Raw genomic sequence first — 180,651 nt, 5'->3', positions numbered from 1 at the left:
CGGCTACAACCGCGCCGCATCCCTCATGGAGCGCATGGAGAACGAAGGCATCGTCGGACCCGCAAACCACGCAGGAAAACGCGAGATCCTGGTCGAGGCGCCGGGCGGTGGCGACGAATGAGCCGTCGCGCTTTCGCCACAGCAATGGCATACCTGACTGCGAGCGCAGGCGTATTGTGCCGGCGCACCACTCCGGCCGGAACCGCCCCCGGCAACCGGCCGTTGGAAAGACGATGAAGACGCTACGTTTCGCAAGCTTCGTTTCGGCTCCGCTCCTCGCCCTCGCAGCCACGCTCGCGGCGGCCCAGCCCCTGCAGATCCATCCACCGGTGGTGCAGCCGGCAAGGCCCGCTTCCCCGGCCCAGCCCGCCGCACCGCGTCCGGCCCCCGCGCCTGCGCCCGGCGTCGCGCCGCAGGCGTCCCTTCCCGCATCGCATCCGCTGCCGCCGCGCCGGCCGGCCGACCTGCCCACGGAGCGCGCTCCCGCGCCGGCCACCAGCGGCAGCGACACGGCGGCGAGGCCCGCCCCGGCCGCACCGGCACCCGCCGCGACGGTGCCGACCAGTCCGCAGGCGGCACTCGCCCGGGTCAACGCCTATCTCAACGGCATCGACACGCTCACGGCCAACTTCCTGCAGTACAGCGGCGACGGCCGGCAGGCGACGGGCTCGCTCTACGTGAAGCGGCCGGGGCAGTTGCGCTTCCAGTACAACCCGCCGAGCACGCTCGAGATCGTCGCCGACGGCCGCTCCGTCGCCATCCGCGACAAGAAGCTGCGGACGCAGGACGTCTACTCCATCGGCCAGACGCCCCTGAAGTTCCTGGTGCAGGACCGGGTTGACCTTGCCCGCGACGTCAAGGTTCTCGACGTGCGCACGGCACCGTCCGGCATGGTCGAGGTCGAGTTCGAGGACAGTTCGACCCTCGGCGGCACGTCGAAGGTGACGATTATCTTCGATGCGAAGGGCAACGTCCTGAAGCAGTGGATTGTCGTTGACCCGCAGGGCTACGAGACGTCCGTTGCCCTGCAGGACGTCAACGTCGTGCCACGCTAGGAAGCGCCGGATCGGCCCGGAGAGCGGCCGGCGCCCTGCCCCTTGCAAGGGACCGCGCCAGAGGCCAAGTTCGGGGCCCGTTTCCCCTCCGGCCGAATCGCTCGCGGCCGATGAGGCCGAAGGCCGAGGCATGAAGCTCTCCGTCACTACCTGGAACATCAATTCGGTGCGCCTGCGTCTTGATCTCGTGGCGCGCCACGCCGCCGAAGTGCAGCCCGACGTCATCTGCCTGCAGGAGACGAAGTGCCCCAATGACCGTTTTCCGCTGAAGGCGCTGAAGGCGCTCGGCTACGAGCACATCGCCTTCCATGGCCAGAAGGGCTACCACGGTGTCGCCACGCTCTCGCGCCTGCCGTTCTCGGCGACGGAATCGATGAGCTTCTGCGGCAAGGACGACGCCCGCCACCTCGCCGTCACCTTCGGCCCCGGCGCGGGGGCGGCGAGCGGCATCACCATCCATAACTACTACGTGCCGGCCGGCGGCGACATTCCCGACCCGGAGCTCAACCCCCGCTTCGCGCACAAGCTTGCCTTCCTCGACGAGCTGATGCGCTGGAGCGACCGGGCAAGGCCCACCGCCACGCCAAGCATCCTCGTCGGCGACCTCAACATCGCGCCCTACGAGAGCGACGTGTGGAACCACAGGGCGCTGCTCAACGTCGTCAGCCACACACCCGTCGAGACCACGCGCCTGGAGGAATGGCGGCAGGCGGCCGGCTATGTCGACGCCGTCCGCCACCTCACGCCGGAGCCCGAGCCCGTCTTCACCTGGTGGAGCTACCGCTCGCCCGACTGGGCGGCAGCCAACAAGGGCCGGCGGCTCGACCACGTGTGGCTCGCCCCCTCGCTCGTCCCGACCCTGAAAGGCGCCACTGTCAGCAAGGCCGCACGCGGCTGGGAGCGTCCGTCGGACCACGCGCCGGTGACGGTGACGCTGGAACTGTGACCGACACGTGAGGCTCGTGCCTCGCCCTTCCCCCGCGCGGCGGCGGAAGGGATGGCCGGCCGCAGCCGCGCCCGAACGCCTACCGCGTCTTTCGCCGCATGGCGTCGGCGAGCGCCGCGGCCAGAGCCCCCTGGGCGCCGCCCCTGGCCGGCCGGTCGTCGTCGCGCCGCGGGCGCGACGCCTTGTCGGCGCCGGACGCCGGCCCGCGCGGCCCCGACGCCGCGTCGCCGCCGTCCCGGCGCATGGAGAGCGCGATCCGCTTGCGCTTCACGTCCACCTCGAGCACGCGAACCGTGACCACGTCGCCGGGCTTCACCACCTCGTGCGGATCCTTGACGAAGCGGTCGGCGAGCTGAGAGACGTGCACGAGCCCGTCCTGGTGGACGCCGATGTCGACGAAGGCGCCGAAGGCGGCGACGTTTGTCACCGTCCCCTCCAGCACCATGCCGGGCTTGAGGTCCGAGATCTCCTCAACCCCCTCGGCGAAGCTCGCGGTCTTGAACTGCGGGCGCGGATCACGGCCGGGCTTTTCCAGCTCCGCCAGGATGTCGCGCACCGTCGGCAGGCCGAAGCGCTCGTCGACGAAGGCCGCCGGGTCGAGGCTGCGCAGCACGGCGCTGTCGCCCATGAGCGAGCGCACATCGCGCCCGCAGGCGGCGACGATGCGCTTGGCAAGGCCGTAGGCCTCCGGATGTACCGATGAGGCGTCGAGCGGCTCGTCGCCGTCGCGGATGCGCAGGAAGCCGGCGCTCAGCTCGAAGGTGCGCGGGCCGAGGCGCGGGACGGAGAGCAGGTCGCGGCGCGTGCGGAACGGCCCGTGCGCGTTGCGGTGCGCAACGATGGCCTCGGCGAGCGAGGCACTGAGGCCCGAGACGCGGGCGAGCAGCGGCGCCGAAGCCGTGTTGAGGTCGACGCCGACGGCGTTCACCGCATCCTCCACCACCGCATCGAGCGCGCGGGCCAGCTGGTGCTGGTCGACGTCGTGCTGGTATTGCCCGACACCGATGGATTTTGGCTCGATCTTCACGAGCTCGGCGAGCGGGTCCTGCAGGCGCCGGGCGATGGAGACGGCGCCGCGCAGCGACACGTCAAGCTCCGGCAGCTCCGCCGAGGCGATCTCCGATGCCGAGTAGACGGAGGCGCCCGCCTCGCTCACCACCACCTTGATCGGCCGCCTGTCGGCCGGCAGCCTGCCGAGAAGGTCGGCGACCAGCCGGTCGGTCTCGCGGCTCGCCGTGCCGTTGCCGATGGCGATGAGCTCGACCTTGTGCCGGGCGATGAGGGCGGCGAGCTCGGCCTGGGCGCCGGCGACGTCGTTGCGCGGCGGGAAGGGATAGATGGTGGTCGTGTCCACCACCTTGCCGGTTCCGTCGACCACGGCCACCTTCACGCCGGTGCGGATGCCGGGATCAAGGCCCATGGTGGGGCGCGAGCCGGCCGGGGCGGCGAGCAGCAGGTCCTTGAGGTTGCGGGCGAAGATGCGGATCGCCTCCTCCTCCGCCCGCTCCCGCAGGGTCGACAGGAGGTCGACCGACAGGTGCAGCGACAGCTTCACGCGCCAGCACCAGCGCGCCACCTCGGCGAGCCAGCGGTCCGCCTCCCCGCGCTCGGGAGCGATGTCGTAGGCGGCCCAGATCATGCGCTCGACCGGCTTCACCGGCGCAGGATCGTCCGCATCGACCTCGATGTCGACGGTCAGGATTTCCTCGTTGCGGCCGCGCAGCATGGCGAGGGCCCGGTGGCTCGGCGTCGTCGCCCAGCGCTCGGCATGGTCAAAATAGTCGGAGAACTTGGCGCCTTCCTCCTCCTTGCCGGGGACGACCCTGGCATGCACGAAGGCTTTCTCGTGCATGTAGCGGCGCAGACGGCCAACGAGGTCGGCATTCTCGGCGAAGGTCTCGGTCAGGATGTCGCGCGCCCCGTCGAGCGCCGCCTTCACGTCCGGCACCTCTGGCCCGATGAAGCTCTCCGCCAGCGCTGCCGGCACCACGCTGCGGTCGGACAGGATGCGCTCGGCGAGCGGGCCGAGGCCCTTCTCGCGCGCCATCTCGGCGCGGGTGCGACGCTTGGGCTTGAAGGGAAGGTAGAGATCCTCGAGCTCGGCCTTCGTGCCAGCGGCGGCGATGCGGGCGTCGAGCTCGTCGGTGAGCTTGCCCTGCCTGCTGATCTCCTCGCGGATGGCGGCGCGCCTCGCCTCCAGCTCGCGCAGGTAGGTGAGCCGCTCCTCAAGCTTGCGCAGCTGCGCATCGTCGAGGCCGCCCGTCACCTCCTTGCGGTAGCGGGCGATGAATGGAACGGTCGCCCCCTCGTCGATCAGCCGGACAGCGGCGATGACCTGTGCTGGCCGCGCGGAGATGTCGGCTGCAATGACGGAGGCGATGCGTTCCAGAACGTCGGACATGCGGCTTCCATGGATGGTTGGGCGCAGGAGGCGCGACAATAGAAACTCGCCCCCCTCAAGCCAACCTCGCGCGGCGCCACGGGCGCCGCCTCGTCCACATGCGAGGCCGCGCCGGCCTCAGGCGGCCGCCGGCGGCTCGGAGGCCGCCTTGGGCGCCTTGCGGCCGGCCCACCACTCCTCCAGGCGTTGCAGCACCGTGTAGAAGGACGGCACGAAGAGCACCGCGAGGCAGGTGGAGGCCAGCATGCCGCTGAAGACGGCGATGCCGATGGACTTGCGCCCGTTGGCGCCGGCGCCCTCGGCGAGTACAAGCGGCACCACGCCCAGGATGAAGGCAAAGGACGTCATCAGGATGGGCCGGAAGCGCCGGCGCGCCGCCTCCACCGCCGCGTCCACGATCTCCATCCCCTCGGCCCGCTTCTCGCGCGCATACTCGACAATGAGGATCGCGTTCTTGCTTGACAGCGCGATGAGCAGGATAAGGCCGATCTGCGTATAGAGGTTGTTGGCCACGCCGAGCGCAGCGAGGGCGCCTACGGTGCCGAGCAGGGCGAGCGGCACGGCGAGAATCACCGACAGCGGCTGAATCCAGCTCTCGTACTGGCCGGCGAGCACGAAATAGACGAGCAGCACGGCGAGGCCGAAGACGTAGTAGATCTGGTCGCCGACGATCTTCTCCTGATAGGACATGCCGGTCCATTCGTAGCCCATGCCGGCCGGCAGGGTCTCCCGGGCGATGTCCTCCATCAGGGCCATGACCTGGCCGGAGCTGAAGGCGGCGGACTGCATGCCCGTGATCGTCGCCGCGGGATAGAGGTTGTAGAGTGAGACGACCGACGGGCCTTCCACCGGCCGGATGTCGACGAGCGTGCCGAGCGGCACCATCTCGCCGTTCTGCGCCTTGACCTTCAGCCGTTTCACCGCCTCGACCGTCTGACGGTAGGCCCCTTCGGCTTGGGCGTAGATCTGGAACACCTGGCCGAAGCGCGAGAACTGGCCGACATAGGTGGAGCCGATGTAGTTCTCGAGCGCCTGGAACACCTGTCCGACGGTGACGCCGAGCGTCTCGGCCTTGGTGCGGTTGATGTCGATGTGGAACTGCGGCACCGAGGCGCGGAAGCTGCTGAAGGCGGTGCTCACCGCAGACTGGGACTTGGCTTTGTCCACGATATCGTCGGTGACGTTCTGCAGCTTTTCGAAGTCGCCGCTGCCGTCGCGCAGCTGCACCACGAAGCTGAAGCCGCCGGCGTTGCCGATACCCTGGATGGGCGGCGGCGGGATCACCACGGTGGACGCCTCGAGGATGTTCTCCTCGAGGGCCTTGCTGAGACCCGTGTAGATGCCGAGCAGACCCTGCTCGAGGTGGTCCTCGCGCTCCGCCCAGTCCTTCAGAACCACGTAGGCGGCGCCGGCGCTCGGCACGCTGGCGTTGTTCTCGAGGATCGAGATGCCGCTGATGGTGAAGACCTGGTCAACGCCGGGCACGGACGCGACGACCTTCTGCACGTCGTCCAGCACCTTGTTGGTACGCTCCAGCGAGGCGCCGTCGGGCAGCTGCACGTTGACCACCATGTAGCCCTGGTCCTCGATGGGGATGAAGGCGGTGGGCAGGCGCGACATGCCCCAGAAGGCGAGCGCGATCAGGCCGAGCGCGATGACGACCATCACATGGCTGGCCTTCACCATGTGGTGGATGACGCCGGCATACCAGCGCTCGCAGGCATCATAGATCCGGTTGAAGCCGCGGTAGATGAAGTTGCGCTGCTCCGGCGGCGTCGGCGGACGCAGCCACAGGGCGCACTGGGTCGGCTTCAGCGTGAGGGCGTTGATGGCGCTGATGAGAGCGGTTGCGGCGATGACGAGCGCGAACTGCTGGTACATCTGCCCGGTAAGGCCCGGCATGAAGGCCGCCGGCAGGAACACCGACATGAGCACCAGCGTGATGCCGATCACCGGACCGGTCAGCTCGCGCATGGCCTTCACGGCGGCCTCGCGTCCCGACATGCCCTGCGCCATGTGGTGGGCGACACCCTCCACGATGACGATGGCGTCGTCCACCACGATGCCGATGGCGAGCACGATGGCGAAGAGCGTGGAGATGTTGACGGTGAAGCCGAGGGCCGCCATCGCCGCGAAGGCGCCGATGATGGTGACGGGCACCGTCGTTGCCGGCACGAGCATCGCCCGCCAGTCCTGCAGGAACAGCATGATGACGAGCAGCACGAGGACGCCGGCCTCGATCAGCGTCTTGTAGACCTCGTCGATGGAGGCCTCGACGAAGGTGGTGGTGTCGAACGGCACCGAATAGGCGAGGCCCTGTGGGAAGGTCTTGGCCAGCTCGTCCATCTTGGCGCGCACCGCCTCGGCCACCTGGATGGCGTTCGCGCCCGGCAGCAGGAAGATGCCGATGCCGGCGGCCGGCTGGCCCTGCATGGCGAAGGCATAGCTGTAGGACTGGGCGCCGAGCTCAACCCGGCCCACGTCCTTCAGGCGCGTGATGCGCCCGCCATTCTCGCCGTCGACCTTGACGACGATGTTCTCGAAATCCTCGGCCCGCTCGAACCGGCCCGTGACGTTGAGCGTGTACTGGAAGTTCTGGCCCGCGGGCGTCGGCGGCATGCCGATGACGCCGGCCGTCACCTCCTGGCTCTGCTGCTGGACCGCCTGGATCACGTCGCTCGGCGTCAGCCCGAAGGTCTGCAACCGGTCGGGGTTGAGCCAGAGGCGCATGGCATACTGGCCCGCGCCGTAGATGCCGACGCTGCCCACGCCCGGCACGCGCGCCAGCTCGTTCTGCAGGTTGATGACGGCGTAGTTGGCGAGGAACAGGCTGTCGAAGCGCTTGTCCGGCGAGGTCAGCACCACGTACATCAGCACCGACGTGGACTGCTTGCGCACGTTCACGCCCTGCACCTGCACCGACTGCGGCAGCTGCGCGAGCGCCGCCGAGACGCGGTTCTGCACCAGGATCTGCGCCTCGTCCGGATCGGTCCCGATCTCGAAGGTGACGGTGAGGTTGTAGGAGCCATCGCTGCCGCTGGTCGAGTTCATGTAGATCATGCCCTCGACGCCGTTGACCTGCTGCTCGATGGGCAGGGCGATGGTCTGCATCACCGTCTGGGCGCTGGCGCCCGGATAGCGGGCCGACACCGCGACCGTCGGCGGCGTGACGTTGGGATACTGGGAGACGGGCAGGCGCATGAGCGCCACAGCCCCGATCACGACCGTCAGCAGCGCGATGACGTTGGACAGAACCGGCCGCTCGATGAAGAAGCGCGAAAACATGGGGCTGCCTCGGCGTTCGTGGGCGGCGCCCCCGGGGCGGCGCCACGGGTTGCGCAGGTTCAGGACTTGGCGGCGTTGCGGCCGGTCATCTGGGTGTTTTCGGGAGCGACCTTGTTGCCGGGCACGGCCCGCTGGATGCCGACGACAACCACCCGGTCTCCCGCATTCAGACCGCTCTCGACGACACGCAGGCCATCCTCCTGCAGGGCGCCGACGGTGATGGTGCGCTGCTCGACGACGTCGTCGGGACCGACGACGTAGACATAGTTGCCGAGCTGGCTGGAGCCGATGGCGGCATCGTCGACGAGCAGGGCCCTGTCGGTGTGGTGCACGGCCACGCGCACCCGGACGAAGAGGCCCGGAATGAGGGCGAGATTCTTGTTCTCGAAGATGCCCCGCACCGTCAGCGTACCCGTGCCGGGGTCGACCTGCGGCGCGATGTAGTCGATGACGCCCTTGTGCGGATAGCCCTGCTCGGTCTGCAGGCCGATCTCGACCGGCACGTTCCTGAGCTGCTCGGGCGTGCGGCCCTGGGCGGCGAGCGCTTCGTTGATGCGCAGCACCTGCTGCTCGTCGACGTTGAAGTAGACGTAGATCGGGTCGAGCTGGACGATGCTCGCCAGCTTCGTCGGCCCCCCGTAGCCGACGAGGGCGCCCACGTCGACGAGGTGGTTCGTGACGACTCCGTCAAAGGGCGCCACCACCTCCGTATAGCCGAGGTTGATCGTGGCGAGGGCAACGTTCGCCCTGGCCGCGGCGACGTCCGCTGTCGCCTGGTCGAGGTTCGTCTTGGCGTCCTCGACACGGGCCTTGGACGCGAAGTCCTGCTGGCCCAGCCGCGACTGGCGGTCGTACTCGTTCTGGGCGTTGAGCTGGCGAGCGAGAGCGCCTTCGAGGCTGGCCTTCGCCTGTTCGAGCTGCGCCTCGTAGGTGTCGCGCTGAATGGTGAAGAGGCGCTGGCCTTTCTTCACCGCCTGGCCGTCCTTGTAGTCGATGGAGGTGAGGAAGCCCTGCACCCGCGCCTCGAGGTCGACGGCGTTGTAGGCCTTGGTGTTGCCGGTGAGTTCCATGTAGGTGGTCACCGGCCGCTCGACGGGCGTTGCGACGAGAACCTTCGGCGGCGGCGGGGGCACATAGGTGTTCTCCTCGCCACAGGCGGCAAGTCCGGCCGCCATGACGAGAGCCGGCAGGACGCGGCAGCCGTGCCGGCGAATTTTGCGAATCAACCACGCGCCCATGGGCTTTCCCCCCGAGTACCGCAAGCTGTCCGGAGGGCCGAAGCAGGGTTCCGGTGGAATGCCCTCGTCCGCGACAGTCTTCCAACGCCACTACAGGAACAGTGCAACGAAGAGGTTAATCTTCGTCCTCCGGGGCGTCGAGCAAATCGCGCTTGCCCGTGGACAGGGCGCACGCCTTCCGGCATGTAGCCGCGCGTGAGGGAGGATCAGCGGATGCGCGAAACGGTGCTCGTCGGTGTCGACTGGGGGACGACCAACCTCAGGGCCTATGCTTTCGGTGCCGACGGCTCAGTCCGCACCAAGACCCACCGCCCCACCGGCATTACGCGCATGAGCGGGCCCTACGGCGACCTTCTCGAGGAGCTCTGCCGCGAGCTTGGCGCCGGCGCCGATACGCCCGCCCTGCTCTGCGGCATGGTTGGCAGCCGCCAGGGCTGGATCGAAGCGCGCTACATCACCACCCCCTGCACGCTCGACGGCCTCGTGGAAGGGCTGGTGAGCGCGCCGCACGCGCCGCGCCATGTGCTTGTGGTGCCGGGGCTCGACTCGCAGTCGGGCAGCGCGCCCGATGTCATGCGCGGCGAGGAGACACAGCTCCTCGGGCTGATGGAGAGTATCGGCGCGGGCGAGCGGCTGGTGTGCATGCCCGGCACCCACTGCAAGTGGGTGCAGCTCGCCGGCGGGCGCATTCTCGACTTCCGCTCCTACATGACGGGAGAGGCCTTCGCCGCGCTGAAGGACCACACCATCCTCGGACGGCAGATGAGCGAGGGCGCGGCGCACGATGCCGCCGCCTTCGCCAGGGGCGTCGCCATGGCGCAGGAGGCCCGCGGCCGCGGGCCGGGCGCGCTACTCAACCTTCTCTTCGGCGTGCGCACGCTCGGCCTGTTCGACAGGCTCGGCCCCGAGGCCGCGCCGAGCCTGATGTCCGGCCTCATGATCGGCGCCGAGATTGCCGACGCGCTCGGGCCGCAACCGCCGGCCGAGCCCGTCGTTATCGTCGGCAGCGCCGGCCTCGGCGCTCGCTATCGTTACGCGGCGGAGGCGCTCGGCGTGCCGACGGTCGTCGCCGACGAGGACATCGCGACGCGGGGGCTGTGGGCAATCGCGCGGGCGGCGGGGCTGGCGAGCGGCTAAGCTTTCCGCAACGGCTATTGATTCGCTCCCACCGCGGTGGCAGGAGTTGCGGGATGCAGACCTTCTTTGTCCAGATCAAGTGCAAGCTCGGCAAGACCTACGCGGTTGCCCGCGAGCTCGCCGACCGTGAGATCGCCTCGGAGATCTACTCGATCGCCGGCGACTACGACATCATCGCCAAGTTCCACGTGGACCGCGACGTCGACATCGGCCATTTCGTCGCCGAGAAGGTGCAGACGATCGACGATATTGCCGACACCCGCACCATCATCACCTTCAAAGCCTTCTGACGTCAGGCTGCGGCTGCCGCCGCCGCGCGCGAATCCATCGCGCCGAGCCTGGACGCGATGACGGAGACGAGGTGCCGCTGCCGGCGCTGCGAGCAGCGGTTCTGCGCCCGCACCACCGCCATGAGCTCGAGGGCGACCGCCGCATCGAGCTGGCGGATGTGATGGGCGGTGAGCCCGCACGCCCGCATCAGCCCCGCGAGCCGGCGGGCGACCGGCCGCTGCTCCTGCACCGGCAGGTCGGCCAGCGACATGATGATGAGCGCGCCGTGCAGGCGCACCAGACTGTCGGCGTGCTGCGGATCGTGTGGGAGCCAGACGCCGTACGTGTACCGGAGCAGGTCGTAGATGACGGGCACGGCCCTCAGGATCGTGCGTAACTCCCCGTCTCGACCGGGAACGCGCAACTCGTCGTCGGACCAAGTCGGCAGCGACATGGCGCACCCTCCTTCAAGACCCGGCAAGCGTGCGCCCCGATGGTTAACGAAATGTTAACGGCACGGCCGCGCAGCCGTGCCTGACGCTAGGTGCTCACACGTGTGCGAGGCTTGCGAGCGTCGCGCGGGCGCCGTCCCGGTAGAGCCGCTCCAGCGCCCCGCCGACGGCAGCGAGGAAGCGCGAATCACGCAGCAGGTCGGCGCCGAACACTGCCTCGACCCCGGCGAGCGCCCTGGCAATCTCGGCGGGCTCGCCGCCCGCGGAGCGGGCGATGGCCGCGAGATCCGCCGCCAGCGGGTCGCGCACGTCGATCGCGGCGCCCTTCTCATCGGTACCGGTGACGTAGCGCATCCAGGCGGCCACAGCGAGCGCATGCCGGGAGATGTCGGCGCCGGCCGCGAGCCGGTCGCGGATTGTGCCGAGCAGGCGCTGCGGCAGCTTCTGCGAACCGTCCATGGCAATCTGCCAGGTGCGGTGCTTGAGCGCCGGGTTGCGGAAGCGCTCGCGCAGGGAGCGCTTGTAGGCCTCGACGTCGGCGCCCGGCGGGATTGCCAGCGTCACCGTCGTGTCGTCCATGAGGGCGGCAACATAGGAGGCGAGGTTCGCATCCGCCATGGCCTCGGACACCGTCTGGTAGCCGGCGAGATAGCCGAGATAGGCGATGGCCGAATGGCTGCCGTTGAGCAGGCGCAGCTTCATGGCCTCGTAAGGCGCGACATCGGAGACGAGCGTCGCCCCCACCGTCTCCCAGGCCGGGCGGCCGGAGGGGAAATGGTCCTCGATCACCCACTGGCTGAAAGGCTCCGTCATCACCGGCCAGGCGTCGGCGACGCCGAGCCGTGCCCTGACGGCGGCGCGGTCCTCGTCGGTCGTCGCCGGCACGATGCGGTCCACCATGCTGTCGGGGCATGCGATCGTGTCGCGCACGAAGACGCCGAGATCAGGCGAGACAAGTTCCGCGAAGCGGGCGAGGATGCGGTGCAACGTCTGGCCGTTCGACGGCAGGTTGTCGCACGAGAGCACGGTGAAAGGCTCAAGGCCGAGGCTGCGGCGGCGGGCGATGGCCGCCGCCAGGAAGCCGATGGCCGAGCGCGGCCGGTTCAGATTGGCCAGATCATGCACCACATCGGGGTGCCTCTCGTCCAGCCGCCCGGTCGCCGGGTCGTGGCAGTAGCCCTTCTCCGTCACCGTGAGGGTGACGACCTTCACGTCCGGGTGGCAGAGGCGCTCGACGAGCGCGGCCGGGTCCTCTGGCGCCACCACGACCTCGCGGATCGCGCCGATGACGGCGAGCCGCTCTCCCTCGCCCGAACGCACCGCGAGGGTGTAGAGCCCGTCCTGGGGCTTGAGCGCATCGCGCGTATCGGGGCTGCGCAGGCTGGCCCCGACAATGCCCCACCGGAGGTCGCCGGCGGCGAGAACAGCGTCCGTGTAGGCGGCCTGGTGAGCGCGGTGGAAGGCGCCGATGCCGAGGTGGACGATGCCGGTCCGCATCGCCTTGCGGTCATAGGCCGGACGGGCCACGTCGGGCGGCAAGTCGGCAAGGCGCGCGGTGTTGAGGCGGGCCGTCGTCACAGCTTGTAGGCCTCCTTGGCCAGACGGTAGGCAAGATCGTAGGCGAGCTCGAATGCCTCATCCTCGTCGAGGCGGTGGGTGACCACGAGCTCGGCCAGGAAGGCGCAGTCGACACGCCGCGCCACGTCGTGGCGGGCGGGGATCGACGGGAAGGCGCGCGTATCGTCGTTGAAGCCGACCGTGTTGTAGAAGCCGGCCGTCTCCGTGACGAGCTCGCGGTAGCGGCGCATGCCCTCCGGGCTGTCGAAGAACCACCAGGCCGGGCCGAGCTTGAGGCACGGATAGTGGCCGGCGAGCGGGGCAAGCTCGCGCGAATAGGTGGTCTCGTCGAGGGTGAAGAGGATGACGGTGAGGTCGCGCTCGTTGCCGAAGCGGTCGAGCAGCGGCTTCAGGGCGTGGACATAGTCTGTCGCGGCCGGGATGTCGGCGCCCATGTCGCGGCCGAAGCGGGCGAAGAGCCCGGCGTTGTGGTTGCGCACGGAGCCGGGATGGATCTGCATGACGAGCCCGTCCTCGAGGCTCATCGCCGCCATCTCGGTGAGCATCTGGGCGCGGAAGAGCTCCGCATCCTCGCGGGTGACAGTGCCTTGCATGATGCGGCTGTAGAGCGCCTCGGCCTCCACGGGCGACAGGTCCGCCGTGCGGGCGCTCGGGTGGCCGTGGTCGGTGGAGGTGGCGCCCATCTCCTTGAAGAAGGCGCGGCGCTTGCGATGCGCCTCCAGATAGCCGGCGAAGGTGGAGACGTCGCAGCCTGTGATCTCGCCGAGGGCCTCGACATTGGCCTTGAAGCCGTCGAACTCCGGGTCGACCACCGGATCCGGCCGGTAGGCGGTGATGACGCGCCCCTTCCAGCCGCTCTCGCGGATCGCCTTGTGGTGGATCAGCGGGTCGAGCGGGCTCTCGGTGGTGGCGATGACCTCGATGTTGAAGCGCTCGAACAGCGCCCGCGGCCGGTAGGCGGGCTCTGCCAGCCGCTCCGCAATGCGGTCGTAGTAGAGATCCGCCGTCTCGGCCGAGAGCCGCACGTCGAGGTCGAAGAGGGTGGCGAAGGCGTGGTCGAGCCACATGCGGGTGGGCGTGCCGCGGAAGAGGTGGTAGCGCTCGGCGAAGCGGCGCCAGATCTTGCGCCCGTCGGTCTCGACCGCGCTGCCGTCCTTTGTCGGGATGCCAAGCTCCTCGAGCCGCACACCCTGGCTGTAGAGCATGCGGAAGATGTAGTGGTCGGGCACGACGAAGAGGCGGGCCGGATCCGGGAAGGGCTCGTTCTCGGCATACCAGCGCGGGTCGGTGTGGCCGTGCGGGGAGATGATCGGCAGATCCTTTACATGGGCATAGAGCCGTCGCGCCACGGCGCGCGCGGACGGATCGGCGGGAAAGAGGCGGTCCTCGTGGATGAGCGGCAGACGGCCCTCGCGCATCGGCACTTCCTTTCCTGCTGGAGGCCTGAGGCCTTCGTGAAAAGCGCCCCCCGGTGCGACGCCGCGCGCCGCGGGCGAAACCTACCCAGCTGCGCAGCCACTGTGAACTGCTTTCTCGGCGCCGATTGAAACGATTTAGGAATGGCGTGTCCCAGAAATAGCGCGCCCCGCCCGGCCCGGCAACCCGCGGCCGCAGCGGGAGCGAGCCCGGCCGCCGCCGCCGGCGTCAGCGCAGGCCGAGCGCGCGGTTGCGGGCGTTGTCGATGTGGGCCGAGAGGGCGGCCACGGCCTTCTGCGGGTCGCGCGTCTCCATGGCGGCGATGATGCCGAGATGCTCGCGCATCACGGGGGCCACAAGGCCGTCGATCCGCACCAGCTCCTGCCGGATGAGCCGGATCTTGATGGAATTGACGCGATAGGCCTTGGCGATGATCTCGTTGCCGAGCGCGTCGATCAGCATGTCGTGGAAGCCCCAGTCGACCGCCTGGCCCTCGGCCACGATCTCGGGCGTGTCGCCCTGCGCCTCCGCCCTCGCCAGCACCTCCTCGTGCTGGCGCCGCACGGCGGCGAGCGTCTCGTCGGACGCCGTCTGCACGAACTGCTCCATGGCACCGCGCTCCATAAAGAGGCGGAACTGGAACGCATCGCGGATGAGGTTGAGATCGATGTGGGCAACCTGCATGCCGCGCTGCGGCACCGTCTTGATGAGGCCCTCCGCCTCGAGGCGCGGGATGAGCTCGCGGATGGCGCCGAGCGGCAGGTCCGTCAGGGCCACGAGCTCGCGCTGGGAGATGAACTGGCCCGGACGCACGTTGCGGGCGAGCAGGTGCTGCGTGAAGCTGTCGTAGGCCTTCTCGCGCAGCTTGAGAGGGGCACCGTCATCCGCTGGCCGCTCCATCTCGTCCTCCTCCTGGTTTCCGGGCGGTGGCCCTGCCCCCATAAGGCCACGGACGGCATCGGCCAAGGCCCCCCGGACGACCGAGCCCGGCAGGGGTGATGCCACGCCGTCGGGCAGACGCCCCACGCGGGCAGGAATCGTCGCGGCACGGGCTGTCGGCCAGCTTGACCGGCTGACATGTTAGCTGGTTGTTTTTTGTTTGCAAGGATTCCGCCGCTTCGGCAATATGCGCACGATCGCGCCCGGAAAGGGCGCTCAAGAAGAGTCTCGGGAGGATCTCACCATGGCATTTTCGCTGAGCCGCCGGCTCGTCCTCGGCCTTGCCCTTTCCGGTGCGCTCGCCGCCGGCCAGGCATTCGCCGCCGATCCGATCAAGCTGCGCATCTCCACGCCCGCCGTCGATTCCGACTGGCACGCCAAGATGCTGCCCGTCTTCAAGGAGGAGCTCGAGAAGCGCGCGCCCGGCCAGTTCGACGTGGAGATCCATCTCAACGCCACGCTCTTCAAGCAGGGCGCCGAGCCGGCGGCGATGCAGCGCGGCAACCTCGAGATGGCGATGATCTCGGCCTTCGACATCGCCAAGCAGATACCCGAGTGGTCCATCTTCACGGCGGGCTACCTGATCCGCGACCCCGAGCATCAGCAGAAGGTCTTTGCGAGCGACATCGGCCAGGAGATGTACAAGCTCGTCGAGGACAAGATGGGCATCAAGATCCTCGCCGTGGGCTACCTCGGCACGCGCCAGCTCAACCTGCGCGGCGACAGGGAGGTGAAGACCCCGGCCGATCTCGCCGGCGTCAAGCTGCGCATGCCGAGCTCAGACACCTGGCTGTTCCTGGGCAAGGCGCTCGGCGCCAACCCGCTGCCGCTCGCCTTCGGCGAGATCTACACCGCGCTGCAGACCGGTGCCATCGACGGCCAGGACAACCCGCTGCCGACCGTGCGCGCGGCAAAGTTCTACGAGGTGACGAACCAGATCGTCCTCACCGACCATCTCGTGGACGCCATCTTCCTCTCGCTCGCCGGCTCCACCTGGAACAAGCTTGACGACAAGCAGAAGCAGGCCGTGCTTGAGGCTGCCCAGGCAGCCGTCGCCTTCAACAACGAGGGCCGCATCAACGAGGAGCGCCAGCTCGCCGCCGATTTTGCGCAGATGGGCCTCAAGGTCTACCGGCCCGACGTCGAGGCGTTCCGCGCCCATGTGCAGAAGGCCTATCTCGAGTCGGACCTCTCCAAGACCTGGCCCAAGGGCATGGTCGAGCGCATCAACGCGGTGAAGTAACCACCGCTCCCCTCTGTCACCGGACGCGCCGGGCGCGTCCGGTTTTCCGTCTCCAGCACCATCAAGGTTTGCCGATGCAGTCCGTGCGCTCGGGCCTGCGCTTCCTCGCCGATCTGGTGGGGGCGCTGCTCCTGGCGGCGATGTTCGCCGCCTTCCTCGTCCAGGTGTTCGCACGCTACGTCCTCAACGATCCCATCAGCTGGACGCAGGAGTTCGTGCTCATCGTCTATATCTGGATCGTCTTCTGGGGCGGAGCCTTCCTCGTGCGGGAGCGCGATCACATTACTTTCGACATGATCTTCGAGGGGCTGGCCCTGCCCGCGCGCCGCATCCTCGCTGTGGTCCTCACCGGGCTCATCGGCATTGCGTTCCTCGCTGCCCTGCCCGGCACAGTCGACTACATCGCCTTCATGGCGATCGAGAAGAGCCCGATCATGCGGGTTCCCTTCGACATCCTCTACTCCATCTTCGGCGTCTTCATGGTCGCCGTCGTCGCCATGGCTGGGCTGCGCATCAAGCGGCTCGCCGGGCGCCGCTGGCAGGAAGAGCTCGCCCGGAACGCCGGAGAAGAGCCGTGAGCACCGTCTTCATCTTCACGCTCGTCGCCTTCTTCGGCCTCGCCGTCCTCGGCATGCCGGTGGCCTTCGCCATGTTCGTGGCCTCCATCGCCTATCTTTTCGCGACCGGGCGCGACATCGGCCTGTTCGGCGAGCAGATCCTCAACGGGCTCTATGATTCCTTCGTGCTGCTGGCGGTGCCTTTGTTCATCCTGGCTGCGAACATCATGAACGCCAGCGGCGTCTCGGACCGCCTGTTCAACTTCTGCCAGGTGCTCGTCGGTCGCTTCCGCGGCGGCCTCGCGCAGGTCGACATCCTCGTCAGCATCATCTTCTCCGGCATGTCCGGTTCGGCCATCGCCGATGCGGCAGGTCCCGGCAAGCTCGTGACGCAGATGATGATCCGGCAGGGCAAGATCCCGCCCGGCTTCGCCGCGGCCGTCGCGGCCTCCTCCGCCACCATCGGGCCCATCATCCCTCCGTCGATCCCGATGGTGATCTATGCCGTCGTGTCCGACACCTCGGTGGGCTATCTCTTCCTCGGCGGCATCATTCCCGGCCTCATCATGGGCCTCGCCCAGATGGGCCTCGTCGGCTTCGTAGCCCGCCGGCGCAACTTCCCCCGCGGCGAGGGCATTCCGCTCAGCGAGCTGCCGCGCACCACGACCCAGGCCGTGCCAGCCCTGCTGATGCCGGTCATTCTTCTCTACTGCATCTACGGGGGCGCGACGACGCCGACCGAGGCCGCTGCCATCGCCGCCGCCTACGCCCTTGGGCTTGCGGTGTTCTACTATCGCGACTTCTCGCTGCGCACCGGCTTCGCCGTCTTCACGGAATCGGCCAGGGCGACGAGCGTGGTGGCGCTGCTCATCGCCGGTGCGCTGATCTTCAACTACATCGTCGCCTCGGAGCGCCTGCCCGAGCAGGTGGCGAGCCTGTTGCACGGCATCGAGATGTCGCCGCTGACGTTCCTCTTGCTCGTCAACCTGCTCTTCCTCGCTCTCGGCTGCCTCTTCGACGCCACCACGATGCTGCTCGTGCTGGTGCCACTCTTCCTGCCCGCGGCGAGGGAGCTCGGCATCGACCTTGTGCATTTCGGCGTCGTCGTGGTCGTCAACATCATGATCGGGCTGATCACGCCGCCCTACGGCGTCCTGCTGTTCATCATGAGCGGACTGACGGGCATCCCCCTGCGCGATATCATCCGGGAGATCTGGGCCTTCATCGCGATCCTGGTCGCTGCCCTGGCGCTGATGATCCTCGTGCCGGATGTTGTACTGTGGCTGCCGCGCCAGTTCGGCTACAACGGCTAGGGAGGACCTCCATGAGCCTGGCGACACGCACGCTTGGACGCAGCAACCTCACCGTCACCGTCCTCGGCTTCGGCACCGCGCCGCTCGGCGATCTCTATGCGCGGCTCGACGACGCCACGGCCATCGCCACCGTCGAAGCCGCCCTTGCCGCCGGCATCACGCTGCTCGACACCTCGCCGCACTACGGCAACGGCCTTGCCGAGCACCGTTGCGGCACGGCGCTGCGCCGCCACCGGCGCGACGGCCTCGTCCTGTCGACGAAGGTCGGGCGGGTGATGGATCCGCGCCAGCCGCCTGCGGCGCCGGCAAGGAGCGATGTGGCAGCACCCGGCTTTGCCGGCGGCCTGCCGCACAGGGCCTCCTTCGACTACTCCTACGATGGCGCCATGCGCTCCTTCGAGCAGTCGCTGCTGCGCCTCGGCACGGACCGCATCGACGTTCTGCTCATCCACGATGTCGATGTCTGGACCCACGGGCCGGACGCCATCGAGGCCCGCTTCAGGGAGGCGATGGACGGCGCCTACCGCGCCCTCGCCGACCTGCGTGACCAGAAGGTCATCAAGGCCATCGGCGTCGGCATCAACGAGGCCGACATGTGCGAACGCTTCGCCCGCGCCGGCGATTTCGACTGCATGCTGCTGGCGGGGCGCTATTCCCTGCTGGAGCAGCCGGCGCTCGAGAGCTTCCTGCCGCTGGCCCAGGAGAAGAACATCGGCGTCATGCTGGGCGGCGTGTTCAACTCCGGCATCCTCGCCACCGGCGCGGTGCCGGGGGCCCGCTACAACTATGCCCCCGCGCCCGACCACATCATGGACAAGGTGCGCCGCATCGAGGCCGTGTGCCGGGCGCATTCCGTCCCCCTCGCCCATGCGGCCCTGCACTTCGCGCTGGGGCATCCGGCCGTCGCGAGCCTCGTGCTCGGCGGCGTCACGCCGGAGGAGGTGAGCCGCAACGTCGCCGCCATTTCCGCCGCACCGCCGGCGGCGCTGTGGAGCGACCTCAAGAGCGAGGGCCTGCTTGCCCCCGACGCCCCGACGCCCGCCTGACTGCCGATGCCGGAGCCGACACCATGATGCTCAAAGGCCTCGATCCGCTTCTGACGCCCGACCTGCTCTGGGTGCTTGCCGCCATGGGTCACGGCGACGACCTCGCCCTCGTCGATGCCAATTTCCCGGCCGAGACCGTGGCGCGCCGCACCACCTCGGGCAGGCTCGTGCGCATGCCCGGCCTCACGATGGCGTGTGCCGCGGAAGCGGTGCTGTCGCTGCTGCCCATCGACACCTTCGTCGACGACCCCGTGCGGCGCATGGAGGTGGTGGGCGATGCTGTCACGCTGCCGCCGATACAGCAGGAGGTGCAGCAGGTCATAGACCGGGCGGCCGGCCGGGCGCTGCCCCTCGCCGGCATCGAGCGCTATGCCTTCTACGAGGCGGCGAGCAGGGCCTTTGCCGTCGTGCAGGTGGGCGACATGCGCCCCTACGGCTGCTTCCTCATCCGCAAGGGTGTTGTGCTGGCGGAGTAACGCGGGCCGGGGGAGCGGCCGCTTCCCGGGCTCGCATCGGTCGCAAGCGCGTAGTATAAAACGTTTCAAATAATCCCATCAGAGGCCGCTCGGCCCGCCCGGAAACACGCCCATGGATCGTCCCGTCACGCCCCGCACCCTTCGCCTCAACGCCGCAGACAATGTCATCGTCGCCGTCGACGCGCTCGAGCCCGGCACCTCCGTGGAGGGAGTCACGGCCACGCAGCGCGTGCCGCGCGGCCACAAGCTGGCGGTGGCGCCGGTGGCCCAGGGCGAGCCCATCATCAAGTTCGGCCAGATCATCGGCTTCGCGTCAAAGCCCATCGCCCCTGGCGAGTGGGTGCATGAGCATAATGTCGAGATGCACGACTTCGCCCGCGACTACCGCTTCGCTGAGGCGGCGCGGGAGGAGGAGATCCTGCCCCTCGAGCAGAGGGCGACCTTCCAGGGCTTCCGGCGCGCCAACGGCAAGGTTGGCACGCGCAACTACATCGGCATTCTCACCTCGGTGAACTGCTCGGCGACGGTCGCGCGCTTCATGGCCGAGGAAATCCGCCGCTCCGGCATCCTCGAGGACTATCCCAACGTCGACGGCGTCATTCCCCTCGTGCACGGCGGCGGCTGCGCCCTCGACGTCAAGGGCGAGGGGTACGAGGTCCTCAAGCGCACCCAGTGGGGCTATGCGACCAATCCCAACATGGCGGCGGTCGTCATGGTGGGCCTTGGCTGCGAAGGCTTCCAGATCGCGCGCTGGAAGGAGATGTACGGCATCGAGGAGAGCGACACCTTCCGCTCCTTTACCATTCAGGAGGTCGGCGGCACGAAGAAGACGGTGGAGGCCGGCGCCGCGGCCATCCGCGACATGCTGCCCATCGCCAACCGGGCGCGGCGCGAGACGGTGCCGGCATCCGAGCTGGTGCTCGCCCTGCAGTGCGGCGGATCGGACGGCTATTCCGGCATCACGGCCAACCCGGCCCTCGGCGCCGCGGCCGACCTGCTCGTCCGGCACGGCGGCACGGCCATCCTCTCCGAGACGCCGGAGATCTATGGCGCCGAGCACCTGCTGACACGCCGCGCCGCCACGCGCGAGATCGGCGAGAAGCTGGTCGAGCTCATCAAGTGGTGGGAGGACTACACCGCCCGCAACAAGATGGAGATGAACAACAACCCCTCGCCGGGCAACAAGGCAGGCGGCCTGACGACCATTCTCGAGAAGTCGCTCGGCGCCGCGGCCAAGGGTGGCACCACCACGATGACGGGCGTCTACCGCTATGCCGAGCCGGTCACGGCCAAGGGCTTCGTCTTCATGGACACGCCCGGCTACGACCCGGTCTCGGCGACGGGCCAGGTCGCCGGCGGCGCCAACATCCTTGCCTTCACAACCGGCCGCGGTTCGGCCTACGGCTGCAAGCCCACGCCGTCGATCAAGCTCGCCACCAACACCGAGATGTACCAGCGCATGATCGACGACATGGACATCAACTGCGGCGACGTGCTCGACGGTGTCTCCATCGAGGAAAAGGGCCGCGAGATCTTCGAGAAACTGCTGCGCGTCGCCTCGGGCGAGCGCTCCAAGTCCGAGCTGCTCGGCTACGGCGACGCCGAATTCGTGCCGTGGCAGATCGGCGCGACGATGTAACGGCGCCGCCGGGAGCTCCGCGTAGCATACGCGTGCCCCCGGCCTGACAGGGGTGTTCCCGGCTGTCTCGACGAAACGGGTCCGCTCGCGCTAAACCGCGCTCGCTCTTCTTTTCGGCTCTGCGTGAGGCACCGTGACCGACCGGCCCCGTTCCGTGCTCTTCCTCGTCACCGAGGACTGGTTCTTCGCATCCCATTTCCTCCCCATGGCGCGGGCCGCGCGTGAGATGGGCCTGTCCGTGACGGTGGTGGCACGGGTGCGTGCGCACCGGGAGGTGATCGAGGCGACCGGCGCCCGCGTGGTGGCGCTCGAGGCGGACCGGCGCAGTATGAATCCGCTTGCCATCCTGCGCACCGTCGCCGCCATGCGCCGCGTGCTCGCACAAGAGCGCCCGGACATCGTGCACGCCATCGCCCTGCGCTCCATCGTGCTCGGCGGCCTTGCGGCGCGCCTCGCCGGCATCGGCCGGCGCGTCTACGCCCTCACGGGCCTCGGCTTTCTCGGCGCCCGCCGCGACGCCGCGGCGCGGGCGGCACGGGCGGGGCTGCGCCTCGTCATCCGCGGCGCGCTCGAAAGCCGTGGCACGCACTATCTCTTCGAGAACGACGACGACCCGCGCCTTGTCGGACTCGATCCGCACGCGCCGAACGTGACCATCGTCGGCGGCGCCGGTGTCGATCCGGAGGACTATCCCGTGGCGCCGCTGCCGCCGCAGCCGCCGCTGAAGGTGGCGGTCGTGGCGCGCATGCTGTGGTCGAAGGGCATCGACCTTGCGGTGGAGGCGGTCCGCCGCGCCCGTGCGGACGGCGTTGCGGTGGAGCTCTCGCTCTTCGGCGCGCCGGACCCGGCCAACCCCAAGGCAGTGCCGGAGGCGACCCTGAGACAGTGGTCTGAGGAGCCCGGCATCGCCTGGCGCGGCCCGACGCGCGACATCGCCGGGGTCTGGCGCGAGCATCACGTCGCCTGCCTGCCCTCGCGCGGCGGCGAGGGCCTGCCACGGACCCTGCTTGAAGGGGCGGCGAGCGGCCGCGCCATCCTGACGACGGACGTGCCCGGCTGCCGTACGCTGGTGCGCGACGGCATCGAGGGCCTCGTGGTGGCGCCCGACGATGCGGCGGCGCTCGCCGGTGCCATCGCCCGGCTCGCAGCCGAGCCGCAGCGCGTCGCCGCCATGGGCGCCGCAGCGCGCGCCCGTGTGCTCGAGGGCTTCACGGAACGCCACGTGATGGAACGGCTCAAGGCGCTCTACCGCCGCATGCTCGCCGAGGGGCCATGACACCGCTCGCCCACGACAAGGCGGCTTTCGTCCGCGCCCATACCCGGCTCCTGCCCGTGCCCCACGCTCCGGAAATCGTGTTGCACGTGGCGGACGAGGCAACCGCCCTGTGGGAGAAGACCGAGGAGGAACTCGGCGCCATGGGCCTGCCGCCGCCCTTCTGGGCCTTCGCCTGGGCTGGCGGACAGGCGCTGGCGCGTTACGTCCTCGATCATCCTGCCGTCGTCACCGGGCAGCGCGTGCTCGATTTCGCCTCCGGCTCCGGGCTCGTGGCCGTCGCCGCCGCGCGGGCCGGCGCGGCACGGGTGGAGGCCTGCGACATCGACGCCTTCGCTGCGGCGGCCATTGCCGTCAACGCCGAGGCGAACGGCGTCGCGCTCACCGTCCGCCAGGAGGATCTCGTCGGCGTCGACGAGGGGTGGGACTGCGTGCTCGCCGGCGACATCTGCTACGAGCGTGACCTCGCGGCCGCCGTCACCGACTGGCTGTCGCGCCTCGCCGCCCGCGGCGCCACGGTGCTGATCGGCGACCCCGGCCGCAGCTATCTGGCGCGCGAGCGGCTCGAGCCTATCGCCACCTACGAGGTGCCGGTAACAAGGGCGCTGGAGGACAACGAGATCAAGAGGACGAGCGTCTGGGTCTTCCGCAGCGTCTGAATCACCGCGCGAGCCGTTCCAACGCCTCGCGATGCAGCTCGGCGCTCGCGGGCGAGAAGCAGCAGAAGATGACGTGCTCCACGACGACCTCCGGCAGGCACGCGAGCACAGTGCCGACCGCGATCGGTGCCGCCTTCTCCGGCGGAAAGCCGTAGATGCCGGTGGAGATGGCGGGAAAGGCGATGCGCGCGAGCCGGTGCGCATGGGCGAGGGCGAGCGCATTGCCATAGCAGGCGGCGAGCAGCCTCTCCTCGCCCTCGCCGCCGCCGCGCCAGACCGGACCGACCGTGTGGATGACATGGGCGGCGGGCAGCCTGTAGCCGCGCGTGATCTTCGCCTCTCCAGTCTCGCAGCCGCCGAGCGTGCGGCATTCGGCCAGAAGCTCCGGCCCCGCGGCACGGTGGATCGCCCCGTCGACGCCGCCACCGCCGAGCAGCGTCCGATTGGCGGCGTTGACCACGGCATCGACAGCAAGGCCCGTGATGTCCCCCACCACGATCTCGACGGTGCCGCCGGGAACTGCGGCAAGATGCGGCCAGTCGCTCATGGCCGGTCCCCTCCCGCTTCGTCAGGCGAATTCGCGGCGCAGGTCGAGCGTCGACCGCACGCCGACGGCATCATAGTTCTCCTTGAGCCATTTGCGAGCCGCCTGTCGGCCGAAGTCGGCGAGGCGCTGCAGGAGGCTCCAGTCCGCCGACAGGCGCGAGGCGGCCGTCACGCGCTTCATCAGCAGGTCGGCGTCAATGCGGTGCATGAGCACCCGCTTGTACTCGTCCTTCGACAGCTTGCCCTCGTCGATGAGGCGGGTGACAAAGTCAATGGCGCGCATCTCGCGCAGCAGCGTGGCGTTGAAGGTGATCTCGGTCAGGCGGTTCTGGATCTCGCGGGCCGTGCGCGGCGTCTCCTCCCGCTCGATGGGGTTGATCTGCACGAGCAGCACATCGTCGCTCACCGTGCGGTAGAACAGCGGGAAAAGCGCGGGATTGCCCATGTAGCCGCCATCCCAGTAGGGCACGCCGTCGATCTCGACCGCCTGGAAGACCATGGGCAGGCAGGCCGAGGCCATGATGTGGTCGGCCGTCAGCTCCGGACGCTCGAAGACCTTGATCTTGCCCGTGCGCACGTTGGTCGCGGCGATGAAGAGCGAGACCGAGTTGCAGGCACGCACCTTCTCGAAGTCGATCAGCTCCTCGATGAGGTCGCGCAGGGGGTTGATGTTGAGCGGGTTGAAGTCGTAGGGGCTGGCGAAGCGCGACACCATGTCGAACCACAGCAGGCCGGGCGGCTCGTCACCCCCGCCCCAGATGCCGAGCATCCGGTCGACCAGCGAGCGCTGCAGCGGCGGCAGGGCCGCATCGCGGCTGACGCGACGCCAGAAGGTCTCGAGGTGGCGCCGGGCGCCCTCGATGCCGCCCTCGATAAAGCCCTGGGTCATCACGACGGCGTTCATGGCGCCGGCGCTCGTGCCCGACATCGCCTCGATGGCAAGGCGCCCGTCCTCGAGCAGCGCGTCCAGGACGCCCCAGGTGAAGGCACCGTGGGCGCCGCCGCCCTGCAGGGCAAGGCAGATCCCCTTCTCCGCCTTGGGACCGGCGATGCCGGGCAGGCCGCCCGCCGGCCCCTCGGCGCGCTTGCGGGCGCGGCCGCTCATTCGGCTGTCCAGCCACCGTCGATGGTGGCGAGCGCACCGGTGATGGAGCGCGCGGCGTCCGAGGCAAGGAAGACGGCATAGGCCGCCACCTCGTCCACCGTCACGAACTCCTTCGTCGGCTGGCTGGCGAGCAGCACCTTCTCCTTCACCTCGGCCTCGCTGATGCCGCGGGCCTTCGCCGTGTCGGGGATCTGCTTCTCGACGAGCGGTGTCCAGACGTAGCCGGGGCAGATGGCGTTCACCGTGATGCCGTAGGTCGCAACCTCGAGGGCGACGGTCTTGGTCAGGCCGGCGATGCCGTGCTTGGCCGCCACATAGGCCGACTTGAAGGGCGAGGCGACGAGGGCATGGGCCGAGGCGGTGTTGATGATACGGCCCCAGCGGCGCGCCTTCATGCCCGGAACCGCTGCCCGGATGGCATGGAAGGCGGAGGAAAGGTTGATCGCGATGATCTGGTCCCACTTCTCGATCGGGAATTCCTCGACCGGCGCGACGTGCTGGATGCCCGCGTTGTTGACGAGCACGTCGACGGAACCGAAGGCCTTCTCGGCATCGGCGATCATCTGGGCAATCTCCGCCGGCTTCGTCATGTCAGCGCCGGAATAGACCGCCTTGACGCCGAACTCGCGCTCGATCATCGCCCGCTCCCGTTCGATGGCGGCGGGCTCGCCGAACCCGTTGATGACGACGTTGGCGCCCTCGGCGGCGAGGGCCCGGGCGATGGCGAGCCCGATGCCGCTCGTTGAACCCGTGACGACGGCGGTGCGCGATTTCAGCGACATGTGCTGCTCCCGAAATGCTGTTGTGGCTGACGGTTCTGGATGCGGCGAAGCACGCTCCCCCAAGGCCTTCGCGACGAAGCGTCGCCGCGGGTGGGCAACCGGAAGGGCACAGCCTATCTATGTTGCGACGCAGTGCAAAGCCACGTTGCGTAGGGTCTGGCCGCCTGCCGCCCTCGGCCGCGGTCGTGTCTGCGAGGGCCAGGCCCGGAACGGTGCCTCGTTGGACATGTAACGCTATACTGTTCGCGCGCAGGCAGCGCCGGGCCGGATGCCGGCGACGGCGGACCACGACGGAAACAGACGGCGACGCGATGCACGAGATCGAAGCGGGCCACCACCACCATCACCACGAGGGCGGCAGCTGTGCCCACGCTGCCGCTCGGCTGAGGGAAGCGCCTGCTGCCCTCGATGCAGCCGAGGCCGCCTGCCGCGAGCGCGGCCAGCGGCTGACGCCGATCCGCCGCGCCGTGCTTGAGGCGCTCTATGCCACGCACCGGCCGCTCGGCGCCTACGACCTCGCCGAGGCCCTGACCCGCCAGGATGAGCGGCGCGTGGCGCCCATCACCATCTACCGCGCCCTCGACTTCCTTCTTGAACAGGGCTTCGTGCACAAGCTCGAGACGAAGAACGCCTTCGTCGCCTGCCCGCACCGGCATGAGCCGGGCGAGCTCGTCGTCTTCCTCATCTGCGAAACCTGCGGCGGTGTCGACGAGGCGTCCTCGCCCGAGGTTGGCTCCGCCCTGCGGCAGGTGCTGACGGGCGCCGCCTTCAAGCCGCGCGCCCAGGTCGTCGAGATCGCCGGCACCTGTGCCCATTGCCGCACCGGCGCAAAAGCCGAAAGTCAAGCCTTGACCTGACGGCGCGAGAGGCGCAGCAAGACTGACGATCGTCCAAACGAGCGTTCCGAGCCGATCACATGACAGCAGACATCACCCATCTGCCGGGCACCGAGGCGCTGGCGCCCGCTCCTGCAGGCGCTGGTGCGCGGCACCGCACAGTCGGCGTCAAGGTCGGTTCCGTCGTGGTCGGCGGCGGAGCGCCCATCGTCGTCCAGTCGATGACGAACACGGACACCGCCGACGTGGACGCGACAGTGCGGCAGGTGGCCGCGCTGGCGCGGGCGGGCTCGGAGCTCGTGCGCGTCACGGTCGACCGGGCCGAAGCAGCGGCGGCGGTGCCGCACATTCGCGACAAACTGGCGCGCATGGGCATCACCGTTCCCATCGTGGGCGACTTCCACTTCATCGGCCACAAGCTGCTCGCCGAACATCCGGCCTGCGCCGAGGCGCTGGACAAGTACCGCATCAACCCCGGCAATGTCGGCTTCAAGGAAAAGAAGGACCGGCAGTTCGGCATGATCGTCGAGACGGCGATCCGCTGGGGCAAGCCCGTGCGCATCGGCGCCAACTGGGGCTCGCTCGACCAGGAGCTGCTAACGCACCTCATGGACATCAATGCACGCTCGTCCCGGCCCGTCGATGCACGCGCCGTGACCCGCGAGGCGCTGGTGCGCTCGGCCCTGCTCTCGGCGGCCCGGGCGGAGGAGATCGGCCTCGGCCGCGACAAGATCATCCTCTCCGCCAAGGTCTCGTCGGTGCAGGATCTCATCGCCGTCTACCGGGACCTCGCCGCGCGGTCCGACTATGCGCTGCACCTCGGCCTCACCGAGGCCGGTATGGGCTCCAAGGGCATCGTGGCCTCCGCGGCTGCCATCGGCATCCTCCTGCAGGAGGGCATCGGCGACACGATCCGCTTCTCGCTGACGCCCGAGCCTGGCGGCGACCGGACGCTCGAAGTCAAGGCGGCCCAGGAGCTTCTGCAGACCATGGGCTTCCGCACGTTCGTGCCGCTCGTCGCCGCCTGCCCGGGCTGCGGGCGCACCACCTCCACCGTGTTTCAGGAACTGGCCCGCGACATCCAGGACTGGATTTCGGCCTCCATGCCCGAGTGGCGGACGCGCTATCCCGGCGTCGAGACGCTCAACGTCGCGGTCATGGGCTGCATCGTCAACGGCCCCGGCGAATCGAAGCATGCCGACATCGGCATCTCGCTGCCCGGCACCGGGGAAATGCCGGCCGCCCCGGTCTTCATCGACGGACAGAAGGCCACGACCTTGCGTGGGCCCACCATTGCGGCGGACTTCAAGACGATCGTGGCCGACTACATCGAAAGGCGTTTCGGCCAGCGCCTGTCGAAGGCTGCCGAATAGTCCGGCGCTTCACCGTTCCGCAATTCGCCCTTTCCGGCGCCCGGCATGCCGGGCGTTTGCCCTGCCGGTCCATTGTGGTAAACACCGCCGGCCCAAGGGGCACTCCTCGGCGCCGGCGCGCTGTCCGGAAGGGGATCTGTGCCGCCGTCAGCGGCGGCCTTTTCGTGCGGCCAACCACGGGCCTTCATCCATATGGTTTCAGACACCAAAGCGTCCGTGCTCGCAGGTCAGGGCAGCAATGAGCAGGCTGCCGGCGGCGACGCGGAACAGGCAGGAGCGCACGCTCCCGCCGGCTTCTTTGCCCTGGCGCTCGGATCGATCGGCGTCGTCTATGGCGACATCGGCACGAGCCCGCTCTATGCGCTGCGCGAGGCCGTACATGCCGTCTCGGGTGGCATCTCGGGCGGCGCCTGGCCTATCGCCCGCGAGACCATCATCGGCGTCCTGTCGCTCATCCTGTGGTCGCTCATCCTCGTGGTGACCATCAAGTACGTCGTGATCCTGCTCAGGGCCGACAACAAGGGCGAAGGCGGCACTCTGAGCCTCGTCGCCCTCGCCCAGCGGGCCATGGGCCGCTCGCACGGCCTCGTGCTCGCCCTGGGCATCACCGGTGCGGCGCTGTTCTATGGCGATTCCATGCTGACGCCGGCCATTTCGGTGCTGTCGGCGGTCGAGGGCTTCCGGCTCGCTGCGCCGGAGCTCGGCCACTATGTGGTGCCCATCACCGTCGTCATTCTCGTGGCGCTCTTCGCCGTGCAGAGCCGCGGGACCGGGAAGGTCGCCGCCTTCTTCGGCCCGGTCATGGCCCTCTGGTTCGCCGTACTCGGCCTGACGGGCCTTCTGCACATCATGGACGATCCGGACGTGTTCCGGGCCCTCTTGCCGCACTACGGGCTGATGTTCCTCATCAACCACCCGGCCGTCGCCTTTGCCGTTCTCGGCGCGGTCTGCCTCGCCGTGACGGGGGCCGAGGCGCTCTATGCCGACCTCGGCCACTTCGGCCGCGGCCCCATCCGGGCGGCCTGGATGGGCTTTGTCTTCCCCGCCCTGGTGCTGAACTACTTCGGCCAGGGCGCCCTCGTGCTCGCCCATCCCGACGCAATCGAGAACCCCTTCTACCGGCTGGTGCCGGACTGGGGCCTCCTGCCGCTGACCGTCATGGCGATGGTCGCCACCATCATCGCGAGCCAGGCCGTCATCACGGGCGCCTTCTCGCTCACGCGCCAGGCCATCCAGCTAGGCCTGCTGCCGCGCCTTGAGGTGCGCTTCACCTCGGCCTCGCACCAGGGCCAGATCTTCCTGCCGCGCGTCAACGCCATGCTGCTCGTCGGCGTGCTTTTCCTCGTCGCCATGTTCGGCTCCTCGAGCGGCCTTGCCCACGCCTACGGCATATCGGTCTTCGGGGCGATGGTGGTGGACGGGATTCTCGCCATCCTCGTCATCTGGCGGGGCTGGCGCTGGAGCCTGGCTCTGGCCGCCCTGCTCATTACACCGTTCCTCGCCATCGACATCGCGTTCTTCGCCGCCAACCTGCTCAAGCTGTTCTCGGGCGGCTACGTGCCGGTGCTCCTGGCGAGCATCCTCATCATCGTCATGTGGACCTGGGTGAAGGGCACCGCCATCCTCTTCGCCAAGACGCGCAAGGTGGACGTGCCGCTCGTCGAGCTTGTGGAGATGCTGCAGAAGAGCCCGCCGCACCGCGTCAAGGGCACGGCCGTCTTCCTGACGAGCGACCCCGAGACCGCCCCGTCGGCTCTGCTGCACAACCTGAAGCACAACAAGGTTCTGCACGAGAAGAACGTCATTCTCACCGTCAAGACTGCGGATGTGCCGCGCATCGGCGACGAGGAGCGCGTCAACATCGAGCCCATCGCCGACGGCTTCTGGCGGGTGGAGATGACCTTCGGCTACATGGAGACGCCCAACGTGCCGAAGGGCCTCGCCATCCTGCGCAAGCGCGGCTTCAAGTTCGACATCATGTCGACGTCGTTCTTCCTCTCGCGCCGCTCAATCCGGCCGGCCGCCCAGTCCGGCATGCCGCTGTGGCAGGACAGGCTGTTCATCTCGCTCGCCAAGAACGCCAACGACGCCACGGACTTCTTCCAGATTCCCACCGGGCGCGTCGTCGAGGTCGGCACCCAGGTGACGGTGTAGGACGTCGCGCCCAGCGCTACTTGCGGCGGACGGCGGCGAAGCGCGCCGCCTCGCGCAGCGTGTCGGCAGCCGCGCCGAAGGGGGCGAGCGCTGCCACGGCCTCCTCGGCGAGACGGTCCCGCTCGGCCCGCGCGGCCTCGAGGCCGAGCACGTCGACGAGCGTCGCCTTGCCCCTGTCGGCGTCCTTGGCGGTGCGCTTGCCGAGCGCGTCGGTGCTCGCCTCCCGGTCGAGGATGTCGTCGGCGATCTGGAAAGCCGCGCCAAGCGCCCGGCCGTAGGTGGCGAGCATGCGGCGCTCCTCGGCCCCCGCCCCTGCCATGATGCCGCCCGCATCGACCGCGAAGGCGATGAGGGCCCCGGTCTTCATGGCCTGCAGGCGACGCACCTCGGCTTCGGCGAGGGGCTGGGTCCGGCTCTCGGCCTCGAGGTCGAGCATCTGCCCGCCCACCATGCCGCCGAGCCCCGCCGCCCGGGCGAGGCCCAGCACCAGCTCGGCGCGGACGCTCGCGTCCTCCGTCAGAGCCGGATCGGCGAGAACGTCGAAGGCGAGCGTCAGGAGCGCATCGCCGGCCAGGATCGCGGTGGCCTCGTCGAAGGCGCGGTGCACGGTGGGCCGGCCGCGCCGCAGATCGTCGTCATCCATGGCCGGCAGGTCGTCGTGAACGAGGGAGTAGCAGTGCAAGAGCTCGATGGCCGCCCCCACCCTGAGCGGCGCCTCTCCATCCGCGCCAAGGAGCCGCGCGGTCTCAACCGTAAGGAAGGGGCGCAGGCGCTTTCCGCCCGCGAGCACGGCATGGCGCATGGCGGCGACAAGACGGGGCGGCCGGGCGATCTCGCCGGCCAGCGGCGCATCGCCGAGAAGCGCCTGGAGCAGCGGCTCCAGCGTGCGGGCCACGGTCTCGAGACGCTCGGTGAAGGTGGCGCTCAAGCTCGCCATGATCGTTCTCCCAGGGACGCCACCGGTAACGTGAGGTCGCGCGTCGCTTGCCCGAGACGCGCGGATCGGTCAAGCCTAGGGATCGATCGGGGGAAGGAGATGGCCGCGAACGTGCAGGCAAGAGGCCGGGGAAGGCTCGCCGTCGGCCGGGCGGTGCTGCGCTGGATCATGCGCGCGGCGCTCGCCATCGTGCTGTTCTGGTCCGTGTCGATCGCGGCCTACCGCGTCCTGCCGCCCGTTTCCACGCTGATGCTGGGGCGCTGGCTGACGCTGCAGCCGGTCGAGCGCATCTACGTGCCCCTTTCGGACATATCGCCGCATCTCGCCCGCGCGGCCATCGCGGCGGAGGATTCGCGCTTCTGCATGCACGCCGGCATCGACTGGTTCGCGCTGCAGACCGTGATCGAGGATGCGCTGGGCGACGGCGCGGCCCGAGGCGCTTCGACGATCACCATGCAGACGGTCAAGAACATCCTGCTCTGGCCGGGCCGCTCCTACCTGCGCAAGGGGCTGGAGCTGCCGCTGGCGCTGGTGCTCGATGCCGTCTGGCCCAAACGGCGGGTTATGGAGGTCTATCTCAATATCGCCGAATGGGGCGAGGGCATCTTCGGCGCCGAGGCGGCGGCGCGGCACCATTTCGGCAAGAGCGCGCGTGACCTGACGCAGCGCGAGGCGGCCCTTCTCGTCGCGGCCCTGCCCAACCCCATCGCGCGCAATCCGGCCCGTCCCACACGCTATCTCTCCCGCTACGCTTCGCGCATTATGGCCCGCATGGGCAACGAGAACGTCTCATGCCTCAGGACATGAGGGAAAATCCGACTTTCTGCCCGCCGAGGACTAGCCAACCCGGCGCTGAACCTGTATAAGCCCGCGTCCCAGAGACAGTTTTCGTCAACGAGGGACCTGCGCCCGTTGCGCGTGCAGGCCCGCAGAAGCCATCGACCGGAGTTGAGCCATGGCCGTTCCGAAAAGAAAAACGTCGCGGATGAAGCGCGGCCACCGCCGCTCCGCCGACGCGCTGCAGCAGCCGACCTACATCGAGGACAAGGATTCCGGCGAGCTGCGTCGCCCGCACCACATCGATCTCAAGACCGGCATGTATCGCGGCCGGCAGGTGCTGAAGCCGCGCGCCGAGGCGTGATAGCGCCCCCTTGGGGGAATGCGGACGGAAGGGCCGGCTCTGCCGGCCCTTTTTTGTTGTCTGAGCGCCTCGGTGCGCTCCGAAAATGCCTTTCTTTACCGGTCCTTAACCCTTTTCCGGTCAAGCTGCACGCAAGCGTTTTCGCACACCGGTCCGGTCGCCGCCTCCGGTGCCGGACGCATCAAGCTCCCAGACAGGCAGGACCCGGCAGCCGATGGCAGACTGGACAGGCGCCGCTCGCCGTGCGGACCATTCGGCATCGCCCATGCCCGACGTCACCGCCGCGCCGCTCGATCCCCGCCGGCTGCTGACCTCGCTGGGCGAGGTGGTCTACGACTGGGATCTTGCCAGCGACAGGCTGACCTTCGGCAGCAACGGCGCGGAGGTCCTCGGCATTGACTGCCTCCACGCGGCCCCCACCGGAGGCGCTTTCGACAGGCTGATCGACGTTGCGTCAGGGCCCGGTCGTTGCGCCTTCTTCCGCACCGTGGCAGGCGAGGATGCCGGCGGCGGCGTGCCCTTCCGCCTTAATTACCGCCTTTGCATCGGCACCCGGCAACTCGCCGTCGAGGAGAGTGGACGCTGGTATGCGGGGCCGGACGGGCGGCCGGCGACTGTGCATGGCGTCATGCACGTCACGCGTCAGTCGGCGTCGGCCGCCATCACGCGCACGGACGGCTGGGCGGCCCTTTCCAGGTCCATCGGCGAGCTCTTCGCCGAGGACTGGGGCCGGCGAAGCCCGCTGACGCTGATCTTCCTCGCCATCGGCAATCTCGGTGCCATCAATGCGGCCCTCGGCTACGCGCGGGGTGACGCCGTCATCGAGGCGACCGCGCAGGTGCTGATGGGCCAGCTGCGGCAGGGCGACCTGCTCGTCCGCCATGGCAGCAACCGCTTCGCCCTCGTCATGCGCGGCTGCTCGGCCCAGCAGGCGACGGTTGCCGCCGCCCGCATCGCCGCCCTGGCGGCCTCGGCCGGCGGGGGCGGCATGCCCGTGCGCCTGCGCATGGGCGCGGCGACGGCGCCCCAGCACGCCGACGATGCCGAAACGCTGATGCGCAACGCCAACCTTGCCTTCGACGAGGCGCGGCGGCTGAACGGCAGCGGCTTCGTCTTCTACGGGCCCCAGCTGGCGGCCGGCGCCGCCTCGCGCCATCCCGCGACGGAGGGGCTCGACGTGCTCGCCGCCCTCGACCAGCGGCGGATTGTGCCCGCGCGGCAGGCCGTCGTCGATGCCGTGACACGGCAGCCCGCCTTCCATGAGGTGCTGCTGCGCGTGATGTTGCCCGACGGAAGCGAGGCCGGCGCGGCGCGCTTCGTGCCCGCCGCGGAGAAGGCGGGCCTGATCGAGGCCGTCGACCACCGCATGCTCGAGCTCGTCACCACCCGCATGGCGGCGGAGCCGGAGCTGCGGGTGGCCCTCAACATCTCGCCGCGCACGCTCGCAAGCCGCGGCTGGCTCGGCAGTCTCGCCTCCCGGCTCGGCGCCTGCCCCGGCGTCGCGGAGCGCCTCATCATCGAGATTACTGAAACGGCAGCGATCGAGGATCCCGCCGCCACGCGCGCCACACTCGACGCCATGAAGGCGCTCGGCGTCCTCATCGCCATCGACGATTTCGGCGCCGGGCACACGTCCTTCCGGCACCTGCGCAACTTCCCCGTCGACCTCGTCAAGATCGACGGCGCCTTCGTGCAGAACCTGGCACACTCGAGCGACGACCGCTTCTTCGTGCGGACGCTCGTCGACCTGGCGCAGCACCTCGGCATCGCCACGGTCGCCGAATGGGTCGAGAACGAGGATACCGCCCGCCTGCTCGCCCAGTGGGGCGTCGACTATCTGCAGGGCGAGCACATCGCGCCGGTGACGGCCTGGCCGGAGCCGGCCGCGCATCCGGTGGAACGCGCCATGACGGCGTAAGCGCCCGACAAAGCCCTTAGCGGCGCGCGGAATCGCTCATCCGGGCGCCGATCTCGTGCGCGCCCAGCAGGAGCAGGGCGAAGACGAAGGGCACCAGATAGTAGTAGAGGCGAAACAGCAGCAGCGCGCCGAGGACACCTTCGCGCGGCAGGCGCGACAGCGCGATGAGCATGGTTGCCTCGAAGACGCCGATGCCGCCCGGCGCGTGGCTGGCGATGCCGAGCATGCAGGCCGCGACATAGATGGCGAGGAAGGTCTCGTAGCTGAGGCCGTGCCCGCCTGGCAGGAGCACGAACAGCACGCCCGCGGCGGCGCAGACGTCTCCTGCTCCGAGCAGCATCTGCCCGAGCGAGAGGCGAAAGCCCGGCAGCTCCAGCCGCCAGCCCTGCACGCTGACGCTGCGCCGCTTGACGCCAACCCAGGTGAGATAGGCGACGAGGGAGGCCGCGAGGGCGATGCCCACCCCCTCGTTGAGCCGCACCACCGTGCCCGTCAGCGCCGCGACGGCGAGGCTCTCGCGAATAAGGCTCCAGGCGAGCACCGCGCTCATGCCGAGCCAGAAGGTGATGCCGGCGATCACGGTGAGGCCGACGATGGTCGGCGCCTTGATGCCATAGGGCGAGTAGATGCGGTAGCGCACGGCCCCGGAGGTGACGAGCGGAAAGCCGAGAGTGAAACTGACGGCATAGCTCGTGAAGGAAGCGAGGGCCGTGACGCGGTAGGCGATCCTGCGTCCAAGCTGGCGCAGGGCGAGAGCGTCATATCCCGTCAGCAGGAGATAGCTGACGCAGGTGAAAAGGATGGCGAGCGCGATCTGCCGGACGCTGGCAGCCGCGAAGGCCTTCTGGAGCTCTGCGAGGCTGATCTCGCCGACGATGCGCCACAGCACGACCATCGAGGCGAGGAAGAGGGCGACGCTGACGACGGTGCCGATGAGGGAGAGCCTGCGACGGGTGTCGCCGGTGACCTCGACGGGCGGGCTTGCCGGAACCGGCGGGGGCGCATGGTCGGCCCCGGCTGCCGGCTGAACGGCGCCGGCACGTTCCCGGCCACCGTCGGCGGCACCCGCGTCGCGCTCTCCTGCCTCCATGCTGCGGCCGCGTCCCATCCCGTTTCACACGTGCGGGGCGGCCTCCGCGAGGCGTCGCACCCTGCCCGGTTATGGGGGCAGGGTGCAGCGAGCGCAAGGCGCAGCGCGGGGAAATCGACAACCGTGCCAACACCCGTTCCGCAGACGCAGGGATGCCGAACGCGCGATCCGCGCGTCAGAGGCCTGGCGCCGGATGCCGGGCGACCTGGCGGGCCCCGCTTTGTCGGTGTCTGAGGTCCAGCGCCGGCCGCTCTACGAGGTGCCACGAGACGAAGCCGGCAGTCAGCGCCAGCGGCGTCGCCATGAGCGATATCGCCGTCGGGCCGGTTTCCGGGCCGAAGCTCCAGATCAGCAGCTGCTGCAGGGGGAAGGCGAAGAGATAGGTGCCGTAGGAGACGTCGCCGACCCGCTGCCGCACGTCGAAGGGCGCGGGGCGCACCAGGGCGAGGTAGATGACAAGGTAGGGCAGGACAAGAAGGTAGACGAGCTGCGCCCCCGGCCGGTTGGCGAAGGCATAAAGCAGGATGAGGCAGGCCACGGCGAGGCCGCCGCTGACCGGGACGGTGGAGCGGTGCACCCACAAGGCCGCGCCGAGCACGAAGACGAGGCCGTAGCGCAGCACCGGAAAGAGGGGGGCACCGGCCCACAGCTCGCTGCCCATGTTCGACCATGACAGGCCCCACGTCTCGCTGCCCCAGAGCACGAGGCACGCCATCACGACCACGAGCAGCAGCACGCCCCGGCGCGACAAAAGCCCGCAGACCAGGGCAACCGGCAGGAGCAGATAGAACCCGCATTCGAGCGCCAGGGTCCAGATCGAGCCGTTGACCCCGGTATGGGGCAGCTCCGTGAAGACGCCGGGCAGGTTGAACGACACGCCGAAGACGAAGATGTTGCGCGCGTACTGGAGCGTCGCCGGATGGAGCAGGTAGTCGACGAGGGGCAGGCTCGTCACCAGCGGCCCGAGAAAGAAGATGGCGAACACGGTCACAAGGGCGAGTGCCGGCACGATGCGCAGGACGCGGTTGACCAGATACTGGCTGGGGGTGTGCCTGGTTACCGAACGCGCCACCAGGAAGCCGCTGATGGCGAAGAAGATCGCCACGCCCAGGCCCCCGCCGGTGTCGTAGCCGCCCGTCAGCCAGTGGAAGGGCTCCCCGGCCGTGCCGGTGAGTGTGTAGCTGTGGCTCCAGAGCACCAGCAGCGCAGCGACGAGGCGCAGGAGGTCGAAGTTGTTGGCCCGCGTCTCGAATGCTTCCCGTATTGTCATTGCAAGATCCGATCCGTTGCCGTTCCCGCCTGGCGGGAGCACCCTCAAAACGTGACCAGAGAAATATGATCAACCCAGGCGTGCATCGCGTTGCGTGCTGAGAGCCGCGCGTCGCACTTGCTGCAGCAATTGCCCCGGATCAGGCAGAGGCCGCTCGGCTATGCAGCCTTCCGCGACATGGCCGCCGTCCTCGTCGCCATGGCGGCGGCAGGACTCGTCCTTGCCTGGAACAGGCGGAGCCAGGCCTGATCAGCGGCCGGCATCCGCCCCGAACAGGCCGATGTCGCGCAGGAGAAAGCCGGCGAGGTCGCGGGTCATGTACTCGATGTGGGAGGCCGTGACCTCTTCCTGCTCGTGCAGTTCCCGGAAGGGGTCGGGCGTCTTCGGCAGCACCAGCACCGTCGTCATGCCGAGCCGGTGTGGTTCGGCGAGATTCTTGGCGAGATCCTCGAACATCGCGGCGCGCGAGGCGTCGATGCCGTGGCGGGCGAGAAAACTCGCATAGGTCGCCGGCTCAGGCTTGGGCACGAAGCCGGCATCGGCGATGTCGAAGATGTCCTCGAAATGGGCGCCGATGCCGAGCCGCTCCGCCACGGCCTCGGCATGGCCGCGCGAGCCATTGGTCAGGATCAGCTTGCGTCCGGGCAGGGCGCCGATGGCGGCCGCAAGGTCCGGATCGGGGGCAAGCAGCGAGTAATCGATGCTGTGGGCGAAATCGAGGAAGTCCCGCGGGTCGATACCCTGCTCCACCATGAGGCCGCGCAGGGTCGTGCCGTAGCGGTGGTAGTAGTACTTCTGCAGGGCGCGCGCTGAGAGGCCGTCCATGCCGAAGAAATCACACACAAAGAGCGTGATGCGCTCGTCCACCTGTGGCCAGAGCTGCGCCTCGTGCGGGTAGAGCGTGTTGTCGAGATCAAAGATCCAGGTATCGACATGCGCGAAGCCGCGACGAACCTTCTCCGCCGCAGCCGGCACCGTGTCGATCATCTTCATCAGCAGTCTCTCCCGCATGATGGGAGGGAGGAAATGGTGTGTCGCTACCACAATTGCAAGCGGCCGCACCGCGGCTGTCAATGCGGGACGGATGAGGAGAAGACGTTGATGACCACCACCCCCGCGAGGATGAGGCCGATGCCGACGAGCGCCGGCAGGTCAAGCCCCTGGCGAAAGGCGACGGCGCCCACGAGCGAGATGAGCACGATGCCGATGCCGCTCCAGATGGCATAGGCGATGCCTACGGGGATGGTGCGCAGTGTCAACGACAGGCAGTAGAAGGCGACGCCGTAGCCGATGACGGTGACGAGGGCGGGCAGCGGCCGGGTGAAGCTTTCGGACGCCTTCAGCGCCGACGTGGCGATGACCTCGCCGACGATGGCGATGAGAAGATAGAGATAGCCCGTCGCCATGTCTGCCGTGCCTCGCCCTGAGGCGGGCCGCCCGCCGCCCTTCAGCGACGGATCAGCGTGCCCGCACCGTGGTCCGTATAGAGCTCGAGCAGCACCGCGTGGGGCACCTTGCCGTCGAGGATGACGACGCCCTCGACGCCCTGCTCCAGCGCGTAGATGCAGGTCTCGACCTTCGGGATCATGCCGCCGGTGATCGTACCGTCGGCGATGAGGCGGCGGCAGTCCTCCACCGTGAGCTCGGGCAGCAGGTTCTTGTCCTTGTCGAGAACCCCCGGCACGTCGGTGAGGAGAAGGAGACGTTTGGCCCGCATGGCCCCGGCGATGGCGCCGGCGAAGGTGTCGGCGTTGACGTTGTAGGTCGCCCCGTCGTGACCGACAGCCACGGGCGCGAGCACGGGGATGAGATCGGCCTTGAGCACCGCATCGAGCACCGAGCGGTCGACCTTCTCCGGCTCGCCGACAAAGCCGAGATCGACAACTTTCTCGATGTTCGAATCGGGATCGACCACGGTGCGCGTCACCTTGCGGGCCACGACCATGTTGCCGTCCTTGCCGCACAGGCCGATCGCCTTGCCACCCTCGGCCGAGATGGTGCCGACGATCTGCTTGTTTATGGCGCCGGCCAGAACCATCTCGACGATGTCGACCGTGGCTTTGTCCGTGATCCGCAGGCCGGCCGCAAACTCCGACTTGATGCCGAGCTTCTCCAGCATGCGGCCGATCTGCGGGCCACCGCCGTGCACGACGATCGGCTTGACGCCGGACTGCTCGAGCAGCACCACGTCCTCGGCGAAATCCTCCGCCGCCGCGGCATCCCCCATGGCGTGACCGCCGTATTTGATGACCACGATCTCCTGATCGTAGCGCTGCATGTGCGGCAGGGCCTGCACCAGCGTCTCGGCCTGGGTGTGCACGTCGGGTAGATCGGGAAGGTGGCTCATGTCGTGTCGCGGTGCAGTTGAGGGAGCGGTTGCGTCGCGAGGGCGTCTTTTAGCAGGGCGGAAGGCGGCTGTCGCCCCCGCTCCGCTGCTCCCCGCGACAGTGGACCCATGCGTTTACAGACGGCTCGAGACGAGCCCGGACGTGCCGATCGCCGCCCAGCCGAGCATCACGAGGACGCCGCCGGTCGGGGCCGCCATCGGGAACAGGCCGTGTTCGACGAGGGCCCGCAGCGTCAGGTCGCCCGTGAAGAGGAAGACACCCGCGGCGAGCACCCAGCCGCCGATTCGCATCAGCCCCCGGTGCGCTATCCAGGCGTTGAGCACCGCCGGCAGGGCGACCAGCAGCACCGCATGGACCAGCAGGAAGCTCGCTGCCGTCGCCAGCGGCCCGGTGCCGGTGATATGCGCCGCCGCGGCGGCTGCAGCCACGCCCCAGAAGCCAAAGAGCCCGCCGAGGAAAACGAAGAATCGGTCGCTCATGCCGCCCCCCTGTCTGCCCCGCACCGCGCCCTAGAGGGCGCCGCGCTCGCCCATCAGCCGCGCCACCGCCTCGCGCAACGCACCTATGCCCTCGCCCGTGCGGCTCGACGTCGGCAGGACGACCGGGAAGGCCGCCGAACGCTTCTCGAGCGCGCCAGCCGTCGCGGCCACCCTCTTGTCGCGCTCCGCCCGCGACAGGGCGTCGGCCTTCGTCAGCACGATCTGGTAGGACACTGCCGCCTTGTCGAGGAGGTCGAGAACGCCGGCATCGATTGGCTTGATGCCGTGCCGGGCGTCGATGAGCACGTAGACGCGGGCGAGATTGGCACGCCCGCGCAGATAGGCGTGGATGAGGTCGGTCCATGCGGCGACCTTCTCCTTGCCGACGGCCGCGTAGCCGTAGCCCGGCATGTCGACCAGCGTCAGCCGGCGCGGGCCTCCGTCGTCCGGGCCGATGCGGAAGAAGTTCAGCTCCTGCGTGCGGCCGGGCGTGTTGGAGGTCCGGGCCAGGGCCTTGCGGCCCGTCAGGGCGTTGACGAGACTCGACTTGCCCACATTGGAGCGCCCCGCGAAGGCGATCTCGAGCCCCTCCATGGGGGGCAGGCCGCCGATGGTGGCGGTCGCCCACACGAAGCCGGCCTCACCCGCGAACAGCTTGCGGCCGATCTCGGCGTAGTCGGTGACGTTGTCGGTTGCCTCGTTCATCATCCGAGGCTTAGGACGACATCTCGCTCGCTGCAAGGCTCGCGGTCGCCCCCGCGAACGAGAGCGGGGCGGCGTGTGATTTTTGCCGCGTCGAAAGGCCAACGCCGGTGGGGCCCCGGCGAGCGATGACAGGAGGCCCGAAACGACAGCGCCCGGCCGGAGCCGGGCGCGATCTTTTTGGGCACCTCTGCCGCCGGTCAGGCCTTGGCGCGGGAGAACGTGTTGCGCAGGTTGCCCCACAGCTCAATCTTGACGCCGTTCCTGCGCATGATGAAGCCCTGCTGCAGCACCGAGAGCAGGTTGTTCCACGACCAGTAGATGACGAGGCCGGCCGGGAACGACGCCAGCATGAAGGTGAAGATCACCGGCATCCAGGCGAACATGGTCTTCTGCACCGGATCGGTCGGCTCCGGGTTCATCTTCATCTGCACGAACATCGTCAGACCCATGATGATCGGCCAGACGCCAACCATCAGGAAATGGCCGATGACGGGCACCTGCGACGGATCCCACGGGATGAGCCCGAAGAGGTTGAAGATCGTCGTCGGATCCGGCGCGGCAAGGTCCTTGATCCAGCCGAAGAAGGGCGCGTGCCGCATCTCGATGGTGACGAAAAGCACCTTGTAGAGCGCGAAGAAGACCGGGATCTGGATGAGGATGGGCAGGCAGCCGGCGAGCGGATTGATCTTCTCCTTCTTGTAGAGCTCCATCAGCGCCTGCTGCTGCTTCACGCGGTCATCCGCATAGCGCTCGCGGATGGCCATCATCTCCGGCTGCACCGCCTTCATCTTCGCCATCGACACGTAGGAGCGATTGGCGAGCGGGAAGAAAACGGCCTTGATGATGACGGTGACGAGCAGGATCGCCACGCCGAAGTTGCCGAACAGCTTGAAGAAGAAGTCGATCACCATGAACAGGGGCTTGGTGATGAAGTAGAACCAGCCCCAGTCGATGAGCAGGTCGAACCGCTTGATGCCGAGCGCCTTCTCGTAGCCGTCGATGGCTGCGACCTCCTTGGCGCCGGCGAAGAGGTGCGTCGTCACCTCGGTCGTGGCGCCCGGCGCGACGGTGTGCGCGCCGCCCAGGATGTCGGACTGGAAGCGCGGGCCGCGCGCCCCCGGAGAGACCGAGAAGCGCCCGTCATAGGGCTTGTCCTGGCTCGGGATGACGGCAGTCGCCCAGTACTTGTCGGTGATGCCGACGAAGCCGCCGGTCACGCCCCTGTAGATCTGGCCGCGCGTGTCGCCGACGAGGATCGGGTCCTTCTCGAGGCCGGAGTAGGAGACCTCCTTGAGGCCGTCGTCACCGAGCACACCGATGAGACCCTCGTGCAGGATGTAGAAGCCCTGCGTGTGCGGCACACCGTGGCGCGAGACGAGGCCGAAGGGATGCAGCGTTACCGGCGCGCCGCCGGTGTTCTCCACGCTGTCCTTCACCGTGAACATCGCGTTGTCGTCCACGGAGATCTGGCGCCGGAAGATCAGGCCCTCGCCGTTGTCATAGGTCAGCGTCACGGGCTCGGACGGGGTCAGGCGCTCGCGGTCCGCCGTCCACAGGGTGGTGGCGTCGGGCACCTTCACAGTCGTTCCCGTGCCGGTCACCCAGCCGAACTCGGCATAGTAGGGGTGCGGGCTTCCGGCCGGCGACAGCAGGACAATGTTCGGGCTGCGCGGGTCGACCGTCTCGTGATAGGCCTTGAGCGAAACGTCGTCGATGCGCGCGCCGCGCAGCGACAGCGAGCCGGCGATCTTCGGCGTGTCGATGATGACGCGGGGCGTCTGGGCGAGCGCCTCCTCGCGCGTCATCGCGGCAGCCGGAGCTGCCCCCGCCGTTGGCGCCGCCGTGCCGCCACTTTCGGTCGGAGCGGGCACTGCAGAGCCGGCCTCGCCCTGCTGCAGGCTTTGCTGCTGCGCCTCGCGGCGCTGCTGCTCCATCTGCGGAACGCCATAGAAATAGTTCCAGCCGATCAGGACGATGACGGACAGGACGATGGCGAAGAGCAGGTTCTTGTTATCGCCGGTCATGGACGATCCGTTTCAGTTCCGGGGGAAGGAGCCGCGGCCAACGCCGACTGCGCCCGGACGCGCTTGGCGCCGGGCGTCGTGGAGGTGGTCTTTTCCGCCAGTGCCGCGAGAGCCCGGCCGAGATCTTCGACAAGGGCAGGAAAGGGCGCCGTCAGCGCCTCGCGCCGTGCCACGACGACGAAATCGATGTCGGCCTGCGGCCAGCGGGGCGCCAGCGCGCCGAGCGCCGCCCGCAGGCGGCGCCGGATGCGGTTGCGCTCGACGGCGCCACCGATCTTCTTGGTGACGGTCAGACCGAAGCGCGGCCCCGGAGGGACAGCAGCCCCCTGGGGCGTGCGGCGCAACAGGGCCTGGACGCTCATGCGGCTCGTGTGAAAGCGCCGGCCACCCGCCGCCGCCTTGAATTCGGCGCGCTTGCGCAGGCGGGGCAGGCGCCCGCGCCGCTGCCCGCCTGCCGGAGCGCCCTGCATGGCATCGCCGAGGGGCGGCCTCAGGCCGACAGACGCTTGCGGCCGCGCGCGCGACGCGCAGCGATCACCTTGCGCCCGCCCTTGGTCGCCATCCGCGCGCGGAAGCCGTGGCGGCGCTTGCGCACGAGCTTGCTCGGTTGGTAGGTCCTCTTCACGGCCTCATCTCCGATCGTGGGCACCGTCGATCCGGCGGGACCGCCCGGTGCCGCGTGCCGTCACGCGGCACTTCTGCTGCTTGTTCTTTGACGTTGGTTGCCGCAAGGCGACGAGGGACGTCGCAGAACGACAAGCGGCGCCCCGACGAGCGCCGCCCAACCTGCGCGGCTTATGGCGGATGGAGCAGGGAAAGTCAATGCGCAGACGCGCCACATCGACCTGCCGGCCGCCCCTCGCCGCCCCGCATCACGAGGCGGTGACGCGCCCCTCGGCAGGCTGGCCGGGCCGGCCATCTTCCGGCAAGTTGCACCGGGCCGGCGCGCGGCACCGCGCCGGCCGCCAAGGCAAGAGAATCGGGAAACGCAGGGAAGCGCCATGAGGGCGGACGGGGATGGGGGCTCGGAGCAAGGCCCGCAGGCGCGGCACCCGGTGCGGCGCTTCCTGCCGCTCGCCGTCATCCTCGCCGGCATGGCGCTCGCCCTCGCCTTCGGCCTCCACCGCTACCTCACCTTCGAGCAGCTGCTGGCGCGCCGTGTCGAGCTCAGGCACTATGTTGACGGCAACCTCGCAGCCTCGCTGGTGCTCTACATCTTGGGCTATGCGCTCGTCGTCGCCCTGTCCCTGCCCGGCGGGCTCGTGCTCACCATCTTCGGCGGCTTCCTCTTCGGCTGGCTGATTGGCGGGCTCGCCGCGCTCGTCGCCGCCACCACGGGCGCGTTCATCGTCTTCCTCGCGGCGCGCACCTCGTTCGGCGAGGCGCCGGCAGTGAAGGCCGGCCCCTTCCTGCAGCGGCTCTCCGCCGGTTTCCGCCGCGACGCCGTGGCCTACATGCTCTTTCTGCGGCTGGTGCCGGTCTTTCCCTTCTGGCTCGTCAACATCGCGCCTGCCCTTCTCGGCGTGCCTTTCGCCACCTATGCGCTGACGACGGTGATCGGCATCGTGCCCGGCACCTTCGCCTTCGCCTTCGCGGGGGCCGGCCTCGACGGCGCTATCGCGGCCCAGCAGGAAGCCTATGACGCCTGCATCGCGGCGGCACGGGAGGCCTGCACGCTGACACTCAGCAAGAAGACGCTGATCAACAAGCACATCTTCATCGCGGTCGCCGCGCTCGGCTTCGTCGCCCTCCTGCCGCCGCTGATGCGCCGGCTGTTCGCGCGCCGCCTCCAGGGCCTCGACAAGGGAAGCGACAAGGGGCTCGACGCGAATGGCCCTGTCCCGTAACCCTCGTCCGGAGACAACCGGGGAGTGTGCCGTGACGGAGACCTTGCGTCCGGACCTGTGCATCGTTGGCGCCGGCTCGGCCGGCCTGTCCGTCGCAGCCGCAGCCGCCGCCCTCGGCGTGCCTGTGGTGCTGATCGAGCGCGGGCAGATGGGCGGCGACTGCCTCAACGCCGGCTGCGTGCCGTCGAAGGCCCTGATCGCCGCCGCCCGCCGCGCCCACGACATTCGCCAGGCCGCCGACTTCGGCCTCGGCGCGCCCGAGCCGCAGGTCAACTACGCCCGGGTGCGCGAGCATGTACGTTCCGTCATCGGCGCCATCGCGCCCAACGATTCGCAGGCGCGCTTCACCGCCCTCGGCGCGCGCGTGGTGCGGGCAAGTGCCCGCTTCGTCGCACGCGACACGCTGGAGGCCGGCAATGTCATCGTGAAGGCACGCCGCTTCGTGCTCGCCACGGGCTCGCGTCCCGCGGTGCCGGACATTCCCGGCCTCGACACCGTGCCCTTTCTCACCAACGAGACGGTCTTCGACCTGACGCGGCGGCCGGAGCATCTCGTCGTCCTCGGCGGCGGGCCTGTCGGCCTCGAGCTGGCACAGGCCCACCGGCGCCTCGGCACGCCCGTCACCGTGATCGAGGCCGGGCGCGCCCTCGGCCACGAGGATCCCGAGCTCGCCGCCCATGTCCTTGCCGCGCTCGCGCGCGATGGCGTCGTCGTCCGCGAGGGCGCGACGGTCAGAGAGGTCGCCGGCGAGGAAGGCGACATCCGCCTCGTGGTCGAGAACCGCGGCAGCCGCACGGAGCTGAAGGCGAGCCACCTCCTGGTCGCCACCGGCCGCCGGCCGGTGACGGACGGGCTCGAGCTCGCGGCGGCCGGCATCGCCCATGACGAGCACGGCATCACGGTGGACCAGCACCTGCGCACCACGAACCGCCGCGTCTATGCCATCGGCGACTGCGCCGGGCCGGCGGCGGGCGGCCGCCGGTTCACACACGTGGCAAGCTATCACGCCGGGCTCGTGATCCGCAGCGCCCTCTTCCGCCTGCGGCCGCGCGTCGACATGCGCGCCATGCCGCGCGTCATCTTCACCGATCCTGAACTCGCCGTCGTCGGCATGACGGAGGAGGAGGCGCGGGCGGACGGCACCCGCATCACCGTGCTGCGCTGGCCGCTGGCCGAGAACGACCGCGCCCAGGCGGAACGGCGCACGGAGGGCGAGATCAAGGTGATCCTCGGTCGTGGCGGGCGCATCCTCGGCTGCGGCATCGTCGCGGCCGGCGCCGGTGAGCTCATCACGCCCTGGACGCTGGCCATCGCCCACGACCTGAAGATCCGCGATCTCGCCGAGCTTACCGTGCCCTATCCCACCCTCTCCGAAATCTCGCGGCGCGTCGCCATGTCATATTATGCGCCGAGCGCCGCAAGGCCGATGGTCAGGCGGCTCATCGGCCTTCTGCGCCGGTTCGGCTGAACGGGCGGGAAGCCGGGAAGGCTGGGCGACGAAGACGGAGCGCCATGGACGCGAGGCCTGACGAGAGCATCGAGAGGGAGCGTGCGCCGGCGGCGCCGCACGGGGCCGTCCGCTTTGGCCTGTCTGCGCGTCTGCTCGTGCTCACCGGGCTCTTCGTCATGCTGGCCGAGGTGCTGATCTATGTGCCCTCGGTCGCCAACTTCCGCCGCAACTGGCTGAATGACCGGCTCGCCGCCGCGCAGGTGGCGGGCGTCGTGCTGGAAGCCGTGCCGCCCGGCGGTGTCCCCTCCGGTTTCGAGGAGAAGCTGCTCGCCGGCGTCGGCGCCCGGGCGGTGGCGGTGCGCGTCGGCGGCGCGCGGCGCCTGCTCGCCACGGCCGAGATGCCCGCCGAGGTCGCCCGCGTCATTGACCTGCGCGACACGCACTGGGCGACGCTGATTGCCGATGCCTTCGAGACGCTGCTCTTTCCCGCAGACGGGCCTGTGCGCGTTGTCGGCGCCGGCAAGGGCGGCGCGGACTTCGTCGAGATTGTGATGGACGAGCGGCCGCTGCGCGTGGCGATGCTCACCTTTTCGCGCAACATCCTGCTGCTGTCGCTCGCCATCTCCGGCATCACCGCCTTCCTCGTCTATCTCGCGCTCCACCTCATCATCGTGCGCCCGGTGCGCCGCCTCGCCGCCAACGTGACCGCCTTCGAGCGCAACCCGGAGGATGCGGACCGGGTCATCCGCCCCTCGGCGCGGCGCGACGAGATCGGCGAGGTGGAGCGGGCGCTCGCCCTGATGCAGGAGACCCTGTCGCGCGAGCTCTTGCAGAAGAAGCACCTCGCCAACCTCGGCCTCGCCGTGAGCAAGGTGAACCACGACCTGCGCAACCTGCTCGCCTCGGCACAGCTCCTCTCCGACAGGCTGAGCCAGCTGTCCGACCCGACGGTGCAGCGTGTCGCGCCCAAGCTCCTCGGCACGCTGGGGCGCGCCATCGCCTTCTGCGAGGCAACCCTCGCCTACGGCCGGGCAGCCGAGCCGCAGCCGCGCCGCCGCCTGCTCAAGCTCGCGCCGCTGGTGCGCGACCTCGCCGATTTCCTCGATCTTGCCGGCAACGGCATCACCTTCGTCGTCGACATGGACGAGGACATTACCGTCGATGCCGATCCGGACCAGCTCTCGCGCATTCTCCTCAACCTCGGCCGCAACGCCGTCCAGGCCCTGGCGCAGGCAGGCGCCGGCCCCTCCGTGCCGACGCTCACCATCGCCGCCCGGCGCGACGGCCGCTCCACCGTGATCCGCGTCTCCGACAACGGCCCCGGCGTGCCGGCGAAGGCCCGCGAGCACCTGTTCGAGGCCTTCCAGGGCACGGGCCGGCGCGGCGGCGTCGGTCTCGGCCTCGCCATCACGGCCGAGCTCGTGGCCCGCCACGGCGGACACATCGTGCTCGAGGACGAGGGCCCCGGCGCCACCTTCCGCATCCACCTGCCGGACCGGACGAACGGCACCGGCGCGTGAGCCGCCGCCGCCGGCCCCTTCCGGAAAACCGCCCGCAAGCCGGCCGGTGGACAACGCCGGGGAATATCGCATCGCGGGGCTTGCCAAGCCGCTCGCGAGGCTTTAAGTGAACGGCCTCGTCGCCGGCCACGTTGCGTGACGGTGGTGCTGGTTGCGCCCGTAGCTCAGCTGGATAGAGCACCAGACTACGAATCTGGGGGTCAGAGGTTCGAATCCTTTCGGGCGCGCCATTTTCTCCCTATAAATCAATGAGTTAGTATGTGCAGCAACATTGCTGCACTATCCTTCGGCTGCATTCAGGCGCATCTCGGACCCAATTTCTACATGCGCCAAAAGCGGCTAACCCATTGATATCAGACGTTTTCACGGAAAGTCATGAACTTTGGACGCACCAGATCATCAGTTGGGTGCTCTGCGTGTCTGGTAGTCAATTTCGGGCGCAAGAATCTCACCCGAACTCGCATGTTCCAATCCCGTCTGGCGTGTCGTGACGGCATCCTCTGCGCATGAGAAAAGTGCTGCTGATCAAGTCTCGTCTAATCCACGATCTCAAGCACGGACATCACTGATGCGTCAGGACAAAGATCGTCACCATCAAAAGGGCGAGCACAAACAAGAGCACAACGGCAAGAGTGCCTTCGGCGGCGGCCTCCATCAGGAGTGGGATACGGACTGATAATCTGTTTCGCTGGGGCATCGTTCGAGCTGCTGGTTGACCGGATATGGTCGGACGATGCACGGAGGACTGCCGTTGCGCATCTACAATCGCGTGCAACGCTCACTCACGTAGCTTGCCGAGCGGAAGCGGGTTCCCGTCCTCATCAAAAAGCTTGGACAGGCGGGCTGCTGACTGCTCCAACTCACCAGGCTCAAACCAGCGTTTAACGGTGCTGGGGGCAAGGCCAAGGGCCTCGCCCAGGATCCTGAGCGTAGGCGTTATGCCGCGAGCCATTAGTTGCGCAGCTATAAATTCGGCATTTAGCTTATTCTCGCGGACACGACCTTCCCGCTCATAATGCGGGTTAGGCCCACCCAAGCGCTCGCGAATGAGAACGATGAGATCGCGCGGGATGCTTAAGTCGTCGTTCCAGCTTAGTGCATCGAGTGAACAGCAAATAATCCAGTCGATTAGCTTCTCAGGGATGGCCTTGCCTCGCCGGATCAAGTGGGTTTCGCCTGACAGCTCAATCTGGCGGGCCTCGATGATCTTCTCCATTAGGCAAAGCGCAATCTCGCTTATCGCGTCCTGATCGGCATCCAAAATGCCACCGAGAAGATCTGGGTGCCATGCCGTTCCAGCTCATCGCGCATATAGAACATCGATTCAAAGCTACCGACTGCCCTGACCTCTATCTCAGCGCTTGGATTGGCCCGGCGTAGCCTCACGTAGTTCTCGATAGACGGGTCGGCCTTGTATTGCTTGGTGATCTCGTTAAAGCCGCCGCTCTCATCTGACCCGAAGTTGCGGCGATCCATCCTGCTGCTCCCCGTCTGCTGCGCGATTGGTGACCATATTACGTCAGTCTGGTAATCAGTCACGCTCCTGCATCGTCTTGCGCAGAACAAAGCCGATCGATTCGTAGAGGCGGATGGCGGGAGTGTTGGTGGCGAAGGCGTGCAGGTAGGGCCGGTCGCCGGCTGCCGCGATGCGGCCCGCGACATAGCGGGAAAGCAGGCGTGCGAGGCCTCGGCCACGGGCGTCGGGATGGGTGCAGACGCCGCTGACCTCCACGTAGCCGGGCTGGGCCATGCGTTCGCCGGCCATGGCGACGAGCCGGCCGTTCTCGCGCACGCCCCAGAAACGGCCAATGTCGAGCGCCTTCAGGCTGAAGGGGCCGGGCTCGGTGAGCCGGGCGAGAGTCAGCATGTCGGCCGCGTCGGCCGGCCCAAGCTGCATGATCCGCTCGTCCTCGAAGGGGGCGAAGCTGCCGCCCGCCAGCATCTGCACGCCTTCGGCCCACCTTGAGGCGCGAAGGCTCGCGGGCAGGCGGATCGCCCCGGCCTGCAGCAGCACGGCCGTCTCGCCCGGCTTCAGCAGCGCGCCGAGGGCTGAAAGGCTCTCCGGGCTGTCGTCGGCGCTCGCCGCGAAGGGCACGATGGCCGGGCGGTAGCGCCGCGCCCGGGCATCGCCCTCGGCAAAGCCGGCGTGGCGCGAGGTCAGCGACGCCCAGGCCGGGCGGTCGAGCTCATGTGATGTCATCCCGTCCGCTCTCCCCGGCCCGTGTCGCCAGCGGCCTTGCGGCAAGCCCGTCCTCGATGCTGGCGAGATGCGCCAGAAGCTCCTCGCCGAAGCCGGCGCAGAGGTCGGCCACCGCCTCCTCCACGCGCCGCCACACGCCCGCCCGGGCCGCGGCGACGAAGGCCTCTCCCTGCGGCGTGAGGGAGACGAGCCGCCGCCGGCCGTCCTCCACCGTGGTCGCCACCGTGACCAGGCCGAGCGCGGCGAGCTGGCCGAGAGCCCGTGTCACGCCCGGCTGCGCCACCCCGAGCAGCGCCGCGAGCTCACCCACCGTCACGGCACCGTGCCGCGACAGGGCCGCCAGCAGTGGATGCTGACCCGCGGGCACTGGCGGGGACAGTTCGCCGAGTATCGGCTGCACCTCCGCCTGCAGCCGCTCGCCCAGCCGCTTCAGACGGCTGCCGAGCGTCATGAGGCCAAGGGCGCGGAGGGCGTCTTCGGTTTTGTTTAACATGTTATATATCGTGTTATTAAAGAACGGAAGTCAATGCGAGCGGATGCGAGCCGCTCCCGCCCGGTCAGGCTGCCCTGATCCCTCGCATCAACCGTGCAAGAAGCCCCCGCGCACCGGCCGTCACGTCCGCCCAGGTTCTGTCGAAGCCGGCCGCATCGCCGTAGTAGGGGTCGGCCACCGCCTCTCCGGCCCGGCCGCGCACGTGGTCGAGCAGCAGGCTCAGCTCGGCCGGCGCGCCGGGCGGGCACAGCGCGCGCAGGCGGGCGAGGTTGTCGTGGTCGAGCGCAACGACATGGGTGAAGCGCGAAAAATCCTCGCGCACCACCTGCCGCGCGCGGTACCCGCTGATGTCGATGCCGTGGCGGGCGGCGACGGCCTGCGCCCGCCTGTCCGGCGGCTCGCCCACGTGCCAGTGCCCCGTGCCGGCCGAATCGACGACGATGTCGAGCCCGGCGCGCGCCGCCTCGGCCCGCATCGCCGCCTCCGCCAGCGGCGAGCGGCAGATGTTGCCGAGGCAGACGAAGAGCACGGAGGGTCGTTCGGACATTGCGGCTTCCCCATGGCTGCGACGGCCGATGGGCCGCCGCCCGTCCCTTTACCACGACTGCCGGCCGATTCTCCCCCGCCCGCGCGGCCTTCACACCATGGGCGGGTTGAGCCGCGCAAAACCCTCCTGCCGGTGGTAGGGGAAGTACGGATAGGGTGGCGTCGTGCGGCTCGCCGCGTCGAGCTTCGCCAGCTGCTCGGCACTCAGCGACCAGCCGACGGCGCCGAGGTTGTCGCGCAGCTGCGCCTCGTTGCGCGCGCCGATGATGACGGAGGCCACCGTGGGGCGGGTGGTGAGCCAGTTGATCGCGACCTGCGGCACCGTGCGGCCGGTCTCGGCGGCGACCTCCTCGAGCGCGTCAACGACGCGGTAGAGCAGCTCGTCCGGCACCGGCGGGCCGAAACCGGCAGTTGCGGTGAGGCGGCTGCCGGCGGGCACCGGTGCCCCGCGGCGGATCTTCCCCGTCAGGCGGCCCCAGCCGAGCGGGCTCCAGACGAGGGCGCCGATGCCCTGGTCCCGCGCGAGCGGCATCAGCTCCCACTCGTAATCGCGGCCCACGAGGGAGTAGTAGACCTGATGCGCCACGTAGCGCGGCCAGCCGTGCCGCTCGGCGACGGCGAGGGACTTCATGAGCTGCCAGCCCGCGAAGTTGGACACGCCGACATGGCGGACCTTGCCGGCGCGCACGAGCGCATCCAGCGTCGACAGCACCTCCTCCACGGGCGTGCCGGCGTCGAAGGCGTGCAGCTGCAGAAGGTCGATGTAATCCGTGCCGAGGCGCCGCAGTGCATCCTCCGTCGCCCTGATGAGCCGCGATCGCGAGGAGCCGGCGTCGTTCGGCCCCTCGCCCATGGGCAGCGACGTCTTGGTGGAGATCAGCACCTTGTCGCGCCGGCCGCGGATCGCCTGGCCCAGCACCTCCTCGGAGGCGCCGTCGGAATAGACGTCGGCGGTGTCGAACAGGTTGACCCCGGCCTCGAGGCAGATGTCGACGAGCCGGCGTGCCTCGCCGGCGTCCGTGTTGCCCCAGGCGCCGAAGAGGGGTCCGCTGCCCCCGAAGGTTCCCGTGCCGAAGGACAGGACCGGCACCTTCAGCCCAGATGCTCCCAATCGCCTGAATTCCATCGCTTCATCTCCCTTGTCGCGAGGCCTTCCGGCCTCTGTGCGCCGAGAGATGGAAGCGGCGGGCAGTGTGAACTAGCATCGCGGAAGGCAAAGGATCTGTGACTTCAGTTCACACAGCACCGGGCCGGAGGCTGCCATGGGCCGTCTCGACATCAACCGCTCCGGGGAAATGGAAGTCTTTGCACGCGTCGTCGAGCTCGGCGGCTTCTCGGCGGCGGCGCGGCGCATGGGCATGACGCCGTCGGCGGTCAGCAAGCTCGTGGCGCGTCTGGAGCGCCGGCTGGGCGCGCGGCTGCTCAACCGCTCCACCCGACAGCTGCGTCTGACGCCCGAGGGCGAGGCGTTCTACGGCCGCTGCCGCGCCGTTCTCGCTGCCATTGCCGAGGCCGAACGGGAGGTGGCGGCCGGCGCCGTGCCGCGCGGCCGCGTGCGCGTCAACAGCAACGTGCCCTTCGGGCTGCACTGGCTGATGCCGCTCGTGCCGGACTTCCTCGCGCGCTATCCCGAGATCACCCTCGACATCGTCACGACGGACACGGTGATCGACCTCATCGACGAGCGCGCCGATGTCGCCATCCGCGTCGGGCCGATGCGCGCCTCGCCGCTCGTCGCCCGCAAGCTGGGCGAGAGCCGCATGGCTGTCGTCGCCTCGCCGGACTATCTCGCCCGCAACGGCGTGCCCACGACCCTGGCGGAGCTGGAACGGCACAACCGTATCGCCTTCAACTTCACCCGCCTCGTCGCCGGCTGGCCGTTCCGCGATCCGAGCGGCGCCATCGTCACCGTGCCGCCCGCGGGTAACGTCCTCGTCAGCGACGGGGAGGGCGCGCGCCGCCTGGCGCTCGCCGGGGCGGGCCTGGCCCGCCTGTCGCACTTCCACATCGGGCCGGATCTCGCCGCCGGGCGGCTCGTCGAGGTGCTGGCAGACCTCAACCCCGGCGACACCGAGACCATCCATGCCGTCTTTGTGGGCCAGGGCGCGAAGCTGCCGGCGCGGGTGCGCGTCTTCCTCGACTATCTCGCTGTCCATGCGCGCGTCAGCTGAACCGGCCCTGCGACATTTTCGCTTTTGCTTTCGTTGTCGGCAAATTGTTTTCGGAACATATTTCGCTTATGCTGCCACACATCGGGCGAGCGCAGCCGCCGGCTGCGCATCCGGGGCAAGTGAACGGAGCGCGAAGCGTGCGGGAGAAGGTCTACGACCTCGCCGTCATCGGAGGGGGCGTCAATGGCTGCGGCATCGCGCGCGATGCGGCCGGACGGGGACTTGCAACCATCCTCTTCGAGCAGGGCGACCTCGCCGGCGCCACCTCCTCCGCGTCCACCAAGCTCATCCACGGTGGACTGCGCTATCTCGAGTACTACGAGTTCCGCCTGGTGCGCGAGGCGCTGATGGAGCGCGAGGTGCTGTGGCGCCTCGCCCCCCACATCATCCGGCCGCTGCGTTTCGTCCTGCCGCACCATGCCGGGCTCCGTCCGGCCTGGATGTTGCGCCTCGGCCTCTTCCTCTACGACCATCTGGGCGGCCGCAAGCTGCTGCCCGCCACGCGCAGCCTCGACCTGCGCCACGACCCGGCAGGGGCGCCCCTCAAGCCCGGCTATTCCACGGCCTTCGAATATTCCGACTGCTGGGTGGACGATGCCCGCCTCGTCGTGCTCAACGCGCGCGATGCGGCCGATCGCGGCGCTGCCATCCATCCGCGCACGCGCGTTGTCGGTGCCGAGCGGCGCGGCGACCACTGGCTCGTCACCGCCGAGCGGCGCGGCGACGGTGCCCGCCTGACGGTGAAGGCGCGCATGCTCGTCAATGCCGCCGGCCCCTGGGTGGCCGAGGTGCTCGCCGGCATCGTGCGCGAGAAGCCACCGGCGGGTGTGCGCCTGGTGCAGGGCAGCCACATCGTCGTGCCGCGGCTCTATGACCACGACCGCTGCTACATCTTCCAGAACGGTGACGGACGCATCATTTTCGCCATTCCCTACGAGCACGACTTCACGCTCATCGGCACGACAGACCGTGATTATCACGGCGATCCCGCCGCCGTGGCCGCCAGCGAGGAGGAGATCGGCTATCTCTGCTCCGCGGCGAGCGAGTATTTCGCCCGGCCAGTGCGCAGCGAGGACGTGGTCTGGACTTACTCCGGCGTGCGGCCGCTCTACGACGACGGCGCCACAAAGGCGCAGGAGGCGACGCGCGACTATGTGCTGAAGCGCGAGGGCGAGGGGCGGGAGCCCCTCCTCCTCTCCGTCTTCGGCGGCAAGATCACCACCTACCGGCGCCTCGCGGAGGCCGCCCTGGACCGGCTCGCCCCGCAGATGCCCGAGGGGGCGTGCGCCAGGGCCGGATGGACGGCGCAGGCGCCGCTGGCGGGCGGCGACTTTCCGCCCGACGGCCTTGAGGCGCTGGTGCGGCGCATCCGGGAGGCGCATCCCTATCTCGCCGAGGGTGTCGCGGCGCGCCTTGCGCGCTCGTACGGCACGCGCGCCTTCACCATCCTCGACGGCGCCCGCTCCGCGGCGGATCTCGGCCGCCAGTTCGGCGCTGGCCTCAGCGAGCGCGAGGTCGACTATCTGATGCGCGAGGAATGGGCGATGACGGCCGAGGACGTGCTCTGGCGGCGCTCCAAGCTCGGCCTGCGGCTGACGCGGGAGGAGGCGGCCGTGCTTGAGGACTTCATGGCCGCGCGACTCAGGCAGGCCGCCTGACTGGTGGTGGCGCAGCCGGCGCGCCTCCGCTAGCGTCGGCCGCAACAGAAGTCGAAACGGAGGAAACATCCTTGGCCACCTATGTTCTCGCCATCGACCAGGGCACCACCTCCTCGCGGGCCATTCTCTTCCGGCCTGACACTTCCATCGCCGCCGTCGCCCAGCAGGAGTTTCCGCAGCATTTCCCGGCCTCGGGCTGGGTGGAGCACGAGCCGGCGGACCTGTGGGAGACGACGCTCGCCACCTGCCGCGAGGCGCTCGCGAAGGCCGGCACCTCGGCGCGCGAGGTCGCCGCCATCGGCATCACCAACCAGCGCGAGACGACCGTGGTCTGGGACCGGGCAAGCGGCCGCGCCGTCCACCGCGCCATCGTCTGGCAGGACCGGCGCACGGCTGGGCTCTGCGCCCGGCTGAAGGAGGAAGGGCACGAGCCGCTGTTCACGGCGCGCACCGGCCTCATCCTCGACCCCTATTTCTCCGGCACCAAGATCGCCTGGATCCTCGACAACGTCCCTGGCGCCCGGGCGCGCGCCGAGCGGGGCGAGCTGGCCTTCGGTACCGTCGACAGCTTTCTTCTGTGGCGGCTGACGGGTGGCAGGGTGCATGCGACGGATGCGACCAATGCCGCGCGCACGCTGCTCTTCGACATCCACAAGGGAGAGTGGGACGAGGATCTGCTGCGCATCCTCGGCGTGCCGCGCTCCATGCTGCCCGAGGTGCGCGACTGCTCGGGCCGCTTCGGCGAGAGCGATGCCGCGCTCTTCGGCGCGCCGATCCCCATCTGCGGCATAGCGGGCGACCAGCAGGCAGCCACCGTCGGCCAGGCCTGCTTTACCCCCGGCATGGTGAAATCAACCTATGGCACCGGCTGCTTCGCCCTCGTCAATACCGGCGATGCCCCCGTCGCCTCCAAGAACAAGCTGCTCACCACCATCGCCTACCAGCTCGACGGCCGGCGCACCTATGCACTCGAGGGCTCCATCTTCATCGCCGGGGCGGCGGTGCAGTGGCTGCGCGACGGGCTCGGCATCATCAAGGACGCCGCCGCGACGGGCCGGCTCGCGGAGAATGCAGACCCGACGCAGGACGTCTATCTCGTGCCGGCCTTTGTCGGCCTCGGCGCCCCCTACTGGAACCCGGACGTGCGCGGCGCGCTCTTCGGCCTCACGCGCGGCACCGGCCCGGCCGAGCTCGCCCGCGCAGCGCTGGAAAGCGTCTGCTACCAGACCGCCGACCTCCTCGATGCCATGCGGGCGGACTGGCCGCAGGCGGATGGCGCCGAGACGGTGCTGCGCGTCGACGGCGGCATGGTGGCCTCCGACTGGACAATGCAGCGCCTGGCCGATCTCCTCGCCGCGCCGGTGGACCGGCCGGTGGTGAAGGAGACGACGGCCCTCGGCGCCGCCTATCTCGCCGGCCTCGCCGCCGGTGTCTTCCCCGCCCCGGCGCAGTTCGCGGACCTGTGGCGGATGGAACGGCGCTTCACGCCGGCCATGAGCGAATCGCTGCGCAACGCCAAGCTCGCCGGCTGGCGCGAGGCCGTGGCGCGGCTCGTCATGCCCGTCGCCTAGGCGCTACAGCACCTCCTCGAGCCAGTCGAAGACGACGGCGAGGCCGAGCGGCAGGTTGCCGACCTGGCAATGCATGTCCGCCCCCTCGGCGCGGGTGAAGACGTGGCGTGTCACGCGCCCGCCGGCCTTCGAGGCGAAGACCTCGAGCTGGCGCAGTGCCTCCTCGCCCTCCCCCTCGCCGACGAGGGCGAGCGTCGGGCAGGCGATGCGCTCGAGCCCCTCCTCGGCGCGAAAATCGGCGAGGCGCTTCAGCCAGGCGTGCGAGCTGTCCACGCCGTAGCGCCGGCAGGCGGACTTGAAGGACAGCTTCATCGTCAACGGCATCACCTCATCCGGCAGCTCGTCCACGTAGGAGAGCGGCAGGTCCTCCATCTCCTCCGCGCCCGGCGGCAGGAAGCCGAGGAGGTAGGCCTTGAGGTCGACGATGGGCGAGTTGAGCACCAGCGCCCTGATCCGGGGATCGTGGATGGCGGCCCGCGTCGCAAAATAGCCGCCGAAGCTCACGCCATAGAGCCCGAGCTTGTCGGGGTTCACCTCCGGCCGCGCCAGCGCCGCATCGACGACAGCGGCGAGCGGGACCTCGTAGTCGGGCCGGAAGACGAGATCGGGATAGCGGCGCATGGTCGAGACCTGCCCCGGCCCCTGCGCCAGCAGCACGTTAAAGCCGCGCTCGAGGCCCGCGCGGGCCGCGGAGAAGAACATCTCCTCGTTCGTGCCGTCGAAGCCGGTGATGGCGACGAGTGTGCGCCCGTCCACGGCGCCGCCCGCGGGGGCGCAGAAATAGCCCGGCAGCTGAAGATCGCCGAAGGGGATGTCGATGGCGGTCACGCTGTCGGCAAAGAGCGGCATCGCCGCGGCGAAGCAGCGCTGGCTGGCAAGCCCGTACTGCAGGGCCTCGCCGGCGAAGGGGTCGCAGAAATATTCGGCCGACCGGTAGTACATCGCGGCCCGGCCGTAATGCTCGCGCGCGCTGACGCGGTGGCCGCGGCCCAGCGCAACGTCGGCCATGCGCTCAATGTCGGCAGCGAGATCGGCGAAGCGGCGCGGCCATTCACGTGGCGTCTCGTCGAGCCCGGCCCGGGCGGCGAAGATCTCGCCCGACGCCCCGCCGCCGTAGCTGGCGGCACCCAGCATGCGCATGAGCTGGAAATCGAGCTCGGGGTTGGCAAATCCCGTGATGCGCGTTGCCGTCCGTTCGATACCCGCCATGCGTCTCTCCCGATACGTGTTGATCCCCGCCCCTCGCAGGGGGCATTAGTGGCGAAACTTGATCGCGCACAGTGGTGCGGAACGGAGGCATCTTACGTCCATGAGCGACCGTATAGAAACCGATGTCGTCATCGTCGGCGCGGGGCCCGTGGGGCTCTTCGCCGTGTTCGAGCTCGGCCTCCTCGACATCAGGGCTCACCTCGTCGACATCCTGCCGAAGGTCGGCGGCCAATGCGCGGAACTCTACCCGGAGAAGCCGATCTACGACATTCCGGGCTTTCCCATGGTCACCGGCCAGGGGCTCATCGACAACCTCATGGCGCAGATCGAGCCGTTCCACCCCACCTTCCATCTCTCGGAGATGGTGGAATCCCTCGAGTGCCTCGGCACGGCGGAGGCGCCGCTCTTCCGCCTCAGGACCGACGCGGGCACCGAATTCATCACCAAGGCCGTGATCATCGCGGCCGGGGGCGGCTCGTTCCAGCCCAAGAAGCCGCCGATCCCCGGCATCGAGGGCTTCGAGGGCACCAGCGTCTTCTATGCGGTGCGCCAGATGGAGCCCTTCCGCAACAAGCGCATCCTCATCGTCGGCGGCGGCGATTCGGCCCTCGACTGGACGGTGAACCTCGCGCCGCTGGCGAAGCGGCTGACGCTGCTGCACCGGCGCGACGCGTTCCGCGCCGCACCCGACACCGTCAACAAGATGCGCGCCCTCGTTGCCGAGGGGGCGATGGACTTCCACCTCGGCCAGGTGGTGGCACTCGAGGGCACGGCGCCGGTGCTGGAGGCGGCGGTGGTGCGCCGCGACGACGGCTCGACCTTCACCATCCCCTGCGACGTGATGCTGCCCTTCTTCGGCCTCACCATGAAGCTCGGCCCCATCGCGCAGTGGGGCCTCAACCTTCACGAGAACCTCATCCCCGTCGATACTGAGAAGTTCGAGACGAGCGTGCCCGGCATCTTCGCCATCGGCGACATCAACACCTATCCGGGCAAGCTCAAACTCATCCTCTCCGGCTTCCACGAGGGGGCGCTCGCGGCCCAGCGCGTGTTCCACTACGTCTATCCCGACAAGCGCCTCGTCTTCCAGTACACCACCTCCTCCACCAGCCTGCAGAAAAAGCTCGGCGTGCATGCCTGACGCCCGCCCTGCGTGGCGGACATGGCTTGGCGGCGCGCCTGCGGCTTGACGCTGGCCCCCTCGGGTCGTCACATGCCTCCAACGAGCATCCGGCGCACGCACGGCGGATGCCATGAGGGAGGTTGGATGACACCGTCGATCTTCGATCTGTCGGGCCGCACGGCCCTCGTCACCGGCGCTGGCCAGGGCATCGGGCTTGCCATCGCCCGCGGCCTTGCGGCAGCGGGCGCCCGCGTCGTTCTCAACGGCCGGGACACGGCCAAGCTGGAGAGGGCGGCCGCGCTCATCCGCGAGGCGGGCGGCGAAGCGGACATGATGCCCTTCGACGTGACCGATGCCGCCGCTGTACGCGAGGGCGTCGCCCGCATCGAGCGCGAGATCGGCCCCCTCACCATCCTCGTCAACAACGCCGGCATCCAGCACCGTGCCCCGCTCGAGGATTTCGCCGACGAGGACTGGCACCGGATCATCCGCACCAACCTGGACAGCGTCTACTACGTCGGCCAGACGGTTGCCCGGCACATGATCCCGCGCGGCTACGGCAAGATCATCAACATCTGCTCCGTCATCAGCGAGCTCGCGCGACCGACCATCGCGCCCTATGCGGCGAGCAAGGGCGCGGTGAAGATGCTGACGAAGGGCATGGCTGCCGACTGGGGCCGCCACGGCATCCGCGTCAACGGCATCGGCCCCGGCTTCTTCGCCACCGAGATGAACGCGGCCCTCGTCGCCAATGCGGACTTCTCGGCCTGGCTGGTGAAGCGCACGCCGCTCGGCCGCTGGGGCGAGGTGGACGAGCTCGTCGGCGCCGCCATCTTCCTCTCCGCACCGGCCTCGGATTTCGTGACCGGCCACGTGCTCTATGTCGACGGCGGCGTCACCGCCTCGCTCTGACCCGCTGCGGCGCTCTCCAAAACAGCAAACTTCGGGAAGGAAACAGGACACATGAATCAAATCGATTTGACGGGCCGCGTCGCTGTGGTCACCGGCGGCGCTCAGGGCATCGGCCGCGCGGTGGCCGAGCGCTTCAAGGCCTCCGGCGCCAGGCACATCGAGCTGTGGGACCGCGACGGGGCGCTGGCCGAAGCGACGGCGAAGGAGCTGGGAGAGGGCGTTTCGGCGCGGACCGTCGACATCACCGACTATGCCGCCGTCGAGGCCGCCGCCAAGGCAGCCGAGGCGGCGCACGGGGCGGTCGACATTCTCGTCAACAGCGCCGGCATCGCGGGGCCGACCTACAAGACCTGGGAGTACCCGCTCGAGGACTGGGCGCGCGTGCAGCGCATCAACCTCGACGGCACCTTCTACTGCTGCCGTGCGCTGGTGCCCGGCATGCGCGAGCGCAACTACGGCCGCATCGTGCTCGTCGCCTCCATCGCCGGCAAGGAGGGCAACCCCAACGCCTCCGCCTATTCGGCCTCCAAGGCTGCCGTCATCGGCTTCACCAAGTCGCTCGGCAAGGAGCTGGCGGACCGCAACATCGCCGTCAACTGCATCACGCCGGCCACGGCCAAGACGCGCATCCTGGAGCAGGTGAGCGAGGAGTTCATCGAGTACATGCTGTCGAAGATCCCGCGCGGGCGCTTTGTCGAGCTGCAGGAGGTGGCGAGCATGGTCGCCTTCCTCGCCTCGGAGGACAACAGCTTCACCACGGGCGCCGTCTTCGACCTCTCCGGCGGACGTGCCACCTACTGATGACGCTTGAGCGGCATGGCGCGGGTCGCTAGCCTGCTGCCATGATTGCCATGCCGCCCCTGCCCACCGCCGTGCTCGGCGAGCGTCTGATGACGCTCGCCGCCGAACTCAACCAGTATACCGACGAGCCGGGACGCCTGACGCGCCTCTACCTCTCGCCGGCCCATCGCGCCGCCGCCGATGCGGTGAGGCGCATGATGGAGGCGGCGGGCATGACGGCGCACATCGACGCCGCCGGCACCGTCGTCGGCCGCTACGAGGGGATCGAGCCGAACGCGCCGGCGCTGCTCATCGGCTCGCATATCGACACGGTGGTCGATGCCGGCAGCTACGACGGCATGCTCGGCGTGCTCTCCGGCATCATCGCAGTGGAGGAGCTCGCCCGGCGCGGCGAACGCCTGCCCTTCGCCATCGAGGTGCTGGCCTTCGGCGACGAGGAGAATGTCCGCTTTCCCACCAACCTCTCGACCTCCCAGGCGATTGCCGGCACCTACGACCCGGCCTGGCTCGACGGCAGGGACTATGACGGCGTGAGCCTGCGCGAGGCCCTCGTCGCCTTCGGCGGCGACCCCGAGGCCGTCACGCAGCTCGGCCGCGATCCGGCCTCTGTCAAGGGCTACATCGAGTTCCACATCGAGCAGGGGCCGGTGCTGGAGCGCGAGAATCTGCCCGTCGGCATCGTCAGCGCCATCAACGGCATCACGCGGGCGCGCGGCGTCGTGACGGGCGAGGCCGGGCACGCCGGCACCGTGCCGATGGCCCTGCGGCGCGACGCCTTCGCGGCCCTGTGCGAGATGAACCTCGCCGTCGAGCGCATCGGCGCGCGCGCCCCCTCGACCGTGGCGACCATCGGCATGGCCAAGGTGTCGCCCAACGCCTCGAACGTCATCCCGGGCCGGGTCGACTTCACGCTCGACGTGCGCGCGCCGGACGACCCCGTGCGCCACGCTATCGTCGAGGAGATGGTGGGCGAGATGCACTGCATCGCCGCCCGGCGCAACGTGACGCTCGATCTCGACCTCTATTTCGACGCCCCGGCCACCGCCATGGACGCCAGCCTGATGCGCGCGCTGGAGACGGCTATCACGGGCCAGGGTATCCCCGCGCGCCACCTGCCCTCGGGGGCCGGTCACGACGCCATGGCCATGGCGCGCCTGTGCCCCTCGGCCATGGTCTTCGTGCGCTGCAAGGGCGGAATCAGCCACAACCCCGCCGAATCGATCACGGTGGAGGACGCGGACGTGGCCGTGCGCGTCCTTGTCGACACCATCAAGGCCCTCGCCGCCCGCAACGGATAGGCCGCGACGGGATGGAGGCCGGCATTGCCGGCACTTCCGCGCGGGCAGCAATGCGGCCGCGTGCCGGTCCGCCGGGCCTATTTCTCCGTCTCCACCAGCCCCTTCACGAACAGCCGCTGCATGGCGATGACCACGAGGACCGGCGGCAGCATGGCGAGAATGGTTGTCGTCATGACGAGGTGCCACACCGGGTCCGCCTCCGCCGCCGCGGCCGCGAGGCGCTGGATGCCCATGACGATGGTGTAGTAGCGCTGGTCCGTGGTAACCAGCAGCGGCCACAGATACTGGTTCCATCCGTAGATGAACAGAATGACGAAGAGCGCCGCGATGTTGGTGCGCGACAGCGGCAGCAGGATGGACCAGAAGAAGCGCAGGGGCCCCGCCCCGTCGATGCGGGCGGCCTCCGTCAGCTCGTCGGGGATGGTCATGAAGACCTGGCGGAAGAGGAAGGTCGCCGTTGCCGAGGCGATGAGCGGAATGGCAAGGCCGGAATAGGTGTTGAGCATGCCGAGATTGGCCACGACCTCGAAGGTCGGCAGAATGCGCACCTCGACCGGCAGCATCAGCGTGATGAAGATGAGCCAGAAGGCCGTGACCCGGAAAGGGAAGCGGAAGTAGCAGATGGCGAAGGCGGACAGCAGCGAGATGGCGATCTTGCCGAGGGCGATGGCCATCGCCATGACGAAGCTGTTCCACAGCATCGGCCCCACGGGCGGAAAGCCCGAGACGCTCGAGCCGGTGAACAGCGCCTCCTTGTAGTTCTCGACGAGCCCGGGCCCCGGCATGAAGCCGATGCGGCCGGTGAGGAAGTCCGTGCCGGGATGGGTCGAGGCGACGAAGGCGAGCCAAACCGGCAGCACCATCACCACGACGCCGAGGATGAGTGCCGCATGGGCGGCGATCGTCAGCTTGCGGCCTGATTCGACCATGTCCGCCCCCTCAGTAGTGAACCTTGCGCTCGATGTGACGGAACTGAAGCGCCGTCAGGCCGATGACGATGACGAGCAGCACCACCGACTGGGCGGCGGATGCGCCGAGGTTGAGCGACTCGAAACCGTCCTTGAACACCTTGTAGACGAGGATGGTGGTGGACTGGCCCGGCCCGCCGCCGGTCGTCGCGTGGATGATGCCGAAGGTGTCGAAGAAGGCATAGACCACGTTGACGACGAGCAGGAAGAACGTTGTCGGCGCGAGCAGCGGCCACACGATCTTGCGGAAACGCAGCCAGGGTCCGGCCCCGTCGAGCGCCGCGGCCTCCACGAGCGTGCGCGGGATGGCCTGCAGCCCGGCGAGGAAGAAGAGGAAGTTGTAGCTCACCTGTTTCCACGACGCAGCGAGGATGACCATGATGAGCGCGTCGGTGCCGTTGAGGTGGTGGTTCCAGCCGATGCCGAGGATCCTGAGCCCTCGTGCCACAATGCCCACGGAGGGATCGAACATGTACCACCACAGGATGGCGGCAACCGCCGGGGCCACCGCGTAGGGCCAGATGAGCAGCGTCTGGTAGACCATCGCCCGGCGGCCCACCTTGTCGGCGGCGAGGGCGAAGAGCAGCCCGAGGCCGAGCGAGATGCCCGCGACCGAGACCGAGAAGATGATGGTGATGACGAAGCTTGACCGGTAGCTCGGATCCTCGAGGAGTGCGACGAAGTTGGCGAGGCCGACGAACTGGCGCGACAGGCCGAAGGCGTCCTCGGCGAACAGGGAGGTGTAGAGCGCCTGGCCGGCCGGCCACAGGAAGAAGATGACAGTGATGGCGAGCTGCGGCGCGAGCAGAAGGTAAGGCACGATGCCGCCGCCGAAGGTGACCCGTTTTGCCTGCATCGGCCCCCCGGAAGAACAGGGCGGCGCCCGGCCATCGGGCGCCGCCATTCACGTCGGTTACGTCAGGAGTTGGACTTCTCGAACTGGCGCAGCAGCTCGTTGCCGCGCTTCACGGCAGCGTCAAGCGCGTCCTTCACCGGCTTCTTGCCGGTCAGCGCGTTCTCCATCTCCTCCTCGATGATGTCGCGGATCTGGGCGAAGTTGCCGAGACGCAGGCCCTTGGAGTTCTCGGTCGGCGGGTTGAGGTTCATCTGCTTGATCGAGATGTCCGAACCCGGATTCTTGTCGTAGAACCCCTCCTTCTGCGACAGCTCATAGGAAGCCTTGGTGATCGGCAGGTAGCCGGTCTGCTGGTGCCACCAGGCCTGGACTTCGGGCTTCGACAGGTAGGCGAAGAACTTCGCCACGCCCTTGTATTCCTCCTTCGGGCGGCCGGCGAGGACCCACAGGGTCGCCCCGCCGATGATGGAGTTCTGCGGCGCGCCCTGGACGTCCGGCCAGTAGGGCTGCATGCCGTAGCCCACCTCGAACTTGGCGTTGGCGAGGATGTTGGCGCGCGCCGCCGAGGAGGCGAAGGTCATGGCGCACTCACCGGAGAGGAACTTCGGGTCCGACTTGCCCTGCCGGCCGCCGTAGTCGAAGATCTTGGACTTCTGCCATTCGACAAGCGCAGTCCAGTGCCTCTCGACGAGCGGGTTATTGATCTTCAGCTCGGTGCCGAAGCCGGCGAAGCCGTTCGCCTCCGTCGACAGCGGGATGTTGTGCATGGCCGAGAAGTTCTCGACATGCACCCACGACGGCCACTGGCTGGTGAAGCCGCACGGGACACCCGCGGCCTGCAGCTTCTTGGCGAATTCCTCCACCTCCGGCCAGGTCTTGGGCGGGGTGTTCTCGTCGAGGCCGGCCTTCTTGAAGAGGTCCTTGTTGTAATAGAGGATCGGCGTCGACGAGTTGAACGGGAACGACAGCATGTTGCCCTGTGTGTCGCTGTAGTAACCCGTCACCGCTGGCAGATACGCCTGGGGATCGAAGGGCTCGTTCTCGTCCGCCATCAGCTTGTAGACGGGATAGACAGCGCCCTTGGCCGCCATCATCGTCGCCGTGCCGACCTCGAACACCTGCACGATCGCCGGATGCTGCTTGGCGCGGAAGGCGGCGATGGCGCCGGTCATGGTCTCCGGATAGCTGCCCTTGAAGACCGGGACCACCTTGTATTCGCTCTGCGTCGCGTTGAAGTCGTTCGCGATCTTCTCAAGCTTCTCCCCGAGCGCGCCCGACATGGCGTGCCACCACTGGATCTCCGTCTGGGCAGCCGCCGGTCCCGCCGCGGCGATGAAGGCCGCCGCACTTGCCATGGTTACAAAACGAGATGCCATGTTAGCCTCCCCATCTCTGCCGGAGCCCCCCTCGGGGACTCTTCTCGTCGTTGCTAGCGAGCATAGCATGACAATCGCATCACAGTTCAATGAATAATCGACGACAAACGCAAGCGAAACGAAATTCGGCACCACAGCGAGGAGCGCATCAATGGGGGGCATGACCCTTTCTCCGACCACCACCCTGCCAACCGATTTTCCTAAGGCTGCCTTGGCCGGGCGCGTCTTTCGGCCCGATGTCGAAGGCCCCTCGGTGGTCGCTGTCCGTGACGGCGAGGTTTTCGATATCAGCCGCGCTTTCCCCACGATGCGCGACCTATGCGAAACTTCCGCACCTGCCGCGGCCCTGCGCGAGGCCACCGGCGAATCGCTCGGCCCGCTCGAGGCCATCCTCGCCAATTCCGTGGAGGCGACGCGCGACCCCTCCCGGCCCTATCTCCTCGCGCCGATCGACCTGCAGGCGGTCAAGGCGGCGGGCGTCACCTTCGCCGTCTCCATGCTCGAGCGCGTCATCGAGGAGCGCGCGCGTGGCAATGCGGACGCCGCCGCTGCCATCCGCAAGGAGATCAACCGCCTCGTCGGCGACGACCTCAACCGCCTGAAGCCAGGCTCGCCCGAGGCCATGCGCCTCAAGGAGGTGCTGATGGCGCAGGGAGCCTGGAGCCAGTATCTCGAGGTCGGCATCGGTCCTGACGCCGAGATCTTCACCAAGGCCCAGCCCATGTCGAGCGTCGGCACCGGGGCGGACGCCGGCATCCATGCCATCTCGACTTGGAACAATCCCGAGCCCGAGGTCGTGGTCGTCGTCGCCTCCGACGGGCGCATCGTCGGCGCCACGCTCGGCAACGACGTGAACCTGCGCGACGTCGAGGGCCGTTCGGCCCTGCTGCTCGGCAAGGCCAAGGACAACAACGCGAGCTGCGCCATCGGCCCCTTCGTGCGCTTCTTCGACGACGGCTTCTCGCTCGACGATGTGCGCCGCATGCACGTGACGCTGACGGTCGAGGGCGAGGACGGCTTCCGCATGGAAGGCTTCTCCACCCTGGAGAAGATCAGCCGCGACCCGGCCGACCTCGTGGCCCAGATGATCGGCCGGCACCATCAGTATCCGGACGGCACGGTGCTCTTCCTCGGCACCCTGTTCGCGCCGGTGGAGGATCGCGACGCGCCGGGCAAGGGCTTCACGCACAAGGTGGGGGACATCGTCACCATCGCCTCGCCGCAGCTCGGCAGCCTCGTCAACCGCATGCGCCACAGCCAGGACTGCGCACCCTGGACCTTCGGCACCGGGCAGCTGATGCGCAACCTCGCCAGGCGCGGCCTCCTCTGAGCCGCAGACGGGCAGGGACATGAACCGGCATCGCCGCCCGCCGCCCGCAGGGCCTGCCGGTGGCGATGCCGCCCCCGGCGACAACACGGCCGCCTTCCTCGCCGTGCGGCCACGGCTGCTCGCCATCGCCCATCGCATGCTCGGCACAATGAGCGACGCCGAGGACGTGGTGCAGGATGCCTTCCTGCGCTTCCACACTGCCGGCGTGGCCGCCGACAATCCGGAAGCCTGGCTCGTCACCGTGACGAGCCGCCTCGCCATTGACCGGCTGCGGGCCGCGCGGCGCGAGCGCGCCGCCTACGACGGCCCCTGGCTGCCGGAGCCCTGGACGGGGCCGGACGAGGGCGACGTCTTTGCGCGCGACCTGCCCTATGCCGTGCTGGTGCTGATGGAACGTCTCGGCCCGGTGGAGCGCTGCGCCTTCGTGCTGCGCGAGCTGCTCGACATGCCCTATGCGCGCCTCGCCGAGGTGCTCGGCCGCAGCGAGACGGCCTGCCGGCAGATCGTCGCCCGCGCACGCCGCCGGCTCGGCGCCGGCCCGCTCGCAACGGCCGACGAGGCCATCGCGCGCCGTGAGCGGCACGGGAAGCTCATGGAGGACTTCCGCCTGGCGCTCGCCGCCGGCGATGCCGAGCGTCTCATCGGCCTTCTTGCGTCGGACGCCGTCATCGCCACCGACGGCGGCGGCAAGGTGCGCGCCGCCCGCAACATCGTGCGGGGCGCGGAGCGGATCGTGCGGCTGGTGCTGGGCGTCGCCCGCAAGCTCGGCCGCCGTCGCATCGAGCGGCCGGCCCGCTTCTCCGGCGAGGCCGGCTTCGTCACGTACGAGGACGGCCGCCCGGTGCGCATCGTCATGGCCGCCAGCGACGGCGGGCGGATTACGACCGTCTACTTCGTCCTGAACCCGGACAAGCTCGCCCGCATCCCGGCGGCGGGCTGATTTTTTTGCCCCGTCCTGTCACAGGCGTCGGCCTGCGTCGTCTTCGGTGCATGCGGCCGCACACGGCCGTCCACCGGAGAACAGACGATGAGGACCATCAAAGCCTACGACATCATCCCCGATATCTTCACCGCTGCGCGCCGGCTCAATGGCGACATCGAGGCCCTCGGCCTCGACATGAGGCTCGTCGAGCTCGTAAAGACGCGCGCGTCGCAGATGAACGGCTGCGCCTACTGCGTGCACATGCACGCCGGCAGCGCGGTGAAGAAGTACGGCGAGAAGCCGGAGCGGCTCTATCTGCTTCCGGCATGGCGGGAATCGACCGCCTTCGACGCGCGCGAGCGGGCCGCCCTCGCCTGTGCCGAGGCGATGACGCGCATGGACGACCACGCCGCCATCGTCGAGGCCGCCACCGGCCTCGACGCGCACTTCTCCGAGAAGGAGGTGGTGGCGCTGACGGCGCTCCTCGCCATGATCAACTTCTGGAACCGGATCGCTGTCGGCTTCGGCACCCAGCACCCGCCGGTGTGACCGGCGTCAGATGATGTTCGCCTCGCGCAGCGGCCGCTGCGCGAGAACCCGCGTATAGCCGAGATCGGAGAGATCGAGCGTCACGAAACGCCCGTGCACGATCTCTTCGGCGATGCCGCGGCCGACGGCGGGGGACTGCTGCAGGCCGTGGCCGGAAAAGCCGTTGGCGAGGAAGAGGTTCTCGACCTCGCCGGCGCGCCCGACGATGGCGTTGTGATCGAGAAGGTTCATATCGTAGGGCCCGGACCAGGCCCGGCCGGGGCGGATCTGCTCGAAGGCGGGCACGCGCGTCGCCAGCGCCGGCCAGATCGTCTGCTCGAACAGCGACCAGTCGACCGCTTCGGGATTGTCGTCCCAGTCGGGGTCGGCGTCGGCTTCCGGCGAGATGCCGCAGATGAACATCTGCCCCTCGGCGCCGCGGTGGCCCTCCGGGCGCACATAGGCCCCGGACGTGTCGATCATCAGCGGGCAGTTGTCGACCGGCCCCTTGCAGGTGAAGCTGAAGACGTAGCGCTTCTTGGGATAGACGGGGATGTCGACGCCGGCGGTCGCGGCGATGCGCCGGCCGTCGGAACCCGCGCAGTTGACCACCGTGCCGCAGTCGATGCGACTGCCGTCGGTGAGATGCACGGCGACAACGCGATTGCCCTGCCGCTCGAGACGGGCGACCTCACCCGTCCGGTACTCGGCCCCGAGCGCCCGCGCCTTCTTCCGGAAGGCCTGCAGGAGCGCCCAGCCGTCAAACCAGCCCTCGCCGCTGCGTCCCCAGGCCCCCGCGAGCAGATCGTCGGTGGCGAGCCACGGGAACTTCTCCCTGAGCCCGGCGGGATCGAAAAGGACGATGTCGGCCCCCTCGGCCTGCTGCACCGCGTGGTTGCGGGCGAGCGTCTCGGCCCCCTCCTGCGTGGATGCAAGATAGAGATAGCCGCCTTCGGTGAGGTCGATCACCGGCCGCTCTTCATCCACCGAGAGATGGCTGCCGATGTTGCGCAGGAAGGCGATGCCGTAGAGTGAGATGCGGACGTTCACCGGGCTCGAGTACTGCTGCCGGATGGAGGCCGCCGACAGCGCCGAGGCCGAGCGGGCATAGGTCGGATCCTTCTCGATCACGACAACGCGGCCGGCGAAGCCGGGATCGGACAGGAGATGGAAGGCGACGGAGGAGCCCATCGCCGCACCGCCGACGATGACGACGTCGGCCGTCGTGGCCGAAGGGAAGGAACCGTTGGAGGACTGGGACATGATGCTGGCAGGCCGGAGTGAGGGAGGCGCGAAGAAGCGCCGCAGGACGGCGGCTTCATGAGCTGACCGCATGATTGCCGCATGCGAAGTGGCTTGTCCATGGGGCGCTCTCCGTGGCCCGGCGTCGCACCGGCCGACGGACGGCGCTGCCGTGACGCCGGGTCAGGCGGCTCCCGCTTGCATTTCCGCCCCGCATTCGCCCAGCAGCCAGTCGCGAAAGGCGGCGAGAGCCGGGCGGTCCGCCTTCTCCTCGGGATAGACGAGGTAATAGGCCTCATCGCTCGAGATTGGCCGGTCGAAAGGCACGACGAGCGCGCCGGAGCGCAGCTCGTCCTCGACGAGGAAGCGCGGCACGATGGCGAGGCCGAGGCCGGCAACGGCCGCCTGCGCGACCATGGCGAACTGCTCGAAGCGCGGTCCCATCACCGCCCGCTCGGCGGAGAGACCCTGGGCCGCGAGCCACAGGCTCCAGGCGCGCGGGCGCGTCGCCTGCTGCAGCAGCGGCACCGTGAGCACGTCTGCCACGTCGACGAGCGGGTGCCGGGCGACGAGGGCCGGGCTCGCCACCGGCACGATGGCCTCGCCCATGAGCCGGTGCATGCGCGCCCCGGGCCACACGGGCTCACCGAAATGGATCGCCGCATCGAGCCCCTCGCGTGCGAAGTCGAAGGGCAGGATGCGCGTGGCGAAGTTGATGGTGACGCCCGGATGGCGCTGGAAGAAGCCGGGCAGGCGCGGGATGAGCCAGCGCGTGCCGAAGGTCGGCAGAATGGCGAGGTCGAGAATGCCGCCGGCGCCGCGGAAGGCCATGGCGTTGACCGTCGCCGCGGTGAGCCGCGCCAGCGCCTCGCGCACCTCGCCCGCATAGGCGCTGCCGGCAGGCGTCAGCACCACGCGCTGGCGCACGCGCTCGAAGAGCTTGAGGCCGAGTTGCGCCTCCACCGCCGCCACCTGGCGGCTGACGGCTCCCTGCGTCAGGTTGAGCTCCTCCGCCGCCTTGGTAAAGGACAGGTGCCGCGCCGCCGCCTCGAAGGCGGCGAGCGCTGTCAGGGACGGCAGGGCAAGGCGCTGGTGGACATCGCGCATCGATCATTCCGTTTTGTAATGAACTCGTGAGAACATATCGTTTGAAACGCGGCAATGAAACCGCCATCCTGTCGCGGCAAGGAGACTCCGCATCCGCGCGATGCACCACAACGGCCGCCTCCCCTGGCGAGGCAGGAGCCGCACAACGCTCCGGGAAGAGACATGACTGTTCACACCGCCGCCGCTTCCGTCCGCGAGGAGGCGCTTGCCATTCTGAAGCGTCTCGGCGTGTCCGACGCTGCCTTCGCCGCCTCGGGCCTTGCCGCCCGTTCCCCCGTCACCGGCGAGATCATCACCCATGTCCGGGAGGCCGGCGCGGCCGAGACCCGCGCGGCCGTTGATCGCGCCGCCAAGGCCTTTCTCGAATGGCGCCGGGTGCCGGCACCACGGCGCGGCGAGTTCGTGCGCCTGCTCGGTGAGGAGCTGCGCGCCGCCAAGGAGGATCTCGGCCTCCTCGTGACGCTGGAAGCCGGCAAGATTATCTCCGAAGGCCTCGGCGAGGTGCAGGAGATGATCGACATCTGCGATTTCGCTGTCGGCCTCTCCCGCCAGCTCTACGGCCTGACCATCGCCACCGAGCGGCCGGATCATCGCATGATGGAGACCTGGCACCCGCTCGGCCCCGTCGGTGTCATCACCGCCTTCAACTTCCCCGTGGCCGTCTGGTCGTGGAACGCCGCGCTCGCCCTCGTCTGCGGCGACCCGGTGATCTGGAAACCGTCCGAGAAGACGCCGCTCACCGCCCTTGCCGTGACGGCCATCGCCGAGCGTGCCGCCAAGCGCTTCGGCGGCGTGCCCGAGGGCCTGCTCGAGCTTGTCATCGGCGGCCGCGAGGCGGGTGAGGCCCTCGTGGCCGACGAGCGCGTGCCGCTCGTCTCGGCCACCGGTTCCACTGCCATGGGCCGCAAGGTGGGCCCGAAGCTCGCCGAGCGCTTCGCCCGCGCCATCCTGGAGCTGGGCGGCAACAACGCCGCCATCGTCGCGCCCTCGGCCGATCTCGATATCGCCCTGCGCGCCATCGCCTTCGCCGCCATGGGCACGGCGGGCCAGCGTTGCACCACGTTGCGCCGCCTCATCGTCCACTCGAGCGTCTATGACAAGCTCGTGCCGCGCCTTGTGAAGGTCTACGGCAGCGTCACCATCGGCGACCCGCGCGCAAAGGGCACGCTCGTCGGCCCGCTCATCGACAGGGCGGCCTTCGAGGGCATGGAGAAGGCGCTCGCCGAGGCGAAGGCCCTGGGCGCCACGGTTCACGGCGGCGGCCGCGTCACCGGCATCGGCGGCGAGGATGCCTATTATGTCCGCCCGGCACTCGTCGAGATGCCGGCCCAGGCCGGCCCGATGCTGCACGAGACCTTCGCGCCCATCCTCTATGTCGTGAAGTACGAGAGCCTCGACGAGGCGATCGCGCTGCAGAACGGCGTCGGCGCCGGCCTCTCCTCCTCTATCTTCACGCTCGACATGCGTGAAGCCGAGCGCTTCGTTTCAGCGGAAGGGTCGGACTGCGGTATCGCCAACGTCAACATCGGCCCCTCGGGTGCCGAGATTGGCGGCGCCTTCGGCGGCGAGAAGGAGACGGGCGGCGGCCGCGAAGCGGGCTCGGATGCCTGGAAGGCGTACATGCGGCGCGCCACCAACACCATCAACTACGGCACGGCCCTGCCGCTGGCGCAGGGCGTGACCTTCGACGTGGACGCATGAGCGGCGCGTGAAGCCTCCCCTCCCTCCGGGCAGGGGAGGCGCGCTGTTCGGATGAGTGACAGACCTGCCAGGGACGAAAACCAGATGGCCAAGGACAACATCGGCGCCTTCAACTGGGCCGACCCCTTCCTGCTCGAAGACCAGCTGACCGATGACGAGCGGATGATCCGCGACACGGCCCGCGCCTATGCACAGGAGAAGCTGCTGCCGCGGGTGCTCGAGGCCTATGCCCAGGAGAAGACGGACCGGGCCATCTTCAACGAGATGGGCGAGCTCGGCCTCCTGGGCGTGACGATTCCGGAGGAGTACGGCGGCGCCGGCGCGAGCTATGTGGCCTACGGCCTCGTGGCGCGCGAGGTGGAGCGTGTGGACTCAGGCTATCGCTCGATGATGAGCGTGCAGTCCTCGCTCGTCATGTATCCGATCTACGCCTATGGCAGCGAGGAGCAGAAGCGCAAGTATCTACCCAAGCTCGCCTCCGGCGAGTGGGTCGGCTGCTTCGGCCTCACCGAGCCCGACGCCGGCTCCGACCCCGCCGGCATGAAGACCCGCGCCGAGAAGATCGATGGCGGCTACCGCCTCATCGGCTCCAAGATGTGGATCTCCAACTCGCCCATCGCCGATGTGTTCGTCGTCTGGGCGAAGTCCGCCGCCCATGACAACAAGATTCGCGGCTTCGTACTGGAGAAGGGTCTGAAGGGCCTCTCTGCGCCGAAGATCTCGGGCAAGCTCAGCCTGCGCGCCTCTATCACGGGCGAGATCGTGCTCGACAATGTCGAGGTGGGCGAGGATGCGCTGCTGCCCAACGCCTCCGGCCTCAGCGGCCCCTTCGGCTGCCTCAACCGCGCCCGCTATGGCATCTCCTGGGGCGTCATGGGTGCGGCCGAGGACTGCTGGCACCGTGCGCGTCAGTACACGCTTGACCGCAAGCAATTCGGCCGGCCGCTCGCCGCCACGCAGCTCATCCAGAAGAAGCTTGCCGACATGCAGACCGAGATCGCGCTCGGCCTGCAGGCCTCCCTGCGCGTCGGCCGCCTCTTCGACGAGGGCAAGATGGCGCCGGAGATGATCTCCATCGTCAAGCGCAACAACTGCGGCAAGGCTCTCGATATCGCCCGCATGGCGCGTGACATGCATGGCGGCAACGGCATCCAGGAAGAATACCACGTGATGCGCCATGCCCAGAACCTCGAGACGGTCAACACCTACGAGGGCACGCACGACGTGCACGCCCTCATCCTCGGCCGGGCGCAGACGGGCATCCAGGCGTTCTTCTGAGGTTCCGAGACTCTCGCCGGTCCCGCCTGCGGGTGGGATCGGCCCCGTCATGAAAGTCGATACAATGACCCCCCTTCCCCTTCAGGGCCTCAAGGTTCTGGAACTCGCGCGCATTCTCGCCGGGCCGTGGATCGGCCAGCAGCTTGCCGATCTCGGCGCCGACGTCGTCAAGGTCGAGCGGCCGGGCAGCGGCGACGACACGCGGGGCTGGGGGCCGCCCTTCGTGCCGGCGGCCGACGGGGGCGACCTGTCGGCGGCCTATTTCCACTCGTGCAACCGCGGCAAGCGCTCCATCACCGTCGATTTCGAGACGGAGGAGGGGCGCGCCATCGTGCGGCGGCTGGCGGCCCAGGCCGACGTCCTCATCGAGAACTTCAAGGTCGGCGGCCTGAAGAAATACGGGCTCGACTACGAGAGCCTCCGGGAGATCAATCCGCGCCTCGTCTACTGTTCCGTGACCGGCTTCGGCCAGAGCGGGCCCTATCGGGAGCGGGCGGGCTATGACTTCATGATCCAGGGCATGGGCGGGATCATGGACCTTACCGGCGCGCCCGACGGCGAGCCGCAGAAGATCGGCGTCGCCTTTGCCGACATCTTCACCGGCCTCTATGCCACGATCGGCATCCTCGCTGCCCTTCGTCGCCGCGACATCACGGGCGAGGGCGGGCACGTCGACATGGCGCTGCTCGACGTGCAGGTGGGCGTCCTCGCCAACCAGGCGATGAACTATCTCGTCTCGGGCAAGTCCCCGCGCCGGCTGGGCAACGCCCATCCCAACATCGTGCCCTACCAGGTCTTCGAGGTGGCGGACGGGCACGTCATCATCGCCGTCGGCAACGACGGGCAGTTCCGCCGCTTCTGCAACGTCATTGGCATGCCGGCGCTCGCCGAGCAGAGCGAATATGCGACGAACAAGGCCCGCGTCGAGAACCGCGGCCCGCTCGTTGCGATCCTCGCCGGTGCGCTGAGGCGCCTCCGTCGTGACGAGCTATTGGCCCGCCTCGAGGCCGAGGGCGTGCCGGCCGGCCCGATCAACTCTGTGGCGGATGTCTTCGCCGACCCTCAGGTGATCGCCCGCGGCATGCGGGTGGACCTGCCCTGCCCGGAGGCGGCCGGCGGCTCAATCCCGAGCGTGCGCTCGCCCATCGTCATTGACGGCAAGCCGATGGTCGCCAGCCGCCCCTCGCCGCGGCTCGGCGCCGACACGGACGACGTTCTCAACGATCCGGCCTGGGGCGCGAAGACGCCCGGCCAGCAACAGGGATAGAATCATGAACGCGCGCACCGGCGGGCAGATCCTCGTCGACCAGCTTGTCCTCCACGGCGCCCGCCACGCCTTCTGCGTGCCGGGCGAGAGCTATCTGGCCGTGCTCGATGCGCTCCACGATGCATCGATCGAGGTCACCGTCTGCCGCCAGGAGGGCGGTGCGGCGATGATGGCCGAGGCCCACGGCAAGCTCACCGGCCGGCCCGGCATCTGCTTTGTGACCCGCGGGCCCGGCGCCACCAACGCTTCACCCGGCATCCACATCGCCAAGCAGGATTCGACGCCGCTCATCGTCTTCGTGGGCCAGATCGAGCGGGGCATGCGCGAGCGCGAGGCCTTCCAGGAGCTCGACTACCGCGCCGTCTTCGGCACCATGGCCAAGTGGGCGACCGAGATCGACGACATCACGCGCATTCCGGAGATTGTCGCGCGCGCCTTCCGCGTCGCCACCTCCGGCCGGCCGGGCCCGGTCGTCATCGCCCTGCCGGAGGACATGCTGGTGGAGACGGCCACGGTCGCCGACGCCCAGCCCTACGACCCGGTGGAGACGCATCCCTCCCTCGCCCAGATGGCGGAGCTGCAGAAGCTGCTGTGGGCCGCAAAGGCGCCCGTCGCGATCCTCGGTGGCTCGCGCTGGAACGAGAAGGCGGTGGAGCGCTTCGTGCGCTTCGCCGAGCGCTTCGACCTGCCGGTCGCCGTCTCGTTCCGCCGGCAGATGCTGTTTCCCGCCGACCATCCGAACTTCATCGGCGATATCGGCTTCGGTCCCAACCCCAGGCTGATTGAGCGCATCAAGGCGGCAGACACCGTTCTGCTCATCGGCGGGCGCCTGTCCGAGGTGCCGAGCCAGAGCTATTCCCTCCTCGGCATCCCCGAGCCGGGCTGCACGCTCGTCCACGTGCATCCCGATGCCAACGAGCTCGGCCGCGTCTATCGCCCGACGCTCGCCATCAACGCCTCGCCCGCGGCCTTCTCCGCCGCGCTCGAGGGCCTGCAGCCGCCGGCAACGATCGGCTGGAGTGCCGGCCGCGAAGAGGCTCGCGCCGCCTATCTCGCCTGGAGCGACCCGACGGCCATCCGCACGCCCGGCAACCTGCAGCTCGGCGAGGTGATGGCCTATCTCGAGGAGAAGCTGCCGGCCGACGCCATCATGTGCAACGGCGCAGGCAACTACGCCATCTGGCTGCACCGCTTCCACCGCTTCCGCCGCTTCGGCACGCAGCTGGCGCCGACCTCCGGCTCCATGGGCTATGGCGTGCCGGCGGCCGTCGGCGCCAAGCGGCTCTATCCGGACCGCACGGTGGTCGCCTTCGCCGGTGATGGATGCTTCCTGATGCACGGGCAGGAGTTTGCCACCGCGGTGCAGTACAACCTGCCGATCGTCGTCATCGTCATCGACAACGGCATCTACGGCACCATCCGCATGCACCAGGAGCGGGAATATCCCGGCCGCGTGTCCGGCACCATGCTGACGAACCCGGATTTCGCCGCCTATGCTCGCGCCTTTGGCGGCCACGGCGAGCGCGTGGAACGCACGGAGGAGTTCGCTCCCGCCTTCGAGCGTGCGCTCGCCGCCGGCAAGCCGGCGATCATCCACTGTCTCATCGATCCCGAGGTCATCAGCCCGGCGACGACGCTCTCCGCCATCCGCGAGAAGGCGCTGCAGGCGAGGCGCTGAGCGGCAGGACGGTTCCCGAAACAGCGAGCCCCGGACGGCACCCGTCCGGGGCTCGTTCGCTTTCAATTCGCCCGGGGCTCAGGCCGCCTTCGCCTGCTCCAGGCGCCTGGCGACGAGCGCCCTGAGCGCCCGCAGATCCTTCACGAAGAGGCGGATGCCTTCGGAGAGCTTCTCGGTCGCCATCGCGTCCTCATTGAGGAGGAAGCGGAAGCTCCTCTCGTCAAGCGTCATTCTGGCCGGGGCTTCACCCACGTTCGCCGGGTCGAGCCGGCGCGGCAGCGGCCCCTCTTCGGCGGCGAGCTGGTCCATGAGCGCGGGCCCGATGGTCAGCCGGTCGCAGCCCGCGAGCGCCTCGATCTCGCCGGTGTTGCGGAAGGAGGCGCCCATCACCACCGTCTTGATGCCGTGCGCCTTGTAATAGGCATAGATGCGCCGCACGGACTGGACGCCAGGGTCCGTCTCGGCCGTGTAGGGGCCGCCGCCGGCCTTGACGTGCCAGTCGAGGATGCGGCCGACGAAGGGCGAGATGAGGAAGACGCCCGCATCGGCACAGGCCGCCGCCTGCACCAGCGAGAAGAGCAGCGTCAGGTTGCAGTCGATGCCCTCGCGCTGCAGCACTTCCGCAGCGCGGATGCCTTCCCACGTCGAGGCGATCTTGATGAGGATGCGGTCGCGCGGGACGCCCCGCGCCTCGTAGGCAGCGATGAGCGCCCGCGCCTTGGCGACAGTTCCCTCGATATCGAAGGAAAGGTCCGCATCGACCTCCGTGGAGACGCGGCCGGGCACGATCTTCGTCAGCTCCGTGCCGAAGGAGACGGCGAGCCGGTCGCACACCGCGGCCGTCACGGCCTCCGCCGAGCCGGCCTGCTTGCGACCCCAGTCGATGGCCTCGTCGAGCAGGTGGCCGTAGGCCGGGGCTTCGACGGCCTTGAGCAGCAAAGTCGGATTCGTCGTGCAGTCCTGCGGCTTGAGACGCCGCACGGCCTCGATGTCGCCCGTGTCGGCGACGACGACCGTCATCGCCCGCAGCTGGTCGAGCTTGGAGGGCATGGCTGTTCTCCCATCATTCCTCAGGGGAGTTGGATCACAGATAGCCATACGCCTTCAAGAGCTCAGGCAGCCACAATGTCGTCGCGGGGACGAAAGTGATCAGGATGAGCACGAGCAGGAGCGGAATGAGGAACGGTGCGACGGCCTTGACGCAATCCTCGAAGGAGATGCTCGCGACGCGCGAGAGCACGTAGAGCACCATGCCGACCGGCGGCGTCAGCAGGCCGATCATCAGGTTGAGCACTATGATGATGCCGAAGTGCACCGGGTCGATCCCGAGGGTGAGAGCGACCGGAAGCAGCACGGGCGTCAGGATGGTGATGGCCGCGATCGTCTCCATGAAGCAGCCGACGATCAGCAGGAAGACGTTGACCAGGATGAGGAAGGTCACCGGATCCTGGGCCACGGCGAGAATCCAGGCGCCCAGCGCCTCGGTGGCGCGCGTCGTCGTCAGCACCCAGCCGAAGATCGAGGCGCCCGCGACGATGAAGAGCACGACCGCCGTCGTCTCGATGGTGTCCATCGTCACGCGGATGAACTGGCGCATGGACAGGACCGAGTATTTCGGTGGCCGGCCGAGCATCCGCATGACGCCGTTCAATGCCATGTGAACGACAGTGGACAGGAGAAGGGCATAGGCGCAGGCGAAGACCGCCGCCTCCGTCGGCGTGAAGATGCCGAAGCTCATGCCGCCGATGATGATGGCCGGCGTCAGCAGCGGCAGGAAGGCGTCAATGAAGGTCACGCCCAGACGCTTGACGGAAAAGCGGGCGTCGGCGCCGATCTTGTTGCGGTGGGCGTAGATCGCGACGGTGGCCGACAGGAACAGCGCCATGAGCAGGCCCGGCAGGATGCCGGCCACGAACAGTGCGTTGATCGAGGCATTGGCCACGACACCGTAGATGACGAGCGGCAGCGACGGAGGGATGATGGGCCCGATGGTCGACGAGGCGGCGGTGATGCCCACGGCGAGCTTGGTGTCGTAGCCGTGGTCGCGCATCGCCTTGATCTCGATGGTCCCGAGGCCGCCGGCGTCGGCGACAGCCGTGCCCGACATGCCGGCGAAGATGACCGAGCCCGCCACGTTGACGTGGCCGAGGCCGCCCTTGAGCCAGCCGACCGCCGCCGTCGCGAAATCAAAGATCTGCTTCGTGATGCCCGCCGAGTTCATGAGGTTGCCCGCCATGATGAAGAACGGCACGGCGAGCAGCGGAAAGGAATCGACACCGTTGACCATGCGGTGGATCACCGTGATCTCGGGCGCGATCCCGGACAGGACGATGTAGAGCAGCGAGGAGCCCGCCAGCGCCACGGCGATGGGCACGCCGAGGATGATCATGGCGAAGAGCGCGACGAACATCAGTGTGAGCAGCATACGCGCGGGCCTCCTCTTGCGGGGGTCACGGCCGGACGATGAAGGGGTGATACGTCAATCGAGAACGGCGCCGGTGGTCTCGTCGCCAAGCTTGCCGCGCAGGCGCTGGACGAAGCGGATCGCGGCATGGACGGTCATGCCCGCAAGCGCGGCCGACACCATCCAGTAGACGATGGATTTCGGGATATCGACGGAGACCATGTAGCCCGGCGCGCGGGCGCCCAGGAGATAGCCGTACCAGGCCATGGCGCCGCAGAAGAGCGTCACGAGCCCGTCGATGACCACGAGCGTCCAGTGCCGCACGGCCCTCGGCGCCAGAGTGATCACGGCCTCGACTGCGATGTGCGTGCCCTTGCGCATGGCCGTCACGGAGCCGATGAAGGCGACGGCGATGAGCAGATAGCGTGAGATTTCCTCGGTCCAGCCGTAGGAGTCGTTGAGGACGTAGCGCGTCCAGAACTGCAGGAGCACGATCGCGAAGAGCGCCCAGTAGACGATGAAGACGATGGCATCCTGCGGGCGAAGATCATCGAGGGGGACGCGGCTCTCCTGCTCGCGCCACTCCTCGAACATGGCCTCGGTATCGACCGTGTCGTGCTGGCCGTTGTGCGACATGCGCTACCCCCGCATTAGGCGTTCACCAGGCCCGGCGGCTGCCGGGCGTCACGGAGCCGGGGCGCTGCGGGGCGTCCCGGCGGAACGTGTCAGTTGGAGGCGCCGATGGCCTGGAGCCTGTCGTAGATATCCTTGTCCCAGGTGGCGTCGGGCCCGTTGTGCAGCTTGACGGTAGCCTCGCGGAAGGGCGCGCGGTCGACCTCGACCACGTTCTTGCCCTGCTGCCGGAACCAGCTCACCAGCTCCTTCTCGGCCTTGACGATGTCGTCGGTGCACTTGTCGGCGGCCTCCTTGAGGAGGCTGTACAAGGTCTGGCGTTCCTCGTCGGTCAGGCGTTGCGCCGTGCTGCCCGAGACGATGGTGAGCAGGGCGTCGGTGATGTGGCCAGTGAGGATGATATTCTTCTGGACCTCGTAGAACTTCTTGGCCTGGATGGTCGGAAGCGGGTTCTCCTGCGCGTCGGCCACGCCCTGGGACAGGGCGAGATAGACCTCGGCGAAGGCGATGGGCGTCGGGTTGGCGCCCACGGCGCGCGGGAACATTGTGTAGAGCGGCGCGTCCGGCACACGGATCTTGAGGCCCTTCATGTCCTCCGGCTTGGTGATGTCCTTGTTCGCCGTGACATGGCGCTCGCCGTAATAGGTGAGGGCGACGACGTCGTGGCCTGTGCGCTTCTTGTAGCCCTCGCCCAGCTCCTTGAAGAGGTCGGAGTTGCGGAAGGCCTGCCAGTGCGCGAAGTCGCGGAACATGTAGGGCGCGCCGCCGATGGCGAGCGGCCCGTAGGCCCGGCCGGCGAACAGCTGGCCCGTGAGGATGATGTCCACCGTGCCGAGAGACAGGCCCTCGTTGATGTCCGACTCCTTGCCCAGCGTGGAGGCCGGGTACACCTCGATGGTGTACTTGCCGTTGGTGCGCTTCTTGAACTCTTCGGCGGCCCACAGGGCCCACGTGTGATAGGGCTCGTTCGCTTCGTAGACGTGCGCCCACTTCAGGGTCGTCTGAGCAGCGGCGGGCCCGGCAAGACCGAAGGATGCGGCAAGAGCGAGCGCGCCAAGCGCGGCGCGGCGGGTCAGATCCATCATTGTTTCCTCCAGAAGCGTTCGCCGGTCTTCGCCAGCTTCAACAGAGCGATTTTTCCGCTCTCTGAATCGTTTAAATCCGTGGCACCGGAAAATGCAAGCGCGCCGTAAGGCCGTATTGCGCCCTCGAGCAGTCAGGCCACACCCGCTTCGACCTCGTCCTGCGGCATCAGAATCGCCCGCGACGCCTTGGTTTCGCGCACCAGGAAGTCGACCGTGGCCCGCACGCGGGCAACATCGCGCAGGTCGGCATGCACGATCAGCCAGAAGGAACGCACCAGCTCCACGTCGCGCCGCAGCACGGGGACGAGACGCGGATCACGCGCGGCCATGAAGTCGGGCAGCACGCACACCCCGGCGCCGGCGATCGTCGCATTCATCTGCGCAATGAGGTTCGAGCTCTGCAGGCGCGGCCTCAGACCCTTGGCGATGTCGTCGAGATAGTCGAGCTCGGGCGTGAAGATGAGGTCGTCGATATAGCCGATGAGCTGGTGGTCGAAGAGATCCTGCGGCGTCGTGATGGGCGGGCGGCCGGCAAGATAGGCCGGCGCCGCATAGAGGCCGAGGCGGTAGTCCGCCAGCTTGCGGGCCACGATCTTGCCCTCCTTCGGCGGGCTGAGCGAGATGGCGATGTCCGCCTCGCGCTTGGAGAGCGAAAGAAGCCGCGGCATGGCCACGAGCTGGATCTCGAGCTCCGGGTAGCGCTCGGCAAGCTGGCCGATGCGCGGGGCGAGAAAGAAGGCGCCGAACCCGTCCGGCGCGCCGATGCGCACGGTGCCGGACAGGGCGAGGTCCGCCCCGCCGATCTCGCTCTGCGCCGCGAGCGCCTCGCTCTCGATGGTCTCTGCCTTGGTCAGGAGGCGCTCGCCGTGCTCGGTGAGGGCATATCCCTGCGGCCGGCGCTCGAAAAGCTTGGCCTTCAGCGCATCCTCCAGCGCCGTGATGCGGCGGGAGACCGTCGCGTGGTCGGCCCCGAGCCGTCGCGCCGCCACCGTGAGCCGGCCCGCCCGCGCCACGGCGAGGAAGAAGCGAAGGTCGTCCCAGTCGAAGCGATTCATGCCCTGCCGCCTCCCGTTTTGGTATCTTTGCACGTACCAGATTTGAAATGTCCTATAGTCGTGCGCGAATGACAATGGTAGTGTGAAGGGACTGACGGAACGGCGTCGGCGCGCGTTGGCTTTGGCCGATTTCGCTCCCACAATCGAAGACACGACCGGCGCCGGCGGATGCGACGGAATTGTGCTCGCCGTTGCCAGGGCGCAGCGCCAGGCTCGGCACACCAGAACAGAACCGGCAGAGCATCGGAGAACGCAAGATGCGCACGATCGGACACTTCATCGGGGGGCGCGAGGTCGAGGGACAATCGGGACGTTTCGCGGACGTCTTCATTCCCATGACGGGCGAGGTGGGGGCGAAGGTGGCTCTTGCCTCGGCGGCCGAGGTGAGAGCCGCCGTCGAGAACGCCAAGGCGGCCCAGCCCGCCTGGGGAGCCACCAACCCGCAGCGCCGCGCACGCGTGCTCATGAAGTTTCTCGAGCTCGTCCAGCGCGACTTCGACAGCCTCGCCGAGCTTCTTGCGCGCGAGCACGGCAAGACCATTCCCGACGCCAGGGGCGACATCCAGCGCGGGCTGGAGGTGGTCGAATTCGCCTGCGGCGTGCCGCACCTGATGAAGGGTGAATACACCGAGGGCGCCGGCCCCGGTATCGATGTCTACTCGATGCGCCAGCCGCTCGGCGTGGTGGCCGGCATCACGCCCTTCAACTTCCCGGCCATGATCCCGATGTGGAAGTTCGCGCCGGCCATCGCCTGCGGCAATGCCTTCATCCTGAAGCCCTCGGAGCGCGACCCGAGCGTGCCCATGCGCCTCGCCGAGCTGATGATCGAGGCCGGGCTGCCGGAGGGCATCCTCAACGTCGTCAACGGCGACAAGGAGGCGGTCGACGCCATCCTGGACGATCCGGACATCATGGCGGTCGGCTTCGTCGGCTCGTCCTCAATCGCCGAGTACATCTATTCGCGCGGCTCCTCCAACGGCAAACGGGTGCAGTGCTTCGGCGGCGCCAAGAACCACATGATCATCATGCCCGACGCTGACCTGGACCAGGCGGTCGACGCCCTCATCGGCGCCGGCTACGGCTCGGCCGGCGAGCGCTGCATGGCGATCTCCGTCGCCGTTCCCGTCGGCCAGGTGACCGCCGAGCGGCTCGTGGAAAAGCTCGTCCCCCGCGTCGAGAGCCTCAAGATCGGCCCCTCTACCGACACCACCGCCGACTATGGCCCGCTCGTCACGAAGGCCCATCTCGAGAAGGTGAAGGCCTATGTCGAGCTGGGCATCCAGGAAGGGGCGAAACTCCTCGTCGATGGCCGCAACTTCACGCTGCAGGGCTATGAGAACGGCTTCTACATGGGCGGCTGCCTCTTCGACCACGTGACGCCCGGCATGCGCATCTACAAGGAGGAGATCTTCGGCCCGGTGCTCTCCATCGTGCGCGCCCACAACTACGAGGAGGCGCTGAGGCTGCCGTCGGAGCACCAGTACGGCAACGGCGTCGCCATCTTCACCCGCGACGGCGATGCGGCGCGCGACTTTGCCGCCAAGGTCAATGTCGGCATGGTGGGCATCAACGTGCCTATCCCGGTGCCGATCGCCTACTACACCTTCGGCGGCTGGAAGCGCTCCGGCTTCGGCGACCTGAACCAGCACGGGCCGGATTCGATCCGCTTCTACACCAAGACGAAGACCGTGACTTCGCGCTGGCCCTCCGGCGTGAAGGAAGGGGCGGAATTCGTCATCCCGACGATGAACTGATGCGGCGGCCGCCGGCCCGCCGCCTCACCGACTGGCGCCCAGAGCAACGGTCATGACCCAGTTCACGCTCAACGACGACCAGATCGCCATCCGCGACATGGCGCGCGACTTCGCCGCCCGCGAGCTTGCGCCCCATGCGGTGCGCTGGGACGAGGAGAAGCACTTTCCCGTCGACGTCATCCGCCAGGCCGGCGGGCTCGGCATGGGCGGCATCTACGTGCGCGAGGATGTCGGCGGCTCCGGCATGACGCGGCTCGATGCGGCGCTCATCTTCGAGGCGCTGGCCACCGGCTGCCCGTCCGTCGCGGCCTACATCTCCATCCACAACATGGCGACGTGGATGATCGACCGCTTCGGCGACGAGGCGCAGCGCCAGCGCTTCGTGCCGAAGCTGGCCGCCATGGAGCATCTGGCCAGCTACTGCCTGACGGAGCCGGGCGCCGGCTCTGACGCCGCGGCGCTCAAGACGCGGGCCGTGCGCGACGGAAACCACTACGTGCTCGACGGCGTCAAGCAGTTCATCTCCGGGGCCGGCACCTCGGACATCTACGTCGTCATGGCACGTACGGGCGATGCCGGCGCGGGCGGCATCTCCACCTTCGTCGTGGAGAAGGATACGCCCGGCCTCTCCTTCGGTGCCAACGAGAAGAAGATGGGCTGGAACGCCCAGCCCACGCGCCAGGTCATCTTCGAGAACTGCCGCGTGCCGGCCGACAATCGCCTCGGCGCCGAGGGCATCGGCTTCAAGATCGCCATGGCCGGACTCGACGGCGGGCGGCTCAACATCGGCGCGTGCTCCCTCGGCGGGGCACAGGCGGCGCTCGACAGGAGCCTCGCCTACATGCGCGAGCGCAAGGCCTTCGGCCGCGCCCTCACCGACTTCCAGGCGCTGCAGTTCACCCTCGCCGACATGGCGACCGAGCTGGAGGCGGCCCGCACCTTCCTGTGGCGCGCGGCGGCGGCGCTCGACGCGCAGGATCCGGAGGCAACGCGGCTCTGCGCCATGGCCAAGCGCGTCGCCACCGACCGCGGCTTCGAGATCGCCAACCAGGCGCTGCAGCTGCACGGCGGCTACGGCTACCTCGCCGACTACGGCATCGAGAAGATCGTGCGCGACCTGCGGGTCCACCAGATCCTGGAAGGCACCAACGAGATCATGCGCCTCATCGTGGCGAGAAGCCTCGTCGGGCGCAGCAGCGGCAACTGACGACAAGCCCACCGGAAAGGCGGGCGGGGGGAGGAGACCATGACCACCATCGCCTTCATCGGCCTCGGACACATGGGCGGGCCGATGGCCGCCAATCTCGTCAAGGCCGGCCACCGCGTCCATGGCTACGACATCGTCGCGGCCTCGCGCGAGGCCGCCGCTGCAAACGGCGTCGCCATTGCGGCGAGCGCGGCAGAGGCCGTCGCGGCGAGCGAGGTGGTCATCACCATGCTGCCAGCGGGCAAGCACGTCGTCGCCGTGTGGAAGGAGATCCTGCCGGCAGCCAGGGCCGGCACGCTTTTCATCGATTCCTCCACCATCGACGTCGAGAGCGCCCGGCGCGCCCACGCCATGGCGCACGAGGCGGGGATGGACGCCGTCGATGCCCCGGTCTCGGGCGGCGTTGGCGGGGCACAGGCCGCCACGCTGACCTTCATGGCCGGCGGCACGGACGGTGCCTTCGCGCGGGCGAAGCCCATTCTCGAGGCCATGGGCAAGCGCATCGTGCACTGCGGCCCGGCGGGCAACGGCCAGGCAGCCAAGATCTGCAACAACATGATCCTCGGCATCTCGATGATCGGGGTGTGCGAGGCTTTCGCCCTCGCCGAGAAGCTCGGCCTGTCGCACCAGGCGCTGTTCGACGTCGCCTCCACCTCCTCCGGCCAGTGCTGGTCGCTGACCACCTACTGCCCGGTGCCGGGGCCGGTGCCGACCTCCCCGGCCAACAACGGCTACAAGCCCGGCTTCTCGGCCGAGCTGATGCTGAAGGATCTCAGGCTGTCGCAGGATGCCGCCCTGGCGAGCGGAGCGGCGACACCCCTCGGCGCGGCAGCTGCCCAGCTCTATGCGCTCTATGCCGGCGCCGGCCACGGCGGGGAGGATTTTTCGGGCATCATCCACTTCCTGCGTGGCCTCGCCGGCGTTTCGTCGACGAAAGCATAGGCCTCGCCCCGCCATCCTGGCGCATCGCGGGGAAAAGTGTTGCATCCGCCCTACAGCGCCGCGGCGACAGTCACGCTAGCGTGGCCGGGATAGCGGGCGGCATGGTGCTGCCCGCCGGTCGGTAAAGCGTAGGCCCATGCGTTCGCCCTCACCCGCTCTCGATCCGGCGCTCGACGCTGCCATCCTGCTGCGCCGCATCGGCTTTGCGACCCTTCTCGTCGCCGTGCCCGTGGCTGCGCTGGTGGCTCGTCGCGCAGCTGTGGTTCTCGTACCCATCGGCATCGTCCTTATGGTCCTCGCGGCGCTGATGGACGGCGCCAACGGCGGCTTCAACCGCAGCCTGCGACGGACCTTCCTGTCGCCGGCGGGTCTTGCGGCGCTGGTGCTCCTCGGCTGGGCGACGCTTTCGATCGCCTGGGCACCGCAGGCCGACACCGCCTTCGAGAAGCTGTTTAACGCCCTCGGCGCCGCCGCCATGGCCTTCGCCGGCATCGCCGCGCTGCCGGAGCGCATGCGCGCCTCCAACCTCTATCTCACCGGCATTGGCGCCGCCGCCGCCGCCATCTTCGCCCTTCTCGTCGCCCTCGGCTTTCTTGGACGCGACGCGGTCGACCTCGCCAGCCTCGAGCGCGGCCTCATCACGCTGTCCGTCCTCGTGTGGCCGGCGATCGGCTGGCTCGTCTCGCGCGGGCACGGGCTCGTCGCGCTGGCGCTCGCTGCAGCGGCCGCGCTCGCTGTCATCGCAGGTGGCAGCCTCGTGCCGCTGTTGGCGCTGGCGATCGGCGCTGCGATGTTCGCCCTGACCTCGTGGCGACCGCTCGTCGGCCGGGACGTGCTGCGCGCGGCCGTCACGGCCGTGATCCTTGCCGCGCCCGTCCTGCCCTTTCTGCTTCGGCCGCTGGCGAAGGCGCTGGCGGGCACGTCGAGCCCGGCCGTGCAGTCCATCCGCACCTGGGCGGAGATCGTGCGCAACGACCCGTTGCGCCTCATCACCGGCCACGGGCTCGATGCCGGCCTGCGCGGCCGCCTCGTCGGCGTGGTGCCGCGCGAGGCTCCGCTCTCCCTGCCCTTCGAGATCTGGTACGACCTTGGCATCGTCGGTGCGACGACACTGACGGTGCTGCTCTATTTCGCCATCCGGGCCGCCGGCGGCATGACCGCCTCGCTCGTCCCGGCGGCCATCGCCACCTTTGCGGTGGCCTTCGTCGTCGCAGTCTCGGGCGTGGCGACCTCCCAGGCCTGGTGGCTGACGCTGCTCGGCATCGCCGTCATCGCCTTCCTCGCCATCGAACGCGGCCAGTTCCGCACGACGCGGCCCAAGGTCCGGCTCTTCGGCCGCCTCGGCGCGTCCTGAAGGGACGCGCCTTCACGCTGCGGCGATGCGCCCCTCGGCAACCGCGTGGCAGGCGACGCCCGCCTCGAGCGGGGGCACCTCGCGCCGGCAGCGATCGAAGACGAAGGGGCAGCGCGGGTGGAAGGTGCAGCCCGACGGCGGATTGATGGGGTTCGGGATCTCGCCCTGCACCGCCTCGCGCAGCCGGCCCGTCATGGCGATGTCGGGCACGGCGTTGAGCAGCATGCGTGTGTAGGGATGCTGCGGTTTGACGAACAGCTCCCGCCCGCCGCCGATCTCGACGATGCGGCCAAGGTACATGACGCCGATGCGGCTCGCCATGTGGCGCACCACCGCCAGATTGTGGCTGATGAAGAGATAGGTCAGGCCGAAGCGGTCCTGCAGGTCGCGCATCAGGTTGAGGATCTGCGCCTGCACCGACACGTCGAGGGCCGAGGTCGGCTCGTCGCAGACGATGAACTCCGCCTGCGAGGCGAGGGCCCGGGCGATGGCGATGCGCTGGCGCTGTCCGCCGGAGAACTCGTGCGGGAACTTGGCGCCGTCCGCCGGGTGCAGGCCGACGAGCGTCAGAAGCTCGCCCACCCGCTCGCGCACCTCGCGGGCGCTGGCGCTGAGATGGAAGGCCCGGATCGGCTCGGCGATGATGCGTTCCACCCGCCAGCGCGGGTTGAGACTGGCGTAGGGGTCCTGGAAAATCATCTGGATACGCCGGCGCAGGGCCCGCACCTCCGCCGCCCGGGCGGGGTCGTTGATCGGCACCCCGTCAATGACGACCTCACCGGCCGACGGCGGCAGGAGGCCCACGACCATGCGCGCCACGGTGGACTTGCCCGAGCCCGATTCACCGACGAGGGCGAAGGTCTCGCCGCGGCGGATGGTGAAGCTCACGTCGTCCACCGCCGTCAGGTACTGCTTCTGCTCCCGCTCCAGCATGCGGTTGAGCCAGGGCTTGGACACATCGAAGACGCGCCTCAGGCGGCGCACCTCGACGAAGGGGAGCTCGCTCATGACGCTGCCTCCGCTTGCGCCTCGTCATAGAGATGGCAGGCGACCTTGCGCCCGTCGCGGTCGAGGGGAGACGGCCGGTCGACCGAGCAGCGGGCAAAAGCCCGCTCGCAGCGCGGGTGGAAGGCGCAGCCTGGCGGAATGGCCGAGAGGCGCGGCATGGAGCCCCGGATCTGCACCAGCCGGTCGGCTTGCCCCTCGAGAGAGGGAATGGCCCCCATCAGGCCCACCGCATAGGGGTGCAGCGGCCGCTTGACCACGTCCCGCACCGGGCCGATCTCGGCGATCCGGCCCGAGTACATCACCGCCACCCGGTCGGCTGTCTCGGCAATGACGCCCATATCGTGGGTGACGAGCATCACGGCGGTGCCGCGCTCGGCGCAAAGGCGCTTGATGAGGGTGATGATTTGCGCCTGCACGGAAACGTCGAGCGCCGTCGTCGGCTCGTCGGCGATGACGAGTTCCGGCTCGGCACACAGGGCGAGCGCGATCACGACGCGCTGGCGCATGCCGCCGGAGAATTCGTGCGGATAGCCGTCGATGCGCCGCTCGGGCGCCGGGATGCCCACCTCGGCGAGGAGGTCGATGGCGCGCCTGCGGGCCTGCCCGGCGGACAGGGGCAGGTGCGTCCTGATGGTTTCCACGAGCTGCTCGCCCACCGTGTAGAGCGGATTGAGGCTCGTCAGCGGGTCCTGAAAGATCATGCCGATGCGCTTGCCGCGGATGCGGCGCATCGCTTCGGGCGGCAGGTTGTCGATCCGCTCGCCCTTCAGGCGGATCTCGCCCCCGGCGATGCGGCCCGGCGGCTCGATGAGCCCGATGACGGCCGAGCCGGTGACGGACTTGCCGGCGCCCGACTCGCCGACGACGCCGAGCACCTCGCCCGGCGCGATGTCGAAGGAGACGCCGTCGATGGCCTTGAGCACGCCGCGGCGGGTGACGAACTCGACCTTGAGGTCGCGGACGGAAAGGACAGGCTGGGTCATCTGAGCTTCGGATTCAGGGCATCGCGCAGCCAGTCGCCGAGCAGGTTGACGGCGAGGACCAGGGCCGCGAGCGTCAGGCCGGGGAAGGCGACGATCCACCATTCTCCGGAGAAGAGATAGTCGTTGCCGATGCGGATGAGGGTGCCGAGCGAGGGCTGCGTCGGCGGCAGGCCCACCCCGAGGAAGGAGAGGGTCGCCTCGGTGATGACGGCAAGGCCCAGGTTGATGGTGAGGATGACAAGCACCGGCCCGATGACGTTGGGCAGCACGTGCCGCGCCATGATGACGACGGGTGACAGGCCCACGAGCCGCGCCGCCTGGATGTAGTCCTTGTGCTTCTCCACGAGCGTCGAGCCGCGGACGGTGCGCGCGTACTGCACCCAGAACGACAGGCCGATAGAGACGACGAGCACGCCGAACGCCGTGTCCTCCCGGCTCGCCCCCTTGAGCAGCGCATGCACCACTCCGTCCACCAGGAGCGCGATGAGGATGGCGGGGAAGGTGAGTTGCACGTCGGCGATGCGCATGATCACCGCATCGACCCGCCCGCCGACGTAGCCGGCGACGAGACCGAGCGTGATGCCGATGGCGGCCGCCATCATCACGCCGAGCACGCCGATGATGAGCGACACGCGCAGCCCGTAGAGGATGGCGGAGAAGAGGTCGCGCCCCTGGTCGTCCGTGCCGAGGAGGAAGCGTGGATCGCCCCCTGCTTGCCAGCGCGGCGGGGTGAGGGAATCGATGAGGAAGACCTCCGCCGGGTCGAAGGGATTGTAGGGCGCGATCAGCGGCGCGAACAGCGCAAGAACCACGAGCACGAGCGTGACGACGGCGGCAAGCACCGTAACACGCGAGGCGAGGAAGCTCGCCATGAGATCGTGATCCATCATGCGCGCGAACCAGCCGGGCGCAGGTGCCGCCTCCGCCTGCGCGGGCGGTTCCGTCCTGTCCTGCATGGCGTCGGACATCTCGTTCCTCACGCGGCGCGGACCGAGACCTTGAGGCGCGGATCGACGACCGCGTAGAGAAGGTCAACGGCAAGGTTGATGACGACGAAGAGGAAGGCGATCAGCAGCAGGTAGGCGGCCATGATGGGAATGTCGACGTTCTGCACCGCCTGCAGGAACAGCACGCCCATGCCCGGCCACTGGAACACCGTCTCGGTGATGATGGCGAAGGCGATAATGGAGCCAAGCTGCAGGCCGGTAATGGTGATGACGGGCACCAGGGTGTTCTTGAGCGCATGGCCGAAGTTGATGGCCCGGCGCGTCAGCCCGCGGGCGCGGGCGAACTTGATGTAGTCGGTGCGCAGCACCTCGAGCATCTCGGCCCGCACCAGCCGCATGATCAGCGTCATCTGGAACATGCCGAGGGTGATCGACGGCAGGATGAGCGCCCGCAGGCCCGATGCGGTGAGGAAGCCCGTCGTCCACCAGTCGCCGATCCGCACCACCTCGCCGCGGCCGAAGGACGGCAGCCAGCCGAGTGTGACGGCGAAGACGTAGATGAGCAGGATGCCGATGAGAAAGGTCGGCAGGCTGACGCCGACGAGCGATACTGCCTGGAACAGTTTGGCGAGCCAGCTGTCACGCCTGAGCGCCGTGTAGACGCCCATGGGAATGCCGACGACGAGCGCGAAGACGGCAGAAACGAAGGCAAGCTCGAGCGTCGCCGGCATGCGCTCCCCGAGCAGCTTCGTCACCGGCTGGCGGAACTGGTAGGAGATGCCGAAGTCGAGCTGCGCCGCCCGCCCGACATAGCGTGCGAACTGCACCACGAAAGGGTCGTTGAGGCCGAGGCTTTCGCGAATCTGCGCCCGCTCCTCGGGGGAGGCCTCGATACTGACGATCTGGTTCACCGGATCGCCAACGAAACGGAACATCGCGAAGGCGATGAAGGCCACCGCCAGCAGGACGCCGATGGACTGGACGAGGCGGCGGATGATGAAGGCAAGCATGAAAGGCTCTTTGTGTTGGGCGACGGCGGCCTGCACCCGCCGATGCAGGGCACCGCTCCGGCGCCGGCGATGGCCGGCCAGACAGTCCGCCCTCTTCCGTGCCCGGTCCTGCCGGGCACGGCATCCCTCGCGGGAAAGAGCGGTTCGCCACAAGAGAGGGCCGCGGCTGGCGCCTGGCCCTCGCAGTCAACTCAATCCTTCGTCACCCAGTAGAAGAGAAACTGGTTGTCGGCGCGCTGCACCACGTGGGTGTTCTTGGCGACGCCCCAGGCGAGCGCCTGCTGGTGCAGCGGCACGTAGCCCCAGTCCTCCTCCTGGCCCAGGATGTAGGCCTGCTTGATGAGCTCGTTGCGCTTGGCCGTATCCGTTTCGACGAGGACCTGCTTCATCAGCTCCTCCATCTTCGGATTGCAGTAGTTGCCGAGGTTGTTGTTGCCGCCGTTCCCCTTCTCGTCGCGGCAGCCGTACATGTTGGCCAGGATGTTGTAAGAATCGAAGGAGCCCGGCGTCCAGCCCAGCAGGTAGAAGGACGTGTCGTAGCCGCCGGCGGCGAGCACCTTGGCGAAATACTTGGCCTTGGGCTGGGCGTTGAGGTTCACCTTGATGCCGATGCGCGCCAGCATGCCGACGACCGCCTGGCAGATGCGCTCGTCATTGACGTAGCGATCGTTGGGGCAGTCCATGCCGACCTCGAAGCCGTCGGGATAGCCGGCCTCGGCGAGGAGCTTCTTGGCCCCTTCGGGGTCGAAGGGCGGACGCTTGAAGTCACCCGCAAGGTCGAACAGCAGCGGGGAGATCATCAGCGCGCTGGGGGTCGCGGCCCCGCGCATCACCTTGTCCCGGATGGCCTCGATGTCGATGGCCTGGTAGACGGCCTGGCGCACGCGCTTGTCCTTGAAGGGGTTCTTGCCCTTCACGTTGGAGTAGAGCAGCTCGTCGCGGTACTGGTCGAAGCCGAGGAAGATGGTGCGCAGCTCCGGCCCCTGAAGGACGCGGGCATTGGGGCTCGCGTTGACGCGGTCGACGTCCTGCAGCGGGACGGGGTCAATCCAGTCCACCTCGCCGGACAGGAGGGCCGCGACGCGCGTGGCGTCGGACGCGATCGGCGTGAAGATGGCCTCGGTCAGGTTGTGCTTGGGCGTATCCCACCAGTTGGGATTGGGCTTCCAGACGGTCTTCACGCCGGGCTGGTGGCTCTCCACGATGAAGGGGCCGGTGCCGTTGGCGTTGAGGGCGGCGTAGCTCGGCGTCGTCGCGGCCGCGGGCGTCGGCTTGGCGGCGCCGTGCTCCTCCGACCACTCCTTGTCCATGATGTACCACGTATCCCACTCGTAATGCAGGATCGGGTTGGGAGCGGGCAGCTCCACGTCGACCGTGTAGTCGTCCACCTTGACGAACTTCGCCTCGGCCGGGACACGGGTCTTCAGGTCGGACCCGTCAGCGCGCACGCGGTCAGCCGAGAACAGCACGTCATCGGCGTTGAAGTCGTTGCCGTTGTGGAATTTCACACCCTTGCGCAGGTAGAAGCGCCAGCGCTTGCCGCCGTCCAGCACCTCCCAGCGTTCCGCGAGGCCCGGAATGATCTTGAGCTCAGGATCGCGCTTGGTGAGGCCCTCATAGACTGCGGCGTGCATGCCGAGGGTGAAGGTCTCGTTGAGCGTGTAGGGGTCAAGCGACTTGTAGTCGCCCTGGAAGGCGAAACGCAGCGTCTTGGCCTGCAGCGGCGTGCCCGCCAGCAGCAAGCCGGCGAAGGATGCAACTGCAACCCCCCTGACGAATTTCAGCATGGTGATCCTCTCTGGAACGGCCCGTCTTGGTGCGGGTATTGGCTCGAAATGGGTGGCGGACGCGCCGCCGGCCGTTTCGGTCGGCTCCGATGCGAACAATAGACAGTGTCTGCGGCAGCGGTCTAGTGGCCATTCCGCTTCGCCCGGGCGGCGCATGCGCGCGCGAAAGACCGCCTTCTGTGGCCATGCGCGCAGCGTGGTTGACCTCACCGGGCAGCTTCGTTTTGCTGGCCAAAGCGCACCCGTCCGGGCGCGAACAATCCACGAGGGGCCGTTCTTCCATGCCGAACACTGACCGCATCGCCGCGCTCAAGGAGGAGATCACCGCCTGGCGCCGCGACTTCCACAGCAACCCGGAGCTGCTCTACGACGTGCATCGCACTGCCGGCATCGTCGCCGAGAAGCTGACCTCCTTCGGCTGTGACGAGGTCGTGACCGGCATCGGCCGCACGGGTGTCGTCGGCGTCATCCGCGGGCGCAGCACCGGCTCGGGCAAGGTCATCGCCCTGCGCGCCGACATGGATGCCCTGCCCATCGAGGAAGAGACGAACCTGCCCTACCGCTCCAAGGTGCCGGGCAAGATGCACGCCTGCGGCCACGACGGCCACACCGCCATGCTGCTCGGCGCGGCGCGCTATCTCGCCGAGACGCGCGACTTCGACGGCACGGTCGTGCTCCTCTTCCAACCGGCCGAGGAAGGTGGCGGCGGCGCCAAGGCCATGATCGATGACGGGGTGATGGACCGCTTCGGCGTGCAGGAGGTCTACGGCATGCACAACATGCCGGGGCTGCCCGTCGGCTCCTTCGCGCTGCGTCCCGGCCCCGTGATGGCGGCCGCAGACAGGTTCCGCATCCATGTGGAAGGCAGGGGCGGCCATGCCGCCAAACCCAACGAGACGATCGACACCCTGCTCGTCGCGACTCACATCGTCACGGCCTTGCAGTCCATCGTCTCGCGCAACGCCGACCCGCTGGAATCGGCCGTCGTCTCCGTCACGTCCTTCAAGGCGGGCGAAGCCTTCAACGTCATTCCGCAGACGGCGGAACTGCTGGGCACGGTCCGCACGCTGACGCCCGAGCTGCGCGACCTGTGCGAGACGCGCCTCAAGGAGATCGCCACCACCGTCGCGCGCGCCTTCGGCGCCACGGCGACAATCGAGTATGAGCGCGGCTACCCCGTCACCCGCAACCACGAGGCGCAGACGGAGTTCGCCGCGAGCATTGCGGCCAAGCTGGCCGCGGGCGCGTCAGGCACCGTGGACCTGAACGTGCCGCCGACCATGGGGGCCGAGGACTTCTCCTTCATGCTGGAGGCACGCCCCGGCGCTTTCATCTTCATGGGCAATGGCGATTCCGCCGGCCTCCATCACCCGGCCTACGACTTCAACGATGACGCCATTCCCGTCGGCGTCGGCTACTGGGCGACGCTCGTCGAGACGGCGATGCCCGCGCGCTGAAGCTATGGGGGCGCGGCTTCCCGCGCCCCGTCAGTCCTCCAGCCCGAGCCTGCGGGCCGCGCGCTGCAGCACGGCGAAGATGAGCGCCGTCGACCAGCCGAAGAGAAGCACGCCGTTGGCCGCCGCCATCGGGCCGAGCAGGCGCCACTTCTCGTCGGGCAGGAGGTCGCCGTAGCCGAGCGTGGTGTAGTTGACGAAGGCGAAGTAGAAGTCACTGCCACTCGCAGGCGCGGCGTCGATGACGACGTAGACCAGCGCCCACAGCGCCACCTCGGCCATGTGCGTCAGCGTCAGCACGCCGCCGATGGCCCCCATGACGACGGCGAGCGTGACCCGCCCATGGCGGCGGTGTCCGAGTCCCAGCCTGTCGAGCCAGTGGACGAGCGCCACTGAGACGAGGGCATGCAGGCCGACGTTGATCATGCTGACTGTCAGGCCGACCGCGATATTCGCCATCATGCCGCTTCTTCCCCGCGGATCCCCCGCCCCCGTCGGGCGGGCGGATCCGCTATAGCGGGCCGGACGGAACGCCGGAAGGGGCGATGCTCCCCGAGCGCCTGCTTGACGTGCGGCACCATGAAGGACAGGGTTGCGAACGGGCCCCTGGCCCAGAAGCCGCCGTCGAAGACCGCCGTGACGACAACCGCCTCCCGGGCCGCGCTGACAACGACATTCTTCTCGCGCCGGATGACGGTCACGGGCACCACGGCGCCCGATACCGTCCGCGCCGTGACGGCCTTGATTCTGGTGGGATGTGAGGCCCTCAGGCCGGCGCGCGATGGTCCTCGTGCAGGCACTGGCCGTGATCGGCCAGGACCTCGATGACGCGGCATTCGGCGATGGTGCCGTTGCCGCAGTGGTCGAGCATGCGGGCGATCTCGTCGCGCAGCGCCTCGAGCTGGGCGATGCGCCGCTCGATATCCTTGAGATGCGCGCGGGCGATGGCGTCGGCGCCGGAGCAGGAGGCCGCCGGATCCGCCGCCATGGCGAGAAGATCGCGGATCGCGTCGACGGAAAAGCCGAGGTCGCGGGCATGGCGGATGAAGCGCAGACGCCGCACGGCCGCACCGTCATAGCGCCGCTGGCCGCCCTCCGTGCGCGGCGGCTCCGGCAGCAGGCCGATCTTCTCGTAGTAGCGGATGGTCTCGACGTTCACGCCCGTCGCCCGCGACAGGGCCCCGATGGAGAGATCGTCCGCGGGGGTGTGCGTCGCCGGGCGCATGGCAGTCTCCATATCCGTAGAACCTGCAGATATGGGCGGGGCGCTTCCGGTGCAAGCTCAGCCCCACGGGCCGTGTGGCGGCGCGGCGCCGGACGAGGAGGGGTCGGCGTCGCCGCGCCGGGCGATGTGCGGCACGGTCTCGACCTGCTCGGGCCGGCGGCCGCCGGCGTAGCGCACGAGGGCATCGATGCGGTCGTCAATGGACGGGTGCGTCGCGAAGAGATCGGAGAAGCCCGAGCGCGGATTGTCGACGCACATCTCCATGATGCCGGAGGGGACGCCTGCCAGCTCCCCGCGTCCGGAAATCTTGAGGAGCGCGCCGATCATCGCGTCCGGGTTCTTGGTGAGCTCCACCGCCCCGGCATCGGCGAGATACTCGCGCGAGCGCGACAGCGCGAAGCGGATGACGATGGACAGGATCCAGGACAGGACAATGAGGGCGACCGCGATGAGGATGGCGATGGCGGCCGCCCCGCCGCCACCCTTGCGATCGCCCGACGAGGAGGACGTCGAGGAAGAGGACGGCCGCGTCGATCCGCCGGGCGGGGAACCCCACGACATCCGCGTCAGGCCCCGGAACAGCAGCTCGCCGAAGAAGGAGACGACACCGGCGATAATGACGGCGATCACCATCAGGCGCACGTCACCGTTGCGGATGTGCGTGAGCTCGTGCGCAAGCACGGCCTCCATCTCGGCATCGCTCAGCGCCTCCTTGAGCCCGCGTGTCACCGTGATGGCATACTGCTTCTCGTTGAGCCCGGTGGCGAAGGCGTTGAGGGCGTCGGTCTCCATGATGCTCAGGCGCGGCATGGGCAGGCCGCGCGAGATGCACAGGTTCTCCAGCAGGTTGTAGAGCTTGGGCTCCTCCTCGCGCGTCACGGCGTGAGAGCCGGTCACGAGCGCGATCATGCCCTGGTGGAACTTCCAGCCGATGAATAGCCACACCGCTGTGCCGAGCGTGACCCAGGGGAAGGCGACGAGGAAGCCGCCGAACGCCCCGCGCAGGTAGCCATCGAGCGTGTCCTCGTAGGCCATCGCCTCGACGACGAGCGCCGCAGCATAGGTCAGCACGTAGACGAGCAGGAACAGCCCGGCGAGCAGCAGCCCCGAGCGGATACGGTTGTTGCGGATGTGGCTGTAGAGGCCGAAGGCGGGCAGCATGGCCCCGCCCTCTCGTCAGAACTTGACCTGCGGGGCGACGTCGAGCTGCTGGCGGGCCGTCTCGCCCACGTCGAAGAACTCGCGCGGGGTGAAGCCGAAGCTCGCGGCGAAGAGCACCGCAGGGAAAGCCTGTATGGCGGCGTTGTACTCCGACACCGCGTTGTTGAAGAAGCGCCGCGCCGCGGCAAGCTTGTTCTCGATGTCCGAGAGGTCCGTCTGCAGCTGCTGGAAGTTGGCGTTGGCCTTGAGGTCCGGGTAGGCCTCCGCGAGCGCGATGAGCCGGCCGAGGGCGCCGCTCAGCGCCTGTTCCGCCGCCGCCTGCTGGGCCGGGCCCTGGGCGCCGAGCGCGGCGTTGCGCGCCTGCACGACAGCGTCGAGCGTGCCGCGCTCGTGGGCGGCATAGCCCTTCACCGTCTCGACGAGGTTCGGGATGAGGTCGTGCCGCTGTTTCAGCTGCACGTCGATGTCGGCGAAGGCCTGGTTGACGCGCTGCCGCAGCGACACGAGGCCGTTGTAGACCATGATGGCATAGAGCACCGCCACGACGACGATGCCGAGAATCGCCCATTCCATCGCAAGACCCTCCTCAGCGCCGCGATGCCCCGCGGCGGCGCGACGATGCCATGGGCGCGGGCGCGCGAAAAGCCCGCCGCTCGTCGACAGATGCGCCATGCGCTGCCCGTTGGCCCGCTGCGCCGCAACCTGTGCCCCTCAATCCCTGGCCACCGGCCTGCGGAAGGTTTCCACCTGCGAGCGCGTGCCATCGGCAAAGACAAGCTGGACCGAGACGGTGCGTGTGTCATCCGGGACGATGAGATAGGGCTGCATGTTCGCCGGCACCGCATAGGGGTTGCTCTCGTCGCAGGGCGGCAGCGGCAGCACCACCTCCAGCGGCCCGCCGTCGATGCCCATCACCGCCTTCTGCAGCGCGCACCGGTAGCTGATGAGCTGGGTGTAGTAGACGAGCGTCGGCCCCTCGCTGCGAAAGGAGACCCAGGCGCCGCGGGTCTGCTCAAGCACGTCACGCTGGCTGGCGACGAGCGCCTCATGCGGGTCGAAATCGATGACGAAGGGGCCGACGGAGTGGCCCGCCGCGTCGTCGTACATGACGTAGATGGACGTCTTCTCCTGATCTGCCGGCAGCGGAAAGCTCGTCAATGGCGCCGGCTTGCCGGTGCGCGGATCGAGCGTCTGGCTCGTGCCCGTTGCGCGGAAGGCTCCCTGCTCGCCAATGCGGTAGCTGATGGCCGTCGCCGGCTCGGGCATCGACAGGGCCACGTGCCAGCCGGCGTTCGAGCGCGTGAAGGAGGCGCTCGGCCGGGTCGGGCCGGCCGCGAAGAAGGCTTCCGTCTCGCCGCGCCGCCGGCGTGCGTCGTCCAGCCATTCGGCCAAGAGCGACTGGTCGAGGAAGAAGGGGGGCAGCCGCCCCTCCTCGTCCGCTGCCAGGAAACGCTCAAGCGCCTCGAACTCTAGGCGGCGGTCCGTCAGCGTGCGGGTGCCGAGACGCCCCTCGCCGTATTCGCCTGCGAGCAGGTAGAAGGCCGGGGCGTAGTCGGGATGGGCGGTGGCAAACGCCTCGACCCTCGCCCGTCGCTCGGCCCCCTCGAACTGCAGGGCATGGACGAGGGCGGCCGCGCGCGTGGGGTGGTGAGCGAGCAGCCCGCCAAAGACCTCCCGCGCGCCGGCCCGCCCCTCCGACGCCCGCACCAGCGCGGCCAGGCGCAGGAGAGGGTCGATCTCCTCGCCGCCGAGGCGGGCGAGGGCGAGATAGGCATGGCGCGCCGCGGGCGTGTCGCCGCGCGCCTCGTAGAGCCGCGCGTTGTGGTAGAGCTCCGCCGCGGTCGCCGCATCGGGCACGATGCCGCCGTGGCGGGACAGCGCGGCGAAGGCCGCCGCGGGATCCTGCGCGTCAGCACTGGCCGTCGGCGCTGAGCGGCCCGTCAGCGCGCCGGAGGCCCACAGGACGACACCCGTGGCGACGGCGAGGGCAGCGGTGAGCGCCACCACCATCGGGGCGCCCGGTCTGGGCAGGGCCGCCCGAATGCCCTCCGCGCCTTCCTCGCCGGCTTTCACAAGAGAAGGCCAGTCGACCACGAAGGCATGCACCGGCCGCGGGATGTTCTTCACCTCGCGCGGACCGATGTCGCGAAAGGGCACCGAGATCTTGTTCGCCACCGTCTCGTGCACCGAGCGCGAGATGCAGATGCCGCCCGGCTCGGCGAGGCTTTCGAGCCGCGCGGCGATGTTGACTCCGTCGCCCAGCAGATCGCCGTCGCGCTCGACGACGTCGCCGATGCTGATGCCGATGCGAAACTGCAGGCGACGCCCCGGCGGCAGGGACAGGTTGCGGGTGCGCAGGGATTCCTGGATGTCGATGGCGCAACGCGTGGCCTCGACCGCACTGTCGAAGGCGCACATCACCGAGTCGCCGGCGGTGTTGAAGATGCGGCCGCCGTGGCGGGCGACGAACGCGTCGAACACCTCGCGATAGGCGGCGAGCCGCTGCAGCGTTTCCTCTTCCGCCTCGGCGACGAGTCGCGAGAAGCCCGCCACGTCGGCAGCGAGAATGGCGGCAATCCTGCGCTTCATGCCCGAAGGCTCCGGTCTTCGATGGGCGAGAGCTAGAGCGGGTCCGACCGGACATCCGTGCCGAAACGCACATCGCGGCGCGCTTTGCCGCCCTGGTCACCGCGGGCGGTCAGCGCGGCGCGCGCTTGGCGAGGATCCGCTGCAGGGTGCGCCGGTGCATGTTGAGTCGCCGCGCCGTCTCGGAGACATTGCGGCCGCACAGTTCGTAGACGCGCTGGATGTGCTCCCACCGCACGCGGTCCGCCGACATGGGGTTTTCCGGTGGCGGAGCGCGCATGCCGCTGCGCGCCATCAGCGCGGCGTGGATCTCGTCCGCGTCGGCGGGCTTGGCCAGATAGTCGTAGGCGCCGAGCTTCACGGCCGAGACGGCAGTCGCGATGTTGCCGTAGCCGGTCAGCATGATGCCGCGGGCATCGGGCCGTCGCTCCTTGAGACGCGTGACGACATCGAGGCCGTTGCCGTCGCCGAGCCGCATGTCGATCACCGCGTAGGCCGGCGGTGCCTCGTCGATCGCCGCGAGCCCCTCGGCCACCGATTCCGCCGTCCGCACGGTATAGCCCCGGCTTTCCATGGCGCGCGCCAGGCGCATCAGGAACGGCCGGTCGTCGTCGACAATAAGGAGGCTCTGGTCGGAACCGGGCTCAGTCGCACTCACCTGCATCATCAACCTCGTTTCTGCAGCAGCGCATGCGCGCAAGCTGCGCACTTCGACCCTCCCTGATTTTATTATATAGATAGGATGTTTCGCCTTCCTGTCACGAAAAACCGTTAATTCAGGCCGCCTCAGGCACCCTTTCGAAGGCTGCACGCGGCCAGGTGACGGTGACGACGGCACCCTGGGCCGGCGGCGCGGCGTTGCGGAAGGTCAGCGTCGCGCCGGAGCGCTCAAGAAGCGTCTTGGCGATGAAGAGCCCGAGGCCGAGCCCCGTGGCTTCGCCGCCGGCGCGGCGGCCGATGCCTCGGGTGGTGACGTAGGGCTCGCCGAGGCGCAGCAGCACCTCGGGCGCAAAGCCCGCCCCGTCGTCGGCCACCGTGATCGACACAGTCTCGGCGTCCCAATGGGCGCGGATGTCGACCTTGGAGCGAGCGAAATCGAGCGCGTTGTCGATGAGATTGCCGAGCCCGTAGAGCATGCCGGGATTGCGGCGGCAGACCGGCTCCGGCGGGTCGCCCGACAGGGAGACCGAGATGGGCACGCCGAAGGGTCGTTGCGGGCCGGCAACCTCCTCGATGAGATGGTGCAGCGTCAGGCTCTCGAGCGGCCCGGCCTCCTCGGTGCCGAGGGACGTGAGCTTTCCGAGGATGCCGCGGCAGCGTTCCACCTGCTCGCGCAGGAGGGCGACATCCTCGCCTATCGCGCTCTCGGGCGGCGCCTGCCGGCTCAGCTCCTTGGCAACGAGGGCGATGGTGGCGAGCGGCGTGCCGAGTTCGTGGGCGGCGGCAGCGGCGAGGCCGTCAAGCTGCGACAGGTGCTGCTCGCGCGCCAGAACCAGCTCCGTCGCGCTCAGCGCCTCGGCGAGCTGCCGCGCTTCCTCGGCGACGCGCCAGGCATAGATGCCGGTGAAGCTGAGCCCGAGGATGATCGCCGTCCAGATGCCTACCGTATAGAGGAAGGGCAGCTGGAACACCTCGCCAGGCCGCCAGGGGAGCGGCTGGTGGACGAAGGCGAGCCCCGTCGCGCAGGCCATGACCAGAAGCCCGAGCACCAGCGTGCGCCACGGCGGCAAGGCTGTCGCCGAGATGAGCACCGGCGCGAGAAACAGCAGCGAGAACGGGTTGTCGAGCCCGCCCGTCAGATAAAGCAGCGCCGCGAGTTGCAGGATGTCGTAGCCGAGCATCACCGAAGCGGCGCCATCGCCGAGGCGGTAGCTGACCGGATAGCGGATGCGCAGGGCGATGTTGAGCCAGGCCGAGACGGCGATCACCAGGAAGCACAGGCCGAACGGCAGGGGAAAGCCGAGGCCGAAGTGCACACCGGCCACGGCCGTGCTCTGGCCGATGACGGCGAGCCAGCGCAGGCGCACGAGCGTATCGAGCCTGAGCTGCTGGGCGTGTCGATTGAAATCGACCAAGGCATCGTCGGCCATCGGCAATTGCCCTCCTCGTCGCCCTTCGGCTCCACGGCATGGGGCCGCAGCCGCCGGGCTCCTACCAAGCACGCCGCGCGCGCCTGCACAATGATCCCTCGTATTCCCTCGGTGCGTTGCAGTACGGGCAAGGCATACATTCCGATGGATCAAAGGGGTCGCTCAGGCGTTTGCTTAAAGGGCTGTTGATAACTAAGAGGTTTGAATCGATACAATTCGGCGGTACAGTCAGCGGCGATATTGCACTGCAGCATCGCGATGATTCGCTGCGGCGCGCAAAACGAATCGAGGAGGTGGGAATGAATCTCGCCTACTACTGGTACGAGGCGGCGCACGCGGCGGTCGGTCCCGCCCGTCTCCTCTCCGGCGCCACCCAGGCCATCTTCTCCGACCCCGCCAACCCGCTCACGAACACGCCCTATGGCCGCTCCATCTCGGCTGCGTGTGAACTCTTCGAGCGGTCGACGCGCCGCTACGGCAAGCCTGAATTCGGCCTTACCAGCACCACCATTGGCGGGCAGCGCGCCGTTGTGCGGGAGCGCATCGTCTGGCAGAGACCCTTCTGCAACCTTATCCATTTCGACCGGTCGATGCCGGGCGGCACGCCCAGCCAGCCGAAGATGCTGCTGGTAGCGCCCATGTCCGGCCACTACGCGACGCTGCTGCGCGGCACGGTGGAAACCTTCCTGCCGACGCACGAGGTCTACATTACCGACTGGGCGGACGCGCGCATGATCCCGCTGTCCGAGGGCCGGTTCGACCTCGACGACTACATCGACTACGTCATCTCCATGCTGCACGTGCTCGGCCCAGACGTGCATGTCCTCGCCGTCTGCCAGCCGGCCGTGCCGGTCATCGCGGCCATCGCGCGCATGGAGGCGCAGAACGACCCCTTCGTGCCACGCTCGATGACGCTGATGGGTGGCCCCATCGACACGCGCCGCTCGCCCACGGCGGTGAACAGGCTCGCAGAGGAGCGCGGCACCGAGTGGTTCCGCCGCCACTGCATCTTCCGCGTGCCCTTCCCCAACCCGGGCTTCATGCGTTCAGTCTATCCGGGCTTCCTGCAGCTGTCCGGCTTCATGGCCATGAACCTCGACCGGCACATCTCGGCGCATCTGGAGATGTTCAACCATCTCGTCGAGGGTGACGGCGACTCCGCTGACAAGCACCGGGACTTCTATGACGAATATCTCGCCGTGATGGACCTGACGGCGGAGTTCTATCTGCAGACCGTCGACACCGTCTTCGTCCGCCACGCGCTGCCGAAGGGCGAGATGTTGCACCGCGACCAGCCGGTCGATCTCAGGGCCATCCGCCGCGTTGCGCTGATGACCGTGGAAGGCGAGAAGGACGACATCTCCGGCGTGGGACAGACCGAGGCCGCTCACGAGCTGTGCCCCAACATCCCCGCCGACATGCGGGCCCACCACCTGCAGAAGGGCGTCGGCCACTACGGCGTGTTCAACGGCTCGCGCTTCCGCGCCGAAGTCGCCCCGCGTATCGCGGACTTCATCGCGACCGTGGAAGCCATGCACGGCAAGAAGAAGCCGCGACGCGCCGCCGCCGGGTGAACGACAGCCGCGGCACTTCGCATTCCTGGTGACGGGCACCGCCCGAATCGCCATCATCCGCTCATGCGAAGCCTCTTCCGGCGTACCAGGCCGACCGACGACCACACCGGCGATCCGGACCACATCCTCGTCCATCACGCAGGCGAGGCTTACCGGGTCACGGTGAAGCGGCGGGCCGGTGCACGGCGGATGACGCTGCGCGTGTCGGGCGCGACGGGCGAAGCCGTCCTCACGCTGCCGGAGCGCACGCCCCTCTCCCGCGCCCGGGAGTTCGCCAATGCCCATGGCGGATGGCTGGCGACGCGCCTCGAGCGGGTGCCGGAGCGGGTGCCGCTGCTGCCGGGTGCGATCGTGCCGTTGCGCGGAGAACCGCACCGCATCGTGCATCTGGAAGGCCAGCGCTCGCCCGCCCGCGCCGGGCGGGATGCCGATGGGGCGGCCATCATCAGCGTCGGCGGCGAGGTGGCGCATGTGCCGCGGCGGCTGCGCGATTTCCTGGTGCGCGAGGCGGAGCGAGACCTGAGGGCGGCGGTCGAGCGGCACACGGCGGTGCTCGGCCGCAGGGCGGCCTCAGTCACCGTCCGCGACACCACGAGCCGCTGGGGCTCGTGCAGCGCCGCCGGGCGCCTCAACTTCTCCTGGCGGCTCATCCTCGCGCCGCCCTTCGTGCTCGACTATCTCGCCGCGCACGAGGTGGCGCATCTTCAGGAAATGAACCACTCTGTCCGCTTCTGGCGGCTGACCAAGCAGCTCTGTCCGCGTACGGACGAGGCGGAAGCCTGGCTCAAGCGCCACGGCACCACCCTGCATCGCTACGGCTGAAGGCTCGACAGGCGGCTGCGCGCCGCCTAGAGGAAGGGCCCTCACCTCCAGTTGCCCTTCCATGCGCCTTTCGCCCGACACCTTTGCGATGACCGCGACGCTCGCCCTGCTGACCGCACTGGGGCCGCTGTCGACGGATATGTACCTGCCTTCGCTGCCGGCCATCGCCGCCTTCTTCGGTACGGGCCCGGCCGAGGCCCAGATGACGCTGTCGGCCTTTCTCTTTGGCTTCGCCGCCGGCCAGTTCCTGCACGGGCCGCTGTCGGACCAGTACGGCCGCAGGCCGGTACTGCTCGCCGGGCTCGGCCTCTTCATTGCCGCGACCGCGGCCTGTGCCCTGGCGCCCTCCATCGAATGGCTGACGGTGGCCCGTTTCGTCCAGGCGCTCGGCGCCTCGGGGCCGATCGTACTCGCCCGCGCCGTCGTGCGCGATCTCTACGAGGGGCCGCGCGCCGGGCGGGAGCTCTCCCGCATGGGCAGCATCATGGGCCTGGTCCCGGCGCTGGCCCCCGTCCTCGGCGGGGTCCTGCAGGCCCTCTGCGGCTGGCGGGCGAGCTTCGTCGTCGCACTTGCCGGCGGCCTGGCGCTCGCCGCCGTCGTGGCTGCGGGCCTTCCGGAGACCCTGCGGCAGCGACGCCCGGGGTCGTTGTCCCTCGTCCATATCGGCCGCGAGTTTGGTGCCCTCGCCGCGAGCAGGGTCTATCGCGTCTATGTCGGGCTCGCCGCCCTGACCTATGCCGGGCTCTTCAGTTTCATCTCCGGCTCGTCCTTCGTGCTGCAGAACCTCTACGGCCTCGGCGAGGTCGCCTTCGGCCTGAGCTTCGGCACGGTCGTCGTCGGCTACATCTGCGGCACGGTACTCGCCCAGCGGCTCGTTGGCCGGCGCGGTCTCGACGGCACCATCGCCATCGGAACCGTCTGCCTCGCGGCCGGCGGGCTCCTCATGCTGGCGCTCACGCTCGCCGGCATCGTTTCGGCATTCGCCGTGGTGGTGCCCATGGCCGTCTATACCTTCGGCGTCGGGCTCGTCATGCCGCAGACGACGGCAGCGGCGATGATGCCGTTTCCGGAGCGGGCGGGCGCCGCCTCCTCGCTGCTCGGCATCTGCCAGATGACCTTTGCCGCCCTCGTCGGGCTTCATGTCGGCCATGTGGTCGCGACCTCCGCCGTGCCGCTCACGGCGACAATCGCGGCCATCGGGATAGCGGCCCTGGCACTCTTCGTCGTCAGTCGGCTCATCCGCGCCGGCGCCTGAGACTTCACCCGCCGAAGAGCATCTCCAGCAGCCCGCGCTGACGCTGCGGCGCGGCCGCCTGCGCGGGTGCCGGGCCGACCGCGGCCGGCGGCAGCGCGCCGGCATAGCCACCCTCGGCGACGAGCGCCTCGTCGTCTGCGGGCGGCAGGCGGTTGAACGGCCCGCCAGGCAGCGGCACGGGGGCCTGGCCCTTGAGGGCGGCGGTCATGTAGTTCTTCCAGATCTCGGCCGGCAGGTTGGCGCCCGAGGCCTTCTTCGTCGGCTTGCTGTCGTCGTTGCCGAGCCACACGCCGGTGACGAGGCTGCCGGTGTAGCCCACGAACCAGGCATCGCGATATTCTTGGCTGGTGCCCGTCTTGCCGGCGGCTTCCCAGCCGGCAAGCTCGGCGCGGCGACCGGTGCCGGTCCGCAGTGTCTGGCGCAGCATCATGTTCATCTGCGCCACGTGCTGCGGCTCGATGACCCGCCCAAGGTCGGTCGGCGTGCGCTTGTACAGCACTTTGCCGTCCGTCGTCTTCACCTCGCGGATGAGATAGGGGATGACGCCGGTGCCGCCGTTGGCGAAGGCGGCATAGGCGGCGACAAGCTCGATGGGCCGCACTTCGGAGGTGCCGAGCGACAGTGACAGGTTGGGCTGCAGCGGCGAGGTAATGCCGAGCCGCTGCGCCGTGCGCACCACGGCCTTCGGTCCCATTTCGGCGATGAGCTGTGCCGTGACCGTGTTGATCGACCGCGCCAGTGCCGTCGTGAGCGTCACGGGGCCGGCATACTTGCGGTTGGCGTTCTCGGGTCGCCAGCCGTTGAGGTTGACGGGCGCGTCCTCGCGCACCGTATCCGGCGTCAGGCCGTTCTCGAGCGCCGCGAGATAGACGAAGGGCTTGAAGGAGGAGCCCGGCTGCCGCCGCGCCACCGTGGCGCGGTTGAACTGGCTCTGGCCATAGTTGCGTCCGCCGACGAGCGCGCGAATGCCGCCGTCCGGGGCGAGCGAGACGAGCGCCCCCTGGCTGACGCCGTACTTGGCACCCTGCTTGTCGAGCGCCTCCACCAGCGCCTTCTCGGCCGCGCGCTGCATGCCGATGTCGATGGTCGTCTCCACGACGACATCCTGCTGGACCGGGCCGATGAAGTCCTCCAGCACGTCCATGACGTAGTCGGCGGCATAGTTGGCCGAGCCGGCGCCGCGCGGCTTGATGGCCGTCGCCGGTTCCATGAGGGCACTCTTGGCCGCCGCCTCGGTGATGAAGCCTTCGCTTGCCATGGCCGAGAGCACCAGCTGGGCGCGCTTCTCGGCGCCGTCCGGATTGCGGTTGGGCGCAAGGCGAGACGGCGCCTGCACGAGACCGGCGAGCATCGCCGCCTCGGACAGGGACACCTCCCGCGCCGACTTGCCGAAGTAGCGCAGGGCTGCCGCCTCCACGCCATAGGAGCCGGCGCCGAAGTAGACGCGGTTGAGATAGAGCTCGAGGATCTCGTTCTTGGTGAACTTCTGCTCCAGCCACAGTGCCAGGATCGCCTCCTGGATCTTGCGCGAGATCGTGCGTTCCTGGGTGAGGAAGAGGTTCTTGGCGAGCTGCTGCGTGAGCGTGGAGCCGCCCTGCGCGACGCCGCCCGATGTCATGTTGCGCACCACGGCGCGTGTGATGCCGAGCGGGTCGATGCCGAAATGGTCGTAGAAGCGCCTGTCCTCGATGGCGATGAAGGCCTTCGGCAGATAGGGGGGCAGCTCGGAGAGCTTCACCTCGCGTCCGCCCATGTCGCCGCGGTTGGCAATGAGCGTGCCGTCGGAAGCGGTGATGGCAACGTTCGGCGGGCGCTTCGGCACGGTGAGCTGGTCGATGGGCGGCAGCTGCGCGAAGTGATAGGCGACGACGCCGGCAACCGCGATGCCGCACCAGATGGCGAGCACGAAACAGCTGCGCACGACCCAGCCGAGGAAGGACCGGCGCCTGCGACCGCCTCCGCGGCGCGTTCCGCCCGAACTGCCTCCCCCGTTGCCACGGCCGCCGCCCCTGCGGGCACGGCCCCCCGCCGCACGCCTCGCCATCACGTCCTCCTCGTGGAACAGGCTGTCCGGACCGTCCGCGCCGTCCGCCTCCGGATATCGACCGGGATTCTCCCCATCGGAGGGCACCGCCGAAAAGACGGGCTCGCGCGGCTGCCGCACCCGGCTGCCCGCCGCCCGGGCCCCGAGACGCGCGCCGGCGAGGATGCCGGTCGGCCGGTCTTCCGGCGTCAGGCGCAGATCGAATCCGTCGGATGCTGCCTTGGGCCGCCCCCTGTCGTGGGGAGCGGACACGGGCTGCCGGTCGTGCCGCTTTTCGAACGACATGTCTCTCCGTCTTCGCGGGTGCGCGGGCCGCCTGCACGGCCGCTCGCGGGCAGCATTCCAACCAAGCTATAAATGTGGCGGATTAAGGGGCGGTTACCCCCGGCCGATCCCGCTGCAGGCGAGTGCTGCCTGGCGGCAACAGGCGCGAACGAAGCGATTCCGGCATCCCTTGCGCCCATTTTCGCCCGAATTCCGGCATGCTCGATCGTCATATCACGTATGATTCGGCATCTGCCGAATTCCGGTTCAACCTCATGTGATCCCTCGCCTTCCCCTGCCCCGCCCGGCCGCCGGGCAGCAGCCGCAATGCCCGCTCCGAAAGACGCATGACCAGCATCGTCGTCCTCAATTCCCTGCTTCTTTTCGGTTCGGGCCTCGTCCTCATCGGTATCGTCTCGAGCTTGGTCGCCTCGCGCTTTGGCGCGCCGTTGCTGCTCGTCTTCCTAGCCATAGGCATGCTGGCGGGCGTCGACGGCATCGGCGGCATCCCCTTCAGTGACTTCCGCGCCACCTATCTCGTCGGTTCGCTGTCGCTCGCCATCATCCTGTTCGATGGCGGCCTGCGCACGCGCGTTTCCGGAGTCCGGGGAGCCGTGGCACCTGCAGCGGTGCTCGCCACGGTCGGTGTCGTCATCACGGCGGGGCTGACGGGGCTCGTGGCCATGCTGGTACTCGACCTTGCACCCCTGGAGGGCTTGCTCGTCGGCTCGGTGGTGGCCTCGACGGATGCGGCGGCTGTCTTCTTCCTGCTGCGTGCCGGCGGCCTGCAGCTGAAGCGGCGGGTCAATGCCATGCTGGAGGTCGAATCGGCCACCAATGACCCCGCCGCCGTCTTCCTCGTCGTGCTTCTGGTGCAGCTCATCGGTGCCGGCGGCGTCTCCTCGACGACGGAGTTCGTCAATCTCGTCCTGCGCCAGGCGATTGTTGGCATCACGGCGGGCGTCGCTGGCGGCTTCGCCATCACCTTCGCCGTCAACCGCATCACCTTCCCGTCGGGCTTGCACCCGCTGTTCGTCGTTGCCGGCGCCGTCACGCTCTACGCGATGACCGCGCTGGCCGACGGCTCGGGCTTCCTTGCCGTCTATATCGCCGGCCTCATTGTGGGTAACCGGCCGGTGCGGGCGTTCGCGCCGATCCTGAGCTTCCATAATGCGGCGACCTGGCTGTGCCAGATCGTCATGTTCCTGATGCTCGGTCTGCTCGTGACACCGGCGGACCTTCTCAGTCACGCCATCCCGGCGCTCGCAATCGCGATCTTTCTCATCTTCATCGGACGTCCCGTCGCCGTCTGGCTCTGCCTGACGCCCTTCCGCTTCCCGGTGCGCGAGAAGCTCTTCGTCTCCTGGGTCGGCCTGCGCGGGGCGGTGTCGATCTTTCTCGCAGCCATCCCGATGCTGTCGCAGCTGCCGAATGCGGAGGTCTATTTCAACGTCGCCTTCTTTGTCGTTCTCGTCTCGCTGCTGCTTCAAGGCTGGACGGTGACGAGCGCGGCGCGGAGCACCGGGGTGGCGCTTGCCGACCCCGCGCCGGAGGTGAGCCGCGTCGAGATCGACCTGCCGGGGCAGCTCGACTACGAGATGGTGGGCTATCCCATCGTCGCGGACAGCCCGGTGATGGGCCGGGGCGGGCTGCCGCCCTGGGCGCGTGCGGTGCTCATCGTGCGACGCAACGCCGTTCTCACCCCCGAGGAGGCCGGGGCGCTGCGTGTCGGCGACTACGGCTACTTCCTCGCCCCGCCGCAGCGCGTCAACCGGCTCGACCGCCTGTTCGCCCCCTTCGAGGGGCACCAGGGGCGCGCCTCAGCCGGTGTGTTCAGCTTCGGCCCGGATGTCAGGCTGGGCGAGCTTGCGGCTACCTACGGCATCACTGTTGACGACGACGTCAAGGACCAGACGGTCGGCAGCCTGTTCATCGACACCTTCGAGGAGGGCGTGCGCGAGGGCGACCGGATTGCGCTGGGGCCAGTGACGCTGGTGGCGCGCGGCGTCCACGACGGCGTGCCGCACACGATCTCGCTCATTCTCGACAGCGAGGATGCGGATGTCGCCGTCGTCGTGCCGACGACGGCGATGGAACGTCTCATGGCGGCTCTCGTCGCGCGCCTCACCCCGCTGCAGGCCCGCCTCGCCGACGGCACCCGACGCCTGACAGAGAGCCTGCGGGGCGCCGTCTCCAGGTGGCGCGCGCGCTTGTAACCGTTCGACGGAAGACCGCGGGCGCGGGGGCGCCCGCGGGGACCGGGGGCGTCAGGCGGCGATCGACAGATCCGGGCCAGCCGAGCGCACGTCAGCGTCGACGTGGTCCTCGAACTTCTTGAAGTTGGTACGGAACATGCCGACGAGGCGGCGCGCCGTCTCGGCGAACTCGGCCTTGCTCGCCCAGGTCTTCACCGGATAGAGGATGTGCGGCTCCACGCCCGGCACCGAGGTCGGCACCGCGAAGCCGAAGTAGGGATCCTGCCGGAAGTCGGCGCGGTTGAGCGAGCCATCGAGGGCCGCCGCCAGGAGGCGCCGCGTGACACGGATGGGCATGCGCCGGCCGACGCCATACTTGCCACCCGTCCAGCCGGTGTTCACCAGCCAGCAGTCGACGCCGTGCTTGGCGATGAGATCGCGCAGCAGGTTGCCGTAGACCGAGGGATGGCGCGGCATGAAGGGCGCGCCGAAGCAGGTCGAGAAGGTTGCCTCCGGGTCCGTCACACCCTTCTCCGTGCCGGCGACTTTCGCCGTGTAGCCGGAGAGGAAGTGGTACATGGCCTGGGCGGGCGTCAGCTTGGCAATGGGCGGCAGGACGCCGAACGCATCGCATGTGAGCATGACGATGTTCTTCGGCACGCCGGCACGGCCCGTCTTGCTCGCGTTGGGGATGAAGTCGAGCGGATAGGCGCAGCGCGTGTTCTCGGTCTTCGAGCCGTCGTCGAAATCCGGCACACGCGTCAGCGGGTCGAGCACGACGTTCTCGAGGATCGTGCCGAAGCGTTCGGTCGTCGCATAGATCTCGGGCTCGGCCTCGCGCGACAGGCGGATGGTCTTGGCATAGCAACCGCCCTCGAAGTTGAAGACGCCGTCGGCGCTCCAGCCGTGCTCGTCGTCGCCGATGAGGGTGCGCGACGGGTCGGCCGACAGTGTCGTCTTGCCCGTGCCGGACAGGCCGAAGAAGACCGCCACATCCCCCCGCTCGCCGACATTGGCGGAGCAGTGCATCGGCATCACGCCCTTCGCCGGCAGCGTGTAGTTGAGATAGGTGAAGACCGACTTCTTCATCTCGCCGGCATAGGACGTGCCACCGATCAGCACGATTCCGCGCGAGAAGTCGCAGGCGATCACCGTCTCCGAGCGCACGCCGTGGCGCGCAGGGTCGGCCCGGAAGGACGGCAGGTCGACGATGGTGAGCTGCGGCACAAAGTGCGCGAGCTCGCCCGCCTCGGGACGGATGAGGAGGTTGCGGATAAACAGCGAGTGCCACGCATATTCGGTGAAGACGCGGACACTGACGCGATAGGCCGGATCGGCCCCGCCGTAGAGATCCTGCCCGAAGAGCTCCTTGCCCTCGGCATGGGCGAGAAAGTCCGCGAGCAGGGTGTCGAACTGCTCCGGCGAGATGGCGCCATTGTTGTCCCACCAGATCTCGTCGCGCGTCGCATCGTCCTTGACGATGAACTTGTCCTTCGGGCTGCGGCCGGTGTGGACACCCGTCTCGGCCGCGAGCGCGCCGCCTCTGGCGAGCACGGCCTCGCCGCGCTTCAGCGCTTCCTCGTAGAGGCGCGGAGCCTCCAGATTCCAGAAGACGCGTTTGAGTTGTTTGAAGCCGAAGCTCTCGGCGCCGCACGCGCCGTTGAATACGCCGACGTTGTCCACGATGTCCTCCTTGGGCCCCCGGCCGCGCTGATGGACGTTGAAGCCGGAAGGGCCTCCACATCCGTACACCGCGGCTGCCAGGACCATCGATGCCCGGCCCGCTGCCGACTTTCAAGTGCGGGACGGGCCGCTTGCGTCATCGAATCGATTGAAGGCAACGTTCCTCCCGGGGCGGCACTGTGCGGCCCCGGGGGGCGTCAGCGCCGGCGCGCCTCTTCTGCGAGCTGCTTCAGCACCTGGCGCAGCTCGCCCGGCGCGCCGATGGGAGAGGGGAACTCCACTCGCCCGATCAGGTCGCCGCACATGAGATCGAGGCCGTGCCGGTCGATGCCGGTCGCCCGCCATTTGCCATCGGGCAGGCCGAGGAGCTTCGTCGCATAGAGGGCGAGGGCATCGGCATGATCCTCGTTCATGTGTGCGACGGCGCCGGCCTCGCTCTCCACCAGGTGCTCGGCGCCCGACAGGTCGTCGATCAAGTCCCGCGGCGTCAGGTCGACGATGCGGCCGAAGCCGGCGACGAGGTGGGCGCCCGTGACCTCGATGCGGTAGAAGGCGAAATCCCTGAAACCGGCGTAGCCGGCCGACATCGGATGGCGGGCGAGGAAGCGGCGCCTGTCGGCCTCGTCCTCGCTCACCACCGCGCGGCCGAAGAGGCTGATGCGCGGATGGGCGCTCGGATCACCGGCGCCGATCTGGGTGAGGAGCAGCGAGACGCGCGAATCACGGGCGATGTTCTGGGTATGCAGGGCGAGCGTTGAGATGAGCGTGATGGGCGTGCCGTCGAAAGCCGTCGCGACATTCACGAGGGACGCATAGGGGGAGCCGTCGGCCGCAAGCGTACCGAGGGTGCCGAAGCGGGCCCGGCGCAGAAGGCGCACGGCGGTGGCACGAGGATCGAACGCGGCGGTTGAATCGGCGGCTGTCGACATCAATATTATCTCCGATGGCAGGCAGACATGGCGTCATGACCCCAAACGCTGTAGGATCATTCTGCAGTCATTGTCATATTTCGGCCGTCCTCGTCCCACAGGAGGCTCGGCTTCACTGACGCTGCGAACGAGCGAGCCAGTATGCCGACAATCGCCCTCGTCGATGACGACCGCAATATCCTGACCTCCGTTTCCATCGCTCTGGAAGCCGAGGGCTACCGTATACAGACATATACGGATGGCGCGTCGGCTCTGGATGGCCTGAAGGCCAACCCGCCTGATCTCGCCATTCTCGACATCAAGATGCCGCGGATGGACGGGATGGAGCTGCTGCGCCGTCTGCGCCAGAAGACGGACATGCCCGTGATCTTCCTCACCTCCAAGGACGAGGAGATCGACGAGCTGTTCGGCCTCAAGATGGGCGCCGACGATTTCATCCGTAAACCGTTCTCGCAGCGCCTCCTCGTCGAGCGCGTGAAGGCCGTTCTGCGGCGCGCGAGCCCGCGCGAGCAGGGAGCCTCCCGCGAGAGCGACTCCAAGGTGCTCGAACGCGGCCTTCTCAAGATGGACCCGGAGCGCCACACCTGCACCTGGAAGAACGACCCGGTTACGCTGACCGTGACCGAGTTCCTCATCCTGCAGGCGCTGGCCCAGCGTCCGGGCGTCGTGAAGAGCCGCAACGCGCTGATGGACGCCGCCTACGACGATCAGGTCTATGTGGACGACCGCACCATCGACAGCCACATCAAGCGCCTGCGCAAGAAGTTCAAGGCCGTCGACAGCAGCTTCGACATGATTGAGACGCTTTACGGGGTCGGCTACCGCTTCAAGGAAACCTGACGGCAGATGGATAAGCGAGCCGCCGGCCCCCGGCCGGCGCGTCGACGCGGTCGCGAGGACGAATGACCGCCGAACCGTTCGACGAGACAAGGGCACCGGCCGATGGCGCCGAATCGGAGGCGCAGGCGCCCGGGCGGGACGGGCTTGCCCGGCGCGTGCGCCGCATCGGCCAGCTGATCGTCACGCGCCTGTCGTCGAGCCTGACGCGGCGGATCGTCGTGCTCAACCTCGCCGGGCTCGTGGCGCTCTTCCTGGGGTTCCTCTACCTCAATCAGTTCCGCGCCGGCCTCATCGACGCGCGCGTGCAGAGCCTGCTCACCCAGGGCGAGATCATCGCCGGCGCGATTGCTGCCTCGGCGACGGTCGAGACCGACACGATCACCATCGATCCCGACAAGCTGCTGCAGCTCCAGGCCGGCGAAAGCTCGGGCCTGCAGGAGGATTTCTCGCCACTTGAGTTTTCCATCAACCCGGAACGGGTGGCGCCGCTGCTGCGCCGGCTGGTGACGCCGACGCGCACGCGCGCGCGCATCTACGACCGGGACGGCTATCTCCTGCTCGATTCGCGCAACCTCTATTCGCGCGGCGACATCCTGAGCTTCGACCTGCCGCCGATCTCGCAGCAGGAGCCGACGCTGGTCGAGAGCGCCTGGAAGTGGCTGAAGCGCCTCTTTGGCCGCTCTGGCACGCCCTTCGCCGAGGACATCACGGCCACGAGCGGCAAGTCCCTGCCCGAGGTGCAGAAGGCGCTGTCCGGCCAGCCGGGCAGCGTGGTGCGGGTCAACGCCCGCGGCGAGACGACCGTGTCGGTGGCTGTTCCCATCCAGCGCTTCCGCACCGTGCGCGGGGCGCTCGTCCTGTCCACCCAGGGCGGCGACATCGACAGCATCATCGCTGCCGAACGCTGGGCGCTGCTGCGGGTTTTCGCGGTGGCCGCCGCCGTGATGCTGGTGCTGTCGGTGCTGCTCGCCGGCACCATCGCCGGGCCGATGCGGCGCCTGGCCGAGGCGGCGGAGCGGGTGCGCCGGGGCATCAAGTCGCGGCAGGAGATTCCGGACTTCACTGACCGTTCGGACGAGATCGGCCACCTGTCCGGCGCGCTGCGCGACATGACGCGGGCGCTCTACAACCGCATCGAGGCCATCGAGACCTTCGCTGCGGACGTGGCGCACGAGCTCAAGAACCCCCTCACCTCGCTGCGCAGCGCCGTCGAGACATTGCCGCTCGCCCGCAACGAGGAATCGCGCAAGCGCCTCCTCGCGATCATCCAGCACGACGTCAAGCGGCTCGACCGGCTGATCAGCGACATCTCGGACGCCTCGCGCCTCGATGCCGAGCTTGCCCGTGCCGAGGCGGAGCCGGTGGACCTGCGCCGCCTGCTGGAGGCGGTGGTGGCGGTGGCCAACGAGGTGCGCGGCGCCGAGGCCGCCCCCATCCGCCTGACGATCAAGGACGCGCCGCAGCGCGACGCCTATCTCGTCATGGGGCACGACAGCCGCCTCGGCCAGGTGGTGAACAACCTCATCGACAACGCCCGCTCCTTCTCGCCGCCGGGCCATGAGGTGCGCGTGACCATGCAGCGCGTCCGCGGCGAGATCGACATCATCGTCGACGACGACGGGCCGGGCATTCCCCCCCATGCCCTGGAGCGCATCTTCGAGCGCTTCTATACCGACAGGCCGGAACAGGGCTTCGGCCAGAACTCCGGTCTCGGCCTGTCCATCTCGCGCCAGATCGTCGAGGTGCACCGCGGCCGCATCTGGGGCGAGAACCGCATGGACCACTCCGGCGCCGAGCCGAAATGCCTCGGCGCGCGTTTCGTGGTGCGGCTGCCGGCGGCCGTGCGCTCATGACCGGAACGGACGCGCCAGCCCCGCCTGCCACCATCCACGCCGGCTGCGTCCTCGTGGACGAGGCGGGCATCCTCATCCGCGGCCCCTCCGGCGCCGGCAAGTCACGCCTCGCCCAGGCCCTCATCGCCGGCGCGCAGGCAAGCGGGCGCTTCGCCCGCCTCGTCAGCGACGACCGCTGCTGCGTGCGGGCGTGCAACGGGCGGCTCGTCGTCCGCCCGCCGGCGGTGCTCGCCGGGCTCCTCGAGGTGCGGGGCATCGGCATCGTCCGGACAGAGACCGAGGGGGCGGCGGTCGTGCGCCTCGTGGTCGATTGCGAGGCCGAGTTGCCGGAACGATACCCGCAATCCACAGACCGGACGGTAACGGTAGCGGGCATCAGCCTGCCGCGAATCCGCGTCTCTTGCGGCGACAGCAGCACGACGGCTGCCGTCGTTCTGGGCATGCTGGGGCGAATCGAGCGTCCGATGCTGCATCTTTTGACTGAATGATGACCAAATGGTCGCAGGCCCTTGCACTTGTCGTCGCAATGCACAAAATGGGCGCTCCAATGGGTGGCAGGGCCACGGGTTCTTGAATGATCGGTCTTGTGCTGGTGACCCACGGCTGCCTGGCGACGGAATTTCGAGCCGCGCTGGAGCATGTGGTTGGCCCTCAGAAACAGCTGGAAACCATCACCATCGGTCCGGATGATGACATGGAGAGCCGTCGCAGGGACATCCTGACGGCGGTAAGCCACGTCGATACGGGCGATGGTGTGGTCGTCCTCACAGACATGTTCGGCGGCACACCGTCGAACCTTGCGATCTCCGTGATGAACGGGCGCAATGTCGAGGTGGTGGCGGGCATCAACCTGCCCATGCTCATCAAGCTCGCCAGCGTGAGGGACGAGAAGCCGCTGGAGGATGCCGTCCTGCAGGCGCAGGAGGCGGGCCGCAAGTACATCAACGTGGCGAGCCGTGTGCTCGCAGGAAAATGACAGCGGGCGGCATGGACATCGAACCCCTCGACAACGGCGACTGTCCCCCGGCCCCGATCCCGGAAGGCGCGCTGGTGCGCGAGCTCCCCATCATCAACCGCAAGGGGCTGCACGCCCGTGCCTCGGCCAAGTTCGTGCAGACGGTAGAGCGTTTCTCCTCCGAAGTCACGGTGACGCGCTGCGGCGAAACGGTCGGCGGCCGCTCCATCATGGGCCTTCTGACCCTGGCTGCCGCCCAGGGCACGAGCATCACCGTAACGGCGAAGGGCGAGGATGCCGAGGCGTGCCTCGATGCTATTGCCGAGCTGCTCGCCAACCGCTTCGGCGAGGACGAATAGCTTCGGGCGTGCCGGCAGCGGCACACCTCTCTATTGCGGAATGGTGCCGTTGGCCGCCAGCACATCGCCGGCGAGATAGAGCGAGCCCGTGACGAGGATGCGCGGCGGGCGCTCCCATTTCATCTCCCGCAACCCCACGAGCGCCGCCTCGACGCTGTCGCTCGTCCGCGCCTTCAGGCCGACGGACCGGGCGATGTCGGCGACCTCCTCCGCCGGCCGGGCAGCAAGCTGCGACGGGATGGGCACGGCGACAAGCTCCTGCGCGAGGCCAACGAAAGGCTTGAGAAAGCCGTCGGCATCCTTCGTGCCGAGCATTCCCACCACCATGACGAGCGGGGCGGGGTACCGCTCCTCAAGTTCGGCGAAGGCGGCGGCAAGCGCGCGGCCGCCATCGGGGTTATGGCCGCCGTCGAGCCACAACTCGGCCCCGGCGGGAGAGAGGTCGACGAGGCCGCCCTGGCGCAGACGCTGCATGCGGGCCGGCCATTCCGCCCGAGTCATGCCCGCCTCGAAGGCGTCCGCCGGCAGGCGCCCGTAGCCCGCCGCCCGCAGGGCGGCGAGCGCCGTTCCCGCATTGACAAGCTGGTGGCGGCCAGGGAGCCGCGGCAGCGGCAGATCGAGCAGGCCCTGCTCGTCCTGGTAGACGAGGCGCCCACGCTCCTCGTGCACGTGAAAGTCCTGGCCGCCGACGAGAATGGAGCGGGCGCCGACGCGCTCCGCCGCCGCTTCGAGGACCGCGGTGGTCTCCGGCTCCTGCGGCGCGATAACGGCCGGAGCGCCGCGCTTGAAGATGCCGGCCTTCTCGGCGGCGATGCGCGTGACACTGTCGCCGAGATAGTCGGCATGGTCGAGGGAGACGGGCGTTACCACGCAGGCCTGCGGCGCCTCGACGACATTGGTGGCGTCGAGCCGGCCGCCGAGCCCGACCTCGAGCAGCAGCACGTCGGCCGGCGTCTCGGCGAAGAGCAGCATGGCCGCGGCCGTCGTGATCTCGAAGACGGTGATCGGAGCCCCGCCGTTGGCCTGCTCGCAGCGCTCCAGCGCTGCGACGAGCCGCTCCTCGGCAACGAACTGGCCACCGCCAGGGCGGCCGAGCCGGATGCGCTCGTGGAAGCGCACCAGATGCGGCGAGGTATAGACGTGGACGACGAGCCCAGCCGCCTCCAGGACGGCGCGCATGAAGGCGATCGTCGAGCCCTTGCCGTTGGTTCCGGCCACATGGATGACCGGCGGCAGCCGGCGCTGAGGCTCCCCTATACGTGCCAGCAGCCGCTCGATCCGGCCGAGGGACAGGTCGATCGTCTTGGGATGCAGCGCGAGAAAGCGCGCGAGCATGGCATCTGACGATTCCATGGCGGACCCCGGCCGCTATCTGGGAGGCAGGTGGTTACTCGGCGGCAGCGTCGAGCGCGGGCTGCTGCTGTGCGGGCCGGTCGACAGCAACGGGCTTGCCCTGCTTCATCAGCAGCCGGCACAGCCGGGCAATGGTCGCCTTGAGGTCGCGGCGATGCACGACCATGTCGACCATGCCGTGCTCCCGCAGATATTCGGAGCGCTGGAAGCCTTCCGGCAGCTTCTCCCGGATCGTCTGCTCGATGACGCGCGGGCCGGCAAAGCCGATGAGGGCGCCCGGCTCGGCAATGTGCACGTCGCCCAGCATCGCATAGGAGGCGGTGACGCCGCCGGTTGTCGGATTCGTCAGCACCACGATGTAGGGCAGGCGGGCTTCCTTGAGCCTGCGCACCGCCACGGTCGTGCGCGGCATCTGCATGAGCGAAAGGATGCCCTCCTGCATGCGGGCGCCGCCGGAGGAGACGAAGAGCACGAAGGGCGTGCGGCGGGCGATTGCCGTCTCCATGCCGGTGATGATGGCCTCGCCGGCAGCCATGCCGAGCGAGCCGCCCATGAACTCGAAATCCTGCACCGCGGCAGTGACGGTCGAGCCCTCGACCGTGCCCACGCCGACCTGGACGGCATCCTGCGCGCCGGTCTTGGCGCGGGCGTCGCGCAGACGGTCCACATACCGCTTCTCGTCGCGGAACTTGAGGGGGTCGACCGGCACTTCCGGCAGGGCGATCTCTTCCCACGTGCCGCCGTCGAAGAAGGAGGCGAGGCGCGCCTTGGCCGCCATCCGCAGATGGTACTCGGAGCCGGGGATGACGAAGAGGTTGGCCTCGACGTCCTTGTGGAAGACCATCTGCCCCGTCTCGGGGCACTTGATCCAGAGATTCTCCGGCACCTCACGCTTGAACAGCGTCTTGATCTTGGGCCGTACGACGTCGGAAATCCAGTTCACTGGGGGCGACCTCTGGTGTCCCGGCGTGGCCCTGCCACGCCCGGGGATCGCGGATCTGTCCGCGATCCCGAGATATCATCATGGGCCTTCACATAGACCTTCACGCGGCATTTCGCTAGGTGCGACGAGATGGCAGCGTCCTGCACCCTGCCCGGCGAACAGGCGAAAGCCCCCTCAGGCGGCCGGCGCCTTGGCCACGGAGCGCACACCCGCCGCCAGCTCGCCGACCAGTTTCTCCACGGCAGGAACCGTCGCGGCCGTCGCACGCCCTTCTCCATCGAGCGAGGCGCGCACCGCCTCGACGACGGCCGAACCGACCACGACGCCGTCCGCCCCGCGCGCGATCGCGGCGGCATGCTCGCCGGTCTTCACGCCGAAGCCGACGACGACCGGAAGGTCCGTATGCGCCTTGATGCGCGCCACCGACCGGGCCACGGCGTCGAAATCTGGCGTCGCGCTGCCGGTGATGCCGGTGATCGAGACGTAGTAGACGAAGCCCGAGGTGTTGGCGAGCACCGCCGGCAGGCGGGCATCGTCCGTCGTCGGCGTGGCGAGGCGGATGAAGGACAGGCCCGCCTTCAGCGCCGGTACACAGAGCTCGTCGTCCTCCTCCGGCGGCAGGTCGACGACGATGAGACCGTCGACGCCGGCCTCGCGCGCATCGCTCAGGAAGCGCTCAACGCCGTAGACATAGATGGGGTTGTAGTAGCCCATGAGGATGACGGGGGTGTCCGCATCCCCCGCGCGGAAGGCGCGCACCATGTCGAGCGTCTTCCGCAACGTCTGGCCGCCCTTGAGTGCCCGCTGCGAGGAGAGCTGGATGGCCGGACCATCGGCCATCGGATCGGTGAATGGCATGCCGATCTCGATGAGGTCAGCCCCTGCGCCGGGCAGCGCCTTCAGGATCGCGAGCGAGGTGTCGGCATCCGGATCGCCGGCCGTGACGAAGGTCACGAGCGCCGCGCGGCCCTCGGCGCGGCAGACGGCAAAGCGCCGGTCGATGCGGCTCATCAGAACTGTCCTCCGAGGATGTCGGCGACCTGCGGCACGTCCTTGTCGCCGCGGCCGGAGAGATTGACGACCATGAGATGGTCCTGCGGCAGCTCTGGCGCCAGCTCGACCGCCTTGGCGATGGCATGGGCGGACTCGAGCGCCGGGATAATGCCCTCGAGCTTGGACAGCAGCATGAAGGCGTCCAGCGCCTCCTTGTCGGTTGCCGACAGATAGGTGACGCGCTCCGTCTCGTGCAGGAAAGCGTGCTCCGGGCCGATACCGGGGTAGTCGAGGCCGGCCGAGATGGAGTGGGCCTCGGTGATCTGCCCGTCGTCGTCCATCAGCAGATAGGTGCGGTTGCCGTGCAGGACGCCCGGCCGCCCACCGGTCAGCGAGGCAGCGTGCTGGCCGCTGGCGAGGCCGTGGCCTGCGGCCTCGACACCGTAGATGGCGACATCCTTGTCGTCGAGGAACGGATGGAACAGGCCCATGGCATTGGAGCCGCCCCCGATGCAGGCGATGAGTGAATCCGGCAGCCGGCCTTCGGCAGCCAGCATCTGCTCCCGCGTCTCCTTGCCGATGACGGACTGGAAGTCGCGCACCATGGCCGGATAGGGATGGGGCCCGGCCACCGTCCCGATGCAGTAGTAGGTCGTGGCGACGTTCGTAACCCAGTCGCGCAGCGCCTCGTTCATGGCGTCCTTGAGCGTGCGCGCCCCGGACTGCACCGGCACGACCTTCGCGCCGAGCATGTGCATCCGGAAGACATTGGGCTTCTGCCGTTCCACGTCGACGGCGCCCATGTAGACAACGCATTCGAGGCCGAAACGTGCGCACAGCGTGGCGGTTGCGACGCCGTGCTGGCCCGCGCCCGTCTCGGCGATGATACGCTTCTTGCCCATGCGACGCGCGAGCAGGATCTGCCCCAGCACGTTGTTGACCTTGTGCGAGCCAGTGTGGTTGAGCTCCTCGCGCTTGAGATAGATCTTGGCGCCCTTGCCAGGGTTCTTGGCACGCAGGTGTTCCGTCAGCCGCTCGGCGTAGTAGAGCGGGCTCGGCCGGCCAACATAGTGCGCCAGATAGCCGTCCATCTCGGCCTGGAAGGCCGGGTCGTTCTTGGCCTCCGCGTAGGCCTTCTCGACCTCGAGGATGACGGGCATGAGCGTCTCGGCGACGAACCGTCCGCCGAACTTTCCGAAATGGCCGCGCTCGTCGGGACCCGAGCGATAGGAATTGAGCGGTTGCACAGTCACGCGACCTTAATCCTTCTCAAGTGGCGGAGCCTCGGCCCGCGCCTCGTGCGTCATTCATCGTTCCTGCGACGCGGGGGCCGGCTCGCCGTCGCGGTCCCGCCTCCTGTTGCATAAGCCAAAGCGACCGTCGGGGCCACACCCTGTCACAACCGCGCCGCGGCGACGAAGGCAGCGATCCGGCCCGCGTCCTTCTCGCCCGGCCCGCGCTCGACCCCGGAGGATACATCCACGCCGAGGAAGCCGGGCACGTCCGCAAGCCGCCGGACCGCCGCACCGACATTGTCCGGATCGAGCCCGCCGGAGAGCATGAAGGGTTTGCCGCCGGCCCCGGCGGCGAGAATGTCCCAGTCGAAGGTCACGCCGTTGCCTCCGGGCAGCGCCGCGTCCCTCGGGGGCTTGGCGTCGAACAGCAGGCGGTCCACGACCGGCGCGTAGGAGACATTACGGGCGACATCCGCCGCCTCGGCCACTCCGATGGCCTTCATCACCTGCGTGCCGGCGAGCTGCCGGACGGCGGCCACCCGCTCGGGCGTCTCCTTGCCGTGGAGCTGGAACCAGTCGGGCCTGAGGCCGTCCCGGATGGCGGCGATCGCGGCGTCGTCGGCATCGACCGTGAGCGCGACGATCTCGGCGCGGCCGCGGGCCGCCGCTGCGAGTGCCGCCGCCTCGTCGAGCGAGACGTGGCGCGGGCTCTTCGGGAAGAAAACGAAGCCGATCATGTCGGCGCCCGCCGCCAGCGCCGCCGCCACGGCCTCGGCGCTTTTCAACCCGCAGATCTTGACGATGGTGGACATGGCGCCTGCAAGTGGCACGGCGGCGCCGGCTTGTCCATCCGATGCCGCTCGGGTTACGCGACAGCGCAGCCGGCCGGAAGGCAGCGGCTCACGCCTTCGGCAGCGCAGACCGTCCGGAGGCGCCGCGCAGTTGTTCGACCTCGCTGCGCCATCGGTCCGCCTCGCGGCGATAGCGCTTCTCGGCCTTGCGGTGCTTGCCTTGGGCGAGCCAGGCGGTGATGCCACCGATGAGGACACCCACCATCACCGCGGCGAAGATGACGATGAAGAACGGCATCGTCACGGCAAGGGCCGGCTCGGTGCGCGAGAAGGGATCGAGCGACAGCTGCACCGGTGCGCGGTTGGCCACGGCCAGAAGCACGATGACGACCGTGACCGGTGCGAGCATCGCGAACTTGATAAAGCGCTTCACCGTCACGGCTCCACTGCCCCTATGCGCTCACCCGGACCGCTGCCTTCTTTGCCGAGGCGGCGCCGCCGTTGAGGCGAAGACGCATCTCCTTGCCCGTCTTGAAGACGGGAATCCTCTTCGAGGCAACATCGACGGTCTCGCCCGTGCGGGGGTTGCGGCCGACGCGCGCGTTGCGCTGCTTGACCGAAAAGGCGCCGAACCCGCGCAATTCGACCCGGTCACCGCGTGCGAGCGCGCGGGTGATCTCCTCGAGAATCGCGTTGACGATGTTCTCGACATCGCGCTGATAGAGGTGCGGATTTTGCTCGGCAATCCGCATGACGAGCTCGGACTTGATCATATCCCCCGCCTATCCCTTTGAATTTTCAATTATTTTGAAGCGAAGGGTGCCAGACAGCGAGGAGGCCGTCAAGCCGTCCTGCTTCTTCGCGCAGCGCCGCTGCACGCAATGCATCGGCCAGCTCGCCGTAGCCGGCAAAGGCTGCCACCTGGCCGAGGAGCGACCAGAGGGACGGGCCGAGGCGCTCGCTTTCGGCCTTCCATTCGCGCACCGGCAGGTCGCCCGGCAGCTTCTTCTCCTTCTCGAGCCAGGCCACGGCCTGGCGCTGGCCGCCGAGCTCGTCGACAAGGCCGAGCTCCTTCGCCTGGCGCCCCGTGAAGATGCGCCCGTCGGACACCCGGTCAAGCGCAGCACCGGAGAGCGAGCGGCGTTCGCCAACGAGGCCCTTGAACCAGGCGAATGAATCGCGCACGACGCTCTCAAGCGCGGCCCGCGCCTCCGGCGAGGTCGGCTCGAATCCGTTGGGCGCCGCCTTGAGCGGACTCGATTTCACCTCTTCGACCTTCACACCGATGGTGTCGAGCAGGCCGGCGACATTGGGATACTGGATGAGGACGCCGATGGAGCCGACGAGCGAGGTGTCGCGCGAGACGATGCGCTCGGCTGCCATTGCGGCAATGTAGCCGCCCGAGGCGGCGAGCCCTTCGACGAGCGCGACCGTCGGCTTCTCCTGGGCGAGCTCGCGCAACGCCGTATAGAGCGCCTCGGCACCGGCCGTCGAGCCGCCGGGGCTGTCGATGCGCACGAGCACGGCGCGCACCGAGCTCGATTCCTTGACGCGCTTAATGAGATCGAGCGTGCGCTGGTCGCCGCTTATGAAGCCGCCAATGCGGATCGCGGCAATCTGATCCCGTGGGATGAGGTCCTTCCTGCCGGCCGGGTCGGTGCCGAGCCGCGCCCCCGCGGCGACCACGACGGCGACGAGCGCGAGGACGGCAAGGATGCGCCAGAAGGAGAGCTTGCGTCTCAAGCGCCGGCGATCTGCCATGATGTCTGGGTCGTATGTCATTGGCGAAGCTCGGCTCTTTGCTGATCGGAACGCGGTGGACACTAGCCCCGGCCCCGGTCACGGGCAAGGCGGGGCGTGACAAAATGCAAGCAAAGCAAAACCCGCCCGGAGGCCGGGCGGGTCGTTTGGTCAGGTCGCCTCACAGGCGCTGCGGAGCGGCAGGAGCGCCCCGCAGCAGCGCGCGAAGGCTTACTTCTTCTCGTTGGCGCGCTTGAGGGCTGCGCCGAGGATGTCACCGAGCGAGGCGCCCGAATCGGTCGAGCCGTACTGGGCGATCGCCTCCTTCTCCTCCGCGACCTCAAGGGCCTTGATGGAGAGCTGGATACGACGGGCCTTGCGGTCGAACTGCACGACGCGCGCATCGACCTTCTCGCCCGGGGCGAAGCGCTCGGGGCGCTGCTCGGAGCGGTCGCGCGCCAGCTCGGCGCGGCGGATGAAGGCGGTCATGTCGGTGTCGACGATCTTCACCTCGATGCCGGAATCCTTCACCTCCAGCACCTCGCAGGTGACGACAGAGCCCTTCTTGATGTCGCCGGCGTCGGCGAAGGGGTCGCCCTCAAGCTGCTTGATGCCGAGCGAGATGCGCTCCTTCTCGACGTCAACGTCGAGAACGACGGCACGCACCACGTCGCCCTTCTTGAACTCCTCGATGACCTGCTCGCCGGGACGATTCCAGTCGAGATCCGACAGGTGGACCATGCCGTCCACATCGCCCTCGAGGCCGATGAAGAGACCGAACTCGGTCTTGTTCTTGACCTCGCCCTCGACGATCGAGCCGATCGGGAACTTCTCGGCGAATGCATCCCACGGGTTCTGCAGGGTCTGCTTGAGACCCAGCGAGATGCGGCGCTTGACCGGGTCGACCTCAAGGATCTGCACCTCGACCTCCTGGGAGGTCGACACGATCTTGCCGGGGTGGACGTTCTTCTTCGTCCAGCTCATCTCGGAGACGTGGATGAGGCCCTCGATGCCCGGCTCGAGCTCGACGAACGCACCGTAGTCGGTGATGTTCGTCACGCGGCCCTTAAAGCGGGCGTTGACCGGGTAGCGGCTCGCAATGCCCTCCCACGGATCGGCCAGCAGCTGCTTGATGCCGAGCGAGATGCGGTGCGTCTCGTGGTTGATCTTGATGATCTTGACCTTGACGGTCTGGCCGATGGAGACGACGTCGGTCGGGTGGTTGACGCGACGCCACGCCATGTCGGTGACATGCAGCAGGCCGTCGATGCCGCCGAGGTCGACGAACGCACCGTACTCGGTGATGTTCTTGACGACACCCTCGACGACCTGACCTTCCTCGAGGTTGGCCACGAGCTCGGAGCGGGCCTCGGCGCGCGTCTCCTCGAGCACCGTACGGCGCGAGACGACGATGTTGCCGCGGCGGCGGTCCATCTTGAGGATCTGGAACGGCTGCGGCACACCCATGAGCGGGGTGACGTCGCGCACCGGGCGGATGTCGACCTGCGAACGCGGCAGGAATGCCACGGCACCGTCGAGGTCGACGGTGTAGCCGCCCTTGACCTGGTTGAAGATGATGCCGGTGACCTTCTCGTTGGCCTCGAAGGCCTTCTCGAGCTTGACCCAGCTCTCTTCGCGGCGCGCCTTGTCGCGCGAGATGACGGCTTCACCGAGCGCATTCTCGATGCGCTCCAGGTAAACCTCGACCTCGTCGCCCACCTGGAGCGACTGGTCCCGACCCGGACCGACGAATTCCTTGAGAGGGACACGGCCTTCGGTCTTCAGGCCGATATCGATGACGGCGACGTCCTTCTCGATGGCAACGACGCGGCCCTTGACGACCGTCCCCTCGACGGGTTCGGACTGCGCAAAGGACTCTTCGAGAAGCGCCGCGAAATCTTCACGGGACGGGGCCTGGTGAGCGGATACGGACATTCGGTCTCCTAACGCCTGTTCAAGGCGGACAACGCCGGCGGCTGGTGTTGCATTACGCTCCCTGTCGCCGGCCGCCTGAAATGCCGAACATTCCACGCGGTAGTGGCCGCCCGTCTGCACCTTGCGTTCCGGGCGGCCGTGCCGGCGTCTTCAAAACCGGCGACGGAGAGCGTCTGATCACGTCGGGGAGCGGGGTCTTGCGGCACGAAGCCCATTACCAAATGGCAACTCCGCCGCACACAGGATGCAGCGCCCCACCGAACGGAGGTGTCATAACGAAAACGCGTCTTTTCCACAAGCGGAAACGGGCGGAGCAACAGGCAAAAGCTGCCGCTCAGCGCCGCACGAACGTGAGATACATCGGCGAGCGGCCCTCGCGCAGGGCCTTGGCCTCATAGCGGGTGCCGGGCCAGCCCGCCCAGGGACGGCGCCAGTCGTCGGCCCGCTCGGCCTGCCAGTCGAAGAGACCGCTGCGCGCGACGCGTGCCAGCGTCCAGGCGGCATAGTCGTCGATGTCGGTGGCGAAGCGCAGCTCCGCACCGGGCCGCATGATGCGGGCGAGTGCGGCGAGGGTTTCCAGACCGATGAAGCGGCGCTTGCGGTGGCGGCGCTTCGGCCACGGGTCCGGATAGAGCACGAAGACGCGCCCGATGGAGCCCGCGGGCAGGCGCGGCAGAACGCGCACCGCATCGTCGTCCCAGACGCGCAGGTTGGAAACGCCGTGCTCCTCAACCCCGGCAAGGAGCTTCGCCATGCCGTTGACGAAGGGCTCGCAGCCGATGAAACCGACGTCAGGGTTCTCGCGAGCCCGGGCGAGCAGGTGCTCGCCGCCGCCGAAGCCGATCTCGAGCCAGATGTCGCTGACCGGATGCGGAAAGAGGCCGGGAAGGTCGAGCGGATCCGCCCCCGCGGGCAGGCGCAGGCGCGGCAGCACCTCGGCTATCAGGCGGGCATGGTTGTCGCGCAGCCTGTGGCCCTTGCGGCGCCCGTAGAAGGCGCCGCCCCTGTCCTGCTCCGCAACCATGCCCGTCGTCCGTTTGTCCGCCTCAGCGAAGTGCGCTGCGGATGGCGTCAACGAGATCGGTACGCTCCCAGGAGAAGCCGCCGTCCGCGTCGGGGGTGCGGCCGAAGTGGCCGTAGGCGGCCGTGCGGGCGTAGATTGGCCGGTTGAGGCCGAGATGCTGGCGAATACCGCGCGGCGACAGGTCCATCACCTCGGCGAGCACGCGCTCGAGCCGCGCCTCCTCCACCTCGCCCGTGCCGTGCAGGTCGACGTAGAGCGACAGCGGCTTGGACACGCCGATGGCATAGGAGAGCTGGATGGTGCAGCGCTGGGCGAGGCCCGCGGCCACGACATTCTTGGCGAGGTAGCGCGCTGCATAGGCAGCCGACCGGTCCACCTTGGTCGGATCCTTGCCGGAGAAGGCGCCGCCACCGTGCGGAGCTGCACCGCCGTAGGTGTCGACGATGATTTTGCGGCCCGTCAGGCCGCAGTCGCCATCCGGACCGCCGATGACGAACTTGCCGGTCGGATTGACGTGCCAGACGGTCTGGTTGTCGATCCAGCCCTCGGGTAGCGACTTGCGCACGTAGGGCTCGACGATCGAGCGGATGTCGTTGGACGTCAGTTCCCTGCCGTTATGGTGCTCGATGTGCTGGGTCGAGACCACGATCTGGGTGACACCGACCGGCTTGCCGTCGGCGTAGCGCACCGTCACCTGGCTCTTGGCGTCCGGGCCGAGCAGGCCGGTCTCGCCGGACTTGCGGGCGGCGCTGAGCGTCTTGAGGATCTCGTGGGCATAGTAGATCGGCGCGGGCATCAGCGCGGGCGTCTCGCGGCAGGCGTAGCCGAACATGATGCCCTGGTCACCCGCCCCTTCGTCCTTGTTGCCGGAGGCGTCCACGCCCTGCGCGATGTGCGCCGACTGGGCGTGCAGGTAGACGTCGATCTTGGCCGTCTCCCAGTGGAAGCCGTCCTGCTCGTAGCCGATGTCCTTGATGGCGAGGCGTGCGAGATGGGCAACGTATTCGTTCGTGATGTCGGACGGGCCGCGCACCTCGCCGGCGATGACAACGCGATTGGTGGTCGCGAGGGTCTCGCAGGCAACGCGCGCCTCCGGCATGGCGCTGAGATAGGCATCGACGACCGTGTCGGAAATCCGGTCGCAAACCTTGTCAGGATGGCCTTCCGACACGGATTCGCTGGTGAAGAGATAGTCCGAACGCGCCACGTTCCCGATCCTTTCGTCCCACGTGAAGGCGACCTAGCCCAAAGGGCGAGGTTTTGTGACAGCCCCGGCGCGCAGGGTCAAGATGGAATGACGGACGTGTTCGATAGAGCGAACGGGGAGGGACTCAGCCCTCCTCGCCCTCCAAGTCGGCAAGCGCGACCACGAGGTCGACGATCCGCCGGCGCACCTTTGCGTCCTTGATGCGGATGAAGGCCTTGGTGAGCTGCACGCCCTCATTCGTCGACAGGAAGTCGGACACATAGCTCGAGGACGGCGCCTCGGCGAAACCGCCGCTCGGCACACCATCGGCCGTCGGGGCGCCGTCGAAGAAAAATTCCACCGGCACGCCGAGCACCTTGGCGATCTGCTGCAACCGGCTCGCACCGATGCGGTTGGTGCCCTTCTCGTACTTCTGCACCTGCTGGAAGGTGAGGCCGAGGGATTCGCCGAGTTTTTCCTGGCTCATGCCGATGAACATGCGTCGCATGCGCACCCGGCTCCCGACGTGCTTGTCGATCGGATTAGGGACCTTCTTGACGCTCGCAGGCGTTGTTTTCATCGTCTTCCCATCCGTTCGTCGCGATCCGTCCGGCCACCTCGCCGTGCGACCATTGCGCCGACGGCGGCACTCAATGTGAGAAACCAGAATATCACATCCCCCGATCTTGCATAAATCGTGGCTGGCAGGGCTTCAGGCAAGGAGGCGTCGAGGACGCCTTCGGCCCCGAGCGGCAGTGAGGCGACGAGCCGGCCGTAGCCGTCGACGACCGCCGAGATACCCGTGTTCGCCGCCCGGATGAGGGGGATGCCCTGCTCTATGCTGCGCAGCCGGGCCTGCGCCATGTGCTGGTAGGGACCGGGCGTCTTGCCGAACCAGGCATCGTTCGTGACGTTGACGAATACGCCCGGGCGCGTCCCGTCCTGCGGCAACACCTCACCCGGAAAGATCGCCTCGTAGCAGATCAGTCCAGCGACGGGCGGCAGGCCGGGCACGGGCAGCAGTGTCCGCTCCCGCCCTGCCTCGAAGCCGCCGGGCGCATGCACGAACTGGCGCAGGCCAAGGCGGCGCAGCAGCCCGTCGAGCGGCAGATATTCGCCGAAGGGCACGAGGTGCACCTTGTCGTATATGCCGGTGATGCGGCCTTCGTCGTCGACGACCTGGATAGCGTTGAAGAAGCGCAGGCTCGTCTCGCCGGGCAGCGGCTCCATGGCGCGCGCCGCGCCGGTAACGAGCACGGCTCCGGGCGGCAGCAGCGCCGCGATGGCGCCGAGGGCATCCGGGTCGCGCGCGAGGAGGAAGGGAAAGGCACTCTCCGGCCAGACGAGATGCGTGACACCGTCCATACCTGCCGGCCCGTCGGCAGGGCCGTTCTCGCTGAGCGCGAGATAGTGGTTGAGGATCGCCTCCCGATTCTCCGGCCGGAACTTGGCATCCTGCGGCAGGTTGGGCTGCATGATCCGCAGCACCACACCCGGCACGGTCGGCGAGGGCGCAGAGGGCACGCGCCAGAGGCCATAGCCCGCCATGGCCGCGAGAACGGCGAGTCCTGCGGCGCTTGGCCCCAGCCGGCGCCAGCGCCCGCCCTCATCCGCAAGCGTTGCCGGAGCCGCGAAAGCGGCTGCCGCGAGGACCGTGAGGCCGTAGAGCCCGACAAGGGCGGCGGCCTGCGCCAGGTACAGCTCCTGCCCAAGAGCCAGGCCAAGGCTGTTCCACGGAAAACCCGTGAGGATATGGCCCCGCAGCCATTCGGCCGTGGCAAGGCCTGCCGCGAAGGCGAGGATCCGCGCCGGGCCGGGGGACCACAGAAGTCGCGCGACGCCGAAGCCGAAAGCAGGGAAGAAGGCGAGGCCGGCGGGCAGGCCGAGCACGCCGAGCGGCAGCGCCCAGGCGAATTCCTCTGCCTCTACCAGGAAGGCGGCGCCGAGCCACCAGAGGCCGGCGAGGAAATAGCCGAAGCCGAACCACCAGCCGATGGCCGCGGCTGCCAGCGCCGTGCGCATGGGCGTGCGCCCGCCGGCGCCGTCGATGAGCCAGACGGCGACCGGCAGGCTGAGGGCTAGGACAGGCCAGAGCCCGAAGGGGGGCATGGCTAGGGCGCCGACCGCCCCCGCGACGAAGGCAGCAACGCGCCGTCGCCAACCCCAGGACAGGACGACGGCGCGCGCAAAGTCAGCGAGCGTCAAGCGGCGGCTCCCGGCGTCTGGTCCTCGAGCGTGTCGGGCGCCGCGGGCGCTGTTCCGGCCGCGGGAGGCATCGTCGCGGGTGTGTCGGCCTCCGCCCTGCGGCCGGCGCGGCGCGCCGGCGCCAGCCCGGCCTTGACCTTGTGGATGCGGATCTTCTTCAGCCGGCGGGGGTCCGCATCGAGAACCTCGAACTCGAGGCTGTCTGGCCCCGACACCAGCTCGCCGCGCACCGGCACGCGGCCGGCCAGCGTGACAATGAGGCCGCCGAGCGTATCGACCTCCTCGGCAATGTCCGCGTCGGCGAGCTCGACGCCGAGCTCCTCCGAGACGTCCTCGAGGCTGGTACGCGCGTCGACGATCCAGCGGCCCTCGCCGTCGGCCACGATCTGCGCCGCCTCCTCGTCGTCGTGCTCGTCCTCAATGTCGCCGACGATCATCTCCACGATGTCTTCCATGGAGACGAGGCCGTCGGTGCCGCCATACTCGTCGATGACGAGGGCCATGTGTGTGCGGGAAGTCTGCATCTTCACGAGCAGGTCCATCGCCGGCATGGACGGCGGCACGAAGAGCACGGGGCGCAGGATGTTGGCGCCCGAGAGCGGGGCCTCGAGATCGACCCCGATCCGCATGGCCTCGGCCTGCACTTCCGCCGACGCGTCGCTGCGGCCGCGGCCCGGGCTGCGGCGCAGGCGCTCGCGGCCCGCCGTCTCGGCGCGCGCCGCGATGTAGTCGACGAAGTCCCGGATGTGAACCATGCCGAGCGGCTCGTCGAGATTCTCGCCGTAAACGGGAATCCGCGAATGGCCGGCGGTGCGGAACAGGTGCAGAACGGTCGCCAGCGTGGCGGAGGCCTGCACGGCAACGATGTCGGCGCGCGGCACCATCACGTCATTGACGCGCAACTCGCGCAGCGACAGGACATTCTTGAGAAGGGAACGCTCGATCGGCGTGAACTCGCCGCCGGGCAGATTGGTGTCGAGCGCATCCGCGAGATCCTCGCGGATTGAGGGGCCGGGCTTCAGCCTGAGGCCCGTGAGGAGCCGGTCTATCCAGCTTTCGTGCTCGCCGTCTCGCCCATGGGAGGCGGACCTTGCTTCCTCGCTCGAACTTCGATCCTCGCTCATCGTCCTTCTTGGCTCCAGGAGCATGAGCGCCAGGGCCGGGGGCCCTCCTTCGAGGCGCTTCATGCACAGACATACACGCGGGGCCGGTCTTCCCGCCCCCGTTCACTCGCCCGGCACCGCACCGGCGTAGGGATCGGCGATGCCGAGCCCCGCCAGGATGCGGACCTCGAGACCTTCCATCTCCTCGGCCTCGACGTCGGTCTCGTGATCATAACCGAGAAGATGCAACATCCCATGCACGACGAGATGGGAAAGGTGGTCGGCAAGGGCCTTGCCCTCCTCGTCCGCCTCCCGCCTCGTCGTCTCGAAGGCGATGATGACATCGCCAATATGGGGCGCCGAGGCCAGCTGTTCAGGGGCGCAGGCGGGAAAGGACAGCACGTTCGTCGGCTTGTCCTTGCCGCGCCAGCGGGCGTTGAGCGCACGCACTGTCTCGTCGTCGGAAAGGACGATGCTCACCTCGGCGCCTGGTGCGACGGGGCGCCCGCCCGCATCGAGCGCCGCCTGCGCCGCGCGCGCCACGAGCACGTCCGCGCCGGCAAGCTCGTCCCAGCCCTCGCTCTCGACGGCAATGTCGATGTTGGCGCCGCTCACCTTCAGCTCCCCCGGCCGGCCTCTTCATAGGCCTTGACGATGCGGCGCACGAGATCGTGCCGCACCACGTCCTCCTCCTTGAAGGTGATGCGGCCGATCCCCTCGACGCCGTCGAGGATGCGCACGGCCTCGACGAGGCCGGACATCTGCCCCGGCGGCAGGTCGATCTGCGAGGGATCGCCCGTCACGATCATGCGCGAGCCTTCGCCGAGACGGGTCAGGAACATCTTCATCTGCATGGAGGTGCAGTTCTGCGCCTCGTCGAGCAGGATGGCGGCATTGGTGAGCGTGCGCCCGCGCATGAAGGCGAGCGGCGCGATCTCGATGACGCCGGTGGACAGGCCCCGCTCCACGTGGCGCGCCTCCATGAAGTCATAGAGCGCGTCGTAGACGGGCCTGAGATACGGATCGACCTTCTCGCGCATGTCGCCGGGCAGGAAGCCGAGGCGCTCACCCGCCTCCACCGCCGGGCGCGAGAGGATGAGCCGCTCGACCACGCCCTGCTCGAGGAGCGAGACGGCATGGCCCACGGCAAGCCACGTCTTGCCGGTGCCGGCCGGACCCTCGGCAAAGACGAGCTCGCAGCGCCGCAGGAGACGCAGGTAGGCGTCCTGCGCCGCGTTGCGCGCCCTGACGGCGCCGCGCTTGCGGGTCGCGATCTGCTCGAAGGTCGACCGCTGCTGCGCGTCGTCCGACGGCGGGAAGAGCGAACCCTGGCGGGCGCTCTCGGCAATGGCGCCGTCGACATCACCGATGGAGACGATCTCGCCCGCGCGCGCCCGCTCGTAGAGGCTCTGCAGCACGCGGCGCGCCTGCTCGGCCGCCTCGCTCGAGCCGCGGATGACGATGTGGTTGCCGTTGGCGTTGGCGAGCACGCCGAGCCGTCGCTCCAGATGGGCGAGGTTCTGGTCGTACTGGCCGGCTACGACGCTGGCGAGCCGGTTGTCGTCGAAGGCGATCTTGATCTCCGGGGCATCGCGGACACCGCCAAAGGCCTGCGACTTGTCCTTCTGACGCTGCGGCAGACCATCGTCTGGCTTCAAGCTCGTTCTCCTCGCGTCCTAGGCTGCGCTTGCCCTTTCCTCGGGCGGGCGGGCGGCGAGCCGGCCGAACAGGCTGTTGGGAGCCATCTCGACGATCTCGACCGGCACGATGTCGCCAATGGCCAGATCCGCGGCCTCGAGCTGCACCGCCTGCAGGTAGGGCGACTTGCCGGCGAGCTGGCCGGGATGGCGGCCGGGCCGCTCGATGAGGACGTCGACCGTGCGCCCGACGGTCGCGGCGTTGAAGGCGCGCCGGCTCTCGTCGAGAGCCGCCTGCAGGCGCGCGAGCCGCTCGGCCTTGACGGGCTCGGGCACCTGCTCCTCCATGTCCGCCGCCGGCGTGCCGGGGCGCGGGCTGTACTTGAAGGAATAGGCGCTGGCGAAGCCGACGTCGGCAACGAGGCGCATCGTGTCCTCGAAGTCGGCGTCGCTCTCGCCGGGAAATCCCACGATGAAGTCGGACGACAGCGCGATGTCCGGTCGCGCTTTGCGCACGGCGTCGATGATGCGCCGGTAGTCGTCGGCGCTGTGGCGGCGGTTCATGGCGGCGAGGATCCGGTCGGAACCGGCCTGCACCGGCAGATGGAGATAGGGCATCAGCGCAGGCAGGTCGCGATGGGCGGCGATCAGCGTCTCGTCCATGTCGCGCGGATGGCTCGTCGTGTAGCGCAGGCGCGCGATGCCCGGCACCTCGGCGAGTCGGTGCAACAGCATGCCGAGCGTCCAGTCGCGCCCGTCCGGGCCCTCACCGTGATAGGCGTTGACGTTCTGGCCGATGATGGTGATCTCGCGCACGCCCGCATCCGCCAGCCGCTCAGCCTCGGCGAGGATCTTGGCGACGGGGCGGGAGACCTCGGCGCCGCGCGTGTAGGGCACGACGCAGAAGGTGCAGAACTTGTCGCAGCCCTCCTGCACGGTGAGGAAGGCGGAGACACCGCGGGCGCGGATTTTCTCCCGCGCCGGGGCCGGCAGATGGTCGAACTTGTCCTCGGCCGGGAACTCCGTGTCGACGACGCCGGGCCGCACGCTCGCCTCGGCGAGCAGCTCGGGCAGGCGGTGATAGCTCTGCGGGCCCACCACGAGGTCGACCACCGGCGCGCGGCGCACGATCTCGCCGCCCTCGGCCTGGGCCACGCAGCCAGCGACGACGATCTGCGTCTGACGCCCCTTGGCCGCGCGCTCCTTCTTCATCTCGCGCAGGCGGCCGAGTTCCGAATAGACCTTTTCGGCGGCCTTCTCGCGGATGTGGCAGGTGTTGAGGATGACGAGATCGGCCTCCTCGGCCGTTCCGGCCTCAACGTAGCCCCTGGCTGCCAGGGCGTCCGCCATGCGCTCGGCATCGTAGACGTTCATCTGACAGCCGTAGGATTTGACGAAAACCTTCTTCACTGCCTGTCTGCCACCCGCTTTTGACTCTTGCGCCGGGTCGTCCGCCGCTTTTCCTGTTTAAGGCTTCTCGCCTTCCGAGAGAATAGGCAAGGCAAGATGGCGCGGGAATGACGCGCCCCGCGCCTCAGGGGCCGGCCGCCCGCGCTGCCCGCGTCGCGGCCCTCACCACCTCTTCCGCCCACCGCGTGGCCTGCTTGCGGTCGCTCTCGCCGTTGAAGGGAATGGGCTCGCCCCAGGTGATGCGCACGTCGAGCGGCGCCCCGGAGAGGACCGCAGCAAGATGCGGCGCCAGCTCCATGTCCCCGTGCCAGGCGATCCCGGGACGGTCGCTGCGACTGAGCGGCAGGCCCTGGCGGCCGACGTAGGTGATGGCGAGGGGCCTCAGCACGATTTCCGATGGTGCATCTGCATCGGCCACGGCCTCGCGGGCCGCGCCGACGAGGGCGGAGCGGAAAGGCAGGATGCGCAGGCCATCCCCGGTTGTGCCCTCCGCAAAGAGCACCATGACGTCACCCCGCCGCAGCCGGCGCGCCACCTCGACGTTGGTGGTCGCGGTGGCCTTGCGGCGCGTGCGGTCGATGAAGACCGTGCGCTGCAGGCGCGCAAGCAGGCCGACGATGGGCCAGCTGTTCACCTCCGCCTTGGCGATGAAAGAGAGCGGCGTCAGCGTCGAGATGACGGGAATGTCGAGCCAGGAGACGTGGTTGGCGAGGATGAGGGTCGCCTCGCGCCCGTTGGGCGGCGTGCCCTCCACCTTGATGCGGATGCCGAGCACCCGGCAGACAAAGCGATGGTAGAGGAGCGGAATGATGCGCGCGGCGCGGCTGTCGAGCCTGACCGCGAGTGCCTGCAGCGGAATGCCGATCAGCGTCGCCGGCACGATGAGCGACAGACGCAGGATACCCCGCAGCGACAGCATGCCGTTCAGTCCGACTCGTCCTCGAGCGGCACGGCATAGAGCTCGAGTCGGTGGTGCACCAGGCGGTAACCGAGACGCCGGGCGATCTCGGCCTGCAGCCGCTCGATCTCTTCGGAGTGGAACTCGATCACGTCGCCGGTATTCATGTCGATGAGATGGTCGTGGTGCTCCTTCGGGGCGCGCTCGTAGCGCGCACGGCCGTCTCCGAACTGGTGACGCTCGATGATGCCCTGGTCCTCGAAGAGCTTGACGGTGCGGTAGACGGTCGACAACGAGATGCGCTCGTCGACGGCCGCCGCACGCCGGTGCAGCTCCACGACGTCTGGATGGTCGGTGGCGTCGCCGAGCACCTTGGCAATGACGCGACGCGGCCCGGTCATCCGCATCCCGCGAGCGACGCAGGCGCGTTCAATGGCGTTCCCCTGCAATCTGCGCTTCACCCCCGCCAAGCAGCCCGTCTCCCTTTCCTCGTCATGCTGATCTTATAGGAAGCCGGACGGCGCGCGTCCATGCCGGCCGGCAACCGGGCTCACAGCAGGTCGCGCGCCATGACGATCGCCGTCGCAGTGCTGCCATCGGCCTTGCGATAATAGCCCTGCCGGCGGCCGATCTCCTCGAAGCCAAAGCCGCGGTAGAGCGCCAGGGCCGCGGCGTTCTCGGCCTCCACCTCGAGAAAGACGCGCCGGGCACCGCGTGCGGCGAGCGAGCCGAGATGGTGGGCGAGCAACCTGCGGCCTAGCCCCCGGCCGCGCCGCGCCTTCGCCACAGCGATTGTGAGGATCTCCGCCTCGTCGGCAGCGACTCGCGACAGGGCGAAGCCGTCGAGCGTACGTCCGTCCGGCGCGAGGATGCCGTCGCCAACGCTGTTGCCTGCAGCGATGAGCCGCTCGAATTCCCCCGCCTCCCAGCCGCGGGCGAAGGAGGCGGCATGAATGGCCGCAACGGTCGTCGCATCGGCCGGCGCCAGCGGCCTGACGGCGGCCGCTGGCGGGCTGGACGAGGCGCGGCTTAGCCAGCGGTCGAAGATCATGGCGGGCCGATTATCACCGGAGGCTCAGCGTCGGGGAATGCGCATGTGCTCCTGCGGCTTGGCGTCGGGCGCGCGCAGGTAGACGGGCTTGGGCAGCGCCGTCGCAGGGTCGGCGGCCATGCCGAGCCGCGCCACCCAGGCAATGTGCGGGGCGATCTCGGCATCGGCGATCTTGGCGTCGACGCCGAGATTGCGCAGCTCGTTGCCGAGAATCGCTGCGCCAGAGCCGGCGATGGTCATGGGCCCGGAGCCGATGACGCGGGCGGCATCGCGCACCGAGACGTGGCGAGCCGGCACGATGGTGCGGCCGCCCGCTGCGATGCACTGGAAGTAGAGGTGGCCGTGGCGGGCATCGATGGCCGCAGCGTTGAGGCGATTGCCGCCCGCTGCAACGAGCGGCGCCAGGAAGGCCGACAGGGTGGTGACGCCGACCACAGGCACGCCGGCCGCAAGCCCGATGGCGCGAGCCGCCGAGATCCCGACACGCAGGCCCGTGAAGCTGCCGGGACCGACCGTGACCGCCACACGGTCGAGCGATTCGAAACCGCCCGGCACGGCTGCCATGACGCGCTCGATGAGCGGCAGCAGCGCCTCGGCATGGCCGCGGTCGAGCACCAGGGTCTCTTCCGCAACAACCGTGCTGCCGTCGAGAACGCAGGCGGAACAGGCGCCGAGCGCCGTGTCGATGCCGAGAACGCGCAACTGAAGTCTCCCTCGCTGGCACGTCCTCTAGATCGGCGTGCGCGGCGCTGGCAACCGTTTTTCACGCCCTTGCTGGAGCCTTGCCGGCTCCTCAGACGGCCTCGACCTCACGCACGTCGGGCAGGAAGTGCTGCAGGAGATTCTGGATGCCGTGCTTGAGCGTCGCCGTCGAGGAGGGGCACCCCGAGCACGAGCCCTTCATGGCGAGATAGACCACCCCGTCGCGATAGCCGCGGAAGGTGATGTCGCCGCCATCGCCGGCGACCGCCGGGCGCACGCGCGTCTCGAGCAGCTCCTTGATGGTCTCGACCGTCGCGGCATCCTCTTCGGCGAAAAACTCGTCGGCATCGTCCGTGTCGACGGTGGCGTTCTCGCGCAGGAGCGGAGCACCCGACATGAAGTGCTCCATGATGGCACCGAGGATGGCGGGCTTCAGGTGCTGCCACTCGCCGCTCGCCTTCGTCACGGTGATGAAGTCGTAGCCGAAGAAGACGGCAGCCACGCCATCGATGGCGAACAGCCGCTCGGCGAGCGGCGAGCGCGAGGCGTCCTCGCCGGCCCGCAGGTCGAGCGTGCCCTCGGGCAGGACGACGCGCCCTGGCAGGAACTTCAGGGTCGCCGGGTTTGGCGTGGCTTCGGTCTGGATGAACATTCGGGTCTCTCCTCACGCGTCCGGGTCAAGAACCGGCGGTGACAAATGCTGCCGCTGTCGGATCGTACCTAGAACGATTCCAACAGCGAATACACCTTTCAATGTGGCGGTTCTTTTGTCCCGCGCAAGCCTTCTGCGCGGGACCGCTCAGGCGAGCGCGTCGATTTCCTCGTCGGTGAGGTGGCCCGGCACGATGGCGACAGGGATGGGAAAGCTCGACGCCGCCTTGCCCGCCATCATCGAGACGAGGGGCCCCGGTCCTTCCGAGCCCGTGCCAGCCGCGAGCACGAGGAGGGCGATGTCCTCGTCCTCCTCGATGTGGCGGACGATCTCCTCGGACTTGTTGCCGACGCGCACGACGCGCTCCGGCTCGAGCCCGGCGATGTCGCGCACGCGGGCGCTCGCATTGTCGAGAAGGCTGTTCGCCTCCTCCTCCGCCTCGGCCTGCATGAGCTCGCCGACACCGAGCCAGTGCTGGTACTCGCCGGGCGGGACGATGCTGAGCAGCGTCACCGTGACGCCGGTGCGCGCCGCCCGCCGGGCGGCGAAGTAGATGGCCCGGTCGCATTCGGGCGTGTCGTCGACCACCACCAGGAACTTGGCGCGATGGCCCGCTTCATAGGATCGCCGCCGCTTGCCGGTCATCGACCACCGCCTCGTGTCCGCCGCTGTCGTCCGATGCTGCCAAGCAGTGCGGCGAGGATCAACTGTTACGCGCGGAACGAATGAAGCCGACGATGTCGTAAACCGCGTCGAGCGTCTCGCGCGCGATGACGCGCGCCCGCTCCGCGCCACGGCCAAGCACGTCGTCGATGTAGCCGGGATCAGCGATGAGGCGCTTCATCTCGGCGCCGATCGGGCCCATCTTCTCCACGGCGAGGTCGACGAGGGCGCTCTTGAAGGAGGAGAACTGGGCGCCGCCGAACTCGCGCAGCACGTCCGCCTTCTCCACCCCCTTGAGCGCCGCGAAGATGCCGACGAGGTTGGCCGCCTCGGGACGGTTGGCGAGCCCCGCCTCCTCGCTCGGCAGCGGTTCCGGGTCCGTCTTGGCCTTGCGGATCTTCTGGGCGATGGTGTCGGCATCGTCCGTGAGGTTGATGCGCGAATAGTCGGAGGGGTCCGACTTCGACATCTTCTTGGAGCCGTCGCGCAGCGACATGATGCGCATGGCCGGGCCCTGGATCAATGGCTCGGTCAGCGGGAAGAAGGCATCGCCGTATCCATGCTCGGCGATGGACGCGGCATAGTCGTTGTTGAACTTCTGTGCCACGTCGCGCGTCAGCTCGAGGTGCTGCTTCTGGTCCTCACCGACGGGAACGTGTGTGGCGCGGTAGGCGAGGATGTCCGCCGCCATCAGCGTGGGATAGGCGTAGAGCCCGACCGAGGCGTTCTCGCGGTTCTTGCCGGCCTTCTCCTTGAACTGCGTCATGCGGTTGAGCCAGCCGATGCGGGCGATGCAGTTGAAAACCCAGGCGAGCTCGGCGTGCTCCGACACCTGGCTCTGGTTGAAGACGATGTGCCGCTCCGGGTCGATGCCCGCCGCAAGGAAGGCCGCCGTCACCTCGCGGGTCTGTCGCCGCAGCTCCTTGGGATCCTGCGGCACGGTGATGGCGTGCATGTCCACGACGCAGTAGATGCAGTCGTACTTCTCCTGTAGCGGCACGAAGCGCGAGATGGCGCCGAGATAGTTGCCGAGATGGAGGTTGCCCGTCGGCTGTACCCCGGAAAACACCCGTTCCTTGAAAACCGCCATTGCCTGCTCCCTGACACGAGGCGCGGCCTTATCGCAACGCCAGACGCTTTCTGCAAGATGGGCAAATGGCTCACTGGCGCAGGAACCGCCGTGGATCGGCGCCAAGGACGAGGCAAAGGATGCCGTACAGTCCGAGACCGGCGAGGCAGATGGCGCCGAGGGTGACCATGCCCGCAAGGGTGCCGGGAGCCAGCCAGCCTCCCGCCCATGTCGCAAGGCCGGCTACGGCCACTGCCATGAGGGCGCTCGCCAGCGCGAGCCGCAGGATGCGCCCCCACTCGAGCCGCGTCGCGGCCCGCCGCACGGCTGGCGAGAGGAGAAGGAACGCCGCATTCGCCATGAGCCCGGCAGACATGGCGAGCGAGACGCCGGTGGCACCGGGCTGGCCACCCAGGAGAAGCCCCGCGCCCAGGGTGGCGACGATGCCGCCGAGCGTGGCGACGACGGGCACCCGCATCTCGCCCTCGGCAATGGCCGCCTGCATGAAGACGCGCGCCAGCGCCGCCGCCGGCAGGCCGACGGCGAGAGCCTTCAGCGCGCCCGCCGTCATGGCCGCGTCCCCGGTGGTAAAGGCGCCGCGCACGAACAGCACCGCCGCCATCGGCTCGGCGAGGACGAGAAATGCCGCCGCCGCCGGCAGCGACAGGGCGAGCGCCGCCTCTCCCGCACGGGCGACCATGGCCAGGCGCGCATCCGTCCCGGCCGAACGGGCAACGACCTCGGGCAGGACAACCATGCCGGCCGCGAGCGACACGAAGGAAAGCGGCAACTGGACAAGTCGCTCGGCGTAGTAGAACCAGGACACCGCCGAAGGTATGGCCGAGGCGAGCTGGGTTGCCGCGACGGCGATGAGCTGCGGGGCGGCGTTGGCCACCAGGGCCGGGCCGCTCAGCGCGAAGAGCCATCCCATGTCCGGGCTCCAGCGTGGCCGGGCAAGACCCGGCCATACCGGGCGGCAGGCCGCCATAACGGCACCGAGCTGGACAAGGCCGGAGAGGCCGACGCCGCACGCGAGCCAGATCGCCGCCCGGGCCTCATCCAGCGCAAGGCCGGCAAGCACGGCGAGGAAAGCGAGGAGCACGCCATTGGCCGCCACCGACACCGCGGCGACGGCGGCAAAGCGCCGCCGGGCTGACAGCAGGGCCGTCAGGAGCGCGGCGACCAGCGAAAGGCCAATGAAGGGCGCGCAGAGGCGCAGGTATGACGCGGCGAGCACCAGGCGCTCGTCCTCGCCCGCATAGCCGGCCGCCAGCAGCATGACGACGAACGGCGCGAAAAGTATGACCGCCGCGACGACGGCGGCGCCGAAAAGGGCCGTCGCGACGATCGATTCGGCAGCGAAACGGGATGCCGCCACCGCGCCCTTCTCGCTCTCGATGCGGGCGAGCAGCGGCACGAAAGCCCCGTTGAGCCCGCCATCGGCGAGGACGCGGCGAACGAGGTTCGGCACCCGGAAGGCGACGAGGAAGGCATCGGCCACCGGGCCGGCGCCGAGGACGGCGGCGATGGCGACGTCTCGCACGAAGCCGAGGATGCGCGAGCCGGCCGCGCCGAGGCCGACGAGCAGCCCTGCGCGGGGCAGCCGGGAGGTCGCTTCGCCCTGCGCGACGCTCACCGTCGCGGCCCGCGCTCGATCGATTCGGTTCCGAACCGATCAGAGGATGAAGCGGCTGAGGTCAGCATTCTGGGCGAGCTCCCCGACTTCACGGCGCACGTAGTCGCCGTCGATCGTAACCCTCTCGCCGCTGCGGTCGGGCGCCGTGAAGGAGATGTCGTCCAGCACCCGCTCGATAACGGTCTGCAGGCGGCGGGCGCCGATGTTCTCGACGGTCCGGTTCACCTCGACGGCGATGTGGGCGATGGCGTCGATTGCATCGTCTGTGAAGACAAGTTCCACGCCCTCGGTCGCCATCATGGCGACCGCCTGCTTGATGAGGCTCGCCTCCGTTTCCGTCAGAATGCGCCGGAAGTCGGCCTCATCGAGCGACGACAGCTCGACACGGATGGGCAGGCGACCCTGCAGCTCCGGCAGCAGGTCCGAGGGCTTCGCCACGTGGAAGGCGCCCGAGGCGATAAACAGGATGTGGTCGGTTTTCACTGCACCGTGCTTGGTCGAGACCGTCGTGCCCTCGATAAGAGGCAGGAGGTCACGCTGCACGCCCTCGCGCGAGACGTCGGCGCCGCCGCGGCCCTCGCGGGCGCAGATCTTGTCAATCTCGTCGAGGAAGACGATGCCGTTGTTCTCGACCTCGCGGATGGCCTCCTGCACGATCTGGTCTTGGTCGATGAGCTTGTCGCTTTCCTCCGCCACCAGAGGCTCGTAGGCGTCGCGCACGGTCACGCGCCGGGGCTTGGTGCGGGTGCCAAAGCCCTTGCCGAAGATGTCCCCGAGCGAGATGGCGCCGACGGAGGCGCCGGGCATGCCGGGCAGCTCGAACATGGGCAGTCCGGTGCTCTGCACCTGCAGCTCGATCTCGATCTCCTTGTCGTCGAGCTCTCCGGCCCGCAGCTTCCGGCGGAAGGCATCGCGCGTTGCCTGGCTGGCGGTGGTCCCGACCAGGGCGTCGAGCACCCGCTCTTCGGCGGCAAGCTGGGCCTTGGCCTGCACGTCCTTGCGCCGCGCCTGCCTGACGAGGGCGATGCCGACCTCGAGCAGGTCGCGCACGATCTGCTCGACGTCGCGACCGACATAGCCGACCTCGGTGAACTTGGTGGCCTCGACCTTGAGGAAGGGCGCATTGGCGAGCCGCGCAAGGCGGCGCGAGATTTCCGTTTTGCCGCAGCCGGTGGGGCCGATCATGAGGATGTTCTTGGGCAGCACCTCCTCGCGCAGCGGGCCCTGGAGCTGCTGGCGCCGCCAGCGGTTGCGCAGCGCGATGGCCACGGCGCGCTTGGCCTCCCTCTGCCCGACGATGTAGCGGTCGAGCTCGGAAACGATCTCGCGGGGGGAAAAGTTGGTCATTGCTGTCCTCGTTGCGCCGCGCCGTCGCGGCCCATGAGCGGCCCGCGGCCGAACGCCGTGTTTCTGTCCTGCGGCGGCCGAACGTTCACCTTCTTACCGACCCGGTCGGCTGCCGCCTCGGTGCCGGACATGCCTCAGGCGTTCTCCAGCGTTTCGATCACGATGTTGCCGTTGGTGTAGACGCAGATGTCGGCCGCGATGGCGAGCGAGCGGCGCACGATCTCCTCGGCGTCGTGGGGACTGTCAGCGAGCGCGCGGGCCGCCGCCAGCGCATAGTTGCCGCCTGAGCCGATGGCCATGATGGACGCCCCGTGGATCGCCTCCGGCTCCAGCACGTCGCCCGTGCCCGAGAGCAGGAGGCCGATATTCTTGTCCGCCACCAGCATCATCGCCTCGAGGCGGCGCAGGTAGCGGTCGGTGCGCCAGTCCTTGGCAAGCTCGACGCAGGCGCGCATCAGCTGGCCCGGAAACTGGTCGAGCTTGGCCTCCAGCCGCTCGAAGAGGGTGAAGGCATCCGCCGTCGCGCCGGCGAAGCCGCCGATGACCGAGCCCTTGGCGAGACGGCGGACCTTGCGGGCATTGCCCTTGATCACCGTCTGGCCGAGGCTCACCTGACCGTCGCCGCCGATCACGGTGCGCCCGTCCTTTCGGACCATGAGGATGGTCGTCGCGTGAAACTGCCCGTCCGCCGCTGTCTGCATCAAGCTCACCATTTTCTCGTGCCGGGTTCCGGCCGATCATCCTGCAACGTCGCCTTCATGTAGGCGTTTTTCGCCCGTCGGCCAACGCCAGCCGCGACACATGGACTGGTGACAAGCCGGCGCACGAAGCGCAGGGTGGCGCCGCGCGACGTCGCTTGCTAGAAGGCGTGCGCCGCGCCAGCGGCTCTGATGGAGATGAGTATTCACATGCGCACCGCCAGCGTATCGCGCCGCACGAGCGAGACGGACGTTTCGGTGAAACTTGCCCTCGACGGCACGGGCAAGGCCGAGATCGCGACCGGGGTCGGCTTTCTGGACCACATGCTCGACCTGCTCGCGCGCCATGCGCTCTTCGACCTCTCCATCTCCGTCAAGGGCGACACGCATGTCGACGACCACCACACGGTGGAGGACAGCGCCATCGCCCTCGGCCAGGCCTTCGCGCAGGCCCTCGGCGACAAGCGCGGCATCGCGCGCTATGCGGACGTCCACCTGCCCATGGACGAGACGCTGACGCGCGTCGCGCTCGATATCTCGGGCCGGCCGTTCCTCGTCTTCCGCACCACCTTCGCCCGCGACAAGATCGGCACCTTCGACACGGAGCTGGTGCGGGAGTGGTTCCAGGCCTTCGCCATGAACGCCGGCATCACGCTGCACGTGGAGACGCTCTACGGCGAGAATCAGCACCATATCGCCGAGAGCTGCTTCAAGGGCCTCGCCCGCGCGCTGCGCCGGGCGGTGGCGGTCGATCCGCGCGAGGAGGGCCGTGTGCCCTCGACCAAGGGATCCCTGTAGAGGACGCCATGGCGGTCTATACATTACACGTGCCGGCGGGCGCGAAACCGGGCGATGCCCGCGCGCTCGAGGAGGCGGTCGTCGTCAAGGACGGCATCGCCTGGTGGACGCTCGTCTTCCCGCTTCTCTGGTTCCTTTGGAACCGGCTGTGGCTCGGCGCCCTCACCGCCTTTTCGGCCATGGTCTTCGTCACCCTCGCGGAGCGCGTCTTCAACCTCTCGCCGGGGGCAACCATGCTGCTCGGCCTCCTGTTCGTGCTGCTTCTCGCGCTCGAGGCCAACGGCTTCCGGCGCCGGGCGCTGGAGCGTCGCGGCTTCTCCATGGTCGATGCGGTCGTTGCCGACAGTCTCGAGAGCGCGGAGGCGCGTGCCTTCGCCCGCTGGCTGTCGCGGGAGACGCCGACGCCGGCACCACGCAGTCCCCTCGCTGTACCCGCGGCCATGCCGTTCCCGGCACGCGAGGTGCCGGTCATCGGCCTCTTTCCCGAGACGGAGCGCAGGCCATGAGCGTGGCGCCGACCATCGCCATCATCGACTATGGCTCCGGCAACCTGCATTCGGCGCATAAGGCCTTCGAGCGCGCCGCCCGGGAAGCCGGCAGTGACGCGAGCGTGATCGTCACCGACGACCCCGAGCGGGTCCGCCGGGCCGAGCGCATCGTGCTGCCCGGCGTCGGCGCCTTTGCCGACTGCCGCCGCGGACTCGATGCCGTGCCCGGCATGGTCGAGGCGCTCGAGGAGACGGTGCGCGGCCGCGGCCGCCCTTTCCTCGGCATCTGCGTCGGCATGCAGCTTCTCGCCACGCGCGGCCTCGAATACGAGACGACCGACGGGCTCAACTGGATCGGCGGTGATGTCGCGCCGATTGCGCCGACCGATCCCTCGCTCAAGATCCCGCACATGGGCTGGAACACGCTCGAGGTGCGGCGTGCCCATCCGCTTCTTTCCGGCATCCCGACGGGACCGGACGGCTGGCACGCCTATTTCGTCCATTCCTACGCGCTGTCGCCGACGAACACGGACGATCTCGTCGCGGTGACCGACTATGGCGGCCCGGTGACGGCCATCGTCGCTCGCGACAATATCGCCGGCACGCAGTTTCACCCGGAGAAGAGCCAGAAGCTCGGTCTCGCCCTCATCCAGAACTTCATCGGTTGGCGTCCGTGATCCTGTTTCCCGCTATTGATCTCAAGGAAGGCCGGTGCGTGCGCCTCGTCCAGGGCGACATGGACAAGGCCACCGTCTTCAACGACGACCCTGCCGACCAGGCAGCGCGTTTTGCGGAGCAGGGCTTCGAGTGGCTGCATGTGGTCGACCTCGACGGCGCCTTCGCCGGCCGGCCGATGAACGCCGCGGCGGTCGACGCCATCCTCGCGCGTGTCTCGCTGCCGGTGCAGCTCGGCGGCGGCATCCGCGACCTGCGCACCGTGGAAGCCTGGCTCGAGAAGGGTGTCCGCCGCGTCATCATCGGCACGGCTGCCGTGCGGGATCCCGACTTCGTGCGCGAGGCGGCCCGGCGTCATCCCGGTGCGGTCGCCGTGGGCATCGACGCGCGTGACGGGCGCGTGGCGATGGAAGGCTGGGCACAGACCTCGGAAATGACGGCGGAGGAGCTCGGCCGCCGCTTCGAGGATGCTGGCGTTGCCGCCATTATCTACACGGACATCGCGCGCGACGGCATCCTCACCGGGCTCAACATCGAGGCGACGCTGCGGCTCGCCGAGGCGGTGTCGATCCCCGTGATCGCCTCGGGCGGGCTTGCCTCGATCGAGGACGTGCGGCGGCTGCTCGCGCCCGATTGTGCGAAGATCGCCGGCGCCATCAGCGGGCGGGCCCTCTACGACGGGCGGCTCGATCCGGCCGAGGCCCAGGCGCTGATCCGCGCGGCCCGTGCATCCGGAGCGGTTTGATGCTCAAGATCCGCGTCATCCCCTGCCTCGATGTCAAGGACGGTCGCGTCGTCAAGGGCGTGAAGTTCCTGGACCTGCGCGACGCGGGCGACCCTGTGGAATGCGCCATCGCCTACGACGCGGCAGGCGCGGACGAGCTGTGCTTCCTCGACATCACGGCGAGCCACGAGAACCGCGGCATCCTTCTCGACGTGGTGCAGCGGACGGCGGAAGCCTGCTTCATGCCGCTCACCGTCGGCGGCGGCGTGCGCACCGTGGACGACATCCGCGCCCTGCTGCTCGCCGGCGCCGACAAGGTGTCGATCAACACGGCCGCGGTGAAGAATCGCAGCTTCGTGAAGGAAGCGGCGGAGAAGTTCGGCGACCAGTGCATTGTCGTCGCCATCGACGCCAAGAGCACGGGTCCCGGCCGCTGGGAGATCTTCACCCACGGCGGACGCAATGCCACCGGCATCGACGCCGTCGCCTATGCACGCGAGGTCGTTTCGCTCGGCGCCGGCGAACTGCTCGTCACCTCCATGGACAAGGACGGCACGCGCTCGGGCTATGATCTCGCCCTGATGCGCGCCATTGCGGACGCTGTGCCCGTGCCCGTCATCGCCTCGGGCGGAGTCGGCACCCTGGACGACCTCGTGGCGGGCGTGCGCGAGGGCCATGCGAGCGCGGTGCTTGCGGCCTCCATCTTCCATTTCGGCCAGCACAGCGTCGGCGAGGCCAAGCGCCACATGGCCGCAGCCGGCCTGCCCATGCGCCTCGACACCTGAGCCGGAGGGCCCGCCATGAGCGGCACTGTTCCAAGCGCCTTCTCCCTCGACGACCTCGCCCGCATCGTGGCCGAGCGTGCCAAGGCGAGCCCGGACGAATCCTATACCGCCAGGCTTGTCAGCGAGGGACAGGGACGGGCGGCCAAGAAGCTGGGCGAGGAAGCGGTCGAGACCGTGATCGCCGCCATCGAGGGCGACAGGAAGCAGCTCGTCGCGGAGGCTGCCGACCTGCTCTATCATCTGATGGTCGTACTTCATGCCGGCGGCGTGCCGTTGCAGGATGTGCTGCAGGAACTGGCGCGCCGCACCGCACAATCGGGCCTTGCGGAGAAGGCGTCCCGGCAGAAGTAGGGACCGCCGGCCTTGCCGGACGGGAGACGCACATGGACAAGCCCGTGGCTGGCCTTGCGCCGCTGGAAGACAACCTCTCGCCCTACCGCGTCTTCACGCGCGAGGAATGGGCAAGGCTGCGCGCCGACACGCCGTTGACGCTCACCGCCGAGGAGGTGGTGCGCCTGCAATCGCTCAACGATCCGATCTCGCTGGCCGAGGTCGCTGCCATCTACCTGCCCCTGTCGCGCTTGCTATCGCTCTATGTGGCTGCAACTCAAGGGCTTTTTCGCGCGACCCAGCGCTTCCTCCTGGCCGAGGAGGAAGCGAAGGTGCCCTATATCATCGGCATCGCCGGCTCGGTCGCGGCCGGCAAGTCGACAACGGCGCGCGTGCTGCAGGCCCTTCTCGCCCGCTGGCCGAACACGCCCAAGGTCGACCTCGTGACGACCGACGGCTTCCTCCTGCCCAACGCCGAGCTCACGCGCCTCAACCTCATGGAGCGCAAGGGCTTTCCCGAGAGCTACGACACCCAGGCGCTGCTGCGCTTTCTCGCCGACATCAAGGCCGGCAAGCGCAATGTCTCGGCGCCGGTCTATTCGCATCTCATCTATGACGTGGTGCCCGGCGAGCGGGTGATCATCGACCGGCCGGACATCCTCATCGTCGAGGGGCTCAACGTGCTGCAGCCGGCCCGCCTGCCGCGCGACGGCAAGGCCATTCCATTCGTCTCGGACTATTTCGACTTCTCGATCTATGTCGATGCGGACGAGGAGCTGCTGCACAAGTGGTACGTGCGGCGGTTCATGCGCCTGCGCGAGACCGCCTTCCGCGATCCGAAATCCTACTTCCGCAAGTATGCGGACGTAAGCGAGGAGGAGGCACTGGCCACCGCCGAACGGTTGTGGACGCGGATCAACCTCGTCAACCTGCGCGAGAACATCGTGCCGACGCGCCAGCGCTCCAGTCTCATCCTGCGCAAGGGCGAGGATCACCGCATCGAGGAAGTGGCGCTGAGGCGGCTCTAGCAGCCGGGCGGATGCGCCCGGCCTTCCGTTTCACGTGAATCAGCCCGTTTGCCGGCCATCCCGCCGCCACCAGCTCCGCCGGCGCCTGTAGGACGGGGCTCAGTCCACCAGCAGGCCGTTCTCGATCGCCATGTCCTTCAGGCTGCGCTGCGGACGGGCGCCGAGATGCTGGATGACCTCAGCCGCGGCGAGCGCGCCGAGACGGGCGCAGGTACGGTAATCGTAGGCACGGGCGAGACCGAAGAGGAAGCCTGCGGCGAACAGATCTCCGGCGCCGGTCGTGTCGACCACCCTGTCGACAGGGAAAGCCGGCACCGCCGCCGTCTCTTCCCGCTCGACAACGAGGCAGCCCTTTTCCGAGCGCGTGACGATGCCGAGCGTGCCCTCGCGCCGGAAGGCGGCGACCGCCGTGTCGAAATCGGCGGTCTGGTAGAGGCTCTTCAGCTCGTGCTCGTTGGCGAAGACGATGTCGACCTTCCCGTTGCGGATCAGGCCCAGGAACTCGTCGCGATAGCGGTCGACACAGAAGGAATCGGACAGCGTGATGGCGACGCGGCCTTCGGCGGCGTGGGCGATGTCGGCCGCCTTGACGAAGGCTTCCTTGGCGGCTGGCGGATCCCACAGATAGCCCTCGAGATAGACAATGCCCGAGGCTTCCACCGTCTCGCGCTCGATGTCGGCCGGCGTGAGGTTCTGGCAGGCGCCGAGATAGGTGTTCATTGTACGCTCGCCGTCCGGCGTCACCAGGATCATGCTGCGCGCCGTGGCCGGGCCGTCGACGGCCGGCGCCGTCGGGAAGTGGATGCCGAGCGCCCGGATGTCGTGCGTGAAGCGCCCGCCGAGCTCGTCGGTCCTGACCTTGCCGATGAAGGCGCCGCGCCCGCCGAAGGAGGCGAGCCCGGCTACCGTGTTCGCCGCGCAGCCGCCCGAGACGATCACCGCCGGGCCCATGGCCTGGTAGAGAGCCTCCGCCCGCGGCTCGTCGACCAGGATCATCGCGCCTTTTTGCACATTCTGGCTGATGAGGAAGGCCTCGTCCGTATGGGCGATGATGTCGACGATGGCATTGCCGATACCGAGCACGTCGTAGCGATGTTTGGACATGGGAGACTTTCGGAAAGAGCCGGGAACCGGGCTCCGCTTTGCCTTCTCGACGACGGGCGGTCAAGCCGCCGGACCTGACCTGCGCCTGCGGGCCGCATCGAGAACGGCGTCAATGGCGCCGATCTCCTCCTCGTTCAGGTGCGCGATCTCGCCAGCCAGCCGGTTGGCGACAGCCGTGGCACGAGGCGACAGACCGGTGGTGTCGATGACGCAGCGCGGTGCCGAGAGCTCGGCGAGCCGCTGCAACTCGTCCGCCTCGTCCCAGATCACGTTGAAATACTGGATGATGGCCTGCAGCAGCGGCCAGCTCGGCCGGCCCCGCTTGCCGTGCTCGAGTGCCGAGAGATAGGCGCTGGAGACGCCAAGCGCCTCGGCCATCTGCTTGAGCGTCACCCCCCGCTCTGCCCTCATGGCCCGCACGCGCTCGCCAAAGGGGGTCATGGCATGCCTCCCGGGGTCTTGCGCCGTCGCAGGCGGACATAGAGGGCGCCAGCGCCACCGTGGGCGCGGCCCGCCTCCTCGAATCCCAGCACGACAAAGCGCAGGTCGGGCAGGGACAGCCACTGTGGCACGAGACGTCGCAGCACGCCGCGCTCACCGCCGAAAAGGTCTGGCGGCTGCGCTCCGCCGCCGCCCTTGCCGGTGACGACGATGACGAGCTGGCTGCCTCGGGCCTGCTCGCGCAGCAGGAAGGCCCGAAGCGCCGCATGCGCCTCGCTCTGGCGCAGGCCGTGCAGGTCGATCTTCGCATCCACGGTACGGGTGCCGCGGTTGAGCGCCTGGCGCAGGCGTCGCTCCAGCGGGGCGAGCGGCAGCGTCTTGGCCTTGAGACCGCGGCCGCCGGGCCCTGTCTCTCCAGTGCGCAGTGCCATCGTTGCTGTCGCCGCCTCCGCCGGCGGCGGGGGCGGCGGTTTCGGCGGCTCGGCCACAGGTAGGGAGCGGCCGGGCAGGGGCTTCACGTCCCGCAGCACATGCTGCCAGAGGGACAGTTCGGCCTCGTTGAGCTCACGCCGACGGCGACTGCTCATGGCCGCGCCCCTCCCTCGAGGGGAAGGCTGTCCTTCGGCAGCAGCACGACGAAAGCGGAGGGAGCGTGGCGCACGACGCCGGCCGCCTTGCCCGCCGCCGCCCCGCTGCCGAAGAAGATATCGGCCCGCGCCGGCCCCCGGATCGCGGCGCCCGTATCCTGCGCGATGAACAGGCGACGCATCGGCCGCAGCGTCTCGCTGTCTGGCTCCGGAAGCTCGGCTTCCAGCCAGACCGGCAGGCCGTAGGGCCAGAGCGTACGGTCAACGGCGAGGCTGCGGCCGGGAACAAGCTGCGTCATGCCTGCGCCGAGCGGCCCGGCGGCAGGATCAAGTTCGTCCGCCCGGCGAAAGAAAATGTAGGAACGGTTCTCGCGCATCAGCCGGCGGCCGGCCTCCGGGTTGGCCCTCAGCCAGGCAACGAGCGCCGGCGCCGTCATTTGCTCCGGCGGAATGCCCGTTTCCGCCACGACGAGCTTGCCCAGCGACGAATAGGGATGGCCGTTGCGCCCGGCGTAGGCGACGCGCACCACGTCCTTCGGGCCGGGGCCGATCCGCACCCGCGCCGAACCCTGAACGTGGATGAAGAAAGCGTCGACCCAGTCGAGATAGACGAGCGGGCGCGCCCGCACGCCGAGGGCACCGTCCTCGATCGCGGCGCGGTCGTGATAGGGGACGAGTCCATCCGGCGTGCGGCGAGCGGCCGTAAGGCCGGCAAGATGCGCCGGGACAGCGCGCTCATCGAGCGGCACAAGATCGTCGGGAAGAGCCAGAAGCGGCGTCGAGAAGCGCTCGGTGGGTTGCAGCGAGCCCTGCACTTCCGGCTCGAAATAGCCGGTAAGGAAGCCCTCTCCGCCCCGCGGCTCGACCCGGTAGGGAACGAAATGGGCTTCGAAGAAGGCCCGTGCCTCGGCGTCGTCCGGTGCGGCAGGCAGACGCAGCGCCGCCGCACAGGCCGGTGCGAGGGCGTCGACCGGAAATCCCGTCGCCTGCCAGGCGGCGGTCTCTGCCAGGACGTCGCACGAGCGACGAAAGGCGGCAAACGCCAGTGCCTGCCGGTCGGTTCGCCAGCCGGTCAGATCGGCATAGGAGCGTTCGATGAGGCGCGCGGAACCGAGCACGTTCGGCCCGGCGACGGCGCCTCCTGCCGGGGCAGCGACGGCGGCAAGGACGGGCAGCAACCGTCCGGCAGCCACGACGAGCCGGGATACGGTGCGTACCCCAGAGGCAAGGACACGGTTCGCTGACTGGCGACCAGGGCTCATTGCCCCGATTCAGTTGCGACAAGCAGCCAGTTGGGGTCACGCGCGCCGAGAGTGCGCGAGAAGGTCCAGACATCGACGACGTCGGCCACGGTTTCGGGGTCGCCGTCGATAACCTTGCCGTCCTTGTCGCGCGTGGCCGTGATGAGCTTCGACAGGAAGCGCACCGTGATCTGGGCCGCCTTGCCGCGCACCTCCACCTGCTCGACCTTGGCATCGTCGATGGAGACGAAAGTGGTCTCCACCTTCTCGCCACGCGTCTCGCGGTCGGCAATGGCCTTCTCGAACCCCTCATAGACGTCGCGAGACAGCAGCCCCTTGAGCGTCTTGCGATCGCCGGCGGCGAAGCTGGTGACGATCATTTCGTAGGCGAGGCGCGCACCTTCCAGGAACTTGCGGGCATCGAACTGCGGTTCGACAGCGGCAATAGCATCGAAACCGCGCGCGGTGGCCGAGCCCTCTTCCGCCACGCCGGCCCAGCGATCCGGCCGCGTCTGGGCGCCGACCTCGGTCACGCCCCCGCGGTCGTTGGCCGCGCCGGGAAGGCGCACCACGTTATCCTCCCCGGTCGGCTTCGCCTGTTCGCGGCGAGCGAAGGGGTCGTGCGGCGGACGCTCGTTGCCGGTTCGCTGGCCGAGGACGGAACGCAGCCGCCAGATGACGAATACGGCCAGGGCGAGAAAGACAATCGTCGTGATGTCGAAAGTGTCCTGCATGGCCTCTCTGTCGTTTCAAGCCCTGGGCAAGCCTCGCCTACCCGTTCGTCCAGCGTCCGTGCGAAAATGATAATCACCTTCGCATATGGGGGCGAGCGCTCCTAACATCCACCCCGCGTGCGGACAAGTCCGCGACCGCCAGCGTGAGTTGCCTTGTTTGCCATGGGCTTCCGTGCTAGCCCGCACAGGCTCAACAAAACGGTCGTCCTGACGCAGAGTGCGAGCATCCGGTTCTGTCCGCCGGGGTCGTCCCTTCGGGCGGGTCCACGGAGGGCCCGGCTACTGTGAACCGATCACGACCCCGAGACAACGATCATTCCTCCCGGAGGACTTTCGACATGACCGATACCCCCACGAACGGCGCGGCGAACGCTGACACGATGCCGTCGCTGAACGCCCTTGCACAGTTCATCAAGGATCTCTCCTTCGAGAATCCGAACGCTCCGCGCTCGCTCGCGCCCCAGCCGCAGAGCCCGGAGATCTCCATCCAGGTCAATGTCGGCGCCAACCAGCTCTCCGAGACGGATTTCGAGGTGACGCTGAAGCTCGAGGGCAAGGCCCAGATCGGCCAGGACGTGCTGTTCGTCTTCGACCTGACCTATGGCGGCGTCTTCCGCGTGCGCAACATTCCGAAGGACCAGCTCCACCCGGTCGTCATGATCGAGTGCCCGCGGCTGCTCTTCCCCTTTGCCCGGCAGATCGTGGCCGACGCCGTGCGCAACGGCGGCTTCCCGCCCCTGTTCATCGACCCGATCGATTTTGCCGCGCTCTATCGTCAGAAGCTCACGGAGCTGCAGTCTGCCCAGCAGCAGACGGTATCCTGACGAAAGCAGGCGGCGCGCTCAACCCGCGCGCCGCCGTCGCGTTCCCTATTCCGCATCCGGGCGGATATACTCTCGCCACAGCGCGTTCTCGCCAAACTCGGCAATGAAGGCAGCATGGGCCGCCCTTTCGGCATCGGTGATCGCCGGCGGAAGGGCGACGGGTCGCTGAAGCGCTTCCCCGACGCGCCGACTGGCAGCCTGCGTGGAGACCGCGAGAGTCGGGACGGTCTCCGTGACGCCGAAGCCGAGGTCGGCCTGCTTGCCACCGATCAGCTCGATATAGACCTCTGCCAGGATCTCGGCGTCGAGCAGGGCGCCGTGCTTGGTGCGCCGCGAATTGTCGATGCCATAGCGGGCGCATAGGGCATCAAGGGTGTTCGAGGCGCCTGGATGCTTGCGCCGGGCCATGGAGAGCGTGTCAATGACGTTCTCCGGCGGCACGCGCGGCAGGCCGACGCGGCTGAGCTCCATGTCAATGAAGCCGATGTCGAACGCCGCATTGTGGATCACGAGCTTGGCGTCGGCAATGAAGGCATAGAACTCCTGCGCGATTTCCTCGAAGGTGGGCTTGTCTGCCAGGAACTCGTCAGACAGGCCATGCACCTCGAAGGCGCCGCGCGACACCGGCCTCTGGGGATTGATGTAGACGTGATAGTGGCGGCCCGTCGGAATGTGGTTCAGCAGCTCGACGCAGCCGATCTCGACGATGCGGTCGCCCTTGAGGGCATCGACGCCGGTCGTTTCCGTATCGAGGACAATCTCCCTCAGCATGTCGTTCCTTCCTGCGACAGGGCGCGACCGGGACGCCCGGCGAGCGCCCTTACGATAGACGCGACCTGCACCTCCGCGGCAGCAAAGCCACGGCCGGTATCCACCAGAAAATGCGCCCGGCGCCGCTTCTCGGCATCCGGCATCTGTTTCACGTGAATCAGGGCGAAGCGCTCCTCAGTCATGCCCGGGCGAGCCATCACCCGGGCCTTCTGGATGGCCGGATCGGCCGTGACGACGAGCACCGCGTCACAGCGCCGTTCCCCGCCCGTCTCGAAAAGCAGAGGGATGTCGAGCACCGCAAGCGGGATTCCCGCCTGCCGGCAGGACACAAGAAACCGCTCCTCCTCCCGGCGGACCAGGGGGTGAACGATGGCCTCCAGCCGTCGCAGCGCCTCCGGCTTGCCGAGCACGGCTGCAGCCAGCTTCTGCCGGTCCACGCCATTCTCGCCGGTGGTGCCGGGAAAGGCCGCTTCCACGGCCGCGACGGCTTCATGACGGTAGAGGCGATGCACGGCGGCATCGGCATCGTGGACGGGCACGCCAAGCCGACGGAACATGGCAGCCGTCGTCGACTTGCCCATGCCGATCGATCCGGTCAGGCCAAGAACGAACGTCACGCCACTGCCCGTTCGATGTCCTGGACGATGATGGACCGCAGCTCCTCCGTCACGGCGGGCGTGCGGCCGAACCACCGGGCGAAGCCCGGCACGGCCTGATGCAGCAGCATGCCGAGCCCGTCGACAGTTGCCAGGCCGCGCGCCTTGGCAGCGGCAAGAAGGCCCGTCGTCAGCGGCGTATAGACGATGTCGTGCACGAGGGCCGTTTCCGGCAACGGTGAGAGGTCAATGACGAGCGGCGGCTGGCCGGACATGCCGAGCGAGGTCGTGTTCACGAGGATGTCCGTTTCCTTGAGGGCCGCGCCGACCCCGTCCCAGCCACGCGGTTTCACGGCCCGGCCAAACGCCGCCTCGAGGGCACGGCTGCGCGCCTCGCTGCGATTGACGAGATGGATAGTCGACAAGCCGCGCGCGAGCAGGCCGTAGATCACGGCCCTTGCGGCTCCGCCTGCGCCCAGCACCGTGGCCGTTCGGCCCTGCCTGTCCCAGCCCGGAGCGCGCTCGTCGAGGTTGGCGAGAAAACCCGTCACATCCGTATTGTCGGCATGGAGCGCCCCATCCTCGAACCAGAGCGTGTTGGCCGCGCCCATCGCCCGAGCCGTCTCGCTGACGACGTCGGCGAGACCGAGCACCGCCTCCTTGTGCGGCACCGTGACGTTGGCGCCGACATAGCCGCGCTCCCGCAGCGAGCTGACGAAGACCGCAAGATTTTCCGGCCGCACATCCTCCCGCGTGTAATCCCCCGCAAGGCCGAGCTGCCGCAGCCAGAAACCATGCACCATCGGCGAGCGCGAGTGCGCCACGGGATGACCAATGATGCAGGCCTTGGGGATGGAACGGGCGGAATCGGTCATCGCGCGAGAGCTCCAATCGTGCGCAGCCCCTCAAGAAGGGGCATGAGCGGCAGGCCGAGGATGGTGAAATGGTCGCCGTCTATCCGCTCGAAGAGGTGGATGCCGAGCCCCTCGAGCTGATAGCCGCCAACGCTGCCGAGCGCATCGCGACCGGCAAGCGCCAGATAACGCCGGATGAAGGCTTCCGACAACGGCCGCATGGTGAGGCGCGCTTCGGCCGCGGCCGAAAAGAGGATTGCGCCATCCCGCGCGATGGCGCAGGCGCTGCAGAGCGTGTGGGTGGTACCGGCGAGCCGGGCGAGCTGGTGCGCGGCGTCATCCGTATCACGCGGCTTCGACAGGCGCGAGCCATCGGCAAGAGCGAGCGTCTGGTCGGCGCCGACAACGAGCCGGCCCGGCCGGCGGCGGCTGACATCGAGCGCCTTCTCACAGGCGAGGAGCACGGCAGCGTCGGCCGGCGTTGCCCCAGCCTCCAGCTTCTCGGCCTCGACCCTCCGCTCGTCGATGGATGGTGCCTCGATCTCCGGCGGAAGGCCAGCTGCGGTGAGCAGCTGGCGGCGGATCGAACTCGTCGACGCGAGAACAAGCGGTTGCGGATCGAGCCAGAGAGCTTCCGAATCGCCCTGCATGCCGTCCTTCCTTGGATCAGATCGCGATAAACTTCATGCGATGCACCTTGTAGAGGTCGATGATCGCGGCAGCGGTCTCCTCGATGGACCGGCGGGTCACGTCGATCATCGGCCATTGGTGGCGGGCGAAGAGCCGTCGCGACTGGGCAATCTCCTCTGCCACGCTGTCCCGGTCGACATAGGGCGAGTCCTCGTCTGCATTGAGGCTGAGCAGGCGATTCTGACGAATCTGCACGATGCGCTCAGGACTCGCGACGAGGCCGACGATAAGGGGCTTCTTCGCGTTCAGCAGGCTCTCGGGAAGAGGAATGCCTGGCACGAGAGGAATATTGGCGGTCTTGATGCCGCGATTGGCAAGGTAGATCGAGGTTGGTGTCTTCGAGGTGCGGCTGACACCGACGAGCACGACGTCGGCCTCCTCGAGGTCGTCCGCCATCTGCCCGTCGTCGTGCAGCAGCGTGTAGTTCATGGCGTCGATGCGCTTGAAATACTCGCTGTTGAGGACGTGCTGGGCGCCGGGCCGGGCCGCCTGCGCCGCCCCGAGATAGGACTGGAACAGGTTGAGCACCGGCGAAAGCACGGACAGACACGGGCAGCCGCTGGCGGCACAGGCCGCTTCCAGCCGCTCGGCGAACTCGGATTCGACCATCGTGTAGAGAACGACACCGGGAGCGGCGTCAATCTCCTCGATAACCCTCTCCAGCTGCGCGCGCGAGCGGACGAGCGGGTAGATGTGCTCGATGGCCGAGACGCCTTCGTACTGCGCGGCCGCCGCACGCGCGACCGCGATCAGGGTTTCGCCGGTGGCGTCCGAAACGAGGTGAAGATGGAAGAAGTTGCGTCCCAAGGCACGAGCTCCGGCAAGGCAGCGACGGCGGCCCCGGTTTGCCTCTGTCGGCGGGTTTGCCGCCAAACCCTGGGGACCGGGAGTCGAGGAATGTGGACAAGCCCGCTTCCGGGTAACCGCTGCGGGGGGCACTCTGGCGCGTGTCGCCGACACGATCAACAGGCCTGCCGCTGTGGGAGGATCGCACGCCACTGATCCAGCCCGTGGGGATGGATCAGGGAGCGGGGCTGATCGCCGGTGCGTTAACGGATCGGAAAGGTTAAGAAATCGTTAAACTTCCCGCACCGCACTCGAAAACCGGTGCTCGCCGTGCGACCATCGGCAGCGGACGAGCATGCTGGGGACGGATTGTGGATCCTGGAGAGGCACGCTAATCCGCTGCCCAACAGGAAAAACAGGAAAGTTCCTTTCAATCATTCTTTCTTTCTCGGCAGAGGGTGCACAGTGGAGCCTGCAACGACGAAGCCTCCGCTTCTCAACGTCATCGATGGCAAGCCGAGCGAGCGCCCTCCGGTCTGGCTCATGCGGCAGGCAGGTCGCTATTTGCCGGAATACAGGGCGGTTCGGGCAAAGGCAGGTTCCTTCCTCGATCTCTGCTACAATCCCGATCTCGCCACCGAGGTGACGTTGCAGCCGATACGGCGCTTCGGCTTCGATGCGGCCATTCTCTTCAGCGACATTCTCGTCATTCCCCACGCGCTTGGGCAGGGCGTGACCTTCGCCGAGGGGGAGGGGCCGAAGTTGCGGCCTGTTGCCGACAGTGCGGCGCTCGGAGCGCTGACGCCGGCCCTTGATCTCGATCGCCTGGCGCCGGTTCTTGAGACGGTGAAGCGGGTGCGCAGCGCGCTGCCGGTCGAGACGGCGCTTCTCGGTTTCTGCGGTGCGCCGTGGACGGTGGCGAGCTACATGATCGCGGGCAAGAGCACGCCCGATCAGGCGCCCGCCCGCCTCTTGGCCTACAGGGATGAAGCCTTCTTTGCAGCGCTCATCGAGCGGCTGGTGGATGCGTCCGTCTCCTATCTCGTGGCGCAGCTCGATGCCGGAGCGGATGCCGTCCAGATCTTCGAGAGCTTCGCCGGGGCCCTGCCGCCGGCGCTGTTCGACCGCTGGTCGCTGGAGCCGATCAGCCGCATCGCGGCTGGCGTGCGCGCGAGGCGTCCGGATGCGCGGATCCTCGTTTTTCCGCGCGGTGCGGCCCAGCGGCTCGAGGTGCTGGCACAGGCCGGCATCGCCGATGTGGTCGGTCTCGACTGGTCGGTGGATCCGGCCTGGGCGCGGGAGCATGTCCAGACCCATGTGTGCGTGCAGGGCAACCTTGATCCGCTGGCGCTGGTCGCCGGTGGGCGTCAGCTGGACGAGGCTGTGGACCGGATCATTGAGGCCTTTTCCGGCCGGCCGCACATCTTCAACCTTGGTCACGGCATCCTGCCGGAGACGCCGATCGCCCATGTCGAGCAGATGCTGCGCCGGCTGAGGGGCGCTTGAGAGAGGACGGAAGCGCAGGAGCAGGACGGGACAATGGCGCTCTACGACTGGATCAAGGCACTGCACATCCTCGCCGTTATCTCGTGGATGGCGGGCATGCTCTATCTGCCGCGGCTGTTCGTCTACCACACGGGAGCCGCGCCGGGGTCCGAGACCTCGGAGACCTTCAAGGTCATGGAGCGCAGGCTGCTCAAGGCCATCATCAACCCGGCGATGATCGTGACGTGGCTGGCCGGGCTCTATCTCGCCTACGAGGGCGGCTGGTTCCGGGCGGGCTGGTTCCACGGCAAGTTCGCGCTCGTCATCCTCCTGTCCGCCGTCCACGGGGTTCTGGTGCGGCGCCTGAAGGAGTTTGCGGCCGATAGCAACACGCGCCCGGCCCGCTACTACCGCATCCTCAACGAGGTGCCGACCGTGCTGATGATCGGCATCGTCCTTCTCGTGGTGTTGAAGCCCTTCTGATCCATTTCCGCGGGCGGGGGGTTGAGCGGGAGAGGAAAAGGCGTTATTTGCATCAAGCCTTCCCAACGATCAGGCTGGCGTCGTCGCAGCTCGTCTGCAAGGTCTGCGCGATCCTGAGAGGTGGCCCCCGCCGTGGATGTGCCGCCCTAGCCTGAGTTTCCCACCTGCCTGTCTGCCTTTTCCGGCACCCATAACCATCAAACAGAGAGTCCCCGATGCGGGAGATCAAACTTCAGGATCTGAAGTCGAAGTCGCCGACCGAACTGTTGGCTTTTGCCGAGGAGCTCCAGGTCGAAAACGCGAGCACGATGCGCAAGCAGGAGCTCATGTTTGCCATCCTCAAGCAGCTCGCGGCGAGCGATACGGAAATCATCGGCGAAGGTGTCGTCGAGGTGCTGCAGGATGGCTTCGGATTCCTGCGTTCGTCCGACTCCAACTATCTGCCCGGTCCGGACGACATCTACGTCTCGCCGTCGCAGATCCGTCGTTTCGGCCTGCGTACGGGTGACACCGTCGAGGGCCCCATCCGCAGCCCCAAGGAAGGCGAGCGGTATTTCGCCCTGCTCAAGGTCAACAGCATCAATTTCGAGGATCCGGAGAAGATCCGGCACAAGGTTCATTTTGACAACCTGACGCCGCTCTATCCGGACGAGCGCCTGAAGCTCGAGATCGAGGATCCGACGCGGAAGGACTTCTCCTCGCGCGTCATCGACATCGTGGCGCCCATCGGCAAGGGCCAGCGTGGTCTCATCGTCGCGCCGCCGCGCACCGGCAAGACGGTGCTGCTGCAGAACATCGCCAAGTCGATCACCACAAACCACCCGGAGTGCTACCTGATCGTCCTCCTCATCGACGAGCGTCCGGAGGAGGTTACCGACATGCAACGCTCTGTGAAGGGCGAGGTCATTTCCTCGACCTTCGACGAGCCGGCTGCCCGGCATGTGCAGGTGGCCGAGATGGTAATCGAGAAGGCGAAGCGGCTCGTCGAGCATGGGCGCGACGTCGTCATCCTGCTCGACTCGATCACGCGTCTCGGCCGAGCCTACAACACGGTCGTCCCGTCTTCGGGCAAGGTGCTCACCGGCGGTGTGGACGCCAACGCCCTGCAGCGGCCGAAGCGCTTCTTTGGTGCCGCCCGCAACATCGAGGAGGGCGGTTCACTCACGATCATCGCCACGGCGCTGATTGATACTGGCAGCCGCATGGACGAGGTGATCTTCGAGGAGTTCAAGGGTACGGGTAACTCGGAGATCATCCTGGACCGCAAGGTCTCGGACAAGCGCGTTTTCCCTGCCATCGACATCACCCGCTCCGGCACCCGCAAGGAGGAGCTGCTGGTTCCGCCGGACGTGCTCAAGAAGATGTACGTCCTGCGCCGCATCCTCAATCCGATGGGCACGGTCGACGCCATCGAGTTCCTGCTCGACAAGCTGCGTCAGACGAAGACCAACGCGGATTTCTTCGAGTCGATGAACACCTGACGCACCAGCCGGGGTGGCTGATCGAAAAGGGCGGGTTCGGACCCGCCCTTTTTCTTGCCGTAAGGCCCTAGAGCAGGTCAGTCAGCCGGTCCGGCTCAGTGACAGGTGCGGAGCATGCACTGCCGCGACAGACGAAGGCGGCCGTGGAGCCGGGAGGAACGCTTCGGGCAATGTCCGGATGGCCGGCTATTCCATCCCGCGTGAGGTCTGCGACCGTTCGATTCGGATACGGAACGGCGCGGGCGGTGGCAAGAAGGCTGTCTCCTTCCGGGCCGACGACGGCGATGGCGCTGCCGGAAAGCCGGAAATCGAGCGCATTGAGCGCGGTGGCGTGGGCGAGCGGCGCCTGACCCGCATGGGCCAGGAGGTTGTCGAGAAAGCGATCGGCCTTGATCTGGTCGGCAGGCTCACCCGACAGGGCGGCAAGCCGCTGCAGGTTTTCGGCATGCATGCCGTTCGCGTTGGGCACGGCGTCGTCATGCGTCGGCTTGGGTCTCAGAATGACGTCTCTCGCGGCGCCGTCGGCCATGGCGAGAATGCCGTCCTCGGTGAGGTAGCGGCTTTCGGCCGTGTCCGTCCATTCCCGAGCGTCATCGAGGTATGCCTTTTTCCCGGTGGCCTCATAAAGGGCCAGGGCGGCACGGGCCATGGCCGTCTGGTCGCTCGCCATCCCGGGAAATACAAGCCGCCCGTCTCGCCAGGAATGGCCGAACTGGCCGGACTGACACATCGATTCGGAAATGAAACAATAGGCCCTGTCCGCAAGGGAAATCCATTGCGGGCGGCGGAGAAGGAGCGCGGCGCGGGCGAGGGCGGCGATCGTCAGACCGTTCCAGTCCGCCAGAACCTTGTCGTCCCGCCCCGGCGCGATGCGCTCCGCCCTTCGGGCGAGCAGCCTCTGGCGGAGGACTAAGAGGCGCTGTTCCTCCTCGGCCGTCGCAGGAAGAGCGGCAAGGCGGTTGAGGATGACCTTGCCCTCCCAGTTGCCGGACGGAGAGACATCATAGTGCGCGGCGAAGAAAGCGGCGTCCTCTTCCAGCACGTCTTCGATCTCTTCGGCAGTCCAGACGTAGAAGCGCCCTTCCTCGCCTTCCGAGTCGGCGTCGAGGCTTGCAGCGAAGGCCCCTCCGGGCAATGCCATCTCGCGGGAGAGCCAGGCGACGATTCCGTCTGCCGCATCTGTGTACAGCGGGTCCGCCGATACGTGCGCTGCGAGGGCATAGAGCTCCAGAAGCTGCGCGTTGTCGTAGAGCATCTTCTCGAAGTGCGGCACCAGCCAGCGCTCGTCGACGGCATAGCGGGCGAAGCCGCCGCCAAGATGGTCGTGGATGCCGCCGCGCGCCATGCGTTCGAGCGTCAGCAGGAAAGGCCGCAGGTCATCCTTGCGGGCGGCCCGGCGCCAGAGCAGCTCGATAAGGGGCGGATTGGGAAACTTCGGCGCGCCCGGGAGACCGCCGTTTACCGGGTCGATCGCGCGGGCGAGCCTTTCCGTCAGCTGCAGCAGTGTGCCCTCGCCGAAGCTCGGGCCCGTCTCGGGCCGGGTGGCGAGAGCTGCTGCGATGGCGCGGCGGTTGTGCTCGACGCGGTCGGGTTCCTCCGCGAAGAGGCGGGCAATTTCCTTCAGGACGGTGACGAAGGCAGGTCGGCCGAATCGACTTTCCCGGGGGAAATAGGTGCCGCCCCAGAACGGCTCGGCGTCGGGCGTCAGGAACATGGTCAGCGGCCAGCCACCCTGTTCCCCCAGGGTCTGGAGCACGGACATGTAGATGAAGTCGATGTCCGGCCGCTCCTCCCGATCGACCTTGATGTTGACGAACAATTCGTTCATCACCCTTGCCGTCGCGGGATCCTCGAAGCTCTCGTGGGCCATCACATGGCACCAGTGGCAGGCCGCGTACCCCACTGACAGGAGGATGGGCTTGTTCTGGCGGCGTGCTTCGGCGAGGGCCTCCTCTCCCCAGGGCCACCAGTCAACAGGGTTCTCCCTGTGCTGGAGGAGATAGGGGCTGGTCTCTTTGGCGAGGCGGTTCATGGCGTCCTCCCTTGTCCGGGCCCCAATCATTGAGGGCGTCGGAGGATCCCTGACGACAATCGGGCGCTGTCATTATAGCCATGAGCGAAAACCCCGGCGCCCACCAAATTCGATTCGATATCGCAACGATGCAGCCCGACCAGAACGACACGATCTTTGCTCTCGCGAGCGGCGCAGGCCGGGCTGGCATCGCCGTGGTGCGAGTGTCTGGGCCGGCCTGCCGATTCGTTCTCGAAACGATGGCAGGTCGAACGCCCGTTCCGCGCCGGATGGACCTCTGCCGGCTCCGCCATCCGGATTCCGGGGATGTATTGGACGAGGCGTTGGTCGTGTTCTTCCCTGGGCCGGGGAGCTTCACGGGAGAGGATGTCGCCGAGCTTCACATTCACGGCGGCCAGGCTGTCGTCAGTGCCGTGCTTGCCGCGCTGGGAGATATTCCGGGCTGCCGACTGGCAGCTCCGGGGGAGTTCAGCCGCCGCGCCCTGCTCAACGGCAAGATGGATCTCAGCGCCGTCGAGGGTCTCGGCGACTTGATCGATGCCGAGACCGATATGCAGCGCCGGCAGGCCATGCGGCAGATGTCGGGAGAGTTGCGCAACGCAGTCGAGCGGTGGCGGGGGACGCTCATCGACGCCTCTGCCTTCATCGAGGCAGAACTCGATTTTGCCGACGAGGGGGACGTGCCGGACGACTTGCGGGAACGCGCCCTTGCTCTGGTCGTTTCCGTCGCCGACGATCTGCGCCGCGAGATCGCCCGGGCGCGCAACGGTGAGCGCATCCGCAGCGGCCTGACAGTGGTGATCGCAGGTCCTCCGAATGCGGGCAAGTCGACGCTTCTCAACGCGCTCGCCCGGCGCGATGTCGCCATCGTCTCGGACATACCGGGTACGACCAGGGACACTATAGAGGTGCACTGGAGCCTGGCCGGCGTTCCCGTGACGCTCGTGGACACGGCTGGTCTGCGCGATAGTCCGGACCCGATTGAGCAGGAGGGCGTGCGGCGCGCCCGCGACAGGGCGCAGAACGCCGACGTGGTGCTGTCGCTACGGGCGTTCGATTCGCATACGGAACATCTTCGCTCGCCCGGGGTGGTTGTTATTCCGATCCGGACAAAGGTTGATCTCGAAGAGCGTGGGAGGCGCGAAGGCACTGGCGCCGACGAGCTTGCCCTGTCGGCTGCGACGGGGGAGGGCATCGATGCTCTCGTGGCGCGCCTTGAGTCGATCGCACGGGACATCGTCGGCGATGGCGGACTTGTGACGCGGGAACGGCATCGGGAGGCCTTCGCCGGCGCGCTTTCGGCGCTCGATCGGGCCATTTCCGCGGGACCGGACCACCCAAGCGAGCTCTTGGCAGAAGACATTCGTCTGGCGATGCGCTATCTGGGGCGCATCACCGGAACGGTGGATGTCGAGGATGTGCTCGACCGCCTCTTTGCCGGGTTCTGCATCGGAAAGTGATCTCTGCTGTTTCACGTGAAACAGGGATCGAGGTGATCATGGATCGTTCGTTCGACGTCATCGTGATCGGAGGCGGCCACGCCGGCGTCGAGGCCGCTGCCGCCGCTGCGCGGATGGGGGCGTCGACCGCATTGGTGACCCATCGCTTCGCGACCATCGGTGCGATGTCCTGCAACCCGGCTATTGGCGGCCTCGGCAAGGGCCATCTTGTCCGGGAGGTGGACGCCCTGGACGGCCTGATGGGCCGGGTGGCCGATGCGGGCGGCATCCAGTTCCGTGTCCTCAACCGTCGCAAGGGTCCCGCTGTGTGGGGCCCGCGCGCCCAGGCCGATCGCAAGCTCTATGCCAGCGCCATGCAGGCCGAGATTCGTGCGACCGAGAACCTGACGGTGATCGAGGGCGAGGCAGAGGATCTGCTGTTCGATGGCAGCCGGGTTACAGCCGTTGTCCTCGCCTCGGGCGATGTTTTCCGCGCGGGATCTGTCGTCTTGACCACGGGAACATTCCTGCGCGGTCTCATCCACATCGGGGAGGTGAAGATTCCTGCAGGCCGCGTTGGTGAAGCGCCGTCACATGGCTTGTCGAGGGCGCTGGCGCGGTTCGGCTTTCCCTTGGGCCGGCTGAAGACGGGAACTCCGGCCCGTCTTGATGGTCGCACCATCGACTGGGCGAGCCTCGAACGTCAGGCTGGAGATCCCGAGCCGGAGCCCTTCTCGACGCTGACGGATCGGATCACGAATCCGCAGATCGAATGCGGCATTACGCGCACCACGGTGGAGACCCACGCCATCATCAGAGCCAATCTCCATCGTGCTCCGATGTATTCGGGTGAGATCGCCAGTCGCGGTCCGCGCTATTGCCCCTCGATTGAGGACAAGGTCGTACGCTTCGGCGACCGGGATGGCCATCAGATCTTCCTGGAGCCCGAGGGGCTCGACGATCACACAGTCTATCCCAACGGCATCTCAACCTCCCTGCCAGAAGAAGTACAGCGGGCGCTGCTCGCCACCATCCCCGGACTGGAGCGGGCGAAGATGCTGCGCCCCGGCTATGCCATCGAATATGATTTCGTCGATCCCCGCGCCCTCTTCCCCACGCTCGAGACCAAAGCGGTGAGGGGGCTGTTTCTCGCTGGCCAAATCAATGGCACGACCGGCTACGAGGAGGCCGCGGCTCAGGGTCTGGTCGCCGGGCTCAACGCTGCACGCCGTGCCGGCGGCGAGAACGGCGTGGTCTTCGATCGGGCGGAGAGCTATGTCGGTGTGCTCATCGACGATCTGGTGACGCGCGGCGTTACCGAACCCTATCGCATGTTTACCTCCCGCGCCGAGTATCGTTTGTCGTTGCGTGTCGACAACGCTGACGAGCGGCTGACGGAGCGCGGCATCGCGCTGGGCTGCGTTGGTTCGCGGAGGGCCGCGGCGTATCGCGCCAAGCGCGAGAGGCTCGCGGCAGCACGTGCGTTGCTCGACCGCCTGTCGCTCACGCCCAATGAAGCTGCGGCGCACGGGTTGTCGGTCAACAGGGACGGACGCCGTCGCACAGCGTTTCAGCTTCTCGCGCATCCGGGTGTGACATTCGATCACCTCGCACGCATCTGGCCGGAGATGGCGGCGCTGGATCGTCAGACACGCGACCGTATCAGCACCGACGCGATCTATTCCGTCTACCTCGACCGGCAGGCCGCCGATATCGCCTCCTATCGCCGCGACGAATCGGCCGCGCTGCCAGAGGGGCTGGATTTTGATTCCTTGCCTGGACTGTCGGCCGAAATCCGGCACAAGCTGTCGACTGTTCGTCCGCGGACGCTTGGCCAAGCGAGTCGCATCGAAGGGATGACTCCGGCGGCGCTGACAATTCTCGCAGCGGAGGTCGCAAAGGCCCGACGCCCCGTCGCGGCTGAATGATTCGGGGCCGGATCGATCATGCGGAAAGAAAGCAAGACAGACGACCGCGCGACGGCTCTTTCGCTGGGAGTGATTTCGCAGAACACGCTGCCGGCTTTCGAGATCTATGTCGACCTGCTGCGGCGCTGGCAGGATGTCAAGAACCTCGTGGGCCCGCGCACGCTCGATCAGATCTGGACGCGCCACATCGCGGATTCGGCCCAGCTGCTCCGGCTGGCTCCCGACGCGCGGCGCTGGATCGACATAGGCTCCGGGGCCGGCTTCCCGGGACTGGTGTTGGCGATCCTGATGCGAGAGGAGCCCGACCGTGAGGTGCATCTGGTCGAGAGCAACAGCAGAAAATGCGCCTTCCTGCGCGCTGTTTCACGTGAAACAGGGGCGCGTGCCCAGGTTCATGCGGGCCGAATCCAAGACGTGCTTCCCCGCCTTGGTGGCGCCGACGTCTTGACTGCCCGGGCGCTTGCGCCGCTGCCGGAGCTCCTCACCCTGGGCAAAGACCTGTTGAGAACCGGGGCTCTCGGCCTCTTTCCCAAGGGACAAGATTTAGACGCCGAATTGACCGAGGCCTCTAAATCTTGGAATATCGACTACGACATCGTTCCGAGCGTCACGGATCCTCAGGGGCGCATCTGCATCGTTCGTCAGCTGCGGGAGTTTGGTTCGGATCATGGCTGATATTGGCTCAACCATTCAAATACCTGCCCGCAGTCAGCCGCGGGTGCTGGCCCTGGCTAACCAGAAAGGCGGCGTTGGCAAGACGACGACCGCCATCAATCTCGGCACGGCCCTGGCGGCGATCGGGGAGCGCGTTCTCATCATCGATCTCGATCCGCAGGGCAACGCTTCGACCGGCCTGGGCATAGACCGCAAGAGCCGCCGCGTCTCGACCTATGATGTGATGACCGCAAGTGCGACGCTGGAGGCCGCTGCCCTGCCGACGGCGGTGCCGGGTCTCTCGGTTGCGCCGAGTACGCTCGATCTGCTCGGTGTCGAGCTCGAAATCGCTTCGCATCGCGATCGTGCGCAACGACTGTCTTCGGCCATCAAGGCGCTGCCGCCGACGGAGGATGGGCAGCCCGCCTACAGCTACGTCCTGATCGACTGCCCGCCGTCGCTCAACCTGCTCACCATAAACGCACTGACGGCGGCGGATGCTGTGGTTGTGCCCCTGCAGTGCGAGTTCTTTGCGCTCGAGGGTCTCAGCCAGCTTCTGCGCACCGTGGAACAGGTACGCGCCGCGCTCAATCCGCGGCTGACCATCCACGGCGTGGTGCTGACCATGTTCGATCCGCGTAACAACCTCTCGGGTCAGGTGGTCGCGGACGTGCGCCAGTTTATGGGAGCGAAGGTCTACGAGACCATCATTCCGCGCAATGTTCGCGTCTCCGAAGCACCGTCCCACGGAAAACCGGTGCTGCTCTACGACCTCAAATGCGCAGGTGCCCAGGCCTATCTCAAGCTCGCGTCCGAAGTCATTCAGCGCGAAAAGAGCCTGCGAGCGGCGTAGCAGGCGTCGCGCCTGCCGGTCGTTTCGCAGGCGTTCCGGGCGCTGGTCGCGGCCAGAGGCCGAGGCTGCAATCGATGGTGGAGTTGAAAGATGGTCGATGATCCTGCCCGGTCCCGTCTCGGACGCGGACTTGCCGCTCTCATCGGTGAAGTCGGCGAAGACTTCGGCGATGCCGGGCGTGCCCCGCGCGGGCAGCGGACCGTACCCATCGAGTTCCTTCGGCCGAACCCGCGCAATCCCCGCAAGGTGTTCGACGACGAGGCGCTGGAGGAGCTTGCCAGCTCCATTCGCGAGCGCGGGCTGATCCAGCCGATCATTGTCCGGGCCGTTCCCAACCTGCTCGATGTCTACGAGATCATCGCGGGCGAGCGGCGCTGGCGGGGTGCGCAGCGGGCCGGCCTGCACGAGGTGCCGGTGGTGGTCATCGAGGCCGACGACCGCCTGGCGCTAGAGATCGCCATCATCGAGAACGTCCAGCGCACCGACCTCAACCCGATCGAGGAGGCCATCGGCTACGAGCAGCTGATGGCCGAGTTCCATTACTCGCAGAACGATCTGGCCCAGGTTATCGGCAAGAGCCGCAGCCACGTTGCCAACACCCTGAGGCTCCTGCGCCTGCCCGACAGCATCAAGCGCCAGGTCAATGACGGCATTCTTTCCGCCGGCCATGCCAGGGCGCTGCTGTCCGTGCGCGACCCCGAGGCGGTGGCGGAGCGCATCATTGCGCAGGGGCTCAACGTGCGTGACGTGGAGCGCATCGCCCAGGAGGAGGCTCGAGGATCCGAGGAGGCCGCCAGCCGTCAGGCCCGGCCGCGCAGGGAGAAGGATCCGGATACGCGGGCGCTGGAGCAGGCACTGGAAGAGGTGCTTGGCCTGGCCGTCAGCGTGGAGCACAAGGCACAGGGTGGTGGCGAGGTGCGCATCCGCTACAAGACGCTGGAGCAGCTCGACGCGCTGTGCCGCCGCCTGCGCGGCTGAACGGCGGCCCTACCGCGCGGCGCGTCTGGCCATTCCGGCGAGCGCCCAGAGCGTCTTCAGCGCGTGCTGGTTGGCGAGTGTCGGGTGACGCCGGCTCGCACTGATGGCCTGACCGATCTCGACCGCCGCCCGGTTGATGCTGGCGGTCGTCCACAGTCCCACCTGGCGTTCTACCGCGGCCTTGCGCTTGAAGTGCAGACCCCGGAAGCTGCCGATGGCGACGGAGGGTGGAGTGCCGGTATCGACGGCCTGCCGCGCCGCCATGAGGGCGAGGGCATGCCGCAGCACGAAACCCAGCAACACGCCGGCATCGGTGCCTTCCGCCTGGAGTCGCGTGAAACTGCGGTCGAGTGCGTTGAAGTCCCCGAGAAAGGCGGCGTCGATGACGGCGTCGAAGGCGACGGCGGAGACGTCTCCGACGACCGCGGCAACATCATCGACGGTCACCACACTCTGCCCGTGGGCATAGGTGAAGAGCTTGTCGAGCTCCGAGCGGCTGGCGGCGCGGTCCGCACCGAGAGAGGCGACGAGCAGCTCGCGTGCATCGGGTTCGATGCGAACGCCAGCCTTCCGGCTTCCTTCATCGATCAGCGCTCCGATGTCGCGGACGCTGTCCGCGTAGCAGGGCAGGGCTGCGGCGGCCGGTGACTTCTCGCAGAGCTGGCGCAGCGGTGCAGTGCGCGCGAGATCACCCGCTTCCACGATGACGACCGTATCCTGTGGAGGGGCCTGCAACAGCGGCGTCAGGGCGGGCGCGAGATTGCGGCTGCCTGCTCGCAGCCAGATGGCGCGCCGCCCGCCGAAGAGCGGCACGGTGTGCGCCTCGTCGGCGAGACGCAGGGGATCGGACGCGATCTCGTCACCGTCGAGGCGCACGAGCTGGAAGGGATCCTCCGGGTCGTTCACGGATGCGGCGACAAGCCGGCGCACGCGCTCGCTCACAAGGCCACTGTCCGGGCCGTAGACGAGGAAGACGGCGGTCTGCGGTGACGGCCGCGCGATCACCGCATCCACATCGCCCGCCTTGATCGCCACCATCCCGGGCCGCTCCCCGTCGCTCAGTCGCGCGTCGCGAGCACGGCGGCGATGCGCGCGCTGATCTGCTCCGCGAGTTCCTTGGCGACGCGGATTTCTGCATCGCGCGCGGCGCGGGTCGAGGCAAAGCGCTGCGGGTTGCGATCATAGCTCGCCGAGGCGGTGGCCTTGCCCGTCAGCACCGGCATTTTCTGGCCGACGCGCTTCAGAACGAAATTGACGGTGGCCTGCAGGTTTGCCGACTGGGCATTGCCGCTGACCGTGTCGACGATCGCCGTCCGCACGTCGATGCCGGCGGGCGAGAGTTCGAGGATGTATTGTGGCTCGAGCGCCTCGTTGCCGCCGGTGAGTCTGAAGACCACCTCATTGCGCAGGTAGTGGGCGAACCGCTCCTGGCCGGGGATGTCGGAAATCGATGCGACCTCGATGGTGCGCAGCGTATCCTGCACGGTCGTGCCATCCGCCCGCTCGGCGTAGAGCGGGCGGAGGCAGCCTGCGAGCCCGAGGGCGAGCGCAGCCACGGCAGCCAGGCGCAGCGCGGTGGCTGCGCCGCGGAAGAGACGGTCAGGCGACGACATTGACGATCCTCTGCGGGACGACGATGACTTTGCGGATGGGACGCCCCTCCGTGGCACGCTGAACCGCCTCGAGCGCGAGCACCGCGGCTTCCACAGCCGCGTTGTCGGCGTCGCGCGGCACCGTCACGTCGGCGCGCTTCTTGCCGTTGACCTGCACCGGCAGGGTGATGACGTCCTCGACGAGGAGGGACTTGTCCGCCTTCGGCCAGTGGGTCTCGGCAACGAGGGTCTCGAAGCCAAGCACCTTCCAGCATTCCTCGGCCAGGTGCGGCATCATCGGGGCGACGATCTGCACCAGGATTGAGGCCGCCTCGCGCAACGCAAAGCGCATGTCGGCGGAGGGAGGCTCGCCGTTGCGGATGCCGTTGAGGGCCGCCTGCAGCGCGTTCGACAGTTCATAGATCTGCGCGACACAGCGGTTGAAGCGGAGCTTGAGGATGTCCTCCTCGACGCTCGCGAGGGCGCGGTGCGTCGCCTTGCGCAGCGCGAGGGAAGCCTCGTCGAGCGTCGTCTCGGCCGAGCCGTCGGCAGCGTCGTCTGTGACCGCCACCACCTCGCCGATCAGACGCCACAGGCGCTGGACGAAGCGATGCGCGCCCTGGACGCCCTCCTCGGTCCAGATCACGTCCCGCTCTGGCGGGGAGTCGGACAGCATGAACCAGCGCGCCGTGTCGGCGCCGTAGGTGCCGATGATCTCGTCCGGATCGATGGTGTTCTTCTTGGACTTCGACATCTTTTCGATGCTGCCGATGGTGATCGGCTCGCCCGTCCGGATGTGGAAGGCCTTGCGGACACCGCCCTCGTTCTCGATGCGCACGTCGGCCGGCTGCACCCAGGCGCCGCTGGCATCGCGATAGGTCTCGTGCACCACCATGCCCTGGGTAAAGAGGCCGGCAAAGGGCTCATCGTGCCCGAGGTGGCCGGTTGCCTTCATCGCCCGGGCGAAGAAGCGCGAATAGAGCAGGTGCAGGATGGCATGCTCGATGCCGCCGATGTACTGGTCCACCGGCAGCCAGCGGTCGACGACCTCGCGGTTCGTCGGCCGGTCTTCCAGATGCGGATCTGTAAAGCGCGCGTAATACCAGGACGAGTCGACGAAAGTGTCCATCGTATCCGTCTCGCGACGGGCCGGTTTGGCGCAGCGCGGGCAGGGGACGTGCTTCCACGTCGGATGCCGGTCGAGCGGATTGCCGGGCTTGTCGAAGTCGACATCGTCGGGCAGCACAACCGGTAGCTGGTCGTCCGGCACAGGCACGGCGCCACAGTCGTCGCAGTGGATGATGGGGATCGGGCAGCCCCAGTAGCGCTGGCGCGAGATGCCCCAGTCGCGCAGGCGGAAGTTGACGCGCCGCTGGGCCACCGGGCGGCCGTCGCGCATTTCGGCCTCGAGCCGCCGGGCCACCTCTTCCTTTGCTTCCGCCACGGTCATGCCGTCGAGAAAACGCGAGTTGATCAGCGTGCCCTCGCCGTCATAGGCGGTGTCGGTGATGGTGAAGGTGGCGGGGTCCTGGCCCGGCGGGCAGACGACGGGCGTGACGCCGAGGCCGTAGGTGTTGACGAAGTCGAGGTCGCGCTGGTCGTGGGCAGGGCAGCCGAAGATGGCGCCGGTGCCGTACTCCATCAGGATGAAGTTCGCGACATAGACCGGCAGCTTCCAGTCCGGGTCGAAGGGGTGGATGGCGCGGATGCCGGTGTCGTAGCCCTTCTTCTCGGCCTTCTCAATGAGTTCTGCCGCCGTGCCGGTGCGCTTGCATTCCTCGATGAAGGCGGCGAGCTCCGGATTCGTTTTTGCGGCCGCCCTGGCCAACGGATGGTCCGGCGCCACGGCCATGAAGCGGGCGCCGAAGAGCGTGTCGGGCCGCGTGGTATAGATCTCGAGTTCGCTCTCGCCGTTCGGCGTCGTGGCCTTGTCGAGCGCGAAGCGCACGAGCAGGCCCTCCGAGCGGCCGATCCAGTTCTTCTGCATCAGCCGCACTTTTTCCGGCCAGCGCTCGAGACGGTCGAGCGAGGCGAGGAGGTCGTCCGCGAAGGCCGTAATCTTGAAGAACCACTGCGTCAGTTCGCGCTGTTCCACGAGCGCGCCGGAGCGCCAGCCGCGCCCGTCGATCACCTGTTCGTTGGCGAGCACCGTCTGGTCAACCGGGTCCCAGTTGACCTTCGCGGTCTTGCGGTCGACGAGGCCAGCCCTGAAGAAGTCCAGGAACATCTTCTGCTGATGCCGGTAATACGAGGGATCGCAGGTGGCGATCTCGCGGCTCCAGTCCAGCGACAGGCCCATGGATTTCAGCTGCGCCCGCATCGTGGCGATGTTGGCATAGGTCCATTCCTTGGGATGGACCTTGTTGGCCATGGCCGCGTTTTCGGCCGGCATGCCGAAGGCGTCCCAGCCCATGGGGTGGAGAACATTGTAGCCCTTGGCGCGCATGAAGCGGGCGACGACGTCACCCATCGTGTAGTTGCGCACGTGGCCCATGTGGATGCGTCCCGACGGATAGGGGAACATCTCAAGGACATAGTACGTGTCGCGCGGGTCGTCGTTGCGCGTACGGAAGATGCCGCGCTCTTCCCAGATGGCCTGCCACTTAGGCTCGGCCTCCTTGGGGTTGTATCGTTCCACCGTCATGGTCTCGGTCAAGTCGGAATGCTCGCGAAAGGGGCGCCGCGGGTGAACGCGGCCGGTCCGGTGAGGCGGCACGACGACGCGGTACGCCACGCCGTGGCGCGACACCCATTGCATCGTTGCTGCCGGGCGGACTAGGACACGAATGCCGTTTGCGGTCAACGCCCGGCACCGCTTTCGTGGTGTCGTGACGCGCTCCGCGGCGGTGGAAGAGGTCATGAGGAGGGCAGGACCGTGGACGACAGGGCGCAGCTTGCTGCCGAGCGGCTGAAGGCCGTCGCGGATTCGATCGCGCGAACGGCACGTGAGGAGGGGCGCGATCCCGCCTCCGTCACGCTCATCGCGGTGTCGAAGACCTTCCCGGTCGAGGCCGTCGAGCCCGTTCTGGCTGCGGGGCACCGCGTCTTCGGCGAAAATCGTGTCCAGGAGGCGAAGGCGAAGTGGCCGGCGCTCCGGGAGCGCTGTCCGGACGTCGAGCTGCACCTTATCGGGCCACTGCAGTCGAACAAGGCCCGCGACGCCGTGACGCTCTTCGACGTGATCCATTCGCTCGACCGGCCGTCGCTGGCCGAGGCGCTGGTGCGCGAGATGGAGCGGACCGGTCGCCGGCCGCGTCTGTTCGTGCAGGTCAACACAGGCGAGGAGCCGCAGAAGGCTGGCGTCGCACCTGCCGAGGCCGACGCCTTCATCGCGCAGTGTCGGGACACGTGGAAGCTGCCCGTCGTCGGGCTCATGTGTATCCCGCCGGTGGACGAGCCGCCGTCGCCGCACTTCGCGTTGCTCGCCAAGATTGCCGCGCGCAACGGGCTCTCATGCCTGTCGATGGGGATGAGCGCCGATTTCGAGCAGGCAGTGATGCTGGGCGCGACCCACGTGCGCGTCGGCAGCGCCATCTTCGGCGCCCGGCACTAGTTTGCTGCTGCCGCCGGCTCATCCGGCGAGCCTGGCTTCCAGCACCTCTGGCAGCCGCGGGTCCGTGAAGTCGGCGATGGCGAGGCTCGCGCCGGCGGCTTCGAGCGCTTCCGCCGACAGCGTCGTCATCAGGCCGACCACGAAAAGGCCAGCCGCGCGGGCTGATCGCACGCCGGAGGCCGAATCCTCGAAGGCGAGGGAGCGGGCCGGGTCGGCACTGAGGAGGTCCAGCCCCATGCGGTAGGGCATCGGGTCGGGTTTGGGCCGCGGCAGTTCGTCGCCGATGACGATCGCCTCGAAACGGCTCCGCAGGCCAATGGCGCCGAGCATCATTTCCGCATTGGCGCGCGGCGCGTTGGTGACAACCGCGCAGCCGATGCCGCGGCTCTCGGCCAGGGCGAGGAAATCGAGAAGGCCGCGCGCGGGCTCCAGCCGGCCCTCGGCCATGGACCGGAAGGCGGCTTCCTTGGCGTCAGCGAGGCGGATGTGCTCGCTCTCAGGCAGGTCCGGGAACATGTCGCGCATGATCGCGGCATTGGCGCGGCCCTGCACCTGTCGGGCGTAGGCCTCGGGCGTAATGCTGCGGCCGAAACTGGCGAGCATGGCGTTGAAGGCCTCGAAATGCAGATGGTCCGTCTCGGTCAGCGTGCCGTCGAGGTCGAAGAGAAGGGCTGGGCGGCTCATCATTTCTGCTTTCGGGAAAGGGGGAAGCGGCGCGGATCGGTGCCGATCACGAGCAGCGTGCCGGGGCCCAGGCGCGGCAAGAGCCGGTCGAGATCGGCCCGCCGCAGGGCGACGCACCCGGCCGTCGGTGCAAAGCCGGGGCGGGCGAGATGCATGAAGATGGCGCTGCCCCGGCCGGGGCGGATCGGCCCGCGGTTGTAGCGTATGTCGATGACGCGGTCATAGACGTCGTCGTCCCGCCACATCCGCTCGTGGCTCGCGGGATAAGGAAGGCGCACCGGCCGGTTGTAGAGCCGATCGCCCGGGGCGTCGCACCAGCCGTCGTCCGGGCGCATCCAGCGCGTCGGAAGGCCGCAGCGCGGTCGCCTGCCCCTGTCGGGGCGCAGGTAGAGGGCACCGAGTGCGAAGCGCCCGAGCGGGGTCGCGCCGTCGCCCTCGCATTTGGCGCGCGTGACACCACCCTTGCCGAGCGCGCAGGGCAGCACGACATGTCCTGCAACGAGAAGCCCGCGCGAAGCGTTGCCGGGACGCGGAAGGACCCGAATGGTGCGGAGGAAGGTTCGTTTCATCACAAGCCGGTGCGTCGACACCGTCTACTTGTTGCCCGGCGCCGATCGCTTAGTCTAGGACTTCCTCGCCCGGCGGCGTGCGTCGCCGGGTCTCCGGCCAGCGCCTGCGCCGGCATCTCCTGCCCAACGATGGAAGGACAATGCCCCACGCCCGCCATCTGCTCATCGTGGACGACGAGGAAGACCTGCGCGAGACGCTGAGCGAGCAGCTTGCGCTCACCGACGAGTTCGCCCTCTCCACAGCCGCATCGGGCGCCGAGGCGCTCGAAGCCATCCGGGAGAACAACATCGATCTCGTCATCATGGACGTCGGCCTGCCGGACATGGATGGCCGCGATGTCGTGAAGCGCATGCGCGAGAGCGGTTTCCGCAGCCCTGTGATCATGCTGACGGGCCACGCCACCGACAACGACACGGTCCTCGGTCTTGATGCCGGTGCCAACGACTATGTGGCCAAACCCTTCCGCTTCGCGGTGCTGCTGGCGCGCATCCGGGCCCAGCTGCGCCAGTACGAGGCGAGCGAGGATGCGGTGTTCACCATTGGGCCCTACACCTTTCGTCCGAGCGCCAAGCTGCTCGTCAACGAGCGCGGCTCCAAGCTCAAGCTGACGGAGAAGGAGACGGCGATCCTGCGCTTTCTCTACCGCGCAGGCCAGAAGGTGGTGTCGCGCGAGGTGCTGCTCGCCGAGGTCTGGGGCTACAACGCCAACGTCACAACGCACACGCTCGAGACGCACATCTACCGCCTTCGGCAGAAGATCGAGCAGGATCCTTCCAACGCCCGCATTCTCGTGACCGAGCAGGGCGGCTACAAACTCATTCCGTGATCTCGGGGAGCGCGCGGCGGCCGACATGGGACTGAACGACGACATTGCGGCGCTCGAGGCGGTGCCCACCTTCGCCGGCATCGAGCGGGAGGCGTTGCGCCTTGTCGCCTTCGCGGCCGAGTCACGCATCCTGAGGGCGGGTGATGTCCTCTTCCGTCGCGGGGAGCCTGCCGATGCGGGCTACCTGGTGCGCTCGGGAGCGATTGCGCTCGATGCCCGCGACGACGGCTCACCGACGGAATACGTGGCCGGCCCCGGCGTCCTCATCGGCGAGCTGGCGCTGTTTGCCGAAACGAAACGCCCCGCGACGGCCATCGCCCGCGAGCCCTCGTCCGTGACAAAGCTGCCGCGCAGCGTCATGCGGCGCGTGCTGGTCGAATTTCCCGACGTCGCGGCCCATCTCAGGGCCCGCTTCGTCGAGCGGCTCAACGCCATGGCGACCGACTTGGCAGCCGTGCGGCGCACCCTTCTGTCCATCGACCGCTAGGAGACCCGCTGTCGCCTCAGCGCGGGGCGGGCCGCCAGCCGGGCGGCGCCAGCTCGAAACCGTCGAAGGTGAATCCCGGCGCCACCGTGCAGCCGACGAGGGTGAAGGCGCCGAGGCTCGTCGCCGTCTGCCACCAGCCCGCCGGCACGACGCATTGTGGCCGCTCGCCCGCCAGGAGGTCGCCGCCAAGACGATGGGTCTCGGTCTGCTGCCCGTCGGGTGAGAGGGTCAGCATCAGCGGTGCGCCCAGATACCAGTGCCAGACTTCCGCCGCATCGACCCGGTGCCAGTGGGACGTGCCGCCGGGGCCCAGCAGATAATAGATCAGCGTCGAGGCGGCGCGGTCTCCGTCCACCGGCCGCGGGTCACGATAGGTCTCGCGAAACCAGCCGCCCTCCGGGTGGGGCTGGAGATCGAGAAGGCGGACGATGTCCTCCGCCGTGAGCTCTTGTTGGTCCACGGGCGGCATCAGAAACGGTCCTTCCAGGCACGCAGGGCGGCGAACACCTCCACGGCCGGCCGGCCGGAAAGGTTGACGGCGGCGGCAAGAGCGGGTTCCCCGGCGCGAAGGAAGGGGTTCGTCGCCTTCTCCTCGCCGAGAAGGGAGGGAATCGTCAGCTCGCCGCGCGCCCGCGCGGCCTCGATGGCGGCCGCACGCCTGGCGAGGGCGACATTGCCGGGGTCGGCGGCGAGCGCAAAACGGGCGTTCGAGAGCGTATACTCGTGGCCGCAGTAGAGGCGGGTATCGTCCGGCAGGGCGGAGAGTTTCCCGAGCGCGCCCCACATGTCTGCTGGCGTGCCCTCGAACAGGCGTCCGCAGCCGAGCGCAAACAGCGTGTCGCCGGCAAAGAGCGCCCGCTCGCCGGCGAACCAGTAGGCGACATGGCCAAGCGTGTGTCCCGGAGTGGCAATGACCTTGCCCCGGAGATCACCCACCGCGACCTCGTCGCCCTCCAAGACGGTCCGGTCGATGCCCGGAATGGCGGCCGCTTCCGCCGCCGGCCCGATGACGGTTGCCCCCGTCTCCCGCTTGAGGCCGGGGATGCCCTCGACATGGTCGTGGTGCTTGTGGGTGACGAGGATGTGCGTCAGGTGCCATCCGGTCTCGGCAAGGGCCCGGCGCACCGCCTGCTCTTCCGGTGCGTCGATTGCCGCGCAGGCACCGGTTGCCGCATCGCGGATCAGCACGCCGATGTTGTCGCTGCGGCAGGGAAAGACGTGGATATCGGCCGGCACGATCGTCCTCCTTGGCTTCCGCCCGTGGGCGGCCCGAATCCCGGCGACCTTACAGCCTCTTTGCGTCGAGGCGAATCACGAGAACCGGCTGGCGTGCGGGAGGCTCATCTTGCAACCGGCCGGCCCGATCCCGATCATCATGGGAGACGAGGAGAGTCCCTTGGCCGTCGATGTGGTCGATCTGAGGCATTTCTACGCGAGCCCGCTCGGAGCGGTCGCCCGCCGTCTCGTGCTGCGCGCCGTCGAGGCGTTGTGGAAGGATCTCTCCGGCCTGCGGCTTCTCGGCATCGGCTACGCGACACCCTATCTCAGTGCGCTCAAGGCTGGCAGCGAACGCGCCCTCGCCTTCATGCCGGCTGCGCAGGGCGTGGTGAACTGGCCGTCGACGGGCCCGTCGGCCTCCGCCCTCGTCGAGCCCACGATGCTGCCCCTGCCAGACGCCTGCATCGACCGCGTGCTCGTCGTCCATGCCCTTGAGACCAGCGAAGCGCCGGACGAGCTGATGAGCGAGGTCTGGCGGGTGCTGAGCCCCGGTGGCCGCGTCCTCCTTGTCGCGCCCAACCGCCGCGGCCTGTGGGCGCGCATGGACACGACGCCCTTCGGCCAGGGCCAGCCCTACAGCCGCTCGCAGCTCAACGGGCTCATGCGCCGCACGCTCTTCTCGCCGGAGAACTGGCTGGAAGCGCTCTACGTGCCACCACTGCAGCGCCAGCTGTTCCTGCGGTCGGCGGTGGCGTGGGAGAGGGCGGGCGCCGGCCTGTCGCTGCCCTTCGCCGGCGTGCACGTCATCGAGGCGGTGAAGCAGCTGCACCGGCCCGTCCCGGTGCGGGCCATGCGGCGTGCGGCGCGTCTGCGTCCCGTGCTGGTTCCGGCCCAGGGGGCGCTGTCGCCGCGGCTCGGGGCTCCGGAAGACGTGTCGCCGACGGCCGCCAGCTCGCCCCCGCCGTGACGCCGGCGCATTCGCGGCCTGCCTCCGCCTTCCGCGCGATGCTGCCTTCCTCCTGACTTCGTCTTGACTTGGCGCCGGCCAGTCGCCAAGGTCCGCCCGCGCCGACCCTGTGGGAGGCCTCCCGTGGCCGGATGCCGCGGACTGGCCCCTTCGAGACGGATAACCCCGGCGCGCCATATCGCATGCGAAGCTATCTGGATTTCGAAAAGCCCGTCGCCGAGCTCGAAGCCAAGGTCGAGGAACTGCGTGCCATGGCCGAAGGCGGCAGCGCCGTTGCCATCGGCGATGAGATCGCGCGCCTCGAGGCCAAGGCACAGAAGGCGCTGGCGGACATCTACGCCAACCTGACGCCGTGGCAGAAGACGCTGGTGGCGCGCCATCCGCAGCGGCCCCACTTCGTCGACTATTGCGCGGCGCTGATCGAGGATTTTACGCCGCTTGCCGGAGACCGCAAGTTCGGCGAGGACGAGGCTATTGTCGGCGGTTTCGGCCGTTTCCGCGGCGAAAGCGTCTGCGTGATCGGCCAGGAGAAGGGCGCCACCACCGAGGCGCGCCTGCGCCACAACTTCGGCATGGCGCGGCCCGAAGGCTACCGCAAGGCGGTGCGGCTGATGGAGATGGCGGACCGTTTCGGCATTCCGGTGATCAGCTTCGTCGATACGGCCGGCGCCTATCCGGGCATCGGCGCGGAAGAGCGCGGCCAGGCAGAGGCCATCGCGCGCTCGACCGAGGCCTGCCTCGCGCTTGGCGTGCCAAATGTCGCTGTCATCATCGGCGAGGGCGGCTCGGGCGGCGCCATCGCGCTCGCCACGGCGAATCGGGTGCTCATGCTCGAGCACGCCATCTATTCGGTGATCTCGCCGGAGGGGGCTGCCTCCATCCTGTGGCGCGACTCCTCGCGTGCCCAGGATGCGGCGACCAACATGAAGATCACGGCACAAGATCTCTTACGCTTTTCGGTCATCGATGGCATTATCCCGGAGCCGCCGGGAGGTGCGCATCGCGATCCGGCGGCAGCCATGAACGCTGCGGGCGATGCGATCGCAGCGGCTTTTCAGGATCTGGCCGGGCTTTCGCCCGACGAGATCCGGTCCTTGCGTGCTGAGAAGTTCCTGGCCATCGGGCGCCAGCTTTAATGATCCGTTAACCGAGCCGGTGCGCGGCGGTGAGCATCGGTAAGGTTCGAGTAACGCTAACGGGTCTAAAGCTCGATGATGCCGATGCGCCATACGCGCGGCATCAGGGAAGCGAGAGGTTGCGTTATGCTCAAGCGGTTGGTGCTGGTCTCGTCGATCGCGTTTGCGGTGGCAGCCTGCGAGGATGACGCCACCTACTCCCGCAGCGTCCGCGCCTCCCAGCCCGTTCCAGCCAAGACGCTGGCACTGATGGAGCAGAAGGACATGCCGCGCTATGCGCCGGTCCTCATCCGCTCCTACAAGAAGGAATCGGAGCTCGAGATCTGGAAGCAGACCAAGTCCGGCAAGTACGCGCTGCTGAAGACCTATCCCATCTGCCGCTGGTCGGGCCAGCTCGGTCCCAAGAAGCGAGAGGGTGACCGGCAGGCGCCAGAGGGCTTCTACGCCATCACGCCGGCCCAGCTCAATCCAAACTCGAACTACTACCTTTCGTTCAACATCGGCTATCCGAACACCTACGACCGCGCCCACGGCCGCACCGGCGCCCACCTGATGGTCCACGGTGCCTGCTCCTCGGCAGGCTGCTATTCGATGACCGACGAGCAGATCGCCGAGGTCTACGCCATCGTGCGGGAGGCCTTTGCCGGCGGGCAGAAGGCCGTGCAGATGCAGGCGATGCCCTTCCGCATGACGCCGGAGAACCTCGCCAAGCATCGGCTGGATCCGAACATCGCCTTCTGGCGCAATCTCAAGGAAGGCTCGGACCATTTCGAGGTGACGAAGCAGGAGCCGCAGGTGGCCGTCTGCGGCAAGCGCTACGTGTTCAACGCGAAACCTGCCAACGGCCAGCGCCTCGATCCGGCCGCGGCCTGCCCGCCACTCGAGGTTGACGAGAACATCGCGGTTGCCGTGGCGCAGAAGCAGCGGGCCGATGAAGCGAAGGTCGCCGAGCTTGTCAGCAACGGCACCAAGGCCATCAAGCTGGTCTACGCGGATGGCGACCAGCACGAGTCCTTCCGTCGCCGGATGGCCGCTGTTGAGGAGAGCAATATCTCCGTTTTCGCCCAGTCGAACCAGCGTGCGCTCGAGGTCAGCCGGCCGGATGCTCTGGCCAGTGGGCCTCGCGTCATAGAGCTCGACGACAATGGCCGCGAAAAGCCGATCACGGAATCGAAGCCCGTCCAGGTCGCGGTGCAGGCCGCCTCGGCCCCTGCGGCTGCGCCGGCTCCGGTCTCGAGCCCGGCTGCCGCTGCGCCCGAGGTGACGAGCGCGACGACGGCCGTGGCCGCCACGCCTTCGCAGCCAGTCGTCGCGTCCGCCGCGAACGGCCGCCCGCTGGTCGACCGCATCCTGTCCTTCGGCGGCCTCTTCGGCTCCAAGGACGAGCCGCAGGCCGACGCCACCGCCATTCCGGCACCGGCCGATGCGCCGCTGCCGCCGCGGCGCCGTGGAGCGGACGCGTCTTCGGCCGCCGGCAAGAAGGATCGCCAGGCTGCCCTGCCGCCGATCATGCGCGGCGCCCAGGCTCCTCTGCCTCCGGGCCTGTCAGCCTATACTGCCCAGACGAACTGACGTTTCCGCTGCTGAGTGAAGAGAAGCGGCCGTCCATGATGGCCGCATTCCTCTTTCGGCCGCGACGGTCGCGCCGCCTGGATCGGCCCCGATCGTGGCGAATCAGCCCGGCAGGCTCACCTCGTCCTTCGGGAAAACGTGGTCGATCACGACCATCGTGACGATCAGGATGGGGACGGCGAGAAACGCCCCGATCGGCCCCCAGATCCATGTCCAGAAGGCCACGGCGATAAAGACGACGAACGGGTTGAGCGTGAGGCGCCTGCCGATGACGCTCGGCGTGACGAACTGGCCCTCGACCGTGGTGAGCGCGAGGAAGACGAGCGGCGGAACGACGGCGGCGCCGAGCGAGTCGAACGAGACCAGACCCACGACGAAGATCACCACCGTCGTGATTGCCGAGCCGATGTAGGGCACGAAGTTCAGGATGAAGGCGAGCAGGCCCCACAGGGCGGGGCTGGGCATGCCTATGAGCCACATGGCGATTCCCGTCGCGATGCCGAGGCCGGCATTGATCATCGTGACGGTGCCGAGGTAACGGCCCAGCGCGCGCTCGATGTCCGTAACGATCTGCAGCGCCATGAGGCGCGCCTCGCGCGTCATGAAGCCCACGACGAGCTTGCGCTTCATCTGCGCGCGCCCGGCGAGGAAGAAGACGAGCGTGCCGGCAAAGAGCAGGAACTGGGCGACGGCGGGCGTCGCCGCCGAGAGCGCCGTCTCCAGAAGGGACGATCCGCTCACCTGCACGTCGATCGCTCCGCCTTGTCCGACATCGGACAGGCCGCGCTCGATGCGCCGCAGGAAGCCCATGGGCTCACGCAGGGACCGGAAGCGCTCCTCGAGGATGCTGCCGAGCTCCGGCGCACGTTCCACCCACATGTTGACCTGGTCCGAGAAGGACAGGGTCAGGAGGTAGAGCGCAGCAACGAAGATCGACACGAGCCCGATGGCGCCAAGGAAGGGCGGGACGCCCCGCCGCGCCATTTGCTCCACGAGGGGGCCAACGATGCTGCCGACGATGATTGCGGCACAGACGGGCGCCGTGACGGCCCGAGTCACCATCAGCACGGCGCCGAAGGTCATGATGAAGATCCCGATCACGGCGAGCCGCGTGATCGTCTTCCAGAACATTTCCTCGTCGATGGGCGCCGTCTTGACCGGATCGGGAGGCGGCGCATCCCGACGCTGGGCGGAAGCCGGCCAGCGCAGCCGACGCCTATAGTTGCGCAGATCCATGACGACCGCCGGTTTCCGCCCGCACCCCATCGCGCGATGGCTGTGCGAGGCAACGTGCCGGCGGTCGTATTGTTCCCCCCGCTTCGCGACGGGCCGGCGGCGGCGTCAGACGAATGAGCCGTGGCAGTGCTTGTACTTCTTGCCGGAGCCGCAGGGGCACGGATCGTTGCGGCCGACCTTGCCCCAGGTCGAGGGATCGTTCGGATCGCGCGCCGGCCGCGTGCCCGCTTCGGCGGGCGCCGAGGCAAGCGCCAGCGCCAGTTCGTCCTCGCCGGTGAGCGGGTCGATGTGATGTGCCTCCATAGGCGGCAGCTCGGCTTCCGGCGGCGGCTGGAACAGGACTTCGACGCGCATCAGCTGCGCCGTCACGTGTTCGCGCAGGTGGTCAAGGAGGCTGTCGAAGAGCTGGAACGCCTCGGCCTTGTACTCGTTAAGCGGGTCACGCTGGGCGAGGCCGCGCCAGCCGATGACCTGCCTCAGGTGGTCGAGGGTGACGAGATGTTCGCGCCAGAGGTGGTCCAGCGTCTGCAGCAGCACCTGCTTCTCGACATAGGTCATCACCTCGGGCGTGTTCTTCTCGACGCGGGCGGCATAGGCCTCGTTCGCCGCCTTCTGCAGGCGCTCCCGCATCTCCTCGTCGGCGATGCCCTCTTCCTTCGCCCAGTCGGCGACGGGAACGTCGAGGTTGAGGATCCGCCTGACGCTCTCCTCGAGCCCCGCGACGTCCCACTGCTCGGGATAGGCTCCCTCGGGGATGTGTCGCGCGACGATGTCGTCGATGACGGTCTGGCGCATGTCGTCGATGGTGTCACGCACAGACTGGGCAGCCATGAACTCCCGGCGCTGCTCGAAGACGACCTTGCGCTGGTCGTTCATGACGTTGTCGTACTTCAGGATGTTCTTGCGGATGTCGTAGTTGCGCGCCTCGACCTTGGCCTGCGCCTTCTCAATGGCCTTGTTGATCCAGGGATGGATGATGGCTTCGTCTTCTTTCAACCCGAGGCGCTGGAGCATGCTGTCCATGCGGTCGGAGCCGAAGATGCGCATCAGGTCGTCCTGAAGCGACAGGAAGAACTTGGAGCGGCCGGGGTCGCCCTGGCGGCCCGAGCGGCCGCGCAGCTGGTTGTCGATACGCCGGCTCTCGTGCCGCTCCGTACCGAGCACATAGAGGCCACCCGCCTCAAGCGCCCGCTGCTTGAACTGGGCGACCTCGATGCGGATCGCCTCCTCCTTCGCACGCCGCTCCTCGCCGTCCGGCATGTCGCCGAGCTCGTGGGCGATGCGCATCTCGGCGTTGCCGCCGAGTTGGATGTCGGTGCCGCGGCCGGCCATGTTGGTGGCGATCGTGATGGCGCCAGGCACGCCGGCCTGCGCCACGATGAAGGCCTCCTGCTCGTGGAAACGGGCGTTGAGCACGGCGAAATGCTTGGAGGGCTGGCCAGAGCGGGCCGCCTCGAAGAGCGGCTTCAGCGCGTCCTCGCGCGTGAAGTCGATCTGCTTGAAGCCGTGACGGATCAGGAGTTGCGCCAGGAGCTCCGACTTCTCGATGGACGTCGTGCCGACCAGGATAGGCTGGCCCTTGGCGGTGGCAGCCTCGATCTCGCGGACG

At 68.3% G+C, this 180,651-nt stretch carries 174 protein-coding genes and 1 tRNA gene (1 of these 175 cut by a window edge); 73 read left to right on the top strand and 102 right to left on the bottom strand.

Going from position 1 to position 180,651, the window contains the following annotated elements; all coding sequences use genetic code 11:
• The 3 genes from HNQ73_RS18235 to HNQ73_RS06190 all read left to right on the top strand — a co-directional run.
• Positions 1–121, top strand: a 121-nt coding sequence (locus HNQ73_RS18235) for a DNA translocase FtsK (protein WP_183333288.1), incomplete at its 5' end; no start/stop codon positions are given.
• A gap of 112 nt (positions 122–233) precedes the next feature.
• Complete coding sequence (locus HNQ73_RS06195; RefSeq protein ID WP_183333286.1) at positions 234–1,055, top strand: LolA family protein; 822 nt, start codon at positions 234–236, stop codon at positions 1,053–1,055.
• A gap of 130 nt (positions 1,056–1,185) precedes the next feature.
• Positions 1,186–2,001 (top strand): exodeoxyribonuclease III, encoded by an 816-nt coding sequence (locus tag HNQ73_RS06190; RefSeq protein WP_183333284.1) that lies wholly within the window; start codon positions 1,186–1,188, stop codon positions 1,999–2,001.
• A gap of 79 nt (positions 2,002–2,080) precedes the next feature.
• Here the strand turns inward: HNQ73_RS06190 and HNQ73_RS06185 are convergent, their stop codons facing one another.
• The 3 genes from HNQ73_RS06185 to HNQ73_RS06175 form a co-directional block, all read right to left on the bottom strand.
• Positions 2,081–4,402, bottom strand: a complete 2,322-nt coding sequence (locus HNQ73_RS06185) for a Tex family protein (protein WP_183333283.1) — start codon at positions 4,400–4,402, stop codon at positions 2,081–2,083.
• A 117-nt stretch (positions 4,403–4,519) separates the two neighbouring features.
• Positions 4,520–7,687 (bottom strand): efflux RND transporter permease subunit, encoded by a 3,168-nt coding sequence (locus HNQ73_RS06180; RefSeq protein WP_183333280.1) that lies wholly within the window; start codon positions 7,685–7,687, stop codon positions 4,520–4,522.
• Positions 7,688–7,746: 59 nt separating this feature from the next.
• Positions 7,747–8,925 (bottom strand): efflux RND transporter periplasmic adaptor subunit, encoded by a 1,179-nt coding sequence (locus HNQ73_RS06175; protein WP_183333279.1) that lies wholly within the window; start codon positions 8,923–8,925, stop codon positions 7,747–7,749.
• A 213-nt stretch (positions 8,926–9,138) separates the two neighbouring features.
• Here HNQ73_RS06175 and HNQ73_RS06170 point away from each other — a divergent pair, with 213 nt between their 5' ends.
• Together HNQ73_RS06170 and HNQ73_RS06165 are read left to right on the top strand one after the other, a co-directional pair.
• Entirely contained in the window at positions 9,139–10,062 is a 924-nt protein-coding gene (locus HNQ73_RS06170; protein ID WP_183333277.1) for a 2-dehydro-3-deoxygalactonokinase, read from the top strand.
• A 53-nt stretch (positions 10,063–10,115) separates the two neighbouring features.
• Entirely contained in the window at positions 10,116–10,352 is a 237-nt protein-coding gene (locus HNQ73_RS06165; protein ID WP_183333275.1) for an Lrp/AsnC ligand binding domain-containing protein, read from the top strand.
• 2 nt (positions 10,353–10,354) lie between these two features.
• On the opposite strand, the gene HNQ73_RS06160 is transcribed toward HNQ73_RS06165, so the two are convergent.
• From HNQ73_RS06160 to HNQ73_RS06145, 4 genes are all read right to left on the bottom strand, one after another.
• The gene (locus HNQ73_RS06160) at positions 10,355–10,786 is read right to left on the bottom strand and encodes a hypothetical protein (protein ID WP_183333273.1); all 432 of its coding nucleotides are present in this window, start codon (positions 10,784–10,786) and stop codon (positions 10,355–10,357) included.
• 94 nt (positions 10,787–10,880) lie between these two features.
• Entirely contained in the window at positions 10,881–12,362 is a 1,482-nt protein-coding gene (locus HNQ73_RS06155; protein ID WP_183333271.1) for a mannitol dehydrogenase family protein, read from the bottom strand.
• Positions 12,359–13,780, bottom strand: a complete 1,422-nt coding sequence (gene uxaC, locus HNQ73_RS06150; RefSeq protein ID WP_183333269.1) for a glucuronate isomerase — start codon at positions 13,778–13,780, stop codon at positions 12,359–12,361. Before uxaC ends, HNQ73_RS06155 begins: the two co-directional genes overlap by 4 nt.
• A 226-nt stretch (positions 13,781–14,006) precedes the next feature.
• On the bottom strand, positions 14,007–14,678 hold the full coding sequence (locus tag HNQ73_RS06145) for a GntR family transcriptional regulator (RefSeq protein WP_183333267.1): 672 nt from the start codon (positions 14,676–14,678) through the stop codon (positions 14,007–14,009).
• A gap of 283 nt (positions 14,679–14,961) precedes the next feature.
• Here HNQ73_RS06145 and HNQ73_RS06140 point away from each other — a divergent pair, with 283 nt between their 5' ends.
• The 8 genes from HNQ73_RS06140 (at position 14,962) to HNQ73_RS06105 (ending at position 22,923) form a co-directional block, all read left to right on the top strand.
• Positions 14,962–15,960, top strand: coding sequence for a sialic acid TRAP transporter substrate-binding protein SiaP (locus HNQ73_RS06140; protein ID WP_183333265.1), 999 nt, complete (start codon positions 14,962–14,964; stop codon positions 15,958–15,960).
• Between the two features lie 74 nt (positions 15,961–16,034).
• Entirely contained in the window at positions 16,035–16,538 is a 504-nt protein-coding gene (locus HNQ73_RS06135; protein WP_183333263.1) for a TRAP transporter small permease, read from the top strand.
• Positions 16,535–17,830, top strand: a complete 1,296-nt coding sequence (locus HNQ73_RS06130) for a TRAP transporter large permease (protein ID WP_183333261.1) — start codon at positions 16,535–16,537, stop codon at positions 17,828–17,830. The genes HNQ73_RS06135 and HNQ73_RS06130 overlap by 4 nt, the downstream gene beginning before the upstream one ends.
• Positions 17,831–17,841: 11 nt before the next feature.
• Positions 17,842–18,876: an aldo/keto reductase gene (locus HNQ73_RS06125; protein WP_183333259.1), complete on the top strand. Its 1,035-nt coding sequence runs from the start codon at positions 17,842–17,844 to the stop codon at positions 18,874–18,876.
• A 26-nt stretch (positions 18,877–18,902) separates the two neighbouring features.
• On the top strand, positions 18,903–19,352 hold the full coding sequence (locus tag HNQ73_RS06120) for an RbsD/FucU family protein (protein WP_183333367.1): 450 nt from the start codon (positions 18,903–18,905) through the stop codon (positions 19,350–19,352).
• Positions 19,353–19,464: 112 nt separating this feature from the next.
• A complete protein-coding gene (locus tag HNQ73_RS06115; protein WP_183333257.1) occupies positions 19,465–20,991 on the top strand; it encodes a UxaA family hydrolase in 1,527 nt (508 codons plus the stop codon).
• 133 nt (positions 20,992–21,124) lie between these two features.
• Positions 21,125–22,267 (top strand): glycosyltransferase, encoded by a 1,143-nt coding sequence (locus HNQ73_RS06110; protein ID WP_183333255.1) that lies wholly within the window; start codon positions 21,125–21,127, stop codon positions 22,265–22,267.
• Entirely contained in the window at positions 22,264–22,923 is a 660-nt protein-coding gene (locus tag HNQ73_RS06105) for a class I SAM-dependent methyltransferase (protein ID WP_183333253.1), read from the top strand. Before HNQ73_RS06110 ends, HNQ73_RS06105 begins: the two co-directional genes overlap by 4 nt.
• A 1-nt stretch (position 22,924) precedes the next feature.
• Here the strand turns inward: HNQ73_RS06105 and HNQ73_RS06100 are convergent, their stop codons facing one another.
• From HNQ73_RS06100 to HNQ73_RS06090, 3 genes are read right to left on the bottom strand one after another with little or no spacing between them, the layout of a single operon-like run.
• A complete protein-coding gene (locus HNQ73_RS06100) occupies positions 22,925–23,470 on the bottom strand; it encodes an O-acetyl-ADP-ribose deacetylase (RefSeq protein WP_183333251.1) in 546 nt (181 codons plus the stop codon).
• Between the two features lie 21 nt (positions 23,471–23,491).
• Positions 23,492–24,574, bottom strand: a complete 1,083-nt coding sequence (locus tag HNQ73_RS06095) for a patatin-like phospholipase family protein (RefSeq protein WP_183333249.1) — start codon at positions 24,572–24,574, stop codon at positions 23,492–23,494.
• Entirely contained in the window at positions 24,571–25,356 is a 786-nt protein-coding gene (locus tag HNQ73_RS06090; protein ID WP_183333247.1) for a 3-hydroxybutyrate dehydrogenase, read from the bottom strand. Before HNQ73_RS06090 ends, HNQ73_RS06095 begins: the two co-directional genes overlap by 4 nt.
• 311 nt (positions 25,357–25,667) lie before the next feature.
• Here HNQ73_RS06090 and HNQ73_RS06085 point away from each other — a divergent pair, with 311 nt between their 5' ends.
• The 3 genes from HNQ73_RS06085 to HNQ73_RS06075 all read left to right on the top strand — a co-directional run bounded on the left by HNQ73_RS06085 (position 25,668) and on the right by HNQ73_RS06075 (position 29,719).
• Positions 25,668–26,213 carry a Fur family transcriptional regulator gene (locus tag HNQ73_RS06085; protein ID WP_183333245.1) on the top strand — a complete coding sequence of 182 codons (546 nt, stop codon included), beginning with the start codon at positions 25,668–25,670 and terminating at the stop codon, positions 26,211–26,213.
• Between the two features lie 59 nt (positions 26,214–26,272).
• Complete coding sequence (gene ispG / locus HNQ73_RS06080) at positions 26,273–27,565, top strand: flavodoxin-dependent (E)-4-hydroxy-3-methylbut-2-enyl-diphosphate synthase (RefSeq protein WP_244649920.1); 1,293 nt, start codon at positions 26,273–26,275, stop codon at positions 27,563–27,565.
• A gap of 192 nt (positions 27,566–27,757) precedes the next feature.
• Positions 27,758–29,719: a potassium transporter Kup gene (locus tag HNQ73_RS06075; protein ID WP_373284867.1), complete on the top strand. Its 1,962-nt coding sequence runs from the start codon at positions 27,758–27,760 to the stop codon at positions 29,717–29,719.
• Between the two features lie 16 nt (positions 29,720–29,735).
• On the opposite strand, the gene HNQ73_RS06070 is transcribed toward HNQ73_RS06075, so the two are convergent.
• The gene (locus tag HNQ73_RS06070; RefSeq protein ID WP_183333241.1) at positions 29,736–30,656 is read right to left on the bottom strand and encodes a polyprenyl synthetase family protein; all 921 of its coding nucleotides are present in this window, start codon (positions 30,654–30,656) and stop codon (positions 29,736–29,738) included.
• A gap of 99 nt (positions 30,657–30,755) precedes the next feature.
• On the opposite strand from HNQ73_RS06070, the gene mtgA reads away from it, so the two are divergent.
• The 3 genes from mtgA to HNQ73_RS06055 all read left to right on the top strand — a co-directional run bounded on the left by mtgA (position 30,756) and on the right by HNQ73_RS06055 (position 33,715).
• Positions 30,756–31,463 carry a monofunctional biosynthetic peptidoglycan transglycosylase gene (mtgA, locus tag HNQ73_RS06065; RefSeq protein WP_210304950.1) on the top strand — a complete coding sequence of 236 codons (708 nt, stop codon included), beginning with the start codon at positions 30,756–30,758 and terminating at the stop codon, positions 31,461–31,463.
• Positions 31,464–31,611: 148 nt separating this feature from the next.
• Entirely contained in the window at positions 31,612–31,797 is a 186-nt protein-coding gene (rpmF, locus tag HNQ73_RS06060; RefSeq protein WP_183333239.1) for a 50S ribosomal protein L32, read from the top strand.
• A gap of 265 nt (positions 31,798–32,062) precedes the next feature.
• On the top strand, positions 32,063–33,715 hold the full coding sequence (locus HNQ73_RS06055) for a bifunctional diguanylate cyclase/phosphodiesterase (RefSeq protein ID WP_183333237.1): 1,653 nt from the start codon (positions 32,063–32,065) through the stop codon (positions 33,713–33,715).
• A 16-nt stretch (positions 33,716–33,731) separates the two neighbouring features.
• Here the strand turns inward: HNQ73_RS06055 and HNQ73_RS06050 are convergent, their stop codons facing one another.
• From HNQ73_RS06050 to rpmH, 10 genes are all read right to left on the bottom strand, one after another.
• A complete protein-coding gene (locus tag HNQ73_RS06050; RefSeq protein WP_183333235.1) occupies positions 33,732–34,805 on the bottom strand; it encodes a lysylphosphatidylglycerol synthase domain-containing protein in 1,074 nt (357 codons plus the stop codon).
• A 175-nt stretch (positions 34,806–34,980) separates the two neighbouring features.
• The gene (locus tag HNQ73_RS06045) at positions 34,981–36,075 is read right to left on the bottom strand and encodes an acyltransferase family protein (RefSeq protein WP_183333233.1); all 1,095 of its coding nucleotides are present in this window, start codon (positions 36,073–36,075) and stop codon (positions 34,981–34,983) included.
• A 249-nt stretch (positions 36,076–36,324) separates the two neighbouring features.
• Positions 36,325–37,068 (bottom strand): pyrimidine 5'-nucleotidase, encoded by a 744-nt coding sequence (locus HNQ73_RS06040; RefSeq protein ID WP_183333231.1) that lies wholly within the window; start codon positions 37,066–37,068, stop codon positions 36,325–36,327.
• Between the two features lie 77 nt (positions 37,069–37,145).
• Positions 37,146–37,481 carry a DMT family transporter gene (locus tag HNQ73_RS06035; protein WP_183333229.1) on the bottom strand — a complete coding sequence of 112 codons (336 nt, stop codon included), beginning with the start codon at positions 37,479–37,481 and terminating at the stop codon, positions 37,146–37,148.
• A 41-nt stretch (positions 37,482–37,522) separates the two neighbouring features.
• Positions 37,523–38,422 carry an acetylglutamate kinase gene (gene argB, locus HNQ73_RS06030; protein ID WP_183333227.1) on the bottom strand — a complete coding sequence of 300 codons (900 nt, stop codon included), beginning with the start codon at positions 38,420–38,422 and terminating at the stop codon, positions 37,523–37,525.
• 114 nt (positions 38,423–38,536) lie between these two features.
• Positions 38,537–38,902 carry a DUF423 domain-containing protein gene (locus HNQ73_RS06025; protein WP_183333225.1) on the bottom strand — a complete coding sequence of 122 codons (366 nt, stop codon included), beginning with the start codon at positions 38,900–38,902 and terminating at the stop codon, positions 38,537–38,539.
• Positions 38,903–38,932: 30 nt separating this feature from the next.
• On the bottom strand, positions 38,933–39,607 hold the full coding sequence (gene yihA, locus HNQ73_RS06020; protein ID WP_183333361.1) for a ribosome biogenesis GTP-binding protein YihA/YsxC: 675 nt from the start codon (positions 39,605–39,607) through the stop codon (positions 38,933–38,935).
• 197 nt (positions 39,608–39,804) lie between these two features.
• Positions 39,805–41,631, bottom strand: a complete 1,827-nt coding sequence (gene yidC / locus HNQ73_RS06015; protein WP_183333223.1) for a membrane protein insertase YidC — start codon at positions 41,629–41,631, stop codon at positions 39,805–39,807.
• Positions 41,628–42,101, bottom strand: coding sequence for a ribonuclease P protein component (gene rnpA / locus HNQ73_RS06010; RefSeq protein WP_183333221.1), 474 nt, complete (start codon positions 42,099–42,101; stop codon positions 41,628–41,630). Before rnpA ends, yidC begins: the two co-directional genes overlap by 4 nt.
• Before the next feature lie 20 nt (positions 42,102–42,121).
• A complete protein-coding gene (gene rpmH, locus HNQ73_RS06005; RefSeq protein ID WP_055459595.1) occupies positions 42,122–42,256 on the bottom strand; it encodes a 50S ribosomal protein L34 in 135 nt (44 codons plus the stop codon).
• A gap of 376 nt (positions 42,257–42,632) precedes the next feature.
• Between rpmH and HNQ73_RS06000 the strand changes: the two genes are divergently transcribed.
• The 4 genes from HNQ73_RS06000 (at position 42,633) to HNQ73_RS05985 (ending at position 46,678) form a co-directional block, all read left to right on the top strand.
• Positions 42,633–43,478: a TVP38/TMEM64 family protein gene (locus HNQ73_RS06000; RefSeq protein ID WP_183333219.1), complete on the top strand. Its 846-nt coding sequence runs from the start codon at positions 42,633–42,635 to the stop codon at positions 43,476–43,478.
• A 31-nt stretch (positions 43,479–43,509) separates the two neighbouring features.
• A complete protein-coding gene (locus HNQ73_RS05995) occupies positions 43,510–44,946 on the top strand; it encodes a dihydrolipoyl dehydrogenase family protein (protein WP_244649918.1) in 1,437 nt (478 codons plus the stop codon).
• A 44-nt stretch (positions 44,947–44,990) separates the two neighbouring features.
• Entirely contained in the window at positions 44,991–46,448 is a 1,458-nt protein-coding gene (locus HNQ73_RS05990; protein WP_183333215.1) for a sensor histidine kinase, read from the top strand.
• Between the two features lie 153 nt (positions 46,449–46,601).
• Positions 46,602–46,678 (top strand) — tRNA-Arg (locus HNQ73_RS05985).
• Positions 46,679–47,226: 548 nt separating this feature from the next.
• On the opposite strand, the gene HNQ73_RS05980 is transcribed toward HNQ73_RS05985, so the two are convergent.
• The 6 genes from HNQ73_RS05980 to HNQ73_RS05955 all read right to left on the bottom strand — a co-directional run bounded on the left by HNQ73_RS05980 (position 47,227) and on the right by HNQ73_RS05955 (position 50,813).
• A complete protein-coding gene (locus tag HNQ73_RS05980) occupies positions 47,227–47,664 on the bottom strand; it encodes a hypothetical protein (protein ID WP_183333213.1) in 438 nt (145 codons plus the stop codon).
• 20 nt (positions 47,665–47,684) lie between these two features.
• A complete protein-coding gene (locus HNQ73_RS05975) occupies positions 47,685–47,924 on the bottom strand; it encodes a hypothetical protein (RefSeq protein WP_183333211.1) in 240 nt (79 codons plus the stop codon).
• A 55-nt stretch (positions 47,925–47,979) separates the two neighbouring features.
• Complete coding sequence (locus tag HNQ73_RS05970; protein WP_183333209.1) at positions 47,980–48,648, bottom strand: GNAT family N-acetyltransferase; 669 nt, start codon at positions 48,646–48,648, stop codon at positions 47,980–47,982.
• Positions 48,635–49,141 carry a MarR family winged helix-turn-helix transcriptional regulator gene (locus tag HNQ73_RS05965; RefSeq protein WP_183333207.1) on the bottom strand — a complete coding sequence of 169 codons (507 nt, stop codon included), beginning with the start codon at positions 49,139–49,141 and terminating at the stop codon, positions 48,635–48,637. The genes HNQ73_RS05970 and HNQ73_RS05965 overlap by 14 nt, the downstream gene beginning before the upstream one ends.
• Positions 49,142–49,205: 64 nt before the next feature.
• Positions 49,206–49,688, bottom strand: a complete 483-nt coding sequence (locus HNQ73_RS05960; protein ID WP_183333205.1) for a low molecular weight protein-tyrosine-phosphatase — start codon at positions 49,686–49,688, stop codon at positions 49,206–49,208.
• A 90-nt stretch (positions 49,689–49,778) separates the two neighbouring features.
• Complete coding sequence (locus HNQ73_RS05955) at positions 49,779–50,813, bottom strand: aldo/keto reductase (protein ID WP_183333203.1); 1,035 nt, start codon at positions 50,811–50,813, stop codon at positions 49,779–49,781.
• Between the two features lie 136 nt (positions 50,814–50,949).
• Here HNQ73_RS05955 and HNQ73_RS05950 point away from each other — a divergent pair, with 136 nt between their 5' ends.
• From HNQ73_RS05950 to glpK, 3 genes are all read left to right on the top strand, one after another.
• On the top strand, positions 50,950–51,858 hold the full coding sequence (locus HNQ73_RS05950; protein ID WP_183333201.1) for a LysR family transcriptional regulator: 909 nt from the start codon (positions 50,950–50,952) through the stop codon (positions 51,856–51,858).
• Positions 51,859–51,995: 137 nt separating this feature from the next.
• Entirely contained in the window at positions 51,996–53,516 is a 1,521-nt protein-coding gene (gene glpD, locus HNQ73_RS05945) for a glycerol-3-phosphate dehydrogenase (RefSeq protein WP_244649916.1), read from the top strand.
• A gap of 71 nt (positions 53,517–53,587) precedes the next feature.
• Positions 53,588–55,087 carry a glycerol kinase GlpK gene (gene glpK / locus HNQ73_RS05940; RefSeq protein WP_183333197.1) on the top strand — a complete coding sequence of 500 codons (1,500 nt, stop codon included), beginning with the start codon at positions 53,588–53,590 and terminating at the stop codon, positions 55,085–55,087.
• Between the two features lie 3 nt (positions 55,088–55,090).
• On the opposite strand, the gene HNQ73_RS05935 is transcribed toward glpK, so the two are convergent.
• Positions 55,091–56,296, bottom strand: a complete 1,206-nt coding sequence (locus HNQ73_RS05935) for an alpha/beta hydrolase family protein (protein WP_183333195.1) — start codon at positions 56,294–56,296, stop codon at positions 55,091–55,093.
• Positions 56,297–56,396: 100 nt separating this feature from the next.
• Between HNQ73_RS05935 and HNQ73_RS05930 the strand changes: the two genes are divergently transcribed.
• From HNQ73_RS05930 to HNQ73_RS05915, 4 genes are all read left to right on the top strand, one after another.
• Positions 56,397–57,437 carry an NAD(P)/FAD-dependent oxidoreductase gene (locus HNQ73_RS05930; protein ID WP_183333193.1) on the top strand — a complete coding sequence of 347 codons (1,041 nt, stop codon included), beginning with the start codon at positions 56,397–56,399 and terminating at the stop codon, positions 57,435–57,437.
• Positions 57,438–57,563: 126 nt separating this feature from the next.
• Positions 57,564–58,331: a glucose 1-dehydrogenase gene (locus HNQ73_RS05925; protein WP_183333192.1), complete on the top strand. Its 768-nt coding sequence runs from the start codon at positions 57,564–57,566 to the stop codon at positions 58,329–58,331.
• 51 nt (positions 58,332–58,382) lie between these two features.
• Entirely contained in the window at positions 58,383–59,132 is a 750-nt protein-coding gene (locus HNQ73_RS05920) for an SDR family NAD(P)-dependent oxidoreductase (protein WP_183333190.1), read from the top strand.
• Positions 59,133–59,182: 50 nt separating this feature from the next.
• Entirely contained in the window at positions 59,183–60,430 is a 1,248-nt protein-coding gene (locus tag HNQ73_RS05915) for an allantoate amidohydrolase (RefSeq protein ID WP_183333188.1), read from the top strand.
• A 77-nt stretch (positions 60,431–60,507) separates the two neighbouring features.
• Here HNQ73_RS05915 and ugpE read toward each other — a convergent pair whose 3' ends face one another.
• From ugpE to ugpB, 3 genes are all read right to left on the bottom strand, one after another.
• Positions 60,508–61,359: a sn-glycerol-3-phosphate ABC transporter permease UgpE gene (ugpE, locus tag HNQ73_RS05910; RefSeq protein ID WP_183333186.1), complete on the bottom strand. Its 852-nt coding sequence runs from the start codon at positions 61,357–61,359 to the stop codon at positions 60,508–60,510.
• 10 nt (positions 61,360–61,369) lie between these two features.
• On the bottom strand, positions 61,370–62,254 hold the full coding sequence (gene ugpA / locus HNQ73_RS05905; protein ID WP_183333184.1) for a sn-glycerol-3-phosphate ABC transporter permease UgpA: 885 nt from the start codon (positions 62,252–62,254) through the stop codon (positions 61,370–61,372).
• 62 nt (positions 62,255–62,316) lie between these two features.
• Positions 62,317–63,630, bottom strand: a complete 1,314-nt coding sequence (gene ugpB, locus HNQ73_RS05900) for a sn-glycerol-3-phosphate ABC transporter substrate-binding protein UgpB (RefSeq protein WP_244649914.1) — start codon at positions 63,628–63,630, stop codon at positions 62,317–62,319.
• Between the two features lie 160 nt (positions 63,631–63,790).
• Between ugpB and HNQ73_RS05895 the strand changes: the two genes are divergently transcribed.
• The 3 genes from HNQ73_RS05895 to HNQ73_RS05885 all read left to right on the top strand — a co-directional run bounded on the left by HNQ73_RS05895 (position 63,791) and on the right by HNQ73_RS05885 (position 66,431).
• Entirely contained in the window at positions 63,791–64,960 is a 1,170-nt protein-coding gene (locus HNQ73_RS05895) for a fumarylacetoacetate hydrolase family protein (protein WP_183333357.1), read from the top strand.
• Between the two features lie 19 nt (positions 64,961–64,979).
• Positions 64,980–65,900 (top strand): sigma-70 family RNA polymerase sigma factor, encoded by a 921-nt coding sequence (locus HNQ73_RS05890; protein WP_183333182.1) that lies wholly within the window; start codon positions 64,980–64,982, stop codon positions 65,898–65,900.
• A gap of 87 nt (positions 65,901–65,987) precedes the next feature.
• Positions 65,988–66,431: a carboxymuconolactone decarboxylase family protein gene (locus HNQ73_RS05885; RefSeq protein WP_183333180.1), complete on the top strand. Its 444-nt coding sequence runs from the start codon at positions 65,988–65,990 to the stop codon at positions 66,429–66,431.
• Between the two features lie 6 nt (positions 66,432–66,437).
• Here the strand turns inward: HNQ73_RS05885 and HNQ73_RS05880 are convergent, their stop codons facing one another.
• Entirely contained in the window at positions 66,438–67,673 is a 1,236-nt protein-coding gene (locus HNQ73_RS05880) for an NAD(P)/FAD-dependent oxidoreductase (protein ID WP_183333178.1), read from the bottom strand.
• A 162-nt stretch (positions 67,674–67,835) separates the two neighbouring features.
• Positions 67,836–68,759, bottom strand: a complete 924-nt coding sequence (locus HNQ73_RS05875; RefSeq protein WP_183333176.1) for a LysR family transcriptional regulator — start codon at positions 68,757–68,759, stop codon at positions 67,836–67,838.
• 162 nt (positions 68,760–68,921) lie between these two features.
• On the opposite strand from HNQ73_RS05875, the gene amaB reads away from it, so the two are divergent.
• From amaB to HNQ73_RS05855, 4 genes are read left to right on the top strand one after another with little or no spacing between them, the layout of a single operon-like run.
• Positions 68,922–70,460: an L-piperidine-6-carboxylate dehydrogenase gene (gene amaB, locus HNQ73_RS05870; protein WP_183333174.1), complete on the top strand. Its 1,539-nt coding sequence runs from the start codon at positions 68,922–68,924 to the stop codon at positions 70,458–70,460.
• 51 nt (positions 70,461–70,511) lie between these two features.
• Positions 70,512–71,738 carry an acyl-CoA dehydrogenase gene (locus HNQ73_RS05865; protein WP_183333172.1) on the top strand — a complete coding sequence of 409 codons (1,227 nt, stop codon included), beginning with the start codon at positions 70,512–70,514 and terminating at the stop codon, positions 71,736–71,738.
• 49 nt (positions 71,739–71,787) lie between these two features.
• Entirely contained in the window at positions 71,788–73,005 is a 1,218-nt protein-coding gene (locus HNQ73_RS05860) for a CaiB/BaiF CoA transferase family protein (protein ID WP_373284866.1), read from the top strand.
• Between the two features lie 4 nt (positions 73,006–73,009).
• A complete protein-coding gene (locus HNQ73_RS05855; RefSeq protein WP_183333170.1) occupies positions 73,010–74,683 on the top strand; it encodes a thiamine pyrophosphate-binding protein in 1,674 nt (557 codons plus the stop codon).
• A gap of 78 nt (positions 74,684–74,761) precedes the next feature.
• On the opposite strand, the gene tal is transcribed toward HNQ73_RS05855, so the two are convergent.
• The 5 genes from tal to HNQ73_RS05830 all read right to left on the bottom strand — a co-directional run bounded on the left by tal (position 74,762) and on the right by HNQ73_RS05830 (position 79,860).
• Positions 74,762–75,733: a transaldolase gene (gene tal, locus HNQ73_RS05850; protein ID WP_183333168.1), complete on the bottom strand. Its 972-nt coding sequence runs from the start codon at positions 75,731–75,733 to the stop codon at positions 74,762–74,764.
• Between the two features lie 34 nt (positions 75,734–75,767).
• Entirely contained in the window at positions 75,768–77,108 is a 1,341-nt protein-coding gene (locus HNQ73_RS05845; RefSeq protein WP_183333166.1) for a TRAP transporter large permease, read from the bottom strand.
• Between the two features lie 54 nt (positions 77,109–77,162).
• Complete coding sequence (locus HNQ73_RS05840) at positions 77,163–77,723, bottom strand: TRAP transporter small permease (RefSeq protein ID WP_183333163.1); 561 nt, start codon at positions 77,721–77,723, stop codon at positions 77,163–77,165.
• Positions 77,724–77,812: 89 nt separating this feature from the next.
• Complete coding sequence (locus HNQ73_RS05835; RefSeq protein WP_183333353.1) at positions 77,813–78,802, bottom strand: sialic acid TRAP transporter substrate-binding protein SiaP; 990 nt, start codon at positions 78,800–78,802, stop codon at positions 77,813–77,815.
• A gap of 134 nt (positions 78,803–78,936) precedes the next feature.
• On the bottom strand, positions 78,937–79,860 hold the full coding sequence (locus HNQ73_RS05830; protein WP_183333162.1) for a LysR family transcriptional regulator: 924 nt from the start codon (positions 79,858–79,860) through the stop codon (positions 78,937–78,939).
• A 257-nt stretch (positions 79,861–80,117) separates the two neighbouring features.
• Here HNQ73_RS05830 and HNQ73_RS05825 point away from each other — a divergent pair, with 257 nt between their 5' ends.
• The 4 genes from HNQ73_RS05825 to HNQ73_RS05810 all read left to right on the top strand — a co-directional run bounded on the left by HNQ73_RS05825 (position 80,118) and on the right by HNQ73_RS05810 (position 85,117).
• On the top strand, positions 80,118–81,614 hold the full coding sequence (locus tag HNQ73_RS05825; protein ID WP_183333160.1) for a CoA-acylating methylmalonate-semialdehyde dehydrogenase: 1,497 nt from the start codon (positions 80,118–80,120) through the stop codon (positions 81,612–81,614).
• 52 nt (positions 81,615–81,666) lie between these two features.
• Positions 81,667–82,821 (top strand): isobutyryl-CoA dehydrogenase, encoded by a 1,155-nt coding sequence (locus HNQ73_RS05820; protein WP_183333158.1) that lies wholly within the window; start codon positions 81,667–81,669, stop codon positions 82,819–82,821.
• Positions 82,822–82,860: 39 nt separating this feature from the next.
• Positions 82,861–83,763 (top strand): 3-hydroxyisobutyrate dehydrogenase, encoded by a 903-nt coding sequence (mmsB, locus tag HNQ73_RS05815; RefSeq protein WP_183333156.1) that lies wholly within the window; start codon positions 82,861–82,863, stop codon positions 83,761–83,763.
• 136 nt (positions 83,764–83,899) lie between these two features.
• Positions 83,900–85,117 carry a peptide ABC transporter permease gene (locus HNQ73_RS05810; protein WP_183333154.1) on the top strand — a complete coding sequence of 406 codons (1,218 nt, stop codon included), beginning with the start codon at positions 83,900–83,902 and terminating at the stop codon, positions 85,115–85,117.
• A gap of 12 nt (positions 85,118–85,129) precedes the next feature.
• On the opposite strand, the gene HNQ73_RS05805 is transcribed toward HNQ73_RS05810, so the two are convergent.
• From HNQ73_RS05805 to HNQ73_RS05785, 5 genes are all read right to left on the bottom strand, one after another.
• A complete protein-coding gene (locus HNQ73_RS05805; protein ID WP_183333152.1) occupies positions 85,130–86,125 on the bottom strand; it encodes an ABC transporter ATP-binding protein in 996 nt (331 codons plus the stop codon).
• The gene (locus tag HNQ73_RS05800) at positions 86,122–87,108 is read right to left on the bottom strand and encodes an ABC transporter ATP-binding protein (RefSeq protein WP_183333151.1); all 987 of its coding nucleotides are present in this window, start codon (positions 87,106–87,108) and stop codon (positions 86,122–86,124) included. Before HNQ73_RS05800 ends, HNQ73_RS05805 begins: the two co-directional genes overlap by 4 nt.
• Positions 87,105–88,076 carry an ABC transporter permease gene (locus HNQ73_RS05795; RefSeq protein ID WP_373284865.1) on the bottom strand — a complete coding sequence of 324 codons (972 nt, stop codon included), beginning with the start codon at positions 88,074–88,076 and terminating at the stop codon, positions 87,105–87,107. Before HNQ73_RS05795 ends, HNQ73_RS05800 begins: the two co-directional genes overlap by 4 nt.
• A gap of 8 nt (positions 88,077–88,084) precedes the next feature.
• The gene (locus HNQ73_RS05790; RefSeq protein ID WP_183333149.1) at positions 88,085–89,065 is read right to left on the bottom strand and encodes an ABC transporter permease; all 981 of its coding nucleotides are present in this window, start codon (positions 89,063–89,065) and stop codon (positions 88,085–88,087) included.
• A 191-nt stretch (positions 89,066–89,256) separates the two neighbouring features.
• Complete coding sequence (locus HNQ73_RS05785; RefSeq protein WP_183333147.1) at positions 89,257–90,852, bottom strand: ABC transporter substrate-binding protein; 1,596 nt, start codon at positions 90,850–90,852, stop codon at positions 89,257–89,259.
• Positions 90,853–91,133: 281 nt separating this feature from the next.
• Between HNQ73_RS05785 and HNQ73_RS05780 the strand changes: the two genes are divergently transcribed.
• Positions 91,134–92,309 carry a M20 aminoacylase family protein gene (locus HNQ73_RS05780; RefSeq protein WP_183333145.1) on the top strand — a complete coding sequence of 392 codons (1,176 nt, stop codon included), beginning with the start codon at positions 91,134–91,136 and terminating at the stop codon, positions 92,307–92,309.
• Positions 92,310–92,339: 30 nt separating this feature from the next.
• Here the strand turns inward: HNQ73_RS05780 and HNQ73_RS05775 are convergent, their stop codons facing one another.
• From HNQ73_RS05775 to HNQ73_RS05740, 8 genes are all read right to left on the bottom strand, one after another.
• On the bottom strand, positions 92,340–92,768 hold the full coding sequence (locus tag HNQ73_RS05775) for a potassium channel family protein (protein ID WP_183333143.1): 429 nt from the start codon (positions 92,766–92,768) through the stop codon (positions 92,340–92,342).
• Positions 92,765–93,016 carry a hypothetical protein gene (locus tag HNQ73_RS05770; RefSeq protein ID WP_183333141.1) on the bottom strand — a complete coding sequence of 84 codons (252 nt, stop codon included), beginning with the start codon at positions 93,014–93,016 and terminating at the stop codon, positions 92,765–92,767. The genes HNQ73_RS05775 and HNQ73_RS05770 overlap by 4 nt, the downstream gene beginning before the upstream one ends.
• A 56-nt stretch (positions 93,017–93,072) precedes the next feature.
• Positions 93,073–93,531 carry a MerR family transcriptional regulator gene (locus HNQ73_RS05765; RefSeq protein ID WP_244649911.1) on the bottom strand — a complete coding sequence of 153 codons (459 nt, stop codon included), beginning with the start codon at positions 93,529–93,531 and terminating at the stop codon, positions 93,073–93,075.
• Positions 93,532–93,588: 57 nt separating this feature from the next.
• Entirely contained in the window at positions 93,589–94,689 is a 1,101-nt protein-coding gene (locus HNQ73_RS05760; protein ID WP_244649936.1) for a M48 family metallopeptidase, read from the bottom strand.
• Positions 94,690–94,707: 18 nt separating this feature from the next.
• The gene (locus HNQ73_RS05755; protein WP_183333135.1) at positions 94,708–95,265 is read right to left on the bottom strand and encodes a LemA family protein; all 558 of its coding nucleotides are present in this window, start codon (positions 95,263–95,265) and stop codon (positions 94,708–94,710) included.
• Positions 95,266–95,403: 138 nt separating this feature from the next.
• A complete protein-coding gene (locus HNQ73_RS05750) occupies positions 95,404–97,281 on the bottom strand; it encodes an adenylate/guanylate cyclase domain-containing protein (protein WP_183333133.1) in 1,878 nt (625 codons plus the stop codon).
• Between the two features lie 109 nt (positions 97,282–97,390).
• On the bottom strand, positions 97,391–97,945 hold the full coding sequence (locus HNQ73_RS05745) for an ActR/PrrA/RegA family redox response regulator transcription factor (protein WP_183333131.1): 555 nt from the start codon (positions 97,943–97,945) through the stop codon (positions 97,391–97,393).
• Positions 97,946–98,054: 109 nt separating this feature from the next.
• The gene (locus HNQ73_RS05740) at positions 98,055–99,368 is read right to left on the bottom strand and encodes an ActS/PrrB/RegB family redox-sensitive histidine kinase (protein WP_183333129.1); all 1,314 of its coding nucleotides are present in this window, start codon (positions 99,366–99,368) and stop codon (positions 98,055–98,057) included.
• A 299-nt stretch (positions 99,369–99,667) separates the two neighbouring features.
• Between HNQ73_RS05740 and HNQ73_RS05735 the strand changes: the two genes are divergently transcribed.
• The 3 genes from HNQ73_RS05735 (at position 99,668) to HNQ73_RS05725 (ending at position 103,019) form a co-directional block, all read left to right on the top strand.
• Entirely contained in the window at positions 99,668–100,942 is a 1,275-nt protein-coding gene (locus HNQ73_RS05735; protein WP_183333127.1) for a polyhydroxyalkanoate depolymerase, read from the top strand.
• Between the two features lie 63 nt (positions 100,943–101,005).
• On the top strand, positions 101,006–101,764 hold the full coding sequence (locus HNQ73_RS05730) for a M48 family metallopeptidase (protein ID WP_183333125.1): 759 nt from the start codon (positions 101,006–101,008) through the stop codon (positions 101,762–101,764).
• 88 nt (positions 101,765–101,852) lie between these two features.
• The gene (locus HNQ73_RS05725; RefSeq protein WP_244649910.1) at positions 101,853–103,019 is read left to right on the top strand and encodes a multidrug effflux MFS transporter; all 1,167 of its coding nucleotides are present in this window, start codon (positions 101,853–101,855) and stop codon (positions 103,017–103,019) included.
• 4 nt (positions 103,020–103,023) lie between these two features.
• On the opposite strand, the gene HNQ73_RS05720 is transcribed toward HNQ73_RS05725, so the two are convergent.
• Complete coding sequence (locus HNQ73_RS05720; protein WP_373284871.1) at positions 103,024–105,063, bottom strand: transglycosylase domain-containing protein; 2,040 nt, start codon at positions 105,061–105,063, stop codon at positions 103,024–103,026.
• A gap of 611 nt (positions 105,064–105,674) precedes the next feature.
• On the opposite strand from HNQ73_RS05720, the gene HNQ73_RS05715 reads away from it, so the two are divergent.
• Positions 105,675–107,543, top strand: a complete 1,869-nt coding sequence (locus tag HNQ73_RS05715) for a potassium/proton antiporter (protein WP_183333119.1) — start codon at positions 105,675–105,677, stop codon at positions 107,541–107,543.
• A gap of 51 nt (positions 107,544–107,594) precedes the next feature.
• Here HNQ73_RS05715 and HNQ73_RS05710 read toward each other — a convergent pair whose 3' ends face one another.
• Together HNQ73_RS05710 and HNQ73_RS05705 are read right to left on the bottom strand one after the other, a co-directional pair.
• A complete protein-coding gene (locus HNQ73_RS05710; protein ID WP_183333117.1) occupies positions 107,595–109,205 on the bottom strand; it encodes a phosphoenolpyruvate carboxykinase in 1,611 nt (536 codons plus the stop codon).
• A gap of 197 nt (positions 109,206–109,402) precedes the next feature.
• On the bottom strand, positions 109,403–110,134 hold the full coding sequence (locus HNQ73_RS05705; protein WP_183333115.1) for a HugZ family pyridoxamine 5'-phosphate oxidase: 732 nt from the start codon (positions 110,132–110,134) through the stop codon (positions 109,403–109,405).
• Positions 110,135–110,275: 141 nt separating this feature from the next.
• Here HNQ73_RS05705 and HNQ73_RS05700 point away from each other — a divergent pair, with 141 nt between their 5' ends.
• From HNQ73_RS05700 to HNQ73_RS05680, 5 genes are all read left to right on the top strand, one after another.
• Positions 110,276–110,974 (top strand): response regulator transcription factor, encoded by a 699-nt coding sequence (locus HNQ73_RS05700; RefSeq protein ID WP_183333113.1) that lies wholly within the window; start codon positions 110,276–110,278, stop codon positions 110,972–110,974.
• 62 nt (positions 110,975–111,036) lie between these two features.
• Positions 111,037–112,827, top strand: a complete 1,791-nt coding sequence (locus HNQ73_RS05695) for a sensor histidine kinase (RefSeq protein WP_183333111.1) — start codon at positions 111,037–111,039, stop codon at positions 112,825–112,827.
• Positions 112,824–113,315 carry an HPr kinase/phosphorylase gene (locus tag HNQ73_RS05690; RefSeq protein ID WP_244649909.1) on the top strand — a complete coding sequence of 164 codons (492 nt, stop codon included), beginning with the start codon at positions 112,824–112,826 and terminating at the stop codon, positions 113,313–113,315. The genes HNQ73_RS05695 and HNQ73_RS05690 overlap by 4 nt, the downstream gene beginning before the upstream one ends.
• An 86-nt stretch (positions 113,316–113,401) precedes the next feature.
• Positions 113,402–113,803 (top strand): PTS sugar transporter subunit IIA, encoded by a 402-nt coding sequence (locus HNQ73_RS05685; protein ID WP_183333107.1) that lies wholly within the window; start codon positions 113,402–113,404, stop codon positions 113,801–113,803.
• 11 nt (positions 113,804–113,814) lie between these two features.
• Positions 113,815–114,141 carry an HPr family phosphocarrier protein gene (locus HNQ73_RS05680; protein ID WP_244649907.1) on the top strand — a complete coding sequence of 109 codons (327 nt, stop codon included), beginning with the start codon at positions 113,815–113,817 and terminating at the stop codon, positions 114,139–114,141.
• Positions 114,142–114,171: 30 nt separating this feature from the next.
• On the opposite strand, the gene HNQ73_RS05675 is transcribed toward HNQ73_RS05680, so the two are convergent.
• From HNQ73_RS05675 to hslV, 28 genes are all read right to left on the bottom strand, one after another.
• Entirely contained in the window at positions 114,172–115,494 is a 1,323-nt protein-coding gene (locus tag HNQ73_RS05675) for a bifunctional folylpolyglutamate synthase/dihydrofolate synthase (protein WP_183333103.1), read from the bottom strand.
• A gap of 34 nt (positions 115,495–115,528) precedes the next feature.
• Positions 115,529–116,437 carry an acetyl-CoA carboxylase, carboxyltransferase subunit beta gene (gene accD / locus HNQ73_RS05670; RefSeq protein WP_183333101.1) on the bottom strand — a complete coding sequence of 303 codons (909 nt, stop codon included), beginning with the start codon at positions 116,435–116,437 and terminating at the stop codon, positions 115,529–115,531.
• A 174-nt stretch (positions 116,438–116,611) separates the two neighbouring features.
• Positions 116,612–117,451 carry a tryptophan synthase subunit alpha gene (trpA, locus tag HNQ73_RS05665; protein ID WP_183333351.1) on the bottom strand — a complete coding sequence of 280 codons (840 nt, stop codon included), beginning with the start codon at positions 117,449–117,451 and terminating at the stop codon, positions 116,612–116,614.
• Positions 117,448–118,683 carry a tryptophan synthase subunit beta gene (gene trpB / locus HNQ73_RS05660; RefSeq protein ID WP_183333099.1) on the bottom strand — a complete coding sequence of 412 codons (1,236 nt, stop codon included), beginning with the start codon at positions 118,681–118,683 and terminating at the stop codon, positions 117,448–117,450. The genes trpA and trpB overlap by 4 nt, the downstream gene beginning before the upstream one ends.
• A gap of 143 nt (positions 118,684–118,826) precedes the next feature.
• Positions 118,827–119,477, bottom strand: a complete 651-nt coding sequence (locus tag HNQ73_RS05655; protein WP_183333097.1) for a phosphoribosylanthranilate isomerase — start codon at positions 119,475–119,477, stop codon at positions 118,827–118,829.
• 88 nt (positions 119,478–119,565) lie between these two features.
• Positions 119,566–119,889, bottom strand: a complete 324-nt coding sequence (locus HNQ73_RS05650; RefSeq protein ID WP_244649905.1) for a LapA family protein — start codon at positions 119,887–119,889, stop codon at positions 119,566–119,568.
• A 19-nt stretch (positions 119,890–119,908) separates the two neighbouring features.
• Complete coding sequence (gene ihfB, locus HNQ73_RS05645; RefSeq protein ID WP_183333094.1) at positions 119,909–120,229, bottom strand: integration host factor subunit beta; 321 nt, start codon at positions 120,227–120,229, stop codon at positions 119,909–119,911.
• A 25-nt stretch (positions 120,230–120,254) separates the two neighbouring features.
• Positions 120,255–121,238, bottom strand: coding sequence for a signal peptide peptidase SppA (gene sppA, locus HNQ73_RS05640; protein WP_183333092.1), 984 nt, complete (start codon positions 121,236–121,238; stop codon positions 120,255–120,257).
• A gap of 189 nt (positions 121,239–121,427) precedes the next feature.
• Positions 121,428–123,131: a 30S ribosomal protein S1 gene (gene rpsA / locus HNQ73_RS05635; RefSeq protein ID WP_183333090.1), complete on the bottom strand. Its 1,704-nt coding sequence runs from the start codon at positions 123,129–123,131 to the stop codon at positions 121,428–121,430.
• A 334-nt stretch (positions 123,132–123,465) separates the two neighbouring features.
• Positions 123,466–124,155 carry a tRNA (guanine(46)-N(7))-methyltransferase TrmB gene (gene trmB, locus HNQ73_RS05630; protein ID WP_183333088.1) on the bottom strand — a complete coding sequence of 230 codons (690 nt, stop codon included), beginning with the start codon at positions 124,153–124,155 and terminating at the stop codon, positions 123,466–123,468.
• 22 nt (positions 124,156–124,177) lie between these two features.
• Positions 124,178–125,362: a methionine adenosyltransferase gene (gene metK, locus HNQ73_RS05625; RefSeq protein WP_183333087.1), complete on the bottom strand. Its 1,185-nt coding sequence runs from the start codon at positions 125,360–125,362 to the stop codon at positions 124,178–124,180.
• 124 nt (positions 125,363–125,486) lie between these two features.
• Positions 125,487–125,921: a helix-turn-helix domain-containing protein gene (locus tag HNQ73_RS05620; RefSeq protein WP_183333085.1), complete on the bottom strand. Its 435-nt coding sequence runs from the start codon at positions 125,919–125,921 to the stop codon at positions 125,487–125,489.
• On the bottom strand, positions 125,918–127,546 hold the full coding sequence (gene lnt / locus HNQ73_RS05615) for an apolipoprotein N-acyltransferase (RefSeq protein WP_183333083.1): 1,629 nt from the start codon (positions 127,544–127,546) through the stop codon (positions 125,918–125,920). Before lnt ends, HNQ73_RS05620 begins: the two co-directional genes overlap by 4 nt.
• Complete coding sequence (locus HNQ73_RS05610; protein ID WP_183333081.1) at positions 127,543–128,670, bottom strand: hemolysin family protein; 1,128 nt, start codon at positions 128,668–128,670, stop codon at positions 127,543–127,545. Before HNQ73_RS05610 ends, lnt begins: the two co-directional genes overlap by 4 nt.
• Before the next feature lie 102 nt (positions 128,671–128,772).
• Complete coding sequence (ybeY, locus tag HNQ73_RS05605) at positions 128,773–129,264, bottom strand: rRNA maturation RNase YbeY (RefSeq protein ID WP_183333079.1); 492 nt, start codon at positions 129,262–129,264, stop codon at positions 128,773–128,775.
• A gap of 2 nt (positions 129,265–129,266) precedes the next feature.
• Positions 129,267–130,229, bottom strand: a complete 963-nt coding sequence (locus tag HNQ73_RS05600) for a PhoH family protein (protein WP_183333350.1) — start codon at positions 130,227–130,229, stop codon at positions 129,267–129,269.
• Between the two features lie 96 nt (positions 130,230–130,325).
• Positions 130,326–131,696: a tRNA (N6-isopentenyl adenosine(37)-C2)-methylthiotransferase MiaB gene (gene miaB, locus HNQ73_RS05595; protein WP_183333077.1), complete on the bottom strand. Its 1,371-nt coding sequence runs from the start codon at positions 131,694–131,696 to the stop codon at positions 130,326–130,328.
• A 124-nt stretch (positions 131,697–131,820) separates the two neighbouring features.
• A complete protein-coding gene (gene olsA, locus HNQ73_RS05590) occupies positions 131,821–132,615 on the bottom strand; it encodes a lyso-ornithine lipid O-acyltransferase (protein ID WP_183333075.1) in 795 nt (264 codons plus the stop codon).
• Between the two features lie 5 nt (positions 132,616–132,620).
• Positions 132,621–132,995: a Fur family transcriptional regulator gene (locus tag HNQ73_RS05585; protein WP_244649903.1), complete on the bottom strand. Its 375-nt coding sequence runs from the start codon at positions 132,993–132,995 to the stop codon at positions 132,621–132,623.
• A gap of 149 nt (positions 132,996–133,144) precedes the next feature.
• Positions 133,145–133,645, bottom strand: a complete 501-nt coding sequence (gene rimI, locus HNQ73_RS05580; RefSeq protein ID WP_183333073.1) for a ribosomal protein S18-alanine N-acetyltransferase — start codon at positions 133,643–133,645, stop codon at positions 133,145–133,147.
• A gap of 24 nt (positions 133,646–133,669) precedes the next feature.
• Positions 133,670–134,347 carry a tRNA (adenosine(37)-N6)-threonylcarbamoyltransferase complex dimerization subunit type 1 TsaB gene (gene tsaB, locus HNQ73_RS05575; RefSeq protein WP_183333071.1) on the bottom strand — a complete coding sequence of 226 codons (678 nt, stop codon included), beginning with the start codon at positions 134,345–134,347 and terminating at the stop codon, positions 133,670–133,672.
• A gap of 91 nt (positions 134,348–134,438) precedes the next feature.
• A complete protein-coding gene (locus HNQ73_RS05570; RefSeq protein ID WP_183333069.1) occupies positions 134,439–134,999 on the bottom strand; it encodes a NifU family protein in 561 nt (186 codons plus the stop codon).
• A gap of 147 nt (positions 135,000–135,146) precedes the next feature.
• Positions 135,147–135,644 carry a universal stress protein gene (locus HNQ73_RS05565; RefSeq protein WP_183333067.1) on the bottom strand — a complete coding sequence of 166 codons (498 nt, stop codon included), beginning with the start codon at positions 135,642–135,644 and terminating at the stop codon, positions 135,147–135,149.
• A 58-nt stretch (positions 135,645–135,702) separates the two neighbouring features.
• Entirely contained in the window at positions 135,703–136,752 is a 1,050-nt protein-coding gene (gene trpS / locus HNQ73_RS05560) for a tryptophan--tRNA ligase (RefSeq protein ID WP_183333065.1), read from the bottom strand.
• A gap of 70 nt (positions 136,753–136,822) precedes the next feature.
• Positions 136,823–138,367 carry a murein biosynthesis integral membrane protein MurJ gene (gene murJ / locus HNQ73_RS05555; protein WP_183333062.1) on the bottom strand — a complete coding sequence of 515 codons (1,545 nt, stop codon included), beginning with the start codon at positions 138,365–138,367 and terminating at the stop codon, positions 136,823–136,825.
• Positions 138,368–138,406: 39 nt separating this feature from the next.
• The gene (gene hslU / locus HNQ73_RS05550; RefSeq protein ID WP_183333060.1) at positions 138,407–139,714 is read right to left on the bottom strand and encodes an ATP-dependent protease ATPase subunit HslU; all 1,308 of its coding nucleotides are present in this window, start codon (positions 139,712–139,714) and stop codon (positions 138,407–138,409) included.
• Positions 139,711–139,845: a hypothetical protein gene (locus HNQ73_RS18060; RefSeq protein WP_276513665.1), complete on the bottom strand. Its 135-nt coding sequence runs from the start codon at positions 139,843–139,845 to the stop codon at positions 139,711–139,713. The genes hslU and HNQ73_RS18060 overlap by 4 nt, the downstream gene beginning before the upstream one ends.
• Positions 139,846–139,848: 3 nt before the next feature.
• Positions 139,849–140,415, bottom strand: coding sequence for an ATP-dependent protease subunit HslV (hslV, locus tag HNQ73_RS05545; RefSeq protein WP_183333058.1), 567 nt, complete (start codon positions 140,413–140,415; stop codon positions 139,849–139,851).
• A 207-nt stretch (positions 140,416–140,622) separates the two neighbouring features.
• Here hslV and hisB point away from each other — a divergent pair, with 207 nt between their 5' ends.
• The 7 genes from hisB to coaA are packed head-to-tail and all read left to right on the top strand — an operon-like array spanning position 140,623 to position 145,240.
• Complete coding sequence (hisB, locus tag HNQ73_RS05540; RefSeq protein WP_183333057.1) at positions 140,623–141,210, top strand: imidazoleglycerol-phosphate dehydratase HisB; 588 nt, start codon at positions 140,623–140,625, stop codon at positions 141,208–141,210.
• An 8-nt stretch (positions 141,211–141,218) separates the two neighbouring features.
• The gene (locus tag HNQ73_RS05535; protein WP_183333055.1) at positions 141,219–141,716 is read left to right on the top strand and encodes a DUF2628 domain-containing protein; all 498 of its coding nucleotides are present in this window, start codon (positions 141,219–141,221) and stop codon (positions 141,714–141,716) included.
• The gene (gene hisH, locus HNQ73_RS05530) at positions 141,713–142,375 is read left to right on the top strand and encodes an imidazole glycerol phosphate synthase subunit HisH (RefSeq protein WP_183333053.1); all 663 of its coding nucleotides are present in this window, start codon (positions 141,713–141,715) and stop codon (positions 142,373–142,375) included. The genes HNQ73_RS05535 and hisH overlap by 4 nt, the downstream gene beginning before the upstream one ends.
• Positions 142,363–143,118 (top strand): 1-(5-phosphoribosyl)-5-[(5-phosphoribosylamino)methylideneamino]imidazole-4-carboxamide isomerase, encoded by a 756-nt coding sequence (gene hisA / locus HNQ73_RS05525; protein WP_183333051.1) that lies wholly within the window; start codon positions 142,363–142,365, stop codon positions 143,116–143,118. The genes hisH and hisA overlap by 13 nt, the downstream gene beginning before the upstream one ends.
• The gene (gene hisF, locus HNQ73_RS05520) at positions 143,118–143,882 is read left to right on the top strand and encodes an imidazole glycerol phosphate synthase subunit HisF (RefSeq protein ID WP_183333049.1); all 765 of its coding nucleotides are present in this window, start codon (positions 143,118–143,120) and stop codon (positions 143,880–143,882) included. The genes hisA and hisF overlap by 1 nt, the downstream gene beginning before the upstream one ends.
• A 15-nt stretch (positions 143,883–143,897) precedes the next feature.
• Positions 143,898–144,233 (top strand): phosphoribosyl-ATP diphosphatase, encoded by a 336-nt coding sequence (locus HNQ73_RS05515; protein WP_183333047.1) that lies wholly within the window; start codon positions 143,898–143,900, stop codon positions 144,231–144,233.
• A 32-nt stretch (positions 144,234–144,265) separates the two neighbouring features.
• Complete coding sequence (coaA, locus tag HNQ73_RS05510; RefSeq protein WP_183333045.1) at positions 144,266–145,240, top strand: type I pantothenate kinase; 975 nt, start codon at positions 144,266–144,268, stop codon at positions 145,238–145,240.
• A 99-nt stretch (positions 145,241–145,339) separates the two neighbouring features.
• Here the strand turns inward: coaA and HNQ73_RS05505 are convergent, their stop codons facing one another.
• Genes HNQ73_RS05505 through HNQ73_RS05485 form a run of 5 tightly spaced genes read right to left on the bottom strand, consistent with a single transcriptional unit; the run spans position 145,340 to position 149,347 of the window.
• Positions 145,340–146,344, bottom strand: coding sequence for an adenosine kinase (locus HNQ73_RS05505; RefSeq protein ID WP_183333043.1), 1,005 nt, complete (start codon positions 146,342–146,344; stop codon positions 145,340–145,342).
• Between the two features lie 60 nt (positions 146,345–146,404).
• Complete coding sequence (locus HNQ73_RS05500; protein WP_183333041.1) at positions 146,405–146,785, bottom strand: helix-turn-helix domain-containing protein; 381 nt, start codon at positions 146,783–146,785, stop codon at positions 146,405–146,407.
• Complete coding sequence (locus HNQ73_RS05495) at positions 146,782–147,372, bottom strand: Smr/MutS family protein (RefSeq protein WP_183333039.1); 591 nt, start codon at positions 147,370–147,372, stop codon at positions 146,782–146,784. The genes HNQ73_RS05500 and HNQ73_RS05495 overlap by 4 nt, the downstream gene beginning before the upstream one ends.
• Positions 147,369–148,634, bottom strand: a complete 1,266-nt coding sequence (mltA, locus tag HNQ73_RS05490; protein ID WP_183333037.1) for a murein transglycosylase A — start codon at positions 148,632–148,634, stop codon at positions 147,369–147,371. Before mltA ends, HNQ73_RS05495 begins: the two co-directional genes overlap by 4 nt.
• Positions 148,631–149,347: a Tim44/TimA family putative adaptor protein gene (locus HNQ73_RS05485; protein ID WP_183333035.1), complete on the bottom strand. Its 717-nt coding sequence runs from the start codon at positions 149,345–149,347 to the stop codon at positions 148,631–148,633. The genes mltA and HNQ73_RS05485 overlap by 4 nt, the downstream gene beginning before the upstream one ends.
• Before the next feature lie 338 nt (positions 149,348–149,685).
• Here HNQ73_RS05485 and secB point away from each other — a divergent pair, with 338 nt between their 5' ends.
• Positions 149,686–150,171 (top strand): protein-export chaperone SecB, encoded by a 486-nt coding sequence (secB, locus tag HNQ73_RS05480; protein WP_183333033.1) that lies wholly within the window; start codon positions 149,686–149,688, stop codon positions 150,169–150,171.
• Between the two features lie 45 nt (positions 150,172–150,216).
• Here the strand turns inward: secB and dnaQ are convergent, their stop codons facing one another.
• Genes dnaQ through HNQ73_RS05455 form a run of 5 tightly spaced genes read right to left on the bottom strand, consistent with a single transcriptional unit; the run spans position 150,217 to position 153,889 of the window.
• Positions 150,217–150,942: a DNA polymerase III subunit epsilon gene (gene dnaQ, locus HNQ73_RS05475; protein WP_183333031.1), complete on the bottom strand. Its 726-nt coding sequence runs from the start codon at positions 150,940–150,942 to the stop codon at positions 150,217–150,219.
• The gene (coaE, locus tag HNQ73_RS05470; RefSeq protein ID WP_183333029.1) at positions 150,936–151,559 is read right to left on the bottom strand and encodes a dephospho-CoA kinase; all 624 of its coding nucleotides are present in this window, start codon (positions 151,557–151,559) and stop codon (positions 150,936–150,938) included. Before coaE ends, dnaQ begins: the two co-directional genes overlap by 7 nt.
• Positions 151,556–152,413, bottom strand: a complete 858-nt coding sequence (locus HNQ73_RS05465) for a shikimate dehydrogenase (RefSeq protein WP_183333027.1) — start codon at positions 152,411–152,413, stop codon at positions 151,556–151,558. Before HNQ73_RS05465 ends, coaE begins: the two co-directional genes overlap by 4 nt.
• Positions 152,410–153,042: a Maf family protein gene (locus tag HNQ73_RS05460; RefSeq protein WP_183333025.1), complete on the bottom strand. Its 633-nt coding sequence runs from the start codon at positions 153,040–153,042 to the stop codon at positions 152,410–152,412. The genes HNQ73_RS05465 and HNQ73_RS05460 overlap by 4 nt, the downstream gene beginning before the upstream one ends.
• A 16-nt stretch (positions 153,043–153,058) precedes the next feature.
• Positions 153,059–153,889: a pyruvate, water dikinase regulatory protein gene (locus HNQ73_RS05455; protein WP_183333023.1), complete on the bottom strand. Its 831-nt coding sequence runs from the start codon at positions 153,887–153,889 to the stop codon at positions 153,059–153,061.
• Positions 153,890–154,333: 444 nt separating this feature from the next.
• Here HNQ73_RS05455 and hemE point away from each other — a divergent pair, with 444 nt between their 5' ends.
• The 3 genes from hemE (at position 154,334) to rho (ending at position 157,317) form a co-directional block, all read left to right on the top strand.
• The gene (gene hemE / locus HNQ73_RS05450) at positions 154,334–155,374 is read left to right on the top strand and encodes a uroporphyrinogen decarboxylase (RefSeq protein WP_183333021.1); all 1,041 of its coding nucleotides are present in this window, start codon (positions 154,334–154,336) and stop codon (positions 155,372–155,374) included.
• A gap of 33 nt (positions 155,375–155,407) precedes the next feature.
• Positions 155,408–155,836, top strand: a complete 429-nt coding sequence (hemJ, locus tag HNQ73_RS05445) for a protoporphyrinogen oxidase HemJ (protein ID WP_183333019.1) — start codon at positions 155,408–155,410, stop codon at positions 155,834–155,836.
• Between the two features lie 215 nt (positions 155,837–156,051).
• Positions 156,052–157,317 carry a transcription termination factor Rho gene (gene rho, locus HNQ73_RS05440; RefSeq protein WP_183333017.1) on the top strand — a complete coding sequence of 422 codons (1,266 nt, stop codon included), beginning with the start codon at positions 156,052–156,054 and terminating at the stop codon, positions 157,315–157,317.
• 67 nt (positions 157,318–157,384) lie between these two features.
• On the opposite strand, the gene HNQ73_RS05435 is transcribed toward rho, so the two are convergent.
• On the bottom strand, positions 157,385–159,349 hold the full coding sequence (locus HNQ73_RS05435; protein WP_183333015.1) for a thioredoxin domain-containing protein: 1,965 nt from the start codon (positions 159,347–159,349) through the stop codon (positions 157,385–157,387).
• A gap of 80 nt (positions 159,350–159,429) precedes the next feature.
• On the opposite strand from HNQ73_RS05435, the gene mnmE reads away from it, so the two are divergent.
• From mnmE to HNQ73_RS05410, 5 genes are all read left to right on the top strand, one after another.
• Positions 159,430–160,809 (top strand): tRNA uridine-5-carboxymethylaminomethyl(34) synthesis GTPase MnmE, encoded by a 1,380-nt coding sequence (gene mnmE / locus HNQ73_RS05430; protein ID WP_244649901.1) that lies wholly within the window; start codon positions 159,430–159,432, stop codon positions 160,807–160,809.
• Between the two features lie 38 nt (positions 160,810–160,847).
• Positions 160,848–162,716 (top strand): tRNA uridine-5-carboxymethylaminomethyl(34) synthesis enzyme MnmG, encoded by a 1,869-nt coding sequence (mnmG, locus tag HNQ73_RS05425; RefSeq protein ID WP_183333013.1) that lies wholly within the window; start codon positions 160,848–160,850, stop codon positions 162,714–162,716.
• Positions 162,717–162,734: 18 nt separating this feature from the next.
• A complete protein-coding gene (gene rsmG / locus HNQ73_RS05420) occupies positions 162,735–163,391 on the top strand; it encodes a 16S rRNA (guanine(527)-N(7))-methyltransferase RsmG (RefSeq protein ID WP_183333011.1) in 657 nt (218 codons plus the stop codon).
• Positions 163,384–164,223 (top strand): ParA family protein, encoded by an 840-nt coding sequence (locus HNQ73_RS05415; protein ID WP_183333009.1) that lies wholly within the window; start codon positions 163,384–163,386, stop codon positions 164,221–164,223. The genes rsmG and HNQ73_RS05415 overlap by 8 nt, the downstream gene beginning before the upstream one ends.
• Before the next feature lie 90 nt (positions 164,224–164,313).
• Positions 164,314–165,201 carry a ParB/RepB/Spo0J family partition protein gene (locus HNQ73_RS05410; protein WP_183333007.1) on the top strand — a complete coding sequence of 296 codons (888 nt, stop codon included), beginning with the start codon at positions 164,314–164,316 and terminating at the stop codon, positions 165,199–165,201.
• A gap of 9 nt (positions 165,202–165,210) precedes the next feature.
• Here the strand turns inward: HNQ73_RS05410 and holA are convergent, their stop codons facing one another.
• Genes holA through leuS form a run of 3 tightly spaced genes read right to left on the bottom strand, consistent with a single transcriptional unit; the run spans position 165,211 to position 169,437 of the window.
• On the bottom strand, positions 165,211–166,239 hold the full coding sequence (holA, locus tag HNQ73_RS05405) for a DNA polymerase III subunit delta (RefSeq protein ID WP_183333005.1): 1,029 nt from the start codon (positions 166,237–166,239) through the stop codon (positions 165,211–165,213).
• 20 nt (positions 166,240–166,259) lie between these two features.
• Positions 166,260–166,814 (bottom strand): LPS assembly lipoprotein LptE, encoded by a 555-nt coding sequence (gene lptE, locus HNQ73_RS05400; RefSeq protein WP_183333003.1) that lies wholly within the window; start codon positions 166,812–166,814, stop codon positions 166,260–166,262.
• Complete coding sequence (gene leuS, locus HNQ73_RS05395) at positions 166,801–169,437, bottom strand: leucine--tRNA ligase (RefSeq protein WP_183333347.1); 2,637 nt, start codon at positions 169,435–169,437, stop codon at positions 166,801–166,803. The genes lptE and leuS overlap by 14 nt, the downstream gene beginning before the upstream one ends.
• A 231-nt stretch (positions 169,438–169,668) precedes the next feature.
• Between leuS and HNQ73_RS05390 the strand changes: the two genes are divergently transcribed.
• Positions 169,669–170,346 carry a YggS family pyridoxal phosphate-dependent enzyme gene (locus HNQ73_RS05390; protein WP_183333001.1) on the top strand — a complete coding sequence of 226 codons (678 nt, stop codon included), beginning with the start codon at positions 169,669–169,671 and terminating at the stop codon, positions 170,344–170,346.
• Positions 170,347–170,364: 18 nt separating this feature from the next.
• Here HNQ73_RS05390 and HNQ73_RS05385 read toward each other — a convergent pair whose 3' ends face one another.
• A complete protein-coding gene (locus HNQ73_RS05385) occupies positions 170,365–171,033 on the bottom strand; it encodes an HAD family hydrolase (protein ID WP_244649899.1) in 669 nt (222 codons plus the stop codon).
• On the bottom strand, positions 171,030–171,599 hold the full coding sequence (locus tag HNQ73_RS05380; RefSeq protein ID WP_183332999.1) for a L,D-transpeptidase family protein: 570 nt from the start codon (positions 171,597–171,599) through the stop codon (positions 171,030–171,032). Before HNQ73_RS05380 ends, HNQ73_RS05385 begins: the two co-directional genes overlap by 4 nt.
• 140 nt (positions 171,600–171,739) lie before the next feature.
• Between HNQ73_RS05380 and HNQ73_RS05375 the strand changes: the two genes are divergently transcribed.
• Positions 171,740–172,426, top strand: coding sequence for a response regulator transcription factor (locus HNQ73_RS05375; RefSeq protein ID WP_183332997.1), 687 nt, complete (start codon positions 171,740–171,742; stop codon positions 172,424–172,426).
• Positions 172,427–172,451: 25 nt separating this feature from the next.
• Positions 172,452–172,913, top strand: coding sequence for a cyclic nucleotide-binding domain-containing protein (locus tag HNQ73_RS05370; RefSeq protein ID WP_183332995.1), 462 nt, complete (start codon positions 172,452–172,454; stop codon positions 172,911–172,913).
• Positions 172,914–172,929: 16 nt separating this feature from the next.
• Here the strand turns inward: HNQ73_RS05370 and HNQ73_RS05365 are convergent, their stop codons facing one another.
• Entirely contained in the window at positions 172,930–173,373 is a 444-nt protein-coding gene (locus HNQ73_RS05365; RefSeq protein WP_373284863.1) for a cupin domain-containing protein, read from the bottom strand.
• An 8-nt stretch (positions 173,374–173,381) separates the two neighbouring features.
• The gene (gene gloB, locus HNQ73_RS05360; RefSeq protein WP_183332990.1) at positions 173,382–174,149 is read right to left on the bottom strand and encodes a hydroxyacylglutathione hydrolase; all 768 of its coding nucleotides are present in this window, start codon (positions 174,147–174,149) and stop codon (positions 173,382–173,384) included.
• Between the two features lie 160 nt (positions 174,150–174,309).
• Between gloB and HNQ73_RS05355 the strand changes: the two genes are divergently transcribed.
• The 3 genes from HNQ73_RS05355 (at position 174,310) to HNQ73_RS05345 (ending at position 177,806) form a co-directional block, all read left to right on the top strand.
• A complete protein-coding gene (locus HNQ73_RS05355) occupies positions 174,310–175,098 on the top strand; it encodes a class I SAM-dependent methyltransferase (protein ID WP_183332988.1) in 789 nt (262 codons plus the stop codon).
• Positions 175,099–175,280: 182 nt separating this feature from the next.
• Complete coding sequence (locus HNQ73_RS05350; protein WP_183332986.1) at positions 175,281–176,234, top strand: acetyl-CoA carboxylase carboxyltransferase subunit alpha; 954 nt, start codon at positions 175,281–175,283, stop codon at positions 176,232–176,234.
• A gap of 126 nt (positions 176,235–176,360) precedes the next feature.
• Positions 176,361–177,806, top strand: coding sequence for a L,D-transpeptidase family protein (locus HNQ73_RS05345; protein ID WP_183332984.1), 1,446 nt, complete (start codon positions 176,361–176,363; stop codon positions 177,804–177,806).
• 102 nt (positions 177,807–177,908) lie between these two features.
• Here the strand turns inward: HNQ73_RS05345 and HNQ73_RS05340 are convergent, their stop codons facing one another.
• Both HNQ73_RS05340 and secA read right to left on the bottom strand, forming a co-directional pair.
• Positions 177,909–179,042, bottom strand: a complete 1,134-nt coding sequence (locus HNQ73_RS05340; RefSeq protein WP_183332982.1) for an AI-2E family transporter — start codon at positions 179,040–179,042, stop codon at positions 177,909–177,911.
• A 105-nt stretch (positions 179,043–179,147) separates the two neighbouring features.
• Positions 179,148–180,651, bottom strand: partial view of a preprotein translocase subunit SecA gene (gene secA, locus HNQ73_RS05335; RefSeq protein WP_183332980.1) — the 3' portion only. 1,274 nt of this gene lie beyond the right edge of the window; the window shows 1,504 of its 2,778 coding nt (coding positions 1,275–2,778); the start codon falls outside the window, past its right edge; its stop codon occupies positions 179,148–179,150.

The sequence above is a fragment of the Chelatococcus composti genome, assembly GCF_014201415.1.
GTDB lineage: Bacteria > Pseudomonadota > Alphaproteobacteria > Rhizobiales > Beijerinckiaceae > Chelatococcus_A > Chelatococcus_A composti.
Note: the sequence above shows the minus strand (reverse complement) of the source record. Positions and strands in the feature narration are given on the sequence as shown.

Excerpts from the sequence above, each read along its gene's own strand:
- HNQ73_RS06195 (WP_183333286.1), top strand. The coding sequence starts at position 234 with ATGAAGACGCTACGTTTCGCAAGCTTCGTTTCGGCTCCGCTCCTCGCC.
- HNQ73_RS06190 (WP_183333284.1), top strand. The coding sequence starts at position 1,186 with ATGAAGCTCTCCGTCACTACCTGGAACATCAATTCGGTGCGCCTGCGT.
- HNQ73_RS06185 (WP_183333283.1), bottom strand. The coding sequence starts at position 4,402 with ATGTCCGACGTTCTGGAACGCATCGCCTCCGTCATTGCAGCCGACATC.
- HNQ73_RS06180 (WP_183333280.1), bottom strand. The coding sequence starts at position 7,687 with ATGTTTTCGCGCTTCTTCATCGAGCGGCCGGTTCTGTCCAACGTCATC.
- HNQ73_RS06175 (WP_183333279.1), bottom strand. The coding sequence starts at position 8,925 with ATGGGCGCGTGGTTGATTCGCAAAATTCGCCGGCACGGCTGCCGCGTC.
- HNQ73_RS06170 (WP_183333277.1), top strand. The coding sequence starts at position 9,139 with ATGCGCGAAACGGTGCTCGTCGGTGTCGACTGGGGGACGACCAACCTC.
- HNQ73_RS06165 (WP_183333275.1), top strand. The coding sequence starts at position 10,116 with ATGCAGACCTTCTTTGTCCAGATCAAGTGCAAGCTCGGCAAGACCTAC.
- HNQ73_RS06160 (WP_183333273.1), bottom strand. The coding sequence starts at position 10,786 with ATGTCGCTGCCGACTTGGTCCGACGACGAGTTGCGCGTTCCCGGTCGA.
- uxaC (WP_183333269.1), bottom strand. The coding sequence starts at position 13,780 with ATGCGCGAGGGCCGTCTGCCGCTCATCCACGAGGACCGCCTCTTTCCC.
- HNQ73_RS06145 (WP_183333267.1), bottom strand. The coding sequence starts at position 14,678 with ATGGAGCGGCCAGCGGATGACGGTGCCCCTCTCAAGCTGCGCGAGAAG.
- HNQ73_RS06140 (WP_183333265.1), top strand. The coding sequence starts at position 14,962 with ATGGCATTTTCGCTGAGCCGCCGGCTCGTCCTCGGCCTTGCCCTTTCC.
- HNQ73_RS06135 (WP_183333263.1), top strand. The coding sequence starts at position 16,035 with ATGCAGTCCGTGCGCTCGGGCCTGCGCTTCCTCGCCGATCTGGTGGGG.
- HNQ73_RS06125 (WP_183333259.1), top strand. The coding sequence starts at position 17,842 with ATGAGCCTGGCGACACGCACGCTTGGACGCAGCAACCTCACCGTCACC.
- HNQ73_RS06120 (WP_183333367.1), top strand. The coding sequence starts at position 18,903 with ATGCTCAAAGGCCTCGATCCGCTTCTGACGCCCGACCTGCTCTGGGTG.
- HNQ73_RS06115 (WP_183333257.1), top strand. The coding sequence starts at position 19,465 with ATGGATCGTCCCGTCACGCCCCGCACCCTTCGCCTCAACGCCGCAGAC.
- HNQ73_RS06105 (WP_183333253.1), top strand. The coding sequence starts at position 22,264 with ATGACACCGCTCGCCCACGACAAGGCGGCTTTCGTCCGCGCCCATACC.
- HNQ73_RS06100 (WP_183333251.1), bottom strand. The coding sequence starts at position 23,470 with ATGAGCGACTGGCCGCATCTTGCCGCAGTTCCCGGCGGCACCGTCGAG.
- HNQ73_RS06095 (WP_183333249.1), bottom strand. The coding sequence starts at position 24,574 with ATGAGCGGCCGCGCCCGCAAGCGCGCCGAGGGGCCGGCGGGCGGCCTG.
- HNQ73_RS06090 (WP_183333247.1), bottom strand. The coding sequence starts at position 25,356 with ATGTCGCTGAAATCGCGCACCGCCGTCGTCACGGGTTCAACGAGCGGC.
- HNQ73_RS06085 (WP_183333245.1), top strand. The coding sequence starts at position 25,668 with ATGCACGAGATCGAAGCGGGCCACCACCACCATCACCACGAGGGCGGC.
- ispG (WP_244649920.1), top strand. The coding sequence starts at position 26,273 with ATGACAGCAGACATCACCCATCTGCCGGGCACCGAGGCGCTGGCGCCC.
- HNQ73_RS06075 (WP_373284867.1), top strand. The coding sequence starts at position 27,758 with ATGGTTTCAGACACCAAAGCGTCCGTGCTCGCAGGTCAGGGCAGCAAT.
- HNQ73_RS06070 (WP_183333241.1), bottom strand. The coding sequence starts at position 30,656 with ATGGCGAGCTTGAGCGCCACCTTCACCGAGCGTCTCGAGACCGTGGCC.
- mtgA (WP_210304950.1), top strand. The coding sequence starts at position 30,756 with ATGGCCGCGAACGTGCAGGCAAGAGGCCGGGGAAGGCTCGCCGTCGGC.
- rpmF (WP_183333239.1), top strand. The coding sequence starts at position 31,612 with ATGGCCGTTCCGAAAAGAAAAACGTCGCGGATGAAGCGCGGCCACCGC.
- HNQ73_RS06055 (WP_183333237.1), top strand. The coding sequence starts at position 32,063 with ATGCCCGACGTCACCGCCGCGCCGCTCGATCCCCGCCGGCTGCTGACC.
- HNQ73_RS06050 (WP_183333235.1), bottom strand. The coding sequence starts at position 34,805 with ATGGAGGCAGGAGAGCGCGACGCGGGTGCCGCCGACGGTGGCCGGGAA.
- HNQ73_RS06045 (WP_183333233.1), bottom strand. The coding sequence starts at position 36,075 with ATGACAATACGGGAAGCATTCGAGACGCGGGCCAACAACTTCGACCTC.
- HNQ73_RS06040 (WP_183333231.1), bottom strand. The coding sequence starts at position 37,068 with ATGAAGATGATCGACACGGTGCCGGCTGCGGCGGAGAAGGTTCGTCGC.
- HNQ73_RS06035 (WP_183333229.1), bottom strand. The coding sequence starts at position 37,481 with ATGGCGACGGGCTATCTCTATCTTCTCATCGCCATCGTCGGCGAGGTC.
- argB (WP_183333227.1), bottom strand. The coding sequence starts at position 38,422 with ATGAGCCACCTTCCCGATCTACCCGACGTGCACACCCAGGCCGAGACG.
- HNQ73_RS06025 (WP_183333225.1), bottom strand. The coding sequence starts at position 38,902 with ATGAGCGACCGATTCTTCGTTTTCCTCGGCGGGCTCTTTGGCTTCTGG.
- yihA (WP_183333361.1), bottom strand. The coding sequence starts at position 39,607 with ATGAACGAGGCAACCGACAACGTCACCGACTACGCCGAGATCGGCCGC.
- yidC (WP_183333223.1), bottom strand. The coding sequence starts at position 41,631 with ATGACCGGCGATAACAAGAACCTGCTCTTCGCCATCGTCCTGTCCGTC.
- rnpA (WP_183333221.1), bottom strand. The coding sequence starts at position 42,101 with ATGCAGGGCGCTCCGGCAGGCGGGCAGCGGCGCGGGCGCCTGCCCCGC.
- HNQ73_RS06000 (WP_183333219.1), top strand. The coding sequence starts at position 42,633 with ATGAGGGCGGACGGGGATGGGGGCTCGGAGCAAGGCCCGCAGGCGCGG.
- HNQ73_RS05990 (WP_183333215.1), top strand. The coding sequence starts at position 44,991 with ATGGACGCGAGGCCTGACGAGAGCATCGAGAGGGAGCGTGCGCCGGCG.
- HNQ73_RS05980 (WP_183333213.1), bottom strand. The coding sequence starts at position 47,664 with ATGGAGAAGATCATCGAGGCCCGCCAGATTGAGCTGTCAGGCGAAACC.
- HNQ73_RS05975 (WP_183333211.1), bottom strand. The coding sequence starts at position 47,924 with ATGGATCGCCGCAACTTCGGGTCAGATGAGAGCGGCGGCTTTAACGAG.
- HNQ73_RS05970 (WP_183333209.1), bottom strand. The coding sequence starts at position 48,648 with ATGACATCACATGAGCTCGACCGCCCGGCCTGGGCGTCGCTGACCTCG.
- HNQ73_RS05965 (WP_183333207.1), bottom strand. The coding sequence starts at position 49,141 with ATGTTAAACAAAACCGAAGACGCCCTCCGCGCCCTTGGCCTCATGACG.
- HNQ73_RS05960 (WP_183333205.1), bottom strand. The coding sequence starts at position 49,688 with ATGTCCGAACGACCCTCCGTGCTCTTCGTCTGCCTCGGCAACATCTGC.
- HNQ73_RS05955 (WP_183333203.1), bottom strand. The coding sequence starts at position 50,813 with ATGGAATTCAGGCGATTGGGAGCATCTGGGCTGAAGGTGCCGGTCCTG.
- HNQ73_RS05950 (WP_183333201.1), top strand. The coding sequence starts at position 50,950 with ATGGGCCGTCTCGACATCAACCGCTCCGGGGAAATGGAAGTCTTTGCA.
- HNQ73_RS05935 (WP_183333195.1), bottom strand. The coding sequence starts at position 56,296 with ATGGCGGGTATCGAACGGACGGCAACGCGCATCACGGGATTTGCCAAC.
- HNQ73_RS05930 (WP_183333193.1), top strand. The coding sequence starts at position 56,397 with ATGAGCGACCGTATAGAAACCGATGTCGTCATCGTCGGCGCGGGGCCC.
- HNQ73_RS05925 (WP_183333192.1), top strand. The coding sequence starts at position 57,564 with ATGACACCGTCGATCTTCGATCTGTCGGGCCGCACGGCCCTCGTCACC.
- HNQ73_RS05920 (WP_183333190.1), top strand. The coding sequence starts at position 58,383 with ATGAATCAAATCGATTTGACGGGCCGCGTCGCTGTGGTCACCGGCGGC.
- HNQ73_RS05915 (WP_183333188.1), top strand. The coding sequence starts at position 59,183 with ATGCCGCCCCTGCCCACCGCCGTGCTCGGCGAGCGTCTGATGACGCTC.
- ugpE (WP_183333186.1), bottom strand. The coding sequence starts at position 61,359 with ATGGTCGAATCAGGCCGCAAGCTGACGATCGCCGCCCATGCGGCACTC.
- ugpA (WP_183333184.1), bottom strand. The coding sequence starts at position 62,254 with ATGCAGGCAAAACGGGTCACCTTCGGCGGCGGCATCGTGCCTTACCTT.
- ugpB (WP_244649914.1), bottom strand. The coding sequence starts at position 63,630 with ATGGCATCTCGTTTTGTAACCATGGCAAGTGCGGCGGCCTTCATCGCC.
- HNQ73_RS05895 (WP_183333357.1), top strand. The coding sequence starts at position 63,791 with ATGACCCTTTCTCCGACCACCACCCTGCCAACCGATTTTCCTAAGGCT.
- HNQ73_RS05890 (WP_183333182.1), top strand. The coding sequence starts at position 64,980 with ATGAACCGGCATCGCCGCCCGCCGCCCGCAGGGCCTGCCGGTGGCGAT.
- HNQ73_RS05885 (WP_183333180.1), top strand. The coding sequence starts at position 65,988 with ATGAGGACCATCAAAGCCTACGACATCATCCCCGATATCTTCACCGCT.
- HNQ73_RS05880 (WP_183333178.1), bottom strand. The coding sequence starts at position 67,673 with ATGTCCCAGTCCTCCAACGGTTCCTTCCCTTCGGCCACGACGGCCGAC.
- HNQ73_RS05875 (WP_183333176.1), bottom strand. The coding sequence starts at position 68,759 with ATGCGCGATGTCCACCAGCGCCTTGCCCTGCCGTCCCTGACAGCGCTC.
- amaB (WP_183333174.1), top strand. The coding sequence starts at position 68,922 with ATGACTGTTCACACCGCCGCCGCTTCCGTCCGCGAGGAGGCGCTTGCC.
- HNQ73_RS05865 (WP_183333172.1), top strand. The coding sequence starts at position 70,512 with ATGAGTGACAGACCTGCCAGGGACGAAAACCAGATGGCCAAGGACAAC.
- HNQ73_RS05860 (WP_373284866.1), top strand. The coding sequence starts at position 71,788 with ATGAAAGTCGATACAATGACCCCCCTTCCCCTTCAGGGCCTCAAGGTT.
- HNQ73_RS05855 (WP_183333170.1), top strand. The coding sequence starts at position 73,010 with ATGAACGCGCGCACCGGCGGGCAGATCCTCGTCGACCAGCTTGTCCTC.
- tal (WP_183333168.1), bottom strand. The coding sequence starts at position 75,733 with ATGCCCTCCAAGCTCGACCAGCTGCGGGCGATGACGGTCGTCGTCGCC.
- HNQ73_RS05845 (WP_183333166.1), bottom strand. The coding sequence starts at position 77,108 with ATGCTGCTCACACTGATGTTCGTCGCGCTCTTCGCCATGATCATCCTC.
- HNQ73_RS05840 (WP_183333163.1), bottom strand. The coding sequence starts at position 77,723 with ATGTCGCACAACGGCCAGCACGACACGGTCGATACCGAGGCCATGTTC.
- HNQ73_RS05835 (WP_183333353.1), bottom strand. The coding sequence starts at position 78,802 with ATGGATCTGACCCGCCGCGCCGCGCTTGGCGCGCTCGCTCTTGCCGCA.
- HNQ73_RS05830 (WP_183333162.1), bottom strand. The coding sequence starts at position 79,860 with ATGAATCGCTTCGACTGGGACGACCTTCGCTTCTTCCTCGCCGTGGCG.
- HNQ73_RS05825 (WP_183333160.1), top strand. The coding sequence starts at position 80,118 with ATGCGCACGATCGGACACTTCATCGGGGGGCGCGAGGTCGAGGGACAA.
- HNQ73_RS05820 (WP_183333158.1), top strand. The coding sequence starts at position 81,667 with ATGACCCAGTTCACGCTCAACGACGACCAGATCGCCATCCGCGACATG.
- mmsB (WP_183333156.1), top strand. The coding sequence starts at position 82,861 with ATGACCACCATCGCCTTCATCGGCCTCGGACACATGGGCGGGCCGATG.
- HNQ73_RS05810 (WP_183333154.1), top strand. The coding sequence starts at position 83,900 with ATGCGTTCGCCCTCACCCGCTCTCGATCCGGCGCTCGACGCTGCCATC.
- HNQ73_RS05805 (WP_183333152.1), bottom strand. The coding sequence starts at position 86,125 with ATGAGCGAGCTCCCCTTCGTCGAGGTGCGCCGCCTGAGGCGCGTCTTC.
- HNQ73_RS05800 (WP_183333151.1), bottom strand. The coding sequence starts at position 87,108 with ATGACCCAGCCTGTCCTTTCCGTCCGCGACCTCAAGGTCGAGTTCGTC.
- HNQ73_RS05795 (WP_373284865.1), bottom strand. The coding sequence starts at position 88,076 with ATGTCCGACGCCATGCAGGACAGGACGGAACCGCCCGCGCAGGCGGAG.
- HNQ73_RS05790 (WP_183333149.1), bottom strand. The coding sequence starts at position 89,065 with ATGCTTGCCTTCATCATCCGCCGCCTCGTCCAGTCCATCGGCGTCCTG.
- HNQ73_RS05785 (WP_183333147.1), bottom strand. The coding sequence starts at position 90,852 with ATGCTGAAATTCGTCAGGGGGGTTGCAGTTGCATCCTTCGCCGGCTTG.
- HNQ73_RS05780 (WP_183333145.1), top strand. The coding sequence starts at position 91,134 with ATGCCGAACACTGACCGCATCGCCGCGCTCAAGGAGGAGATCACCGCC.
- HNQ73_RS05775 (WP_183333143.1), bottom strand. The coding sequence starts at position 92,768 with ATGATGGCGAATATCGCGGTCGGCCTGACAGTCAGCATGATCAACGTC.
- HNQ73_RS05765 (WP_244649911.1), bottom strand. The coding sequence starts at position 93,531 with ATGCGCCCGGCGACGCACACCCCCGCGGACGATCTCTCCATCGGGGCC.
- HNQ73_RS05755 (WP_183333135.1), bottom strand. The coding sequence starts at position 95,265 with ATGGAATGGGCGATTCTCGGCATCGTCGTCGTGGCGGTGCTCTATGCC.
- HNQ73_RS05750 (WP_183333133.1), bottom strand. The coding sequence starts at position 97,281 with ATGAAGCGCAGGATTGCCGCCATTCTCGCTGCCGACGTGGCGGGCTTC.
- HNQ73_RS05745 (WP_183333131.1), bottom strand. The coding sequence starts at position 97,945 with ATGATGCAGGTGAGTGCGACTGAGCCCGGTTCCGACCAGAGCCTCCTT.
- HNQ73_RS05740 (WP_183333129.1), bottom strand. The coding sequence starts at position 99,368 with ATGGCCGACGATGCCTTGGTCGATTTCAATCGACACGCCCAGCAGCTC.
- HNQ73_RS05735 (WP_183333127.1), top strand. The coding sequence starts at position 99,668 with ATGAATCTCGCCTACTACTGGTACGAGGCGGCGCACGCGGCGGTCGGT.
- HNQ73_RS05730 (WP_183333125.1), top strand. The coding sequence starts at position 101,006 with ATGCGAAGCCTCTTCCGGCGTACCAGGCCGACCGACGACCACACCGGC.
- HNQ73_RS05725 (WP_244649910.1), top strand. The coding sequence starts at position 101,853 with ATGACCGCGACGCTCGCCCTGCTGACCGCACTGGGGCCGCTGTCGACG.
- HNQ73_RS05720 (WP_373284871.1), bottom strand. The coding sequence starts at position 105,063 with ATGGCGAGGCGTGCGGCGGGGGGCCGTGCCCGCAGGGGCGGCGGCCGT.
- HNQ73_RS05715 (WP_183333119.1), top strand. The coding sequence starts at position 105,675 with ATGACCAGCATCGTCGTCCTCAATTCCCTGCTTCTTTTCGGTTCGGGC.
- HNQ73_RS05705 (WP_183333115.1), bottom strand. The coding sequence starts at position 110,134 with ATGTCGACAGCCGCCGATTCAACCGCCGCGTTCGATCCTCGTGCCACC.
- HNQ73_RS05700 (WP_183333113.1), top strand. The coding sequence starts at position 110,276 with ATGCCGACAATCGCCCTCGTCGATGACGACCGCAATATCCTGACCTCC.
- HNQ73_RS05695 (WP_183333111.1), top strand. The coding sequence starts at position 111,037 with ATGACCGCCGAACCGTTCGACGAGACAAGGGCACCGGCCGATGGCGCC.
- HNQ73_RS05690 (WP_244649909.1), top strand. The coding sequence starts at position 112,824 with ATGACCGGAACGGACGCGCCAGCCCCGCCTGCCACCATCCACGCCGGC.
- HNQ73_RS05685 (WP_183333107.1), top strand. The coding sequence starts at position 113,402 with ATGATCGGTCTTGTGCTGGTGACCCACGGCTGCCTGGCGACGGAATTT.
- HNQ73_RS05680 (WP_244649907.1), top strand. The coding sequence starts at position 113,815 with ATGGACATCGAACCCCTCGACAACGGCGACTGTCCCCCGGCCCCGATC.
- HNQ73_RS05675 (WP_183333103.1), bottom strand. The coding sequence starts at position 115,494 with ATGGAATCGTCAGATGCCATGCTCGCGCGCTTTCTCGCGCTGCATCCC.
- HNQ73_RS05655 (WP_183333097.1), bottom strand. The coding sequence starts at position 119,477 with ATGTCCACCATCGTCAAGATCTGCGGGTTGAAAAGCGCCGAGGCCGTG.
- ihfB (WP_183333094.1), bottom strand. The coding sequence starts at position 120,229 with ATGATCAAGTCCGAGCTCGTCATGCGGATTGCCGAGCAAAATCCGCAC.
- sppA (WP_183333092.1), bottom strand. The coding sequence starts at position 121,238 with ATGACATACGACCCAGACATCATGGCAGATCGCCGGCGCTTGAGACGC.
- rpsA (WP_183333090.1), bottom strand. The coding sequence starts at position 123,131 with ATGTCCGTATCCGCTCACCAGGCCCCGTCCCGTGAAGATTTCGCGGCG.
- trmB (WP_183333088.1), bottom strand. The coding sequence starts at position 124,155 with ATGGTTGCGGAGCAGGACAGGGGCGGCGCCTTCTACGGGCGCCGCAAG.
- HNQ73_RS05620 (WP_183333085.1), bottom strand. The coding sequence starts at position 125,921 with ATGAAAACAACGCCTGCGAGCGTCAAGAAGGTCCCTAATCCGATCGAC.
- HNQ73_RS05610 (WP_183333081.1), bottom strand. The coding sequence starts at position 128,670 with ATGAGCGAGGATCGAAGTTCGAGCGAGGAAGCAAGGTCCGCCTCCCAT.
- olsA (WP_183333075.1), bottom strand. The coding sequence starts at position 132,615 with ATGCTGTCGCTGCGGGGTATCCTGCGTCTGTCGCTCATCGTGCCGGCG.
- HNQ73_RS05585 (WP_244649903.1), bottom strand. The coding sequence starts at position 132,995 with ATGACCGGGCCGCGTCGCGTCATTGCCAAGGTGCTCGGCGACGCCACC.
- rimI (WP_183333073.1), bottom strand. The coding sequence starts at position 133,645 with ATGATCTTCGACCGCTGGCTAAGCCGCGCCTCGTCCAGCCCGCCAGCG.
- HNQ73_RS05570 (WP_183333069.1), bottom strand. The coding sequence starts at position 134,999 with ATGTTCATCCAGACCGAAGCCACGCCAAACCCGGCGACCCTGAAGTTC.
- HNQ73_RS05565 (WP_183333067.1), bottom strand. The coding sequence starts at position 135,644 with ATGACCGGCAAGCGGCGGCGATCCTATGAAGCGGGCCATCGCGCCAAG.
- trpS (WP_183333065.1), bottom strand. The coding sequence starts at position 136,752 with ATGGCGGTTTTCAAGGAACGGGTGTTTTCCGGGGTACAGCCGACGGGC.
- hslU (WP_183333060.1), bottom strand. The coding sequence starts at position 139,714 with ATGACCAACTTTTCCCCCCGCGAGATCGTTTCCGAGCTCGACCGCTAC.
- HNQ73_RS18060 (WP_276513665.1), bottom strand. The coding sequence starts at position 139,845 with ATGTCCGGCACCGAGGCGGCAGCCGACCGGGTCGGTAAGAAGGTGAAC.
- hslV (WP_183333058.1), bottom strand. The coding sequence starts at position 140,415 with ATGCAGACAGCGGCGGACGGGCAGTTTCACGCGACGACCATCCTCATG.
- hisB (WP_183333057.1), top strand. The coding sequence starts at position 140,623 with ATGCGCACCGCCAGCGTATCGCGCCGCACGAGCGAGACGGACGTTTCG.
- HNQ73_RS05535 (WP_183333055.1), top strand. The coding sequence starts at position 141,219 with ATGGCGGTCTATACATTACACGTGCCGGCGGGCGCGAAACCGGGCGAT.
- hisH (WP_183333053.1), top strand. The coding sequence starts at position 141,713 with ATGAGCGTGGCGCCGACCATCGCCATCATCGACTATGGCTCCGGCAAC.
- hisF (WP_183333049.1), top strand. The coding sequence starts at position 143,118 with ATGCTCAAGATCCGCGTCATCCCCTGCCTCGATGTCAAGGACGGTCGC.
- HNQ73_RS05515 (WP_183333047.1), top strand. The coding sequence starts at position 143,898 with ATGAGCGGCACTGTTCCAAGCGCCTTCTCCCTCGACGACCTCGCCCGC.
- coaA (WP_183333045.1), top strand. The coding sequence starts at position 144,266 with ATGGACAAGCCCGTGGCTGGCCTTGCGCCGCTGGAAGACAACCTCTCG.
- HNQ73_RS05505 (WP_183333043.1), bottom strand. The coding sequence starts at position 146,344 with ATGTCCAAACATCGCTACGACGTGCTCGGTATCGGCAATGCCATCGTC.
- HNQ73_RS05500 (WP_183333041.1), bottom strand. The coding sequence starts at position 146,785 with ATGACCCCCTTTGGCGAGCGCGTGCGGGCCATGAGGGCAGAGCGGGGG.
- HNQ73_RS05495 (WP_183333039.1), bottom strand. The coding sequence starts at position 147,372 with ATGAGCAGTCGCCGTCGGCGTGAGCTCAACGAGGCCGAACTGTCCCTC.
- mltA (WP_183333037.1), bottom strand. The coding sequence starts at position 148,634 with ATGAGCCCTGGTCGCCAGTCAGCGAACCGTGTCCTTGCCTCTGGGGTA.
- HNQ73_RS05485 (WP_183333035.1), bottom strand. The coding sequence starts at position 149,347 with ATGCAGGACACTTTCGACATCACGACGATTGTCTTTCTCGCCCTGGCC.
- secB (WP_183333033.1), top strand. The coding sequence starts at position 149,686 with ATGACCGATACCCCCACGAACGGCGCGGCGAACGCTGACACGATGCCG.
- dnaQ (WP_183333031.1), bottom strand. The coding sequence starts at position 150,942 with ATGCTGAGGGAGATTGTCCTCGATACGGAAACGACCGGCGTCGATGCC.
- HNQ73_RS05465 (WP_183333027.1), bottom strand. The coding sequence starts at position 152,413 with ATGACCGATTCCGCCCGTTCCATCCCCAAGGCCTGCATCATTGGTCAT.
- HNQ73_RS05460 (WP_183333025.1), bottom strand. The coding sequence starts at position 153,042 with ATGCAGGGCGATTCGGAAGCTCTCTGGCTCGATCCGCAACCGCTTGTT.
- hemJ (WP_183333019.1), top strand. The coding sequence starts at position 155,408 with ATGGCGCTCTACGACTGGATCAAGGCACTGCACATCCTCGCCGTTATC.
- rho (WP_183333017.1), top strand. The coding sequence starts at position 156,052 with ATGCGGGAGATCAAACTTCAGGATCTGAAGTCGAAGTCGCCGACCGAA.
- HNQ73_RS05435 (WP_183333015.1), bottom strand. The coding sequence starts at position 159,349 with ATGAACCGCCTCGCCAAAGAGACCAGCCCCTATCTCCTCCAGCACAGG.
- mnmE (WP_244649901.1), top strand. The coding sequence starts at position 159,430 with ATGAGCGAAAACCCCGGCGCCCACCAAATTCGATTCGATATCGCAACG.
- mnmG (WP_183333013.1), top strand. The coding sequence starts at position 160,848 with ATGGATCGTTCGTTCGACGTCATCGTGATCGGAGGCGGCCACGCCGGC.
- rsmG (WP_183333011.1), top strand. The coding sequence starts at position 162,735 with ATGCGGAAAGAAAGCAAGACAGACGACCGCGCGACGGCTCTTTCGCTG.
- HNQ73_RS05415 (WP_183333009.1), top strand. The coding sequence starts at position 163,384 with ATGGCTGATATTGGCTCAACCATTCAAATACCTGCCCGCAGTCAGCCG.
- HNQ73_RS05410 (WP_183333007.1), top strand. The coding sequence starts at position 164,314 with ATGGTCGATGATCCTGCCCGGTCCCGTCTCGGACGCGGACTTGCCGCT.
- holA (WP_183333005.1), bottom strand. The coding sequence starts at position 166,239 with ATGGTGGCGATCAAGGCGGGCGATGTGGATGCGGTGATCGCGCGGCCG.
- lptE (WP_183333003.1), bottom strand. The coding sequence starts at position 166,814 with ATGTCGTCGCCTGACCGTCTCTTCCGCGGCGCAGCCACCGCGCTGCGC.
- leuS (WP_183333347.1), bottom strand. The coding sequence starts at position 169,437 with ATGACGGTGGAACGATACAACCCCAAGGAGGCCGAGCCTAAGTGGCAG.
- HNQ73_RS05385 (WP_244649899.1), bottom strand. The coding sequence starts at position 171,033 with ATGATGAGCCGCCCAGCCCTTCTCTTCGACCTCGACGGCACGCTGACC.
- HNQ73_RS05380 (WP_183332999.1), bottom strand. The coding sequence starts at position 171,599 with ATGAAACGAACCTTCCTCCGCACCATTCGGGTCCTTCCGCGTCCCGGC.
- HNQ73_RS05375 (WP_183332997.1), top strand. The coding sequence starts at position 171,740 with ATGCCCCACGCCCGCCATCTGCTCATCGTGGACGACGAGGAAGACCTG.
- HNQ73_RS05370 (WP_183332995.1), top strand. The coding sequence starts at position 172,452 with ATGGGACTGAACGACGACATTGCGGCGCTCGAGGCGGTGCCCACCTTC.
- HNQ73_RS05350 (WP_183332986.1), top strand. The coding sequence starts at position 175,281 with ATGCGAAGCTATCTGGATTTCGAAAAGCCCGTCGCCGAGCTCGAAGCC.
- HNQ73_RS05345 (WP_183332984.1), top strand. The coding sequence starts at position 176,361 with ATGCTCAAGCGGTTGGTGCTGGTCTCGTCGATCGCGTTTGCGGTGGCA.
- HNQ73_RS05340 (WP_183332982.1), bottom strand. The coding sequence starts at position 179,042 with ATGGATCTGCGCAACTATAGGCGTCGGCTGCGCTGGCCGGCTTCCGCC.